Here is a 222,635-nt window from a genome sequence, read left to right as displayed (position 1 = left end):
AGGGGCCGCAGGCCGTAGGGGCATCCCCCCGGTTTCGCCTCTCTAGCGTGCGCGCTGCTTCGCCACGAACTCCGGGGTCACCGTGCCCTGCTTGTTCCCGAACTGCGCGATGACGTAGTTGGCGAGCGCCGCGACCTCGGTGTCCGTGTAGGCCTTGCCGAACGCCGGCATGTAGACCTCCTGGTCGCGCACGCGCATCTTCACGCCTTGCAGGATCATCTGCGTGACGTTGGAGCCGTCCGGGTCGTTCACGCCGCGCGTCCCCAGCAGCGACGCGTTGGTGCTCTGCTGGCCTTGTCCGTTCCATTGGTGGCAGCTCGCGCACGCCGCCGCGAAGAGCCTGAGCCCTTGCTCGTGGCCCTCTGCCGTGTTGGCGGCGGGCGCTGCCGCGCTCGCGGCCACGGCCCATGGCGCCTTCGCATCGACTTCGATCGGGTTTTTGCCGGCCTTCGCGGGCACCGTGCGCAGATAGCTCACGAGCGCCGAAGCGTCCTCCGGCTTCAGGTACTGCAGGCTGTGCTCCACCGCCTCGCCCATCGGCCCCGAGGCCGAGCTGCGGCCCTCGGCGTGGCCGGTCGTCAGGTACGAGGCAATCTCGGCATCGCTCCAGGCGCCGATGCCGTTCTTCGCATCCGAGGTGATGTTGTAGGCGCGCCAGCCCTGGATCGATTCGCCCGCAAGGTTGTTGCCCGCATCCATCGCGAAGGCGAAGTTGCGCGGCGTATGGCATTCCGCGCAGTGGCCGAGCGCCGTGGCGAGGTATTTGCCCTGGTTCCACGCAGGCGGCTTCGACGCGTCGGCCTCGAAGCGGCTGCTCTTGAAGAAGGCCGCGTTCCAGAAACCCATCGCCCAGCGCTGGTTGAACGGGAAGCCCAGGTCGGCCTCCCTGTTCGGCTGGCTCACCTTGGGCAGGCTGAACAGGTAGGCCTTGATCGCGAGCACGTCATTGCGGCTCAGCGCGGTGTACGAGGTGTACGGGAACGCCGGGTACAGGCGTTTTCCGTCCGCGCGCACGCCGTCGTGCAGCGCGCGCACGAAGTCGTCGTCGCTCCATTTGCCGATGCCCGTTTCCGGGTCCGCGGTGATGTTCGACGAGTAGATCGTGCCGAAAGGCAGCACGAAGGGCAGGCCGCCCGCGAAGGGCTGTCCCTTGCCGCCGGGCACCGTGTGGCATGCGATGCAGTCGGCCGCCTTGGTGAGGTATTCGCCGCGCACGAGCAGCGCTGCAGCGCTGGGCGCGCCGGCCAGCACCGGTGCCTCGCCTTCGGACTTGTCGGTGCGGTTCAGGAAGAAATACAGCGCCGCGCCCACGACGAACACCGCCACCAGCACGTTGAATAGCCGCTTCATGCTGCGCTCCTTGCGTCGAGCCCGTTGGACCCGCTGAACCCGGAGTCGGCGATCTTTTTCTTCAGCGCCTCCTTGTCCTGCGCCAGCAGCGCACGGTTCACCGGCAGCGCGCGCAGTCGCACGCCCGTGGCCGCGAAGATCGCGTTGGCCAGCGCTGGCGCGGCGATGGCGGTGCCGACTTCGCCGAGCCCGCCGGGCGCTTCGCCGCTCTTGACGGTGTGGACCTCGACCGGCGGCGCTTCGTTGATGCGCAGCATCCGGTAGTCGTGGAAGTTGCTCTGCTCGATGGCCCCCTCGCGCAGCGTGATCTCGCTGAAGAGCGCCGCGCTCAGCCCGAACAGCAGCCCGCCCTGGATCTGCGCCTCGATGGAACCTGCGTTCACGGCAATGCCGCAATCGACCGCGACCACCGCGCGCCGCATGCGCACTTCGCCCTGCGGCGTGACCTCGGCCTCGACGATGGCGCACACGCGGCTGCCGAAGGCATCGCCCACGGCCACGCCGCGCCCGACGCGCGCCGCCAGCGCGCCTTGGCCCCAGCCGATCTTGCCGGCCGCCAGGTCGAGCACCGCGAGCGTGCGCGGGTTCTTCTTCAGCATGGCGCGCCGGTAGGCCACGGGGTCTTTTTTCGCGCGGTGCGCCAGCTCGTCGATGAAACTCTCCATCACGAAGAGGTTGTGCGTCGGCCCCACGCCGCGCCACCAGCCGACGTTCAGGCCGCTCGGCATGTCGTGCCGCACCCACTCGACCTTGAGGTTCGGCAGGTCGTAGCAAGGCTCGGCGACGCATTCGATCAGGTCGCTGTCCATGCCGTCCTTGCCCATGAAGGCGGGGGCCCAGCGGCCCAGCACCGTGCCGCCCGCGATGCGGTCGCCGAACCAGAGGATATGGCCGTCGCTGTCGACCACGGCCGAGATGTCGTCGTGGTACATCGGGCGCACGATGTCGTGGCGGATGTCTTCCTCGCGCGTCCACACCACCTTGAGCGGGTAGGGCACCTGCTTGGCGAAGGCCACGGCCTGCTCGACCGAATCGGTCTCCAGCCGTCGGCCGAAGCCGCCGCCCAGGTACTGGTTGTGCAGCACGACCTTGTCTTCGGCAACGCCCGCGATCTTGGCCGCGGCGCTCACGCAGCGCGTCGGCACCTGCGTGCCGACCCAGATCTCGCACTGGTCGGGCCGCACGTGCACTGTGGTGTTGAGCGGCTCCATGGTCGCGTGGGCCAGCATCGGCAGGTCATAGGTGGCCTGCACCAGCGTGCCCTCGGGCCGCTTGCCGGTTTCCTTGCCGAGGATGGCCTTGTCCTTCGCCAGCGCATTGGCCAGCGCCGCGCGCAGCTGCAGCGTGGTGAGCGCGGCGTTCTGCCCCGGCGTCCACTGGATGGTCAATGCATCGAGGCCCCGCTTGGCGGCCCAGAAATGCTCGCCCACCACGGCCACCGCGTCCTTGATGCGCAGCACGTCGATCACGCCGGGAATCGCGCGCGCCGCCTTGTCGTCCACCGAGGCCAGCACGCCCCCGAGCGTGGGGCAGGCCCTGACCGTCGCCACCTTCATGCCCGGCAAGCGGACGTCGATGCCGAACTGCGTGGAACCGTTGACCTTGCCGGCCGAATCGACACGCCGCAGCGGCTGGCCGATCAGCTTGAAATCCTTCGGCTCCTTCAGCGTCACTTTTTCCGGCATCGGCAGCTTTGCGGCCGCACTGGCAAGTGCGCCGAAGCCGAGCTGCCGGTTGGATGCCGCATGGCTCACCACGCCGCGTGCGACCGTGCAGCTCTCAGGGTCGACCTTCCACTGCTCTGCGGCCGCACTCACCAGCAGCGTGCGCGCCACGGCGCCTGCCTCGCGCAGCACGCCGTAGGTGCCGCGCGTGCTGGTCGAGCCGCCGGTGATCTGGCCGCCGAGCAGCGGCATGCCGTAGAGCGCCTCGTTCGGCGGCGAATGCTCCACGCGCACCTGGTCGAGCTCCACGCCGAGTTCCTCGGCCAGCAGCATCGCCGAGCCGGTGTAGATCGCCTGGCCCATCTCGGCCATCGGCATCACGAGGCGCACGCCGCCGTCGGCATCGATGCGGACAAAGGCATTCGGCGCGAATGCCGGATTGCCGTCCGCGAGCGCGGCGGCCGCGTCGCCCGGTTGCTGCCTGGGGCTGATCGCCGCAAAGGCCTTGCCCGCGCCGAACCAGGTGAAGGCCAGCGCCAGGCCGCCGGCCTGCAGGGCGCTGCGCCGGCTGATGCCTGCGGCGGGCTTCACGATGCGCTCCTGGCCGGCATGGCGACCACCGACTGCAGCACTTCGGCCTTGCCGGTCGCGGCCTGCTTGATGGCTGCGCGGATCCGCGAGTAGGTACAGCACCGGCAGACGTTGCCCGACATGGCCAGGTCGATGTCGGCGTCGCTCGGGTTGGGCGTGCGCTGGATCAGCGCGGCCGCCGACATGATCTGGCCGGACTGGCAGTAGCCGCACTGCACCACGTCGACGTCGAGCCAGGCCTTCTGGATGCTCTTGCCCGCAGGGGTCTGCGAGACGGCTTCGATGGTGGTGATGGCCTTCTTGCCGATCGAGCCGACCGGCAGCACGCACGAGCGCACGGGCTGGCCGTCGAGGTGCACGGTGCAGGCGCCGCACTGGGCGATGCCGCAACCGAACTTGGTGCCGGTCAGGCCGACGATGTCGCGCAATGCCCAGAGCAGGGGCATGTCCTCGGGCGCGTTGACGGCAACGGACTGGCCGTTGATGTTGAGATCGATCATGGGCCCTGCCTTTTCTCTGGGGTTCGCCGTGGGTGGCAGCGAACCATAGCGCGACTTCGGAAAGCGCGCTTGGCGGGCAGGGCAGCGATCGACCGGGTTGCCCGGACTTCATCGACGGGTGCTCATCGAAAGCACCCGAAGGTATTCATCGCCGTGCGGAGACGGCGGCCGAAACCCGCAGGAGCCTCAGGCGGGGGTCGCCTGCGCAGGCGCCTGCAGCGGCGGCGTGCCGGTCTTGAACATGCTTGCGAGCTGCGTGCGCAATTCCGGCGTGTCGGCATGGCCGTGGACGGCCACGGCGTGCTGGACGGCGGCTTCGAGCAGTTCGCTCTCGGAGTCGGCGGAGAGCGCGACACTGCAGTTCATCGTGCTTGGAAACTCGCGGCAGTCGATGTATTGGCGTGACATGGTGGCTCCTGGAATGTCCCTGCGGACGTGATTCGAAGGTCAGGCCGGTCGGAAGAGGGCTGGCCGGGGCTACCCATGCAGGCGTTAAGCCGTGTTTCGTCGATGGCCATGTGTATCCCCTCCGCCGGCAAGCGGCCTGAGCGCCCCCTGCCTGCCTATACTGCTTTGGTGGTAAAGGGCCTGCGAGCATCGTGCGTCTCGATGCGGGCAGGCGCCATACGCAGCAATGCGTATGCACCGTGAAAGGGGCATGCCATGACACACCTGACGCGCAACGACCGGGCGGGCGCGCTTCGCCTGCTGGAGCAGCTGGAGTCCGGGCATTCGCCGATGCGGCCCCATGGCGCCGGCAGCAACGGCGTACGCACAAGTCCGCGCATCGCCACCAAGGCACCGGGCCGCAGCGAGTTTCGCCGCGCCGCATGGCAGGCCGACCGCTACCGGCGCGCGGGGCTGGAGCATGCGGTGGCGGTGGCCTTCCTGTACCAGCTCGCCTGCCGCGCCGCGGCGCCGCTGCATGATGCGCCGCTCCCCGATGCGCCGCTGGCCGGCCTCACGCCGCGCGAGGGCGATGTCATGCACTGGCTCTCGCGCGGCAAGACCGACGCCGAGATCGCCGCGCTGCTGGAGATCAGCCCGCGCACCGTCCACAAGCATCTGGAGCATGTGTACGTGAAGCTGGGCGTCGAGACGCGCACGGCGGCCGTGGTGCGCGCGCTTGCCATGGGCAGGACCTCCTGAGAGCCTGTCTGGCGATCTGCTTGGGGTCGCGTTTGTTCGGGGCGGCGCTCCCGCCGACGGGGTACCTTGCTCCGCGAATGTCCTCCGGCCTGCGGCCTCCCCCTTGATTTCGCTGCGCAAGGCACCCCATCGGCGGGAGCGTTATGCGGAGCGGTTGTTGATCAGCGATGCACCGGCAGCGTGCCCTGGTGCACAGGGCATCGGGTGCTCCCCGCAGCGAAATCAAGGAGGAGTCGAAGGCGGGGGACATTCGCGGAGGGGAGTACCCGGTGGCCTGTGCACGCACCCTGAACTGATGCCCTCAGCGCGAGGCCACCGCCACCGGCGCGTCGGCCGGCGATGCGGACCGTCCGATCATCCAGGCGCACGCGGCCGACACCACGCCCGCGAACAGCACGTACATGCAGATCTGCCACGGCTGGCCGCCGCCCGACTTGAGCAGCGCGGTCGCGATGATCGGCGTGATGCCCGAGGCAAAGATGCCCGAGAACTGGTAGACGAAGGAGATGCCGGTGTAGCGCACCTTGGCGTCGAACAGGTCGCAGAACAGCGCCGCCTCCGGCCCGTACACCGAGGCATACAGGATGCCGAAGGGGATGATGATCGCGAGCCACACCAGCAGCACGCTGCCCCCGCTGTGCGTCATGAGCCAGAAGCCCGGAAACGCCGACACTGCCGTGACCAGCGAACCCCACATGTAGACCTTGCCGCGTCCCATCCGGTCGGACAGGCGGCCGAAGAAGGGAATGAAGAAGATCATCACCACGGCGGCGGCCATCACGCCCAGCAGCGCGTCGGTGCGGCTGATCTTGAGGGTGCCGGTGAGATAGTTGATGGAGAACACCCCGAAGATGTTGAAGAACACCCCATCAATGTAGCGTGCGCCCATGCCCTTGAGCACGTTGCCCGGGTAGCGCCGCAGCATGTCCATGAACGGAATGCGCAGCTCGGCGTTGCGCGCCTTCACGGCCGCGAACTCAGGCGTTTCCTGCACGTGGAGCCGGATGTACATGCCCACCCCCACCATCACGCCGGAAATCAGGAAGGCGATGCGCCAGCCCCATGCCAGGAACTGCTCGTCGGTCAGCAGCCACGACAGGAGCGCCACCACCCCCGAGGCCATGCACAGGCCGATGGCCAGCCCGATCTGCGGCAGCGACGCATAGAAGCCGCGCTTGCCCTTCGGCGCGTATTCGTACGCCATCAGCACCGCGCCGCCCCATTCGCCGCCCAGGCCGATGCCCTGCGCCACCCGAAGCAAGAGCAGCAGCAAGGGCGCCGCGATGCCGATCTGCGCATAGGTGGGCACCAGCCCGATCAGGAAGGTGGCCACGCCCATGATCATCAGGGTGATGATGAGCATGCTCTTGCGGCCGATCTTGTCGCCGAAGTGGCCGAAGATCACGCCGCCCAGCGGCCGCGTGACAAAGCCCACCGCGAACGTGGTGTAGGCCAGCAAGGTCGACACCACCGGGTCGCTGCCCGGGAAGTAGAGCTTGTTGAACACGATGCCGGCCACCACGCCGTACAGGAAGAAGTCGTACCACTCGATGGTGGCGCCCACCAGGGCCGATACCACCACCCTGCGAATCGCTTTCTCGTCGCTTGCGCTCATGTCTGTGTCTCCGATGTGGTTGTCGCGGCGGCTGCCGCTCTCACGTCCTCCCTGATCATGTCGACGGCCTTCTCGGCCATCATCACGGCGGGTGCGTTGGTGTTGCCCGACACCAGCGTGGGCATGGCCGAGCAGTCGATCACGCGCAGCCCGGCCACGCCGTGCACGCGCAGGCGCGCATCGACCACCGCGAGCGGGTCGCTGCCCATGCGGCAGGTGCCGGTGGGATGAAAGATGGTGGCGCCGTTGTTGCGGCAGAACTCCAGCAGCTCGGCGTCGCTCGCGGCTTCGGGGCCGGGCTTCACCTCGCGCTTCACGTAGGGCCGCATCGCGGGCGATTGCGCAATGGCGCGCGCCGCCTTCACGCCGGCCACGGTGGTGGCGCGATCGAGCTCGGTGGACAGGTAGTTGGGCTGCATCTCGGGCGGCTCGGCTGCGTCGAGCGAGCGGATGCGCACATGCCCGCGCGATTCGGGCCGCAGCTGGCACACCGACATCGTGAAACCCGAATACGGATGCACCTTGCCGCCTGCCATGTCGGCCGAGAGCGTGGCCACGTGGAACTGGATGTCGGGCGTGGCGGCCACCGGCCGGCCGTTTGCGTCCTTCAGCGCGCGCATGAAGCAGCCGCCCTGGTTGATGCCCACCGCGAGCGGGCCGGTGCGGTACATCAGCCATTCCAGGCCCATGCGCGCCTGGCCGAGCCAGGAGTTGAGCTGGTCGTTGGTGGTGATGGGCTTGCTGCACTCGTAGCCCAGGCGGATCTGCAGATGGTCCTGCAGGTTCTCGCCCACGCCGGGCAGTTCGTGAACCACCGGGATGCCCATGCGCTCGAGCAGCGCGCGCGGGCCGATGCCCGAGAGCTGCAGCAGCTGCGGCGACTGGATCGAACCGGCCGAAAGCAGCACCTCGGCGCGGCAGCGCGCGGTCTTCATGTCACCGCCCTGGCGGTAGCTCACGCCCACGGCGCGCCGGCCGTCGAACACCAGCCGGCTGGCCAGCGCATCGGTCTCGATGCGCAGGTTGGGCCGGTGGCGCGCCGGCACCAGGTAGGCCTTGGCCGTGCTGCAGCGCCAGCCCTTGTGCGTGGTGAGCTGGTAGTAGCCTGCGCCTTCCTGCTCGGCGCCGTTGAAGTCGCCGGTGCGCGGCACGCCGATCTGCTGCGCGCCGCCGATGAAGGCCTCGATGAGTTCGTGCTTCGCCGCGATGTCCGACACCTTCAGCGGCCCGTCGCCGCCATGGAAGGCACTCGCACCGCGCTCGTTGCCTTCGGAGCGGATGAAGTAGGGCAGCACCTCGTCGTAGCTCCAGCCCGCATTGCCCAGCGCGGCCCAGTGGTCGTAGTCCTCGCGCTGGCCGCGGATGTAGATCAGCCCGTTGATCGAACTCGAGCCGCCCAGCGTCTTGCCCCGGGGCCAGTAGATGCGCCGGCCGTTCATGTTCGGGTCGGGGTCGGTCTCGAAGCGCCAGTTGTAGGTGGGGCTCCACATCGTCTTGCCGTAGCCGATGGGCAGGTGGATCCAGAGCGACCTGTCCACCGGGCCCGCTTCGAGCAGCAGCACGCGCGTGGCCGGGTCTTCGCTCAGCCGGCCAGCCAGAACGCAGCCGGCCGATCCGGCGCCGACGACGATGTAGTCGAACTCTTCATCACGCATGCAGGGCACCCGGGGAGTGGAACAATCGCTTCGCTTGCTTGCATCCTAGGTTAATGTTTTTCGGAACGCAATGTTCCATTTTTAAGGTTTACCCGCATGCCACGTTCCGCGCGCCCCGCAGCCGCCGTGTCTTCGCCATCGCTTTCCGTGCCCGCCGCGGAGGAGTCCGCCTCCGGCTCGTCGGCCGAGCGCAGCCTGCGCCTGCTGGCCTTGCTGGCCAGCGAAGGCCGCCCCCTCACGCTCGCCGACCTGGCCGCGCAGCTGGGGCTGCCCAAGGGCACGGCGCACCGCATCTGCACCCAGCTGCTGGCCACCGGCTTCCTGGCGCGCGACGTGGACGAGCGTTCGTTCAGCGTCGGCCCCGCGCTGCGCAAGCTGGCCTTCGACACCCTGAACCACGGCACGGTGCGCGGCCTGCGGCACGAGGTGCTGTCCGAACTCGTGCGGCAGGTGGGCGAGACCTGCAACCTCACCACGCTCGACGGTGCCCAGGTGCTGTACCTCGACCGCGTGGAGGCGCAGTGGCCGCTGCGGCTCACGCTCGATGTCGGCTCGCACGTGCCGCTGCACTGCACCGCGAGCGGCAAGCTGTTCCTCGCGCAAATGCCGAAGAAGGAGCGCGACGCGCTCATCGACCGGCTGCCGCTTGCGCGCATGACGGCCAACACGCTCGTCAAGGCCGATGCGCTGCGCACCGAATGCGATGCGATCGCCAAGCGCGGCTACTCGCGCGACTGCGAGGAATTCATCGCGGGGTTGGTGGCCGTGGCGGTGCCGGTGCGCGACGCGGCCGGGCAGGTGCGCGCGGCGCTCGCGGTGCATGCGCCGACCGCGCGCATGTCGATGGAAGAGGCGGTGAAGCGCATCGATGCGCTCAAGGCCGCCGCGGAGCGCATGGGCACGCTGCTCTGAGCCCGGGCCTGGGCCTTTCGCCGCCTGTGCGCCGCGTCAGCGCCACTGCAGCAGCAGCGACCACGGCTGCCAGCTCATGTGGCGCTCGGTGCAGTCCGCAGCGCCGATGGTGCAGCCGTCGGGCAGGTAGCTGGGATCGAGGGTCTGCGTGCCGGGCGCGAAGTCCAGCCGCCTGCGCGTGACCGACTGCAGCACATTGCCGCCGATGGTGTCGAAGCCCCGCTCGTCGACCTTCACCACCACGTCGCAATGCATCGGCAGCGGCTCGCCGCCCGTGGCCCGCGTTGCCAGCACGGCGCCGATCTTTTCGAAGCTGTCGAGCTCCGATGCCGCGCCGCGCGTGTGGCAGGCTAGGTCGCCCACGCGTGGCGGCGTGCGCGCGAGGTCGCAGGCGCGCATCGCGTAGCGCGTCTCGTGGCCGGCCGCTTCGGCGGCGCCGGCCTGCCAGGCGGCGCCCGCGTAGTCCGCATGCGCTTCCGAGAACACGAACTCGTCCGCGCCCAGCCCCGCCTGCTGCGCGAGCCAGCTCATGAAGGCCGCCGACCATGGCGTGTCGATCGCCGCCACGCGGTTCACCGCGGTGGCCATCGCGCGCAGCTCGGCCGCGTCGAGGCCCTGGTCCGGCCCCACGCCCAGCCCCTGCAGGTGCGAGGCGCTGGCCTGGCTGAGCGCCTGCAGCAGCAGCGTGCGGTCGGCCGGCCGCAGCGCGCCGAAGCGCACCAGCGAAGGCAGCGGGGTGCGGGGCTGTTCGACCGCCTCCCAGTAGCCGAGCACGCGCTGCCACGGCGCGGGGGTGGCGAGCGTGGGGCGCGAATCCTCGGCCTCGGAACGGCCGGACTCGACGAGCCGGCCTTCGGCGTCCATCGTCTGCGCGCCGAAGGCCTCGTGCTCGCGCTGTGCGGCGGTGGCCATCGCCAGGGCGCGCGGGGGTGGCGGCGTCCGCGCGGCGGTGTCCGGGCATGCCGATTCGGCGGCGGCACCTGCCGATGCGAGCAGAAGCACCGTGGCCGCCGCCAGTGCGCGTCCCGGTGGCCGAGAAAAGAATGAAGAAGACAGCATGTCGCGCGCAGCATAGCCAGGGCAGGACGTTGCCGTGCAGGATCTTGCCGGTCAGGCCGTTGCCAGCGAGACAACCGAGCGCGCCACGCTCACCGCCGCCAAGGCCACCAGCAGGCTCAGCACATGCCGGCGGAACTGCGTGGGCGACACGCCCTTGAACGAGCGCTGGCCCCACCAGACGCCGGCCAGCATCGCGGGCGCGAGCCACAGCGCCCACTTCAGCGTGCCGGCCCCGAGCAGGTGGCCCGACGCGGCATGCGCGGCCGTGGGCATGAGCGCGGCGCTTGCGAGCGACACCACGTCGCTGAAGAGCAGCAGCGCGATCATGGTGGCGCGCAGCGCGGCCGGCGCCATCGCGGTGGTGCTCAGCAGCACCGCAATGGCAATACCGCCGATGGCCGCCACGCCGTTGATGAAGCCCGAGACCAGCCCGGCCGCGAAGCGCACCGCGCGCGTGGGCACGAGCGTGGCCCGGGTGCCGGCGCGCAGCAGCAGGGCCGCGGCCATCAGCAGCGCGCCGATCAGCAGGCGCAGCGGCGTTTCGGGCAGCCAGGCCAGCAACGCGACCCCGAGCGGAATGAACAGCAGGTTGCCCAGCATCAGCCAGCCGAGCCAGGGCATGTCGACGTCGCGTGCAATGCCGCGCAGCTGGCTCAGGCTTGCGAGGATCTCGAGCATGAAGATGGCCGGCACCACGAGCGCAGGCGACACCACGAGAGAGAGCCCCGCCACGGTGACGGCCGAGAAGCCGAAGCCCGCGAAGCCGCGCACCACGCCGGCCGCGAACACCACGCAGAGGCTGTAGGCGAGCAGCGCCGGCGCCAGCGGCGGCACCAGCAGTTCCGCCGCGATCACCGAATAACCTCCGCGCTGCGCGCTTCGGTGCGAGCCGCCTTCGGAGCGGCCGGGCGGCGGCTCATGCAGCGAAAAGCGGCAGCAGCTTCAAGCGCTGCACCTTTCCGGAAGGCCCGCGCGGCAGGTCCGTGACAAAGCGGTAGTGGCCTGGCGCCTTGTAGCGGCCGAGCACGTCGGCGCAGAAGGCGCGCAGCTCGTCTTCGCTGCAGGCGCAGCCGTCGCGCAGCACGATGCACACGCCGATCTCCTGGCCGTAGTGGCGGTCGGGCACGCCCACCGCCGCGGCCTCGAGCACGGCGGGATGCCGCAGCAGCGCCTCGTCGATCTCGCGCGGCGCAATGTTCTCGCCGCCCTTGATGATCAGTTCCTTGATGCGGCCGGTCACGAAGAAGAAGCCATCGGCATCGCGGTGGCCGAGATCGCCGGTGCGCAGCCATCCGTCGGGCGTGAAGCTGGCGCGGGTGGCTTCCTCGTTCTTGTAGTAGCCGCGCATCACGTTGGCGCCGCGAATGGCCAGCTCGCCGGTGGTGCCGTCGGGCACCTCGGCCAATGCGGCATCGATGACGCGCGCCTCGCAGCCCGAGGCGCGGCCCACCGAGCCCAGCTTGCGCAGCGCGGGATCGAGCGGGTTCGAAAAAGACGGCGCCGCGGTTTCGGTGAGGCCCATGGTCTCGACGATGCCGATGCCGAACTTCTGCTCGAAGGCGCGGTGGTGCTCCGGCGGCAGCGCGGCCGATGCCGAGCGGCAGAAGCGGATGGAAGCGGTCTGCGAGGGCGGCGGCTCCTCGCCTTCGAGCAGGTACGAGATCATCGTGGGCACCACGTTGATCCAGCTGCACCCCGTTCCCGAGGCCTGCTCCCAGAAGCGCCCGGCCGAGAACTTCGGCGGCATCGCGAGGCTGCCGCCATGGGCGAGCGGCGCGAGCATGGTCACGGCAAAGGCGTTGATGTGATAGAGCGGCAGCACGGCCAGCACGCGGTCGGCGGGCTGCAGCGCATGCTCGGCGCTGATCGCATGCGCGTTGGCCGCGAGGTTGCCTTGCGTGAGCATCACGCCCTTGGGCATGCCGGTGGTGCCCGAGGTGTACATCAGAAGGGCCACGTCGCCGGCGGCGGGGGGTGCAACCTCCTGCGAAGGCGTTGCCTGCGCCTCGCCCGGCAGCGCATCGGTGTCGGGGCCGGCCACCAGCACCTCGACCGGCCGGCCGATGCCCTCGAGCATCGCGCGCACGCGTGCCTCCCATTCGGGCGCGACGCACACCACGCGGCAATCCGAATGCGCGAGCACGTAGCGCATCTGCTCGGGCTGCGACAGCAGGTTGACCGGGTTCACGCACATGCCGCCGTGCATGGCGCCGAGCAGCAGGCGCAGCGTCTGCAGGCCATTGGGCATGACCACCGACACCGTGTCGCCCGGCCGCGCGCCATGCGCGTGCAGCACCGCCGCCACCGTGCGGCAGCCGCGCGCGAGCTCGCCGAAGCCGATGCTGCCGCGTCCGCCTTCGGTGGAAAGCGCATACACCGCCTGCGGCTGCGCCGCCGCCTGCAGTTCGATCAGCTCATGAACGGTGGAAGCCACCACGCTCAGCCCGCACCGTATTCGGCGAAGAAGGCGCCGAAGATGTCGTCCTCGCTGGGCACCCGCTCCGGAATCGGCCGCGACACGCGCGTGATGTTCAGGTAGTGCCGGTAGTTCATGTTGTCGGAGAAGTTGTTCTTGCCCCAGGTGCCGCAGCCCATCGACAGCGAGAACGGCAGGCCGTTGTCGAAGCTGCCGCCGGTGGCAATGCAGTGCGCCTGGTCGACGATCACGCGCGACACCGGCAGCGTGAGGCCGAGCGTCAACGCGCGTTCGGGCACCGTGCTGTGCAGGCCGACCGAATGGCCCGCGCCTTCGTAGGCGTAGATGCGCGCGACCGTGGCGGCAGCTTCGTCGAAGTCGCGTGCGGAATAGATTGCCAGCACCGGGCTCAGCTTCTCGCCCGAGAACGGATGCTCGTGGCCCACGCCGTCCTCGGCCACCATGAGGATGCGCGGATTTCTCGCCGCAATGGCCAGCCAGCCCTCGCGGTTGGCGCCGTCGAGGGCGGCTGCGCGCTCGGCGATCATGCGCGCCGACTGGCCGATGACGGCAGGAGAGAGCTTGCCGCCCGGCCACATCAGCGACTGCAGCGTGGCCTTCTGTGCAGCCGCGAGCATGAGCGCGCCGCGGTCCTTCAGCGCCGAGAGCATCTGCGCGCGCACCGCATCGACGACGACCAGGCTGTTCTCCGACGAGCAGCTGGTCGCGTTGTCGAAGGTCTTGGACAGCAGGATGCGATCGGCCGCCGCGTTCACGTCGGCCGTTTCGTCGACGATGCCCGCCACGTTGCCCGCGCCCACGCCGAAGGCCGGCGTGCCGCTGGCATAGGCTGCGCGCACGTTGGCCTGCGAGCCGGTGGCCACCACCAGGTCACACAGGCGCATCAGCTCGGCCGTCGACTGCTTGTTGACCGGCGAGGGCAGCAGCTGCACCAGGTCGCGCGGCGCGCCGATGCGGTCGAACTGCGCATGGATGAACTCGATCAGCCGCGCGGCCGTCGACCAGCCCTTGGGCGAGGGCGCCACGATGACTGCGTTGCGCCCCTTGAGCGCGTTGATGATCTTGTTGGCAGGCGTCGCGCCCGGGTTGGTGGACGGCGTGACCGCGCACACCACGCCCACGGGCCGCGCGATCTCGACGATGCCGCGCGCCGGGTCTTCGCCGATCACCCCCACCGAGCGCGCGCCCTGCAGGTCGCGCAGCAGGCCGAAGGTCTTGCGGTGGTTCTTGCGCACCTTGTCCGGGGCGTTGCCCACGCCGGTGTCGGCCACCGCCAGCTCGGCCAGTTCGCGGTTGCGCGCCGGCTCGATGATGGCCCAGCCCGCGGCCACCACGGCGGTGTCGACCTGCGCCTGCGACCAGGTTTCGTAGATGCGCTGCGCGGCGCGGGCGCGCGCCACCAGTTCGGCGATGGGGGAAGAGGGTGCGGATGAGTTTTCCATGGGTCTGTCTGTTGCTGGTCAATCCACCTTGATGCTGGCTTCTTTTGCAAGCTTCTGCCAGCGCACGAGTTCCGTGGTCACCACCTTGCCCAGTTGCTCCGGCGTGCCGCCGACGCCTTCGCTGCCCTGTGCCAGCAGCTTGTCGCGGATCTCGGGTTCCTTGACCACCGTGTTGATGACGCGGTTGAGCCTGTCGATGGTGGGCTGCGGCGTCTTCGCGGGCACGAACACCGCGTACCAGGAGTCGACGTCGAAATCGGCAATGCCCGCTTCCTGCATCGTGGGCACGTCGGGGAAGGCGGCGCTGCGCTTGGTGGTCGACACCGCCAGCGCCTTGAGCTTGCCGGCCTTCACGAACTGCGCGGCCGCGGGAATCGATACCCACAGCAGCGGTACCTGCCCGCCCATCACGTCGGTCACGGCCGGGCCGCCGCCGCGGTAGGGGATGTGCGTCATCTGGGTGCCGGTGCGCAGCTTCAGCAGCTCGCCCGCCAGGTGCCCGGGAGAGCCGTTGCCCACCGAGGCGAAGGAAAGCGATCCCGGCTTGGCCTTGGCGAGCGCCACCAGTTCGGCCACCGTATTGGGTGCGAACTGCGTGTTGGCCACCAGGATCTGCGGCAGCGAGGCGACCAGGCCCACGGGCGCGAAGTCTTTCGCGGTGTCGAACGAGAGCTTGGTGTAGATCGCCGGGTTGATGGTGTGCGAAGACAGCGTGAACAGCACCGTGTAGCCGTCGGGTGCGGCCTTGGCCACGATCTCGGTGCCGATGGAGCCGGCCGCGCCGCCGCGGTTGTCGATGAGCACCTGCTGGCCGAGCAGCGACGAGAAGCGCTCCTGCACGATGCGCGCGATCACGTCGGTGCCGCCGCCGGGCGGGTACGGAACGATGAGCCGAATCGGCTTGTTGGGATAGTCGGTGCCGTTTTGCGCCTGCACGGCAAAAGGCGCTGCCAGGGTGGTGGCCGCCAGCAGCGCGGCGCGCAGCCAGGGGGCGAGGAACAACAGCTTCATCCGAGTCTCCTTCTCCTTGTGGTGGATGTCGGCAGCGGCGCCGCCGGCACCGGGCTTGCCCGGTAGCCCAGCGTGACGCTCGCGTCGCGCGCGCAGGCCATGAGGCGGTCGGCCAGCCCGCGCGCCTGCGTCCGCGCGAAGCGGATCGAGGGCACGCTCATGCCGACGGCCGCGATCGCTTCGCCGCGCGCGTTGAACACCGGCACGCCGAGACCGCAGACGCCGAGGCGCCATTCCTCGCGGTTTTCCGCATAGCCGCGAACGCGCGTGCGTTCGAGTTCCGAGAGAAGGGCATCGAAGCTGGTGATGCTGTTCTTCGTGTGCGCCGCGAGCGTGCCGAGGCGCTCGTGCAGCGCGGAAAGGTCCGGCGCGGCCGCGGCGAGCAGGGCCTTGCCCGAGGCCACGCAATACGCGGCCGCCCGGCCGCCGATGCGCGAATAGGCAGCCACGGGCAGGGGGCTGTCGAACTTGTCGAGGTAGACGATCTCGGCGCCGTCGAGCACTGCAAGGTGGATGGTCTCGCCGGTCTGCTGCGCCAGTGCCGCGAGGTGCGGCCGCAGCAGCGAACCCATGTCGGTGGCCTCGGAAACCAGCGCGCCGAGCTCGAACAGGCGCAGGCTCGGGCGGTAGGCGCTGGTGTCCGGGTCCTGCACGGCCCAGCCGCATTCGACCAGCGTCTGCAGCGTGCGGTGCGCATTGCTGCGCGCCATGCCGAAGGCCTGGGCCAGGTCGGTGACGCGGCAGTCGCGCTGTTGCCGCGTCATCCATTCGATGGCGGCAAGGCCCTTGGCGAGGGTGGAATCCATGAGGCTCTGGGTGTTCCAAATATTGGAACGTTGTTCCTGGATATGAGACGCGATGTTTGGACTGATCGGTCGTTTTGTCAATCGGGGACTTGGATGTAGGTCTAAACGTTTCATGTTTTTTCAGGGCGAGTGCACAGGCCACCGGGTACTCCCCTCCGCGAATGTCCCCCGCCTTCGGCTCCTCCTTGATTTCGCTGCGGGGAGCACCCGATGCCCTGTGCACCAGGGCACGCTGCCGGTGCATCGCTGATCAACAACCGCTCCGCATAACGCTCCCGCCGATGGGGTGCCTTGCGCAGCGAAATCAAGGGGGAGGCCGCAGGCCGGAGGACATTCGCGGAGCAAGGTACCCCGTCGGCGGGAGCGCGCCCCGAACAGCAGCGTCCCGGTAGGCAGCAAACAGGCAATCAGCGCCGATGCCGCCCCGCCATCAAGTCGATCACCTCGCGAAAGATGGTGTTGCCGGTGGAGGCAGCAAGGTCCAGCACATGGCTGCGGCTGTAGTACGGGCTCAGATCGAGCCCGACGCCAATGCCCGCGATCTCGATGTCGCGCCGCTGCTCCTGCCGCGCCACCACGTCGCGCAAGTGGTGGTCGAGGTAATGCGCGTCGTTGGCCAGGTGCGTCGCGCTGTCCATCGGCGAGCCGTCTGAAATCACCAGCAGCAGCTTGCGCGCCTCCGGCCGCTGGCGCAGGCGCGCGCAGGCCCAGTCGACCGCCTCGCCGTCGATGCCTTCGCGGAACAGGTCGGCCTTCAGCAGCGCCGCCATCGCGGGCCGTGCGCGGCGCCAGGGCGTGGCGGCGGCCTTGAAGACGATGTGGCAGCGCTCGTTGAGGCGGCCCGGCTGAGGCGGTTTGCCGGCGCGCACCCACTCGCGCTGCGCGCGGCCGCCGTTCCATGCGCCGGTGGTGAAGCCCAGCACCTCGCTGGCCGCGCCGGCCTGCTCGAGCGCGCGCGCGAACACGTCGGCCATCATCGCGACCGATTCGGCATGCTCCTTCATCGAACCCGAGCAGTCGATCAGGAGCGTCACGATGCAGTCGGCCACCGGCTCGAGGTGCTCGGTGCGGAACAGCCGGCGCTCGGTTGGCGAAGCCACCAGCTGCGCGAGCCGGCGGCCGTCGATCAGGCCTTCTTCCTGGCCGCCATCCCAGCCGTCGCGCGTGGGGTCGGCCAGCAGCGCACGCAGCTCGCGCGCCAGGCGGGCGATGTTCACGCCCTGCACGGCGATGCGGCGGTCGAGCTTCTCGCGGTGGCCCGCCAGCACTTCCTTGCGTGCGAGCGTGGCGGCGTCGTGCTCGCGGTCGTAGGCATCGGAGAAGACGCGATACGCGCCGCCCGCGTCGTCGAGCACCGCGCTGCGGCCCGACTCGGCGGTGGTGAAGCGCTCGACGATCTCGCGGTCCATGTCGGCGACGAGCATGAACACGCTGCGCTTGTCGTCCACGTGCGGGTCGTGTGCGTCGCTGCTGTCTTCGCCGGCCTCGTGCAGCATCGTGGCGACGGTGCGCGCGATGGCGAGTGCATGCACGGCGTAGGCGGCTTGGTCCGCACGGTCGCGGCGAAGGCCCGCGAGTGCGTGGCCGATCAGCGGTGCAAGGTGAAAGCGCGTGGCTTCGAGCATGTCCTCGGTTTCTTCCACCACCTGCTGGCCGCTCACGCGGGCGCGGCAGATCTGCGCCACGGCGTAGAGCAGCAGGCCGCGTGCGGTGTCGGTCAGGCCCGAGTGGTGGAAGGCCAGCGACCACTGTTCATGGCGGTGACGCAGGTTGCGGCGCATGCCCGCCATGACGTCGGGCGCCATGGCTTCGGCGCGGAACTGCTCGAGCATCTCGAACAGCATGCGCTCGACCGGATCCTCGGGCCGCAGGCTTTCGTGCAGCGCGGCATCGGACACCGTGAGCCGCAGTGCCAGGCCATCGGCCACGCCACGAAAGGAGGCGAAGTCGTCGGTCTCGGGCGAAGGGTGCAGGTGCGGTGCGAACCACGGCAGCGCCACGCGGCCGCGGTGCAGGCGCCGTCCGCGAAAGTGCAGGTCGCGCTCGCCGCTGAAGGCCCGCACCACGCCCGCGCAGAGTTCGGCGACCTGCTCCTCCTGCCGCACGCGGCGCTGCATGGCGCTGGCCGATGCAGTGGCGGGGGCAGGCGCGTCGGTCATTCGTGCGAACCCGAGGACAGCTGGTGCGACTCCTTCAGTTCCTGGTCGAAGCAGCGCTGGAAGTACTCGGCCACGAGCGGCCGCTCCGCGTCGTCGCACTTGTTGACGAAGGACAGGCGAAACGCCAGCGCCGGGTTCTTGAAGATCTCGACGTTCTCGGCCCAGGTGATCACGGTGCGCGGCGACATCAGCGTCGAGAGGTCGCCCGCCGCGAAGCCCTTGCGCGTGAGATCGGCCACGGCCACCATCGATGCCACCAGCTGGCGGCCCGCCTCGTCGGCCAGCGAAGGCACGCGCGCCTGCACGATCGCGATTTCTTCGCCGGCCGGCAGGTAGTTGAGCGAGGCCACGATGTTCCAGCGGTCGATCTGCGCATGGTTGAGCCGCTGTGCGCCGTGGTACAGGCCGTTGAGGTTGCCCAGGCCCACCGTGTTGGCGGTGGCGAAGAGGCGAAAGAAGGGGTGCGGCCGCAGCACCCTGTTCTGGTCCATCAGCGTGAACTTGCCGCCCTGCTCCAGGATGCGCTGGATCACGAACATCACGTCGGGCCGGCCCGCGTCGTACTCGTCGAACACCAGCGCCACCGGCCGCTGCAGCGACCACGGCACGATGCCTTCCTGGAACTCGGTGACCTGCTGGCCTTCGCGCAGCACCACCGCGTCCTTGCCCACGAGGTCGAGCCGGCTGATGTGGCCGTCGAGGTTCAGGCGCACGCAGGGCCAGTTCAGCCGCGCCGCCACCTGCTCGATGTGGGTCGACTTGCCGGTGCCGTGCAGCCCCTGCACCATCACGCGCCGGTCGCGCATGAAGCCCGCGAGGATGGCGAGGGTCACGTCGGGGTTGAAGCGGTAGACCGCGTCGACCTCGGGCACGTGGTCGTCGCGTTCGCTGAAGGCGGGCACCTGCAGCTCGGTGTCGATGCCGAACACCTCGCGCACGCTCAGCATGCGGTCGGGCCGAAGGTCTGCGATGTCGGTCACGATGGGTTTTCCAGGATGGAGTGAGTCAGGCCTGCGCGCGGCTGGTGGTGCCCGCATCGGCATCGATGCGGCTCAGCGCCTCTGCGGCGCGCTGCAGGGCGGGCAGCAGCGTCTTCGCCTTCGCGGCATCGAGCCGCATGACCGGCGCCTGCACCGCGATGCACAGGTTCGAGGGGCCGTCGTCTCCCGAAGGCACCAGCGCCGCAATGCACAGCAGGCCGGGCAGGAACTCTTCGTTGTCGATGGCGTAGCCGTCCTTGCGCACGCGCTGCACTTCCTTTTCGAGCGCGTCGGGGTCGGTGAGCGTCCTGGGCGTGTAGGGCTCCAGCGGCGCGTTGGAGAGCAGGCGGCGGCGCTGCGCCGCGCTCATCTGCGCGAGAAAGATCTTGCCGCTGGCCGAGCAGTGCACCGGCACGCGCGAGCCCGAGTGCAGGTAGAAGCGCAGCGGCGCGGCGGTTTCCACGCGGTCGAGGTACACCACCTCGCTGCCCGAGAGCGCGGTGAGGTTGCAGCTCTCGCCGATTTCTTCCACCAGTTGACGCAGCACCGTATGGCGCGCACCGTGGAGGCTGTCGTTGAGCAGCAGGTTCTCGGCCAGCCGCCGCAGCCGCGTGCCGATGCCGTAGTGGCGCCCGTCGCCCTCGCGCTGCAGGAGGCCCGCGCCTTCGAGCTGCTGGAGCATGCGGTGCAGGGTGGGCTTGGGCATGCCGGTCTCTTCCACCAGGCCCTGCAGCGAGTAGCGCTGGTCCTTGGCGGCCATGACTTCGAGCAGCCCGAACAGGCGCATGGTGGGCGTGTCGCCCGACGCCGGCTCAGGGATTTCGGGCGCAAGCCCTTTGACGATCTTCATGGGCCGGATCATAGTCTTTTTACAAAAAACAAGACAAGACGTACCGATTTTTGTAAATTGTTTGACGCCGAGGCCTTGCCGTCCTATATTCCGCCGGAAAGAAATTCGGAACAACCGGTTCCGACTTTTGAAACCCGCCGACCGCCTCATTCCTTCAGGAGACGCCTTCCATGAGCCAGAAGCAACCCGCCGCACCCACCCGCGAAGCCGTCGCCGGCGTGCAGAAGATGACGCCCTCCGAGGCCTTCGTCGAAACCATGGTCGCCAACGGCGTGACCGACATGTTCGGCATCATGGGCTCGGCCTTCATGGACGCGATGGACATCTTCGCGCCCGCCGGCATCCGCCTGATCCCGGTGGTGCACGAGCAGGGCGGCGCCCACATGGCCGACGGCTATGCGCGCGTGTCGGGCCGCCACGGCGTGGTGATCGGCCAGAACGGCCCCGGCATCAGCAACTGCGTGACGGCCATCGCGGCCGCCTACTGGGCGCACAGTCCGGTCGTGATGATCACGCCCGAGACCGGCACCATGGGCATGGGCCTCGGCGGCTTCCAGGAAGCCAACCAGCTGCCGATGTTCCAGGAGTTCACCAGGTACCAGGGCCACGTGAACAACCCCAAGCGCATGGCCGAGTACACGGCGCGCTGCTTCGACCGCGCCATCTCCGAGATGGGCCCGACGCAGCTCAACATTCCGCGCGACTATTTCTATGGGGAGATCACCACCGAGATCCCGAAGCCCATGCGCGTGGAGCGCGGTTCGGGCGGCGAGAACAGCCTGAACGCGGCCGTCGAGCTGCTGGCCTCGGCGAAGTTTCCGGTCATCCTCTCGGGCGGCGGCGTGGTGATGGGCGATGCGGTCGAAGAATGCAAGGCCCTGGCCGAGCGCCTGGGCGCCCCCGTGGCCAACGGGTATCTCCGCAACGACTCCTTCCCCGCGAGCCATCCGCTTGCCGCGGGCCCGCTGGGCTACCAGGGTTCCAAGGCCGCGATGAAGCTGATCGCGCAGGCCGACGTGGTGCTTGCGCTCGGCTCGCGCATGGGCCCCTTCGGCACCTTGCCGCAGCACGGCATGGACTACTGGCCGAAGGACGCGAAGATCATCCAGGTGGAAGCCGACCACACCAACCTCGGGCTCGTGAAGAAGATCACCGTCGGCATCCACGGCGACGCCAAGGCCACGGCCAATGAACTGCTCAAGCGGCTGGCCGGCAAGACGCTCGCCTGCGACGCCACCAAGTCCCAGCGCGCTGAAAAGATCAAGGCCGAAAAGGCCGCGTGGGAAAAAGAGCTCGACGAGTGGACCCACGAGCGCGACCCCTTCAGCCTCGACGCCATCGAGGAGGCCAAGGGCGAGAAGACGCCCACCGGCGGCAGCTACCTGCACCCGCGCCAGGTGCTGCGCGAGCTCGAGAAGGCCATGCCGCCGCGCGTGATGGTCTCCACCGACATCGGCAACATCAACGCCATTGCCAACAGCTACCTGCGTTTCGAGGAGCCGAGGAGTTTCTTCGCGCCGATGAGCTTCGGCAATTGCGGCTACTCGCTGCCGACCATGATCGGCGCCAAGTGCGCGGCGCCCGACCGCCCGGCCGTGGCCTATGCCGGCGACGGCGCCTGGGGCATGAGCATGGTCGAGATCATGACCGCCGTGCGCCACGACATTCCGGTCACGGCCGTGGTCTTCCACAACCGCCAGTGGGGTGCCGAGAAGAAGAACCAGGTCGACTTCTACAACCGCCGCTTCGTCGCGGGCGAGCTCGAGAGCGAGAGCTTCGCGGGCATTGCCAAGGCCATGGGCGCCGAGGGCATCGTGGTCGACAGGCTCGAAGACGTGGGCCCGGCACTGAAGAAGGCCATCGACATGCAGATGAACCAGGGCAAGACCTGCGTGATCGAGATCATGTGCACCCGCGAGCTCGGCGATCCGTTCCGCCGCGATGCGCTGGCCAAGCCGGTGCGCTTCCTCGAAAAGTACAAGGACTACGTCTGACCGATTCGCTGCTCACCCTCAACGCCGGGTCGTCCTCGATCAAGGCCGCGCTGTTCGAGGTGGCCGGCGAGGGCGACGCGCTGCCTGCTGCACGCTGGTCGGGCGAGGCCGACGGCCTGGGCGCGGGGCTCAAGGCGCGGCTGCGCATACGCGATGCCGAGGGCCGCACGCTGCACGACGCGGCGCTGGAAGGCGACAGCCGCTCGCACCAGGGCGCACTGGCCGCGCTGCTCGAATGGCATGCACAGCAGGGCGACGGCGGCCGCATCGCAGCGGTCGGCCATCGCATCGTGCATGGCGGCGCGAACTTCGTGGCGCCGGTGCGCATCGACGATGCGGTGCTTGCCGAACTGGCTGCGCTCGAGCCGCTTGCGCCGCTGCACCAGCCGCACAACCTCGCGGGCGTGCGTGCCGCCATGAAGGCTTTCGATGGCGTGCCGCAGGTGGCGTGCTTCGACACCGCCTTTCATTCGACCCAGCCCGATGTGAACCGCCGCTTCGCGCTGCCGCGTGCGCTGCACGATGCGGGCGTGCGGCGCTACGGGTTCCACGGCCTCTCCTACGAATCGATCGTGACGCAGTTCGCGCGACTGGCGCCGCAGCTCGCGCAGCAACGCGTGATCGTCGCGCACCTGGGCAACGGCGCGTCGATGTGCGGCATGGCCGAGGGTCGGTCGGTGGCAACCACGATGAGCTTCTCGCCGCTCGACGGCCTCACCATGGGCACGCGCTGCGGGCACCTCGATGCGGCCGTGGTGCTGTACCTGATGCGCTCGCACGGCATGTCGGCGGACGATGTAGAGAAGCTGCTGTTCCGCGAGTCGGGCCTGCTGGGGCTGTCGGGAATTTCCAGCGACATGCGCGAGCTGGAGGCTTCTGCCGCGCCCGCCGCCGCCGAGGCCATCACGCATTTCATCGAGCAGGTGGTGCAGCACATGGGCAGCCTGGCCGCGGCGCTGCGCGGTGTCGATGCCATCGTGTTCACCGGCGGCATCGGCGAGAACGCCGCCGCGCTGCGCGAGCGCATCCTTCTGCAGTGCGGCTGGCTCGGCCTTCGTGTCGACGCGGAGGCGAATCGCGCGGGCATGGCGCAACTCACCGCACCCGGGAGCGCCGTCAGCGCCTGGGTGCTGCGCACCGACGAAGAGGCCGTGATCGCGCGGCACACGGCGCGGCTGTTGCGGCTCAGCCGGGCTGGATAGACGCCGCCTTGATGACGTGCGCCCAGCGCGCGATCTCGTCGGCCAGGAAAGGCGCGAAGCGGTCCGGCCCGCGCGCATCGATCACGAAGCCCTGTTGGCGCATGCGCTCGTCCAGGCCGGGCTGCGTGAGGATCTTCACCACCTCCGCGCCCAGCTTCTGCACCGCGGCGTCGGGCATGCCGGCCGGCGCCATCATGCCGGTCCAGTTCTCGACCTGCAGCGCGGGCATGCCGGCTTCGGCGGTGGTCGGCACCTCGGGCAGCAAGGGGTAGCGGGCCTTGCTCGCGATCGCGAGCGCGCGCAGTTTTCCGCCCTTCACGTGCGCGATCGACTCCGGGATGTTCGAGAACACCACGTCGAGCTGGCCGCCGATGAGATCGGTGATGCATGGCGCGCCGCCCTTGTAGGGCACGTGCTGGATGGCCGACTTGTTCAGGTCGTTGAACAGCGCGAGCGTCAGGTGAGGCGGCGTGCCGTTGCCGCTGGAGCCGGCGTTGAGCTTGCGCTCCTTCGCCGCCGCGACCAGGCCCTTCAGGTCCTGGATGGGGCTGGCCACGGGCACCACGATCAGCATCGGGCTGCCGGCCAGCAGCGCCACCGGCCGCAGGTCCTTCTGGAAGCTGAACGGCGACTTCGGGAACAGCGTCACGTTGGCCGCGTGCGTCAGCGTGACCGCGAGCAGCGTGTTGCCGTCGGGCGGCGCCTTGGCCACCAGGTCGGCGCCGATCTGCCCGTTGCCGCCGGGCCGGTTGTCCACCAGCACGTTGACCTTCCAGCGCTCGCCCAGCTGCTGGCCGATCTGCCGCGCCATCACGTCCGTCAGGCCGCCCGGCGGAAAGGGCACCACGTAGCGCAGCGTGGCGTCCGGCCTGGGGTAGTCGCCGCCTTGCGCCCTGGCAAGCATCGGCATGAGCGAGCCCAGCGATCCCGTCGCCGCCAGGGCGGCGGTCCCCTGCATCCATTCGCGTCGTTTCATCGTGTTGTCTCCTGTTGTTGTGTAGGGTCGTGGCGATCGGTGGCGTCTACCTTCGCCACTGCGCGAGCAGCGCCTCGGGCACCTCGATGCCCTCCGCCTCGGCGCGCAGCCGCAGCTCCTCGCGCCGCGCGCCGGGCAGGCGCACGCCGTCGTCGCGCAGCATCTCGCCCACCAGCACCTCGACGCGGTCGAGGTAGCCCGCAGAGCCCGCGAGCGCGCCGGGGTCGATGACGATGAAGGCCTGGCCGATGCGCGGCCGGTTGCCGGCATCCTCGAAGAAGCTCGATGCCTCGAAGCCGAACTGCGCACCGATCAGCGCCGTGACCAGCAACTCGACCACCAGCGCCAGCATCGCGCCCTTGGGGCTCGTGGCCGCGCCGATGGGCAGCATCGAGCCTTCGAGCGCAGCCTGCGCGTCGGTGGTCGGCCGGCCGTTGCGGTCCACGGCCCAGCCGATCGGTATGGCCTTGCCTTGCTTCGCGGCCACCATGACCTTGCCGCGCGCCGCTTCCGAAAGGCTCAGGTCGATGGCGAGGGGCAGCGCATCGCGGCGCGGGAACATCGCCGCCACCGGATTGGTCCCGAAGATGGGATGGCGCCCACCGGCCGCCGGCATCGCGGCCGGCGAGTTGGCAAAGCCGAGCCCGACCATGCCGGCCTCGGCCACCGGCCGCAAATGGTCGACCACCACGCCGCAATGGTGGCTGCCCGTGACGCCCGCAATCGCAATGCCGAAGTCGCGCGCGCGGCCGATGGCCTCGGCAATGGCCATCTCGCAGGCGGCGAAGGCCAGGCCCTCGTGCGCATCGATCAGCGCCGCCGCGCCTTTCTGTCGGCGCAGCGTCGGCACCGCGTCGCCGTTCACCCGGCCGTTGCGCAGGTGCGTGGCGTACTGGGCCACGCGGGCGAGGCCGTGCGAGCCCAGGCCCTGCGCCTCGGCCAGCACCAGTGCGCGTGCGGCGGCCGCCGCCATCGCCTCGTTCGCGCCGGCCGCGCGCAGGGCCGTGGCCACGGCGCTCCGCGCTTGTGGAAGACTCATCGTCGTCACGGTTCCAGCGCCTCCAGCACCTTCTGTGCAATGAGGCTGCTTACGCGCTCGTTCGACTCGGCCGTCACGCCCGCGATGTGCGGTGTCAGCAGCAGGTTGGGGCAGTCCTCGAAATGCGGGCTGGCCGCGAGCGGCTCGGCATCGAACACATCGAGCGCTGCGCCGCCGAGCCGGCCTTCGCGCAGCGCAAGCGCCACGGCGGCTTCGTCGACGATGCCGCCGCGCGAGGTGTTGACGAGCACCGCGCCACCCTTCATGGCCGCGATGCGCGCCGCATGGAAGAGGTTGCGCGTGCTGTCCACCAGCGGCAGGTGCAGGCTCACCACGTCCGCCTGCGCCAGCAGCGCGTCGAGGCCCAGCGGCTGCGTGCCCGTTGCGCCGAAGGCCGGGTGGCTGCCGTCCATCATGGCATCGAAGGCCACCGTGCGCATGCCGAGCGCCTGCGCGAGCCGCGCCGTCAGCTGCCCGATGGCGCCGAAGCCGACCAGCCCGAGCGTCTTGCCCGAGAGCTCGCGCCCGTTCGACAGCGCGTTGCGCGGCCAGCGCCCCGCCGCCACCGCGGCGGTGGAGCCGTAGGCGCCGCGCAGCAGCATCATGGCGCTCGCAATCACGTACTCGGCCACGCTCAATGCATTGGCGCCCGTGGCCGGAATCACCCGGATGCCGCGCGCTTCGCAGCCCGCCACGTCGATGTTGTCGAGGCCCACGCCCAGGCGGCCCACCACCGTGCACTGCGTGAGCGCATCCAGCAGTTCGCCGCGCACCTGCGTGCGGTTGCGCACGATGAGCGCATGGGCCCACTTCGCTTCCTTGTAGAGCCGGGCGCCGTCGTCCACCAGCGCCACGTCGTGGAGAACGTCGTGCCGCTCGCGCAATTGCGCAACCGCGGCGGCGTCCATGAACTCCGCAATCACTATCCGCTTCATGATGCTTTCCGTTGCGCGGGCGCGCTCAGGCCGACTCGTACAGCCGCGTCATCACGAACTCGCGGTGGCCCAGCGCTTCCGCCGCGGTGAGCCGGCCGTTGGCGGTGCGCAGCATGCATTCGAGCAGCTGGTCGCCGGCCTGGTCGAGCGTCATCTCGCGCTGCAGCAGGCCCGAGGTGTCGACGTCGACGTGCTCGCTCATCAGCCGCACGGTGCGCGGGTTGGCGCAGATCTTGATGACCGGCAGGATCGGGTTGCCGATCACGTTGCCCTGGCCCGTGGGGAAGAAATGCACCGCGTAGCCCGACGCAGCACATAGCGTCACCATCTCGGCCGCCGCGCTGGACGAGTCCATGAACCACAGGCCCGGGCCGGTCGGCACCTCGGCCTTGTCGAGCACGCCGTCCACCATGCACTTCTTGCCGATCTTCTGGATGTTGCCCAGCGCCTTTTCCTCGATGGTCGTCAGGCCGCCCGCGATGTTGCCCTTGGTGGGCTGCGAGTCCGACAGGTCGCTGGTCTTGTGGCGGTTGATCATGTCCTGGTAGCGGTTGAACATGAACATGAAGCGCTCCTTCACGTCGGGCGTGCGGCAGCGGTCGGCCACGATGCGCTCGCCGCCGGTGATCTCGGAGGTCTCGCCGAACACCAGCGTGTTGCCAGTCTCGTAGAGCTTGTCGAAGGCGTTGCCCACGGTGGGGTTGGAGCCGCAGCCCGAGGTGGTGTCGCTCTCGCCGCACTTGGTCGAGACCCAGAGTTCGTGGATGCCGCAGGGCTCGCGCTGCTTCTCGCTGGCGGCCTGCACGAACTCGCGCGCCACCTTGCTCGCGCGCAGGATGGTGTCGTGGTCGCCGTGGCCCTCGATGCCGAAGCCGGCCACCGGCTTGCCCGTGGTGGCGATGCCGTCGACCACCTTCTGCGTCCAGCTGTCCTCGATGCCGATGACGACGACCGCCGCCACGTTCGGGTTGCAGCCCGCGCCGATCAGCGTGCGGAAGTGCAGCTCCAGGTCGGCGCCGAACTGCAGGCGGCCGTAGGGATGCGGAATGGCGAGCGCGCCCTTGATGTTGTGGGCCACCGCTTCGGCGGCCGCGTTGGAGAGATCGTCCAGCGGCAGGATGATGACGTGGTTGCGCACGCCGACGCGGCCGTTTTCGCGGCGGTAGCCGAGGAAGGTGGTGTCTTTGGAAATGACGGACATGCGGTTCTTTCGGATTCGTGGGTGATGTGGAATTGGCGAAGCGGGGCAGGGCCTACCAGCGCTTGGTCTTGATGTTCTGGACGTGCGCGTGTTCGCCGGCCTTGATCGGCGCCACCACCTTGCCCATGTCGATGCCGTACTTCCACACCGTGTCGCCGGTTGCCATGTCCTTGAGCGCGACCTTGTGGCCGATCGGAATGTCCTGGCGCGCATCGACGCTGGTCATGCGGTCCTCGTCCATGATCCAGCCGCTGAGCGACATGCCGGCCTTGACGCCTTCCACCACCACGACCGCGACCGTGTCCTTCGCGTCGTGCAGAACGAAATGAATCATCGTTGTCTCCTGTTGTGACTCGCTGAGAATTTGCAGCCGGGCCAGTGTCCGAGTGCGCGTCTCCGCATGTCAAACAGGTCATATGAATGACTTGGATGAATCGCGATGCGGCCACCACAATGCGCCATGCCCCGCTCGACAGACATCTCCGCGTTCGAACCGATTCCCGCCGAGTCGGCGGGCGCGCCGCTCTACCGGCTCGTCAAGCGTTCGCTGCTGCGCGCCATCGAGTCGGGGCGCTGCGCGGCCGGCAGCGTGCTGCCGAGCGAGAGCGAGCTGGCGGCGGCGCTCGGCGTGTCGATCGGCACGCTGCGCCACGCGACCGACGATCTCGTGGCCGAGCACATCCTCGTGCGGCGGCAGGGGCGCGGCACCTTCGTTGCGGTGCACAACGACGATCGCTTCATGTTCCAGTTCTTCCATGTGGAGCGCAGCGACGGCCTGCGGCAGGCGCCGCAGGTGGAGTTCGTCGCCTTCGAGCGCGTGCGCATGGACGAGGAGCCCGCGCAGGCGCTGGGCCTGCGAACGGGCGAGCCGGCCATCCAGATCGACAACCGGCTGCTGCTGCAGGGCAGGGCGGTGATCCACGACCGGCTCACGCTGCCGGCGCTGCTCTTCAAGGGCCTGACCGAGAAGCGCTTTCGCGAGCGGCCGAGCACCATTTACCACCTCTACCAGACCGAGTTCGGCATCACCGTGACGCTGGCGCGCGAGCGCGCACGCGCGATGGCGGCCGACCGCAGCGTGGTGCGCATCCTGGGCGTGGCGCCGGGCGCGCCGGTGATGGAGGTGCGGCGCACCGCGCTCACCTTCGGCGACAAGCCGGTGGAGTACCGCGTCTCGACCATCAACACGGCGCAGTACGAGTACGTGCACCTGCTGTCGCGGCCGGCCTGAGGGCCGCGCTCAATTCACCGAGTGCGCGCCCAGGTCGGAGGAGGTGTCCACCGGAAAACTGTCCCATTGCAACGACGGATCGAACGCGGCGCCTGCGTCGGCATCGCCCGCGGTGATGCCGGGCTTGCGGCGCAGGGTCTGGTCCTGCGTGCCGACGCCGCCGCCGGTCCAGGCCGTTCCGGGGTCCACGCCGAGCTGGCCGAACCGGTCGACGACCACGCCGGATTTTTCGAGCGTCAGCGCATCGTCGCCGTTGAAGTTGGCGACGCCGCTGGTGATCGTGCCGGTCGGCTTGAAGGCCGCCGCGGCACTGGCGTTGGCCAGCACCAGCACACCGCCGGCCGGCAGCGAGCCGGTCAGCGGGAGGGAGTTGGTCGGCGCGGTCGCGCCGTTCGCATACAGCTTGACGGTGTACAGGCTCAGGTCCACGGCCGCCGCGGTCGGGTTGTAGATCTCGATCACTTTGTTGTTCGACGTGCCTTCCACATATTCGCTGAAGAACAGCTCGTGGTCCGCCGGCGGCGTCACCACCACCACGGTGCTGACGTTCACGCTGCCTGATTGGGTGGCGGTCTGGCCGGCGGAGTTGGTCAGCGTGACCGCGACGTTGAAGGTGCCGGCAGCCGCATAGGTGTGGGTGACGGTGCCCGTGCCCGGCGCAGTGGTGGCGGCGGTGCCGTCTCCCCAATCGACTGCAAGAGAAGACAGCGTGGTCGAGCCGCCGGGCAGCGCTTCCGAGATGTTCACGCTGTAGGTTTCGCCGACCTTGACGGCCACAGGTATCGACGCGGTGACGATGGGCTGCGTCACTGCCGCATCGGCAGCCAGAGTCAGGCCGACGAGCACGGGGTCATGGTCCGACGCCCGGAAGGGCGTGGGCGCATAGCGGTCGTCGGTGGTGAAGTCGGTGTTGTAGTCGAGCGCGGTCGGCTCGTCGGCGTTGATATGCCACACGCTCACGCCGCTGACCTGCGCGCCCAGCGACGCCGAAGCATAGGCATGGTCCAGCGCGCCGGTCTCGCCGCCGAAGACGTAGGTGTAGCGGTCGTTGGCGGCCATGCGCTTGAGCAGGCTCTCGTTGCCGGCGGCTTCCAGCTCCCTGGTCGGGTCTTCCAGCAGGTAGCTGTTGAAGTCGCCCATCATCAGCACGTCGGATTCGCCCATGAGCTTGAGCTTGCCGACAAAGCTGTTCAGCGCCTTCGCCTGCTGGACGCGCGCCAGGTTGAAGCAGCCCTGGCCCAGGTCGATGTCGCCCGTGGCGGGGCAGCTGCCCTTGCTCTTGAAGTGGTTGACCACGAACCAGAAGCCGCCGTTGTTGCCCACCGCGCTGAAGCGCTGCGCTAATGGCGGCCGTCCGCTGGCCGCGGTGTAGTCGGCCAGGTCCGCGCCGGTCGGGAGAACCGCGTTGCCGACGCGCTGGACCTTGGCGGGCTTGTACAGGATGTCGACCTTGATCGCATCCGTGCCGAACACGCCGCTGTTGACCGCGGCATAGGTGCCCGCGCCCACCTTGGCGTTGAGGGCCGCCAGCAGATCGCTCGTTGCCACGTCGGTGTTCTGGATCTCCATCAGTCCCACCACGTCGGCGTCTAGGCCCGCGATGGCGGCCACGATCTTGGCCTGCTGCCGCTCGAACTCGTTGCGGTTGTTGGCGCCGCGGCAGTTGGCCGCGGATGCGGGACCGGTGCCGAACGAACAGCCCTGGCCCGTCAGGCCCGAGGCGGTTTCCCCATTCTGGAACGTGGTGAAGTAGTTGAGCACGTTGAAGCTGGCCACCTTGAGCGAGCCGCCGACCACCGGCGCGGTCGCCGGGCGCGCATTGGCCTGCGCGAACACGGGCGCCACCGTGGGCTGGATGCGGTAGGCGCCGAAGTTGTGGCTCAGGATACCGGTCAGCTTCTGCGTCGTGTCGCCCATCCGCCGGGTGCCGTCGGTGCCGGCCGCGCTCAGGTAGGGAATGGGACTCGGGTTCTGGCGCGAGGACCCGTCGTCGAGCACGATGCGCGAGAGCAGGTTCTGCGCATGCGTGGCCGCCGTGTTGCCGTTGGTGGCATTGAACTGCCGCCCGTTCAAGGCCAGCACCATCTGCCCATAGCGGCCCAGCTCGAACATGTCCGTCACGGCCAGGGGCTGCGAAATCTCGACCAGCATGCCTTCATAGCGCTCCAGCGCGGCGTCGTCCGCCACCGGCAGCGTGACCTGTGTCGGGGCGAGGGCAACGCCGCTGCCGCAGATGCTGATGGCCACCGGGTCCTGGGCCGTGCCGGCAATCTGCGTGATGCTGTCGGGCTTGGGCCCGGCACCCGCGGTCTGGCCGAACTCTGTCACCACGCCGGAGACCTGGATGAAGTCGCCCGCCGCCACACGGGTGGCGTTGCCCGGCGCGTAGACGAAGATGCCTTCGGAGGTCAGCGGATCGGCATCGGGCACGAGCTGCTGCACGAAAAAGCCATTCAGCTTCACGCTTGTCGAGCCGGTGTTCTGGAAGTCACCCACGACCACGCCACGCACGGTCACGGCTTGCGTCGCCAAGGGACTGGTGTCACCCGTGCCCTGGATGGATGAAATGGGCGCGAGGGGCGCATTGGCCGGGACGGTGGCGGCACATGTGGGCGCGACAGGCGGCTCCGCGCCCGGCGGTGGCGTGTCTGGCGATGGCGGGGTGCCGGGCGGCGCGCTGCCTGCCGGTGGCGGGGGGATCAGCGAGAAGGAGGCCCCGCCGTTGCCGCCGCCGCCGCAAGCGGTCAGTGCGACGACCAGTGCCAGGGCCAGGGCCTTGAGCTGGCGGAACGGTCTCGATGCTGGAGATGTCATGGGAATTTTCTGGATGAAAGAGGGGGACAGCGCGCGGATAGCCGGCGTTTTACGGTTCTTGTGTGTAGCCCCCGAGACACCCCCGCCCGGCCCGGGCAAATTGCCGGGTCGGCGCAACGCGCCCTTGCCGCTGGCAGCCGGCTAGCGTACCGACGAGGTGCGCGGCACGGTCGCCCCGCAATGCCGCAGAAAGTCCGCCGTCGCGCGGCCGAGCAGCTTGTCGCGGTGCATCACCGTGGCCAGCCGCCGCATGCCTGCCGGCAGCCGCGTGCGCAGCTCGATCAGGTGGCCGTCCTCCAGCGCCTGCGCCACCGTGTAGCGCGAGAGGCAGGCGAGCCCGGTGCCCGAGGCCACCACGCGCTTGATGGCCTCGGTGCTGCCGAGCTCGAAGCCCACGCGCACCTGCTCCAGGTTCTGGATCAGCCACGCATCGGTGACCTGCCGCGTGCCCGAACCGTGCTCGCGCAGCACCCAGGTGGCCTGCGAGAGCTGGTGGTGCGTGGCAATGCGCCTGGCGAGCGGGTGCCCCGGCGCGGCGACGATCACCAGTTCGTCCTCGCGCCAAGCGCGCACCACGAGGTCGGGGTGGGTTTGCGGCCCCTCGATGAAGCCGACATCCACGTCGAAGCCCGCCACCGCCTCGATCACGTCGCGCGTGTTGGCAATGTGCAGGTGCACCTGGCTCTGCGGGTGCAGCGCCGTCCATTGCGACACGCGCTCGGGCAGCAGGTATTCGCCGATGGTGAAGCTGGCCGCCACGCGCAGCGGCGCCGCATGTTCGCCGCTGAAGAGCGCCTCCACCTCGCCGGCCTGGTCGAGCAGGGCCTGGGCCCTGGGCAGCAGCGCGCGGCCGTTCTCGTTGAGCACCAGCCGACGGCCGAGCCGGTCGAACAGCAGCGCGCCCACGGAAGACTCCAGGTCGGCCAGCGCGCTGCTCGCGGCCGACTGCGAGCGCGCGACGCGGTCGGCCGCGGCGCGCGTGCTGCCGCCCCGGGCCGTGGCCACGAACACCTCGAGCTGGCGCAGGTTGAGCCGAAGCCGCTGTGCGGTGTGCTGTTGCTGCTGATCTGTTTTTCCGGTCATCGTGAGCGATATTCTCCGCTTTTTCGTTTGATCGATGCTCTCTAACATCGGCGCAGCCCCGCATGAAGACAAAGGACCGCCAGTGTTCAGTTTCCTGTCCAGAGAGCCCGTCCACGATCCGCTTGACGCCCCCACGCCCACGGCGGACACCCAGGTCAAGACCACCACCTGCTACATGTGCGCCTGCCGCTGCGGCATCCGCGTGCACCTGCGCGAAGGCGAGCACGGCCCGGAGGTGCGCTACATCGACGGCAACCCCGAGCATCCGCTGAACAAGGGCGTGATCTGCGCCAAGGGCTCGTCGGGCATCATGAAGCAGGTGTCGCCCGCGCGCCTCACGCAGCCGCTGCTGCGCAAGGCCGGCAGCGAGCGCGGGGCCGGGGAGTTCGAGCCCATCAGCTGGGAGCGCGCCTTCGACATGCTGGCCGAGCGGCTCGGCAAGATCCGCGCGACCGATCCGAAGAAGTTCGCGCTCTTCACGGGCCGCGACCAGATGCAGGCGCTCACCGGCCTGTTCGCGCGCCAGTTCGGCACGCCCAACTATGCGGCGCACGGCGGCTTCTGCTCGGTCAACATGGCCGCGGGAATGATCTACACCATCGGCGGCAGCTTCTGGGAATTCGGCGGGCCGGATCTCGACCGCGCCAAGCTGTTCGTGATGATCGGCACGGCCGAGGACCATCACAGCAACCCGATGAAGATCGCCATCAGCAAGTTCAAGCGCGCGGGTGGGCGCTTCATCTCGATCAATCCGGTGCGCACGGGCTACTCGGCTATTGCGGACGAGTGGATTCCCATCAAGCCCGGCACCGACGGCGCATTGTTCATGGCGCTGCTGCACGAATTGATCGCGAGCGACCTGATCGACCACGCTTTTCTCAAGCGCTTCACCAACGCGCCGCAGCTCGTGGTGCTGGACGACTGCGAGCGGCAAGGCCTCTTCGCCTTCGACCCGGACCCTACGCGCGGGCCGCCTGGCGACGGCCGCAATCCGCATAACAAATTGGTGTGGGACTTGGAGCAAGGCAGCGTGAAGAACGCCTACCCCGAAGGCATTGCCGACGGCTGCGATCCCGCGCTCGAAGGCCACTACACGCTGGCCGACGGCACGCGCGTCGCGCCTTCGTTCCAGCTGCTGCGCGATCGCGTGGCCAGTTGCACGCCCGAGTGGGCCGAGGCCATCACCGGCATCGATGCGCAGCGCATCCGCAAGCTGGCGCGCGAGATGGGCGAGACCGCGCTCAAGCAGGCCTTCGAGCTGCCCATTGCGTGGACCGATGCCTGGGGCAAGAAGCACCCGACCACGCAGGCGCGGCCCGTGGCCTTCCACGCGATGCGTGGGCTTGCGGCGCACTCGAACGGCTTCCAGACGGTGCGCGCGTTGGCGGTGCTGATGAGCGTGCTCGGCACCATCGACGCGCCCGGCGGCTTTCGCCACAAGGCGCCGTACCCGCGCCACATCGTGCCCAACTACCGCGCCTTCAACGACCCCGGCATGATCCAGCCCAACACGCCGCTCAATGCCGCGCCGCTGGGCTTTCCGGCCAACCCGGAAGAGCTGGCCATCAACCCCGACGGCTCGCCCATCCGCATCGACCATGCGTTCTCGTGGGAGCACCCGCTGTCGGCGCACGGGCTCATGCACAACGTGATCACCAACGCGGTGAAGGGCGACCCCTACCGCATCGACACGCTGCTGATCTTCATGGCCAACATGGCCTGGAACTCCAGCATGAACACCATGGCCGTGCGCGAGATGCTCAACCGCAAGGATGAGAAGGGCGAGCACATGATCCCCTTCCTGGTGGTGTGCGACGCCTTCCAGAGCGAGACCGTGGCCTTTGCCGACCTGGTGCTGCCCGACACCACCTACCTCGAGCGCCACGACGTGATGAGCATGCTCGACCGGCCGATCTCGGAGTTCGACGGGCCGGTCGATTCGGTGCGCATTCCGGTGGTGCCGCCCACCGGCCAGTGCAAGCCTTTCCAGGAAGTGCTGATCGAGCTGGCCTCGCGGCTGAAGTTTGCGGCCTTCACCACGCCCGAGGGTGGGCGCAAGTTCACGGGCTATCCGGACTTTGTCGTCAACTTCCAGCCGCAGCCGGGCATCGGCTTTCTGATGGGCTGGCGCGGCAAGGACGGCACCGAGCATCTGCGCGGCGAGCCCAACCCCAAGCAGTGGGAGGCCTACGCGCAGAACAACTGCGTGTTCCAGTACCACATGCCCGAGACCATGCATTACATGCGCAACTGGAACCGCGAGTACCTCGACTTCGCAAAGGACAAGGGCTGGCGCCAGCGCAACGACCCGGTGCAGCTGGCGCTGTACTCCGACACGCTGCAGAGCTTCCGCCTGGCCGCGCAGGGCAAGAGCCCGGGCCGGCAGCCGCCCGATGCGCTGCGCGAGCGCATCGACACGTATTTCGATCCGCTGCCTTTCTGGTACCCGCCGCTCGAGGAGGCCTCGACCGATCTCGACGCCTATCCGCTCAACGCCATCACCCAGCGGCCGATGGCGATGTACCACTCGTGGGATTCGCAGAACGCGTGGCTGCGGCAGATCCACAGCCACAACTACCTGCACGTGAACCCGCTCACCGCGCAGGCCGCGGGCATTGCCGACGGTGGCTGGTGCTGGGTGGAGAGCCAATGGGGCCAGGTGCGCTGCATGCTGCGCTACAGCGAGGCGGTGGAGCCCGGCACCGTGTGGACCTGGAACGCGATCGGCAAGGCCGATGGCGCCTGGCAGCTGGCGCCTGGTGCGGACGAGGCGCGCAAGGGCTTCCTGCTCAACCACCTGATCAGCGAGGAGCTGCCTTGCGCGGGCACCGCGAGCGGCCGCATCAGCAATTCGGATCCGGTCACGGGGCAGGCGGGCTGGTACGACGTGCGCGTGCACATACGGCCCGCGGAACCGGGCGAGCCGGAAGAGAGCTTTCCGCAGATGGCGAGCATGCCGAGTGCACCGGGGGTGCTGGGGAAGGCGGCGAGCGTGTTGACGTACTTTGCGGGAAGGGTGAAGAAATGATGCAGTGGCTCAAGGACCTGATGGCCCCGGTTTCGGCCTTGCCCCCTCTCCCTCCGGGAGAGGGTTGGGGTGAGGGCGGCGGCGCTCGAATTGGAACCAGTGCCGTGATGCGGGCTGCTGCGCCCTCACCCCAACCCTCTCCCGCAAGCGGGAGAGGGAGTCAATCCGTGCGCGCCGAGCCGGGCGAAACCCTCGCCAAGCAGCTCGCCCTCGTCATCGACCTCAACGTCTGCGTCGGCTGCCATGCCTGCGTCACTTCGTGCAAGCAGTGGAACACCTCTGGCAGCGCCGGTCCGCTCGCGGATGCGCAGCCCTACGGCGCCAACCCCACCGGCACTTTCTTCAACCGCGTGCAGACCTACGAGGCCGGCACCTTCCCGGCCACCCAGACCGTTCACTTCCCCAAGAGCTGCCTGCACTGTGAAGACCCGCCCTGCGTGCCCGTGTGCCCCACGGGTGCCAGCTACAAGCGCAAGGAAGACGGCATCGTGCTGGTCGACTACGACAAGTGCATCGGCTGCAAGTACTGCGCATGGGCCTGCCCCTACGGCGCACGCGAGCTCGACGAAGAGCGCCAGGTCATGACCAAGTGCACGCTGTGCGTCGACCGCATCTACGACGAGCACCTGCCCAAGGAAGACCGCAAGCCCGCCTGCGTCAAGGCCTGCCCCACCGGCGCGCGCCTGTTCGGCGACGTGAAGGACCCGGACTCCGAAGTGTCCAGGGCCATCCGCGAACGCGGCGGCTATCAGCTGATGCCCGAGTGGGAGACGAGCCCGGCCAACCAGTACCTGCCGCGCCACGTCACGCAGCAGACCACCCCCTCGATCGAAACGCAGGAGTAGCCGGATGCACCCCGCGTTCTCCATTCTTTTCTTCACCACGCTGGCCGGCGCCGCGCAGGGCCTGGTCGTCGCGCTTGCGCTCGCGGTGCTGTTCGGCCTGGGGCTCGCGCCCGGCTTTCTCACGCTGGCGCTGGGCGTGGCCGAAGTGCTGCTCGCGGCCGGGCTCGCGGCCTCGTTCATGCACCTGGGCCGCAAGAGCCGCGCATGGCGCGCCGTGCTGATGTGGCGCACCTCGTGGATGTCGCGCGAAGTCATCGTGCTGCCGGGCTTCATCGCGCTGGTGGCGCTGTGGTGGCTGTCGCTGCACTTCGGCGCCGGTGCGCCGTGGTCGTGGCTGCTGCCCGCGCTGGTGCTGTGCGGCGCGGTTGCGCTCTGGTACTGCACCGCCATGATCTACGCGTGCCTGCGCTTCATCGAGGAATGGGCGCACCCGCTCACTATCGTTAACTTCACGCTCATCGGCCTGTCGTCGGGGCTGGTGCTGGCCTGTGCGATAGCGGTGCTGTCGGGCGAAACACGCTTCGTGCAGCTGTTCGGCCCCTGGGCGCTCGCCGCCACGCTCGCGGCATGGGCCGCGCGGGGCGGGGCGCTCAGGCGCAACGCAGCGATCCGCCACAAGTCGACCTTGCAATCGGCCACCGGCATCCACACCGAGAAGCTCGTGCAAAAGTCGATGGGCATGTCGGCCGGCTCGTTCAACACACGCGAGTTCTTTCATGGCGCGACGCTGGCCGCGCTCAAGAACATGAAGCTCGGTTTCCTGCTGCTGGCCTTCGTGCTGCCTTCGCTGTTGCTGCTGTGGGGCGTTGCCAGCGGGGCCGTGTGGCCGTGGCTGCTGGCGGTGCTGGTGCAGGCGCCCGGCCTGTTGGCTGAGCGCTGGTTCTTCTTCGCGCAGGCGAAGCACCCGCAGAACCTGTACTACCAGGTGGTGTCCTGAGGACCGGACCAAGGGCTTCGGTCAGGCCTGGAAGTTCAGCCTCAGCCCCGGCGTCGGCCAGTCGTCGATGGCAATCAGCCGCCCGCTGCCCGACAGCGTGATGTAGGCCGTGCGCATGTCGCGCCCGCCGAAGCAGATGTTGGTGGTGTAGCGGTCGGGCAGCGGCACGTGCTCGCAGCTGCTGCCGTCGGGCGCGACGATGGTGATGCCGCCGTGCAGCAGCGTGGCCACGCACAGGTTGCCCAGCGCATCGGTCGCCATCGAGTCGAAGCGCTGGTAGTGCCCGCCCGGCGATGCGCACAGCATGCGGCCGCCGTGCGGTGAAGGCCAGCCATCCTTGCGCACGCGCCCCGGCGCCGTGATGTCGAAGGCCCAGAGCCGCGCGCCCTCGGTCTCGGCGTAGTAGAGCGTGCGGCCGTCGGGCGACAGCGCGATGCCGTTGGGCGTCATCACCGGCCGCGCCACCGCATGCGCGCCGCTGCCGTCGCCATGCCCGTAGAACACGCCGCCGCGGTCCATGTCGCGTTCGCGCGTCTTGCCCAGGTCGGTGAAGTAGAAGCCGCCCTGCGCATCGAACACGATGTCGTTCGGCCCGCACAGCGCAGCCCCGTCGGCCGTGTCGTAGAGCCGCTCGGCCCGGCCCGTGGCCAGGTTCACGCGCTCGATGCGGCCGCCCGAATAGTCATCGGCCTGGCCCACCGGGCGGTGGCAGCCGTCGGCCTCGGTGTGCCAGCGAAAGCCGCCGTTGTTGCACACGTACACCGCGCCGTCCGGCCCCATGGCGGCGCCGTTCGGCCCGCCGCCCAGGTCGGCTACCACCTGCACCAGCCCGTCGTGCCGCACGCGCGTGAGCGTGCCGTGGGCAATTTCGACCAGCAGCACGGAGCCATCGTCCATGGCAACGGGCCCTTCGGGAAACTGCAGGCCGGTGGCGAGTTCGCGGATGTGCATCGGAAGCCCCTTTTCTTCTTTGCAGGGGCTCCGAGTTTGCTTCTTCTTGCCTGTTTCGTCATGCCTGGATCGGGGTCAGCAATTTGTCGGGCGTGATGGGCAGGTCGCGCACGCGGCGTCCTGTGGCGTTGTAGACCGCGTTGGCAATGGCGGCGGCCACGCTGGTGATGCCGATCTCGCCCACGCCCTTCACGCCCATGCGGTTGACCCGGGTGTCGGTTTCGGGCGCGAAGAGCACCTGCACGTCGCCGATGTCCGCGTTCACGGGCACGTGGTAGTCGGCCAGCGTGCGCGTGACGAAGTGGCCGCTGCGCTCGTCGAGCACCGACTCTTCCATCAACGCGTTGCCAATGCCCCAGACGATGCCGCCGATGATCTGCGACGCCGCGGTCTTGGGGTTGAGGATGCGCCCGGCCGCAATCACCGCCATGTAGCGCGGCACGCGCACCAGCCCCAGGTCTTCGTCGACCCACACTTCGGCAAAGTTGGCACCGAAGGCGTAGTGCGACCAGGCGGCGATGTCCGCGCCCGGCGTGGCCGTATTGCTGGCGCGCCATTCGTTCAGCTGGGCCGCCTGCAGCAGCTCCGCCACACTGGGTTCGCGCACGAAGCGCAGGTTGACCTTCTCGCGCAGCTGCTGCCTGGCCGCTTCGCAGACTGCGAGCGCCGCGGTGCAGAAGGTGTTGGCGCCCCAGGAGCCGCCCGAACCGGGCGTGGGCGGAAGGGCCGAATCGCCGAGCCGCACCTCGACCTTGTCGAGCGGCAGGCCCAGCGTCTCGGCGGCGGTCTGCGCAATGACGGTGTAGCTGCCGGTGCCGAGATCGGTTGCGCACATCTCCACCACCGCGCGCACGTCGCGGCCATTGCGCGTGAGCAAAAGATTGGCCGAGGCGCCGCGGTGCGGTGCGCCGCGCGATGCCGCGCTCATGCCGTAGCCCACGAGCCAGTGGCCCTGCCTGCGGCTGCGCGGCATGGCGCTGCGGTTGCTCCAGCCGAATTTCTCGGCGCCGATGCGCATGCATTCGACGAGCGAGCGGCTGCCGAAGGGCTTGCCCGTGTCGAGGTCGGTCCTGGCGTCGTTCCTTATGCGCAGCTCCACCGGGTCGATCTTCAGCTGCTCGGCGAGTTCGTCCATGGCCGATTCGAGCGCAAAGCTGCCGGGCGCCTCGCCCGGTGCGCGGGTCCACTTCGGCGTTTGCACGTTGAGGCGAAAGGCGCGGTGGGTGACCTGCGAGTTCGGCACCTCGTACATCATTCGCGAGATGACGCCGGTCTGCTCGACGAACTCCTCGTGCACCGAGGTGTGGGTGACGGTGTCGTGGCCCAGCCCCGTGAGCCGGCCGCTGGCATCCGCGCCCAGCCGCATGTGCTGGCGGTTGTGCTGGCGCAGTCCGACCACCATGAACATCTGCTGCCGCGTGAGCACGTGCTTGACCGGCCGCTTCACGAGGCGCGCGGCCAGCACCGCCAGCATCGCGTTGTCGCGCGTGAGGATCTTGCTGCCGAAGCCGCCGCCCACGAACGGGCACACCACGCGCACGTTCTCGCGCGGAATGTCGAAGGTGGCGGCAATGGCCGGGGCGGCATCGCTCACCATCTGCAGCGAGTGGTGCACCGTGACCTTGTCGTCGCCCTCCCACGCGGCCACGGTGGCGTGCATCTCCATCGGGTGGTGGTGCTCGATGGGCGTGTTGTAGACCGCATCGACCGTGCCCGCCGCGGCGCGCAGGCCCTGGTCGAGATCGCCGCGCCGCGTGTCGGTCTTGTAGCCGGCGTTGATGGCCGCCGGCGCATAGGCGTTGCGGACGTTGGCGTCGAAGCCGATGCGGGGCTGGGCCGCGTCGTAGCTCACCTTCACCAGCGTGGCCGCATGGCGCGCCTGCTCGAGCGTCTCGGCCACCACGAAGCCGATGAGCTGGCCGTGGTGGTGAATGGCCGTGTCCTGCAGCAGCGGCGTGGCGCGCGTGAAGCGGTTCTGCGGGGTCTCGGGCGCGGGCGGCGGCATCTTGGGCACGTTCTTGTGCGTGAGCACCAGCAGCACGCCGGGCGATTGCTCCGCCGCCGCGGTGTCGATGTCGCGCACGCGCCCGGCCGCAACGGTGCTGCCCAGCGCAACGCCGTACACCAGCCCTGGGTACGAAAACTCGGCCGCATAGCGCGCCTGGCCGGTCACCTTGAGGCGGCCGTCCACGCGGTCGACCGGCTGCCCGATGAGGGGAGTAGCTTGTCTGTTCATGTCGTGCTCCTGCTCGTGGTTTCCAGCGCGCGCACGATGCTTCGCCTGGCCAGTTCGATCTTGAAGCGGTTGTGCTCGAAGCCCGTGGCGCCGGCCAGCGCGGCCTCCGCCGCCTGCCGGAACAACGCCATGTTGGGCTCGGCGCCTTGCAGCAGCGCCTCGGCCTCGCGCGCGCGCCAGGGCATGTGCGCCACGCCGCCCAGGCAGATGCGCGCCTGCCGGATGCGGCGGCCCTCCATGTCGAGCGCGGCCGCCACCGACACCAGCGCAAAGGCATAGCTGGCACGGTCGCGCACCTTCAAGTAATGCGAGCGCTGCGCGAAGCGGGCGCTCTCGGCCGGCAGGTCGATGGCGGTGATCAGCTCGCCCGGCGCAAGGTTGGCATCGAGTTCGGGCGTCTCGCCTGGCAGGCGGTGGAACTGCGCAATCGGAATGGTCCTGCGGCCCGCGGGCCCCTGCAGCTGCACCACCGCATCGAGCGCATGCAGCGCCTGCGCCATGTCGCCCGGGTAGCTCGCGATGCACTTCGCGCTGGTGCCCAGCACCGCGTGGTTGCGGTTGAAGCCCTGCAGCGCGCTGCAGCCCGTGCCCGGCTCGCGCTTGTTGCAGGGCTGGGTCACGTCAATAGAAGTAGGGGCAGCGCGTGCGCTGGCGCAGGTTGCCGCGTTGGTGGCGGCGTTGCGCAACTGGCCCGAGGCGCCCGCAAGAATGGCCTGCGCCACCAGCGGATAGCGCGTGCGCAGCACGGGGTGGTTGGCCGTGTCGCTGTTGCGCGCCAGCGCGCCCAGCCGAAGCCCGCCCGCGGGCCGCGCCTCGACGGCCGCCAGCGGCAGGCGGTTGATGTCCACCAGCTGGTCGGGCGCTTCCACGCCTTCCTTCATCAGGTCGACGATGTTGGTGCCGCCGGCCAGGAATCTTGCCCCCGGCTGCGTGGCCGCACGAATGGCCGTGTCCACATCCGTGGCGCGGGTGAATGCGAAGGGCTTCATGCGCGGCTCCTTCGGGTGTTGCCCGCGCGCGGCATCAGGCTCACTTCGCGCACCGCGGCCACGATGCCGGGGTAGGCGCCGCAGCGGCAGATGTTGCCCGACATGCGCTCGCGGATCTCGGCGTCGCTCAGCGGCGCCACCGGGCCGGTGCGCCGCACATCGGCCGTGACATGGCTCGGCGCGCCTTGCTCGGCCTCGCGCAGCATGCCCACGGCCGAGCAGATCTGCCCCGAGGTGCAATAGCCGCACTGGAACCCGTCGTGCTTGATGAAGGCGGCCTGCATCGGATGCAACTCGTTGCCGCGCGCGAGGCCCTCGATGGTGGTGATCTCCGCCCCGTCGTGCGTGAGCGCGAGTGCCAGGCAGGAGTTGATGCGGCGGCCATTGAGGAGCACCGTGCATGCGCCGCATTGGCCGTGATCGCAGCCTTTCTTCGTACCCGGCAGCGCCATCTGCTCGCGCAGCAGGTCGAGCAGGGTCGTGCGCGGATCGACCTGCAGCGCATGCGGCTGGCCGTTGACGCGCAGGGCGAGGGCCATGGAAGAAGAAGAGGGCGGCGCTGCATTGGCATCCGCCTGTGCGGCCGTTGCCACCGACGCAACCATGGGCGCGGACGCCAGGATGCCGGCGATGCCGGTCGTTCCGCTTTCCGCGAGGAAGGCGCGGCGGGTCAGCTGGCCGGCGGGTGATGGGAGAAGAGAGTTGCTGTCGTCGTCAGGCAAATCATCGGCCTGCCGTTCATCGGAAAGGAGGGATGTCATCGTGTGTGGCAACTGGAGGGCGATCGATGAAGGAGCCTCGTCGCGCGGGGCGTAGCCCAAGCGCTGTCGAGGGGCGTCGATTCCCCAGCTTAGCTATCGATAACTTGTTGCAGGCATCGGTTTTTTTTATACCTGCGGGGTCTGCCCAAGCCATCCTGCGCTGCGTGTCGGTCGATATGATTCAGCAGGGGAGAGATATGCCGACAAATTCAAATGCCGCGGCGCAAGCCCCGCATGCGAGGCGATTCGATGAAGACCGCCTTGCGCCTCGTGCTGAACGCGTTCGCATGGTTCCTGGCCATGCCTGCACTTTTCGTTTCGGCGGCGGCACTCGATCACCACAGGATCGTCTCGATCTCCAAGAACATTGTTCCGATGACCGCAGCCGTGCTGTCACTGTGGGCCGGCGTGATCTATTGGCGTTGCGTGCCGAGCACGTCAAGCGGATGGCGCCGAGCCGGCTACCTTGCTGCCTTCCTGGCCGCCATGCTCCTCCTGGGATGGGCCGCAATGTGGGCGACCTTCGTCGTCATGCTGGCAATCTACGGCGCGTAGTGGCCGTCAATCCCCTCCGCACCCCCCGCGCTCCAGCACCGGCAGCAGCTGCGGCCCCAGCGACTTCAGCAGCTGCGTCGGCAGCGCGCTCGTGAACCGATAGCGGGCGGCGTACGGTTCGTTCACGTAGGCCATGATGGTGCCGAAGTAGCGGTCGCCGATCGTGAACACGAAGGTGGCCGAGCGGCTGATCTTGCGCTCGGCGCCAGCCCGTCCGCCGCGGCCGTTGTGCCCGTAGCGATGGTCGCCGGTGCCGGTCTTGCCGCCGATCTCTATCGCGCGGCCATTCGCATCCACCAGTGCGCCCTTCAGGCGCCGCGCCGTGCCGTCCTGCACCACCTGCACCAGCGCGCGGCGCACCGTTGCTGCCACCTCGGTGGGCAGCACCTGTTCGACGCCCGCATCGCGCGGTTCGAGCCGTGTCTCGTAGGGCGTGTCGCGCGCAAAGTGCAGTGCGTCGACCCGTTGCACCGGCCGCCGCACACCGTCGCTGGCGATGATGCCCATCAGTTCCGCCAGGGCGGCCGGCCGGTCGCCGGACGCGCCAATGGCGCTCGCGTAGGACGGCGTCAGCGATGCGAACGGGTAGCCCAGGCGCTGCCACGAGCGATGGATTTCCGCGAAGGCATCGAGCTCGACCAGCTCGCGCAGGCGCTTGTCCTGCGCGCTCTTGTGGCGCGTCTTGAAGAGCCAGGCGTAGACCTCCTGGCGTTCGCTTGCGCTCGCGTCCAGTACCTCGGTCAGTGTTGCGCCGGGATGGCGCCGCAGGTATCCCACAAGCCAGAGCTCCAGCGGATGCACGCGCGCCACGTAGCCGCGGTCGGCAAGCGAGAGGCCCGCGTAGGTGGTGCGCAGCGCCCGCAGTGCGCGCGGCGAGCCGGCTCCCTTGCCCAGCCGCTGCGTGAGCAGCTCGTCGAGCCGCTCTTCGCTGGCCTCGGGCTCGATCGTGAACAGCACGCTCGCCAGGCGCGGTGCCGATGGCTTCAGGCTCCGCAGCAGCAGCGCTTCGGCGCCCGCGGCCGACTGGCGCTGGTACTTGCGATAGAAGCGGATCAGGTAGGCCGAGCCTTCGCGGTCGGCAAAGCGCTGGAGCATCTCGCGCCGGCGCGGGTCGGCCGGGTCCTTCAGCAGGTTCTCGGCATCCGATGCGCCGCCGAACATGCGGTGGCGCACCACGTCGCGCATCAGGCGGATGAACACCAGGTTGACCGAATGCTTGAAGCCTTCGCGCACCGTCATCGATTCGCTGTTGCGCGAGCGCTCGAAATTCTCGAACTGGTGCAGGCCGCCGCCGGTGAAGAACGATTCGCCCGGGTTCGCCGAATACTTGCGCTCCATGGCCGCCTCGAGCATCGGCGTGAGGCGGCGATCCTTGGCGCGCAACAGGTACTGCCGCGCCCACATGCCCAGCGGATCGCGTGGGTTGTTCGCCAGCGCAGCGAGTTGGGCGGTGCTCAGGTCACCCCAGCGAGCGTGCAGCTCGGCCACGAGCTCGAGGTAGCTCACCAGCGTGCGCAGCTTGGCGGTCGAGCCCAGGTCCAGCCGCGCGCCCTGGTTCACGTCGAAAGGCTGGTCGATGTTGTCGGCCTGCACGCGCAACAGGTTGGCCTGGGCGCCGCGCTCGAACAGTGTGAAGCTGTAGATCAGCGGGCTTGGGTCCGCACCTGGGTCGAGCATGTGGGAGCCGAACAATCCCGCCGCCTTGGCCGCGGCGGGCGTCCGCAGGCCAGCCAGCACCCGCGCCGCCAGCGCTTGCGCTTCGCCGTCGAGGCTGGTTTCTGCCTCCAGGTCGAGCCGCTCCAGGTCGTAGGCGCGCGGCACGTCGAGCAGCGTGGAGATGTGGGTGCGCAGCGCGATGGCGGCCTTGCGCTGCACGAAGTCCGTCCGCGGCGTTGGCGGCAGTTCGGGCCGCAGCTGCAGGGACAGCGGCAATGCCGCATCGCGCAGCGAGGGCGCGATCAGGCCCGCCTCGGCCATCAGCCGCAGGTAGCTGTCCGTCAGCCGGACCAGGCCCGTGCCGTCGCCGAGCAGGTGCTGCGACGGGCGGCGCTGCGCGATCATCAGCGACAGCGCCTGCTTGAAGGCCTCGGCCTGGCGCTGGAGCGCCTCGGGCGTGGGCGTTGTCGCTCCTTCTGCGTTGTCGGCGAGCAGGCGGTTGACTTCGCGGAAGTCGCGTCCGTACCAGGCCCACAGGCCGTCGCCCAGGCCGTGCACCTCGCCGATGCCCGGGCGTGCGGCCAGGGGCACGGTGTCGAGGTAGTCGACGACGATCTGGCGGCGCCGCGCCAGCGTGTCGTCGCCGTCCTGGTAGGCACGCACCGAGGCCGAGACCATCTGGCGCAGCTTTTCGCGCACCGAGCCGGTGCGGCCCTGCGGCGAATGGCGGTACTTTTCGATCTGGGTGGCCAGAGTGCTGCCGCCCGTTGCCGACCCCCCCGGGTTGAACACCCGCAGCCCCTGCTCGACCGCGGCCTTGGCAAAGCGTTCCGGATCGAGCGCGGGGTTGCGCTGCGCCGGCTCCGCGTCGAGCAGATGGCGGTCCTCGACGAACAGCAGGGCGCTCACCAGCAGCGGCGGCACATCTTCAAAACGCTCGTAGGCGCGCTGGGGCACGCGCGTGTGCAGCAGTGCCGCGTTGCGGCAGTCGCGCACGGTCAGGCCGGCCTGGTTCTTCTCGCGGTAGGGCGTGAAAAGCCCGTGCTCCTGCAGCTCGACCAGCCGCGGCGACATGCGCGCCTGGCGGGTGATGGCGAAGCCCCGGGGCTGCAGGCGTTCGATGAAGTCGGGAAGATCGTGGTAGCCCAGCCGCTCGTCGTACGGCCCGGTGTGCGGAAAGCGGATGGCATCGCTGGCACCGGCCTCGACGCTGAAGCCCGCGCCGCGGGAAAAGTCGCGCCACAGGGCCGATTGCCATCGGGAGGTCTTCAGCTCGTTGACCACCGCGAATGCGGCAAGCGCACCCAGCACGGCGAGCCCGCCGCTGATCCAGAAGACCTTCTTGAACCTTGTCATGCTGCCTCGCACAGTCTGAACCGGGGGTCCGTCCATGGCGATGATGCGCTTTCCGCGGCCAGTTGGCGCGTGCGCCTGGCGGTCTTCTGTGCCGGAGAACTACCTATGGCGGATCATCGTTGCATTGGCATACAAAGCGTAGTTCTTTTGTTTCCAACGGAAACGAGGCGCGCTCTGCCTCAGCCCACCGCCTTGATGAGCCGTTCGCGCCCGGCCTTGACCAGCATCGAGGCCACCGCGCACGAGGCCAGGCGTGCCGGCTCCGAGTCGGCGCGGCTCGTCAGGATCACCGGCACCTTGGTGCCCAGCACAATGCCCGCCGCATAGGCCCCGCCCAGGAAGGTGAGGCTCTTCGCCAGCATGTTGCCCGCGTCCAGGCTGGGCACGATCAGCACGTTGGCGCGGCCCGCCACCGGCGAGACGATGCCCTTGATGCGAGCCGCCTCGGCGTCGATGGCGTTGTCCATGGCCAGCGGCCCGTCGAGCTGCGCGCCGGTGATCTGGCCGCGGTCGGCCATCTTGCACAGCACGGCGGCATCCAGCGTGGACGGCACCTTGGTGTTGACCGTTTCCGTGGCCGAGAGAATCGCCACGCGCACCGCCGGCATCAGCAGCGCATGCGCAAGGTCGATCGCGTTCTGCACGATGTCGACTTTCTCTTCGAGCGTGGGCGCGATGTTGATCGCGGCGTCCGAAATGATCAGCGGCTGCGCGTGGCCCGGAATGTCCATCACGAAGCAGTGACTGACGCGCCGCGATGTGCGCAGGCCCCCTTCGCGCCGCACCACCGCGCCCATCAGCTCGTCGGTGTGCAGGCTGCCCTTCATCAACGCATCGACCTCGCCGCGCAAGGCCATGGCAACGGCGGCGTCGGCTGCGGCGTGGCTGTGGGGGGCGTCGACGATGGGGATGTTCGAGAGGTCTGCGCCGGCTTCGCGTGCTGCGGCCTCGATCTTTGCGCGGGGGCCGACCAGGGTGGGGGCGATGAGGCCCAGTGCGGCTGAAGCCAAGGCGGCTTCGAGCGAGACGGCGTTGGCGGGGTGGACGACTGCGACGCGCAGGGGAGGGAGGGCGCGGGCGGCGGCGATCAGGCGGTCGTAGTGGGGGTGGGTGGCGGGAGATGCAGAGGGCATGCGGGCTCCGGATGGGGTGGTTCGCAGAGTTTGCAGTAACCGATTGGAGGGGTGACTGCGCGGAGCGGAATGTACGTCGGGCAGCAATGAATGCTTCCCAGACGTAAATCGTTAACAAGTTACACCACAATGTGTCCATTCCAAGCAATGAACACAATGAGCCCCATCCACGCGGCGCGCGAATATGTCCTAGAGGCCGTCCAACGACCTGCTCTTGCTAGCGCGTTGCCCGAGTCGACCCAGGCCAAGGTTCGGCATTCCGACATCTGGCTGAACCAGTTCAAGCGGATAGGGGATCTGTTCGCATATCTGAAGCGATTCAGCGCGGACAAGCAGGATGGGATCTATCTCGAGATGCATGCGCTTGGGCTGCAGACATTCGAAGATATCGTGGAGCCTTTCGAGAAGCGATTCGGTGATTGGGTTGGTGACCGAATGCGCGCGTCGGACTTCGTCATCGGCGAGACCTACAGCGCGCACGACATTCTTATCTTCTCGGCGAACTACGACACTCGAGCCGGAGGCATGTTCGTCATCGAGTCAGATGGTCTGCCAACTGCGGTTGTCATCAAGGCGACCCTGAGCGGGGGCAGATACGCCAACGAGTGGTTGGAGCAAGGTCGACGGCTCAAGTGCTTCCTGAAAAGCAAAACACTGAAGGATGGAAGCGTTCAATTTGGCGAGCACTTCAAGCCCAACGCTGCGATCTTGAATGTGCCAGGCCTACCGGTGCTTGCTTTTGTCAGGCACACATCGAACGATCGGTTCGTCTATGCAGGAGCGTTCTCGTTTCACCAGCTGCATGTTGAGGCGGACGGCGCAAAATGGTTTGAGCTTGTGCTCACGATTCCCACTGAAGTGATCGCAGACGCGGGGTATGTGCAGCGCCAATTGCAGGATCGCGTGGCGTCGGCATTGAGCCAGTCACAGCAACAGCGCCTTGAGCGCTTGGCCAACGCGCCGAAGAAACCCAAAACCATTCGAACTGTTTCAACAGCGTTCGTGAGGAATCCCGATGTGATTGCCGAAGTCCTCTTTCGAGCCGAAGGGCAATGCGAAGGGTGTAAGAGGCCGGCGCCGTTTTGTTAGCAAGGCCACTGGCGATCCATACCTGGAAGTGCATCACATCACACCGTTGGCGCTGGGTGGTGATGACACCGTCGACAACGCGTGGGCCCTCTGCCCAAACTGCCATCGCGAAAAGCACTTCGGATAGCAGTTAAAGCGTTTCAACCAGCCGAGCTGCAGTGCCATCAGACAGCGTGAGCCACTCCACCTACAGAGGCCGTGCGGTGCCTCACGTGTTTTGGAGAGAAGAGGACTATGCGAAGGAAAATGCGAATGATTGGGGCTACGAAATCCTCTTCATCGACCACCAATCGCCCATGAAAAAGCCCGTTGCTATCGAATAAATAGCAACGGGCTTTTTAGATTGGTGCCGGAGAGATGAATCGAACACCCGACCTTCTCATTACGAATGAGCTGCTCTACCGACTGAGCTACACCGGCGAAGCCTCGGATTATAGCAACACCGTCAGGCCTTTTCGGCGTGGTACTTGGTCAAACGCTCGACTTCGTTACGCGAACCCAACATCACGCTCACGCGCTCGTGCAGTTTGGTGGGCTGCAGCTCCAGGATGCGCTGCTTGCCGTTGGTGGCCGCGCCGCCGGCCTGCTCGACCAGCCAGCTCATCGGGTTGGCCTCGTACATCAGCCGCAGCTTGCCGGCCTTTTCGGGCTCGCGCTTGTCCCACGGGTACATGAACACGCCGCCGCGCATCAGGATGCGGTGCACGTCGGCCACCATGCTGGCAATCCAGCGCATGTTGAAGTCCTTGCCGCGCGGGCCTTCCTTGCCGGCCAGGCATTCGTCGATGTAGCGCTTCATGGGCTCGTCCCAGTGGCGCATGTTGCTCATGTTGACCGCAAACTCCTTCGTATCGGCCGGGATCTGGATGTCTTCCTGCGTGAGGACGAAGCTGCCTTGCTCGCGGTCGAGCGTGAACATGGCCACGCCGTTGCCCACGGTCAGCACCAGCGTGGTCTGCGGGCCGTAGATGCAGTAGCCGGCCGCCACCTGCTGGGTGCCGGGCTGCAGAAAGTCGGCTTCCTGCACGCCGGGGGTGTCGTCGGGCTTCTTCAGCACGCTGAAGATGGTGCCGATGCTCACGTTCACGTCGATGTTGCTGCTGCCGTCGAGCGGGTCGAACATGAGCAGGTATTCGCCCTGCGGGTAGCGGTTGGGCACCACGTAGATGCTGTCCATTTCCTCGCTGGCCATGGCCGCAAGGTGGCCGCCCCATTCGTTGGCCTCGATGAGCACTTCGTTGGCAATGATGTCCAGCTTCTTCTGGATCTCGCCCTGCACGTTCTCGGTCTCGGCGGTGCCGAGCACTCCCCCCAGCGCGCCCTTGTTGACGGCCTGGCTGATGCTCTTGCAGGCGCGGGCCACCACTTCGAGCAGCAGGCGCAACTGGCCGGGAATGAGGCCGTCGGCGCGTTGCTGTTCGACGAGATAGCGGGTGAGGGAGATCTTCTGTTGTTGAGCCATGTGCTTCCTGTGTTCCTTGTTTGCTTGTCAGTTACCGGCCAGGGCGCGGGTGACGACTTCGTGCGTGTCCTTGCTCAGGTCGGGCTTGGCGGCCACGCGGGCAATCGCTTCGCGCGCGGCGCTGCGGTACGGTTCGGCCAGCTTGCTCCAGCGGTCGAGCGCGCGGGCGAGGCGGGCAGCCACCTGGGGGTTGATGGCGTCCAGCTCGATGACGCGCTCGCTCCAGTACACGTAGCCGGCCGCGTCGGGGCGGTGGAACGCGCCGGGGTTGGCGCTGCAGTAGCTGAAGATCACGCTGCGGGCGCGGTTGGGGTTCTTGATGGAGAAGTCCGGGTGCTTCATCAACTGCCTGACCAGCGGCAGGATGTCGCCGCCGCGGTCGGACGCGCCGGCCTGCAGCGAGAACCACTTGTCGATGACCAGCGCCTCGTCCTTGAAGATGGCGTGGAAGCGCGCGAGCGCCTGCGCGGCCAGCGTGTGGCCCGACGACACCAGCGCATTGAGCGCGTTGAAGCGGTCGGTCATGTTGCCGGCGTCCTTGAAGCGCTGCAGCGTCTTGCCGGGCCACACGGTGTCGCCCGATGAGCGCGCCGCCAGGCACAAGAAGTTGAGCGCCATGCCGGCCAGCGCACGGCGGCCCGACGAGGTCGGGTCGGGCGTGTAGGCGCCGGTGTCGTGGTTTTCTTCGTAGACCTGTTGCCAGTCGGAAAAGAGGGCGGTGGCCAGCTGCGCGCGCATGGCTTCGCGCACCAGGTGCACGCGCTGCGGGTCGACCACGTCGAGCTGCTCGGAAATGTAGGTTTCCGATGGCAGCGTGAGCACCAGTTCCTTGAAGGCGGCGTCGAGCTTGGGATTGCGCAGCACGCTGCGCATGGCGTCCAGGTACGCGTCGTTCAGCACCGGGGTGGTGTCGGTGGCCAGCGCCGCAATGCCCTGCAGCGCGGCGCGCAGGCCCAGGCGCTGGCCGGCTTCCCAGCGGTTGAAGGGGTCGGGGTCGTTGGCCAGCAGGGTGAGCAGCTGGGCGTCGGTGTATTCGAAGTCGAGGATCACCGGTGCGCTGAAGCCGCGCAGGATGGAAGGCACGGGCTCGGCGTCGAGGCCGACGAAGGTGAGCTGCTCGCCGGCGCGCGAGAGCACCACGGTGCGCGTGCAGGGCGTGCCTGGCGCGCCGCGGGTCACTTCGCTTTCGCCTTCGAGTTGCAGCGGCAGTTCGCGCCCGCTGGCGTCGAGCAGGCCGATGTTCACCGGAATGACGAAGGGTTCCTTGGCCGCCTGGCCCGGCGTGGGCGGGCAGCTCTGGACGATGCTCAGGGTGTAGCTGCGGTTCTGCGCGTCGTACACGCCATGGGCGGCCAGGCGCGGCGTGCCGGCCTGGCTGTACCAGCGCTTGAACTGCGGCAGCAGGCGGGCGAGTTCCGAATCGGGGTTGGCGTCGGCAATGGCTTGTGCGAAGTCGTCGCAGGTCACGGCCTGGCCGTCATGGCGTTCGAAGTAGAGCGTGATGCCCTTCTCGAAGCCCTTGCGGCCGACCAGCGTCTGCATCATGCGCACCACCTCGGCACCCTTTTCGTAGATGGTGACGGTGTAGAAGTTGCTGATCTCGATGTAGCTGTCGGGCCGCACCGGGTGGGCCATGGGGCCCGCGTCTTCGGGAAACTGGGCGGTGCGCAGCACGCGCACGTCCTCGATGCGCTTGACGGCGCGGGCCGAGGCGTCGGCGCACAGATCCTGGCTGAACTCCTGGTCGCGGAAGACGGTGAGGCCTTCCTTCAGCGAAAGCTGGAACCAGTCGCGGCAGGTCACGCGGTCGCCGCTCCAGTTGTGGAAGTACTCGTGGCCGACCACGCTTTCGATGTTGCTGTAGTCGGCGTCGGTGGCGGTGGCCTGGTTGGCCAGAACGTACTTCGTGTTGAAGATGTTCAGGCCCTTGTTCTCCATGGCGCCCATGTTGAAGTCGCTGGTGGCCACGATCATGAAGCGGTCCAGGTCCAGCGGCAGGCCGAAGCGGGCTTCGTCCCACAGCACGGAGTTGACCAGCGAGTTCATCGCATGCTCGGTCTTGTCGAGGTCGCCGGCGCGCACGTACACCTGCAGCAGGTGTTCCTTGCCGTTGCGCGCGGTGATGCGCTGCTCGCGCGCCACCAGCTTGCCGGCCACCAGGGCGAACAGGTAGCAGGGCTTCTTGAAGGGGTCGACCCACTTGGCAAAGTGGCGGCCCTCGGGCAGCTCGCCCTGCTCGACGAGGTTGCCGTTCGACAGCAGCACCGGATACGCGGCCTTGGCGGCGCGCAGCGTCACGGTGTACATCGCCATCACGTCCGGACGGTCGAGAAAGTAGGTGATGCGGCGAAAGCCCTCGGCCTCGCACTGCGTGAAGAAGGTGTCTTCGCTCACGAACAGGCCCATCAGCTTGGTGTTCTTGATGGGGCAGCAGGTCGTGAAGATCTCGAGTTCGAAGGCATCGGGCAGGCCGTCGATCACGAGCTGGTCGCCTTCCATGCGGAAGGAGGCGCCCTGGCCGTTGACCAGCACGCGCGCCAGGTTCAGCTCGTCGCCGTCCAGGCGCAGCGGCTGGGCCGGCGCATCGGGGTTGCGGCGCAGCTGCATGCGGTTGAGCACGCGGGTCTTGGCGGGGTCGAGGTCGAAGGTAAGGTCGACGGTGTCGATCCAGAATGCCGGAGCGGCATAGTCTTCGCGGCGAATGGCAATCGGTTGCCCTTGGGCGTCACGCTGCAGCAGCATCGAGTGTCTCCAGAAAGTTCGAATGGGCGAGTTCGTCGTAGTCGCGAACCGCGGCAATCACATGGGGGCCGGCAAGCTCGGCGGCGGAATGGGTGCTGCACACGGCCACGGCACGCATGCCGCCGCGGCGCGCGGCCTCGATGCCGAAGGGGGCATCTTCAAAGACGATGCAGCGCTCGGGCGCCACGCCGATGCGGCGCGCGGCCTCCAGAAAGATCTCGGGCGTGGGCTTGCCGGCAAAGCCTTCGTCGCCGCCCACGATGGCCAGCGGCAGCGGGTCCATCTTCAGGCGCGACATCGCAAACTCGATGTTGTGCTTGTCACCCGCCGTGCCCACGGCCACCTTCAGGCCGCGTGCCACGGCGATCTTGGCAAAGGCGGTGAAGCCGGCCACTTCGGTGAAGTTGTCGTGAAAGAGGGCGCGGTAGATCTCTTCCTTCTCGTGCACCAGGGCCTGGCACTCGTCGTCGGCAAGCTCGCGCTCGAACAGCTCGCGCATGCACTCGGCGCCGGTGCGGCCCGTGGTGCGCGCAAGGATGTCGGTCACGTCGAGCTTCAGCCCGTGGCGTTCGACAAACTCCACCCACGAGCGCGCATGCCACGGCATGGAGTCGATCATGGTGCCGTCCATGTCGAAGATGAAGGCTTCGACCTTCCCGTGCGTCAAGCTCATCGGTTACACGCCTTGCTTGAGAGAGGCTTCGATGAACACATCGAGGTCGCCGTCGAGCACCTTCTGCGTGGCCGAGACTTCGACGTTGGTGCGCAGGTCCTTGATGCGGCTGTTGTCCAGCACGTAGCTGCGGATCTGGTGGCCCCAGCCCACGTCGGTCTTGCTGTCCTCGAGCTTCTGCTGCTCTTCCTGGCGCTTGCGCATCTCGTGGTCGTACAGGCGCGAGCGCAGGCGCTTCCACGCCACGTCGCGGTTGCTGTGCTGGCTGCGGCCGTCCTGGCACTGCACCACGATGCCGGTGGGGATGTGCGTCAGGCGCACGGCCGAGTCGGTCTTGTTGATGTGCTGGCCGCCTGCGCCGCTGGCGCGGAAGGTGTCGGTGCGCACGTCCGAAGGGTTGATGTCGATCTCGATCGAGTCGTCGATTTCCGGGTACACGAAGATGCTGGCAAAGCTGGTGTGGCGCCCGCCCGACGAGTCGAACGGCGACTTGCGCACCAGGCGGTGCACGCCGGTCTCGGTGCGCAAGAGGCCGAAGGCGTAGTCGCCCTCGACCTTGATGGTCGCGCCCTTGATGCCCGCGGTGTCGCCCGGGGTTTCGTCTTCGATCTGCGTCTTGAAGCCCTTGCGCTCGGCGTACTTCAGGTACTGGCGCAGCAGCATGCTGGCCCAGTCGCAGGCCTCGGTGCCGCCCGCGCCGGCCTGGATGTCGACGAAGGCGTTGAGCGGATCGGCCGGGTTGTTGAACATCCGGCGGAATTCGAGCTGCTTGATGTCGGCTTCGAGCGCGGCGGCGTCATCGGCAATGGACTGCAAGCCGTCCATGTCGCCGTCTTCCTTCGACATCTCGTAGAGCTCGGTGTTGTCCGACAGGCCGCTGGTGAGGCGGTCGAGCGTGACGACCACGTCGTCGAGCGACTTTTTCTCGCGGCCCAGTTCCTGGGCCTTCTTGGGGTCGTTCCAGACGTTGGGATCTTCGAGCGATGCGTTAACCGTCCTCAGGCGTTCGGCTTTGGCATCGTAGTCAAAGATACCTCCGTAAATCCGCAGTCCGGGCGCTCAGGTCTGCAAGCGTTGCGCCGATCTGGTTGATTTGTTCTGCGTCCATGGGGTGTCCTGACTGTGTTCGGGGGAAACCCGGCATTTTCTCACGGACCGATAACCCGCCCCGGAACGGCGCTGTATTGCTCCTTCCCCTTCCGGGGGAAGGCTGGGATGGGGGCTTTCCCGGCTCAGAACGCGGGAACCAGCGAGCCCTTGAACTGCGTCTCGATGAAGCTCCTCACCTCCGGCGACTGGTAGGCCGCGACCAGCCGCCTGGCCCAGGGCTTGTCCTTGTCGGCGCGGCGCACGGCGATCAGGTTGGCATAGGGGCTCTTCGCGGCCTCCTTGATCACAGCGTCCTTGTTCAGCGACAGCCCGGCCTTCTCGGCGTAGTCGTTGTTGATGGCGGCAATGGCCAGGTCGTCGAGCGAGCGCGGGAGCTGGGCGGCATCGAGCGGCACGAGCTTGAGCTTCTTCGGGTTGCTCACCACGTCCAGCGGCGTGGCCGTGTTGTTCTTCACCGCCTCGGGCTTCAACGTGACGAGGCCGGCCGACTGCAACAGCAGCAGGGCGCGGTTGCCGTTCGACGGATCGTTCTGGATGCCGACCGCCGCGCCGTCGGGCAACTGGTCGATCGTCTTGATCTTGCGCGAGTAGAAGCCCAGCGGCGCGGTGATGGTGAGGCCCACGGGCACGATGTCGAAGCCGCGCGCCTTGTTCTGGTTGTCGAGGAAGGGCTGGTGCTGGAAGGCGTTGGCGTCCAGGTCGCCCGAGGCCAGCGCGGCATTGGGCAACTGGTAGTCGTTGAATACCACGAGCTGGATGTTCAGGCCGTCCTTGGCGGCCACCTTCTTCACCACCTCGAACACCTGCTCGGCGCTGCCGACCGAGATGCCGACCTTGACGGTGTTCCTGTTGTTGTCCTGCGCGAAAGCGGCGCTGCCGCAGAAGAGGGCGGCGGCCAGCGTGGCAAGGAAGAGGCTGCGGCGGCGAAGGGAGTTCTGCATAAATCGGGTGTGCGATCACAAAAAAAGGAAGGCGCGAATGTGGCACTGCCCGGCGCGTTTGGGAACGAACGAATGCGCATATCGATATGGCCTCGAATGGCCGTGCGTCGCATGCCTTATGCGTTTTTGCACATAAGCACGAGCCGATTTGTTCGTTCCCTTTTGACGCCTTTGTTTTCATACTCGGCCCCTTTTCGCGAACCTTTGCGGCCGGCTCCGCGCCCGCCGCTGCCTTTTTTATGAGCAACCCTCCGTCCGATGCGGGCCGCGGCAACGCGCAGCCCGTCATCCGTCTTCAATCCGTGCAGAAGTCATTCGCACTGCCCAGCGGCGAGGTGTTCGACGCCGTGCAGTCGCTCTCGCTCGACATCCGCCAGGGCGACGTGTTCGGCCTGATCGGCAAGAGCGGCGCGGGCAAGTCGACGCTGCTGCGCCTCATCAACCTGCTGGAGCGGCCCGATGCGGGCCAGGTCTTCGTGGGCGGGCGCGACCTCACCACGCTCTCGCGCCGCGAGCTGCGCGACACGCGCCAGAACATCGGCATGATCTTCCAGCAGTTCAACCTGCTGCAGAACGCCACGGTGTTCGACAACGTGGCCTTCCCGCTGAAGATCCACGGCCGGCACTCCAAGGCCGAGATCGATGCCCGCGTGCGCGAGTGCCTGGCCCTGGTGGGCCTGGCCGAGAAGATCGACACCTATCCGGCGCAGCTCTCGGGCGGGCAGAAGCAGCGCGTGGCCATTGCGCGCGCACTGGCGCCGCGGCCGCAGGTGCTGCTGTGCGACGAGCCCACCTCGGCGCTCGACACCGAAACCACGCGCGCGCTGCTCGAAACGCTGCGCGACATCAACCAGAAGATCGGCGTGACGATCGTGATCGTCACGCACGAACTCTCGGTGGTCGAGGTGCTGTGCCGCAATGTGGCCATCCTGGAGAAGGGCCGGCTGGTGGAGCAGTTCGCCGTGGTCGATGCGCCGAGCGAAGAGCGCAAGACGGCGTTGGGCCGCGAGATCGACGAGCTGGTGCGCCGCCGCGAACGCGAGGCGCGCGAACCCATCGCGCCGCGCCCGCCGTCATTGCAGCGCAGCCCGCAGGAGGTGGCCTATGTTTGAGAACATCGCCCCCATCCTCCCCGAGCTGTGGGTGGCCACCGGCCAGACCTTCATGATGCTGGCCATCGGCCTCTCGGCCGCGGTGCTGATCGGCGGGCCGCTGGGCATCCTGCTGTTTCTGCTGGGCCCGGGCCAGTCGCTCGAGAACAAGCCGGCGTTCCTGGTGCTCAACTGGATCGTGAACACCGTGCGCTCGTTTCCTTTCATCATCCTGCTGGTGGCGCTGGTGCCGTTCACGCGGGTGATCGCGGGCACTTCCATCGGCCCGCTGGCGGCCGCGGTGCCGCTGTCGTTCGCGGCCATTCCGTACTTTGCGCGGCTGGTCGACCAGTGCCTGCGCGAAGTGCCGCGTGGCGTGATCGAGGCGGCGCATGCCATGGGCGCCTCGGAGCTGCAGATCGTCTGGCGCGTGCTGGTGGTCGAGGCGCGCTCCGGATTGGTGCTCGCGCTCACGGTGCTGGCGGTGAGCTTTCTCTCGTACTCGGCAATTGCCGGCGTGGTGGGCGGCGGCGGCATCGGCGACCTGGCCATCCGCTATGGCTACTACCGCTTCCAGACCGACGTGATGGTGCTCACCGTGGCGCTGCTCGTGGTGCTGGTACAGATCCTGCAATTCGTGGGCAACACCACGGCGCGCAGGCTGGACAAGCGTTGAATTCCTTTCTTGTTCTCTTCTTTTTTTGATCCCATGAAAACCGCACTGCTGCGCCGCTCCGTCCTTGCCCTGTCCCTGGCTGCCCTGTCGTTCGGCGGCCTTTCGCTGGCACAGGCCCAGGAAGCCAAGAAGAACCTCGTGATCGGCGGTACCGCCGGCTCCAACATCGACCAGCTCAAGGTCGGCATCGTGCCCATCCTCGAGAAAAAGGGCTACAAGGTGAAGCTGGTCGAGTTCAACGACTACGTGCAGCCCAACCTCGCGCTCGCGCAAGGCTCGCTCGATGCCAACTTCTTCCAGCACCAGGTCTACCTGAAGAAGTTCTCGGCCGACCAGAAGCTCGACCTCGCCGAGCTGGTGCAGGGCCCCATTGCGCCGCTGGGCGTGTACTCCACCAAGCGCAAGACGCTGGCCGAGGTGAAAGAGGGCGACCGCTTCACGCTGCCCAACGACCCGAGCAACCTGGCCCGTGCCTTGGTGCTGCTGGAGCAGAACAAGCTCATCACCATCAAGCCCGGTGTCGATGCGCTGCGCGCGTCCGAGAAGGACGTGGCCGAGAACCCGAAGAAGCTCAAGTTCATTCCGCTCGAGGCCGCACAGCTGCCGCGCTCGCTGGGCGACACCGAGTACGCCATCGTCAACGGCAACTTCGCGATCTCGTCGGGCCTGAAGCTCAACGAAGCCGTGGTGCTCGAGAAGACGCCCGACTACTATCTGAACGTGGTGGCCGTGAAGAGCGCGGACAGGAACGCGCCCTGGGCCAAGGACATTGCCGAGGCCTACCGCTCGAAGGAATTCAAGGCCGTGGTCGACAGCAAGTTCCAGGGCTACGCCAAGCCCAGCTTCCTGCAGTAATTTTTCTCAAGCAAAGGACGCCCATGCCCGTGCTCGCTGTTTTCGATACCGAAGGAAGCTGGCGCGACACGCATGTGTGCGACGGGCGGATCACCGAGCGCCTGGCGCGGCAGGGCATTGCATGGGGCCGCGAAGACGACGCGCCGGTGGGGCAGCGGGTGCTCGACCGCGCGACGCTGTTCTACGTGCCTGCGGAAGACGGCGGCTACCTGGGCCTGCTGTTCGAAGCGGGCGAATGGGTGAGCCTGCCGGCCGGCGTGGACCATTTTGTCGATGACGCAGGGGCCGCGCCCCTGCGGCCGCTGCCCGCCGCACTGCCGAATTTCGATGCCTTCGTCGAGGAGGTGCTGATGCTCACGGGCAACGACGCCGCCGAGGAAAACTGAGTTTTCCGGGCCGGCCCGGCGCGCTCGGGCGTCGGGCTTGTAGCATGTGCGGATGACCCAGCACATCGGAATCGTCGGATGTTCCGCCGAAGGCGCGGCACTCTGCTACCAGACCATCTGCGTGGAGGGAGCCGAACTGCTCGGCCCGCATGCGCATCCCGAAGTGGCCATGCACACGCCATCGCTCGCGGACTACATGGCGCACATCTACCGCAACGACTGGCATGGCGTGGGCGAGGTGATGCTTGCCTCGGCGAGCAAGCTCGCGAAGATCGGCGCCGACTTTCTGGTCTGCCCCGACAACACGATCCACCAGGCGCTGCCTTTCATCGAGGCGCGTTCGCCGCTGCCGTGGCTGCATATTGCGGAGTGCGTGGCCGACGAGGCCGTGCAGCGCGGTTTCCGGCGCCTTGCCATCACCGGCACGCGCTGGCTGGTCGACAGCGAGGTCTATCCCGAGAAGCTGTCGGCCAGGGGGCTCGAATACGTCCGGCCCACGCCCGGGGAGCGCGAGGAGATCAACCGCATCATCATGGACGAGCTGGTCCGCGGTGTGTTCACGCCCGACGCGGTCCTGGCGTTCCGGCGCGTCATCCAGCGCATGAAGGACGACGAGGGCTGCGATGCGGTGGTGCTCGGCTGCACCGAGATTCCGCTGATCATGAACGACGTGAATTCGCCGCTGCCCACGCTCGACTCCACACGGCTTCTGGCGCGCGCGGCGCTGCGGCGCGCGGTGGCCTGAGGCGCCGGCCGGTTCAGCCGGCCAGGAACTGCTCGATCAGTCCGGCCACGCGCTGCGGCTGGTCGTGATGCAGCATGTGGCCCGCGTCGGCTACTTGCTCGATGCGCACCGAAGGCACGGACTCCAGCCGTTCGTGGAATTCAGCGAGCGTGTAGCGGTTCTTCCACCAGCCGTGCAGGCTGTCATCGGCGGCCTCGACCATCAGCGTGGGCGCCAAGATCCGCGCATAGAGCGCAAGCGTTTCGTCGACCCTGAAGATGTTCGCGTTGACGATCTTGTGCGCGGCGTCGCCGAGGATCTGCCAGCGCTCGCTGCCGTCGGCCTGCGCCTGGAGCGCCGACCAATGGCTGGCAAGCCAGTTGGCCTTGTCGGGCGTGAGGCGCGGGTTGGTCTTCATGAGCCGCCGCGCGACGCCGTCCACGGCCGAATAGCCCGCCAGCGCCATCTCGCCACGGTGCAGGCGCTTGAGTTCGTCGATCCATTGGCCATAGCGCGCGGGCGCTTCCTCGGGCTGGCGCGCCGGCATGCCGAAGCCTTCGAGGTTGACGAGGCGGCGGATTCGCTCGGGCCTCGCACCCGCATAGTGCATGGCGACATTGCCGCCCATGCTGTGGCCGACCAGGTCGACCGGCCGCGCGGCATCGCCTTCGCCCGCGTAGTGGTCGAGCAGCCATTCGAGATCGGCGAGGTAGTCGGGCAGCCAGTAGTTGTCGACACCGCCGCCGTCGGTGAGGCCGAAGCCGCGCCAGTCGGGCGCGACGATGAAGCGCTCCTCGGCCAGTGCGTCGACCACGAACTGCCACGAGGCCGCCACGTCCATCCACCCATGCAGCAGCACCAGCGGCGGCCTGCGGGGCGAGGGCTCGCCCCAGACGCGCACGTGGTAGCGGAGGTTGCGCACGGGCACGAATTCGCTGCGCGAGGGGCGGAGGGCTTGGTACATGGGCGTCGATGATAAGGAGCCCTGTGATGGGGCGCAGTCCGGCACAGGACAGCGCCCGCTCGGGTTTTCGGCTCGTGGCCAGCGCATTGCGGGGGAGGGCGGTAGCATCCCGCGCATGAAAAAAATCCAACTCGGCCAGAGCGACCTGCACGTCACCCCGATCTGCCTGGGCACCATGACCTTCGGTGAGCAGGTGGACGAGCCCACGTCCCATGCCATCCTGAGCCGCTCGCTCGAGCGCGGCGTCGATTTCATCGATACGGCCGAGATGTACTCGGTGCCCACGCGCCAGGAAACCTACAGCGTCACCGAAACCATCATCGGCAACTGGTTTGCGGCCAACCCCGGTGCGCGGCAGAAGCTCACGCTCGCCACCAAGGTGGCCGGCCCGCTGCGCAACACGCCGTGGGTGCGCGAAGGCGTGGGCATGACGGCGGCCGACATCGTGGCCTCGTGCAATGCCAGCCTGAAGCGGCTGAAGACCGACGTCATCGACCTGTACCAGATCCACTGGCCCGAGCGCCATGTACCGGCCTTCGGCAACATCTACTACGACCCGGCCAAGGAGGTCTCGCAGACCCCGATCCTGGAGCAGCTTGAAACCTTTGCGGCGCTGGTGAAGGCCGGCAAGGTGCGCGCCATCGGCCTGTCGAACGAAACGCCCTACGGTGTGCACGAGTTCGTGCGGCTGGCCGAGCAGCACGGGTTGCCGCGCGTGGCCACGGTGCAGAACGTCTACAACCTGGCGAGCCGCGGCGTCGAGAACGGCCTGGACGAGACGATGCACCGGCTGGGCGTGTCGCTGCTGGCCTATTCGCCGCTGGCCTACGGCCTGCTCACCGGCAAGTACGACAAGAGCGGCATCACCGGGCCGGATGCGCCCGAGGCCGCGCGCATCACGCGCTACGAGTCGGTGCGCAAGTTGCGCTGGGGCCGCCCCGATGCGCTGAAGGCCGCGCGCCTGTACAACCAGCTCGCGCGCGACAACGGCCTGACGCCCACGCAGCTTGCGCTGGCCTTCTGCTACACCAAGTGGCAGGTGGCAAGCACGATCATCGGTGTGACATCGGTGGCGCAACTCGACGAAGACATCGATGCCTACGGCACCACGCTCTCGCCCGAGGTGCTGGCCGAGATCGACAGGATCCGGTGGGAGATCCGGGACCCGGCGGCGTGAGCAAAAACAAAAATTCCCACGTTTCCGAAACCCCCGCGACGCAGCTGCTGCGCGCGAACAAGGTCGCCTTCACCGAGCATCCATACGAGTACCTGGAGCACGGCGGCGCCCAGCACAGCGCCGCCGTGCTGGGCTTCGACCCCTTCACGGTGGTGAAGACGCTGGTGATGCAGGACCAGGACGCCAAGCCGCTGATCGTGCTGATGCACGGCAACCGCACCGTGTCGACCAAGAACCTCGCGCGGCAGATCGGCGCCAAGTCGGTCGAGCCCTGCAAGCCCGAGGTCGCGCAGCGCCACAGCGGCTACATGGTGGGCGGCACCTCGCCGTTCGGTACGCGGCGCCAGATGCCGGTCTACATCGAGTCGACCATCCTCGAACTGCCGAGGATCGCGATCAACGGCGGGCGGCGCGGCTACCTGGTGGGCATCGACCCGCAGGCGTGCGTCGCCTTGCTGGGCGCCAAGCCGGTGCAGTGCGCGCTGGCAGAATAGCCGGCGCGACGCAGTCCGGCCCCGGCCGGCGTCGCCGAATAAGAACAACCATCCCCCGCGGAGCGCCGTCTTGAGCTTTCATCTGCCGTCCCTCATTGCCATCGTGGCCTCGTACCTGATCGGCTCGCTGTCTTTCGCGGTCATCGTGAGCAAGACGCTCGGCATGGCCGACCCGCGCAGCTACGGCAGCGGGAACCCCGGTGCCACCAATGTGCTGCGCTCGGGCAACAAGGGCGCGGCGCTGGCCACGCTGCTGCTCGATGCGCTCAAGGGCTGGCTGCCGGTGTTCCTGATCCGCCATTTCGGCGCGCAGTGGGGCCTGGGCGAGGGCGTGGCTGCGCTGGCGGGCCTGGCGGCCTTCCTGGGCCACCTCTACCCGGTGTTCTTCGGTTTCCAGGGCGGCAAGGGCGTGGCCACGGCGGCCGGCGTGCTGGTGGGCATCGCGCCCTGGCTGGGGCTGGCCACCGGCGCCACCTGGCTGATCATCGCGGTGTTCTTCCGCTATTCGTCGCTGTCGTCGCTGGTGGCGGCCTTCTTTGCACCGGCGTATTACCTGCTGGGCGGAAACATTGCGTGGCCGCTCGACCGCACGGTGCTGATTGCGATCATCATCATGAGTCTGCTGCTGTTCTGGCGGCACCGCGAAAACATCCGCCGGCTCGCGGCCGGCACGGAGTCGAAACTCGGCTCGAAGAAAAAGGCTTGAACACCATGGCATCCATTACCCGCTTCCACGTCGGCCCGCGCCTGTCCGAGACGGCCGTGCACAACGGCACCATCTACCTCGCAGGCCAGGTGCCCGACGACACCTCGCAGGACATCCGCGGCCAGACCACGCAGGTGCTGGCCATGGTCGATCGCCTGCTGGCCGAGGCCGGCAGCGACAAGTCGCGCATCCTCATGACGCAGATCTTCCTGGCCGACATCACCGACATCACGGCCATGAACGAAGTGTGGGATGCGTGGATTCCCGCCGGCAACACCCCGCCGCGCGCAACGGTGCAGGCCAAGATGGCCAATGCGGCCTACAAGATCGAGATCGTGGTCACGGCCGCCCAGGCCTGACGCGGGCGGTCAATAGCGTTTCTCTAAGACCATCTGGTCCGCGTCGCGGCGCATCGAGAAGCGGTTGATGAAGCTGTTGCCCAGCAGCACGAAGGGCATGGGTTGCGGCGAGACGATGGCGTCGATGTCGTACACCTCAACATCGCCCACGCGCACCGATTGGAGCCGCAGCCTGTAGCCAGTGGACATGCCGTTGGCAGTGCTGATCTGGATGCGCTGCCCCTTGCTGTAGTCCAGGCCGATGCGCTGGGCGTCGTCGGCCGACAAGGCGATGGACGTAGCGCCCGTGTCGAGCATGAAGGTGACGGGGCGGCCGTTGATGGCGCCCTGCGTCATGAAATGGCCGCGGCTGTCGGCCGGCAGCACGATGCGGCTGCCGCCGCCGGAGCCTCCCCCGCCTCCGATGCTGACCGGCGTATCCATGCGCAGGTTGACGCGCTTGCCCTCGAGCTCGACCACCGCCTGCTCGGCCTGCAGCGACACCAGCTTCACGCCCTGGAAAGTCTCGCCGACCGCCACGGTCTTGGGGGGCGCGCCGTTCACGATCAGGATCGCGCGGCTGCCGATGGTGCCGGTCAGCATCACGGAGCTGGCCGCATGCGCCCCGACAGCGGCAGCCAACAGCTGCGCTGCGACGACGAGGGCTTTCATTCCCGGCTCAGTCGCGGAAGTTGTTGAACGACAGCGGCATGTCGGGCACGTCTTTCTTGATGAGCGCCATGGCGGCCTGCAGGTCGTCGCGCTTGGCGCCGGTGATGCGCACCGCGTCGCCCTGGATGGCCGCCTGCACCTTGAGCTTGCTGTCCTTGATGATGCGGGTGATCTTCTTGGCCTGCTCGGATTCGATGCCGCTCTTCACCTTGATGACCTGCTTGACCTTGTCGCCGCCGATCTTCTGAACGTCGCCCTTGTCGAGGAAGCGCACGTCGACGCTGCGCTTGGTGAGCTTGGCGCGCAGGATGTCCTCGACCTGCACGAGCTGGAACTCGGCGTCGCCGATCATGGTGATTTCCTTGTCCTTGAGCTCGACGGCGGCGGCCGTGCCCTTGAAATCGAAGCGCGTTGCGATTTCCTTGGCGGTGTTTTCGACCGCATTCTTCACTTCGGGCAGATTCGGCTCGCAGACGGTATCGAAAGACGGCATGGGCTCTCCTGAATTCACGGGGTGCTGGATGCGACAATTCTCCCATGATCGTGGAGAACAACGTCCCGCTGCAGCCGTACAACAGCTTCGGCATCGTCGCGCGCGCGCAGAACCTGGTGCGCATCGCCAGCGAGGCGGACGTGGCCGAGCTGCGGGCCGACCCCCGCTGGCGCGACGCGCCCCGCTTCGTGCTGGGCGGCGGCAGCAACATCGTGCTCACCGGCGACGTCAAGCCGCTGGTGCTGAAGGTCGAGATCAAGGGGCTGCGGCTGGTCGAGGAGACTCCGCGCGCCTGGATCGTGGAGGCCGGCGCGGGCGAAATCTGGCACGACGCGGTGCAATGGATGCTCGAGCACGGCTATCCGGGCCTCGAGAACCTGGCGCTCATTCCGGGTACGGTGGGCGGCGCGCCGGTGCAGAACATCGGCGCCTACGGCGTCGAGCTGCAGGACCGGTTCGATTCGCTCGATGCCATCGACCTGGACACCGGGCGCAGTTTCACGCTCGATGCCGCGCAGTGCGCCTTCGGTTACCGCGACTCGGTGTTCAAGCACGTGCGCAGCGGGCCGAACGATTTCGGCCTGTCGGGCCGGGCGCTGATCACTCGCGTGCGCTTTCGCCTGCCCAAGCCCTGGAAGGCGGTGGTGGGCTACCTCGACCTCGAGCGCAAGATGGGGGAAACCGGCAACTTCACGCCCAGCGCCACCGACGTGTTCGACTGGGTCTGCGCCATTCGCCGCGCCAAGCTGCCCGACTGGCGGGTGCTCGGCAATGCCGGCAGCTTCTTCAAGAACCCCACGGTCACGCCCGAGCAGTGCGCCGACATCATTGCGCGCGACCCCAAGATCGTGCACTACCCGATGGACGACGGCAGCATCAAGCTCGCGGCCGGCTGGCTCATCGACGCCTGCGGCTGGAAGGGCAAGTCGGTCGGCAATGCCGGCGTCTACGAAAGGCAGGCGCTGGTGCTGGTGAACCGCGGCGGCCTCGAGAACCCGGTCACGGGCGGCGAGGTCATGACCCTGGCCAAGGCCATCCAGACCAGCGTGTACGAGCGTTTCGGCATCCGGCTGGAGCCGGAGCCGGTGGTCGTCTGACGCGGTGGATCTCGACTTTCTCCACCTGAACTACCGGCGGCGCATCGCGGCACTGGTGTGGGCGCAGCGGCTCGTCATTGTGGCGGGCATCGCCGCGGCGTTCCTGGTTCCGGCGCGCTGGTGGGCATCCGGGCTGCTGTTCATCGCGGCCTTCAGCTTTGCGGCGCTGCTGAGCCGGATCGAAATCAGCCTGCGCCGCCAGTTCATCCGCGAGGCCCGGCTGCCGCCCTTCCTGGTCGGCAAGCTGCGCGCGGCCCATCCGGGGCTCAGCCGGCGCGACGCCGAACTGGTGCTGCACGGGCTGCGCCAGTTCTTCATGGCGCACCTGCGCAGCGGCCGCAAGTTCGTCGCCATGCCGTCCAAGGTGGTCGACACGGCCTGGCACGAGTTCATCCTGCACACGCAGGGCTACCAGAACTGGTGCAAGGCGGCCTTCGGCGGCATGCTGCACCACAGCCCGGCCGAGGTGCTGGGCAAGGACCCGAAGCGCAACGACGGCCTGCGCCGCAGCTGGTACTGGGCCTGCAAGGAAGAAAGCATCGATCCGCGCACGCCGGCGCGCCTGCCGCTCTTGTTCGCGCTCGACGTGAAGTTCGGCATTCCGGGCGGCTTCGACTACGTGCCCGACTGCAAGGCGATCGACCGGCAGAGCGGTTCCGGTGCCCATTGCGGCACCAGCTTTGGCGAGTCGTCGTCGGATGGCGGCGGCGCGGGCGATGCCGGCGGCTTCGGCGGCAGCGAATCGAGCGGCAGCGGCGATGGCGGCGGGGGGGGGGACTCCTCGGGCGGCGATGGCGGCGGCTGCGGTGGTGGGTGCGGAGGAGGCGGAGGCGGCGACTGACCGACGACGCGCACGGCGCACAAATGCAAACGGGCCCCTCGGGGCCCGTTCGTCATTGGAAGCGCGTTCGCTTACTTGCGGTCGTCGTCGTTCGAGAGCTTGGGCAGCGAGGCACCCTGGCTTGCCGACAGCAGCCCGGTCTTGCTGTAGATCGCCAGCTTGTCGCGGGTGTCGATGATGTCCAGGTTGCGCATGGTCAGCTGGCCGATGCGGTCGAGCGGCGTGAAGGCGCCTTCGACCTTTTCCATGCTCAGGCGCTCGGGCTTGTAGGTCAGGTTGGCCGACTCGGTGTTGAGCAGCGAGTAGTCGTTGCCGCGGCGCAGTTCGACTGTCACTTCACCGGTGATGGCGCGTGCCACCCATCGTTGGGCGGTCTCGCGCAGCATGATGGCCTGCGGGTCGAACCAGCGGCCCTGGTAGAGCAGCCGGCCGAGCTTGCGGCCGTTGTCGCGGTACTGCTCGATGGTGTCTTCGTTGTGGATGCCGGTCACCAGCCGCTCGTAGGCGATGAACAGCAGCGCCAGGCCGGGCGCCTCGTAGATGCCGCGGCTCTTGGCTTCGATGATGCGGTTCTCGATCTGGTCGCTCATGCCCAGGCCGTGCCGGCCGCCGATGCGGTTGGCTTCCAGGATGAGCTCGACCAGGTCGGGGTATTCCTTGCCGTTGAGGGCGACCGGGCGGCCTTCCTCGAAGCGGACCCGGACCTCTTCACGCTTGACTTCGACCTCGTCCTTCCAGAAGGCGACGCCCATGATCGGGTTGACGATCTTGATGCCGCTGTTCAGGTGCTCCAGGTCCTTCGCCTCGTGGGTGGCGCCCAGCATGTTGGAGTCGGTCGAGTAGGCCTTCTCGGCCGACATCTTGTAGCCGAAACCGGCGGCCGTCATGAAGGCCGACATCTCGGCGCGGCCGCCCAGCTCGTCGATGAAGAGCTGGTCGAGCCAGGGCTTGTAGATCTTCAGCGCCGGGTTGGTGAGCAGGCCGTAGCGGTAGAAGCGCTCGATATCGTTGCCCTTGTAGGTGCTGCCGTCGCCCCAGATGTGGACGTCGTCTTCCTTCATTGCGCTGACCAGCATCGTGCCGGTGACGGCGCGGCCCAGGGGCGTGGTGTTGAAGTAGGTGACGCCCGCGGTGGTGACGTGGAAGGCGCCGGCCTGCAGCGCGGCGATGCCTTCGGCGGCCAGCTGGCTGCGGCAGTCGATCAGCCGGGCCTTCTCGGCGCCGTATTGCATCGCCTTGCGCGGGATCTCGTCGTAGTCGGGCTCATCGGGCTGGCCGAGGTTGGCGGTGTAGGCGTAGGGAATCGCGCCCTTGTTGCGCATCCAGTGGAGCGCCGCGCTGGTGTCCAGGCCGCCCGAAAAGGCAATGCCGACCTTCTGGCCGGCGGGAACGTTTTGGAGAATGGTCGACATATGGGTGTCCGGTTCGCGGTTCAGCCGAAATGGCAGATGTAGCTGTAGGGCTCGCCGGTCACCCGGATCTGGAAGCTCGAATTGCCCGGCACGCTGAACTTCTGCCCGGCGCCCGATGCCACCCATTCGCTGGAGCCCGACAACAGGTATTCGCAGCTGCCGGCCGTGCCTTCCATGATTTCAGGGGCGCCGGTATTGAAAGTGAGGGTGGACGGCAGGATCACGCCGACCGATTTCTTCGTGCCGTCGGCCAGCGTGAGGCTGTGGCTCACGCACTTGCCGTCGAAATACACATTGGCCTTGGTCGCCACTGCGGCGCTGTTGAGAGTGTCGGTAGTCGTCGTCATTGGATGGCGCCGGCGCATGCGCGGTCGGCTTGTCGAGGACGCGCCACCGCGGCGGCGCACCCCTTGGGGGTTGGAAAAGTCCTCGATTTTAGGGCTTGGCCGGCACAGGCAGCCCGGCTGCCGCATCGGGCGGCTCAGCGCCAGTGGCGGTAGCCGTATCCGCCGTATCCGCGATAGCCGCCCCAGCCCCTCGAGTACCCCAGGTTCAGCGAAATGCCGACCGGCGGGTATGCATAGGGATAGGTGTAGGCGGGCTGCACGTAGACAGGCGGCGCATAGACCGGTGCCGCCGGCGCGTCGGAGACCACCACGCCGGGTTCGGGAACGACGTTGTCCCAAGGCGAGCCTGGCTGCGAGTATTGCGGGGGCTGCTGGTACTGCTGGTATGGCTGGTATTGCTGGTATTGCTGGTATTGCTGGCCGTTGTCGGCTTCGACCGGGTAGGGCTGCAGTTGCGCCTGGGGCGCGACCGGTGCCGTCGTCACGCCGTAGGCGCTGGCCTGGATCGCGATGGTGGCGCCCGGGCGGCTGTTGGTGCGGGTCGTGTACTGGCGGCCGTTGTATTCGTAGGTGACGTTGTAGCTGACGTCGCTGCCGGTCGTTTCGCGGATCGGAGTCGCGGAAATCACCCGGGCCTGGACCACTTGCTGGGCCTGCACGACGCTGGCGCCTGTCGCCAGCAAGCCGGCCACGGAAAGACCCGCAAGGGTGCGAAAAACGTGCTTGTTCATGGTGTTCTCTCCTGCAGATCGAGGTTGGAGGCCGGCCAGCGAGACAGGGTTCCGGCATTTACACAGCGTTCACAGCCCAGGCTTCGGCGTCGAACCCCGTCGTAACGCCGGTTTTCGGACCCCAGTTGACCACGGGCCGCTTGATCAGGCTGGGGTTGGCCAGCAGCGCCGCACGGGCGGAAGCCGCGTCGACCACCGCGTTGCGGGTGGCTTCGTCGAGCTTGCGCCAGGTGGTGCCCCGGCGGTTGACCAGCGCCTCCCAGCCGGGCTTCTTCAGCCACTGGTCGAGTTCGGCCTCGGGCACGCCCTGTTTCTTGAAATCGTGGAAGGTGTAGGCGACGCCGTGGTCGTCGAGCCAGGTGCGGGCGCGCTTGACGGTGTCGCAATTCGGGATGCCGTAGAGGGTTGTCATGGACGCCAATGATGCCGATAAAACGTGGGGCGCCGCGCGCTTTCCGGGTCGGCGACAATGCCGGGCTCCATGGAAACCCTTAACGACTGGCTCGCACGCGCTGAGCAACTCCATCCGAAGAACATCGAGCTCGGCCTCGACCGCGCCAAGGAAATGGCCGCCCGGATGGGCCTGCGCTTCGACTGCCCGGTGATCACCGTGGCCGGCACCAATGGCAAGGGCTCGACCTGCGCCATGCTCGAATCGATCCTCACGCACGCCGGCTACCGCACGGCGGTTTTCACGTCGCCGCACCTGGTGCGCTTCGAGGAACGGCTGCGGCTGGCGGGCGAAGCGGTCGATGCTTCAAAATTGATAGCAAATTTCGAGGCGGTGGAGGTGGCGCGGGGCGACATGCCCCTGACGTACTTCGAGTTCACCACCCTGGGCATCCTGCGCTGCATGATCGAGGAGAAGCCGGACGTGGCCATTCTCGAGGTCGGGCTCGGAGGCCGGCTTGATGCGGTCAACATCATCGACACCGACTGCGCGGTCATCACCAGCATCGACCTCGACCACATGGACTACCTCGGGCCCGACCGCGAAAGCATCGGCTTCGAGAAGGCCGGCGTCATGCGCGCGGGCAAGCCCGCCATCGTGAGCGACCCGATGCCGCCACAAAGCGTGATCGACCATGCGGCAGCCATCGGCGCCGACCTCTGGCGCTTCGGGCACGATTTCAACGTGTCAGGGGACAAGCAGCAGTGGGGCTGGTCGGGCCGCGGCCGGCGCTACAGCGGGCTGGCCTATCCGGCACTGCGCGGCGCCAACCAGCTGCTCAATGCCGCGGGCGTGCTCGCGGCGCTGGAGGCGCTGCGGCCCCGGTTGCCGATCACCGCGCAGGCGGTGCGCACGGGGCTCGCCATGGTCGAGCTGCCCGGCCGCTTCCAGATCGTTCCGGGCGAGCCTACGCTGGTGCTCGACGTGGCGCACAACGCCCACGCGGTCGCGGCGCTGGCCGAGAACCTCGATGCGATGGGTTTCTACCCCACCACGCACGGCGTGTTCGGCGTCATGGCCGACAAGGACCTGGCCCCGATCCTCGCGCGCATCGGCCCGATGATCGACCGCTGGTACTTCACCGACCTGCCGACGCCGCGCGCCGCCAAGGCCGGCGATCTGCTCGCGAGCTGGCAGGCGCAAAACACGCGCACCGACGTCTCGGGCAGCGTGCATGCAGACCCGATGGAAGCGCTGCGTGCAGCCATCGAGCACGCGGACCCCGCTGATAGAATCGTGGTCTTCGGATCGTTCTTCACCGTGGGTGGCGTGCTGGAGCATGGCACTCCGCGGCTGCAAGCCAAACACCTGCTGCCCGGCGGCTGATCGCCGGCCCGTCCGCACCATCAGGCACACACCTCGCTGCACTCCTTCAGGGATCGAACTTCATGGCGTTTTTCAAGTTCCGCACGCGCGGCCCACAAGGCAACGAAGGACGCAACGCACCGGCAGCCGTCCCCGCGGAAAGTGTCGAAACCATGCGTCGCCGTGCGCGCCACCGGCTGGTGGGCGCGGCGGTCCTGGTGCTGCTTGGCGTGATCGGATTTCCGCTGCTGTTCGACACCCAGCCGCGCCCGGTCGCGGTCGATATTCCGATCGAGATTCCCGACCGCAACAAGGTCAAGCCATTGCCCGTGCCCGCAACGCCGGCACCCGCCGCACCGGCGACCGGCGCTGCCGACCCCGGCGCCCGCGTGGCGGCAGCGCCGTCCACCGGCGGCGGCGGCATGATCACCGAGAGCGCCGACGGCACCGAAATAACCGATCCCGGCAAGCCGGCGGCCAGCACGCCTGCGGCCGAGACCCGGCCCGCGGCCGAGGCCAAGCCGGAGCGCAAGCCCGAGCCCAAGCCGGAACCGAAGCCCGAGCCCAAACCCGAGCCGAAGCCCAAGCCCGAGGCCAAGCCGGAAGCCAAACCCGAACCCAAGCCCGCGGCCCCCAAGCCGGCTTCGGCCGACGACGGCAACCGCGCGCGCGCCTTGCTCGAGGGCAAGCCGTCCAACACCAGCACCAAGCCCGCCGCAGCCGAAGACGGCGGCCGCTTCGTGGTGCAGGTCGGCGCCTTTGCCGATGCGGACAAGGCGCGCGAAGTGCGGCAGAAACTCGAGAAGGCGGGCCTCAAGACCTATGTGCACGTGGCAAAGACCGCCGATGGCGAGCGCACGCGCGTGCGTGTCGGCCCGTTCGGCTCACGCGCCGAGGCGGACAAGGCCGCCGAGAAGGTCAAGGGCTTGTCTTTGTCGGCAGCCATCCTCACGTTGTAGTAGCCATCGCCCGCCGCTGTGGCCCTGCTCGACTGGATCGCCGTCACGCTCGTCGTCGTGTCGATGCTGTTCGGCCTCATGCGGGGCCTGGTGTTCGAGGTGATTTCGCTGGCGGGCTGGGTGGCGGCATTCATTGCCGCCCAGTGGCTGGCGTCGGATGTGGCGGCCTGGCTGCCGTTCGGCGACCCGCAGGCCACCTGGCGCTATCCGCTGGCCTTCGTGCTGGTGTTCGTCGGGGTGGCGTTCAGCGTGGGCCTGGTGGCGGCGCTGACGCGAAAGCTGATTGCGGCTGTCGGCCTCAGGCCGGTGGACCGGATATTGGGTGGGGCCTTCGGAGCGGCGCGGGGTGCGGTTGCCCTGCTCGTGCTGGCGGTCATTGTTCATTTGCTGGCGTTGAGCGACAGTGCCTGGTGGCACGAATCGCACAGCGCCAATGTTCTCGATGCGGCATTGCAGGGCCTGAAACCCGCGCTGCCTGAAAAGTTGGCAAGCTACCTGCCCTGAGAGGAATCGTTCATGTGTGGAATCGTCGGCGTTGTCAGCAACGCACCCGTCAATCAGCTGCTCTATGACGCCTTGCTGCTGCTGCAGCACCGCGGCCAGGATGCGGCCGGCATCGTCACCCTGCTGGAGCGCAAGTTCTTCATGCACAAGGCCAAGGGCATGGTGCGCGACGTGTTCCGCACGCGCAACATGCGCGCGCTGCCGGGCAACGTGGGCCTGGGCCAGGTGCGCTACCCGACGGCGGGCAATGCCTACAGCGAGGAAGAGGCGCAGCCCTTCTACGTGAACGCGCCCTTCGGCATCGTGCTGGTGCACAACGGCAACCTGACCAACGCGCACGCGCTGCGCTCGGAGCTGTTCTCCACCGACCACCGCCACACCAACACCGAGAGCGATTCGGAAGTGCTGCTCAACGTGCTGGCCCACGAGATCGAGCGTTCCTCGCGCGGCGTGCCGTTGCATCCGGCCGAGGTGTTCGCTGCCGTCAAGAACGTCTACAAGCGCCTGCGTGGCTCGTACGCCGTGGTCTCGCTGATCGCCGGCCATGGCCTGCTGGCCTTCCGCGACCCCTACGGCATCCGTCCGCTGTGTATGGGCCGCAGCGCCGACGGCACCGTCATGGTGGCCAGCGAATCGGTCGCGCTCGAAGGCTCGGGCCACGTGTTCGAGCGCAACATCGAGCCGGGCGAAGCCGTGTTCATCGACCTCGAAGGCAACGTGCACTCGATGCAGTGCGCCGAAGGGGCGTCGCTCAACCCGTGCATCTTCGAGTTCGTGTATCTCGCGCGTCCAGACTCGGTGCTCGACGGCATCTCGGTCTACCAGGCGCGCTTGAACCTCGGCGAAACGCTGGCCAAGCGCGTGGTCTCGACCGTGCCGCCAAACCAGATCGACGTGATCATCCCCATCCCCGAATCGAGCCGCCCGAGCGCCACGCAGCTCGCGCACTTGCTGGGCATTCCGTACCGCGAAGGCTTCGTGAAGAACCGCTACGTGGGCCGCACCTTCATCATGCCGGGGCAGGGCGTGCGCAAGAAGTCGGTGCGCCAGAAGCTCAACGTGATTGCCAGCGAGTTCAAGGGCCGCAACGTGCTCTTGGTCGACGACTCCATCGTGCGCGGTACCACCAGCCGCGAGATCGTGCAGATGGCCCGCGACGCCGGCGCGCGCAAGGTCTATCTGGCCAGCGCGGCGCCGCCCGTGCGCTACCCCAACGTCTATGGCATCGACATGCCCACCAAGGACGAACTGGTGGCGCACGACCGCACGGTCGAGCAGATCCGCGAGCTGATCGGCTGCGATGCGCTGATCTACCAGGACGTCGATGCCATGAAGCGCGCCATCGGCTCGCTCAACCCCAAGCTCGACGGCTTCGATGCGTCCTGCTTCGACGGCGTGTACGTGACCGGCGACATCGACACCGAAGCCATCTCGCGCATGAACGGCAACCGTCCCCGCGTCGAAGAGACCGAAGAAGATTCTTCGCGCCTGGCGCTTCCCAACCACAGCGAGTGAGAGCCGAAGAAGTGACCGATGAACGAACCCTCCCGCCCGGACTGCACCGCGACACGCTCGCGCTGCGCACCGGCCTGGCGCCCAGCCAGCACGGCGAGCACTCCGAAGCGCTGTTCCTGACCAGCGGCTTCGTGCAGCCCGACGCCGAGACCTCGGCGCGCCGCTTTGCCGGTACCGAAGCGGGCTTTACCTACTCGCGCACGTCCAACCCCACCGTCACCAGCTTCGAGCAGCGCCTGGCGGCGCTCGAAGGCACGGAAGCCGCCATCGGCGCCTCCACCGGCATGGGTGCGATCCTCATGATGTGCATGGGCCTGCTGAAGGCCGGCGACCACGTGGTCTGCTCGCGCTCGGTGTTCGGCTCCACGCTCAACCTGTTCGGCAAGGAGTTTGCCAAGTTTGGCGTCGAGACCACCTTCGTCTCGCAGACCGACGTGGCCGAATGGCGCGCGGCCCTGAAGTCCAACACCAGGCTGCTGTTCGCCGAAACGCCGACCAATCCGCTGACCGAGGTGTGCGACATCCGGGCGCTGGCCGACCTGGCGCATGGCGCCGGTGCGCTGCTCGCGGTCGACAACTGCTTCTGCACGCCGGCGCTGCAGCGTCCGACCGAACTGGGCGCCGACCTCATCATTCATTCGGGCACCAAGTACCTCGACGGCCAGGGCCGCGTGATGGCCGGCGCGATCTGCGGCCCCTCGAAGCTCATCGTCGACGTGTTCGGCCCGGTGGTGCGCACCGCCGGCATGGCGCTCTCGCCGTTCAATGCATGGGTGGTGCTCAAGGGCCTCGAGACGCTCGGCATCCGCATGCAGGCGCAGTGCGCCAATGCGCTGGCTGTCGCGCAGTGGCTCGAAACGCAGCCCGGCATCGCACGCGTCTACTACCCCGGCCTGGCCTCGCACGCCCAGCACGAACTGGCTATGCGCCAGCAGTCGGGGCAGGGCGGGGCGGTGGTGTCGTTCGACGTGGTCGGCAACGATCCGGAAACCGCGCGCGCCAATGCCTTCCACGTGATCAACAGCACGCGCGTGGTGAGCATCGCCACCAACCTCGGCGACACCAAGACCATCATCACGCACCCCGGCACCACCTCGCACGGCCGCCTGACCGAAGCGCAGCGCCAGGCCGCCGGCATCAGCCAGGGGCTCATCCGCCTCGCGGTCGGCCTGGAGCACATCGACGACATCAAGGCTGACCTGCTTCGTGGCCTCGGCACCCTGAAATCCTGATTGATCCATGACCGGCAAAGTTCGCACCCGCATCGCTCCGTCTCCCACCGGCTTCCTTCACCTGGGCACGGCCCGCACCGCGCTCTACTCGTGGGCCTATGCACGCCATCACGGCGGAGAGTTCGTGCTGCGCATCGAGGACACCGACGTGGCCCGTTCCACGCAGGACTCGACCGACCAGATCCTCGCCTCGATGCACTGGCTCGGCCTCGACTATGACGAAGGCCCGATCTACCAGATGCAGCGCCTCGAGCGCTACCGCGAAGTCATCGCGCAGATGCTCGCATCCGGCACGGCCTATCACTGCTACTGCACGCCGGCCGAGCTCGACGAAATGCGCGAGGCGCAGCGCGCGCGCGGCGAGAAGACCCTGTACGACCGCCGCTGGCGCCCCGAGCCCGGCAAGGTGCTGCCGCCCGTGCCCGAAGGCGTGCCGCCGGTGGTGCGCTTTTGCAATCCGCCCGAAGGCGACGTGACGTGGAACGACCTCGTCAAGGGCGAGATCACCATCAACAACCGCGAGATTGACGACCTCATCATCCTGCGGCCCGACGGTGTGCCGACCTACAACTTCGCGGTGGTGGTCGACGACTGGGACATGGCCATCACCCATGTGTTTCGCGGCGACGAGCACATCAACAACACGCCGTGGCAGATCAACATCTTCCGCGCGCTCGGCGCGCCGCTGCCGCAGTTCGGCCATGTGCCGGTCATCCTGGGCGATGACGGGCAGAAGCTCTCGAAGCGCCGCGGCGCCGTGAGCGTCACCGCCTATGAAGAGAATGGCTACCTGCCCGAAGCCATGCTCAACTATCTGGCGCGCCTGGGCTGGAGCCACGGCGACGATGAACTTTTCACGCGCGAGCAGATGGTGAGCTGGTTCGATGGCTCGCACCTGTCGAAGAGCCCCGCCCAGTGGGACGCCGCGAAGCTGGCATGGGTGAACGCGCAATACATCAAGACCAAGCCCGACGATGCGCTTGCGCCGCTCGTGGCGGCGCAGTTGCAAAAGCGCGGCATCGCCGCCGACGAGCGCCTGCCTGCCATCTGCGCACTTTTCAAGGACCGCTGCGAAACCACGGTCGCGCTGGCCGACTGGGCCGCCGCGTTCTACGCGGACGTGACGCCGAGCGAAGCCGATCTCGCGCAGCACGTTGCTGATGCAGTGAAGCCCGTCATCGCAACGCTCGCCGAGAAGCTCGCGAGCGTGGCGTGGGAAAAAGTTTCGATCGCTGCGGCCATCAAGGAAGTCTTGGCCGAGCATTCGGTGAAAATGCCCGTGTTGGCCATGCCGGTTCGCGTCCTCCTGATGGGTACACCACAGACGCCATCCCTCGATTCGGTGCTCGCGATCTTTTCTCGTGAAAAAGTTATCGAGCGTTTGAAAAGGGCCTGATTTTTCGGTCTATAATTTGAGGCTTGACAGCGACACAGGGTGATTCTGAAAAGAAAAGCCTGAAAGTCAAATGGGGGTATAGCTCAGCTGGGAGAGCGCTTGCATGGCATGCAAGAGGTCATCGGTTCGATCCCGTTTACCTCCACCATCAAAGTGTCGAGAAGATAAGTGCTGATCGCAGCACGGTTCCTAAGGTTTTGACCCTATCGTCTAGAGGCCTAGGACACCACCCTTTCACGGTGGCTACCGGGGTTCGAATCCCCGTAGGGTCGCCAGTTTCGCGCAAGTGAAGCAGGCACAAGTCGTCAGCACTTGGCTCCGCAAGGAGTGAACGTTGTCTACCAGGAGTGGTAGTTCAGTTGGTTAGAATACCGGCCTGTCACGCCGGGGGTCGCGGGTTCGAGTCCCGTCCACTCCGCCAGTCAAAGAACGGGTTGCATCAGAAATGGTGCAACCCGTTTTTCTTTGGCTGCGCGCTATGCGTACGAGCGCCCGATGGCGGCGGCGGCCGGATCCCGGCTCCCACCCAGCCTCGCCTGCAGGATGGCCAGAAGCGCCAGGACCGGCAGGACCAGTTCCAGAATTTCCTCGAAGCTGAGCATCAGGTAGCGGTGAAATTCTTGGGAAGACTCTGCGGCGAACAAGCCCGGCCGTCCGGCGAGCGGGACAGCGACCTGGTCGAGGATGATCGCAGTCCCGATGACTGCAACGAAGGTCAGCGAGGTGGTGGCTTCGGGCCGCCATTGCCGCCATGAGCGCATCGCACGGTGTGCGGACCAGGCGCGTTTGGCCAGCCACCCGGCTGCGATGGCAATGGGCCCGAGGATGGCCGTCGCAGCAAGAATGCGCGAGAGCGGCGCTGCCAGCAAGCCGGTGCCGAAATGCGCCAGATGCCAATCCGCTTCCCGGGCCGCGAAGGCAAGAAGCAATATGCAGATGGCCAGCCGGTCCAGCCGCGAGAGAAACGCCACGCGAACCATCAGAACGCAGAACACCGCAGCCAGATACAGAAGAACCGTGCTTTTCTCGACCGGTCCGTCTTCCTCCAGCACCGCCGGCCCGATCATGCCGGGCGTGTTGGAGCCGACCCATGCCGCGGCGAGGATGAACACCAGCACCAGGCAAGGCCCGGCCCTGCCATCGGCCAACGCGCGCAATGGCGGTGCCAGGGCCGCTGCTGGCTGGGGAGCGAGCCTGGGCGCCACAGCCTGTACCGCAAACAGCGCCGCGGCAATGGCCACGCCCAGCAGCGCACCGGCGGCGACGTCGAACGGAAAATGAATGCCGACGTAGACACGCGCCCAGCCCGTGGCCACGGCAGCAGCAAGAATGACGAGCCCCACGTCGCGCATCGAGCGTCGCAGCAGCAGCATGAAGGCCATGGTGAACATCACCGAAGCGTGGGTGCTGGGAAGTCCCGCGCGCAGGCCGTGGGGAACGTGCGCAGGGCTCAGCCCCATCATGAAGGGACGCGGCACGCCCACGGAAGCAGCGATCTCCTGCGAGATCAGGGAAGCCGCTCCTCCGGCGGCCAGCACCGCCAGCACGCAAGGCCGCTGCGCAACATGCCGCCATGCGGCCCAGGCAAGAACCGCCGCACATGCCCACGACGAACCCAGCGCGATGGCCGATGCCAGCCGCAGCACCGCGGGCGAGGGAGAGAAGCCCGCCGCGAGTGCATCGAAGAGGGCGAGATTCAGCGGATGCATCCTTTTGGATTCACTTTCCTTGCGGGTTCGAGTCGTCCACGCGAACGACGTGGCGTGCATCGTAAAACGACCTTCGCCACGCGGGTATGACACAACGCTTCTTCGGTCTCGATCAATCGATGCGGTCGACGCCGCACCAGCGCGCCATGAACACCGCCAGCACGGCGGTCACCTGCACCAGGCTGTCGATGGAAACCCACTCGTCGATGCCGTGGATGCTGGAGCCCGTGGGGCCATAGCAGACCGCAGGGGTCTGCCCGTAGATGTTGAAGAACTTCGCGTCCGTCGTGCCCGTGAAGGCCCCGGGTTCGAGTGCCTGCCCGACGATGTCCTGGTGGCACTTCGAGAGCTCGGTGACGATCGGCGAATCCAGGTCGAGGTCGAAGCCATCGGCCTGGAAGCCTTCGTAGATCAGCTGGTAGCGCAGGCTCTCGCGGGCCGGATGCGTGGCGTAGGCGGAAGCCAGCACGGCCTCGACCTCGGCCTTGGCCCGGGCCACGTTCATGTCGGGATAGAAGCCGATGCGAATGTCGCTGCGGCAGGCCGAGGGCACCGACGAGGCCCATTCGCCGCCCTGGATCTTTCCGAGGTTGAAGTTGACGGGATGCGGATGGTGCGCGTAGCTGCGATAACGATTGGCAGGCTCGTTCCAGCGCTGCTCGAGCTTCTTGAGTTCCGAGAAAAGGTACAGCGAGAAGTCGATCGCGCCGACGCCGGTCTGGGCCACCGAGGCATGCACCGGTTTGCCCAGCACCTCGAGCGCGAACCACAGCACGCCCATCTGGCAGGTCATCACGCCGCCGAGCGGCTCGGGGATGATGGCCGCGTCGGCGCGATAGCCCTCGACCAGGCAGGCCAGCGCCCCGTTGCCCGTGCACTCCTCTTCCACCACCGATTGAAAATACACCGGCGATGCCGGTTCGAGCCCGAGCGACTGCAGCGCCGCATACGCCATCGTGTAGGCCGCAATGCCGGCCTTCATGTCGGCAGCGCCGCGGCCGTGGAGCCGGTCTCCCTCGATCACGGGTTTGAAAGGCGGGTGCTTCCAGAGCACCTCGGCGCCGGTCGGCACCACGTCGATGTGGCCATTGAAGATCAGCGATCGGCCCTTCTGCGGCCCGCGGGGCTGATGAATGCCCACGACGTTGGTGCGCCCTTCGTACGGGACGATGGAGGGCGAGTAGCCCGGATGCTGACGGATCTTTTCCTCGTCGATCTCGAACTGGTGGACACGCAGGCCCAGCTTCGCGAAGGACTCGGCCATGAAGGCCTGTGCATCCTGCTCTTGTCCCAGCAGCGAAGGATGCGCAACGAGCTGCTCGAGCATTCGAACGGCCGGCGCGCGCAGTGCGTGGGCGGCCTCCACGATGGCGGCTTCGCTGATCTGGTCTTCGGTGGCGTTGGGCATGGAGTCGGGGCCGCCTGCTTCGGCGATGCGGGAAGAAGGAGGTTCATTCTTCCACGCTGCGCAGGCGCCGCCCCGGCAATGCCCTAGAAGTCCAGCTTGGCGCTCAGGCTGAAGGTGCGCGGGTCGCCGGGCTTGATGTAGTTGTCGTACTGGTATTCCCAGTAGCGCCTGTTCGTCAGGTTGTTCACCGCCACGCGGAAGGTCGTGTCGTGCCCGTGGATGCGCGTGGCGTAGCTTGCGCCGATGTTGGCAACGGCATAGCCGGGAAGCTTCAGCTGGTTCGCCGCATTGAGCATGGTGCTGCCCGTGTACTTTGCATCGGCCGAGAGTTTCAGGCCCGGCACCTGCGGCACCGCATACGACACCTGCGCCGTGGCCACGAAGTTCGGCGCGCCCGCCACGCGGTTGCCGATGTTCTCGGCGCCGCGCCGGTACGAGGTGTCGAGGAACATCAGGTTGCCGCCGATCTGCCACTGCGATCCCAGGCGCGTGGACGCGGCCAGTTCCAGGCCCTGGTAGATCGACTGGCCGTCCCGCACCAGCACGTTGGCGCTGTTGGCGTATTCGGCGCCGCGCTCGATGCGGAACAGCGCGGCCGTCGCGCTCCAGCGCTCGCGGTCGGTCTTGATGCCCAGCTCGTACTGCTTGCTCTTGAGCGGCTTGAGCAGTTCGCCTTCGTTCGCGTAGAGGTTGCCGACCGAGCTGCCCTGCTCGAGCGATTCGACATAGCTCGTGTAGAGCGTGGTGTCGGGCGCGGGCTTGAACATCAGCGCCAGCGTCGGCGTCACCACGCCTTTCTTGGCGTACTCCGAGGTCTTGGCTCCGTCGGTGCCATAGCCCCGCTGTTCGTAGTTGGTGCTGCGCAGGCCGGCCAGCACCGACCAGCGGTCCGACAGCTTCATGGTGTCGCTCGCGAAGACCGCGCGCTGCGTGATGTCGCTGTTGCGATAGAGCGCGAGGTCGGTCGTGCTGGCGTAGGCGTTGGTGTTCTGCCCGAAGATGCTGCCGGTGCCGATCCACTGGTAGATGCTGTTGCTGCTGTAGTCGTTGACCTGCTTCTGCCACGCTGCGCCCAGCGTCAACTGGTGCTCGATGCTGCCGGTGCGCAGCTTGCCCTCGGCCATGGCCTGCCACTGGTCGAAACGATGGCCCTCGCGGGTGTCGGAGCGGTAGTCGTCGTAGCTGCCGCTCGCATCCTGCAGGTAAAGAATGCCTTCGTTGCGGCTGCGCTTGGAGGTGCTGTGGCTGTAGCTGGTGCTCAGCGTCCAGTCGGGCGTCAGCTTGTACTGCAGGCCTGTCGAGTAGAGCTGCAGATCCGTGGCGAGGTGCTGCCCGGGGCCCACGAGTTTCTGGCCGTCCTCGCGGATCGTGGCGGGCAGGCGCGTGCCGGTATAGCCGCTGGTGACGATCGACGGCGTCTGGTCCGTGGACTTGCGCTTCTGGTAGAGCGCGTCGAAGGTCCAGGTCAGGTCGCGTGTCAGCCTGGCGTCGAGCGCCAGCGACACCGAATCGCGGCGGATGCCGCCGTCGTTGAAGGTCTTGCCTTCTTCGTGCGTGGCATTGAGCCGGTAGCCGAAGCGGTCGTCGGCGCCGAAACGCCCGCCCAGGTCGACGTGCTCGCTCCAGATGCTGCTGGACTTGTAGCCGATGTCGATGCTCCTCACGGGCTGATCGGTCGGCTTCTTGGGCACGTAGTTCACGATGCCGCCCGGCGAGCCGAAGCCGTACATGAAACCCGACGATCCCTTGAGCAGCTCGATCTGCTCGAAATGCTCGTAGGGCAGCGTGATGGCGTAGCTCAGGAAGGGCTTGCCGTCCATCCGGTAGCCGTTCTGCCAGTCCAGCGGCAGGCCGCGCACGGTGATGTAGCTGGCCCAGCTGCTGTAGGCGCCGCTGTTGTCGGACACCGAGGCATCGAGCGCGAACACGTCGCCCAGCTTGGACACCTGGCGCTCCGCCAGGTCTTCACTCTTGACCACGGTGGTGGAGAAGGGCGTCTCAAGCTGCGTGCGTGCGCCCAGGGCGCCGCTGCTCACCTTGGCGCCGAGATGCTGGAGCGTTGTTTCTTCCGCTGCGGTGGCTGTGACGGTCGGCAGCGCGGCGGCTGCCCTGTCCGTGGCCTCCTGGGCATGGGCACGGCCGCTCTGGGCGGCTGCGCACAGGACCAGCAGCGTGGCGCCGGTGCCCAGGCCGAGCGTCGAGTTCTTGAAGGAGGGGAGGGAGGCGGTTCCTGGTGCCGGGCACGCGCCGGCCGGCGCAGCGCCCTTGAGTCTTGCGTTCAACAATTGCTATCTCTGGAAGTAAATAGCAATCATTATCATTCAAGAGTTGGGAGGAATCTTGCAGAACTTCCGGAGGACGAGGGGTTTTCTGGCGCGTCAACGCAGCAGGCCGGCCACCATGTTGGCTGCGCCCTGGTAGTTCTCGCGCGCATGGCGGCGTTCGAATTCATGCAGCCGCGCAGCGAGTCCGGCTTGCTGCGCCGTCACGCCCGCCGGCAGTGCACGCACGGCCGACGCCTGCGCCAGCGCATGCTCCAGATCCCTCGTCATGTGCTGCGAAAGCGGCCAGCCGGCGCCCAACGGCTCCAGCCGCCAATCGGCCCAGTCATGGATGCGGAAGCTGCCATCCTCTTCCCTGAAGACTGCGTTGCTGGAGAGATGGGGCTGTATCAGCTGCAGCGGCATGGCCTGCATCGCCTGCACGAAGGAGGGCCAGGCGAGCCGCAGCGACTCGATGGCGTCCGCCTGCACCTTGTGGGCGGCAGCTTCCCGCAGTGCGTCGAAGCGGATGTGCGGGAGCCGCTCCGGCAGAAGGGCGCGCGAGCGGCGGTAGCGCTCGACAAGGCCGGGCGGTGGCTCGTACGCCATCAGCCGGATGCGCAATGCCGAGACGCCCTGCGCATATTCCGTTCCGTTCGTGCGCCGGGATTGCGTGTTCCAGCGCATCAGGTGGCAGGCAAAGCCACTCACGCGTGTCTTGCCGAGCCATTCGAAGGCGGGCAGTCCGGCCGCGCCAATGTCCAGCAGGTCGGCTTCCTGTTGAGCCGCCGCGTCGCGCGCGTGGTCGAAGAGCTTGAAGAGAAAGCCATGGTTCGCGGCAGCCCCGCCGTCGAGCGGCCTCACGAACAGTGCCTTGATGTTGCCGGCACCCAGGGTCCGGGTCTGCACCTCCAGCCGCGTGCCTTTGAGCGGCAGGCCGAGCTGCGAGCGGAGGACCTCGCGCATCCATTGCTCGCGTCGGGCTGGTTCCAGCAGCTCGTCGAATGGGCTGCGAACCGCCGCGGGTGCCTGCCATCGCACATCGGGCAGGAAGAGCGCGCGAACCTGGCTGCGCTGCCTGTCCAGCGCGGCGAAATGAAGCACCACGAAAGCGGTCTGCTGCAGCGCCTGGCGCAGAAGAATCAGCGCCACCAGCACCACCAAGAGCGGCGGCAGCGCATCGCGCCAGTATTGCCACACCACGATGGCCAGCGCGCAGAAGAACCCGCCCTGCACGAACCCGCTCATCAGGCGGTTGAGCGAATCGCGCACGCCATGCGCGAGGCCCGGCCGCCACGCGATGGCGCCGTGCAAGGCCGATGGCACGAGGCCGCACCACAGCAGCGCCGCCAGCAGCATGGCGGGGTACAGAGCGGCCAATGCCACCATGGCCAGGCCGGCGAACACCAGGGCGGCAGCGCTGCGCAGCAGGCGTTGATAGGCCTGCCGCGCGGTCTTCGACTGGTTGTTGAACAGGCCCGTTTTCCCGCTGGCCTGCCATTGCTTTTGCGCGCCGCGCTCGCACAGCCAGTCGATGAGCTTTTCGGCCGCCAGATGCAGCACATAGGCCGCGACGATGGCGCCGCCGACAACCAGCACCTGGGTCTTCTGCGGCGTGTCGGAAAGGACTCGCGGCAGCAGCGTGGGCCCCTGGGACCCGGTCAGCATGACGACGAGTTTCCACGGCAGCCAGAGCGTCATCAACAGGCTCAACTGCGACGCGAGGACCGTTCCCACGACCAGGACCACATGGCCCGGCGTGTGTGCCAGCAGGATGCGGTAGACCGGCAGGCATGAGCGCACGGCGCGCAGCATGGCGGGGTACACCCTGGCAGGCCGGTCAGGCGCCTCGATCGCGACGCCCATCAGTGCAGAGCCTGGCGCGGCCTGGAAGGTACAGACAAGGCATCTGGCGGGTGGTTCATGGCGGCTTCGCTGGAGGTGGTTCCGGCCGGCCGGGACTCATCCGTTACAGGGGGTGGCGCGGCGGCGCGCCAGTATGCCATCGGCAACACCGGGCAGCCGATCGGGCCATCGTTCCTCGGCGGCTCGACTTCGCGTAGGCCGTTTTCCCAAGTCGGCTTCAGCGGTATTTTGCGGTCTTAGCATGGGTGTTCGAACAGGCTGCCGAGGGCCGCGAAAGAAAGCGCCTCGGCCTTTCCATCTTTCCAGCCAGCAAAGGAGAGCGTCATGCGATCCATCCAGTTCCGAAGCCTTGCGCTCGCGTGTGCCGTTGCAGTGGGCGGCGCCGCGGTGGTGGGCTGCACCACCACGCGGCCCCAGGACCAGGCCAGCACCGCTTCAACGCGTGCATCGATCGATGCCCAGGTCGACGCCGCACTGTCCAAGTTGTATGACACGGTCAAGGGCTCGCGCGAGGTTGTTTCCTCGTCCAGTGGCGTGCTGGTGTTCCCCGCCGTGGTCGGCGCCAGCATGGGCATCGGTGCCGAATACGGCCGGGGCGCGCTGCGCGTGAACGGCCGCACGCAGGCCTACTACAGCACCACTGCGGGTTCGATCGGCTTCCAGGCCGGTGCGCAGTCGAAGGCCGTGATCTATGTGTTCACCACGCAGGCTGCGCTCGACAAGTTCCGCAGCAGCAAGGGATGGACGGCAGGCGCCGATGCCACCGTGGCCGCCGCAACCATGGGCGCGAACGGCAGCATCGACACCAACACGCTGCGCCAGCCGGTGGTCGGCTTCGTGCTGACCAACGTGGGGCTCGAGGCGGGCGTTTCGCTGTCGGGCGCGAAGATCACAGAGATCCGGCTGTAGCCAGCTGCGCCCGCAGTTCGGCGAGCTGCCGGCGCAGACTCTCGTTCTCGGCCGTCAGTTCGGCCACGCGCCGTTCCAGCACTTGAACGGCGTCGGGCTGCCCTGCAGGCTGATCGGCCGCATCCGATTCGGCCGATTCCTCGCGCGGCTTGCGCCTGGCCTCGCGAACCCGCTTGGCGGCCTGCCTGAGTTCGTCCTTGCCCGCGTTTGCCGCCGACACCTGCTCTTCGGCAGGCAGGCTGGCCACGGCCGCCGCCGTGTTGATGGAGATCACGCCCGACTTCACCGCCGCCACCAGTTCGGGCGCGGCCTGCTTCTGGATCTTCTCGATCATCACGACCTGGTTGCTGCTCAGGCGCGCGGCCCTCGCGATGGCTTCGCGGCTGCTCAAGGGGGCGGGCGGGGGCAGGGCCGCGGCGCCGCTGTCGGTGGATGACTCGGCAGCGGGCGTATCGGCGTCGAAGGGCGCGTCGTCGTCCGGTCGAGCCGTCTCGGCCAGCGCACGCGCACGCCGCTCGTCGACGATGTCCTTCTTTCTGAGCGCCAGCACGCCACGCAGGAAGTCCGAAATGCTGCGCCGGCCGAGGTGCTGGTCGATCATCCAGAGGTGCACGTCCTCGATCGTCTTGAAGCGCGTGTTCTGCACCGTCTGGAACGGCAGCCCGTGCTTCTGGCAGATGCCGTAGCGGTTGTGGCCGTCCACCAGCACGTCGCCCCACAGCACCAGCGCGTCGCGGCAGCCTTCGGTGAGGATGCTGCGTTCCAGCGCCTCGTGTTCCTCCGGAGTCAATGGATCGATATAGGCTTTGAGTTCTTCGTTGACGACGATGTTCATGGGGGAGGGATCGGGGGGATCGGGGAAAGGGGCGGGATTTTAGATGCGGGGTGGACGCGATCATCCTGCCGTCATGCAAGCGCTCCACCATCGATGAGCGGATCGACCGATTTCCGGCGCTCGCCTGTCTCGCTTTTGCGTACTCAAACGTCTAGTGGATATGGAGCATGAAGGGGTTGGGATATCGGGGCTTTTTGTATCCACAAGTAGTAATAGTTCTCATTTGCATTGAATACTTCAGGAGTACCGCCTTCATGTTCATGTGTCTGCACCCTCGCCGACGTTCTCTTGGGCGATCCGTGCCCCGCCTCGCATGATGCGAGAGCCGATCGACAGCGCGCTGCACCTTTCGGAGCCCACGCTCGCGGAGGTCTTCATCGCGAATCGTGCTCAGCTCCTGCGCGTGGCGCGAAGAATCGTTCGCACCGCGGAGCTGGCCGACGATGTCGTGCAGGACGCCTACCTCAAGATCACCGACGGCCCTTGCGTGCGCAAGGCCGATCGGCCGATCGGCTATTGCTGCCAGGTCGTGCGCAATGTTGCGCTCGACTGCTGCCGGCGCCACACCGTCGAGGCCAACTACCGCACCTTCGATGTCGATGTCGAAGCGCTCGATGTCGCCGGCGTGCCCACCCCCGATCGCCTGATGCGCGAACGCCAGGCGATCCAGGCCATCGACAAGGTGCTCGCGGGGCTCCCTGCGCGCACGCGCCTGGTGTTCGAGCTCTACCGGCTCGAAGGCCTCACCCAGCGCGACATCGCTCAGCGCCTGGGATGCGCGCTCGGCCTGGTGAACGGCCTGATTGCCGAGGCGGCGCAGGCGATCAAGGAATGCGGTCGCCTGCTCGAGGACGACTGAGCCTTCGCACGCCTGCGGGATTGGTGTAGGGTAAAAGCCTTAACTCCCGCGCGGCTTGCCGATGTACTGCCGCGTGATGCATCACACCCTTCACGCATGACACAAGAACAGGACGATCCCATCTGGAGCACCGCATGGCAGTGGGTGCAGCGCGAGCACGACCACGAGAGCTTCGATGCCCGCGCGCGGGCCGAGATGACGGCCTGGCTTCTTGCCGATCCCCTGCACCGCAAGGCCTACGATAGGGCGGCCCGGCTGTGGCTGCTGGCCGGACTGGTGCCGCCGGCCGCCACGGAGTGAACAGATCGCGTCCTGAAACGTCTTGTTGATCAGGAGCGAACAGATGGCCCGCCGGGCCGCCTGATCGCCAGAACCTGTTCAACCGCATAAGGACGCACCCATGTCGACGAGCTGCTTCGATCGCAAAGACGAGACCTTCATCGTTCTGGTCAACCACGAAGACCAGTATTCCATCTGGCCCCACTGGAAGGCCGTGCCGAAGGGCTGGACAGCGGTCGAGGGCGTCAAGGGCGACAAGAAGACCGTGCTGGCCCACGTCGAGCAGAACTGGACCGACATGCGTCCCCGCTCGCTGCGCGAATGGATGGCGCAGCAGAACCCGGCGACCGGAACCGCAGCCCAAACCTCGGCGGGCTGACGCGCATGGACGCGAGCGTCTCGCTGCTGTGCCTGCCTTGTGCGGGCGCCAGCGCAACGATGTACCTGCGCTGGCGGCGGCTGCTGCCGCGCTGGGTCCACATCGTGCCCGTGGAGTTGCCTGGCCGCGGTGGCCGGCTGTCCGAGCGCCTGGTCCGGAACTTCGATGAGCTCGTCGCGCGGGTCTGCGCGGAGCAGGCCGAGGTGCTGCGCGGCGACTTCGCGATCTTCGGCCACAGCATGGGATCGTTGCTGGCCTACGGCATCACCCGCCGGCTGCAATCGATGGGGCGCCCATTGCCGCTTGCGCTGCTCGCTTCCGGCAGCTGTGCGCCTTCGCGGCGCGATCCCGCGCGCTTCGCCGGCAAGACCGACGACGCATCGCTCGCGGCCGAATTGCGCAAGCAGGGCGGAACGCCCGAGGAAGCCTTCGCGAGCGCGGAACTCATGCGCATCACGCTCGACATGCTCGGGGCCGACTACCGTGTGTGCGAGAGCTTCCGGTACCGCGAAGAAGCGCCGCTGCCCATGCCCGTGCATGCCTTTGCCGGGCGCGAAGACGACATCGACGCGGCATCCGTCCACGCGTGGTCGGCCGAGGCGGGCGGTGTCTTCACGCTCGACTGGTTCGACGGCGGCCACTTCTTCATCCGGCAGCACGAAACAGCATTCCTGGCCGCACTCACCGACCGGCTCGCCCAGGCTGTTGCAGGAGGGCGCCATGCGTCCCGTGTCCTGGCCTGATCCGCTCCCCGCAGGCATCGAGGTTTACCGCCTCGACTGCGACCTGGATGCCGATGTCTCGGCCGAGCGCCAGCTGCTGGCATTGGCCGAGCGCGCGCAGGCCGACAGGTTTGTACGCACCGCCGACCGCGTGCGCTTCACGGCCACGCGCGCGGCCCTTCGCGGCCTGCTTGCCCGGCGCGTGGGCTGCCAGCCGGCCGAGGTACGGCTCGCCGTGGGCCTGCACCGCAAGCCCTTTCTCGACGTGGCCGGTGGCGATGCGCCGCTCTTCAACGTCTCGCACTCGGGCGCCCATGCGCTCATCGCGCTCGCCGATCCCCGCGTGGTGAGCGCGGTGGGCATCGACATCGAGGCCTGCAGGAGCGACGTCGACGTCGAGGCCGTCGCCTCGCTCGCCTTCACCGGCAGCGAACGCCGCGCGCTGCAAGAAGCTGGCGACCCGCTGCAGGCCCTCTACAGCCGCTGGGTCGGCAAGGAGGCGGTGCTCAAGGCCGTCGGCGTCGGCGTGGCCGAGCATCTTCAATCCATCGGCGTCCATTCCGGTGCGCACGGGCGATACGTCCTCGAATACGCCTTCCCCGAATGGTCCGGTCTTCAAGCCGTGGCGCTCGACGCGCCCACGGGCTATGCCGCCGCGCTCGCGTGGCGTGCCAAGGAATCGACATGAATGAAACGCTCACCCGCCTCGTGCGCAGCAAGGCGCCCGCCGGCTCCGACCTTCCCGTCCTCATGACACCCGCGCATGCCGGCGAAGACCTGCTCTCGGCCGTGGAGCGCCTGCGCCCGCAGATCGAGGAGTCGCTGCTGCTTGCCGGCGGCGTGCTGCTGCGCGGCTTCTCGGTGCCGGCGGTGGAAACCTTCCAGCAGTTCGCCTCGTCGTTCGGCCATCCGTTGCTGAAGTACGAATTCGCCTCCACGCCGCGCTCCGCGGTGTCGGCCTCCACCGGCGCAGGTGTCTACACCTCCACCGAGTACCCGGCGCACCAGAGCATTCCGCTGCACAACGAGCAGGCTTACACGCGCGAATGGCCCATGAAGATCTGGTTCCACTGCGTGACCGCCTCGCCCGAAGGCGGCGAGACGCCCATTGCCGACAGCCGCGCGGTCTACCGCCGCATGCCCGGGCACATCCGCAAGCGCTTCGAGCCCGGCATCCTGTACGTGCGCAACTTCGGCGAGATGGACGTGCCATGGCAAAAGGTGTTCAACACCGAAAGCCGCGCCGAAGTCCAGGCCTTCTGCGAGCGCTCGGGTATCTCGTGGGAATGGAAGGACGACGACGGCCTGCGCACCCGGCAGCTCTGCCAGGCCGTGGAGACGCATCCCGTGACCGGCGAGCAGGTGTGGTTCAACCAGGCCCACCTGTTCCACATCTCTGCGCGCGAGGCCGAGGAGCGCGAGGTGCTCGAAGAAATCTACGGCATCGAGAACGTGCCGCGCAACACCTTCTTCGCCGATGGCTCGACCATCAGCGACGAAATGTTCGACGAGGTGCGCGCCGTGCTCGATGCAGAGACGGTCACCTTTCTGTGGGACGAGGGCGACGTGCTGATGCTCGACAACATGCTGGTGGCGCATGCGCGCTCGCCATTCAAGGGGCCGCGCAAGGTGATCGTGGCCATGGCCGAGCCGCACGGAAATCTGGGCCGCTTCTAGAACCGCAGGGAGTCCGCAGGATGGAAAAGAACACGCAGGCGCAGCAGGCGCCGATCTCGTCGCGCCCGAAGAATTTCGTGGCGCACCTTCGCGCGCTGGTGGACACGCGGCGCGACGACATCTGGCTCACCGTCGTGAGCGCGGTGGATGGCACCGACCGCGCAGAGGCAATCAGCTACGGCGTCTTCGAGCGCCGCGTGCGCGCCCTCGCGACGCGGCTGCAGCAGCGGTTCGCGAAGGGCGAGCGCGCCCTCGTCATGCTGGACAACGGCGACCACTATGCCGTGAGCATGCTGGCCTGTTTCTACGCGGGCGTGATCGCGGTGCCGGTGTTCCCGCCGGAATCGGCGCGCCCGCAGCACCTTGCACGGTTGACCGGCATTGCCGCCGATTCACAGGCGCGCTGCGTGCTGACGTCCGAGGCCATGGCGCGCGCGATGAATGAAACGAGCGCGGGCTTGCGCCAGTTCGGCGATGCGGACATCGTTGCCGTCGATGCCGTGGACATCGCGCTCGCCGACGCATGGACGCCTTTCGAGCCGGCCGGCGGCGACGTCGCCTTCCTGCAATACACCTCGGGCTCCACCTCGGCGCCCAAGGGCGTGGTCGTGATGCACGGCAACCTGATGGCCAATGAGGAGGCGATCCAGCGCAGCATGGGTGTCGGCCCGGGCGACAGCTTCGTTTCGTGGGCGCCGCTCTATCACGACATGGGCTTGATCGGCGGATTGTTGCAGCCGCTCTACAGCGGCATTCCGCTGGTGCTCACCTCTCCGGGCTATTTCCTGGAGCGCCCGGTGCGCTGGCTCGAACTGATCTCGCGCCATCGCGCGACGCTCAGCGGCGGCCCCGACTTCGCCTACCGCCTGTGCCTGGAGCGCGTGAAGGATGCACAACTGGCTCAGCTCGACCTGTCGAGCTGGCGCGTGGCCTACACCGGTGCCGAACCCGTGCGCGCCGACACAGAAGTCGAGTTCATCGCGCGCTTCGCCTCCGCGGGCTTCGACGCGGCAGCCGTCTATCCCTGCTACGGCCTTGCCGAGGCGACCCTCTTCGTCACCGGCGGCCGCCGAGGCGGCGGCCTGGTCGCGTCCGCGTTTTCCGCCGCCGGCCTTGCCAGCGGCACGGGAACACCCGCAGACGAGGGCACGACGCTGGTCGGCTGCGGCGACGTCGCGCCCGGCCATCGCATCGAGATCGTCGATGCCGAATCGCTCTCGGCCGCGGCCCCCGGGAAGATCGGCGAGATCTGGGCCTGCGGTCCGAGCATCGGCCACGGCTACTGGGGCAAGGAGCGCGAGACGCGCGAGACCTTCGTCGAGCGGGGCGGCCAGCGCTGGCTGCGCACCGGCGATCTCGGCTTCATGCACGAGGGCCAGCTCTATATCACCGGCCGCATCAAGGACCTGATCATCGTCCGCGGCCACAACATCTACCCGCAGGACATCGAGCGGCTCATCGAGGCCGAGGTCGACGCGGTGCGCAAGGGCCGCGTCGCGGTCTTCGCGGCAGAGGGGCCGGGTGGCGAAGGCATCGGCGTGGCCGCCGAGGTGTCGCGCAGCATGCAGAAGCTGGTGCCGGCGGCGGTGCTGGTCGATGCGCTGGGCGCCGCCGTGAGCGAAGTGTTCGGCGAGACGCTGTCGGCCGTGCTGCTGCTCAACCCCGGCGGCATGCCCAAGACAACCAGCGGCAAGCTTCAGCGCGGTGCCTGCCGCGCGGGCTGGCTCGACGGCAGCGCCGACGCCTATGCCATCTACCAGCACGGTGCCTTCGTGCGCGGAGGTCCGGTCGAGGCCGTTGCCGAAGCGCCGCTCGACGAAGTCGAGCAGGCCGTCGCCGCCATCTGGCGCGAGGTCTGCAAGCACGGCGACGACCGCCCGCTCGGCCGCGATGCCCACTTCTTCAACCGCGGCGGCAGTTCCCTCGTCGCAACCCAGGCGGCCGCGCGCATCTGCGCGCGTTGGCAGATCGACTTCCCCGCGCGCAGGCTCTTCGAGCAGCCGCGCCTTCGCGACTGCGCATCGGCCATCCGCGAACTGCAGGTGCAGGGCGTGCGCCCGCAGCCCGCACCGATCGCCGTGCTCTCTGCGGAGCACCGGCTGTTGCCGTTGCCGCTCTCGCACGCGCAGGAGCGCCAGTGGTTTCTCTGGCAGATCGATCCCGAGAGCGCGGCCTACCATGTGAGTGGCGCGCTGCGCCTGGCCGGCGCGTTGCGGGTCGATGCCCTGCAGGCGGCCTTCGACGATCTCGTGGCGCGCCATGAATCGCTGCGCACGGTGTTCAGCGCCGGCGTCGACGGCAGCGTGGAGCAATGGATCAAGCCGGGCAGCTCGGTGCCGCTGTCGCTGGTCGACCTGCGCGGCGCCGAGGGCGAAGCGGATGCGCAATTGGACGAAGCCACGCGGCGCCTCAAGGCCCAGCCCTTCGACCTCACGCAGGGGCCGCTGCTGCGCGCCGCGTTGATCCGCACCGTCGACGAGGTGCATGTGCTCGCCCTGGTGATGCATCACATCGTGTCCGACGGCGCCTCGATGCAGTTGCTGATCGACGAACTGGCCGCAGGCTACGCCGCGCACCTGAAGGGCGACACCGTGCGCGTGCCCGCACCGCGCATCCAGTACGCCGACTACGCGCTCTGGCAGCGCGAGTGGCTGGCGGCGGGCGAGGGCGAGCGGCAGCTGGCCTGGTGGCGCACGCAGCTCGGCGACACGCACACCGTGCTCGACCTGCGCACCGACCACCCGCGCAAGCCGCAAGCCGGCTACAGCGCCGCGCGCCACGCCTTCGAACTTCCGGCGAACCTGCTCGCGCAGTTGCGCCGCACCACGGAGGCTGGCGGTGCCACGCTCTTCATGGTGCTGTTGGCGGGCTTCCAGGCGCTGCTGCACCGCTACACGGGCCAGGAAGACATCCGCATCGGCGCGCCGATTGCCAACCGCAACCGCGTGGAAGCCGAAGGCGTGGTCGGCTTGTTCGTCAACACGCTGGTGCTGCGCAACCCGATCCATGGCCGCCTCGGCGCATCGCGCGTGCTGGCGCAGGCGCGGGACGCGGTGCTGGGCGCACAGGCGCACCAGGATGTGCCCTTCGAGCAGCTCGTGCAGATGCTGCAGCCCGAGCGCAGCCTGAGCCACACACCGCTGTTCCAGGTGATGTTCAACCACCTGTTCGAGGACTACCGCTCGCTCGGCCGGTTGCCCGGCATCGCCGCGCAAGACCACGTGCTGCCCGATCTCGCGGCGCAGTTCGAGCTCGCGCTCGAAGCGCGCGAGCAGCCGGGCGGCCAGCTCTCGCTCGCCGTGATCTACGCGGCCGAGCTGTTCGAGCCCGACACCATTGCGCGCATGGCCGGCCACTACGTCGCGATCCTGCAGGCGCTGGCCGAGCATCCTCATCAACCCATCGGCGACATCGAACTGCTCGGCGCGCCGGAGCAGGCGCGGCTCGCGCAATGGGGCGTGAACACGTACCGCGAGCCGCAGCCCGAGCCGGTGCACCGCATGATCGAGCGGCAGGCCCGCACGCAACCCGATGCCACTGCGCTGCTGTTCGCCGACGAGTCGCTCGGCTTCGCGGAACTGAACCGCCGCGCCAACCGCGTGGCGCACCGGCTGATCGCGCTGGGCGTGAAGCCCGAGGTGCTCGTGGGCATCGCGATGGAGCGCTCCGTCGAGATGGTGGTCGCCATCCTGGGCGTGCTGAAGGCGGGCGGCGCCTATGTGCCGCTGGACCCCGAATACCCCGCCGAGCGCCTGGCCTACATGGTGCAGGACAGCGGCATCGGCCTGCTGCTCACGCAGCGCAGCCTGGTCGATTGCGTGCCCGACCGCCGCGCGCTCACGGTGCTGGAAGTCGATGCCGCCGATTTCGGCGCCGAGCCCGAGAGCGATCCGCAGGTCGGCCTGCACATCGAGAACCTCGCCTACGTGATCTACACCTCGGGCTCCACCGGCAAGCCCAAGGGTGCGGCCATCCGCCACAGCGCGCTGCACAGCTGCATGGCGTGGATGCAGGGCATCTACAAGCTCACGCGCGCCGACACCGTGCTGCACAAGGCGCCGTTCGGCTTCGACGTGTCGGTGTGGGAGCTGTTCTGGCCGATGACCTCGGGCGCGCGGCTGGTGGTGGCCAACCCCGGCGATCACCGCGACCCGGGGCGCCTGGTCGAGCTGATCCAGCGCCACCAGGTCACCACGCTCAATTTCGTGCCCTCGATGCTGCAGGTCTTTCTCGCGCACAAGGGCATCGAGACCAGCACGCGCCTGCGCCACATCATCTGCGGCGGCGAGGCAATGCCGGCCGAGACGCAGAAGGAAACGCTCGAGCGCCTGCACGGCGCGGGCCTGCAGAACCTCTACGGCCCCACCGAGACCACCATCCACGTCACGCACTGGGCCTGCCGCAACGACGGCCGGAGCCAGGTGCCCATCGGCAGGCCGATCAGCCACACCAGCACCCACGTGCTGGATGCCGACCTCAACCTCGTGCCGCAGGGCGTGGCGGGTGAGCTGTACCTGGGCGGCGTCAGCCTCGCGCGCGGCTACCTGAAGCGGCCCGGCCTGAGCGCCGAGCGCTTCGTGGCCGACCCGTTCGACAGCGTCGGCGGCGGGCGGCTCTACCGCACCGGCGACCTCGTGCGCTGGAACGGCGAAGGACGGCTGGAGTATCTGGGCCGCATCGACCACCAGGTGAAGATCCGGGGCTTTCGCATCGAGCTCGGCGAGATCGAGGCGGAACTGCTTGCGCAGCCCGCCGTGCGCGAAGCTGTCGTGGTGGCCAGGGAAGGCCCGGCCGGCACGCGGCTCGTCGCCTACCTCGCGCCGCATGCGGGCGAGACCATCGACACCGCGGTGTTGAAGGAGCGGCTTGCGCAGGTGCTGCCCGACTACATGGTCCCGCGCGCCTTCGAGGTGCTCGATGCGCTGCCGCTGAACGCCAACGGCAAGGTGGACCGCAAGGCACTGCCCGAGCCGGCCCTCGCCAGCGGCCAGGCCTACGAGGCGCCGCAAGGCCATGTCGCGCAGACGGTGGCCGCGGTGTGGTCCGAGGTGCTGCAGGTCGCGCAGGTCGGCCTGCACGACAACTTCTTCGACCTGGGCGGCCACTCGCTGCTGCTGATCCGCGCGCACCGGCTGCTGGAAGACCAGCTGCACACCGCCATCCCCGTGGTCAATCTCTTCAAGTACCCCACCGTCCAATCGCTGGTTCAGTGGCTGGAGCAGGCGCCCGCGCGTACCGCCGCATCGGCCGCTGCGGCCGCGGCGAGCGACGACCGTGCGCTGCGCCAGCGCGCCGCCATGCTTCAACGCCGCAAAGCGGCAGAGAGAGTCAACTGATATGTCCCCATCCTGCGAACCCTCCGAGCCGAGCGGCATCGAGATCGCCATCGTCGGCATGGCCGGGCGCTTTCCCGGCGCCGACGACGTGGACGCCTTCTGGCAGAACATCCGGGACAGCGTGGCCTCGGTCTCCCACTTCACCGACGAGCAGCTGCGCGCGCAAGGCGTGCCGCAGTCGCTCCTGGACGACCCCGACTACGTGAAGGCCGGCGTGATGTTCGAAGGCTTCGACAAGTTCGATGCCGGCTTCTTCGGCTACTCGCCGCGCGAGGCCGAAACCCTCGACCCGCAGCAGCGCATCTTCCTGGAATGCGCCTGGGCCTCGCTGGAGCACGCGGGCTGCGATGCCGCACGCTGGCCGGGCAAGGTCGGCGTGTACGCGGGCGAGGGCGCCAATGTGTACCTCATCCGCAACCTGCTGCCGTCGTTCGGCCTCGGCGCGACGAGCGGCATCGCCGACCTGCTGGGCCTCATGAGCGGCAACTCGGGCGGCTCGCTGTGCACCCGCGTGTCGTACAAGCTCGACCTGCGCGGCCCCGCGGTGACGGTGCAGACCGCCTGCTCCACGTCGCTCACCGCGGTCCACACGGCCTGCCAGGCGCTCCTGAGCCACGACTGCGACATGGCCCTGGCCGGCGGCGTGTGGCTCAACCTGCTGCAGGAAGGCGGCTACCGCTACCAGGCCGGCGCCATCCTCTCGCCCGACGGCCACTGCCGCGCTTTCGACGCGAAGGCGGCCGGCACGATCATCGGCAGCGGCGCGGGCATCGTGGTGCTCAAGCGGCTGGACGACGCGCTGCGCGACGGCGACACCATCCATGCGGTCATCAAGGGCAGCGCGGCCAACAACGACGGCTCCGCCAAGGTCGGCTTCACCGCGCCCAGCGTGGACGGGCAGGCCGAGGTGATCCGCGCGGCCCAGCTCATCGCGGGCGTGCCCGCGGACACCATCGGCTACATCGAGGCGCATGGCACCGCGACCACGCTCGGCGACCCGATCGAACTCGCTGCGCTCACACAGGCCTTTCGCGCCGACACTGCGCGCCGCGGCTTCTGCGCCGTGGGTTCGGTGAAGACCAACGTCGGCCACCTCGATGCCGCGGCCGGCGTGGCCGGGCTCATCAAGACGGTGATGGCGCTCAAGCACCGCATGCTGCCGCCCAGCCTGCATTACGAGAGCCCGAACCCGCAGATCGATTTCGCGTCCAGCCCGTTCTACGTCAATGCGCAATTGCGTCCGTGGCCCGAAGGCCGGGCGCCGCGCCGCGCGGGCGTGAGCTCGTTCGGCATCGGCGGCACCAACGTGCATGTGGTGCTCGAAGAGGCGCCGGCAGTTCCCGCGGCACAGCCCGCGTCCGGCTGGCAGGTGCTGCCCGTGTCGGCGAAGGACGAAGCCGCGCTGGCGCAGGGCCGCTCGCAGCTCGCGGTGCATTTGCAGGCCCATCCGGAGCTGGCGCTGGGCGATGTGGCCCACACGCTGCAAAGCGGACGCCGCCCTTTTGCCTGGCGCAGTGCCGTGGTGGCCGACCGGCTGGCGCTGGCTTCGGAGATGCTGGCTTCGCCGATGACCCCGTCGTCGCGCGCGCCCGCCGCCGTGCCCGAGGTGGTGTTCCTGTTCCCCGGCGGCGGCGCGCAGCATGCGCGCATGGGCGAGGCGCTCTATCGGGACAGCGCCGTGTTCCGCGAAGAGCTCGACCGCTGTGCCGCGCTGCTGAAGGCCGGCACCGGCATCGACCTGATCGCGCTGGTGTTTCCGGCCGACGGCGACGAAGCCGCGGCGAACGAGCGGCTGTTCCGCATCGAATACGCGCAGCCCGCGCTGTTCGCAGTCGAGTATGCGATGGCGCGCTGGTGGATGAGCTGCGGCGTGCAGCCCGCGCTGATGCTCGGCCACAGCCTCGGCGAATACGTGGCGGCCTGCCTGTCGGGCGTGTTCTCGCTCGAAGACGCGCTGCGCATCGTCGTCGCGCGCGGCCGCCTGATGCAGACGCTCCCAGCGGGCGCGATGACGGCAGTGTCGCTGCCCGAATCGGCGCTGGCCGAATTCCTTCGCGACGGCTGCGACCTAGCGGCGGTGAACGGCGAGCAGCTCTGCGTGCTGGCCGGTCCGGTGGACGCCATCGAGCGCGCCGAAGAGGCCCTGCGCGCGCGCCAGCAACTGCCGCGCCGCCTGCATGTGGCCATCGCCTCGCATTCGAGCCTGGTCGATCCCATCGTGGCCGAGCTGGAGCAGCTGATCGCTTCGCTGCCGCGCCATGCGCCGCGCATTCCCTTCCTGTCGAACGCGACCGGCAAGCCGATCACCGAAGCGCAGGCCACGAGCCCTGCGTACTGGGGCCGCCACCTGCGCGGCACCGTGCGCTTCGCCGACGGCCTGCGCGAGATCTTCGCCGCGCCGGGCCGCGTGGTGCTCGAAGTCGGTCCCGGCGAAACGCTCGCGGGCCTCGCGCGCCAGCATCCGCAAAGCCGCGAGGCCGCAGGCATCTGGGCGAGCCAGGCGCACCCGCAGCAAACGGCGCGCAACGTCCAGCAGCTGGCCATTGCGGTGGCGGGACTGTGGACTGCGGGCGTCGACATCGACTGGGCGGCCTGCCGCGCCAAAGGCGCAAGCCGGCGCCGCGTGCCGCTGCCTACCTATGCCTTCCAGCGCAAGCGCTTCTGGATCGAGGCGGTCGAGGCCGCGCAGCCTGCGAGGAGCACGTCATCGAACCTCTTCTACGCGCCCCTCTGGGAGCGCAGCGCGCCGCTTCCGCCCGCTGAGAAGCAGGGCGAGCGCACAGGTTGCACGCTGGTGCTCGGCGATGCGAACAGCTTCACCGACCGGCTCGCGCGCACCCTGCGCGAGCGCGGCGAAAAAGTGGTGCTGGCCTTGCGCGGACCGCGCTTTGCCCGCACCGCGCCGGGCCAATACGCCCTGCGCACAGCCGAGCGCTCCGATCACGAAGCGCTGCTGCGCGAAGTCGAAGCCGAAGCCGGGCCGGTGCTGCACCTGCATCACCTGTGGAGTCTGGACGGCGACCGGCCCGCGGCATCGCACGCGCAAGTCTTCGAGGCCGGCTACTTCAGCCTGCTCGCGTTCGCGCACGCGCTCGATGCGGTGGGCGCCGCGGGGCGCGGGACCCTCGCGCTCACCGTCGTCACCGATCGCGTCGAAGACGTTGCCGGCACCGAGCCGCTCGCACCCGAGAAGGCCACGCTGCTCGGCCTCGCGAAGATCCTGGGCCAGGAGTACCCGTCGATCGGTTGCCGCGTCGTGGACGTGGTGCTGCCCGCACCCGAGAGCGCAGCCGAGGCCGAGCTCGCGCGCCGCGTGGCCGACGAGGCATGGGCGTCGCCAGACGAATTCCTGGTGGCCTACCGCGGGCCGCATCGCTGGCGGAAGCGCTATGCGCCGCTGCCCGATGTGCCCGCGCCCGCCGCGAGGCAGCGCCTGCGCGAAGGCGGCGTCTACCTCATCACCGGCGGCATGGGCGGCGTCGGCCTTGCGATGGCGCGCTACCTGAGCCGCACCTGGAGGGCGAAGCTCGTGCTGCTCGGCCGCACGCCGCTGCCGGGGCGCAGCGATTGGGAGCGCCTCGTTGCGGACGCCGGTCAGCCCGTGGTGTTGCGGCGCAAGCTGCAGCAGTTGATCGATCTCGAAGCGGACGGCGCCGAGGTGCTGCCGGTGGCGGCCGACGTCAACGATGCCGCGCAACTGCGCGGGGCCCTCGCCGCCGTGCATGCGCGCTTCGGCGCGGTCCATGGCGTGGTGCATGCCGTCGTGCACCCCGACCGCGGCATGATCGCCCAGCGCACGCCGGCGCTGGTCGAAGCGGCCTTCGCGCCGAAGATCGCGGGCACGCTCGCGCTGCTCGATGCGCTACGCACCGAGCCGCTGGACTTCGTGCTGTTCTGCTCGTCGATCTCGGTGCTCATCGGCGGCCTCGGCCGCAGCGACTACGCCGCCGCCAATGCCTATCTGGACGCACTTGCCACGGCCAGCCGCCGCAGCTCGCCGCTGCCGCTGTTCTCGGTTAACTGGGATGCGTGGCGCGACGTTGGCGTGGCGCTCGACATGGACCTGCCCGAGGGCGTGGGCCTGGACGAGCGCACCGGCGTGCTCGCCTTCGAGCGCATCGCCAACGGCCCCGACCTGCCGCAGACCATCGTGTCCGTCTCGCCGCTGGCGCCACGCCTCAGGCCGCTGGACGACCTGTTCGATTCCCTCGACGACGCGCCCGCGGCCGAAGTGCGCACCGGCCATTCGCGCCCCGTGCTGCAGACGCCGTATGCCGCCCCCGAAGGCGAGCTGGAAGAAGCGCTCGCCAGCTTCTGGAGCGATGCGCTGGGCATCGTGCCCGTGGGCGTGCACGACAACCTGTTCGAGCTGGGCGGCGATTCGCTGCTCGCCATCCGCCTGCTGGCCCGCGTGCGCAAGGCCTACGGCGTGGAGCTGCATCCCGCCGCATTCTTCAAGGCGCCGACCATCGCCGAGCTGGCGACCCTGGTCGAGCTGCGCCTGATCGAGGACATCGAACGCGAAGCCGAAACCGCAGAAACCGCCGAAGACAGCACACCATGAGCGAGATACCGAACCTTTCCGAACGACGCGCCCGGCTCACGCCCGCGCAACTGAGCCTGCTGCAGCAGCGCCTGAAGCGCGACGCGGCACCGGCGCCCGAGCGCGCGGCGATCGTGCGCGGCCAGGGCGATTGCGCCGCGCCCGTGTCCTTCGCACAGCAGGGGCAGTGGTTCCTGTGGCAGCTGAACCCGGGCAACACCGCCTATCACGTCGGCGGCGGGCTCGGCTTCTCGGGGCCGCTCGACATCACCGCCTTGCGCGAGGCCATGCAGGCGCTCGCGGCGCGTCACGAGGCGCTGCGCACCGTCTTCCGTTCGGGGGAGGGGGGGCTGCCCGAGCAATGCATCCAGGCGACAGTCGAGATCGAGATCCCTTTCATCGACCTGGCCGCGCTCGACGCAGCGGCGCGCGAATCGCGCTACGCCGAGGTGGTGTCCGGCGTCTGCCGCACGCCCTTCGACCTGAGGGCTGGCCCCTTGCTGCGCGGCACGCTGTTGAAGATGGCGGACGGCGAGCACCAGTTGCTCCTGATGATGCATCACATCATTTCCGATGCCTGGTCGGTCGAGCTGATGCTCGACGAGCTGGCCCGGTTCTACGCGATGCGTGTCCAAGGTGTCCAGGGCGTACAAGCATCGCTGCCGCAGCCGGAAATCCGCTACGTCGATTTCGCCCGTTGGCAGCGCAAGTGGCTGGACGACGGCGAAGGCGAGCGCCAGCTCGCCTACTGGCGCGGCCGGCTCGGCGACTGCCACCCGGTGCTCGCGCTCTCCACCGACCGGCCGCGCTCCGCCGGCGCGGACTACAGCGCGGCGCAGCACACGCTGGACGTGCCGGCGGCGCTCGTGGAGGCGCTGAAGCGCCAGTCCCGCGAGCAGGGCGGCACGCTGTTCATGGCCTTGCTCACCGCGTTCCATGCCTTGCTGTTCCGCCACACCGGACAGCAGGCGATCCGCGTCGGCGTGCCGGTGGCGGGGCGCGGCCGTCCGGAGACCTCAGGTGTCATCGGCGCCTTCATCAATACCGTGGTGCTCGATGCGCGCATGCACGGGCAGATGCGCCTGGTCGACCTGCTGCTGCAGGTGCGCGACGTGTCGCTCGAGGGGCAGGCGCATCAGGACCTGCCGTTCGAGCGGCTGGTGCAGGCCCTGCGACCCGAGCGGGGGCATGCGGGCTCGCCGCTGTTCCAGGTGATGTTCAACCACCTTGGCCAGGGCGACCGGCCGTTGCAGGGCTGGCCCGGACTGCGCGTGCGCCGGATCGACCTCGCCCAGCGCGCCGCACCGTTCGAGCTCACGCTGGAAACCATCGAGTGCGAAGACGGCGGCATCCGGGCCAACTTCCGCTATGCGGCCGAGCTGTTCGAGCCGCAGACCATCGGGCGGCTCGCAGGCCACTACGGCCGCGTGCTCGAAGCATTGGCCGCGCGGCCCGCATCGACGCTGAACGAGTTCGACCTGCTGGGCGCCGCAGAAAAAGCGCAGCTTGGCCAGTGGAGCGTCAACACGCACAGCCACGGCGAGGCCGTGCCGGTGCACCGCCTCATCGAACAGCAGGCGGCACGGCATCCGGATGCGGTCGCCGTGCTCTTCGGCGATGCATCGCTCAGCTACGGTGAACTCAACCGCCGCGCCAACCAGCTCGCGCACAGGCTGATCGAGGAGGGCGTGGGCCCCGAGGTCAAGGTGGGCGTTGCGCTGGAGCGCAGCCTGGAACTGGTGACCGGCCTGCTCGCGGTGCTGAAGGCCGGCGGCGCCTACGTGCCGCTGGACCCCGAGTACCCGGCGGAGCGCATCGCCTGCATGGTCGAAGACAGCAAGCTTGGCGTCGTGCTCACGCACAGCAGCCTTGCCGATCGCCTTGCGCTATCGGCCGCCGTCCCGGCGCTCGCGCTCGACACGCTGGATCTCCGGGGCATGGCGCAGACCGATCCGGTGGTTGCGCTGAACGGCGAAAACCTCGCCTATGTGATCTACACCTCGGGCTCCACCGGCCGCCCCAAGGGCGCGGCCAACCGGCACGCGGCATTGCACAACCGGCTGGCATGGATGCAGGCGGCCTACCCGATCGATGGTGCGGACACCGTGCTGCAGAAAACGCCGTTCAGCTTCGACGTGTCGGTGTGGGAGTTCTTCTGGCCGCTCATGGCCGGTGCGCGGCTGGCCGTGGCGGCACCCGGCGATCACCGCGAGCCCGCACGCCTCGCCCGATTGATCCAACGCCACGGCGTGAGCACGCTGCATTTCGTGCCATCGATGCTGCAGGCCTTCCTGGCGCACGATGGCATCGAGGCCTGCACCAGCTTGCGGCAGATCGTCTGCAGCGGCGAGGCATTGCCCGCCGAGGCGCAACTCGGCGTCTTCAGGCGGCTGCCGCAAGCGGCGCTGCACAACCTCTACGGCCCCACCGAAGCGGCCATCGACGTCACGCACTGGACCTGCCGCAGCGACGGCCGCAGCCAGGTGCCGATCGGCCGGCCCATTGCCGGCACGCAGGCCTCCGTGCTCGATGCCGACCTGAACCTCGTCGCGCCGGGCGTAGCGGGCGAGCTCTACCTGGGCGGCATCGGGCTTGCGCGCGGCTATGTGGAGCGCGCGGGGCTCACCGCCGAGCGCTTCGTGGCCGACCCCTTCGGCATGGCCGAGGGCGCGCGCCTTTATCGCACGGGCGACCTCGTGCGATGGAACAGCGAAGGGCAGCTCGACTACCTGGGGCGCATCGACCACCAGGTGAAGATCCGCGGCTTTCGTATCGAACTCGGCGAGATCGAGGCGCAACTGCTCGCGCAGCCCGAAGTACGCGAGGCGGTCGTCGTCGCGAGCCAAGGAGTGGGTGGTGCACGGCTCGTGGCGTACGCCTCGGCGCAGGCGGGACAGGCCGTCGACAACACGCAACTGCGCGAACGCCTCGGCCGCGTGCTGCCGGACTACATGGTGCCGGGCCTCGTCGTCGCGCTGGACAGCTTGCCGCTCAACCCGAACGGCAAGGTGGACCGCAAGGCGCTGCCGCCACCCGAGCTGGCGAGCGCGCGCGTCCACGAAGCACCGCAGGGCGAGGTGGAAGAAGCGCTCGCTGCCATCTGGGCCGAAGTGCTCGGCGTTCCGCGCATCGGCCGCCACGACAACTTCTTCGAGCTCGGCGGCCATTCGCTGATGTCGGTGCAGGTGGTGGCCCGCGTGCAGGGCGCGATGCATGCGGAACTCTCCGTGAAAGACGTCTTCCAGCACCCGGTGCTCGCCGCCATGGCGGGCCTCGTCGCCGCAGCGGCGGCGAGAAAGCCCGTCGCCCAATCTCTTTCGGACATTGATTCCTTCATCGACAGTTTGGAGATCGCTTGATGGAAATCACGGCAACCCACCTTCACATCGGCAAGCGCTTCTCGGGCCTCGATCCGGCGCAGCGCCGTGCGGTCTACCAGAAGATCCGCGCGGAGGGCCTGGCGATCGGGCAGTTCCCGATCCTCGCGCGCGATGCGGCGGCGCAGACGCAGTGCCCCGCCTCGTATGCGCAGCTGCGCCAATGGTTCCTGTGGCAGCTGGAGCCCGGCAGTTCGGCCTACCACATCTCGGGCGGTCTGAAGCTCAAGGGCCTGCTCGATGCGCAGGCGCTGAAGGCCAGCTTCGACGCCTTGCTCGAGCGCCACGAGTCGCTGCGCACGGTGTTCCAGGCAGATGCCGAGGGCCATGTCGAACAACTGATTCGGCAGGGCATGGCGCTGGAGATTCCGTTCATCGATCTCTCGGGCATCGATGCTGAAGTGCGCGAGGACCGCGCGCGGGAGGCGGCCGTGCGCCTGGCCGAAACGCCGTTCGATCTCACGGCCGGGCCGCTGCTGCGCGTGGCGCTCATCCGCCTGGCCACCGACGAACACCTGCTGGCCGTCGTGATGCATCACATCGTGTCGGACGGCTGGTCGATGCAGATCCTGGTCGACGAATTCGCCGCGCAATACCGTGCGCGCGCGGCCGGGCAGGCGCCGCGGCTCGCGCCCCTGCCGATCCAGTACGCCGACTACGCGACGTGGCAGCGCCACTGGCTCGAAGCCGGCGAGAAGGATCGCCAGCTCGACTACTGGAAGGCGCAGCTGGGCGCCGAGCATCCGGTGCTGCAGCTGCCTACCGACCACGCGCGGCGCAGCGACGGCAAGTACAGGGTCGCCCGCCACGAGATGGCGCTGCCGCAGTCTCTGGTCGAGGCGCTGCACCGGTGCGCGCGGGCCGAGGGTGCCACGCTCTTCATGGTGCTGCTCACCGCGCTGCAGGTGCTGCTGCACCGCTACACCGCGCAGCAGGACATTCGCGTCGGCGTGCCCGTGGCCAACCGTCACCGGGTGGAGTCGGAGCGCGTCATCGGCTTCTTCGTCAACACGCAGGTGCTGCGCAATGTGCTGGGCAGCCGCACCAGCCTGCGGCAGGCACTGCAGCAAACCCGCGAGGCGGCACTCGGCGCGCAGGCCCACCAGGACCTGCCGTTCGAGCAGCTGGTCGAAGCCCTGCAGCCCGAACGCAGCCTGGGCACGGCGCCGCTGTTCCAGGTGATGTTCAACCACCAGCGCCGCGAGCAGGCCGCGCTCGCCAAGCTGCCCGGCCTCACGCTGCAGGACTACGAGATCGGCACGCAGACGGCCCAGTTCGAGCTGACACTGAGCACCGTCGAAGACGCGCAAGGCCACGTTCAAGCGAGTTTCCATGTGGCGCAGGAGCTGTTCGATCCAGAGAGCATCGCCCGCATGGCCGAGCACTACCTGGGCGTACTGCGCGCACTCGACGAACGGCCCGAACAGGCGGCACGAGACATCGACCTGCTCACCGCGGGCGAAAAGGAGCGGCTCGCGACATGGGGCGTGAACGATTCCGGTGATAGCAGCACCGAGCCCGTGCACCACCTGATGGCCCGGCACGCGAAGGCCAACCCGGATGCGCCCGCGCTGCTCTTCGGTGACGAGGTCCTGAGCTACGGCGAACTCGACCGCCGCGCCAATCGCCTGGCGCACCGGTTGATCGCGATGGGCGTGAAACCCGAGACGCGCGTCGGCATCGCGGTGGAGCGTTCGTTCGACATCGTGATCGGCCTGCTCGGCATCCTGAAGGCCGGCGGCGCCTATGTGCCGCTCGATCCGGAGTACCCCGCCGACCGCCTGGCCTACATGGTAGAGGACAGCGGCATTGCGCTGCTCCTCACGCAAAGCCATGTGATGGCAGGTCTGCCGCTGCGGGACGACCTGCGCGTGCTGCAGCTGGACACCGCCGACCTGGGCGGCGAGCCCGACGACGCGCCCCAAGTGCCCGTGCATGCGGGCAACCTCGCCTACATCATCTACACCTCGGGCTCGACCGGCATGCCCAAGGGCGTGATGGTGTCGCACGGCCCGTTCGCCGCGCACTGCGTCGAGACCGCGATGCTCTATGAGATGGGGCGGCAGTCGCGCGAGCTGCACTTCCTGTCGTTCTCGTTCGACGGGGCGCACGAGCGCCTCTTCACTGCGCTGTGCTGCGGCGCCTCGCTGCTCTTGCGCGATGCCTCGCTCTGGACCGCCGAGCAGACGCTCGACGCCATGCAGCACCACGGGGTGACCAACGCCGGCTTCCCGCCGGCCTACCTGCGGCAGCTGGCCAACTGGGCGCGCGACACCGGCCGCTGCCCGCCGGTGCACCTGTACTCCTTCGGCGGCGAGGCGATGTCGCGCGAAGGCTTCGACGCCGTGTGCCGGCACCTGAAGCCCACGCTGCTGATCAACGGCTACGGCCCGACCGAGGCGGTCGTCACGCCGATGCTGTGGAAGGTCGAAAGCACCGCCAGTTTCTCCGAAGGCTATGCACCGATCGGTCGGCCCGTGGGCGACCGCAGCGCCTACGTGCTCGACGGGGACCTGAACCTGGTGCCGCGCAACGTGGCCGGCGAGCTCTACCTCGGCGGCGAGGGCCTGGCGCGCGGCTACCTGCACCGCGCGCCGCTCACGGCCGAGCGCTTCGTGGCGGATCCCTTCGATGCCGAAGGCGGGCGCCTCTACCGCACCGGCGACTGGGTGCGATGGCGCGACGACGGGCAGCTCGAATACCTGGGGCGCATCGACCACCAGGTGAAGATCCGGGGCTTTCGCATCGAGCTCGGCGAGATCGAGGCGCAGCTGCTGGCCCAGCCCGAGGTGCGCGAAGCCGTGGTGGTCGCAAGGCGCGGGCCGAGCGGTGCGCGGCTGGTGGGCTATGTGTCGCTGCACGCCGGCCGGCTCGCCGATGCGGCCGTGCTGAAGGAGCGACTCGCCCGCACGCTGCCCGACTACATGGTGCCCGGCACGCTGGTGGTGGTCGATGCGCTGCCGCTCGCCCCGAGCGGCAAGGTCGACCGCAGGGCGCTGCCGGAGCCGGCCGCCGAACACGGCAAGGCTTTCGAGCCACCGCGGGGCCCGGCCGAAGAGACCATTGCAGCGGTATGGACCGATGTGCTGGGTCTCTCGCGCGTGGGCCGCGGCGACAATTTCTTCGAGCTCGGCGGCGATTCGATCCTGAGCCTGCAGATCGTGGCGCGCCTGCGCCTGGCCGGCTGGAAGGTCGCGCCGAGGCAGATCTTCGAGCGGCAGACGGTGGCGCAGCTCGCGGCCGTCGCAGTGACGGCCGATGCGTTGCTTGCCACGGTGGGCGACGCGCAGGGTGAGGCGCCGCTGCTGCCGTTCCAGCATGAGTTCTTCGAGATGAACATGCCGGTGCGCGCGCACTGGAACCAGGCGGTGCTGCTGAAGAACCGCGAGCCGCTGCAATTGCCGGCCTTCAGGCAGGCGCTGCGCGCGGTGGTTCGGCAGCACGACAGCCTGCGCCTGCGCTACCGGCAGGACGCCGGTGTGTGGCACCAGGCCTACCAGGCCTTCGAGAGCCTGCCCGAAGACCAGTTCGCGGAACTGGTGTGGGTGCGGCGCGCGGCCGATGCGGCGCAGGTGGCGCCGCTGTGCGAAGAGGCGCAGCGCAGCCTGGACCTTGCGCACGGCCCGCTGTTCCGCGCGCTCGCCATCGAGCTGCCGGACGGCGACTCACGGCTGCTGCTGGTCGTTCACCATCTGGTGGTCGATGGCGTGTCGTGGCGCATCCTGCTCGAGGACCTGCAGGCCGCGTACCGGCAGAGCCTTGCGGGCCAGCCCGTCGCGCTGCCCGCTGCGGGCAGCAGCTGCAAGGACTGGGCCGTCGCATTGCAGGGTTATGCCCGGGCCCATGGCGACGAGCTCGCGCACTGGCAGTCGCTGGCCGATGTACCGGCCGCGTTGCCATGCGCGCGTCCACATGGATCGAACACCGCGGCCGACCAGGAGAGCGTCGAGTTGCGGCTCGACCACGCCACCACGGAAGCGTTCCTGAAAGATGCGCCCGCGGCCTACCGCACACAGGCCAACGACCTGTTGCTGACGGCGCTGGGCCGCGCGCTGTGCGCGTGGAGCGGGAACGACAGGGTGTTGGTTGACTTGGAAGGCCATGGCCGCGAGGACCTGTTCCCGCACATCGACCTGTCGCGCACCGTCGGCTGGTTCACTGCGCTGTTCCCGGTGGCGCTCGATCCGCTCGGCGCGGAAGGCGAGGCACTCAAGCGCGTGAAAGAAAATCTGCGCCGCGTTCCGCGCAAGGGCGTGGGGCATGGTGTCTTCAAGCACCTGGGCGATGCCGCGCAGCAGCAGGCGCTGCGCGCACTGCCCAGGGCACAGGTGGTCTTCAACTACCTCGGCCAGTTCGACAACAGCGGTGCCGATGCACAGGCGCAATGGAGCCTTGCGCAGGAGCCCAGTGGCGCGCCGGTAGATGGCGGCGCACCGCTCACGCACGAGTTCTCGATTAACGGCCAGGTCTACGGCGGCGAGCTCTCGCTGCGCGCGAGCTACAGCCGCGCACGCCACGACCGCGACGCGGTCGAGGGCTGGATGCAGCGCTTCCGCGAGGAGCTCGAAGCGCTGGTGCGGCATTGCACGAGCGGTGCCGAAGGGGTGACGCCGGCGGACTTTCCGCTGGCTGCCATCGACCAGCCGCAGCTCGACGCGATGGCACTGCCGGTGGCGAACCTCGCGGACCTGTACCCGCTCTCGCCGATGCAGGCCGGCATGCTGTTCCACAGCCTGTTCGCGCCCGGCGGCAGCGCCTACCTGAACCAGTTGCGCGTGGACATCGACGGGCTCGATGCCGAACGCTTCAAGGCGGCGTGGCGCGCGGTGCTGGAGCGGCATGAGGTGTTGCGCACCGGGTTCGTCCAGGGAGAGCGCGCGTGGCAATGGGTGGCAAGGCAGGTCGAAGTGCCGCTGGCCGAACACGACTGGCGGGGGCGCGTCGATGCGCCCGAGGCCCTGGACAGGCTGGCCGGCGAACAACTCGCACAGGGCTTCGACCTCGCGCGGCCGCCGCTGATGCGGCTCGTGCTGGTGCGCGTTCGCGATGATCGGTACCACTTCGTCTGGACCATGCACCACCTGCTGCTCGACGGCTGGAGCACGTCGCAGCTCATGGGCGAGGTGCTGCGGCACTACGCGGGCGAAGCACCCGCAGCCCCTGGCGGGCGCTATGCCGACTACATCGCGTGGCTGCAAGGGCGCAACGGCGATGCCGACGAGCGCCACTGGCGCCAGGAACTCGCCCGCCTCGACGGCCCCACCTGGCTGGCCAACACCTTGCCCAAGCCCGCGGTCGAACATCGCGGGCACGGCATGCACCGCCACGAGATCGACGCGCCGCGCACGCGCGCGCTGCTCGAAGCGGCCCGGCGCGAACGCGTGACCCTCAACACGCTGGTGCAGGCCGCATGGGCGCTGCTGCTGGCACGCCATACCGGGCAGCGCAGCGTGAGCTTCGGCGCCACCGTGGCGGGCCGGCCGGTGGATCTTCCCGGCGCGCAGCAGATGCTGGGCCTGTTCATCAACACGCTGCCGGTGATCGCCACGCTGCAGCCGGACCAGCGCGTGGGCGACTGGCTGCGGGTGCTGCAGGCGCGCAACCTCGTGGCGCAGGACCACGAGCACACGCCGCTCTACGAAGTGCAGCGCTGGGCCGGGCAGGGCGGGCAGGACCTGTTCGACAGCCTGGTGGTGTTCGAGAACTATCCGCTCGACCAGGCACTGAAGCAGCAGGCGCCCGGCGGCCTGCGCTTCGGCGAGGTGCGCAACCGCGAGGAAACGAACTATCCGCTGACCCTTTCCGTGCACCAGGGCGACACGCTGGTGCTGAGCTACAGCCACGCGCGCGTCCAGTTCGACGAACCAGTGGTGCATGCATTGGCCGCGCACATGGACAGGCTGCTCGGCCTGCTGGCCCACGCTCCGAATGCGCGGCTGGGGGATGTGGGGCTCGCGGACAAGCTGCCGCCGCCGGGCGAAGCCTTACGCAATACATACGACGATGCCGAGCCCGTGCACCGCTGGATCGAGCGCCAGGCCAAGGCGAACCCGCGGGCCATCGCGCTCGCGCTCGGCGACGAGACGCTCGGCTACGGCGAGCTCGATGCCCGTGCGAATCGCCTGGCGCACCGGCTGGTCGCGCTCGGCGTGAAGCCCGAGGTGAAGGTCGGCATCGCGGTCGAGCGCTCCATCGACATGGTGGTGGGCCTGCTCGCCATCCTGAAGGCCGGCGGCGCCTATGTGCCGCTGGACCCCGAGTACCCCGCCGACCGGCTGGCCTACATGATCGAGGACGGCGCGATCCGCTTGCTGCTCACGCAGAGCCATGTGAGGGCGAAGCTCCCGGTGGACGATGCCCTGCAGGTGCTGGAGCTCGACACGCTCGACCTGCGCGGTGAGCCGGCGCACGCACCCGACGTGGCGGTGCACGTCGACCACCTCGTGTACGTGATCTACACCTCGGGCTCGACCGGCCGCCCCAAGGGCACGCAGCTCACGCACCGCAACGTGGCGCGCCTGCTGGACGCCACCGACGGCTGGTTCCGCTTCGGCGCGCAGGACGTGTGGACGAATTTCCATTCCTGCGCCTTCGACTTCTCGGTGTGGGAAATCTTCGGTGCGCTGTGCACCGGCGGCAAGCTGGTGATCGTGCCGTACTGGGTGAGCCGCTCGCCGGACGACTTCGTGGCGCTGTTGCGCGCGCAGCGCGTGACCGTGCTGAACCAGACGCCATCGGCCTTCCGCCAGTTGATCCACAGCCCGGCGCTGGACGACGGCGAACGCCTCGCGCTGCGTTGCGTGATCTTCGGCGGCGAGGCGCTGGAGCCCGAGAGCCTGCGGCCCTGGATCGATCGCTTCGGCGATGCGCAGCCGCAGCTGGTCAACATGTACGGCATCACCGAGACGACGGTGCACGTCACCTACCGGCCCATCGTGCGGGCCGATCTCGACGAGAAGCGCAGTCCCGTGGGCGTGTGCATCCCGGACCTCGGCCTGTGGGTGCTGGACAGCGACCTCAACCCGCTGCCCGTGGGCGTGCCGGGCGAGTTGCACGTGTCCGGCGCCGGCCTGGCGCGCGGCTATCTCAACCGCGCCGGCCTGAGTTCGGAGCGCTTCATCGCCGCGCCTTTCGGTGAGGCGGGCAGCCGGCTGTACCGCACCGGCGACCTCGTGCGCTGGCGCGCCGACGGCCAGCTCGACTACCTCGGGCGCATCGACCACCAGGTGAAGATCCGGGGCTTTCGCATCGAGCTCGGCGAGATCGAGGCGCAGCTGCAGGCGCAGCCCGAGGTGCGCGAAGCGGTGGTCCTGGCCAGGGACGGCCCGGCGGGTGCGCGGCTCGTCGCGTATGTGTCGCCGCGCGCCGGCCGGGAGATGGACGCCGCGGTGCTGCGCGAGCGGCTCTCGCAGCACCTGCCCGACTACATGGTGCCCTCGGCCATCGTGCGGCTCGACGCGGTGCCGCTCAACGCGAACGGCAAGGTCGACCGCAAGGCGCTGCCCGATCCGGAACTGGCGAGCGGCACCGCCTATGCCGAGCCGCAGGACGAGTTCGAGACTGCGCTCGCGGCGATCTGGTCCGAGGTGCTGGGCGTGGAGCGCGTCGGGCGCTACGACAACTTCTTCGAACTCGGCGGCCATTCGCTGCTGGCGGTGCAACTGGTGTCGGGCGCCAGGCGGCGCTTCGGCATCGAGCTGCCGCTGCGCACGGTGTTCGAGCAACCTTCGCTGATGGCATTCGCCGCTGCCGTGGCCGCGGTGGCTACTGAACCGCCGACCGGCGCCACGGTCTCCCAGGACCGCGGCGTCGAGCGCATCGATGCCCTCCTGGGCGAACTGGAGATGGAAGACCTATGAGTCTGGAAATGACCGCGCTCTCGCGCCGCTTCGCTGCGTTGCCCGCGGCCAAGCAGCGCGTGTTTCTCGAGAAGCTGCGCGCGAGCGGCGTGGGCTTCGACGCGCTGCCCATCGTGCCGCGCGACCCCGCGGCACCGGTGCCGATGGCCTATGCGCAGCGCGCCCTGTGGCTGGTGTGGCAGCGCGCGCCGCAGTCGCCGGCGTACAACCTGTCGGGGCGGCTGGCGCTGCCCCTGTCGTGCACGCCGCAGCAGGTGCAGGCCTGCCTGGCCCAGCTGGTGGCGCGGCACGAGGTGCTCTGCACCACCTACCCGGCCAGTGCCGAAGGGCAGCCCCTGCAGCACATCGACCCCGGGCATCGCTTCGGCTGGGCGGTGCGCGAATGGACTGGCTCGCGCGCGGACAGCGAACGCGAGCTTGCGGCTGCCGCCACCGAGTTTGGCGCGCGGCCCTTCGACCTGGAGCGCGGACCTGTCTTTCGCGGTGAACTGAACCTCTTTGCCGATGGTGCGCCCGAACTCTTTCTCGCGGTGCATCACATTGCGGCCGACGGGCAATCGGTGGCGCTGCTCGTCGCCGAACTGCAGGCGTTGCTCGCGGCGCCCGCCGGGAGCACAAGGCCTGCGGCGCCGGCCCTGCAGTACGCCGACTACGCCGTGTGGCAGCGCCAGTGGCTCGAAGCCGGCGAGCTCGAGCGGCAAACCGCCTACTGGCGCGAACAGCTGCGGGGTGCGCCGCAAAGCACGCCGCTGCCGCTGGACCGTCCGCGCCAGAAGGCGCGCGATGCGCGCGGCGCGCAGATCAGCTTCGCGCTGCCGCCCGATGTGTCGCAACGCCTGAAGGAGCTGGCACGCAAGCACACCGCATCGCCGTACATGGTGGCGATCGCGCTGCTCGGCCTTCTGGTCTACCGCTACTGCGGCGAGCGCGACGTGTGCATCGGCTCGCCGTCGGCCACGCGCGACCGCCCCGAGCTGGCCGCTCTGGTGGGCCACTTCACCAACGTGCTGGTGCTGCGCATGAAGGTGGACCCCGCGGCCGGCTTCGTCGCGCTGCTGTCGCAGGTGCGCGAGCGTGTGCTCGAAGCCAAGAGCCACCAGGACCTGCCGCTGGACATGCTCGTCGAGGCGCTGGCGCTGGAGCGCACACCGGGCTTGCATCCGCTGTTCCAGATCAAGTCGACGCAGCAGGCGGTGAGGGCTGTGCCCGCGGATCCGGCCGCTGCCGCGCACGGGATTGGCGTGGACGAAGTGCACTTCGACCTGAGCTTCGACCTGATCGACACCGGCAGCGCGCTGTCCTTCGTTCTTGCGTATGCCGCGGACATCTTCGACCACGCGACCATCGAGCGTCTGGCCGATGCGCTGCGCAGCCTGGCCGGGCAGGTCGCGGCCGATCCAGCGCGCGCGTTGAGCAGCCTGCAATTGACCGGCGATTCGAGCCTGCGCGGCGAACGCGCATGCTGGCCCACCGACAACGTGCTGTCGCTGTTCGACCAGGCGGCCGCAAGGCGCGGCGGCGCGACGGCGCTCACCTTCGGCGACCGCGCGCACAGCTTCGACGAACTGGCGCGCGCTGCCGGCCACTGGGCCGCCGAGCTCGAAAGCCGCGGCATCGGTGCCGAGCAGCGCGTGGCCGTCTGCATGGAGCGCACGCCCGAGTTCGTGCTGGCGGCGCTGTCGGTGCTGAAGGCCGGCGGCGTCTACGTGCCCATCGACCCGGCGCTGCCGCAGCAGCGCATCGAGGAGTTGCTGGCCGATTGCGGCGCCGCGCTGGTGCTGGTGTCTGGCGGCAAGCCGCGGCAGGCCGCGCTGCCGTGCATGCGGGTGGGCTTCGACGTGCCGGGCGGCTTCATGCTGCATCGCGCGCGTGCGCTGCATCCTGCACAGGCGGCCTACCTGATCTACACCTCCGGCTCGACCGGCCGGCCGAAGGGGGTGGTCGTTCACCACGGCGCGCTGGCGAACTACGTGCAGGGCGTACTCGCGCGGCTGGCGCTGCCCGAGGACGAGAGCTTCGCGATGGTGTCCACCGTCGCGGCGGACCTGGGCCACACCTCGCTGTTCGGCGCGCTGTGCTCGGGTGGTGCGCTGCACCTCGTCCCGAGCGAGGCGGCCTTCGATCCCGATGCGTTTGCGGGCAGCATGGTGAAAACGCGCGCCGGCGTGCTGAAGATCGTGCCCAGCCACCTGAAGGGCCTGCTGAATGCGCAGCGCGCGGCCGCGGTGCTGCCGTCGCACGCACTCGTGCTGGGCGGCGAGGCGACGGATGCGGCGACGCTGCAGGCCATTCGCGCGCTGCGGCCCGACCTGCGCATCTTCAACCACTACGGGCCGACCGAAACCTCGGTCGGCATGCTGACGCATGCCGCGCCAGCGCAGGCTGACGATGCCGGCAACCTGCCTCTGGGCAAGCCCATCGCGAACATGGACGCCTGGGTGCTCGACGACGCATTGCAGCCCGTGCAGCCCGGCATGGCGGGCGAGCTCTACATCGGCGGTGCCGGCGTGGCGCGCGGCTATCTTTCGCGCGCCGGTCTTTGCGCCGACCGCTTCGTTGCTTCGCCGTTCGGCGACGGGCAGCGCATCTACCGCGCGGGCGACCGCGTGCGCCAGCGCAGCGACGGCACGCTGGAGTTTCTCGGCCGCACCGACGACCAGGTGAAGATCCGCGGCTACCGCGTTGAGCCGGGCGAAGTGGCGGGCCGCATCCGCGAGCTCGATGGCGTGGCCGATGCCGTGGCCGTTGCGGAGCAGGGCGCGCAGGAGAGCATGGTGCTGCGTGCCTACGTGGTTGCCAGGCCGGGCACGCCGCTCGACGTGGAACAGCTGAGGCACGCGTTGGTGGACAGCCTGCCGGCGTGGATGGTGCCCGAGCGCATCGTGCTGCTTGACGCGCTGCCGCTCACGGCCAACGGCAAGATCGATCGCAAGGCGCTGCCGCGCCCGGCGCAGCCCGAGCCCGCGCGCGTTTTCGACGCCCCGCAGGGCCCGACCGAGGAGGCGCTGGCTCGCATCTGGAGCCAGGTGCTCGGCGTGGACCGCATTGCGCGTGGCGACAACTTCTTTGCGCTGGGCGGCGACTCCATCCTGAGCCTGAAGCTGGTGGCGCGCATCCGCAAGCAGCTGCCCGGCGGCGGCCAGCTGAGCCTGCCGGATGTGATGCAGGCCAGCAGCCTCGGCAGCCTCGCCGAGCGGCTGCGGCAGAAGTTCGAGGGTTCGCACGATGCCGTCTGCCTGAGCGCCAGCGGCACCGGCGTGCCGCTGTTCTGCCTGCCGGGTCTCATCGTGAACACGCGCGAGTTCCTGCCGTTGGCGCAAGCGCTGCAGGGCGAGCGCGTGGTCTACGGCTTCGTGAGCCACGTCTACACGCGCAAGCGCTGGCGCGGGTTCGATCTCCAGGCGCTGGCCGCCGAATACGCGAGCTTCATCCTCGCCACGGCCACGGGGGGGCGCTGCGCGCTGCTGGGCTGGTCGTCGGGCGGCGACCTGGCCTTCGAGCTTGCGCGGCAATTGCAGGGACGCATCGAGATCGTGTTCACCGGCATGCTGGACGTGTTCGAGACCGAGCCGCTGCGCGCCTTGGCGCCGCTCGATGCGGCCCGGCGCGCCCAGGCCGACGAGGTGCTCGCGCAGTGGCTGGGCCGCTCGGAAATGGCCGAGCACTGGAAGGCGCTCTTCGCCCGCATGGACGACGAGGAGTTCGCCTGGGTAGCCGATCAGGTGCTGAACCCGGCACAGCCGCTGCCGCTCGACGGCACCGGCGACGAGGCGGCCGAGTACCTGTTGTGGACGACGATCGACAAGCGCGTGCAGGCCGCGCGCTACACCTATGCGCGTTCGCCGCTGCCGCTGCATGTGTTCCTCGCGGACAGCTCGCTGCGCCGCGAGGAGACGCTGCGCAGCTGGGCCGACCACGCGCCGGTGGTCTCGGCCGAAATGCTACCGCAGGCCGATCATCTGGACATCGTTCGCCACCCCGCGCTGTGCGCTTCGCTGAAGGAGCTGCTGCGCGAGGCTGACGCGGCGCATGGGGCTCCGCAGGCAGGCCTGGCCGCGCAACCAGCCTGAGCCGGAAGGGGCCACGCAAAAAAGGGGGCGCAGCGCCAGCTGCGTCCCCTTTTGCCTTTGGGGGCCTGCCGCGCAGCCTACCAGCGGTAGGTGGCCGTGGCCGTGACCTTGCGCTGGTCGCCGTAGTAGCAGTTGCCGTACTGGTCGCAGTTCGCGAAGTAGGTCTTGTCGGTCAGGTTGCGCACGTTCAGCGCAAGGCTCCAGCGGTCGATGTCGTAGCCGATCATCGCGTCGAACAAGGTGTACGAAGGCACCTTCGCCGGCGCCTTGTTCAGGTCGCCGTGGTTCGAACCGTTGAAGCGCGCGCCCAGGCCGACCTTGATGCCGTTGTCGAAGCGGTAGTCCGCCCAGAGCGCGGCGCGGTGCTTGGACACCGCGAGCAGCGGCGTTCCGATCTCGCTCGGCGTGCTGCTGGCCGTGATCTCGGCCTTGGGCGTGTAGGCGTAGGACACCGTCACGTTCATGCGCTTGACGGGCTGGAAGGCCGCTTCGAGCTCCAGGCCGCGTACCAGCACCTCGCCGGTCTGGCGCGGCTGGTAGTTGGCGTCGGCAGTGATGTAGTTCTGGCGGCGCAGGTCGAAGATGGCGGCGCTGTAGCTGTCGCTGGTGCCCACGGGCTGGTAGCGCACGCCGGCTTCGTACTGGCGGCCGGTCTCGGGCTTGAACGGGCTCTTGGTGTCCGGGTTCAGGCGCGCCGAGGGCGAGAACGATTCGGAGTAGCTCAGGTAGGGCGCCCAGCCGCTCGGGAAGGTGTAGACCAGGCCGCCGCGCTTGGTGAACTTGTGCTCGGGGATGTCGCTGCGGGTGCCGTCCAGGTTGCTGTGGATGATCGTGGAGGCGCTGTCGTAGCGGCCGCCGAGCGTGAGGCTCCAGCGCTCGCCCCACTTGATCTGGTCCTGGATGTACAGGCCGGTCTGCGTCAGGCGGGTGTTGGCGTCCACATAGGGCGCGGGCACGATGAACGGACCGCCGTACACGGGCGCGTAGATGTTGATGCTCGGCGCGCTGCCGCCGCTGTAGCTGGCCTGCTCGATGCCGGTGCGCTGGTGGTCCAGGCCGATCAGCACCTTGTGTTTCCAGTCGCCCGAGACGAAGTTGCCTTCGAGCTGGTTGTCCAGTGTGAAGGTCGAGACGCTCTCGCGGCTGCCCGAGATGCTCCGGCGCAGCATCTGGTAGTTGCGCGGATCGGCGGCGTTGCCGTTGAGCGGCACGATCGCGCGGCCCTGCACGGCGCCGTAGTCGACGTCCAGCCGGCCGTAGCGCAGGTTCTGGCGCGCGGTGAAGGTGTCGTTGAAGCGGTGCTCGAACTCGTAGCCGACCATCCACTGGTCCACGTCGAAGTGATTGAAGTTGGGGTCGCCCACCAGGAGCGAGTCGGGAATGTAGTTGCCGAAACGCGTGGGAACCAGCGAGCCGACCGCCGGACGCCCGCGCGTGTACACGCCGCCGCGCACGCGGTTGAAGTGCGACAGCAGCGTGAGCGTGGTGTCCGCGGAGGGGCGCCAGGTGAGCGAGGGCGCGATGTAGAAGCGGTCGTCGTCCATGTTGCCGGCCGGCAGCTTGCTGTCGCGGCCCACGGCCGTGAGGCGGTAGCTGAGCTTGCCTTCGGCATCGATGGGGCCGGAGAAGTCGGCGGCGATCTGGGTGCGGTTGTTGCTGCCCAGTTGCAGCTGCACTTCGCGCAGCGGCTCGGTGGTGGGGCGCTTGCTCACGACGTTGACCACGCCGCCGGGGCTGGCCTGGCCGTAGAGCACCGAGGCCGGGCCGCGCAGCACTTCGATGCGCTCCATGCCGTAGGGCTCGATCTGCCAGACGCCCCAGTTGCCGTTGTTGCGCAGGGGCATGCCGTCCAGGTAGAAGCCCGGCGCGTAGCCGTCGAAGCCGCGGATCGAGATCCAGTCGTAGCGCGAGTCGGCGCCGAAGACGGTGGTGCTCACGCCGGGGGTGTAGCCCAGCGCGTCCTTCACGGTGGTGGCGCCGATGGCGGCCACGCGGTCGGCCGTGACCACCGAGATCGACTGGGGGGTTTCCAGGATCGGGGTGTCGGTCTTGCTGCCGGTGGCACTGCGCTTGGCCACGTAGCCGTTCACATGGCCCTTGGCCGACGCTTCCGTATCGGCCGTGACGGTCACCGCCGGCAGGTTGCTGTCTTGCGAGAAGACGGGGGCCGCCCAGAGGGTGCAGGCGGTTCCGAAGGCCGAGGCAAGCGCGGCGCTCAGCAGGCGGGGTCGGGGCAGGGGACGCATAGGTTGAGGTACTCCAGGAGCAGTGAAAAAACGACGTGTTCGGGTTTCAGCGCAAGGCCTGCCGTATCCCGCAGTTCTGGCGCTTCCGTACATGAGACGTTTGAACTACAAAAAGAGAGACACCCTGTACCAAATGCTTCAGCAGGTACCCGCCCGCCCGCGTCACCGTGCCTCGGCGGCTGCCTGGATGCGGACGGCCTGGCGCTCGCTTCGGCCGGCGATGGCGGCGCTGGCTGCACCTGCTGTACCTGGCATCGCCGGAATGGCCTTCAGCAACGCGCTGCCGATCTCCCCCGTGCGCACCGAGGTCACCGACAGCAGCGTGTCGCTCAGGCCGTGCGAGGACTCGCAGGCGCCCTGCAGGAAGATGGCGGGGCGGAAGTCCCCGGTGCTGCGCACGCGGTAGTGGCGGTCCACCGAGAAGCCGCCCAGGTACGGTGCGAGGGGAGTCAGCAGGTCCTTGTGCTGCTCGCGTGCGTAGCCGGTGGCCAGCACCACGGCGTCGTAGCGCGAGGTGCTTTCGCGGCCGGTGTTCCGGTCGCACATGGTCAGGTGGATGCCCTCGGCGGTGGCGTGGGCGGCGTGGATGTCGTGCCGGCGCAGGAAGCGCATGCGGTTTTCGCCGCGCACCTTCTGCTGGTAGAACATCTTGAAGATCTGCTGGATCAGCTCCAGGTCGGCCACCGCGTAGTTGGTGTGGCCGAACTCCTCGAGCAGGGCGGCGCGCTCGTCGTCGGGCCGGCTGTACATGTAGTCGGTGAACTCGGCGTTGAACACCTCGTTCACGAAGGGGCTGTCGTCCGAAGGGCGGATGGAGCGGGCGCGCATGACGAGGTCGACCTGCGGGACATGGGGGCGGCCCTGCAGGTCCATGAAGATTTCCGCGGCGCTCTGGCCGGCGCCGACGATCGCGATTTTTTGCGCGCCGTCCTGCGCGGCGATGCCCTGCAGGTAGGTGCTCGAATGGAACACGCGCGGGTCGCTGCGCAGGGCCCGGAAGCAGTCCGGAATGTTGGGCATGCCGCCGATGCTCACCACGAGGTTGCGTGCGAGGCGCTCGCTCACGTGGCCCGTGCGGTCGCGCGAGCGCACGCGCAGCAGCGTCACGGCGTCGCCGTGGGCCTCGCGCTCGGGCAGCACCTCGAACACTTCCTCGCCGTAGACGCAGGCATCCTCGAACTGCGCAGCGGCCCAGGCCAGGTAGTCGTTGAACTCGTGGCGGCTCGGGAAGAAGGTCTTCAGGTTGATGAAGTCCTGCAGGCGCTTTTTCTCGTGCAGGTAGTTGATGAAGGTGAAGCGGCTGGTCGGGTTGCGCAGCGTGGCCAGGTCCTTCAGGAAGGAGATCTGCATGTGCGCATGCTCCAGCATCATGTCCTTGTGCCAGGCGAAGGCGGGCTGTTTCTCGATGAACATCGCGTCGAGCCGGCGCCCGTCGCGCCGCCTCTCGTCGAGTGCGATCGCCAGCGCGATGTTCGAGGGGCCGAAGCCGATGCCGATGACGTCGTGAATGACCATGGCGGATTCCTTTTGCTGCGAAGCGGTTGAGCGGTGAGCGGGTTAAACGGGTTTGGCGTGAGTGGCTGCCGGTGCATCGCCGCGCGGCAGCCAGAGGCTGTCGATGAAGTAGCGTTCGCGCAGCATCATCACGAGCTGTGCGCGCTTGTGCGGCAGGTCGAACTCCTTCACCTTGGCGTAGCCCGACTTGTCGAGGTTGCGGATCTGCTGCACGTGGTCGATGCGCGGCTCGCCCACGGCGCGCTGGGTGCGCGGGTCGCACAGGAAGATGTAGTGCGAGATGGAGGTGAGCCATGCGGTGGCACAGGCCTTGCCGCGAAACGACGGCTCGCCGACCAGCACGTGCCAGCCGCGGTCGTAGTCCTGCACGTCGTAGAAGGGCGCGATGCGGCTTTCCTTGGCCCAGTACATCTCGAAGTAGGCAAAGGGCTCGCCGTCGAAGCTCGCGATCATCGAGTACATGTGCGGGTCGCAGTCGATGCCCGAGAGGTAGGCGCGGTGCTTGTCCAGGTCGCCTTCCTCGTCCCAGATCTCGGCCACGTCGGGGTCGTTCATCCAGCGGTTGAAGATGCCCAGGTCACGCTCGAAGTCGATGCTGCGAAACGAGAAGGTCTTGCCGAGCCACGGAATGAAGCGCTGGTAGAGCACGCCGCGCGGCTTGGGCGTGCGCAGCGGATGCACCTTGCCGTTGGTGAGCGCATGGCGCTGCGCCATCGGGGCATGCACGGTGGGAAGCCACAGGCGCGGCTGCTGCCAGAGCATGTCGCGAAAGGCGCGCACGCCGCCGTCAGGCGACGCCAGCAGGACGCCGGTGTGGGTCAGCTCCTCGGCCAGTGCGGGCGCCGCCACCGCGAGGCTCTTGTGTGCGGGGCGGTGCTCGAAGGCGGCTTCCAGCGCCGCGAGCAGGTGAGGGGTGGAGGCTGCACTGCCGTCGACCCATTGGAGCGCGGCATCGGCCCCGCCGGCTGCGAGCTTCCAGAGTGACCGGCTGCCGCCCTGGCGGCTGCGCACGGCGAGCATCTCGCCGTCCAGGGTGATGTCGTGCGGCGTGCCGTCGGCGTAGGAGGTGAGGGTCATGGGGTTCCTTCGGTGGACCGGTGGCTCGCGAGCAGGGCCAGGCCCTGGTGGAGTGCCGGAAAGAGGCTGTGGTTGAAGTTGTTCCAGCGCAGCTCGAGGATCGTGTCCCCGGGGTCGATGTGCGTGCCGAGCACGTCGTGGATGACCTCGCCGGAGTCGATGCCGTTGTCCACGTAGTGCAGCGAGGCGCCGGTCTTCAGGAGCGGTGTGGCGGGGATGCTTTCCATCGTCTGCCAGTTCACGACCTTGCGGCCGCTGGCGCCGTGCAGCGCATCGAGCGTGGCGCGGGCGCCGCGGCGCTCGTAGGGCGACTCGATGCGCGTGATGCCGGGGTGGATGTTGACGATCCTGCGGTGGAACGGCGCACCCGGGCGCACGAGCTCGTCCAGGATGACCAGCAGGCCGTCGAGCACGACGATGTCGGCCTGCAGCGTGAGCAGCTTGTCCAGCAGGCGGCGCTCGAAGGCGCTCTTGGCGGCGGGGCGCTCTTTCGCGTCGAGCGGAAGCCGCCGGTATTCGGACGGCACCGCGTGGAGCATGCCGTTGAGTGGCTTGCCCTGCGCCTTCAGGTCGCCCGGAAAGATCCACTGGCGGCCGGGCTGGCAGGAGAAGCCGTAGTCCTGCAGCGCCGCGCGGTCCCGCGGCAAGCCTTCGTCGTCGTCGTAGACGATGCCTTCGAGCGAATAGGCCTCGCCCAGCGGGCTTTCGTCCAGTGCCTTGGCCAGGTATTCGAGCGGGGACGCCATGTAGCGCTGCGTGCCCTTGAAGTCGATGTACTGGCCGGCCTTGTCGGCAGCCGCGTTTCTCAAGGACAGGATGTAGACGAGCTTTGCCTTGGACATGGGTGGGGCGTGAAGGATGGATTGGCGTTGGAGTTGGCTTGGGCGTGGGAACAGACAGGCGCGGGGCCTTCAGTAGAAGACGTGGCAGCGCGCCATCTGTTCACGGCTGCAGGATCTCGCTCGCCTTCTTCCGGTGCTGCGGCGCGAGCGGGCAGGCGCCGCAGTAGTCCTCGCACGGAAGCAGGTAATAGAGACAGCACTGGCGGTGCAGCTTGACCGGCCGGCCCTGGCCGGCGTCGACTGGCCGCGCCTCGCGGCAGCGGGCGTGCAGCGGGTTGGCCGGCCGGGCCTCGTCCGGCCAGGCGGGGTGGTGCAGGAGGTGGTCGCGGTCGCGCGCGATGTGGGCTGCACCGCCGGTCGCGGCCAGCGCCATGTCGAAGATCGGCTCGAGGTGCCGCGCGGTGTTGCCCCACAGGATCTTGGGCGCAAGCCGCGTGAGGCTGCACAGGGCAGTGAAAAGCGGTTGCAGGTGCTGCCACAGCAGTGGCGCATAGCGCTGCGCGGTGTCGGCGCCGCGGCGCGGCTCGCCCAGGTGCGGCACATGAAAGCTTGCGGGCAGGCCCTTGTCGTCGAGCCGCACCCAGATGTGCTCCGCCGAAACCGGAAACACGTGCTGCAGCACGCTGGCGGCGGCCACCACGGGCGGCAGCAGCGCGGAGAGGTAGTCCAGGCTCCACGCCGAGGCGATCGGCCGCAGGTCGCGCGCGCCGGCCGCGCCGCGCGCGCGCGCGTGAAGGTGCAGCACGTCGGCCAGGAGCGAAGGCGAATGCGCCAGGTCGGCCACGCGCAGCGCGCCGGCCGGTACCGCGTCCGTGCACTGCAGCCGTTCGGCATGCACGGCCAGTGCACCCGGGAACAGGGGTTCCAGCAGCGCGATCACGAGGCGGCCTGCAAGAGGTGCGGGGAATGCATCCCTTGAAGACGGTTTGGCGGCAGCGGTGTTCATCCGGCGCATCGCATGAACATTGCCGGGGCCCAACCGTCTATTCAGCAAGCGGTGTGCAGCCGCCCGGGCCATGTCGACGGGGCATGGCCGTTTTCAAGCCGTTTTGCCCCGGGTGGGCGGAAAGAGCCTTTGCATGACACCGACCACCGCGACCCCCCGTGGCAACACCTCCGAGCTCGGGCGCCTGCTCAAGCCGTTTCTTCCGTGGATTCTCTTGTCCGCGATCACCGGCATCAGCGCGGGTGCGGCTACCGTCGCGCTGCTGGGCACCATCAACCAGGTGCTCAACCGCGAGGGCGGCATGGCGGGCGGGCTGCTGCTGACCTTCGTCGGGCTGTGCGCGGTGGCGCTGCTGGGGCGCATGGCCTCGGACGTGTCGACCAACTTCGTCGGCCAGCGGCTGGTGGCGCAGGTGCGCAAGAGCCTCGCGCAGAAGATTCTCTCGGCGCCCATCGATGCGCTGGAGCGCTACCGCACGCACCGGCTGATGCCGGTGCTTTCGCAGGACGTGGACATGATCAGCGACGTGGCCTTCGTGCTGTCGTCCACGCTCATCGCGTTTGCGATTGCGCTGGGTTGCCTGGCGTACCTCGCGTACCTGTCGCTGCCGCTGTTCTGCCTGCTGGTGGTGGCGCTCGCGATCGGCGCGACGATCCAGACGCGCGCGCAGGTGCGCGCCGAGGTGGGCTTCTGGAAGGCGCGCGAATACGAGGAGCAGCTGCACAAGACCTACCGCGCGATCAGCGAAGGCGCGAAGGAATTCCGCATGCACCGCGCACGCCGCACGCGGATGTTCGGTGGGCAGATCGAGCGCATCGTGGACAACATCCGCACCGTGAACGGGCGCGCCATCAACACCTATGTGATGGCGACGGCCTTCGGCTCGGCGCTGTTCTTCCTGCTGATCGCGCTGATCCTGGGCTGGGCCGCGTTCCGGCCGACCGAGCCCGCGGTGCTGAGCGGCTTCGTGCTGGTGATGCTGTTCCTGAAGGGACCGGTGGACCAGATCGCGGGCGCGCTGCCGGGTGTGGGCCGGGCCAAGATCGCATTCCGGCGCATTGCCGACCTGTCGGCGCGCTTTGCAACGCCGGAGCCGCACCTGCACCTGGAGCGCGCATCCAACGGCGTGATGCTGAACCGCGAGATCGCCATGCGCGGCGTGCGCTACAGCTTCGATGCGCCCGAAGGCGGCGAGGCTTTCATGCTCGGGCCGATCGACCTACTGCTCCGGCCCGGCGAGATGGTGTTCATCGTGGGCGACAACGGCTCCGGCAAGACGACGCTGATCAAGCTGCTGCTCGGCCTCTATGCACCGCACGGCGGCGAAGTGCTGCTCGACGGCGGCGTGGTGACGCCAGAAGGGCGCGACGACTACAGGCAACTGTTCACGACGGTGTTCTCGGACTTCTACCTGTTCGAGGACCTGGCGGCTGGCGAAGAGGGTGCGGGCACGGCCACGCTGCCGCAGACGGCGCTGCCTTACCTGGAACGCCTGGAAATCGCGCACAAGGTGAGCGTGAAGGACGGTGCCTTCACCACCACAGATCTTTCGACCGGGCAGCGCAAGCGGCTGGCGCTGGTGCATGCGTACCTGGAAGGCCGCCCGGTGCTGGTGTTCGACGAATGGGCCGCCGACCAGGATCCGGCTTTCCGGCATCTGTTCTACACGGAGCTCCTGCCCGAACTGCGCGCCAAGGGGCATCTGCTGGTGGTGATTTCGCACGACGACAGGTACTTCCACCTGGCCGACCGCGTGGTCACGATGCGCGCCGGAAAGATCGAGGAAGACAAGGCGTGCGTCCCGCTGGAAAGCCTGGCTGCATGATGCGTGACCGTGTGCCCGATGATCCCGCCTTCGACGCCGCGTGGACACTCTTTTGCACGCTGCACGACTCGCCCTCGCCGGAGCGCGCCGAAGAGCTCATCCGCTGGCTCGGCGTGCACCCCGGGAACATCTGCGCGCTGGACGATGTGCTCACCCTGTGGGCGCTGGCCGGGGCTGCGCTGATCAAGCCATCGATGCAGGAGGCGCTGCGCGAAGAGGGGCGCCTGCAGTGAAGCCCGGCCGCTACTTTTGCAGGTCGCGCAGCTCCGCCGCGATGCCACCGAGGGCGTCCCAGCGCCGCCGCGCTTCCTGGGCCGCGGCCGCATGCTCCTCCGACCGGCTGCGCCACCGCGCGAGCGCCAGGCGAGCGGCCATGGCGGCGTCTTGCGCAGCAGCGATCTCGCTCTGCACGATCAGCGCGAGGGCACGCTCGATGAGTTTCTCGTTCGGGACGCTTGCCACGGCGCGGCCGTCCGGTCAGGCGAAGTCTTCGGCGAACGTTGCGTCGAAGCCCGGGCGCATCGAGACGACCGGCTGCTCGACCAGCTCCAAACGCAGCCGGGCGAACACGCGCGAGCAGTCGATGGCGGCGCGCAGCAGGTGCTTGGCGACCGCCATCTCGGTGATGTTCAGTTGCTGCGCGATTTCGGCGCGCGTGTGTCCGTAGGCCCGGAACAGCAGGAACACTTCGCGCCGGCGGGGTGGCAGCGTTTCAAGCGTCTCGACCACGCGCGCCAGCACCTGCTGCTGGGACGCGATGAATTCGCAAGACGGCACCACCTGGCGCGAGCCCGAGTTGAAATGCGTGCTGACCCAGTCCTGTGCCACCTTGCGGCGGCGCGCATCGTCCACGCACAGGTTGCGCGCCACGCGAAACAGCAGGGCGCGGGGCGACTCGATGCCGCCGGTGCCTTGCGTGTCGTCCGGCGCCGCATCATTGATGCGGATGTCCTTGTTCATCTTGAGCGCGTGGGCATACACGCGCTCGAAGCTCGATTGCGCGATGTCCGCCGCGTAGTGCGGGTCGCGCAGGTCGCGTGTCAGCTGCCGGCGCAAGTCCGCATAGTGAGCTACCAGTTCCTGGACGATGTCGCGCATCCGATCGCCTTCTCGCAAGCATCAACGTGTGGGTTTCCCTGGGCCGGCCACCGCCGCGCAATGCGGGGCGGCTCGGGCGATTGAATAAGAATTATTCTTATTGAAGTGTAACCTTAACCGCTTCTGAACGAAGCCGGAAAAGCTGCGGAAACCCCGTGCACGTGCCTGAAAAAGACACGCGGATCGAAAAGTGAGTAGCTTTGTTTTCGTTCGGGGCGCGCGGCGGCCCCGACGGCCGTTCAACCGCGTTTGGGAATGCCCAAACCCTTCACGACGGCCGGCCGTGCCACGAACGCCTCGAGCACCCGCGCCACATTTTTGAACTCGCTGAAGCCGACCAGATCGCCCGCTTCGTAAAAGCCGATCAGGTTGCGGATCCACGGGAACGAGGCGATGTCGGCGATGGTGTAGTCGTTGCCCATGATCCATGTGCGGTTGGCCAGGTGCTTGTCGAGCACGCCGAGCAGCCGCTTCGATTCGGCCACGTAGCGGTCGCGCGGGCGCTTGTCCTCGTAGTCCTTGCCGGCAAACTTGTTGAAGAAGCCGAGCTGGCCGAACATCGGCCCGATGCCGCCCATCTGGAACATCAGCCACTGGATGGTTTCGTAGCGGCCCGCCGCATCCTGCGGAATGAGCTTGCCGGTCTTGTCGGCCAGGTACAGAAGAATGGCGCCCGATTCGAACAGCGCGAGCGGCTTGCCGCCGGGCCCGTCGGGATCCAGGATCGCGGGAATCTTGTTGTTCGGATTGAGCGAGAGAAACTCCGGCGACATCTGGTCGTGGGTCTCGAAGCTCACCAGGTGCGGCTCGTAGGCGAGGCCGGTTTCCTCCAGCATGATCGACACCTTCACGCCGTTGGGCGTGGGCAGCGAATACAGCTGCAGCCGGTCAGGCTGGAGCGCGGGCCATTTCTTGGTGATGGGAAAGCTGGACAGGTCCGTCATGGGTGATTCATCGAAAGCGGAGTTGGAACGCCGCGCCCGCCGGAATCAGATGCCCAGCCAGGTCATCAGGGCTGCCTCGACCTCGGCGGAGGGTGCGACGAAGCCAGTGTAGGTCGATGTTGCGAGCGCGCGCTTGCCGGCGTCGCTTTGTGCCAGGCCGAGCAGGGCTTCGCGCGCTGCGCTGGCCGTGGCGGCATCGAGCTTGCGCGACACCAGCCATTGCTTGATGGGAACCGCGCGCGACTCCGCGCACACATTGCCGCCGCCATCCTTCCAGGTCTTGACCACGCCCGATGCCGCCGTGGCGCCGTAGGCGGCAAAGCCGTTCTGCACGTAGAAGGGCACCGCGTCCTGGTAGCGCGTGTTGGTGAGCTTGAGCGCGGCGGGCTGCACGCCCTGCTCGCGCAGCATCGCGCGCGTGATCACCGCGGTGATCGAATCCGCGTCGGGCATGACCAGGCCCTTGCCGGCGATGCCTTTCCAGTTGGAGATGGGCTGCGGTTCCTTGCACAGCAGCGACACCTTGTACGCGGTGAAGCCGCTGGTCCAGGCCAGCGCCTGGTAGCGGCCGTTCTTGATGGCTTCGAGCGCCACATGGGCCGGATGGATGAAGGCCAGGTCGACCTGCTGCTCCTTCAGGGCCTCGCGCGCGCTGGTGTAGGAGATCAGCACCTTGATGGTCACGGGCTGCTTCAGCGCCTTGCTCAGCATTTCGGCGATGGGCTCGAAGCGGGGGGCAATCTGGCTTTCGGCGGCCTGGTAGCTCACGCCCTCCGTCACGCCGATGACCAGCGCATGGGCCGGCACGCCCGCCGCCAGCAGCAGGGCCGCCGCCGCGTGGACTGCGAGGCGAAGCGAAGATGCCTGGCGCGAGCGGCGTTCTTCTCTGGTGGCGCGTGCATCGGCGCCGAGCGTGGTGTGGAGGTCCATCGAACGATCATAGGGGTCGGGGCACGGCCGCCGGCGCATGGCATGGCAGCGGTGCTGCCTGAAGCTCAGAACCGCGCCTTCAGGAAGGCCGACGGCCCGTTCAGCTTGACCTTGACGCGGGTTTCCGCCGTACTGCTTTCGCGCGCCATGTCGATGTGGGTGGCGCCATAGGCTAGCACCAGGCCGACGTTCTTCACCGGGAACCACTCCACGCCCGCGGAGGCGTTGTAGATGCTGCCATGAAAGCGGCCACCGCCCTTGCGCACGCCGGAGAGGTCGGCAAACAGGCGCAGGTCGGGATTGATGGCATGCCGTACGCCGACTTCGAGCAGAGGCGCTATGGCGTCATCGCTCGAATCTTCGTTCAATGTACGGATCCGTCCATTCACCGCGACATTGGCGTTGGTGCCGACGCCGATGCGGTAGTAGGCCGCACCCGCACCCAGGCCGAACACCGTGTTGCCCGAGCCGAGCCACCACTTGTACGAGAGCTTCGCGAAGTCGAGCTTCACGTTGATGTTGGCATTGCCCACTGCGCTGACCGTGCCGAAGCCGCCGAAGGAGTCGCTGCCCCCAGCCTGGCCGAAGTAGTCGCGCTTGTAGCGGTAGTAGTCGAACGAGAGGCCGTGGCTGTCGCCGATCAGCATGTCGGCCGTGATGCGCGGCATGGTCACGCGGCCGGGCTCGAGGTCGCGCGTGCGCAGCGCGCCATACGGCGAACTGACCGATGCGTTGAATTTCGGATCGGCGCTGAAGGCCCCCACCGAGAAGCTGAAACGGTCCAGCGCGGGTGAGGGGTCGGCCCAGGCCGATGCGGGAGCGAAGAGAAAACCGACACCGGCCAGTGCACCCAGCGTCGGCCACCGTGCAAGGCTGGCGAGCGGGCGTGAGCGGAGCAACAGCATGAAAGAGTCCTTCGGACGGCAAAAAAAATGCCTCGGACTCGACACGCAATTTCTGTGCGCGCCGGGCTTCCGGGCAACTGCTCCCTGTTGGTGACCGCCAAGTTAATAGCACCGTCGCGAAACGCCCATGCGCCTATTGCCGCTTCGCATGTAGGACGGCGACGACGCAAGCGCCGGTGCGCGTGACAAAGTACTAAAGCTAAGCTTCGAACATGCGCAAACACCTTTCTGCAACAACCGGGCCCCAGCGTCTTTTCTACGGCGGCGTGGTGGGCGCCATCGTCGCGGCCATGTCCTGGCCGCTCGACGGCACGGCGCGCGGACTCGCGGGCTGGTGCGCCGGCGTCGCGGTCTACCAGCTGCTCGCGTGGTGGCTGGCCGACACCTTCGATGCGCAGCGCACCCGCGAGCGCGCACAGTCGCTGGACCAGCCCAACGTGGTGATCCTGGTGTCGATGCTGGTGGCCATTGGCGTGAGCGTGGTGGCCATCGCGATGCTGCTGCAGCAGGTCAAGCTGATGAGCGGGCCGGCGCGGACTGGCCACATCGCGCTGGGACTGGTGGCGCTGGTGGGTTCGTGGCTGATGATGCACACGATCTACGCCTTTCACTACGCGCATCGCTACTACATCGACCGGCGCGACGGCTCGCCCGACGGCGGACTGGATTTTCCGGGCAAGGAGGAGCCGGACTATTTCGACTTTCTCTACTACGCCTACGTGGTCGGCATGACCACCCAGGTGTCCGACGTGCAGGCCACCTCGCGCGAGATGCGGCGCATCACGCTGGTGCACAGCGTGCTGGCCTTCGCCTTCAACATGCTGGTGCTCGCGCTGTCGGTCAACGTGGTCGCGGCGGCGATGTAGCGGCCGCGCCGCCCGCGCGCGGCCACAGCTTCACGATGCCCGTGGACAGCGCCACGCCGCAGACGATCACGGCCGCGCAGATCAGCATCCATTGCGTGATGTTCTCGCCGAGGAACACCGCGCCGTAGAACACCGCGAACACCGGCACCAGGAAGGTCACGGTCAGCGCGCGCGCCGGTCCCGCATTGGCGATGAGCCGGAAGAACAGGATGTACGCCAGGCCGGTGCATGCGATGCCCAGGGCCAGCAACGCCAGCCATGCCCGCAGGCTGGGCATCTGTGCGGGCCAGAACCACAGCGCGGGCAGCGCGAGGAACAGCGTGGCGCCGATCTGGCTGCCGGTGGCGGTGGCCAGCGCGGGCACGCCGCCCAGGTAGCGCCGCGTGGCGCTGGCTGCCACGCCATAGCTGGCGCAGGCGCCGAGGCAGGCCAGCACGGCCCACAGCGCGGCGTTGCCGTCGGCACTGGCGTGCAGGCCCGCGCTGCGGCTCGCCAGCATGGCGACGCCCGCGAAGCCGATGACCAGGCCGACGATGCGCGAGCCATCGGGCCGGTCGCGAAACCAGGCCCACGCCACCAGCGCGCCGAACATCGGCACCGTGGCGTTGATCACCGCCGCCAGGCCGCTGTTGATGGTCAGCAGCGCAAAGCAGAACAGCGCGAACGGAATGCCCGAATTCAGCACGCCGATGGCCATCGACGCCTTCCAGTGCTGTGCCAGCGCCGCGCCGTGGCCGCGCATGAACAAGAGCGGCAACAGGAACAGCGTGGCCACCGCCACGCGCACGGCGGCCGCCGGCAAGGCTCCGAACTCGGCCGCGCCAATGCGCATGAAAAGGAAAGACGCCCCCCAGAGCGCGCCGAGCAGCACGAGGTCGATCAGCCAGGCCTTGGGCTTCGGCGACGGGAGGGCGGTGGTGTTGTCGTTTGTTGTTGTGCTCATATGGTCTTCGCAGCCCTGGGGCGGACTCTATTTCGCTTCGAGCTCCAGCAGTGCGGTCTTGCGATGGAGCCCGCCAGCGTAACCGGTCAGCGACCCGTCGGCGCCGAGCACGCGGTGGCAGGGCACGATCACGCTGATCGGGTTGCGCCCCACGGCCGCGCCCACGGCGCGCACCGCGGCCGGGTTGCCCACGTTCGCGCTCAGCGCGCCGTAGCTCATGGTCTTGCCGGCCGGAATGGCGAGCAGCGCCTGCCACACGCTCTGCTGGAACGCGGTGCCGTGCGAGAGATCGAGCTTCATGTCGAAGGTGTCGCGCTTGCCCGCGAAGTAGTCGCGCAACTGGGCGCCGGCTTCGACCAGCGCCGGATGATCGTCCTTGGTCTGCCAGCCGGTGGTGTCGGGCCAGTGGCGCTGCTGGTCGAACCAGACGCCTGCCAGGCCCTGGTCGGTGGCCGCCATCGTGATGCCGCCCAGCGGCGTGTCGATGTGCGAGGTGTAGATGACTTTGCTCTTGAACTTCATGACATTTCAGGCGGAGGCGCCTGCCGTTGCGAGGTTGTTGAAAGGCTCTGCCGCCGCCAAGAAGGCTGCTGCGGCGGCAGCGGGAGAGGAGGACGGCGCATGCCAGGCGCGCAGCACCGCATAGCTGCGCCAGGGGCGCCATGCCTGCGACGCCTGGCTGGCCGCGCGCTCGGTGGTCACGCCCAGTGCTTTCTGCAGCGCGACATCCCCTGCGGGGAAGGCGTCGGGCCAGCGCAGCGCGCGCATCGCGATGTACTGCGCGGTCCAGGCGCCGATGCCGGGGAGCTCCTGCAGCGCGGCAATGATCGAGGGCACGTCGGCGCCCGCATGCAGCGCCAGCTTGCCGCAGGCGACCTCGCGGGCGATGGCCTGCAGGGCCGCCTGGCGCTGGCGCACGATGCCAAGCTTGCCGAGTGCATCGCCGCTTGCGGCCGCCAGTGCCGCGGGCGTGGGAAACAGGCGGTTCAGGCCTTCGATGGGCGTGGCGACAGTTTCGCCGAAAGCCTCGACCAGCCGCGAACCCAGCGTGCGCGCCGCGGCCACGGTGATCTGCTGGCCGAGCACCGCGCGCACCGCCAGCTCGAAACCATCGACCGTGCCGGGCACGCGCAAGCCGTCGCCGTGCGGGAAGGCCTCGTGCAGCGCGGCGTTGATGGCCATCGGCTCGGCATCGAGGTCGAGCATGGCGCGTGCGCGGCTGATCACGATCGGCAGCACCGCGGCGAGCGAGTCGCTGACCGACAGCAGCATCTGCTCGCGCTCCATGTCGAAGCGCAGTTGCAACCAGCCGGTATGGGCCTGCCCGCCTTGTTGCACGCTCAGCGTGCGGGCCAGGCGAACGAAAGCCGGTGTGCTGCCCTTGGCGGGTTCCTTGCCATCGGCCGTGGTGGCCACCTCGATGCCGCGCAGCGCGCGCCGCGCAAAGAAGCCGAGCATCGCGCCCACGTCGTAGGGCGGGCGAAAGCCCAGCCGCACCTCGATGGCCTTTCCCGCGCCGCCCTCGGCGCCGCCGGCGCGCCGCAGCGCGCTCGGGTTGAGGCCGTAGTGCTCCAGGAACGCGGCGTTGAAGCGGCGCACGCTCGCGAAGCCGCTGGCCAGGGCGACCTGCGTCATCGGCAGCCGCGTGTCGGCGATCAACTGCTTGGCGGCCAGCAGGCGGCGCGTCTGCAGATATTGCAACGGGGAGACGCCGAACTGCGCCTCGAAGATGCGCCGCAGATGGCGGTCGCTCACGCCGAGCCGTGCGGCGATTTGCGCCGCGCCCGGCCCGTCCTCGGACCACGCGTCGGGCTCGTCGATGAGCCGCGCGGCCTGCAGCGCGAGAATGCGCGAGGCATCTTCGGTGGACCAGCTCGCCGCCCGCGGCGCGAGCTCGGGCCTGCACCGCAGGCAGGGGCGGAAGCCCTCGGCCTCGGCCTGCGCCGCGTGGCGGAAGAACCGGCAGTTCTCGCGCCGCGGCAGCTTCACGCGGCAGACCGGCCGGCAGTAGATGCCGGTGGAGGTCACCGCGGTGAAGAACGAGCCGTCGAAGCGCGCGTCATGCGTCTTCATTGCCAGGTAGCAGGCGTCGCTCTCGAGTGCTTCGGTGGATGCGTGAGGGGTAGGCATGGGCAAATGATACGGTTTCGACTCGTTTCAACTGGCCGTTTTCGGACATGTGGGCACCGGAGCGCTTGCCTACAATGGCCCGTTCTCAAGAACCTACAGGGAATGCCTCTTCATGCAACTCAGTGCGTCGATTTTCAAGGCCTATGACATCCGAGGCGTTGTGCCCGTCACGCTCGATGCCGAGGTCGCGGAAGCGCTCGGCCGGGCCTTCGGCAGCGCCGCCCGCGCCGCCGGTGAAAAGACCGTGGCCGTGGGCCGCGATGGCCGCCTGTCCGGGCCCGCGCTCGTCGAAGCACTGATCGGCGGCCTGGTGGCCACCGGTATCGAGGTGATCAACGTGGGCGCGGTGACCACGCCCATGCTCTACTTTGCGGCCCACACGCTGTGCTCGAGCGGCATCCAGGTCACGGGCAGCCACAACCCCAAGGACTACAACGGCTTCAAGATGGTGCTGGCAGGGCGTGCCATCTACGGCGACGAGATCCAGGGCCTGCGCAAGGTGATGGAAGAAGGTACGGCCAGACTGGCACCCGGCGGCAGCGTGCGCAAGGTCGACGTGACCGACGCCTACACGAAGCGCATCGTCGGCGACATCAAGCTGGCCCGCCCGCTGAAGATCGTGGTCGATTCCGGCAACGGCATTGCGGGCGCCACGGCGCCTGCCATCTTCCGCGCCATCGGCTGCGAAGTGACCGAGCTGTTCAGCGAGGTCGACGGCGACTTTCCCAACCATCACCCCGATCCGAGCAAGCCCGAAAACCTCAAGGACCTCATGGCCGCGCTGGCCGAAGGCGACGCCGAACTGGGCCTGGCCTTCGACGGCGACGGCGACCGCCTGGGCATCGTCACCAAGGACGGCCACAACATCTTCCCCGACCGCCAGATGCAGCTCTTTGCGCAGGACGTGCTCTCGCGCGTGCCGGGCGGCACCATCGTGTACGACGTGAAGTGCTCGCAGCGCCTGGCCCCGGCCATCGAGGCCGCGGGCGGCAAGCCCATGATCTTCAAGACCGGCCATTCGCTGATCAAGGCCAAGATGAAGGAAATCGATTCGCCGCTCGGCGGCGAGATGAGCGGCCACATCTTCTTCAAGGAGCGCTGGTTCGGCTTCGACGACGGCACCTATGCGGGCTGCCGCCTGCTCGAGATCCTGAGCAAGACGCCCAATGCGAGCGACACGCTCAACGCCTTGCCCACGAGCTTCTCGACGCCCGAACTCAACGTGAAATGCGCCGAAGGCGAGCCGCACGCGGTGGTCGATAAACTCGTCGCAGGCGCGAGCTTCGCGGCACCGGCGGTGGTCTCGACCATCGACGGCCTGCGCGTCGACTGGCCCGACGGCTTCGGCCTGATCCGCGCCTCCAACACCACGCCGGTGCTGGTGCTGCGCTTCGAGGGCCAGACCGATGCGGCGCTGAAGCGCATCGAAGCCGAAATGCTCGCGCTCCTCAAAACCGTCAAAGCTGACGCGACGCTGGCCGAAGCGTCGCACTGAGCCCCGTGCGTTCGCTGCTGCTGCGTCTCTACGGCGCCTTCACCACCGTCGTGCAACCGCTGGTTCGCCGCAAGCTGCGGCGCCGGGCGGTGGCCGAGCCCGGCTATGGCGTGGCCGTCGAGGAGCGCTTCGGCTATTACGACGATGCAACCACCGGCGAGGGCCAGTGCTGGGTGCATGCGGTCTCGCTCGGCGAAACGCGCGCCGCCGCCATCCTGATCGAGGAGCTGCGCAGGCAGTATCCGGGCATACCGATCCTGCTCACACACGGCACGGCCACCGGCCGCGAAGAGGGCGCCAAGCTGCTTCAGCCCGGCGACACGCAGGTCTGGCAGCCCTGGGACATGCCGGGTGCGGTGCAGCGTTTTCTCGACCGTTTCCAGCCGCGCATCGGCGTGCTGATGGAAACCGAAGTCTGGCCCGAGATGGCCGCCGCCTGTGCCGAGCGCCGCATCCCGCTGGTGCTGGCCAATGCGCGGCTCAACGAAAAATCGCTGGCTGCGGCCGAACGCCTCGGCTGGCTCGCCCGGCCCGCGTATTCGGCGCTGGCCGCCGTGTGGGCGCAGACCGAGGCCGATGCGCACCGGCTGGTGTCCCTGGGCGCCAAGGTGGCCGGCATCTACGGCAACCTCAAGTTCGACGCCTCGCCCGATGCGCGCCAGCTGGCCGCGGCCGTGACGCTGCGCGAGCGCCTGCCGCGGCCGATGGTGGTGCTCGCGAGCTCGCGCGACGGCGAGGAGCGCATGCTGCTCGACGTGCTCAGGCGCTTCGGCGCCACGTCTCCCGTGCCGCCCGAGCAGGGCGCCATCCGTTCGATTGCCAAGCGCGTGCACGACGTGCAGTGGATGATCGTGCCGCGCCATCCGCAGCGCTTCGACGAAGTGGCCGCGCTGATCGAATCCGAGGGCTTTGCCGTGGCGCGCCGCAGTGCCGCGGGCGAGCCCTCCGATGCCGAGATCTGGCTGGGCGATTCGCTCGGCGAAATGGCGCTGTACTACGGCCTGGCCGACGTCGCGCTGCTGGGCGGAAGCTTCGAACCGCTGGGCGGCCAGAACCTGATCGAGCCGGCCGCCTGCGGCTGCCCGGTGATCATGGGCCCTTCGACCTTCAACTTTGCCGAAGCGGCGCAGCTTTCGCTGGCGGCCGGTGCCTCGCTGCGCGTCGAGAACATGGAGCAGGCGGTCACCGCGGCGCTCAAGCTGGTCGAGAACCCCGAGCGCCGCGCCGCCATGGCCGAGGCCGCGCTGGCTTTCTCGTCGTCGAACCGCGGCGCGGCCGAGCGCACCGCCGTTGCGGTGCTGGCCATCGCGCAGGCCGCGGATCCGGTGGTGACCGAAGCCGCACCGCTCGAGGATTCGAAGGCCGAACCAACGCTCGACTGAGCCGCGCAGCCCTGGGGGCGAGCCAAATTTACCGTGCGGGGGGATTCAGGATGACTGGCGGCGGCGGTGCGGCAGGCATCGTCGGTGCCGGCGGATTGAACGGCGGCACCGGCACCGGCGGCACCACGGGAATTCTGGGCGGCGTGACCGGCACCGAAGGCGCGGCCTGCGGCTGCTCGCCGAGTGATGGCGAAGCCGCCGTGCTTCCGTTCTTCGCCAGCGTCGCGTTGATCGCGTTCATGTCGTTGATGGTCAGCGTGCCGTTGGCCTGGCGCAGCTTCAGGTTGCCCAGCAGCACGTTGTAGCGCGCCTGCGCGAGATCGCGCTTGGTCTGGAACAGCTGGCTCTGCGAATTGAGCACGTCGATGTTGATGCGCACGCCCACCTGGTAGCCGAGCCGGTTGGCATCGAGCGCGCTCTGGCTCGATGCCTCGGCCGCTTCGAGCGCCTTGACCTGCCCCGCGCCGGACACCAGCCCGAGGTAGGCCGCGCGCGTGGCCTGCGCCACGCTGCGGCGGGTGCCGTCGAGCACGCTGCGCGACTGGTCCTCGAGCGCGAGCGTTTCCTTGATGCGGTTCTCGGTGGCAAAGCCCGCGAAAAGCGGCAGGTTGAACACCACCCCCACGGACGCAGCGTTGATGCGCGTGCCCACGGTGCTGGTGCTGGATCCATCCGGATTGCGCGTGATGTTGTAGCCCAGGTTGGCGTCGAGCGTCGGCTTGTGGCCGGCTTCGGCCTTGCGGATTTCGAGCCCGGCAACGTCGAGCCCGAGCCGCGCCTGGCGGATGGCCGGGTGCGCTTCCTCGGCCTGCGCCACCCAGGCCTCGATGTTGGCCGGCGTGGCGGCCGGCAGCACCACCGGCTGCGCCAGCGGCACCGGCACGCTGCCCGGACGGCCGACCAGCTGGTCGAGCACCACCTTCTTCACCTGCAGGTCGTTCTCGGCGGCAATCTCCTGTGCAATGACGAGGTCGTAGCGGGCCTGGGCTTCGCGCGTGTCGGTGATGGTGGAGGTGCCGACCTCGAAGTTGCGCTTGGCCGACGCGAGCTGTTCGGCCACCGCCACCTTCTGCGCGCGCACCAGCGTCAGGCTGTCCTGGCTGGCGAGCACGTCGAAATAGGCCTGGCTCACGCGCACGATCAGGTCCTGCTCGGCAATGGTGAGCACCGCTTGCGCGATCTCGGCCTGGCGCTTGCCCTGCTCGTAGGTGGCCCAGTTGGCGGGCCGGTAGAGCGGTTGCGTGGCGTTGATGCCGACGTTCTGCGTGGTGAAGTCGCGCGGGATGGTCGTTCCGCGGCCGGTGCCAGTGAGCGTGTCGATGTCGAGGTTGTTGCGCGTGGCGCCGGCCGTGAGCCCCACGGCGGGAAGAATGCCGGCCTTGGCCTGGGCGGCGCGCGCCACGCTCGCGTCGTACTGGGCCCGCGCGCCCTGGTAGGTGGCGTCGAAGCCGCGTGCGGATTCGTAGAGTTCGTTCAGTGTCTGGCCCTGGGCCGGCAGCGCGAGCAGGGTGGCAAAGAGACTTGCGAGCGCTGCGGAAAGAGGCAAAAGCCTGGGCCTGAAAGGCATTGAACGTCCTTGAAGAAAGAATCAGTAGCGCGGCACGGAGGGATCGTGCTGTGCGGACCAGGCGTCGATGCCGCCGGCCACGTTGGCCAGCTCGGCAAAGCCGTTCTGGCTCAGGAAGGCCGCCACGCGCTGGCTGCGCGCGCCGTGATGGCACAGGCATGCAATGCGCTGGCCTTCCTCGAGCTCGGAAAGGCGCGCCGGAATCTCGTTCATCGGGATGGCCACGAGCGTGAAGCCCTGCGGCGCAACGCTCGCCGTCTGCAGCTCCCAGGGTTCGCGCACGTCCAGCAGCACGGGCGCCGCCTCGGGGTTTTGCGCAAACCAGGCTGCAAGGTCGGCGGGGCGGACTTGATCGATCATTCGGAGCCGTCCGTTCAGAACGAGAAGCGCGAGGGCTCGGGGAAATTGAGCAGCCGCGGCGCCACGGTGTCCCAGGGCTGGATGGTGTCCCACTTGCTTTCGCTGCTGCGGGTGACGAAGTGGGCGCGCATCATCGGCTCCTCGCCCACGATGGCGGCAAGGCGGCCGCCCACCTTGAGCGAGCCGAGCAGGTTCTGCGGAATGCGCGCCACGGAGCCGCTGAGCACGATCACGTCGAAGCTCGGGCCGCTCGGCAGCGGCACGGCGCCGTCGGCATTGCGCACCTCGACATTGGCCACGCCGTTCTGGCGCAGCGTTTCGGCGGCGCGGGCGGCCAGCGCGGGATCGATCTCGAGCGACAGCACCTGGGCCGCGCGGTGGGCGAGCAGGGCGGCCATGAAGCCAGAACCGGTTCCGATCTCGAGCACCGACTCGTGCTTTTGCACGTGCAGGTCCTGCAGCATGCGTGCCTCGACCTTGGGCGAGAGCATCACCTGGCCGGGAACGGAGCCGTCGCCCAACGGGAGTTCCATGTCGAAGAAGGCCAGCGCGCGGTGAGCGGGCGGCACGTAGTCTTCGCGCCGGATCGCGGCCAGCAGGTCGAGAATTTCCAGATCGAGCACATCCCAGGGCCGGATCTGCTGTTCGATCATGTTGAAGCGCAGGCGCTCGAGGGTGGGGGTGGGGTTCATGTGAGGCTTTTCCTTGTGGGGCTCAGGACAAACCTTCAATTTTAGGTTGCGCGGCGCGGGCGCGCGTGAGCCTGGCGGTCCATTTGCGCGTCATGCGGCGGCTCCCTGCGGTCGGGTGAGGCCGTAAAGCACGGTCTCGGCCTGCGTGGCGAGGTATTTTTCGGGGTCGAGCGAGGTTTCTTCGTCGACGCAGACCATGGCCGAGTGCTTCCACAGCATCAGGAAGACCATTGGCGCCACCACCGCGTAGATGGCGTGGTCGACGTCGACCGGCGCGAATTCGCCCCGGTCGATGCCGCGCTGCAGGATGCGCCGCAGCAGCGTATGGCCCGGCCGCACCACCTCCTTGCGGTAGAACTCGGCCAGTTCGGGAAAATTGGTGCCTTCGCTCATCATGAGCTTGGTCAGGCCCGAGGCTTTGGTCATGCCCACGCGCTCCCACCAGACGCGCATGCAATAGCGCAGCATGTCGGCCGTGGTCCCCTCGAAGGCCTCGAACTCGTCGTTCCACTCGGCAAACCGGCCCCCGAGGTTCTCGACCACCACGGCCTTGAAGAGCTCTTCCTTGCTGGGAAAGTAAAGGAAGAGGGTGCCCTTGGAGACGCCCGCGCGCGCCGCCACTTCCTCGGCGCGGGTGGCGGCAAAGCCTTTTTCGACGAACAGGTCGAGCGCCGCCGCCAGCAGTTCGCCCGGACGCGCCTCCTTGCGGCGCTCGCGCTTGGCGCGCACCGGGCAGATCTTGTCGGCAAAGAATCGGGGGGTGGGCATGATATTAATGACTCACGGGTTAGTAATGTAGTGACCAGCATCGGGCCCGTCAAGCCGCGACAATATCGGGTTCGCCTTTTCCCCACCTGCCGGAGCAGCCATGTCCTCTTCATCGTCGCCCACCGAAACCATCGTGCTTGGCGGAGGCTGCTTCTGGTGTACCGAAGCCGTGTTCGACCGCGTGCAGGGCGTGGTGGACGTCGAATCGGGCTACTGCAACGGCCAGACCGTCAACCCGAGCTACGAGCAGGTCTGCACCGGCCGCACCGGGCATGCGGAAGTGGTGAAGGTGGAATTCGACCCCGCGGCCATCAGCCTGCGCGAGATTCTCGAGATTTTCTTCGTGGTGCACGACCCCACCAGCCTGAACCGCCAGGGCAACGACGTGGGCACGCAGTATCGCAGCGGCATCTATTTCACGGGCGATGGGCAGAAGCAGGTGGCCGAGGGGGTCATCCGCGAGATCGAGGCGAGCAAGACCTACGGCTCTCCCATCGTCACCGAGGTGGCGCCGCTCGCCAACTACTCGGCTGCCGAGGCCTATCACCAGGACTATTTCCTGAACAACCCGAATCAGGGCTACTGCGCCTTCGTGGTCGGGCCCAAGGTCGAGAAGTTCCAGAAGACCTTCGCATCGCGCGTCAAGGCCTGATCGTTTTCCTTCAGGCCCCGCTTCCCGTGCACTTCGCCAGCCCAGCCTCGACCCGGTCGATCCTGTCGACCCGCGCGATCGCCCTCGCGCTGGTGGTTGCGCTGTGGTTTGCGGGCACGTTGGGGCTGATGCACCGGACGCTGCACGTGCCCGGGCTGGCGCAGGCCCATGCGGCTGCCCAGGCGGCCCACCCGGAGGGCGCGCACGAGCATGCGGCCCACGGCATCGACGACCTGTTCGGCAGCCACTCCGATGCCGAGTGCCGGCTCTACGACCAGCTGTCGCACGGTTCGGGCGCGCTCGGCGTGCCGATGATGGTGCTGCCGGTGCTGCCGCCGTCGGCCACCTTTGCCTATCTCGAGGGCGAAGCCATCGCCCGCTGGGTTGCGCTGTTCGACGCGCGCGGCCCGCCTTCCACTCGCTGAATCCCCCGTGTTCCGGTTGCTGTATCCGCGCCTTTGCGGATGGCGGCGATCGTCCCTTGATTCAACGAGTGTTCATCATGATTCCCAATTTCCGTCGCAACGCCATCGGTGCTGCCGTTCTTTCGCTGGCCTCTTTGGCGGCCATGGCCCAGGCCCAGCCCCAATCGGTACCCCAGGCGCAACCCGCCGAAGCGGCTGCGCCGGCCCTGCCGGAGATCGCCGTCACCGGCAATCCGCTGGGCGCGAGCGAGCTGATCGCACCCACCACCACGCTCTCGGGCGACAGGCTCCTGATGCGCTCCGAATCGACGCTCGGCGAGACGCTCAACAACCTGCCCGGCGTGAGCAGCAGCTACTTCGGCCCCAATGCGAGCCGGCCGATCATCCGCGGCCTGGACGGCGACCGCATCCGCATCCTGCAGAACGGCGGCGGCGCGCCCGACGCCTCGTCGCTGAGCTACGACCATGCGGTGCCGATGGACGCGCTGGTCACCGAACGCGTCGAGGTGCTGCGCGGCCCGTCCGCACTGCAGTACGGCGGCAGCGCGGTGGGCGGCGTGGTCAACGTGATCGACAACCGCATTCCGAGCGAACCGATCAACGGCTTCGGCGGCCGTGCCGACCTGGGCTTTTCCACCGGCAACAAGGAGAAGAACGGCGGCGTGGTGCTCGAAGGCGGCAACGACCGCTTCGCGCTGCACGTCGATGCGTTCAACCGCGACTCCAAGGACGTCTCGGTGCCCATCGACCTGGAATGCAGCAAGCCCGGGCGTCCCTGGCTGGCGCGCAAGATCTGCAATTCGGCCAACGAGGCGCACGGCGGCGCGGTGGGCGGCACGCTGTTCTTCGACCGGGGCTGGATCGGCGCCTCGGCCAGCACCTACCGCAGCACCTACGGCACGGTGGCCGAAGACGACGTGACCATCGGCATGAAGTCCGACCGCCAGGCAATCGAAGGCGAATGGCGTCCGGGCGGCTTCATCAGCAGCATCCACGCCAAGGCCAGCCACACCAACTACCGCCACACCGAGTACGAAGGCCGCGAGGCCGGCACCACCTTCTCGAACATGAGCAACGACCTGCGCATCGAAGCGCGCCACCAGAAGATCGGCAACTTCGAAGGCCTGGTCGGTTTCAGCAGCGAAAGCAGCCGCTTCGCCGCGGACGGTGCGGAAGCCTTTGCGCCGCACAGCCGCACGCGCTCCAATGCGCTGTTCCTGTACGAGGAACTCGGCACCTCCTGGGGTCGGCTGAGCTTTGGCGCGCGCACCGAGAAAGTCCGCGTCACTTCGCTCGGCTACCCGGAAGATCCGACAGTGACGCGCTTTGCCATCGGCGAACGCACGTTCAATCCGCACAGCGCGGCCGTGGGCGCCCTGGTCAACCTGACGCCGCAGTGGCAGCTCACCTCGAACCTGGCCTACACCGAGCGGGCGCCGAAGGACTATGAACTGCTTGCCAACGGCCCGCACGTGGCAACGGCCGCCTGGGAAGTCGGCAATCCGGACCTCGGCAAGGAAAAGTCGACCGGCTTCGACGTCGGCGCGCAATGGAAGTCGGGCGCCAACACGGCCCGCGTCAACGCCTACGTCACGCGCTTTCGCAACTACATCGGCCTGACGGCGTCGGGCCGCACGCTCGACGAAGAAGGCCAGGTGGTGACCGATCCCGAGGCGACCGACACGCTGGCCGAGTATCTCTACAGCGGCGTGCGCGCGCGCTTCACCGGCATCGAGGCCAGCGGCAACCTGCGCCTGCTGGGCACCGACGGTTTCGCGCGGCTGGCCGACGCCTCGACGCTCGACCTGGAATGGCGCGGCGACGTGGTGCGTGCGAAGAACCTCGACACCGGCGAGCCCCTGCCGCGCATCGCGCCGTTCCGCGCGGGCGCGACGCTGGCCTACGGCAACGGTCCCTGGAGCGCACGCTTCGGCTTCGACTACAACGCGGCGCAGCGCCATGTGCCCAGCGTCGGCGCGCGCGAAACCGACTCCTACACGCTCTGGAATGCCTCGATCGCCTATCGCATGAAGGTGCAGCGCGCCAACCTCACCTGGTATGCGCGCCTCGACAACATCACGAACAAGCTGGCCTACAGCCCGACCTCGATCCTGACGACGACGGTGTATCCGAACGCGCCGCTGCCGGGGCGTTCGCTGAAGGTCGGGCTGCGCGTGACCTTCTAGGCAAACCCGCCGGCCTTGCTTTCTCCCTTCCCGCTCTCGAGGGAGGGAGCAGGCAAGGCGCTATCCTCGACGGGTGAATTCGTTCGTCATTCCTTCGCTGCTGCCGGTCGTCGTCCTGATCGCAGCAGGCTACCTGGCCGGCCGGCGCCGCTGGATCGGCGGCAACGCCGTCAAGGACCTTTCCAACCTCATCTTCCTGCTGCTTGCGCCGGCGCTGCTTTTTCGCGCGATGAGCACGGTGCACGTGCAGGAGCTGAGCCTGAAGCCCGTGGCGGCGTATTTCATCGCCTCGGGCCTGCTGTTCGCGGGCACGCTGGCGCTGCGCGGCTTCAACCGCACGGCGGCCGTCATTGCGCTGGCCAATACCTACAGCAACACGGTGATGATCGGCATCGTGCTGGTCGGCCTTGCCTATGGCGAGCAGGGCATGGTGGTGCTGCTCACGCTGATCTCGCTGCATTCGCTGGTGCTCCTGACCAGCGCCACGGTCGTGCTCGAGCTCGCCGTGGCGCGAGAGCATGCGGCGGTGAGCGGCGAAGAGAAGCGCCCGATGGCGCGCACGGTGCTGCGCGCACTGCGCAACGCCATCATCCATCCGGTGCCGATGCCGATCATCGCGGGGCTGCTGTTCGCGCAGACGGGGCTCGTGATGCCCGATTTCCTCGACAAGCCGATCCTGCTGCTCGGCCAGGCCTTCGGTCCGGTGGCGCTGGTGATGGTGGGCATCACGCTCGCGCTGACACCCATCGGGCGGCACTGGCGCGATGCCACGGTGCAGGCGCTGGTGAAGAACCTGCTGCATCCGCTGCTCGTGGCCGGCATCGGCTGGCTGCTGGGTGTGCGCGGCATACCGCTCACCGTGATGGTGGTGGCGGCGGCGCTGCCCATCGGCGCCAACGTCTTTCTCTTTTCGCAGCGCTACCGCACATCGGAAGACCTGGTCACGGCCAGCGTCGCGGTGTCGACGGTGCTCGCGCTCGCGACGCTGACGCTGGTCATGATCCTGGTGCAGTGGCTGCCTTGAGGCTTTTCCCGGCCTAGGCCATTCGGCAGGGTGGCCATTTGGCGAGATGGCGAGCGGCGCCTCTCGCTCTACATTTGCCCGCTGATGATTTACCAGCCGCGGTCTTCGCCGTTTTCCGCCATGGCGCCGATTGCGATGGTGATCGCGCTGTGCGGCGGCGCCGTGCCGGCGGCCGCCGATACGAAGCCGTGCCGAACGCCCTGCCTTTCAGCCGCTGTGCCGCGCGAGCCGGCACCGGCCCCGGCTTCGCGGCCGAGCGCCAGGCCGAAGCCGCAGGCGGTTGCCGTGGCGGCGCCACCGCCGCTGGAGGCGGAGAAGCCGCCGGCCCCGAAAAGGCCACCGTTCTCCAGGCGCTGCAGCGAAATCAACATGCGCGCAGCGGTGGGGGAGCCGCTGTCGGACGAAGACATGAAGATCTTGAGGAGTCAATGCTGATGATGAAGACCATCCACCCAATCCGCACGGCCACGCGTGCGCTGACGCTGTCGTTCGCGGTGCTGCTTTGCGCCGCCTGCGCGCACCGGCCGGCGCCGGGCAATGCCATGCCTTTCGAGCAGGCCGTCAACCAGGCGGTGGACGACCTGATCGTGCAGACGCAGAAGCTGCCGGCCTTCCTGGCCAAGGTGGAGTCGTCGATCAAGCAGAGCCGCATCGTGATCGACCCGCTGCTCGAGGGCGCGAGCGGCCAGCAGACCGAAGTCACGCGCGTGGCCGAGCAGCGCATCGTGCAGCGCATGCAGTCGCAGTTCAGGCAGTTCACCGTCACGCCCTTCAACAACACCGAGATCGAGCGCGCGCAGTACGTGCTCAACGGCACGCTGGTGCGCGACAAGGATTCGGCCGACGGCCGCTACCGGCTGAACCTGGCGCTGACCGAAATCAAGAGCGGCGTGGTCATTGCGCAATCGGTGGCGCGCATCAGCGATGCGACGCTCGACACGCGGCCCACGGCCTTCTTTCGCGACAGCCCGGTGAACGGCAAGGACCGCGCCGTGGAAGGCTACATCCGCACTGCCGAAACGCAGCCGGGACAAGCCGCCGACGCGCTGTATCTGGAGCGCCTGCCCACGTCGACCGTGCTGCAGGAAGCCACCACCGCCTACGAGGCCGGCCGCATGAGCGAGGCGCTCAGCCGCTACGAGGCCGCTTCGCGCCGGCCCGACGGCCAGCAGCTGCGCATCTACAGCGGCCTGTATCTCACGCAGGCCCAGCTCGGCCGAACGGCCGATGCGGAGAAGACCTTCGGCACCCTGGCGCGGCTCGGGCTCGAAACCAACAACCTGAGCGTGAAGTTCCTGTTCAAGCCCGGCTCGACCGATTTCCTGGCGGATCCGAAGATCAGCGCCGCCTATCCGATGTGGCTGCGGCAGATCGCACGCCAGGCGGCGCAGATCGACTCCTGCGTGGTGGTCACTGGCCACACGAGCCGCACCGGTTCGGAGTCGGTCAACGAGCGCCTGTCGCTGCAGCGCGCAGTCAGCGTGAAGACCCGGCTGGTGGGCGAGGCGCCGCCGCTGTCGAAGAAGCTGCGCGAGTCCGGCATGGGATTCCGCGAGAACATCGTGGGCACCGGTGCCGACGATGCCAGCGATGCGCTCGACCGGCGCGTCGAGTTCAAGGTCGCACCCTGCGAGGCTTGACGCGGTTCAGGGGGCGAGCCGCTCGCGCACCCAGGCGGCGCCTTCGAGCCGGTAGCGCAGCCGGTCGTGCAGGCGGCTCGTGCGGCCCTGCCAGAATTCCCAGCGGTCCGGCGCGAGGCGGTAGCCGCCCCAGTGCGGCGGGCGGGGTGGCGAGAGCAGGTGCCTGGCAGCGGCCACGGCCGCGTTCTTGACCAGCACGTCGCGGCCGCTGATCACCTCGCTCTGCGGGCTGGCCCAGGCGCCGATGCGTGATTCAAGCGGGCGGCTCGCGAAGTAGGCATCGCTTTCCTCCGCGCTCGCCTTTTCCACGCGGCCTTCGACGCGCACCACGCGTTCGAGCTCGACCCAGTGGAACTGCAAGGCCGCGTACGGGTTGCCCGAGAGCTCGCGGCCCTTGCGGCTTTCGTAGTTGGTGTACCAGACGATGCCGCGTGCGTCATAGCCCTTGATGAGCACGATGCGGCTCGAAGGCCGCAAGTCGCTGCCCACGGTGCACAGGGTCATCGCGTTGGGCTCGGGCACCTGGGCGTCGATGGCTTCGCCGAGCCAGCGCTCGAACTGCTTCAGCGGATCGTCCGCACTGTGGGTTTCGCCGAGTTCGGCGCGCTCGTAGCTTTTGCGCAGCGCGGCCAGGGTTTCGTTGGTTGGAGAAGAAGAACTCATGCCGGCATTGTTGCGCATACGTTGCCGCACGGCACTGCGGGCATTCCGCGGACATACTCGGCGCATGGCGACAAAGGCGAATTCTCCGGTGGTGATCGTGCTGGCTTCGGGCCGCGGCGAGCGTTTCATCGCGGCCGGCGGCACGGGCCCCAAGCTGCAGGCGCCGCTGGCGGGCAAGCCGCTGCTCGAACGCACGCTGGACGCGGTGCGTGCGAGCGGCCTGCCGTGGCGGCTTGAAGACGCCGGGCATCCGGGCATGGGCGACTCGATTGCCGCCGCGGTGCGCGCCACGCCGGATGCCGCCGGCTGGCTGATTCTTCCGGGCGACCTGCCGCTGGTGCGCCCCGAGACGCTGCGAGCCGTGGCCGGTGCGCTGGCCGGCCGGGTGCGCGCGGTGCAGCCGCAATACAAGGGCGAGCGCGGCCATCCGGTCGGATTTTCGGCCGGCTGCGGGGCGCAACTCGCGGCGCTCAGGGGAACGCTTGGCGCTTCTTCCATCCTGAAGGCGATGCGCGCCATCGATGCCGTGGCCGACCTGGTGGTGGACGACGTCGGCATCGTGACCGACATCGATACGCCGCAGGCCCTGGCCAGTGCCGAGGCTCTGTGGCTGGAGCGCTCGGCGGGGCCCTAACCGCTCAACGCCGTGCGATCACCGCGCAGGCGATGCGCGGGCCGGAGTTGCCGGCTGGCTGGGTGGTGAAATCGTCGCGGTCGCGGTGCACGACGAGCGCGCGGCCCACCACGTTGTTGGGGGCGCCTTCGGTCAGCGAGATCGTGTGCACGTCGACGCTGAAGCGCGCCACGCCGCTGCCGTCGGCCACCAGGCTCGGCAGTTCGCCGGCATGGCTGCCCGGCGCACTGAACTTGCCGTGGGTGCCGCCGGCGGGGTTGAAGTGGCCGCCCGAGGCGTTGCCGTTGTCGCCGCAGTCGCCCTTTTCATGGATGTGGAAACCGTGCTCGCTGCCTGGCACGAAGCCGCGCACCTCTCCGGCCACGCGCACGCCATGGTCCAGCGCGGTGAAGGTCACCGTGCCCCGCGTGGGGTTGGGCGAGACCGCCGCCGTGGGCATCAGTTCGGCGGCCGCGCTCGGCTTGCCGCCCATCATGCTGCCGCAGGCGGAAAGCAGGGCGCTGGCGAGAAGGGCGGTGCCGGTGGCGGCGAGAAGGCGATGGGTCATGTTTTTTCCTTGGACGGTCCGGAGGATTGTTGGGGAAAGGAAGAAGAAGATTTGTCCGGAGACCCCGGAACATATACCGGAGCCGGGGGCATCCCGCAATCGGCCGCCGCCCCGGCCTCTGCCTGCCGCTCCTGTTCCTCCTGCCGTTCGTGGGCCAGCGCAACCAGCCGGGCCAGGGCCGCATCGTGGATCGAATGGCGTCGCAGCTCCAGCAAGGTCTGGCGCGCGTAGTCGAGCGAGCTGCCGTAGCGGCCGACGGCATGGGTGAAGATGTGGCGATAGCGCTCGTCGCTGAGCTCGCCGGTGAAGTTGGGGCTGCGCCTGGAGAGCGTGAAGGCCAGCGCGCGCACGGGGCCTTCCGGCGTGGTGCATTTCAGCCACTTGGGGTCGTACACGCCGGTGGGCATTTCGCGCAGCCACAGCCTGCGAAGCGTTTCAAGCCCGTGGGCCGAGGGCACCCGGAACACCATGCCGCGGCAGCTGCCGCCAGACAGCAGGCCGAAGACGAGGCCGGGCGTCTGGATGCTGCCGCGGTTGATGCGGCTCCACATCTTGAGCGCGCGGTGCCAGCCATGCACCCAGGCCGGGCGGCGCTCCGCAAAATCGAACTCGGGGCGCCAGATTAGCGAGCCATAGCCGAAGAGCCACAGGTCGTCGCGGCCGCCCCAGTCGGCAATGGCCTGTTCGAGCATGGGCTGCGGGTCGCGCAGCGGGCTGGGCCGCGGGTCCAGGCCCGGCGGTCCGGGATCGGGTGCGGGGCCTGGGGGGGCGCCGCCTACAATTTCGCGATCATGGTTCACCGCACCATTATTTACCGGCCTCTTTCTTCCTACGGAGTACGACCCCTCATGAGCGACGACGACAGCCAGCAAAACTTCATCCTCGGATTTCTCCTGGCATTGATCGCGCTGGTGATTTTCTTCGTGCTGGGCATCGTGCTCTGGCACAAGAGCCATGGGCCGGCAGCGGGCGGCATGCCCGCCGTCGCGGTGGCAGCGGTGTCCGCAGGGCCGGCGACCACCACGACGGTGGCCGAAGTGACCGAGACGGTGACGGTCGTCATTCCCGACGGGGCCAGCATCCGCGTGGCCGATGGCGTGGTGAACTTCTATTTCGCCACCGGCAGCGCCGATCTGGCGCCCGGCGCCGCCGAGGCGCTGGCCGCCGTCATCAAGGGCGTGGAGAGCGGCCGCAAGGCCGTGGTCTCGGGCTTTCATGACACCACTGGCGACGCGGCCATCAACGAGCAGCTCGCGAAGAAACGCGCCGAAATGGTCCGTGACGTGCTGGTGGGCCTGGGTGTGCCGGCCGACAAGGTTGACCTGCAGAGGCCCGCAATTACCGCAGGTTCCGGCAACGACGCCCAGGCGCGGCGCGTGGAAGTCAAGCTGGTCGACTGAACCGGCTGCCAGCGGGACCGAATCCGCCAATCCGTATTGCCGGGGTGCGGATTTCCATCGGCCTCGGTCGCGGCGTCTTGGTACTATCGACTTCCACGTCGAAGGTCGCAAAAGCGACAGTGGACAGATGCCGGCAGCGCGACCGAAACCATCCCCATGAGCACACATCCCACCGTCCTTGACGTTACCGATCGCATTCGCGAACGCAGCCGGGGGCCGCGCAGCGCGTACCTCGAGCGGCTGGCGGAAATCCGCAACCGCGACCGGGGCTCCGACCGCATGGGCTGCGCCAACGTCGCGCACGCCGTGGCCGGCATCCCGGCCAACGACAAGTTCAAGGTGGTGACGGAGCGCGCGCCCAACATCGGCATCGTCACGGCCTACAACGACATGCTCTCGGCCCACGCGCCGTACCAGGGCTACCCCGACATCATCAAACACGAGGCGCGCAGCCTCGGTGCCACCGCGCAGGTGGCCGGCGGCGTGCCCGCCATGTGCGACGGCGTGACCCAGGGCACGCCCGGCATGGAGCTGAGCCTCTTCAGCCGCGACGTGATCGCCATGGGCACCGCGATTGCGCTCACGCACGACATGTTCGACGGCGCGCTGCTGTTGGGCGTGTGCGACAAGATCGTGCCGGGCCTCCTGATCGGCGCGCTGCATTTCGGGCACCTGCCCACGGTGTTCGTGCCCGCCGGCCCCATGCCCTCGGGCCTGTCGAACGGCGAGAAGTCGAAGGTGCGCGAGCAGGCGGCGCAAGGCCTGGTCGGCCGGCAGGGCCTGCTCGACGCCGAGATGGCGGCCTACCACACCATGGGCACCTGCACCTTCTACGGCACCGCCAACAGCAACCAGATGCTGCTCGAGGCCATGGGCCTGCACGTGCCCGGCACCGCCTTCATCCAGCCCGGCGATGCCATGCGCGAAACGCTCACGAGGGAGGCCGTCCGCACGGTGCTGGGCCGCGCGAGCGAGGCGAAGTTCGATTGCCCCCCCATCGGTGAGATGGTCGACGAGCGCTGCATCGTCAATGCCATGGTGGCGCTGCTGGCCACCGGCGGCTCCACCAACCACCTGATCCACTGGGTGGCCGTGGCACGCTCGGCCGGCATCGTGATCGACTGGGACGACTTCTCCCGCCTCTCCGACGTGGTCCCGCTGCTGACGCGCGTCTATCCCAACGGCAGCGCCGACGTGAACGCGTTCCAGGCCGCGGGCGGCCCGGGCTTCGTGATCGGCGAGCTGCTCGATGCCGGCCTGATGCACGCCGACGTGCTCACCGTGCGGGCCGGCGGCATCCGCGAGTTCGCGAACATTCCGTCCCTTGCGGACGACAAGCGCCTGGTCTGGAATTCCGCCGCGCCCTCCAAGGACGACACCGTCGCACGGCCCGTCGAAAGCCCCTTCAGCGCCACCGGCGGCCTGAAGCTGCTCAACGGCAACCTGGGGCGCAGCGTGATCAAGGTGTCTTCGGTGCCCGACGACCGCCACGTGATCGAGGCACCGGCGCGCGTCTTCGATTCGCAGGCCGCGCTGCACCAGGCCTTCACCGCCGGCGAGCTGGATCGCGACGTGGTGTGCGTGGTGCGCTGGCAGGGGCCGCAGGCCAACGGCATGCCCGAGCTGCACAAGCTCACGCCGCCGCTGTCGGTGCTGCAGGGCAAGGGTTTTCGCGTGGCGCTGGTCACCGACGGCCGCATGAGCGGCGCCTCGGGCAAGGTGCCGGCTGCCATCCACGTTTCTCCGGAGGCCGCCGCGGGCGGCCCGCTCGCCAAGGTGCGCGATGGCGACGTCGTGCGCCTGGACGCCGTGGCGGGCACACTTGCCGTACTGGTGCCCGACGACGAGTGGGCCGAACGCGAGATTGCCAAGCTGCCCGAGGCCAAGCGCATCGCCGACGGCCATGGCCTCGGCCGCGAGCTGTTCGCCGGCATGCGCCGCAATGCATTGACCGCCGAAGAGGGCGCATGCTCGTGGCTGTGAACATTGGAGCAATGAAATGACAGACAAACTCACCGCACTCGACGTCATGCGCGATGCACCGGTCATTCCGGTGATCGTGCTGCACGACGTGAAACATGCCATTCCGCTCGCGCGCGCGCTGGTGGCCGGTGGCATCCGCATGCTCGAGGTCACTTTGCGCACGCCGCAGGCGCTCGAATGCATCGAGGCCATTGCCAGGGACGTGCCCGAGGCCGTGGCCGGCGCGGGCACCATCCGCAGCGCGGCCGACGCGCAGGCCTCGGCGCTGGCCGGCGCGAAGTTCGGCGTGAGTCCGGGCTATACGCGCGCGGTCGGCAAGGCCTGCCACGACCTCGGCCTGCCGCTCTTGCCCGGCGTCGCCACCGGCAGCGAGATCATGACGGCGCAGGAAGACGGATACACCGAACTCAAGTTCTTTCCCGCGCTGCAGGCGGGCGGCATCCCCATGCTGAAGGCGTGGCAGGGCCCGTTCGGCGACGTGACCTTCTGCCCGACGGGCGGCATCCATGCGGACAACGCAGCCGAGTTTCTCGCGCTCTCGAACGTGGCGTGCGTGGGCGGCTCGTGGATCGTGCCGGCCGACGCCATCCGCAACGGCGACTGGGCGCGCATCGAGCAGCTCGCACGCGCAGCGAGCCAGCTCGCACGCTGATCCGATCATGCGTGCGGATTTCGACGCCAGTGACCTGAAGGTCATTGCATTCGACGTTTTCGGCACCGTGGTCGATTGGCACAGCGGCATCGCCGCCGAGGCCGAGCGCGTATTGCCCGGCGTCGACGGCGCCGCCTTTGCGCTGGCTTGGCGTGCGGGCTACCAGCCTGCCATGAAATCCGTGATGGAACGCATCGCAGCGGGCGAGGGCGGCTTCACGCTGCTCGACGAACTGCACCTGAGCATGCTCGAACAGGTGCTGCACGATTTCAGCCTGGCCGACCGGCTCGATACCGCCGCCAAGCGCGACCTGAGCCGGGCCTGGCACCGGCTGCCGGCATGGCCAGATGCGGTGGAAGGGCTCACGCGCCTCAAGAAGAAATTCACCATCTGCACGCTCTCCAACGGCAACATCGGCCTTTTGACCGAAATGGCCAAGCGCGCCGGCCTGCCCTGGGACTGCGTGCTGTCGGCCGAGGTGTTCAAGGCCTACAAGCCCGATCCGCGCACCTACCTTGGCGTGGCGGGCGTGTTCGACGCGACGCCGGGGCAGGTCATGCTGGCCGCAGCGCACCACGACGACCTGGCCGCCGCGCGCGTATGCGGCCTCAAGACCGCCTACATCGAGCGGCCCCATGAATTCGGCCGCGCCCAGCCGAAGGACATTTCGCCGAATCCGGACAACAACCTGCACGCGCGCGACATCAGGCAGCTGGCCGACCTGCTGGGCTGCTGAACCGCGGCACAATCACCTTGCCCTGGCCGCGTTGAAGGATTTCGCGGACTTGATCATCCCCCGCATCATCTGCGTGAGCGGGAATTCCACGAACCTGTAGACCATGTGCGAAGCCCAGATCGACGCGATACAGATCGCAACGGAAATGGCAAGGATCTGAGGCACCGAGGTGAAGCCGAGCAATTTGACCGTGAGCGGGATGGCAACCAGGATGAAGGGGTGAAACAGGTACAGCGAGTAGGAGCTGTCCCCAATGGCCAGTATCACGCGCAGCCTTGCCCAGAACGGTCCAAGCGATATCAACCCGAAGAAAATCATCGCGGAAGGAATTGCCAGTGCAAATCCCCTGAGTTCGCTGCTTCCAAGGCCTTCGGAAATTGCCAGGTGCGCAAGAAAAGCCCCGACGACTATCAAGACGATGGAGGCTGGCGTGCTCTGCCGGATCAGCCCTTTCTTGAACGCGACGCCAATTGCCACTCCGAATGCAAACTCCAGGAACAAGGAAAAATTCATTACCTTGTAGTCGATGCCGGAAAGCAATCCAATGAACGATGCGGCGGCCAATACCAGGCACGCGAGGTAGGCGTTCTTCGGCCTTGCGGTCGGCAGTGCGACCAGGGCCCACAACCCGTAGAAGATGATCTCATAGGTGAGCGTCCATCCGTTGTTGACCAGGTACGGGGCGGATGTGGGCCACAAGAAGAACGACGCGGCGATGTCGGAGGGTTGCTGGGCATTGCTGTTGATCAGCTTCGGCACAAAGATGAAGACCAGCAGTGCCAGCAAGGAGAGTCCCCAATACAGGGGAAACACCCGGATGATCCGTTTCTCCATGAATTCCACGTGCGTCATGGTCTTGTTGGCCGTGACAAAGTAGATGATGAAGCCGCTGATCATGAAGAATATATCGACCCCGATGATCCCGAAATCGAACAGTGGAATGGCGCCACCGGAAAGGGCATGTGCTTTCTGTGCTGCATGGTGAATCACGACCAGAAGCGCGGCAATGCCTCTTCCTGCCTGAATGGATTCGACGTACTGTGGCTGGTCCACCGCAATGGATTGGGATTTCACGAAATGCGATCCTGACGGGTGGGGCGAACAAAGAGCGGGCTGCTTGAAATGGCGGCGGCCTGCCTGCGCCGCAGGAGCCTCCTTTCGGCCAGCTCGGTTTTCTGCGCCAGCGCCATGGCAGAAAAGACGAGCGGACTCACGATGGCGAAGTGGCGGGCAAATGAGCCGAAGTCGGGCTCGAACACCCCCTCGATGATGAGGAAGGACAGGGGCGCAAGGGCCACCTTGCCGGCCTGGATCAGGTTCTTGTTGCTCGATTTCGCGCCCTCGACGATGACTTTCACCATCCATACGAACGTGAAAGGCATGATCGAGATGAACGCCAATTGGCTGACCGACCCGAAGCGCAGAAGCTCGAGCGGAAATGCCAGCCGGAAGAATGTGATCGTGGCATTGAGCGCCTGCAGCAGGGCGTTGTCGGAGGCGATGACCGCCTCGATGACCGTTCGCGATCCTTCGGCGCCGACTTCCCGGTTTTCGTTGACCGTTGCGCGGGCAAAGTCCAGGGTGGCGCCAAGTGCGATCTGGAATGTCAGCGCGAGCGCGATGTAGACCACGACGATGATGACCAAGAGCCTGAATACGGTGAGCTGCTTTCTTATCAATCGCAGTCCAAGCCAGACGGCACTGACCAGGAGCCAATATTTTCTAACCACCCAGCCGTAGATCGTCGACGACAGGAACCACGTCAGCCCGAACGCGCTGTGTTGCGCTGCCATGATCGAGAGAAGCACCACGCAGGCCGACAGCATGTCCTTTGAAAGAACCGACAGGAAAATGGCTCTGATGAATCCCCATCCGAGCGATACGAAAAAGACGCCAAGGGGAATTCTGCTGAATTGGAGAATCGGTATGACGGTCAGCGTGACGCTCAGAAAAGCGCCGGCAATGGGCGCCGTCTTGGCGCTCAATCCGGCCGACTCCAGCAGGAATGCGCTGCAAGCGTAGGAGTTTCTTTCCTCGATCGTGGTGGAGGTGAGCTGGCACAAATCGGCCCCGAAGAAGCTCAATAGCGTTTCTTCGTCGGGGAAATTCTGGGCCGCCGTGTCGTGATAGAGGAACGGAATGACGCCGACAATCAGGGCGGAAAAGAAAAAGATGATCAGCGATATGGCCGGATCAATGGGCTTGCCGCGTATGCTCAGAATGGTCAATTTTCATTCCGCTTGGAAGGAAGCGCTCATGTAGAAGATAGTTCAAAGAGTAAGGAGCATTCGGTGCCGCGTCCGAATGGACGATCTTGCTGAACTGTGAAGCTCTTTGATCGCGATTCCGAGTATCAGAATGTGATGCGTCTTGCATCAGCACTACCCCTTGAAAATACCAGCAAAGAATATGCCGATCGCCTTTAAAAGGTGATCATTTGTATCCTCAATTCGGCGGCCGTGACGCGCTCACGGCGGAGCCGGGCGCCGGGGCGGCCCGGCTAGGACGCGCGCAAGGCGTCCGAACTGGCTGGGTGGCTGTCGCCAGAAGCCTTTGCCTTGTCTTGTATGAGCTCGATCTTGTAGCCGTCGGGATCGGTCACGAAGGCGATCACCGTGGTGCCGCCTTTCACGGGGCCGGCTTCGCGCGTGACGTTGCCGCCGGCGGCCTTGATCTTTTCGCAAGCCGCGTAGGCGTCGGGCACGCCCAGCGCGATGTGGCCGTAGGCGGTGCCGAGTTCGTAGCTTTCGGTGCCCCAGTTGTAGGTGAGCTCGATCTCGGCCTGCCCGGGGTTGCCGCCGCCGTAGCCGACGAAGGCGAGGCTGTATTTGTACTCGGGGTTCTCCGAAGTGCGCAGCAGGCTCATGCCAAGCACCTGGGTGTAGAAGTCGATCGAACGCTGGAGGTTGCCGACGCGCAGCATGGTGTGGAGGAGTCGCATCTCGTGGGATCTGTTGTTGCGGGGGAAGGATTCCATTGTCGGTTCTAGGCGAGCGCGAGCAAGTGCGCCTCGTGCTTGCGCAGGAATTCGCGCAGGTGCTGCGGATACTCCGGCACCACCGCGCTGCGCACGCTCGGCCGCGCCGCCAGCGCCTTGCGCCAGGCATTCACCTTGGGCAGGGCATCGAAGATGTGTGAATTGCTGATCTCGTCGAATACCTCGAAGTAGCGAAAGATCGGCGCGAACACCGCATCCACCAGGCTGAAGTCCTTGCCGGCGAAATAGGGGCCCGTGCCCAGCGCGGCTTCGACGCGCTCGAACTTGGCGGCAAGGGCCAGGCGCTTCTGCTCGAACACTTCGGCGTCGTGCGTGGTTTCGTAGCCCCACAGGTCGCCCAGGATGGCCGAGCCGAACTCCATCCACGCGCGATGCTCGGCGCGGGTGAGCGGATCTTCGGGATGCAGGCGCGGGCCGGGCTGGGTCTCTTCGAGGTACTCGCAGATCACGTTGCTCTCGAACAGCACCGCCTCGCTGCCGTCGGGGCGCTGAAGCCGCAGCAGCGGCACCTTGCCCAGCGGCGAGATGGCAACGAACCAGTCCGGCTTGTTCGCAAGGTCGATCACCACGCGCTCGAAGGGCACGTTCTTTTCGGCCAGTGCGATGGCGGCGCGCTGCACATAGGGGCACAGCAGGTGGCTGACGAGAGTGAGGGGCTTGGACATGGCGAGTTGGCGTTCCGGAAAAAGTTGAAGGTGGGACCGCGGCAATTCTTGCGGCCCCGAACAACCTTTTCCCGAAAAGCCCATTCGCCGGATGGGCGCCTTGTGCTATTTGGCGGTGTCCAGCCAGTGCGTGATGCGGCCGCCGTGCATCACGCCGATCCGGTCGGCCATGGCATGGGCCTCGGCCTCGTTGTGGGTGACCAGGATCGCGGTTTGCCCGGCGCGCTGAAGGATGCCGCGCACCTGCGCCGTGAGGCGTTCGCGCGTGCCGCCGTCGAGGTTTGAAAACGGCTCGTCGAGCAGCAGCAGCGCGGGCGAAGGCGCCAGTGCGCGGGCGAGCGCAATGCGCTGCTGCTGGCCGCCCGAGAGTTCATGCGGAAAGCGCTCGCCGGCATCGGCCAGGCCCACCAGCGCCAGCATCTCGGCCACGCGCGCCCGTTGCTGCGCACGGCTCGAGCGGCGCAGGCCAAAGGCCACGTTCTGGCCTGCCGACAGATGGGGAAACAGCGCGTACTCCTGGAACATCATGCCCACGCGCCGCTGCTCGGGCGGCAGGTGCACCTGGGTCGAGGAGAGCAGCACGTCGCCGAGCCGGATGGTGCCGGCGCGCAGCGGCTCGAAGCCCGCGATCGCCCGCAGCACCGTGGTCTTGCCGCAGCCCGAGGGACCGAACAGGCAGGCAATCTCGCCCGCACGCAGCGAAAGCGAGAAGTCGTTGACCACGGTATGCAGGCCGCGCGGCGTTTCGTAGGCGAGCTGGATCGATTCGAGGGAAAGAGGGGAACTCATGTTTCCACGGCGGGCAAGGTCGTTGGCGTGCCCAGTTGATTGCGTGCCAGCAGCACCACGGGCAGCAGGCCGGCCGCCACGATGGCGAGCGCGGCGATCGCGCCTTCTTCATAGGTGCCGCGAGCGGCCTCGGCATAGAGCCAGGTGGCCAGCGTGTCGAAATTGGCCGGCCGCAGCAGCAGCGTGGCCGGCAGTTCCTTCATTGCATCGACGAAGACCAGCAGCGCACCCGTGGCAATGGCGGGTTGCAGAAGCGGCAGGTGCACGCGCCTGAGCGTGCCGCCGCTGGTCTCGCCCAGCAGCCGCGAAGCCTGCTCGATGGCGGGGGGAATGCGGGCGAGCCCGGCTTCGATGCCGCCGACCGGCATGGCGAGAAAACGGATTGCGCAGGCCGCTACCAGCACGATGCCCGCGCCCATGAGCGGCAAGCCCTGCAGGCCGAGCACGCTGGCCAGCGCGGCGTCGAACGCAAGCGCGGGCGTGAGCAGGCCGATGGCGAGTACCGTGCCGGGCAGCGCGTAGCCCAGCGTGGCTGCGCGCGCCTGCCACCGTGCGCGGTTGGGGCGCGATCCCTGGCTGCGCGTGGCCCACGCCACGACCAGCCCCGCGGCCACGGCCGCCACGGTGACGCCGGCGGCCAGCGTGATCGTGTTGCCGAGGCTTGCCAGCAGGCCTTGCGACACGCCGCCGCCCTGGCGCAGCCGCTTGGCGCTTTCCCAGACCAGGTAGAGGGCCGGCGCCACGAAGCCGATCAGCACCGGCAATGACGCGGTGGCGGTGGCGAGCCAGGCGGCGGCGCCGTGCAGGCGCCGCGGCTGCATGGCGCGCATGCGCTGCGCCGAGCCGAAGCGCTGATGCCGGCGCCCGTTGCGTTCGAGCCAGACCAGCGCGACCACCACGAACAGCATGGCGCACGCGATCTGCGCCGCACCGGCTAGGTCGGAGCGCGTGATCCACGTGGTGTAGACCGCCACCGTGAGCGTATTCACGCCAAGGAATTCGGAGGCGCCGATGTCGTTGAGCGTTTCGAGCAGCGCCAGGCTCAGGCCCACCGCGAGCGCCGGCCGTGCCAGCGGCAGCGCCACGCGAAAGAAGGCGCCGCCCCGGCTTTCGCCCAGCGTGCGCGCCGCTTCCATCAGGTGCGCGGGCTGCGTCATGAACATGGCGCGCGCGGTCATGTAGACATAGGGGTAGAGCACGAAGCCGAGCACGAAGATTGCGCCCGGCATCGAGCGCAGATCGGGCAGGCGGAACTGGCGCGGACTGTCGAAGCCCAGCGCCCAGCGGATCGCGCCCTGCACCGGGCCGATCGGGTGCAGCAGGTCCAGGTAGGCAAAGGCGACGATGTACGTCGGCATCGCGAGCGGCAGCAGCAGCGCCCAGTTCAGCACGCGGCGCCCCGGAAAGTCGCAGGCCGTCACGAGCCATGCGCAGCCGGTGCCGATCACCAGCACCAGCGCGCCCACACCCGCGAGCAGCAAGGCCGTGTTGAGCGCGGCCCGCGGCAGCACGTGGGCGAACAGCGGCCCCCAGTGCGCGACGCCGGAGCCCAGCGCAAGCCAGGCGAGCACGAGCACCGGCGCGAGCACGCCGAGCGCGATGGCCATCGAGGCACAGCGCCAGAACGGGCCCGCCGCCTGCAGGACCAGCGGGTGGCGCCTCGCGATCAACATCCGGGCATCGGCAAGGCGTGCCCTGCCATTTCCATCACTGATCGAAGCCGACCTTGTCGACCAGGGCACTTGCTTGCTTGCGGTATTTGGCAATTTCGGTGAGCGGCAGCGGATCGACCTTCAGCTCGCCGATGGTCTCTCCGATGATCGGATCGAGCGCCACGCCCTTGCGCACCGGATATTCATAGTTGGCCTGCGCGTAGAGCGCCTGTGCCGGCTCCGACACCAGGAACTCGAGCAGCTTGACCGCGTTGGCGCGCTGCGGCGCGTTCCTGGCCACGGCCGCACCGCTGATGTTGACGTGCGTGCCGCCGCCCTTGGCACCGGCAAAGGTCGGGCGGACCACCTTGATGGCGTCGCCCCACTTGCGTGCGTCGGTGCCGGCCGAAGCGCTCTTCATCTGGCCGACGTAGTAGGAGTTGGCCAGGCCGATGTCGCAGATGCCGCCCAGGATGTCGCGCGCCACGTCGCGGTCGCCGCCCGTGGCCTTGCGGGCCAGGTTGGCCTTGACGCCGCGCAGCCATTGCTCGGTCTTGGCCTCGCCGTCGTGCGCGATCATTGCTGCGATCAATGCCGTGTTGTAGGGATGCTGGCCCGCGCGGATGCAGACCTTGCCCTTCCACTTCGGGTTGGCCAGATCTTCGTAGCGGAAGCTGGTGAGCGGCTGGTTCCTGTCGGCGTAGAGCACGCGCGCGCGCAGAGAGAGCGCGAACCACTGGCCGTCGGCGCCGCGCAGGTTGGCGGGCACGGCCGATTCGAGCGCGGCCGATTTCACCGGCTGCGTCACGCCGCCGTCGACCAGGTCCATCAGGTTGCCGATGTCCACCGTCATCAGCACGTCGGCCGGCGAGCGAGCGCCTTCGGCCTTGACGCGCTCAAGCAGGCCGTCCTTCACGAACACGGTGTTGACCTTGATCTTGCTCTGCGCGCTGAAGGCCGAGATCAGCGGCTGGATCAACGCGGCTTCGCGCGTGGTGTAGAGCGTGAGTTCGTCGTTGGCGGCGTGGGCGGGCAGGGCGGCGGCAGCCAGCCAGGCGGCGGTGACGCCGATCAGTGCGCGGGCGGCGCGGCCTTGGACGCCGAGGCGGTCGGTCATGAAGGATCCTCCAGGTGCAGAGACGTGTTTTGGGAAATCATCGCCACCACGAGGCGACGATGAGAATCATTATCACTGCCCTTGGGGCGGTTTTTTACGTCCTTGCACTTACATTGCTAATCCACCCATCGGCAAGCCTCCTCCAGCGGCGCGCGCGACGTGCGGAACTGGTTGGCCGGATGCGACGGATCCTCGTAGCCGAATGCGATGCCGCACACCACCTGGCGATCGTCCGGAATGTCGAACCAGCGATGCAGGAGCTTCGAGCGCGAGGCCACGGCCGCCTGGGCGATGCTGGCCACGCCCAGGCTGCGTGCCGCCAGCATGAAGTTGTTGACATAGGCGCCGCAGTCCAGTGCGCCATAGGTGCCGAGCAGCGACTCGGTGGTGACGAGGGCCAGGTGCGGTGCGCCGAAGAACCTGAAATTCTCCTGCGCCTGCCGCTGCGAGGCCTCGCGGTCGCCGCGCGCAATGCCCACGCTCTCGTACAGCTGAAAGCCGCATTCGCGGCGGCGCTCGCGGTACACGCCGCGGTATTCCGTCGGCGGTGCAATGTCGAATGCGGCGTCGGCCGCGGCTGCGTCCGAATCGAAGGCGTGGCGCAGCCGTTCGGTGGCTGCGGCACTGGTCACGGTCACCTGCCATGGCTGCGAGTTGCACCAGGAGGCGGTGCGCTGTGCCAGTTGAAGGATCGCATCGATCGTCTCGCGCGCGACGGGCTCGGCAAGGTAGCCCCGGCAGCTGTACCGGTCGGCGAGGAGGGTCTTGAAGGCTGGCGCAAGCGAGGGATCGCGAGGGATGGAGGAGGGCATGGGCTGCGGCCGATCGATCAGCGTGGCGAGGGGATCTCGAACACAAGGCAGGTTGTGGTGGCGTGGGCGTACAGCGTACCGTCGGGCCCCACGAGCCGGGCCTCGGCAGTGGCGAGTTGCCGGCCGCAATGGATCACCTTGCCTTCGGCGCGGACCCGCTGCACCTTGGGCGTGAGGCCCTTCACGTAGTTCACGCTCAGCTCGGCGGTCGTGTAGGCGCGCCCCACCGGCATCATGGTGTGGACCGAGCAGCCCAGCGCCGAGTCGAGCAGGGTCGCAACCCAGCCGCCGTGGATGGTGCCGAGCGGATTCAGGTGCTGCGCCAGCGGCTTGCCCTGGAACACGGCCCGGCCCGGGCCGACTTCCAGCAGGACGAAGTCGAGGGTCTTGGCGATGGCAGCATAGGGGATTTCGGCGCGCAGCATCGCTCCCATCATTTCCAGCCCGGTCTTGCCGGCGATCTGCTCGGGGCGTGCCAGGCCAGGGCCCGGCCCCGCGTCCAGGCGCTGGACGATTTCGGCCTCCTGGGCGATCCAGGCGCCGATGGCATGGGACTCGGTCATGGAAAAAACTCCTTGATAGTTGTAGGTACAATTATTGTAGCTACAATGAATGGCATGAACGCCGCTCTGAAGCCTCAGCTGAGGCCCCAAGGATGTACCAATTTCCGCCTGCGCCGGCTCTCCAGGCTGGCGTCGCGCCTTTATGACACGCACGTCGCGCCCAGCGGGCTCAAGACCACGCAGTACTCGCTGCTCTCGCACGTGCTGCATCTCGGGCCGCTGCGCCCGGTCGATCTGGCGCGCGAGATGAACGTCGACGCCTCCACGCTCACGCGCAACCTCAAGCCGATGCTGGCCGCGGGCTTCCTGGTGCAGACGGAGGGGCCCGATGCGCGCAGCCGCATGCTGGCGATCACTGACGCGGGCCGCGACAAGCGAGCCGAGGCGCAGCGCCTGTGGCACGACGCGCAGCTGGCGCTCAACGACATCCTCGGCACGGAACGCGTGCTGGCGCTGCATGCCCTGCTCGACGAGAGCCTGGAGCTGTTGCAGCGCGCGGGGCTGGGCGATGGACAGCCGGAAGACGCAACGGGAGCCGGCGATGAATGAAACCCCTCTGCGGCGCCATGCGCCCTGGCTCGTGCTGCTGGCGGCCGCCGGCGCCTTCGCACTCACGATGGGGGTGCGCCAGACGATGGGCCTGTTCCTCTCGGCACTCAACACCTCGACCGCGCTCGGCATCGGCAGCATCAGCCTGGCGTTCGCATTCGGGCAGCTCTGGTGGGGGCTCACGCAGCCCTTCGCGGGCGCCGCGGCCGACCGCATCGGCACCGGGCGCGTGGTGTTCCTCGGCGTGCTGCTGGTCGCCATCGGCACCTTGATCACGCCGCTGATGACGAGCACGGCCGGCCTGATCCTCGCGATCGGCGTGCTGGCGGCCGGTGGCGCCGGCATGGCGGGCCCTTCGGTGCTGATGGCCGCGACCACGCGCCTGGTGCCGGCCGGGAAACGCGGCCTGGCCACCGGCTTGGTCAACGCCGGCGGCTCCTTCGGACAGTTCGCGATGGCGCCGATCGCCGTCGGCCTGACGGCGGCCGTGGGCTGGGCCGGCGCCATGCAGTGGCTCGGCGTGCTGGTGCTGCTGGCGCTGCCGGCCGCATGGGTGCTCAAGGGCAACTCGAACGCAATGGCCGCGGCCTCGGCAGCCGCATCGGGCACGAAGCCGCTGAGTGCGCGCCAGGCCATCGGCCAGGCGCTCGCGACGCCCAGCTACCGCTACCTGAGCCTGGGCTTCCTGGTCTGCGGCTTCCACGTCGCCTTCCTCGCCACGCACCTGCCCGGCGTCGTCGCGGCCTGTGGGCTGCCGGCCGAGGTCGGCGGCTGGGCGCTCGCGATGATCGGGCTCTTCAACATCGTCGGCAGCCTGGCCATGGGCTGGGCCGTGGGGCGCTGGCGCATGAAGTCGCTGCTGTCGCTGGTCTATGCCACGCGCGGCATCGCCGTGCTGGTGTTCCTGCTGGCGCCGAAGACGACCGTGGTCATGCTGGTGTTCGCCGCCGTGATGGGCGTGACCTTCCTGTCGACCGTGCCGCCGACCGCCGGTCTCGTCGCCAAGATGTTCGGGCCGGCCAACATGGCGATGCTGTTCGGCATCGTGATGCTGGCGCACCAGGTCGGCGGCTTCCTGGGCGCGTACCTGGGCGGCTACGTCTTCCAGGCCACGGGCAACTACGACATCGTCTGGTACATCGACATCGCGCTCGCCGCGGGCGCGGCGCTGGTGCACCTGCCGATCCGCGAAGCGCGGCTGGCGCGTGCGAAGCTGGTGGCGGCATGAGCCGCCGGGCCGCTCCCAAGGCGAATACCGCAGCGCGGAGTGCGGAGGTTACCCAGTGAGCCAGGAACTCGATCCGCGCACGCGCATGCTGCTCGAGGCGCCGATCGTGGCGACCCTGCTGCGCCTGGCCGCGCCCAACGTGCTCGTGATGGTGGCGCAGGCATCCGTCGGGCTCATCGAAACCTACTTCGTCGGCAAGCTGGGCACCAATGCGCTGGCCGGCATGGCGCTGGTGTTTCCCATCGTCATGCTGATGCAGATGACCTCGGCCGGCGCCATGGGCGGCGGCATTGCCTCGTCGATCGCCCGTGCGCTGGGCGCGCGCCGCCGCGGCGACGCCGATGCGCTGGTGTGGCATGCGGCGGTCATCGCGATCGGCTTCGGCCTGTGCTTTTCGCTTGCGCTGCTGGCCGGCGGGCGATGGCTCTACGCCATCATGGGCGGCACCGGCGCGGCGCTCGACGCGGCCCTGACGTATTCGAACTGGGTGTTCGCGGGTGCGGTGCTGGTGTGGCTCTTCAATTCGCTCTCGGCCATCATCCGCGGCACCGGCAACATGGCGGTGCCGGCGAACGTGACGGTGGTGGGCGTGGTGTTCCTCATTCCGGCGTCGCCGCTCCTGATCTTCGGCTGGGGACCGCTGCCGGGCATGGGCATCGCGGGCGGCGCGATGGCGTTGCTGCTGTACTACCTGCTGGGGTCGATCGCGCTCATCGTCTACCTGCGCTCGCCGCGCAGCCTGCTGCGCCCCACGCTCTCCGCACTGAAGCTGCGCTGGCCGCTGTTCCGCGACATCCTGCGCATCGGGCTGGTGGGTGCGGTGTCGACGGTGGCGACCAACCTGTCGATCGGCATTGCCACGGCCTTGACCGGGCACTTCGGCTCTGGCGCGCTGGCGGGCTACGGCACCGCCTCGCGGCTCGAGTACCTGCTGGTGCCGCTGGTGTTCGGCCTTGGCGCGCCGCTGGTCGCGATGGTGGGCACCTGCATGGGCGCGGGGCAGCGGGAACGCGCGCTTCGCGCCACCTGGGCCGGCGCGGCGCTGGCCTTTGCGCTCACCGAAACCATCGGCCTCGCCGCGGCGCTGTTCCCGCGCCCCTGGCTGCTGCTGTTCGGCAACGATCCCGTCATGCTCGAAACGGGCGCGCACTACCTGCGCGTGGTCGGGCCGCTCTACGGCTTCTTCGGCGTCGGGCTGGTGCTGTATTTCGCCTCGCAGGGGGCCGGGCGCCTGCTGTGGCCGGTGCTCGGCAACATCGCGCGGCTCGTGGTGGCCGGCGTGGGCGGCTGGCTGGCCTTGCGCTGGGGCGGCGGGCTGGCCGGCGTGTTCGCCGCACAGGGCGTGGCGCTGGTGGTGTACGGCATCGTCATCGCATCGGCGATTGCCGGCGGCGCCTGGTTCGGCCGCGTGGGCTGGCCGCGCACAACCAGTGGCCTGCTGCGGCGCGTGGCGCAAGCCTGAGCCGTCTGCTTTTTTCGACCGATCAATACAAGGGACGATGCGTCCCGCTGAAAGGCTTCCCATGAAAATCAAGGATTCCGTCGTCTTCATCACCGGTGCCAACCGTGGCCTGGGCCTTGCATTCGCCAAGGCGGCGCTGGCTGCGGGCGCGCGCAAGGTCTACGCGGCCGCGCGTGATCCGAAGAGCGTCACGCTGCCTGGCGTGGTTCCCGTGGCGCTCGACGTCACGCAGCCCGCGCAGATCGAGGCGGCGGTGCGCGCATGCGGCGACGTCACGCTGCTCGTCAACAACGCCGGCATTTCGCGCGGCGCCAATCTGCTGGGTGCCGGAGCCGTCGAGGCGGCGCGCGCAGAGTTCGAAACCAATTTCTTCGGCGTGTGGGGGGTGTCGCAGGCGTTTGCGCCCGTGCTCGCGGCCAATGGCGGCGGGGCGATCGTCAATGTGCTGTCGGCGCTGAGCTGGACCACTTTCCCGAGCGTGGCCACCTACAGCGCCACCAAGTCGGCGGCATGGTCGCTGAGCAATGGACTGCGCAACGAACTGGCGGGCCAGGGCACGCAGGTGACGAGCCTGCACGTGGCCTACATGGACACTGACATGGCTTCGCACGTGCCCGGTCCCAAGGCCTCGCCCGGCGAGGTGGCCCAACTGGCGCTGGCCGGCGTGGAAGCGGGCCTGCCCGAGGTGCTGGCCGACGCGGTCGCGCGCCAGCTCAAGCAAAGCCTCTCGAGCGATGCGCCTGCTTATGCGGCGGCGCCTGCCGCTGCATAGGCCCGGTCCGGCGGATCAGTAGCGGTAGGGGTTCTCGGGCCGGCGGTCGTAGCGGTTCGGCACGCCGTCGCCGTCATAGTCCCTGCGGCCGTAGCGGCGCTCCTCCCAGTGGCGATGCCGATGTTCGTAGCGGTCGCGCCCGTGGTAGTAGCCAGGGCCGTAGTAGTGATGCCGCGGGGGCGGCGGCGCGTAGTAGTGGTGGCGCGGCGGAGGCGGCGGTGCGGGAACCACATACACCTGGGCCTGGATGAAGCGGCCGCCGGTCTGTGCCTGTGCCGGGGCGCTGAGTGCAGCCAGCGACAGCAGGGCCGCGGCGCCAATGGCGTAAGTGAGCTTTTTCATGGCAACTCCCATGGAGTGGTTGGAAGCCCTATCGTCGTGGTCCCATGTGAACGCTTTGTAAGGCTGGAGCGAAATCGGATGAAGAGCTGTAAGCCGCTGCGCGGCCATTGCGCGATTCTGCGCAGTCCTTTTACGATCCGAAATCGGCCGAACGGACGTCAGCCGCGTGGCGGAGGCAGCATTCGCCGGAGCGCCTCGAAGAACAGGTCCGCCTGCTCGCGTTCACCCTGGATCTGCGCCGCGACATGCGCGGCCAGCCTGGCATCGACGGGAACCAGCGGGCGCCCGGTCGATTGCGCAATCACCTGGTGCAGGCTCGCGCGTTCCAGATAGTAGAGATCGTCGTAAGCATGCGCAATGCAGGCGCCCGCCACGATCACGCCATGGTTCGCGAGAAAGGCAATGTCCTTCCCCGCCATGGCGCGCGCGATGCGCTCGCCCTCGGCATCGTCGAGCGCGAGGCCGTTGTAGACCGCATCGACCGCGATGCGGTTCATGTAGCGCATCGCGTTCTGGCTCAGCGTGGGATCGAGCGCGCGCTCGGCCGTGAGCGTGAGTGCGGTGGCGTAGGGCATGTGGCAGTGCAGCACGACCGCATGGCCGGTCAGGCGGTGCACCGCGCCGTGGATGAACAGGGCTGTCGGTTCCACCCTGTGGCGGCCGGCGAGCACTTCGCCGTGCACGTCGATCAGCACGACGTCGTCAGGGCCGATCTCGCTCCAGTGCAGGCCGCGCGGATTGATCAGGTAGCGGTCTTGGGCGCCCGGCAACAGCACGCTGAAATGGTTGCAGACCCCTTCGGACAATCCGTGGTGGGCGGCTGCGCGCAGCGCGAGTGCAAGGTCTTCGCGCAGCTTGCGCACGGCCGGACTGGCGTAATCTGAATCGGCGGACATCGACGCTCCCTCGTGAACGTGGAAAGAAGGTTTTCAGGCGTGGGCCGAGCCCGTGAAGGCCGCAACGAATCTCTGCGCATCGGCGCGTACGGCCGAAGCCTGTTTGCCCGGCTTGTAGAGCGCGGAGCCGATGCCGAAGCCGGCCGCACCGGCCGAGCACCATTCGGCCATGTTGGTGGGCGTGATGCCGCCCACGGGCATCAGCGGCGTGCCTTCTGGCAGCACCGCGAGCAGGGCTTTCACCACCGCGGGCGATGCCAGTTCGGCCGGGAACAGCTTGAGCCCGGTCGCGCCCGCGGCCAGCGCGCCGAAGGCTTCGGTCGGCGTCATCACGCCGGGCAGGCAGACCATGCCGAGCCGCACGGCTTCGGCGATCACCTCGGCATTGAAGTTGGGCGACACGATCAGCTCGCCGCCGGCCGAATGCACATAGCGCACCTGCTGCACGTCGAGCACCGTGCCGGCGCCCACCAGGGCGTGCGGGAAGCGCGTGCGCATCAGCGTGATGCTGGCGTAGGGCTTGGGTGAATTGAGCGGCACTTCGAGCAGCCGGAAGCCGGACTCGACGATGGCATCGCCCACGTCGGCGGCCTCGGCAGGCGCGAGTCCGCGCAGGATGGCAACCAGCGGAAGCTCGCGCATCGCGGCATCGAATTTTTCGCGGGGTGTGGTCATGGGGGCATTCTGCCGATGTCGAGGAAGCCGGACAGCGCATGCAGGCCGGCCCAGGTGGCTTCGGCGCCGAGCGTGCGCGTGGCGGTGCCGGTGGCGCGCAGGGCCAGGGCATAGCGTTGGGTCAGGGCGGAGGAGCCGATCAGCACGACCTCGCCGACCGCCTGCAGCGACTGCGTGCGCAGTTCTTCGCCGATGAGCAGGCCGGAGAGGTAGCTCGACAGCTCTTCCTTCGGCATGCGCTCGAACAGCGCGAGCGTGCGCGCGCCGAAGGCGTTGTGCAGCAGGCCGTGGCCGTTTTCGGAGCGCGTCACGCCTTCGAGGAAGGCCGCTTCGTCGAGCGGGGCCGCCGCGTCGAGCGTGCGTGCCAGGATCGAGTGCTGGCTCAGCAGCGCGTAGAACTCGCCCGTCATGTAGGTGCGAAAGCCAACGATGCGGCCCTTCTTCACCGTCGCCCATTTGTTGTGGGTGCCCGGCAACACGAAGACGCCGTCGTCCAGGCCGGTGATCGACATGGCACCGAAGATCTGCACTTCTTCGCCGCGCATCACATCGGGCACGCCGGCATGTTCGTCGCGCAGGCCGGGCACGATCGCGATGCGCGCGCCGGGCATGGCTTCGATGTCGATGATCCTGCGGCCGACTTCGACGCGGCCTGCAGGGCAGGCGCAATACGGTGCCTCGACCCAGCCCTGCTTGCTGCCGGCCATGCCGGAGATCAGGCAGCGCGCGCCTTCGAGGCGCATCCAGTCGCCGAACAAGGTCTCGAAGACGGCGAGAAAACCGCCTTCGGCCACGGTGAGGATGCCGCGCGCGTCGCTGCGTTCTTCCAGCACCTTGCCGTTCGCGTCCAGCAGGGCGCCTCGCAGGGAGCTTGTGCCCCAGTCGATGGCTACCAGTCTTGTCATCTCAGTGATTGTCGCGCGGCACGAAAGCCCCGCGGCGCCCGCGCAGGAAGGCCAGGTCGGCACCCTGGTCGGCCTGCAATACCGTGTCGACATAGAGCTTCCAGTAGCCCGAGTCGAGCGGCGGCTTGGGTGCGACCCATTTCTCGCGCCGCTTCGCCAGCTCTTCGTCGCTCACATGCAGGTGCAGCTTTCGGTTGGGCACGTCGAGCTCGACGATGTCGCCATCCTGCACCAGCGCCAGCGGCCCACCGGCGGCGGCCTCGGGTGCGGTGTGCAGCACCACGGTGCCGTAGGCGGTGCCGCTCATGCGCGCGTCGCTGATGCGGACCATGTCGGTGATGCCCTTGCGCAGCACCTTCGGCGGCAGCGGCATGTTGCCCGACTCGGCCATGCCGGGATAGCCGCGCGGGCCGCAGTTCTTCAGCACCATGACGCAGTGCTCGTCGATGTCGAGGTTCTCGTCGTCGATGCGCTTGTGCAGGTCGTCGGCGCTTTCGAACACCACCGCGCGGCCCTTGTGCACCAGCAACTCGGGCGTGGCAGCGCTGGGCTTGATGATGGCGCCGTTGGGCGCGAGGTTGCCGCGCAGCACGCAGATGCCGGCCTTTTCCTTGAAAGGTTCGGCCAGCGGGCGGATCACCTGCGGGTTGTAGTTCTCGACGTCCTTCACGTTGTCCCACAGCGTCTGGCCGTTGGCTGTGATGGCGTCCTTGTGCAGGTATTGCGCGATCTCCTTGATGACCACCGGCAGCCCGCCCGCATAGCAGAAGTCTTCCATCAGGAAGCGGCCCGAGGGCTGCAGGTCGACCAGGCAGGGCAGGTCGGAGGCCAGCCGGTCGAAGTCGTCGAGCGAGAGGTCCACGCCGATGCGCCCCGCGATGGCCAGCAGGTGGATGACGAGGTTGGTGGAGCCGCCGATGGCCGCGTTGACCTTGATGGCGTTCTCGATGGCCTCGCGCGTGAGGATCTTCGACATGTGGAGGTCTTCATGGACCATGTCGACGATGCGCCGGCCGGCCATGCGCGCCAGCACGTTGCGCCGGCCATCCACGGCCGGGTAGGCGGCGTTGCCGGGCAGGCCGATGCCGAGCGACTCGACCATGCAGGCCATGGTGCTCGCGGTGCCCATGGTCATGCAGTGGCCGTGGCTGCGGTGCATGCAGCTCTCGGCCTCGAAGAAGTCCTGCAGCTTGAGCGTGCCGGCGCGCACCTGCTCGCTCATCTGCCATACGCCGGTGCCCGAGCCCAGTTCCTGGCCGCGCCACTTGCCCGAAAGCATCGGGCCGCCGGAGACGCCGATGGTCGGCAGGTCGACGCTGGCCGCGCCCATCATGAGCGCGGGCGTGGTCTTGTCGCAGCCCATGAGCAGCACCACGCCGTCGAGCGGATTGCCGCGAATGCTTTCTTCCACGTCCATGCTCGCCAGGTTGCGATACAGCATGGCGGTGGGGCGCAGCAGCGTTTCGCCGAGCGACATCACCGGGAACTCGAGCGGAAAGCCGCCCGCCTCGTAGACGCCGATCTTCACCTGCTCGGCGAGCGTGCGGAAGTGCGAATTGCAGGGCGTGAGCTCGCTGAAGGTGTTGCAGATGCCGATGACGGGGCGCCCGTCGAACTGGTCGTGCGGTACGCCCTTGCCCTTCACCCAGCTGCGGTAGATGAAGCCGTCGCGGTCATTGCGGCCGAACCATTGCTGGCTGCGCAGGTCTTCGGGTTTTTTCTTGGGGGAAGTGCTCATCGGGTTGTCTCCGTTTACGACCGCTTACGGCCCCAAACCTCAGGGTTTGTCCTGCCGATCGGTCATTTCAATCATCATATGATAAGTGCGAAGAACTTGTCGGACCCTTAGTGTTTTCGAGCGTCGGCATATCAAATTTCACATCACGCACATGATCAAGAACATCCACGGTCGCACGCTCGAGCTGCTCGGCGAAGCTGTCGTGGCCGGTCGTTATGCGATCGGGGCGTCGATCCCGGCCGAACCCATTCTGGGCGAGGAGCTCGGCGTGAGCCGCACCGTGGTGCGCGAGGCCATCAAGTCGCTCGCGGCCAAGGGCCTGATCGTGACGGGCCCCAAGGTGGGCACGCGGGTGCTGCCGCAGGACAAGTGGAACTGGTTCGACCCCGATGTCATCACCTGGCAGTCGCGTGCCGGGCTCACGCCCGAATTCCTGCGCGACCTGCAGGACCTGCGGCGCGTGGTCGAGCCGGCGGCCGTGCGCCTCGCGGCCGAACGGGCCAGCCCGCAGGACATCGAGGAGATAGAGCGCGCCTTCGCCGGCATGAAGGAAGCCGTGGAGAACGGCGGCGACTACGTCACCTTCGACCTGCGCTTTCACACCGGCCTGCTGAGCGCGGCGCGCAACCGCATGCTCGCGCAGATGAGCAAGGCACTCAACGCGCTGCTTCGCACCAGTTTCGAAATCTCGACCAGCAAGCCCGACGGTCCCGCGCTTTCGCTGCCGCTGCACCGCGCAGTGCTCGACGCGGTGATCGCGCACGATCCGGCCAAGGCCGAGCGGGCGGTCATCCGCCTCATCGACGGCGCGCGGCAGGACATCGAAGACGTGCTCGGCTCACGCCGCCGCCTGCCGCGGCTCAGTCGCCCGCCGCCGCGGCTCAAGGCGAACTAGCCGGCAGCCCCAGGGTCCAGGCGCCGGCCGGCGCAGGTTGCAACAGATTTTTTCACCCACGCTCGTGTTCCGAGCATTTCCACCGAAGAAGAAGGAGACACCATGAAAGTCGTCAAGTCGCTGATAGCGCCGACGTTGTTCGCGCTGGGGTTGTTGGCGGCGGCAGGTCCCGCTGCCGCGCAGGAAAAGCTCACCGTCTGGTGGGTCAAGGGCTTCTACAAGGCGGAGGACGATGCGCTGTTCGCCGCCATCAAGAAGTTCGAGGACAAGAACAAGAACGTGAAGATCGAGCTGTCGCAGTACCCGATCCAGGACATGATTCCCAAGACCGTGTCCGCGCTCGACTCCGGCAGCCCGCCCGATGTGGCATACGCTGACGTGTACGACTTCCAGGTCACGGGCAAGTGGGCCTTCGACGGCAAGCTCGAGGACCTCGGCAGCGTGCTCTCGCCCATGAAGGACCGCTTCGCGCCGAACACGCTCGAGACCACCTTCCTCTACAACGACCAGACCAAGGCCAAGGCCTACTACGCCTTCCCGATCAAGCAGCAGACGATGCACGTGGAGTACTGGCTCGACATGCTCACCGAGGCCGGGCTCAAGGAAGCCGACATTCCAACCACCTGGAAGGACTACTGGTCCTTCTGGTGCGATAAGGTGCAAACCGCCAGCCGCCAGAAAAGCGGCAAGCGCACTTTCGGCATCGGCATGCCCATGGGCGTGGATTCGAGCGACTCCTTCTATTCGTTCCTGACCTTCATGGACGCCTATAACGTCAAGCTGGTGGACGACAACGGCAAGTTGCTGGTCGACGACCCGAAGGTGCGCACCGGCCTGATCGGCGCGCTGACCGACTACACCACGCCCTACACCAAGGGCTGCACGCCACCGTCGTCGACGAGCTGGAAGGACCCGGACAACAACGTTGCGTTCCACAACAAGACGACGCTGATGACGCACAACGCGACCATCTCCATCGCCGCCAAGTGGCTCGACGACTCGAACAACGCCTCGCTCACGCCCGAGCAGCGTGAAGAGGCGCGCAAGAACTACACCGAGCGCATCCGAACGGCCGGCTTCCCGAGCAAGCCCGACGGCAGCAAGATGGTCTACCGCACGGCCGTGAAGACCGGCGTGGTGTTCAAGGACGCGAAGAACAAGGCACGCGCCAAGGAATTCGTCTCCTTCCTGCTGCAGGAAGAAAACCTCACGCCGTACGTCGAAGGTTCGCTGGGCCGCTGGTTCCCCGTGACCAAGACCGGGCAGCAGCGCGACTTCTGGAAGGCCGACCCGCACCGACTCTCGGTCTACAACCAGTACGCCGCCGGCACCGTGACCTTCGAGTTCACCAAGAACTACAAGTTCACCGTGCTCAACAACGAGAACGTCTGGGCCAAGGCGATGAGCCGCGTCGTCACCGACAAGGTGCCGGTGGACAAGGCGGTCGACGAGATGATCGCGCGCATCAAGACGGTCGCGGCGCAGTAAGCCGCATCTGGAAACACCTTCACCGGGCCGACTCGCATGAGCTCCACTGCCACCGCCGCGCCGCTTCCGGCGCCTCCTGTCAATCTTGGGGCGCGGCACGCGCGCTGGCAATTCTGGGGCGCGGTCATGGTCGTGCCCTACCTGCTGGTGTTCGTGGTGTTCGTGCTCTATCCGGTGGGGTACGGGCTGTGGCTCGCGCGCCATCCACAAAGCTACGTGAAGCTGGTTGAAGACCCGATCTTCTTCCGCTCGGTGATCAACACGGCCATCTTCCTGGTCGTGGCGATCAACATCAAGATGCTCGTGGCCCTCGTGCTCTCGGGCTTCTTCGTGACATCGCGCTGGTGGATCAAGATCGTCTCGGCGATCTTCATCCTGCCATGGGCGATGCCCTCGATTCCCACCATCCTGTCGATCCGCTTCATGCTCAACCCCGAGTGGGGCGTGATCAACAGCACCATCTTCCGCCTGACCGGCGCCGACGGTCCCAACTGGCTCAACGATCCCTCGCTCGCGCTGGCCTTCGCGATGGTGGTGCACGTGTGGAAGTCGCTGCCGTTCTGGACGCTGATCCTGGTGGCGGGACGGTTGGCCATTCCATCCGAACAATATGAGGCAGCCTCCGTGGACGGCGCCTCGTCATGGCAGAAGTTCCGCTTCGTGAGTTGGCCGGCGCTGAAGACGCTCTACATCACCTCGACCATTCTCTCGATGATCTGGACGCTGGGCGACTTCAACAGCGTGTACCTGCTGACCGGCGGCGGACCTGCGGACCTGACGCACGTGCTGGCCACGCTCGGCATTCGCTACCTGCGCCTGGACCAGGTCGATCTCTCGATGGCTTCCATCGTGGTAGCCCTTCCGTTGGTGCTGCCCCTCGTTTACTTCATGATGAAGAGGCTCTCGAAATGAAACGCTGGACCCCCAAGGCCATAGCGACCGAGGCCAGGCTGCTGCTGATCGGCATTCCGGTGCTGCTCTGGACGCTGATTCCGGTCTACCACATGGTGCTGTTCGCGATCTCGTCGAAGGACTCCGCGACATCGGGCCACCTATGGCCCAAGAACCCGACGCTGGACAACTTCCGCATCGTGTTCCAGCAGAAGCACTTCTACCTCGACCACTTCTGGCTGCAGCTGTGGAATTCGCTGCTGATTGCGGTGTCGGTCGGCGCGCTCACGCTGTTCGTTGCGACCACGGCCGCATTCGCGATCAGCCGGCTGCGCGTGCGGGGCGGGCGCACGGTGATGAACCTGGCGCTCTTCACCTACTTCATTCCTGCGGCCTTCCTCGCGGTGCCGATGTACAAGACCATGGGCAACTATGGCCTGCTCAACAGCCAGTGGGCGCTGATTCTTGCCATGGTGACCATCGCCTCGCCGTATTGCATCTGGGTGCTGAAGCAGGCTTCGGACAAGCTGCCCTACGAGCTCGACGAGGCCGCGCGCATGGACGGCGCTTCGCCGCTGCAGCTGTTCCGCCTGGTGTACCTGCCGCTGATGGTGCCGTCGCTGGTGGCGGTGGGCACCTACTCGCTGCTGCTGGCGTGGAACGAGTACCTCTACGCCTTCCTGCTGCTGTCGAACGACAGGAGCGTGACGCTGGCGGTGGCGCTCGGCAACTTCCTTTCGGCCGACGATTCGCCGTGGGAGCTGCTGATGGCCACCGGCCTCATCTACGCAATGCCGCCCGCGGCGATCTACTACGCCTTCAAGCGCTACATGGTGGGCGGCCTGACTGCAGGCGCCGTCAAGAGCTGAGCGAACCCAGGGACTAAACAATGGCTTCCGTATCCTTTCGCAATATCCAGAAATCCTTCGGCAAGGTCCAGATCATCCAGGGCCTGAGTTTCGACATCACCGATGGCGAGTTCGTGGTGCTGGTCGGGCCTTCGGGCTGCGGCAAGTCGACCTTGCTGCGCATGCTCGCGGGCCTGGAGGACATCAGCGGCGGCGAGATCATGATCGACAGCCGTGTGGTCAACGACCTCGAGTCGAAGGATCGCGACATCGCCATGGTGTTCCAGAGCTACGCGCTCTATCCGCACATGACGGTGGGCGAGAACATGGGCTTCAGCCTGCGGCTGCGCAATGCCGAGAAGTCGGTGACCGACGAGCGCGTGGCGCGGGCCGCGAAGATCCTCAACCTCGATGCACTGCTCGGACGCTATCCGCGCGAGCTGTCGGGCGGGCAGCGCCAGCGCGTGGCCATGGGGCGCGCCATCGTGCGCGACCCGAAGGTGTTCCTGTTCGACGAGCCGCTGTCCAACCTCGACGCCAAGCTGCGCGTGGCAATGCGCGCCGAGATCAAGGCGCTGCACCAGCGCCTGAAGACCACCACCGTCTACGTGACGCACGACCAGATCGAGGCCATGACCATGGCCGACCGTATCGTGGTGATGCACGACGGCATCGTCGAGCAGATCGGCACGCCGCTCGACCTGTACGACCGCCCCGACAACCTGTTCGTCGCGCAGTTCATCGGCTCGCCGTCGATGAACGTGATCGAGGGCACGGTGCGGCGTTCGGGTGGCGAATGCCACGTCGAGGCGCATGGCGCGCGCTGGCCCGTGCCGCCGGGTACCTCGGCACCCGACGGCCAGCCGGTGCACTACGGCATCCGCCCCGGCGACATCACGCTGGGCGGCGGCAGCGGTGTCGATGCGCAGGTGATCGTGGTCGAGCCCACGGGCGCCGAGACCGAACTGCTGGTGCAGGTCGGCGAAGCGAAGCTGGTGCTGGCGGTGCATGGCCGCGTCGACGCGCAGCCCGACCAGACCGTGGGCCTGGCGATCGATGCCAACCGCGTGCACCTGTTCGACCGCCAGAGCGGCCGGCGCATGCCCTGAGCTTTCGGCTCAGTCGGTGCGCAGCCGCAGCAGCGCGCGCACGAAGCCGTGGTCCGAGCGCGAGCGGTCCCGGCCTTCGTGCAGGTGGTCGTTGAAGTAGTCGACCCGGCGCACGTCGCCCAGGCTGCGCCGGCTCGTCGCAACGAACTCCTCGCTCACGAAGATCTGGTCGAGCACGGCCGGAAAGCCCTGGTGGATGTGCGAATAGGCCACGTCCTTCTTGAGCGCTGACTCACCCTGCATCTCGTAGGCGTTGAACAGCGCCACGTCGCGTGCCGCCTTGTCGTAGGCCACCTCGGAGGTGGCCGCCACCAGCTGCGTGGTGACGCTATGCGGGTCGTCGTTGAAGTCGCCCATCACCACCAGCGGCGTGTTCGTGCCCTGCAGCAGGTCGATCACGATGCAGCGCAGGGCCGCCGCCTCGACGCCCCGCATGACGAGCGAGCGCAGCGAAGCCATGGCGCCGACCTTGCGGTCCTCCCGGTCTTCCAGGGCATTGCCGTGCGCGTCCTGCAGGAACTTCGGCCGCTTGGACTTGAGGTGCACCGTCAGCACGTGCACCTGTTGCCCGTGCTTCATGCGCAGCGTGGCCAGCAGGGGCGGGCGCTCGAAGCGCGTGTGCGGGCCCTGGCCCGGCACCTCGACCCCGAAGCCGGGCGGAAAGTCGACGAAAGACCGGACATGGTCCACCTGCAGTCGCGTGGCGATGCCGACCCGCGGCGTGCCTTGCGCGCCCGGCCGTGCAGGCGTGCCCGGCGGGCTCGCGGGCGGCGGCGTGTTCTCTGCGCCGGGTACCGAGACGAAGTCGTAGCGCAGGCCGCTGCGCGCAATGGCGGCCTTCAGCGCGTTTTCGTCCCAGACCTCCTGCACCGCGAGCACGTCGGCATTGAGCGCGTGGAAGCGCTCGCCGGTCCAGTCGATCTTGCGTTCGTAATCGCGTTCGTCGTAGGCGTCCTGGTTCTCGTAATACACCCGATGCGGGTTCGCGAGATTCAGCAGGTTGCAGGTGGCGACGAAGAGCGTGGCGTAGTTGGGCGGGATGTCTTGCATGGCTCGCGATTGTGTCTGCACAGGCTGGCGCGCGAGATGACGCCTTTCGCATTAACGAACAGCAGAGCGCGGCTTCGTGTGTGTTGCCTGGCTGACAAAAAGGGCGGGAAACGTGCTGGATTTGTGGTCTTGCAACGTTTGTGTCGGGACTTGTAAGCCGACAATCCGGCGTCTTCGGCGTCTTTCTTGGAAGAAATGAAAATGAAGTTTCGATCGAGCTGTTCCGTTCTTCTGGCGTGCGTCGCGCTCGCCGCTTGCCAATCGGCCCCTTTGTACGAGCCCGGCCGGCGCGCGCTGATTGCGGCGCAAGAAGACGAGGAACGTACCGTTGTCGGCCAGGCGGTGCCCGGCACGGCATTCGCGCAGCTTCGGCCCAGCATGACCTATGCGGAGGCGATCAAGATCGCGGGCAAGCCGAATGCCGAAACGGTCAGGAACACGGGCAAGGCCTGGATTCCCACCTACAACGGAACGGACCGGTGGCGCCATTACCTTGCCTACAAGGGGCAGGGCGTGCTGGTCTTCGCGGGTACGGCAGGAGGAGAAATAGCCGAGATCTCGCGCACCAGGGCTTACACGCCCGATGTGCTGATCCAGATCGTGCACAACCCGGCCGACAGCGGAAAGTTCTGAGCACCGGTGAAACCCGTCGACCACACTTTGCCGTCCCGCCGCGTTCTGCTGGCCCTGGCCCTCATCGCCGGCACGCTGGTGCTCGGGGCTTGCGGCTCCAGGCCTGCCACCGTGGCGGAACTCCCCGCCGTCGCTCGCATCATGGTGATTCCCGTGGCACCGATCAAGAAGCTTCACACCGAGAACAAGGGCATCCCGCTCGGCGTGCTGTGGCAGTCGATTGCCGATCGCGTCAAGGGCTCCGAATTCAACGAGCGCATGGAGGCCGTCCGCAACGACATGGGGCCGAAGATGACGGCGGCGCTGGTTGCGCAGTTGAATGCGCAGGGCTACCAGGCCCAGGCGCTCGAGGGCGTTTCCAGGCCGGCGGCTTCACCCGACAACATCGACTACGGAATGCTGCCGACTTCGGAACCGGTGCTGCATGTCTACTTCAACGAGGTCGGCATGTATTCGGCGCGCTTCTCGACCGACTATGTGCCGCGTGTGAACCTGAGCGCCTACCTGATGACCGCCAAGGATGGCGACACCGTGTACTCCGAGACCATCTATTACGGCGCCGACGCCAGCGGCGATTCTTCCGGCAGCGTGCCCGCGAATGCGCGCGACCGCTGGGGCAGCTTCGGCGAGCTGGTGGCGCAGCCGCAGGAGGTGGCGCGCAGCTATGACGAAGCAGTGACCGCACTGGCAAACAGGATCGCGAAGAACATCCGGGCGAACACGGCGCCGCCGCGCTGACGATTCGAAAAAAAAGGGCACCGAAGTGCCCTTTTTCATTCTTGCGGGGTAGATGGTTCTATCTACCCGCGGTATCGGTCAGCGCCCGAACGAACGGCCACCGCCGCCGGAGCGGTTGCCACCGCCACCGCCACCGCCGCCGTAGCCGCCGCCACCGCCCGAACGGCCACCGCCGCCCGAACGATTGCCGCCGTAGCCGCCACCGCCGCCGCCCGGTCGTCCGCGCCCGCGGCCGCCACCCATGTGGTCGACGCTCGTGCGCAACGGATCCGGCTGACCGTCGCCGCCGGCGACCGCTTCGGCGCGCAGGTGCGCCACCTGGTTGGCCTGGGTCGGGCTGTGGCTGTTGCCGTGATGGCGCGGTTGGCGCTCGTCATGCGGCAGGTGATTCTGTTGATGCTGAGGCGCATGGTGCGGCGTGCGTGCCGGGCCTTGCGGTCCGCGGCCTTGCGGCGCGCGGGCGCCCTGGCCGCGCGGGCCCTGGCCCTGTCCCTGGCCGCCGCCATTGGCGTTGCGGCCTTGGCCGCCGCCGCCCTGGCCGCCACCGCGGCGTTGACCGCCGCCGTTGCCGCCACCACCACCACCACCGCCGGCGCGCTCACCGCCCTGGCCGGCCTTGTTCTCGCGGATGCGTTGCAGCATCTCGGTGCGGGCAGCCTTGGCGGCCGCCTGCATCACGTCGCGGCTCGGCGGACGGCCGGCACCGCCCCAGATCGTCTGGCGACCCATGGCGATCGGCTCGGCGCGCTCGCCGTCCTCAGGGCCGAAGCCTTCGACGAACTGCACCGGAATCGTCTGCTTGGTGAAGCGTTCGATTTCCTGCATGAAGCCTTCTTCGTCGAGGCAGACGAAGCTCACGGCCTCGCCGCTCGAACCGGCGCGGCCGGTGCGGCCGATGCGGTGCACATAGTCTTCGCTGACGTTCGGGATTTCGTAGTTCACGACGTGCGGCAGCTCGTCGATGTCGATGCCGCGGGCCGCGATGTCGGTGGCCACCAGCGCGCGGATATCGCCGCTCTTGAAGCCGGCCAGTGCCTGCGTGCGGGCGCTCTGGCTCTTGTTGCCGTGCAGCGCCATCGCCTCGATGCCGTTCTTGGTGAGGAACTCGGCCACGCTGTTGGCGCCGAACTTGGTGCGCGTGAACACGAGCACCTGGCTCCACTTGTTCTCGTTGATGATGTGCGCGAGCAGTGCCTTCTTCTTGCCGCGGCCGACCGGGTGGATCACCTGGGTGATGCGCTGCACCGTGGTGTTGCGCGGCGTGACTTGGATGCTCTGCGGGTTCTTGAGCAGCGTGGCGGCCAGGTCGCGAATCTCGTCGCTGAAGGTGGCCGAGAACAGCAGGCTCTGCTTTTCCCTGGGCACCAGGGCCAGGATCTTCTTCACGTCATGGATGAAGCCCATGTCGAGCATGCGGTCGGCTTCGTCGAGGATCAGCATCTGGACCTGGCTCAGGTCGAGCATGCCCTGCTGCTGCAGGTCGAGCAGGCGGCCGGGGGTGGCCACGAGGATGTCGACACCCTTCTTGAGCTTGCTGATCTGCGGATTCATGCCCACGCCGCCGAAGATCACGGTCGAGTCGAGCTCCAGGTACTTGCCGTAGGTGCGCACCGACTCCTCGACCTGGGCCGCGAGTTCGCGCGTGGGCGTGAGCACCAGCGCACGGATGCCGATGCCGCCGAACTTGTTGGTGGCGCTCGCGCCCGTGCTGAGCTTGTGCAGCATCGGCAGCGTGAAGGCAGCGGTCTTGCCGGTGCCGGTCTGGGCGCCGCCCAGAAGGTCGTGGCCTTCGAGTACCGCGGGAATGGCTTGCGCCTGGATGGGGGTGGGGGTGTCGTAACCGTGCTCGTGCACAGCCTTCAAGATGGCGGGAGCCAGCTTCAGTTCGTCAAAATTCATTGGAAACAATAAGCGCCATACACGGCGCAGTGGCATCGGCCCGCTTGGCGTCTTTTGTGACGCCGAGCCAGTCAAGGCTGATGAAGGTCAGGGGTGGGAGCCGGAAAGTCCGCCCTCGCAAGAGGGTTGAAAGGCGCTTTCTTCGTCCCCGGCAGAGAGCCGGTGTTGCGGGCAACTGGACCCGGCAACGGTGAGTATTGTCGCATGAGTCGATAATGTGTGGTTTGCCGCGCCCGAATACCGCTTTCGGGCGCCCGCGCTTTTCCCGAATCTCCGCTACCCAAGGTAACTACCCACAGATGGCTCAATACGTCTATTCGATGAACCGCGTCAGCAAGACCGTGCCGCCCAAGCGGCAGCTCTTGAAAGACATTTCGCTCTCTTTCTTCCCCGGCGCCAAGATCGGCGTGCTCGGCCTGAACGGCTCGGGCAAGTCGACGCTGCTCAAGATCATGGCGGGTGTGGACAAGGAGTTCGAGGGCGAGGCGCTGCCCATGCCGGGGATGACGATCGGCTATCTGGAGCAGGAACCCAAGCTCAACCCCGAGCACACGGTGCGCGAATCGGTCGAAGAGTCCATGGGCGCGGTGTTTGCGGCCAAGGCGCGCCTCGAAGAGGTGTACATCGCCTATGGCGCCGAAGACGCCGACTTCGACGCGCTGGCGGCCGAGCAGGCCCAGCTCGAAGCCATCATCGCCACCGCCGGCACCGATTCCGAACATCAACTGGAAATCGCCGCCGATGCCCTGCGCCTGCCGCCGTGGGACGCGAAGATCGGCCTGCTGTCAGGCGGCGAAAAGCGGCGCGTGGCGCTGTGCCGCCTCTTGCTGTCCAAGCCCGACATGCTGCTGCTCGATGAGCCGACCAACCACCTGGACGCCGAATCGGTGGAGTGGCTCGAAGTGTTCCTGCAGCGCTTCACGGGCACCGTGGTGGCCATCACCCACGATCGCTACTTCCTCGACAACGCGGCCGAGTGGATCCTGGAAATGGACCGCGGCCGCGGCATTCCCTGGAAGGGCAACTACAGCACCTGGCTCGAGCAGAAGGGCGAACGCCTGGCGCAGGAGCAGAAGAGCGAAGAAGCCCACGCCAAGGCGCTGAAGAAGGAGCTCGAGTGGTCGCGCCAGAACCCGAAGGCACGCCAGGCCAAGAGCAAATCGCGCCTCGCCCGCTTCGAAGAGCTGAGCGACATGGAATACCAGAAGCGCAACGAGACACAGGAGATCTTCATTCCTGTGGCGGAGCGGCTGGGTCAGCAGGTGTTCGAGTTCCACGGCGTCAGCAAGTCCTTCGGCGACCGCATGCTGATCGACAACCTGAGCTTCACCGTGCCGCCGGGCGCGATCGTCGGCATCATCGGCCCGAACGGCGCCGGCAAGTCGACGCTCTTCAAGCTGCTCGCGGGCAAGGAGCAGCCGGACAGCGGCGAAGTCATCATCGGCTCGACGGTCAAGATGGCCTTCGTCGACCAGCACCGTGATGAGCTCGCCAACAACAAGACCGTCTGGGAAGACATCTCGAACGGCCTGGACATCATCAACGTCGGCAAGTTCCAGATGGCCAGCCGCGCGTACGCGGGTCGCTTCAACTTCAACGGCGCGGACCAGCAAAAGAAGGTCGGCACGCTCTCGGGCGGCGAACGCGGCCGCCTGCACCTGGCCAAGACGCTGATCGCGGGCGGCAACGTGCTGCTGCTGGACGAGCCCTCGAACGACCTGGACGTCGAAACGCTGCGCGCGCTCGAAGACGCGCTGCTCGAATTCGCCGGCACCGTGATGGTCATCAGCCACGACCGCTGGTTCCTCGACCGCATCGCCACGCACATCCTCGCGGCCGAAGGCGACAGCCAGTGGACCTTCTTCGACGGCAACTACCAGGAGTACGAGGCCGACAAGAAGAAGCGCCTGGGCGAAGAAGGCGCAAAGCCGAAACGCATGCGCTACAAGGCTCTCAAGTAGAGCTCAGGGCGTTTCGACAAGGCCGCGCGGTTCCGCAAGGGGCTGCGCGCTTTTTTCATCGTCTGCCGCAAACACCTCGCGCGCCGCCGTCAGGCCGTTGAGCGCCGCGGGGAAGCCCGCGTACACAGCCATCTGCATGATGACCTCGACCACCTCGTTGCACGTCACGCCGACGTTGAGCGCGCCCTGGATGTGCACCTTGAGCTGCGGCGCCGCATTGCCCATGGCGGTGAGCGCGGCCACCACCGCGATTTCGCGTGAACGCAGGTCGAGGCCGGGGCGCGAGTAGATGTCGCCGAACGGAAACTCGATCAGGAGGCGGGCGAAATCGGGTGCGATGCCGGCCAGGCTTTCGACGACCTTGACGCCGCCTTCACCGTCGATTTGCTGGAGTTTGGCCAGTCCGCGCTCGTAGCGCAGGTTGTCGTTGCTGTTCTGGCTTGCTTGTGCGTTCGTCATCGCTCGTCTTTCCTTCATGGGCTGTGCCCGGTGAGGAGGGACGCTTCCTGTCGATGACGCGGTAGTGCTCGATCTTCAGCGACAGCGCCTGCATGGATTGCTGCAGCGCCGCCACCTTGGCCTGGACCTCGGCAAAGTGCTGTTCGAGCATCTTGCGCCGCTCTCCGACACTGGCGTCCCCCTGGCTTCGAAGCCTGGCGAAGGCCTGCATGCCCTGGATGGGCATGCCGGTTTCGCGCAGGCGCAACAGGAAGGCCAGCCAGTCCATGTCGGCGCTTGCGTAGCGGCGCTGGCCACCCGGTGCGCGGGGCACTGCGGCGATCAGTCCGATGCGCTCGTAGTAGCGCAGCGTGTGGGCCGTGAGGCCGGTGCGCTGCGCGACTTCCGCAATGGTCAAGCTGGCTTCCATGGCGGGAATTCTCGAAGTTGGAGCGCGCTCTAAGTCAAGCGCTTTCTGCGGATTCCGCTGGCGGCGGCGTTCGAGGCGCGAAATCGCCCGGTTGCGGCCAGCGCATCTGCACGCGCCTTTGCACCGTGTGGATGTTGTTGCGCAGCGCATAGAGCTCGTCGGCATACGACAGCGGAACGGCCACCTTGTTGACCACGCGGTCGAGCTCCTCGAGTTCGTCGAGCAATTCGTCGCGCCCGCCTTGGCGCGCGTCGACCTTGGCCTCGATGTCGCGCAGCCGCGCATACCAGCGGAACACGCGCCGCCGCACGCGGAACTGGTAGAGCGGCGGCACCACGCGGCTCAGCGGCAGCATCAGCACCAGCAAGCCGCCAAGCACCAGCCACATGCGCTCGATCAGGTTGCTGGCCCAGAACGGCAGGTAGCGCTGCCAGAACGGCGGCGTGCCGTTGATTGCGCGGTCGCCCTCGGGGCTCACGGGCAGTTCGCTGGTGCGCGTGTTGGGGAAGTCGCGCGCGCGGTTGAACCAGCCGGCGTCGCTGTGCACGCCTTGCGCGGCCTGCGCGAAGAGCTGGCGCAGCGCAGAGTGGGTTTCGTCGCGCGAGAGCAGCGAGGTGGTGGCCGCGAGCAGCGAGACGTCCGCAGGCGGCAGGTCTTTCGACAGATCGACCACGCCGCGCGGCAGCGTGACCGCCGAGAGGAACGGAAAGCGCCGCGTGTACGCATCGGCCTGGCCGAAGTCCATGAGCTTGATGTCGGGCGCGCGCAGCAGCCGCTGCACCTGTGGCGACTGCGGCGCTGAGGCCAGCACGATGGCGTCGAGCAGGCCGGCCTGGAGTGCTTCGGCCGCGGCCGCCTGTTCGAGGTTGGACAGCTGCAGCGCGTCGGACTCGAGGTGGTTGGCCTTGAAGAGCCTTTCCATGATCTCGGGCAGGCCGCTGCCCGCCAGGTCGACGTTCACGCGCAGGCCGCGCAATTGGGCAAGCGAGGTCAGGGTGGCCGTCTTGCGGTCGATCTTCTGCGCGCTGTCGGCGCGGTAGAAGAGCCAGATCGGCTCGAAGAACAGGCTGCCGAGGGAGGTGAGCCCGGCTTCCTCGTCGGCCACCGGGTCGGCGCTGCCGCCGCGCACGAAGCCCACGTCGGCGCCGCCACTGCGCAGCAGTTCCAGGTTTTCGGAAGACCCCGTGGTGGCCTTGAGCTCCACTTCGATGCCGCTGCTCTTGAGCAGCTCGGCATAGCGCTTGCCGAACTGCGAATAGGCGCTGCCGGTCGGGCCGGTCGCCAACGTCACGTGCTTGGGCGGCTGCGGCTGCAGCCACCAGTAGGCGGCAATCAAGAGGCCGATCACGAGGAACACGACCGGACCCGCCGAGGCGATCAGGTCGCGGATCGACAGCAGGATCAGCTTCAGTGTCTTGGGCATGGCCATGGGGTACTCAACCTTTCGTTGCGGCGAGATCGGCCGCGCACGGGACGTGCAGCTCGCCAACGGTGACGGAACGCGCCGCCAGCACAGCGCGCAAGGTGGCGCGCGCCACCGCTTCGGCCGCCATGGTGCCGAGCACGGTCATGCCGGGGCTGGATTCGGCACCGGGGCCTTCGAGCGGAACGCGGCCGGTGGCCAGCGCGAACAGCGTGTCGCCGTCGCTCATCGTGTGCACCGGGTTGATGGCGCGCGCGAGGCCATCGTGTGCCACGCTGGCGAGGCGGTTGGCCTGCACCTTCGTCAGCACCGCGTCGGTCGCGATCACGCCGAGCGTGGTGTTGGTGCCCGCGAGCAGGGGCTTGGGCAGGTCGCCGCGCAGCAGGGCGCGGCGGGTGTCGAGCAGCGCGCTGCCGTCTTCGGTGCGCGCGCCGGCCACCGGCTGCGCGGTGTCCGGGTCGATCACGTCGCCCAGCGCATTGACTGCAATCAGTGCGCCCACCGTCACGCCGCCCACGGTGACCGAGGCGGTGCCGATGCCGCCCTTCATCGCGCGGTGCACGCCGAAGAGCTTGCCCACGAGCGCGCCGCTGCCGGCGCCCACGTTGCCTTCTTCCGGCGCATCGCGGGTGGCCGCCTCGCAGGCCGCATAGCCGGCGGCGGCGTCGGGACGGATGCGCGCGTCGCCCATGGGCAGGTCGAACAGCACGGCGGCCGGCACGATGGGCAGGGTGCCGAAGCGCACGTCCATGCCGATGTTGCGCTCCTCGAGCCAGCGCATGGCGCCTTCGGCCGCGGCCAGTCCCCAGGCGCTGCCGCCCGCCAGCATCACGCCGTGCACCTGCTGCACCAGGTTGCCGGGCGAGAGCAGGTCGGTCTCGCGCGTGCCCGGTGCGGCGCCGCGCACGTCGACGCCGGCAACCGCCCCTTCGCGGGCGAGGATCACGGTGCAGCCCGTGGGCCGGCGCGTGTCGGAGAAATGGCCGACTTCGATGCCGGCCACATCGGTGATGGCGCCGGAAGACGAAGCAGGAAAAGACGAAGCGGATGACGAAGCAGGCATGGCGGCCGATTATGGGACCGCCCCTCTACGATAGGCCCCTATGACAGTTGCAAGAAGTTTCTCCGCGGGCGGTGTCGCGCGCCACGTAGTCGTGATCGGTGCGGGCGCCGTGGGCAGCGCGACCGCCATCGAGGCCTTGCGCGCCGGCCTGCGCGTGACGGTGGTGGAGCCCGGCGAACCGGGCGGCCCGCAGGCCACGAGCTACGGCAATGCGGGCTGGCTCTCGTCCCATTCCGTGGTGCCGCCTGCGCTGCCCGGTGCCTGGCGCAAGGTGCCGGGCTGGCTGGCCGATCCGCTGGGGCCGCTTGCACTGCGCTGGCGCCATCTGCCGCGGGCCTTGCCCTGGCTGCTGCGCTACCTGGCCTCGGGCTGGACCGAGGCGCGCGTGCAGCGCACGGCCGACGCACTGCGCACGCTGCTGGCCGACGCGCCGGCCTTGCATGCCCGGCTCGCCGCCGAGGCCGGCGTGCCGCAGCTCATCGAGCGGCGCGGCCTGCTGCATGCCTACCGGTCGCGCGAGGAGTTCGACGGCGATGCGCTCGGCTGGCGCGTGCGCCAGCGCACCGGCGTGCAATGGGAGGAATGGCCGGCGGCCGAATTGCGCCGGCGCGAGCCCGACCTCGATGCGCGCTACACGCTCGGCATCTTCGTGCCCGAGGCCGGGCACTGCCGCAATCCCGGTGCCTATGTGGCGGCGCTGGCGCGGCATGCGCAGGAGGCCGGCGCGCAGCGCGTGGCGGCGCGCGCCACCGGCTTTCGCATCGAGGGCGGGCGGCTGCGCGCGGTGCACACCGAAGCCGGTGAGATCAGCTGCGACGCTGCCGCCATCTGCGCCGGAGCGCGCTCGGGCCCGCTGGCCGCGGCGGCCGGATCGCCGGTGCCGCTTGAATCCGAACGCGGCTACCACGTGGTCGTCGAAGGCGCGTCGGTGGGGCCGCGCACGCCGACCATGGTGGCCGACGGCAAGCTCATCGCGCACTGGATGGACGGCGGCCTGCGCGCGGCCGGCCAGGTCGAGATCGGCGGGCTCGATGCCGCGCCCGACTGGCGGCGCGCGGAGATCCTGCACCGGCACCTGCTGTCGATGTTTCCGGCGCTTGCCGCCCAGGCGCCGGAGGCGGTGGCCGTGAAGCACTGGCTTGGCCACCGGCCCAGCCTGCCCGACGGGCTGCCCTGCATCGGCGCGTCCGCGGCCAGTGCGGACATCGTGCTGGCCTTCGGGCATGGGCACGTCGGCCTGTGCGGCTCGGCGCGCACCGGCAAGCTCGCAGCGCAATTGCTCGCGGGCACCACGCCCGAGACGGCGCTTGCCCCTTTCGATCCCCGTCGCTTCAGCTGACCGGACCGGTTTACCTCAGCGATTCCGCCTCAGCGGTAGCCTTGGTAGACGCGGCTGCCGCCGTCGGCCTGCACCAGCAGAACGTCGTAGGGGTCGCGCCGATCGCCGTAGGCGCCGCCGTCCATGCCGGGCGAGCCCACCGGCATGCCGGGGACGGCGAGGCCGATGGCTTTGGGCTTTTCGCGCAGCAGCCTGTGGATCTCGCGCGCGGGCACGTGGCCTTCGAGCGCATAGCCGCCGACCAGGCCGGTGTGGCACGAGCCCAGCTTGGCGGGAATGCCGAGCCGGCTGCGCGCGGCGCTGTTGCCGTCGTCGTGCACGCGGGTGGCGAAGCCGTTCGCGTTGAGGTGCCTGACCCAGTCCTGGCAGCACCCGCAGTTCGGGTCTTTCCAGATCTCGACCATCGGCGCGGCGGCCGATGCGGCCAGCGGCCATGCCGCCGTGGATGCGAGCGCCAGCAGCGGGGCGGCGCGCAGAAGAAGGGTGCGTCTTTGCATGAGATTTCTCCTCAGGACTCCAATTGCGCGCGGGCCTTGTCGACCCACACCTGCAGGTTGTCGAGCAGGTCTTTCTGGCTGAAGGAACAGCTCTCCTCACTGAACAGCGCGCTCGATTCGAGCCGGTCGAGCAGGTTCAGCAGCACCTCGCCATAGCGCGGCGGCAGTGCCGCGAGCAGCTCGCCGCTCGCGCGTGCCTCGTTCGAGAGCGCGGCAATCGATTCGCCGCGGCCGTTGCGCAGCGCGTCGATGCGCGCGCCGATGGCGTCGAGTTGCGGGGCTGCGTTCATGAGGCGGCCTTTCCCGGCGGCGGCAGCGAGAGGCCGCGTTCGCGCACCAGGTCGCGCAGCACGTCGGGGTAGTCGGTGATGATGCCGTCCACGCCCCAGTCCATCAGCCGCAGCATGTCGGCGCGCTGATTCACGGTCCAGGGCAGCACCTTGAAGCCGAGGCCTTGCGCTTCCTTGATGGCCGCGGGCGTCAGGTCGTTGTAGGCCGGCGACCAGGTGACGGGTCCGCCCGCCGTTCCCGCCGCGGCCTTGACCAGCTGCGGTGTCGATGCGAACTGCGCGGCGTCGAGCCCGGCCGTCCAGCGGCTGTCCTTGAGCGTTCGTGCGGAACTCAGGTAGGCGCGCGGCAATTGCGGCGCAAGCTGGCCGACCAGTGCGAGCGTGCGCCAGTCGAAGCTCTGGATGGTCACGCGGCCGCCCATCTGCGCCTTGTCGATTTCGGCGAGCAGGGCGCGCACCATCGGCTCGGGCGCGGCGGTCTCGTCGGGCTTGGCGGGATCGATCTTGGTCTCGATGTTGAAGCGCACCGTGGCGGCCGCGGTGCCGCGTGCGCGCACGTGCTCGAACAGGGCCGCCAGGGTCGGAATGCGCTCGCCATCGCGCGGCTGCTGCAGCGCGAACTGCTTGCCGTAGTTGCTTGCGGGGTTCAGGCGGCCGACGTCGTAGCGCTGCAGCTGGGCCAGCGTGAGCGAGCGGACAGCGGCGCCGCTCTTGGGCGGCAGCCAGGCGCCGTCCGCATCGCGGGTGTGGTCGGGATTGAGGGCGGTGTCGTGCGAGATCACGACCACGCCGTCGGCCGTGAGCCCGATGTCGAGTTCGAGCGTGTTCACGCCCAGATCGATGGCATTCGAGAATGCCGCCAGCGTGTTTTCAGGTGCGAGCCCACGTCCGCCGCGGTGCGCCTGCAGGTCGAAGTGCTGCTTGGCCCTGGGCAGGATGGCCGCGCAGCCGGCAACGAACAGAGCGCCGGCAACGCAGGCCGCCAGGGTGCCCGAGGCGAGACGATGCGCGCGAAGCAGGGGGGCGGTCATTTCAGCTGCACCTTGATGCCGTCGTCCTGCACCGTGATGTCGCCGATCTCGTAGGTCTTGCGTCCGACCGTGAGCTCGTCGGCCGTGAAGCTGCGCAGCACCTGCCCCTGCAGCAGTTCTTGCGCCACCACCGCGCCGACCTTCTGCAGGTGTTCCGCATCGCGGCCTTGCACGCCCTGCAGCTCAAGGCGCTCGGCCTTGGGCTGGTCGAGCCGCAGCGCGCGCGTGGCGGCGTCGTAGCGCAGCGCGCTGCTGACTGAGACCACGCCCTGCACGGGCGAGGCGGCCAGCAAGGGGCTGGCAATGGTCAGCGTGGCCGTGATGGCCGCGCGGTTGCCGCGTGCGTCGAGGCCCAGCTGCGGGTCGCGCAGCCCGACCATGAAGATCTCGGCATAGCGCTCGGCCACCGGAAAGCGCTTGGCGATCTGCGTTTGCAGCTCATCGCGGGTCGCGGTGTATTCGCTGGTGAAGAAGTTGAAGCCGGCCAGCGCGGAAAGCGGCACCTGCAGGACAGCGGCGCCGCAGAGCGCGCGCAGCATCCAGCGGCGGGAGGTGGTGAAAGGCAGGGAGCGGATTTGCATACTTCTCGGAGCTTGCCACAGCCCGGAAGGTCCCGCCAGCCGGCTCAGAGCAGCCGGCGACGGGCGTAGCGCACCACCGTCACGCCCGGCTTGGCCTGACGGGTGGAGGGCATGACGAGCACGCAGTCGTCGTAGGGCGTGGTCACGGGCTCGCCTTCGTTCCAGCCGATCGCGGTGCCTGCGCGCTCGATCACTTCCAGGCCGGTGAAGGGCTGTGCAAAGCGAAAATCCCCGCTGCGCGCCACCACCGGGCCGGTCACGTCCAGCGCCCATTGGCGTGGCGCGTCAGGCTGCAGCCAGCCGGGCAGTTGCTGCGCGATGGCTGCGTCGTCCAGGGTGCCCGCCGCCCGCAGGAAGCGCGCGCACTGGTCCTGCGCCACGGTACGGCTGGCCGGGTCGCCGTGGAAGCCGCACTCGACCAGCAGCGCACGGGCGTCGCTCTCTGCGTCGGGGGCACCGAATCGGCCGAAATCGCGCATGCGCACGCCGTCCTTGTGACCGGCATCGATGACCACATGCTCCGGGCTGCGCATCGCCTGCGCCAGCAGCAGGTTGCGCGGCTGCGTGCCGGTGAGCGTCAGCGGCGCGGAGGGCTCGTGCATCGAATGCAGGTCCAGCAGCCAGTCGGCCTGCGTTACATAGGGCTGCAGCGCTGCGGCGCGACGCCGCTCCCGCGTCGTGCCGGCCTCCAGACGTTCCGGCGACCATTGGCGGTTGAGGTCTTCGTCGACGAAGCGGGAGGCATCGTGGTCGGCCGGATCGAAGCGCTCGAAGGCCTCCAGGTTGCAGAACGCCAGCGTGAGCCGGCCGCGCTGCGGGCGCACAGCGGCCTCCAGAAGGCCCTTGAGCGCCCAGGCGCCGCACACTTCGTTGCCGTGCACGAGCGCACTGATCATCACCTGCCGGCCGGGCACTGCGGCTTCGAAATGCCAGACGCCCTCGACGCCGGTGTTGCCGGCACGCCAAGCGGCGAGGTCGGGAGCGGGGAGTTGGAAAAGAGACGCGGACAAGCTCATTCCTTGATGTTGGCGAATTTGACGATGGCCTTGTACTTGGCGGTTTCGCTGACGAGAAACTTGTCGATGTCCAGGTCCGAAGTCGGGACGACCGAACTGGCGGCTTCCATCTTCTTGCGGAAGTCGGGCGACTGCAGCGTCTCGCTCAGTGCCTTCTTCAGCCGGACCGACACCGACTCGGGCAGCTTCGCCGGCCCCATCAGCGCGAACCAGACGCCGATGTCCAGGTTTTTCAGGCTGGGGTTCTCGCTGAGCGCGGACAGGTCGGGCGTGATGGCCGAACGTTTGGCCTCGGTGGTGCCCAGCGCCACCATCTTGCCGCTGCGAATGTAGGGCAGCGCGCTGGAAAGAACGAAAACGCCGAAGTCGATGTTGCCGCCCAGCAGGTCGTTCGTCAGCGGCGCCACGCCCCGGTACGGCACATGCGTCATGAAGATGCCGCCCTGCTGCTTGAGCATCTCGCCCGCCAGATGCAGCGAGGTGCCGACGCCGGAGCTGCCGTAGCTGTACTTGCCGGGGTTCTTCTTCAGCAGCGCGAGGAATTCGCCGGAGTTCTTCACGCCGGCCGAGGGGGCCGCCACCAGCACCAGGGGCTGGGAGGCGATCAGGCCGATAGGGGTGAAGTCCTTCGGTTCGTACTTCACGTTGCCGTTGACCAGCTTGTTGATCGCCACTTCGTTGCTGGCGCCGACGAGCAGCGTGTAGCCATCGGGCGCGGCGTTGGCAACCTTTTGCGCGCCGATGGCTCCCCCGGCTCCGCCCACGTTGTCGATGATCACCGGCACGCCAAGGCGATGGGAGAGCTCGACGCCGAGTGCGCGCCCGGTGAGGTCGGTCGAGCCGCCCGGCGGGTAGGCCACCACCAGCGTGATGGGTTTGTGGGGGTAGGTCTGGGCGTTGGCCGGGCCGGCTGCCGCCCAGGCAAGGCCGCACAGAGCCACGGCAAGACTCGAAGAGAAAGCACGGGGAAGACGCATCGTTGCCTCGAGGGTTGTAGTAATCCCGAGGATTCTGTGGAGATCTTCGCTTTCGCGTGGTGCCGTGTTGGCACGAATCCGTGCCGATCAGGCCCGCGTCAACGCGAAGCCATCGCCCGCCAGACGTCTTCGGCCAGCGGGCCCAGGCGGCGCTTCGGCCGGTAGAGCCGCACTTCGAAGCGCACTTCCATGCGCCGCCCGCCTGCCGGCACCAGTCGGCCGGCCCTGCAATCGCCCTGCACCATCGACCACGGCAGCCACGCCACGCCCAGGCCCCTCAACACGTACTCGTAGAGCGCATCGGCCGAATCGCATTCGATGCAACGCTTCAGACGCGGCGCCTGCGGGTTGTTGGTCAGCAAGTCTTCCACCATGCGGCCCATCGCAAGCGTGCGGACGTACGAGAGAAACGGCACTTCGCCGGTACCGTCGAAGCCGTGCACCGCACGGCCCTGTGCGTCGGCGCGTGACACGGGCACGAGCTTGTCGGACGCCACAGTCACATGGGAAAACTGCCGCCCGTCGAGCCGGAAAGTGAGCGCGGCATGGTGAAAGATCAGCGAGAAATCCACCTCGTTGTGTTCCAGCATCCGCACCGTCTCCGCCAGTGCGCCCGTCAGCACCCGTACCTCGCCGTGGCGCAGCATGGGCTGCAGGCGCACCAGCCAGTCGGCCATCACCGTGCGTGCCAGCGTGCGGCCGGTGACCAGCGTGACCGTGCGGGCCTGCCGACCGGCCACGTTGTGCATTTCCTCGCGCGAGCCCTCGATGCCGCGCACCACCTGGCTGGCGTTGTCCAGGAAGCTCTCGCCCGCGGCCGTCAGCACGACTGGGGAGCTGCCGCGCTCGATCAGCGCCGTGCCGGCCCATGATTCGAGTGCGCGGATGCGGCGTCCGAAGGCGGGATGCGTGACGTGGCGAAGCTCGGCGGCGCGCGTAAAGCTGCGCGTTTCCGCCAGGGCGATGAAGTCTTCCATCCATTTGAATTGCATGTCGAGACGAATCTTAAGCATGGCGCCTGGAGGCGGATGGGAAGATTTCCTACGCCACGGTACCGCCCGGCAGGCCACGTTCGAGCTTCAGCAGAAAAAAAGACGAGCGATGCAGGGCACCACGCGAATCGGAATTTCTGGCTGGCGCTATGCGCCATGGCGGGGCCGCTTCTATCCCAAGGGGCTGGCGCAGCACCTCGAGCTCGACTTTGCATCGCGCATGCTGCCCACCATCGAGATCAACGGCTCGTTCTATTCGCTGCAGCGCCCCGCCTCCTGGCAGGCATGGCACGACGCAGCGCCGGACGATTTCGTGTTTGCGGTGAAGGGGCCGCGTTACATCACCCACACCCTGCGGCTCAGGGAACCGCGCGTTCCGTTGGCCAATTTCCTTGCGTCGGGCCTGTTCGCGCTGGGCGCCAAGCTCGGGCCCATTCTTTGGCAGCTGCCGCCGTCGTTTGCCTACGACGCCGATCGCCTGGAGGAGTTCCTGGCGCTGTTGCCCAGGGGCGGCCGGTCCGCCCTCGAGCTGGCACGGCAGCACAACGAGAAGCTTGCCGACGACCGTGCGTTGCTGAAGGCGCCCGCGAAGCTGCGCATCCGGCATGCGATGGAGGTGCGGCATGCGAGCTTCGCGAATCCGGACTTCATTGCGATGCTGCGCCGGCATGGCGTCGCACTGGTCGTTGCCGACACCGCGGGGCGCTGGCCCCTGCTCGAAGACTTGTGCGCCGACTTCGTCTACATGCGGCTGCATGGCGACAAGGAACTCTACGCGAGCGGCTACGACGATGCTGCGCTCGACCGCTGGGCCGAGCGCATCGACGCCTGGCGCCATGGACGCCAGGTGAAGGACGCGAGGCTGGCCGTGCCTACGTGCCAGCTGTCCGGGCGCAAGGGGCGCGACGTGTTCTGCTACTTCGACAACGACGTCAAGGTGCACGCACCCTACGACGCCGCGCACCTGGCGGCCCGGCTCGGCGTGGCCACCGGCCTGGGGGCGAACGACAGCTTCACGCTGCCGCCCGACATGGCGGTGCGAAAGCCGGCGCGTGCGCGGGCACGCAGGAAGTAACGCAGCTCTGCGTACCGTCTCAATCGTGCAGCGACGAAAGAAACTGCTTCAGCTCGGCCGTCTGCGGATTGCCGAACAGTTCCGCCGGCGGCCCCATCTCGTGCACGCGGCCCTGGTGCATGAAGATCACGCGGTCGCTCACCTTGCGCGCAAAGCTCATCTCGTGCGTGACCATCAGGAGCGTCATGCCTTCGTCGGCCAGCGACTCCACCACGCGCAGCACCTCGCCCACCAGCTCGGGGTCGAGCGCCGAGGTGATCTCGTCGCACAGCAGCACGGCCGGCTCCATCGCCAGCGCGCGGGCGATGGCCACGCGCTGCTGCTGGCCGCCGGAGAGCTGGTCGGGCATGGCGTCGAACTTCTCTGCCAGGCCCACGCGCTCGAGCAGCTTGCGCGCCTGCGATGCCGCCTCCATGCTGCCGCGCTTCTTCACCAGCGTGGGCGCGAGCATCACGTTCTTTCCGACCGTGAGATGCGGGAACAGGTTGAAGCTCTGGAAGATCATGCCCACGTGCTGGCGCAGCTCGCGCATGGCCATGGCGCTCTCGTGCAGCAGGGGCTTGCCGTCGACCGTGAGCGAGCCTTCCTGGAACACCTCGAGCCCGTTGATGCAGCGCAGCAGCGTGCTCTTGCCCGAGCCGCTCTTGCCGATGATGGCAATGACCTCGCCGCGCTTCACGTCGAGGTCGATGCCCTTGAGCACCTCGTTGGCGCCATACGACTTGCGCAGCGCGGTCACGCGCACGATCGGCGCGGCGGAGGTCTGGCGGGATTCAAGCACGGCGGCCATGGGATTTCCTCTCGAGATTCTTGGCGTACAGGCTTACAGGGAAGCACAGCACGAAGTAAAGCAGCGCCACGCAGCTGAACACCACGAAGGGCTTGAAGGTGGCGTTCGAAATCATGCTGCCGGCCTTGGTGAGTTCGACAAAGCCGATCACCGAGGCGAGCGCCGTGCCCTTGATCACCTGCACCAGGAAGCCCACCGTCGGCGCGATGGCGATCTTCACCGCCTGCGGCAGGATCACGTGGCGCATCTGCTCGCTGAAGCTCAGCGCCAGGCTGCCCGAGGCTTCCCACTGGCCCTTGGGAATGGAGGCCACGCAGCCGCGCCAGATTTCGGTGAGGAAGGCGCTGGTGTAGAGCGTGAGCGCCACGCTGGCCGCGGTCCACGCCGACACGTCGATGCCGAACAGCGCGATGCCGAAGTAGGCGAGAAAGAGCTGCATCAGGAGCGGCGTGCCCTGGAACAGCTGCACGTAGAGGCCGACGGCGCGGCCCATGGCGCTGCCGCCGCGCAGCCGCAGGAACAGCAGCAGGGCGCCCACCAGCCCGCCGCCGATGAAGGCGATGAGCGAGAGCACGACGGTCCAGCGCAGCGCCATCAGCAGGTTGCGCAGGATGTCCCAGAGAGAAAAATCGACCATGGTGGTGGCGTCCTGCGTTCAGCGTCCGAAGAAGAATCTCGGCCCGGCCCAGTTGAGCAGCCTGCGCAGCGCAACGGCCAGCGCCAGGTAGAGCAGCGTGGCGACGATGAAGGCCTCGAAGGCGCGGAAGTTGCGGCTCTGGATGAGGTTGGCCGCATAGCTCAGCTCCTCGGTGGAGATCTGCCCGCACACGGCCGAGCCCAGCATCACGATGATGATCTGGCTCACCATGGCGGGCCACACCTTCTTGAGCGCGGGCGGCAGCACCACGCGGGTGAACACCTGCACCTTGTTGAGCGCCAGGCTCACGGCCGCCTCGATCTGCCCCTTGGGCGTGGCCTCGATGCCGGCACGGATGATTTCGGTGGCGTAGGCCCCGAGGTTCATCACCATCGCGATGATCGACGCCGTCTCCGGCGTGAGCTTGACGCCCGCCGCGGGCAGGCCGAAGAAGATGAAGAACAGCTGCACGATGAAGGGCGTGTTGCGGATCAGCTCCACATAGCTGCCGACCACCCAGCGAAGCCACGCCGGTCCGCTGGCACGCGCCCAGGCGCAGGCCACGCCCACGGCCATGCCGATGACCGTGGCGATGGCTGTCAGGCCGACCGTCCACGCGATGCCCTTGGCGAGCAGTCGCCAGTCGACAAGAACTGCACCGAAGTCGAATTCCATGGCCGCGCCTTTGTTCGAGGTTCAGCGGCGCTCAGACCGGCAGGTCGCCGGCTGCCTTGCCGAGCCACTTCTTCGACATGGCGTCCAGCGTGCCGTCCTTCTTGGCGGCGGCAATGATCTCGTTGACCTTGGTCTTCAATGCGGTTTCGCCCTTGGCGACGCCCACGAAGCAGGGGCTGTCCTTCAGCAACAGCTTGAACTCGGCGCTCACCTTCGGGTTCTTGGCGAGCATGTCGCCGGCAACCGCCGCGCTGGTTGCGACGGTTTGCGTCTGGCCGGCCACGAAGGCTGCGATCGTCGCGTTGTTGTCCTCGAAGCGGCGGTAGTCGACGTTCGGCGGCGCCACCTTATTCAGTTCCTGGTCTTCCATCGCGCCGCGCGTCACGGCGACGGTCTTGCCGGCCATGTCGGCGAAGCTGGTGAGCTTCATGCTCTTGGCCGCATACACGGCCTGGAAGAAGGGCGCGTAGGCCGAGGAGAAATCGATCACCTTCTCGCGCTCGGCGTTCTTGCCGAGCGTGGAGATCACGAGGTCGGCCTTGCGGGTCTGGAGGTAGGGAATGCGGTTGGCGCTGGTCACGGGCACCAGTTCGACCTTGACGCCCAGCTTGGCGGCGATCAGCTCGGCCATTTCGATGTCGAGGCCTTGCGGCTTCATGTTCTTGTCCACCGAGCCGTAGGGCGGATAGTCGGTCGGCACCGCGATCTTGATGGTCTTGGCCTTCAGCACGTTGTCGAGTGCGTTCTGGGCCTGGGCGGCGCCGGCTGCCGCCAGCATGGCGATGGAAGCAAGCGCGAGCGAGAGGTGGCGTTTGGACGAAGAGAACGAAGGGTGGGTCATAGCAGGGCTCCTAGGTAAGTCGATGAATCGGTGTCGTCGGGGGAGGGCGAAGCCGCCTTGCGCCGCCCGGGCCTGGCCGCGGTGGTCTTCTTCTGTTGCAGCGGCGCCAGCGCGTCGCGCAGCTGCGCCAGCGGATCGGTGGGCGCCTGCACACGCAGCGCCGACTGCACCGTGCCGATGTGCGCGGCCATCAGCGCCTCGGCGGCGGCGTGGTCGCCCCGTTCGAGTGCGGCGACGATCTGCACGTGGTCCTCGCAGGACTGCACGGCGTCGTGTGTGCTTTGGTAGAGCATGGCGATCAGCGTGGTGCGTGCCGTGAAGTCGCGCAGCGTGTCCGCCAGCAGGGTGTTGCCAAGGCATTCGGCCAGGCACACGTGAAAGTCGCCGAGCAGGAAGCTGCGGTTGCCGACGTCGCTCTCTTTCAGTGCGGCCTTTTCACGCTGAAGGTGCGCCTTCAACTGGCGCAGCGCGGCCTTGTCGATCTTGCCGGTGCTGCGGATGAGGCCCAGTTCGATGACGCGCCGGGCTTCGAAGGCTTCGCGCGCCTCGTCCTGGGAGGGTTCGATCACGAACCAGCCGCGCCGCGCACTCACCGTGACGATGCCGCGCGCCGCCAGCCGGGTGAGGGCTTCGCGCACGATGGTGCGGCTGCAGTCGAACAGCATGGCCAGCGGCTGTTCGCCCAGGCGCGAGCCCGGCGCGAGCTTCTGCGCCATCACCGCCTCGACGATGCGTGCACTGATTTCGGATGCGGATGTAGACATTGGCATGCATACCAGCAGCTTCTGTGCCAACTGGTATGCAAGATCTGTGCACCGAAATGGGACGGCGCTGCGTGCCGGTGGTGCATGGCGCTGCTGTTCAGGGTGCAGCTGTTCAGGGCGCGCTCCCGCCGACGGGGCACCTTGCTCCGCGAATGTCCCCCGCCTTCGGCTCCTCCTTTATTTCGCTGCGCAAGGCACCCCATCGACGGGAGCGTTGGACAGAGCACTGGTTGATCAGCGGTACACAAAGAGCGTGCCCTGTGCACAGGGCATCGGGTGCTCCCCGCAGCGAAATCAAGGAGGAGGCCGCAGGCCGGGGGACATTCGCGGAGGGGAGTACCCGGTGGCCTGTGCACGCCGCCCTGAACAAGAGTGCCCTCGAAGAACGACAGCGCCCCGAACCGCCAGCAATCAATCCATCCGCGCGCCCGAAGCCTTCACCGCCTTGTCCCAGCGCGGCGTCTCCGTGGCCAGGAAGCGCGCGAAATCCTCGCTGCCCAGGTAAGCCGGGTCCGCGCCCTGGCTCACCATGCGTTCGCGCACCTCGGGGCTGGTCAGCACCTGCCTGAACGCGTCGCTCAGCCTGGCGACCACGTCGCCGGGCGTGTCCTTCGGTGCGAAGAAGCCGTAGAAGCCCACCACCTCGAAGCCCTTGACACCCGACTCGATGACTGTCGGCACGTCGGGCAGGGCGGGGTTGCGCTCGCGGCTGGTCACGGCCAGGGCGCGCACCTTGCCCTGCTTGTGATAGTTGGCGGCCTGCGGAATCGACTCGGCCATGAACTGAACCTGCCCGCCCATCAGGTCGGTAAAAGCCGGGGCGCTGCCGCGGTAGGGGATGTGCACCATGAAGATGCCGGTGGCGGTCTTGAACATCTCGGGCACCAGGTGGCTGATGCCGCCGTTGCCGGCCGAGCCGTAGTTGACCTGGCCGGGCCGCGCCTTGGCGTAGTCGATGAACTGCCGGAGGTTCTGCACCGGCAGCTTGGGCGTGACCAGCAGGGCCAGCGGCTGCATCGCGGTGCGCGCAATGGGCACGAAGTCGCGCTGCGTGTTGTAGGGCAGCTTGCTGTAGAGCGCGCCGTTGATCACGGCCACGCCGGTGTTGGCCAGCATCAGCGTGTAGCCGTCGGCCGGACTCTTGGCGACCGCGTCGGCGCCCACCGAACCGCCCGCGCCGGGCTTGTAGTCGACGATCAGCGGCTGGCCCAGCACCGCCTGCAGCTTGTCGGTCAAAAGGCGCGCATGCTGGTCGAGCGGACCGCCGGCCGGGAAGCCGATGACGACCTTGATCGGCTTGTCGGGGTAGGCGGCCATGGCGGCGGCGCCGACGCCGAACGAGGCGATTGAAAAAGCCGCCAGGAGGGCGGCGCGCGCAGGTCGGGTCATGGATCGTCTCCTCTTTTTCAAGTGGAGACGATCATAAGCAGCGGCTCAGCCGGCGAGCGTGGCCTTCAGCGTGATTTCCGGCACGCTGGCCAGCGCCTTCGACAGCGGGCAGCCGGCCTTGGCGGCGGCCGCGATCTGCTGGAACTTCGCTTCTTCCAGATTGGGCACCGCGGCATCGAGCTCGAGCGCAATGCGGTCGATCTTGAAGCCCTCGCCATCCTTGGCCAGCCGCACCGCGGCCTTGGTGTCGATCCTGGTGGCTGTCAGGCCCTCTTTCTCCAGCGCGAAGGCAAAGGCCATCGTGAAGCAGGCCGCATGGGCCGCGCCGACGATTTCCTCGGGGTTGGTGCCGCGCTTGTCGTCCTCGAAGCGGCTTGCGAAGCCGTAGGGGTAGTCCTTGAGGGCGCCGGTCTCGGTGCTGATCTGGCCCTTGCCGGTCTTGCCGGCGCCTTCCCAGTGAACGCTTGCGTGCTTGTCTGCTGCCATGAAAACTCTCCTTCATTCAGGTAACGGGTGGGGGAGAAGCAGGTATCGCGCGGAACGCCGGGCTTGTCTGTAGTCGCAGGGCGCGTGCGATGAAGATCGCGCAATCGCGAGCAAGGGGCGTCGCCAAGGTGACGCGCCCGGGGGCTTCCCCGATGGGAGCGGCGCACGGCTCGGCTTAGGCTGCGGCCTGTCCTCCTTCTCTCTCTTCCGTCCGCCTGCCTTGACCATGCAACCACGTCCGCACTACAAGTTCTGGCCCAAGCGCCTCCCGCATTCGATCACCGTTCCCGTCACCTCGCTGTGGCACAACCTCGCAACTTCGGCGGCGCGCTATCCGGACAAGGCCGCGCTGGTCTTCTTCGGGCGGGTGCTGAGCTATCGCGATTTCGCGGCCCAGGTCGAGCGCCTGGCCGGCGTGCTGCACGCACTGGGCGTGAAGCGCGGCGACCGCGTGGTGCTGAACATGCAGAACTGCCCGCAGCTCGTGGTCGCGCATTTCGCGATCCTGCGCGCCAATGCGGTGGTGGTGCCCGTCAACCCGATGAACCGGGCCGAGGAGCTCAAGCACTACATCGTCGACCCGGACGCCAGGGTGGCCATCACCACCGGCGACCTGGCCGGCGAGCTGGCCAAGGCCAGCAATGCGCTGCCGCCCGGGCAGCAGCTGGCCCACATGATCGTGACCCAGTTCACCGACGCCTTCGACGCCGATGCGAACGGCGCCGACGCTCCGGCGCCGGCATGGAATGAGTGGCTCGCCACGCGCCATCCGCTGCCCGAACTGGCCGGCGGCCAGGCCATGGCCTGGACCGACGCGCTCGCGGCCGGCCATCCCGCGCCCGAGCACCTGGTGGGCGCCAACGACATGGCCCTGCTGCCCTACACCAGCGGCACCACCGGCCTGCCCAAGGGCTGCGTGCACCACCATTCCAGCCTCATGCACAACGCGGTGGCCAGCCAGCTCTGGGGCCAGGCCACCTCGGAAGCGGTGGTGCTGGCGGTGGTGCCCATGTTCCACATCACCGGCGTGGTGAGCATGATGCACACCTCCATCCTCGCGGCGGCTACGCTGGTCATCATGCCGCGCTGGGACCGCGACGTGGCGGGCCGGCTCATCTCGCGCTGGAAGGTCACGAGCTGGACCAACATCCCCACCATGGTGATCGACCTCATGGCCAGCCCGAATTTCGCGAGCTACGACCTGTCGAGCATCACGCACATCGGCGGCGGCGGCGCCGCCATGCCGCAGGCCGTGGCGCAGCGCCTCTTCGAGCAGTACGGCCTCAAGTACCAGGAGGGCTACGGCCTCACCGAAACCGCCGCGCCTTCGCATACCAATCCGTCGGACCACCCCAAGCAGCAATGCCTGGGCATTCCCTTCATGAGCACCGATGCGCGCGTGGTCGACCCCGACACCCTGAAGGAAATGCCCGTCGGCGAATCGGGCGAGATCATCATCCACGGCCCCGAGGTGTTCCAGGGCTACTGGAAGCGCCCCGACGCCACCCAGGCGGCTTTCGTCGAGTTCGAGGGCAAGCGCTTCTTCCGCTCGGGCGACATGGGCCGGATGGACGAGGACGGCTACTTCTTCATGACCGACCGCCTGAAGCGCATGATCAACGCGAGCGGCTTCAAGGTGTGGCCGGCCGAGGTCGAGCTGCTGATGTTCCGCCATCCCGCGATCCAGGAGGCCTGCGTCATTTCCACCAGGGACGACTACCGCGGCGAATCGGTCAAGGCCGTGGTGGTGCTGCGCGCCACGCACAAGGACACCACCGAGCAGCAGATCATCGACTGGTGCCGCGAGAACATGGCGGTCTACAAGATCCCGCGCAAGGTGCAGTTCGTCGACGCGCTGCCCAAGAGCGGCAGCGGCAAGGTGATGTGGCGGCTGCTGCAGGAAGACGAAAACAAATGATTCAGCCGGATGGGATGGGCACTTCGCGTCGAGAATCAACGCTCTTTGCAACGTGTCCGTTCCGCTCCTGCCTGCATGCGCTTTCGCCCGGTCTTTCTTCTTCTTTTCGCTTTCGTTTCTCCTCCGCTGCTGGCTCACGCCGAGCCCCGCAGTTGCCTGGTCGTCGGTATCAGCGACGGCGACACGCTCACGGCGCGCTGCGGGCGCGCCGGTTCCTATGAGCAGATCAAGGTGCGCATCGCCGCGATCGATGCGCCCGAAAGCAAGCAGCCCTATGGCCAGCGCAGCCGGCAGGCGCTGAGCCGGCTCTGCTACGCCGAGAAGGCGCAGATCACGCCGCGCGACACCGACCGCTATGGCCGCACCGTGGCCGACGTGGCGTGCAACGGAGAGGACGCGGGCAGCCGCATGGTGTCCGGCGGCTGGGCCTGGGTGTACGACTACGACGGCATTGCGACCAAGCGCGGAGGCGGGCTCTTCAAGCTGCAGGATGCCGCGCGTGCGCAAGGCCTGGGGCTGTGGGCCGATTCGAAGCCGACGCCGCCCTGGGACTGGCGGCGGGAGCGGCGCGAGCACCACTGGAGCGACGCCCTCTTCTGAGCCGCCGGTCGCTGTCATGGGGAATTCATGCGGACGCGAGACCATCGCGGGTTCTCGCAACCCCATGACGACAAGAAGATGGCCAAAGATTTCGAGCGGATGGAGGACTCCAATCCCTCCGCCAACCCCACCATCCACGAAGTGTCCGACCCGAAGCGTCGCGTGTTCGTGCGCGGCGGCCTGGCGGCGGCAGTGGCAGGCCTCTTCGGGCCGCTGGTGGCCGGCACGCTGGCCGGTTGCGCCACCACCCCCTCAGGCAGCCCGGTGAGTTCGCTGGGCCGGGCCATCGGCTTCAAGAGCGTGCCCATGGCCGCCGTCGACCGCATCGTCGTGCCCGAGGGCTACAGCGCGCGGGTGCTCTACCGCTGGGGCGACGCCACAGGCATCGCCGGCCGCATGCCCGCATTCAAGGCCGATGGCTCCAACACCGCGGACGAACAAGCCCTGCAGGCCGGCATGCACCACGACGGCATGGCCTTCTTTCCGCTCGACGGATCGAACCGCGGCCTGCTGGTGCTGAACCACGAATACGTCGACGACGGCCTGCTGCATCCGGACGGCATGAAGACCTGGACGGCCGAGAAGGTGCGCAAGTCGATGAACGCGCACGGCGTGTCGGTCATCGAGCTGCAGCGCGAGGGCGCGAAATGGTCGCAGGTGCTGCCGTCGCGTTTCGCGCGCCGCATCACCGCGCTCACGCCAATGACGCTCACCGGCCCCGCCGCCGGCCACCCGATGCTGCGCACCGCGGGCGATCCGACGGGTACGCAGGTGCTCGGCACCTACAACAACTGCTCGAACGGCCAGACGCCGTGGGGCACCTACCTGACCTGCGAGGAAAACTTCGCGGACTACTTCGAAGGCACCGGCACGCCCGACGCACACCAGAAGCGCTGGGGCATCAAGAAGGGCAACGGCGCCAAGTACCGCTGGCACGAGCATGAGGCGCGCTTCGACGTGGCGAAGCACCCGAACGAGTCGAACCGCTACGGCTGGGTGGTCGAGATCGATCCGCAGGACCCGGCGTCGACGCCGCGCAAGCGCACCGCGCTCGGCCGCGCCGCGCACGAGGGCGCCGCCACCGCGCTCACCAACGACGGCCGCGCGGTCATCTACATGGGCGAGGACTCGCGCTTCGAATACATCTACAAGTTCGTGAGCCGCGACAAGGTGCAGCCCGGCGGCGCGGCCGCCAACCGCGAACTGCTCGACCACGGCACGCTCTATGTGGGCCGCTTCGACGTGGACGGCACCGGCGAGTGGCTGCCGCTGGTGCAGGGCAGGAACGGACTCGTCGCCGACAAGGGCTTTGCAACCCAGGGCGACGTGCTCATCAAGGCGCGCCAGGCCAGCGACCTGCTGGGCGCCACCAAGATGGACCGCCCCGAATGGACCACCGTCGATCCGCTGACGAAGGAGGTCTATTGCACGCTCACCAACAACAGCAACCGCGGCGCGCCGGGCCAGCCCTTCATGGACGCGGCCAATCCGCGCTCCAACAACACGATGGGCCAGATCATCCGCTGGAAGGAAAACGGTGACCTCGACGCGACCAGGTTCGCCTGGAACCACCTCGTGCTCGCGGGCGATCCGAAGCAGACGCGCTACGAAGCGCAGGGCAACATCAAGGGCGACACCTTCGGCAGCCCCGATGGCCTGATGGTCGATGCGCGCGGCGTGCTGTGGATCGAGACCGACGTCTCGACCTCCACGCTCGGCAAGGGCGAATACGCCAACCTGCCGAACAACCAGATGCTGGCATGCGATCCGACCCAGGGTGAGATCCGCCGCTTCCTGCTCGGGCCCGCCGGCTGCGAGGTCACCGGCCTCACGGCCACGCCCGATCTGCGCACGCTCTTCATCAACGTGCAGCATCCGGGCGAGCCGGCCAATGAGCGCAGCGACCCGGAACGTCCGCTCGCCGTGTCGAAGTGGCCGGATGGCGCCGGGCGCCCGCGCTCGGCGACGGTCGCCATCACGAAGAACGATGGCGGCGTGATCGGGACCTGACGCGGGAAGGGGCAGGGCGCTCCGAAGGGGCCTTCGGAGCGCCGCTAGGACTCGCTCTTGCCCTGCACGTCCGCCACCACGCGCGCATTGCGCTGGAAGCTCCAGTAGGCGCTGGCCCAGTCCATCATCACCACGATGCGGTTGCGGAACCCGATCAGGAAGTACGCGTGCGCGAACAGCCAGAACAGCCATGCGAGCCGGCCGCTGAAGCGCAGCGGGCCGAGGGGCGTTTCCAGGTCCACCACCGCCGAGTTGCGGCCGATGGTGGCCAGGTTGCCGTAGTCCCGGTAGCGGAAAGGCACGGTCGGCTCGCCCGCGATGCGGCGAAGAATGTTGGCGGCCGCCGCGCGGCCCATCTGCTTGGCGCCGGGCGACACGCCGGGCACCGGCTTCGGCGGCTTGCCGGGGGCGTAGCTCAAAGCTGCTGCCAGGTCGCCCACCACGCTGATCTCGGGATGGCCGGCCAGGCTCAGGTCGGGCTCGACCTTGATGCGGCCTGCGCGGTCGCATTCGGCGCCGGTCGCCTCGCCCAGCATGCGCCCCAGCGGCGAAGCTGCGACGCCTGCCGCCCACACCACGCAGCTGGTGTCGATGCGGTAGCTGGTGGCAGGTGCGCCGTCGGCGCCACCGCCGGACTGCACTTCGAGCCCGCCGGCGTCGATGGCGGTCACGCGCGCATTGAGCCGCACCTCCACGCCAAGTTTTTCCAGTTGTTCGAGCGCCTTCTGGCTGAGGTTCTCGGGCATGGCCTGCAGCACGCGCGGTCCGCCTTCGATCAGCAGCACCTGCGCGCTCCCGGGGTCGATGTGGCGGAACTCGCCGGCGAGCGTGTGCTTGGCAATCTCGGCCAGCGTGCCTGCCATTTCGACCCCCGTCGGGCCGGCGCCGATCACCGCGAAGGTGAGCAGGGCGCGCCGGCGCTCCGGGTCGGTCGCGGTTTCGGCCGCCTCGAACGACATCAGCACGCGGCGGCGGATCTCGAAGGCGTCGGCCAGCGTCTTCAGGCCGGGCGCGACGGGCGCCCATTCGTCATGGCCGAAATAGCTGTGCGTGGCGCCGGCCGCGACGACGAGGTGGTCGTAGCTCACCAGGCTGCCGTTGGTCAACCGGACCGCGCGCGCTGCCGGATCGATGGCACTCACTTCGCCGAGCAGCGTGGTGATGCGCGGCTGCTGACGGAACAGGGCACGCACCGGCGCCGCGATCGACGGCGCGGCGAGCCCGGCGGTCGCCACCTGGTAGAGCAGGGGCTGGAACAGGTGGTGGTTGGTCTTTTCGATCACCGTCACGTCCACGTCGGCGCTTTCGAGCCTGCGGGCGGCTTCGAGTCCGCCGAATCCGCAGCCGACGATGACGACATGGGGGCGGGCGGAGGCGTTGGTCGTTTGCATCGAACAGATGATACGCAGCCGATACCCAGCCGCCCTGCAAGCCGGCCGATCTTGTGCCAAAGTGGCTCCCCCCCCCACCCGGTGGCTGCACGGCGACGCGGCATGACACGGCGCTTCAAGGGCGCGAACTTGTCCTACGCGCTGCTGCAGCAGCCATCGGCTACAAATTGCGGTTGACCCGACTGGAGACACCATGACGCTTTCCCGGCCGATCACCCAGGCGGCGAGCGCACTGCGCGACAAGTTCCGCGAAGTGCGCGCCGCCAGCCTGGCACTCGCCGCGCCGCTCTCCGCCGAAGACCAGTGCATCCAGTCGATGCCCGACGCGAGCCCGACCAAATGGCATCTCGCGCACACGACCTGGTTCTTCGAGACCGTGCTGCTCCAGCCGCACGCCGCGGGCTACCGGCCGTTCGACGTGCGGTTTCACTACCTCTTCAATTCGTACTACGAGGCACTGGGGCCGCGCCACCCGCGGCCACAGCGAGGGTTGCTCACGCGGCCTTCCGTGAACGAGGTGCATGCCTACCGCAGCCATGTCGACGAGGCGGTGCTCGCATTGCTCGAAGGCGGCACTGGCGAGCACGACTGGGCCGCCATCGAGCCCATCGTCACGCTCGGGCTGCACCATGAGCAGCAGCACCAGGAACTGCTGCTCACCGACATCCTCCATGCCTTGTCATGCAATCCGCTGCTGCCCGCCTACAGGCCCGCGGCAGGGCCCGTGCTGCGGCTTGCCGCCGTGCCTCAGGCCATGCGCTGGCTGCCGCAGCCTGGCGGCGTGGTGCAGGTGGGCCATGAGGGGCCGCAGCAGGGTTTTGCCTTCGACAACGAAACGCCGCGCCATGCGGCCCTGCTGCAGCCCTATGCCATTGCCGACCGGCTGGTGAGCTGCGGCGACTATGCGCAGTTCATTGCCGATGGCGGCTACCAGCGCCCCGAACTCTGGCTCTCCGACGGCTGGGCCGCCGTGCAGGCGCAGGGCTGGCGCCATCCGGCCTACTGGCTGGCCGCCGACGATCCCCGGCTGGAGACCCAGCCGCAACAGGGCGGCTGGCAGGTGTTCGGCCTGCATGGCCTGCGGCCGATGGAGGCCGACGCGCCGGTGTCGCAGCTGAGCTTCTACGAGGCCGCCGCCTATGCCGAATGGGCCGGTGCGCGCCTGCCTACCGAATTCGAATGGGAAGCCGCCTTCGATGCGCCCGGCATCTCGCAGATGACGAGCCACGTCTGGCAATGGACGCGCTCTTCCTACGATCCGTATCCCGGGTTCAGGCCCATGCCCGGCATCGCGGCCGAATACAACGGCAAGTTCATGGTGGGTCAACTGGTGTTGCGCGGTGGCAGCGTGGCCACCCCGGCCGGGCACACGCGGCCCAGCTACCGCAATTTCTTTCCGCCGGCGGCGCGCTGGCAGTTCTCGGGGCTGCGGCTCGCGAAAGACGTTTGAATCATGCGCAATCCAACATCCTCGTCCTCCCTTTCGTTTGCCGCCGCCCAACAGCAGCGCCAGCCCGTGGCGCCTGCCGGCCTGGAGAGCACGCCGCTGCTCTCCGAGTTCGGCCGCGAGATGCAGGCGGGCCTTGCGCGCAAGCCGCGCCGGATTTCACCCAAGTATTTTTACGACGCGGCGGGTTCGCAACTGTTCGACCGCATCTGCGAATTGCCGGAGTACTACCCCACGCGTACCGAGCTGCGCATCCTCGGCGAATGCGCCGGGGAGATCGCCGAGCAGATCGGTCCCGGCGCGGAAATCGTGGAGTTCGGCGCTGGCTCCCTGACCAAGGTGCGGCTGCTGCTCGATGCGCTTGAATCGCCCCGGCGCTACCTGCCGATCGACATCTCTGGCGAGCACCTGGCGGCCGCCGCCGAGCGACTCAGGGCCGATTACCCGGAGCTGGTGGTGCAGCCGATTGCGGCGGACTACACGATGCCGCTGGTGCTGCCGGCGCCGTTGCCAGGCGCGGGCAAGCGCGTGGGATTCTTCCCCGGCTCGACGATCGGAAATTTCGAACCCGACGAGGCGCTGGCCTTCCTGCAGCTCGCGGCGCGGATGCTGCGCGGCGGGGGGCTGCTGATCGGCGTCGACCTGGTGAAGGATCCAGGACGCCTGCATGCGGCGTACAACGACGCACAGGGCGTGACGTCGGCGTTCAACCTCAACCTGCTGCGGCGCGCCAATACCGAGCTCGATGCGAACTTCGACCTCGACGGCTTTGCGCACGCGGCGTTCTACAACGCGCCGAAGCAGCGCATCGAGATGCATCTGGTGAGCCGGCGGGACCAGACGGTTTCATTGAATGGCGAGCGGTTCGGGTTCGAGGAAGGGGAGACGATCCATACCGAGTACTCGCACAAGTTCACTGTGGATGGATTGCGGGCCCTGGCTGTGAAGGCGGGGTTTCGGCCGGGGGCGGTCTGGACGGATCCGGAGAGGCTCTTCAGCGTGCATTGGCTCGGGGCCTGATTTTTGTTCCGGGGCGAGACCCGGCCCCGGAACTCAAAGCCATAAGCCACACAAAAATCCCCGCCAAAGGCAACGGGCACAATACCCCTTCCCCGTGCGGCAGCGCACCCGCCAAATGCGCCCCGCGCCACCTCCCCCTTGGAGTGCAAGACCATGAAAGCAACCTGGAACGGCGTCACCATCGCCGAAAGCGACGACACCGTGCTCGTCGAAGGCAACCACTATTTCCCGATGAGCTCGCTCAACCGTGACCACGTGACCTTCAGCAACCACAAGACCACCTGCCCCTGGAAGGGCATGGCCAGCTACTACTCGCTGCTGGTCAACGGCGAGCTCAACACCGACGCCGCCTGGTACTACGCCGACCCGAAGCCCGAAGCCGAGGAAATCCGCGACCGGGTTGCGTTCTGGAAGGACGTGAAAGTCACCGCGTCGTGACCACGGCCGCATTCGCCCCACCATTCATCCAGCCCGCCGAACTGCAGGCCGCCCTGCGTGAACAAGGCTATGCGGTTTTGAGCCCGCAAGGCGTGAGCGACTGGCTGGGCGTGCCGCTCGCGCAGCTCGAAGCGCTGCATGCCGACTGGAACGATCTTCCGCCGGACGAATACTTGAAGGACGGTGGTCGCTATCGCACGCGGCGCCACGCCTGCTTCACGGTCGAGGGCGATTCGATTGCGCGGGCGCCGCATCGCGCGCACTGGCAACCGATCGAATACAACGCGCTGCATGGCGGCATGCAGCGCTGGTTCGCGCCCATGCATGAGGCCACCGTGGCGCAGCCGGCCTGGCAGCGCCTGCTGCAGCGCCTGGGCGAAGCCGCGAGCGGCATGCGCGGCGCAGCGGCAGCGCAGCCGTGGTTCGTCGAGGCGCACCAGTTCCGCATCGACACCGCGGGCGGCATCGGCCGGCCCACGCCCGAAGGCGCGCATCGCGACGGCGTCGACCTGGTGGCGGTGGCACTGGTCGGGCGCAGCGGCATCAAGGGTGGTGAAACGCGCGTGTTCGAAGCCAGCGGGCGGCGCGGCGAGCGCTTCACCATGACCGAGCCATGGACGCTGCTCCTGCTCGACGACGCGCGCGTGATCCACGAGTCCACGCCGATCCAGCCGCTCGAGGAGGGCGGCGCAGGCTGGCGCGACACGCTTGTCGTCACCTGCCGCACCGGGGGTTTCCAGGGGGATTGATCCCGCTGGCTTGAGTCCTACAGCCACTCCCCGGCATAGAGGTTAAATTCGGGGCCCGGCTCGGTTGCGAGCCGCGCCTGTCTGCGAACGAAAAAGTGAGGTCCGCCATGTTCAATCACATCCTGGTTCCGATCGACGGCTCCGAAACTTCCATGCTCGCGGTCAGCAAGGCCAGCGGCCTGGCGCTGGCGTTCGGAAGCCGCATCACGTTGATCCACGTGATCGACAACTATCCCTTCATCGGCGTGGGTGCGGACTACGCGCTGGGCCAGAACGAATACCTGGCCGCAGCCACCGCGAGCGCGAATGCGGCACTCGCACGCGGCGTGGCGGCACTCGCCGCCGAAGGCCTGCACAGCGACCAGCGCGTGATCGACGGCCACGTGGTGCACGAAGGCATCGTCGACACCGCCATTGCCATCGCGGCCGACCTGATCGTGATGGGCTCGCACGGACGCAGCGGCATCGAGAAGCTGCTGCTGGGCAGCGTCACGCAGCGCGTGCTGCAGGACGCGCCCATGCCGGTGCTCGTGGTCAAGGGCGGGCTGTAAGAGAAGAGAAATCGAAACCGGGCGGGCTCTGCAAGCAAAGGGCTTGCTGCGTGACCGGGTGCACGAAACCCAGTTCGCTGGCATGCAGCAGCAGGCGCGGTGCACGCGCCCGGACATCGGCGCTGCTGTAGAGCGCGTCTCCCAGAATCGGATGGCCGATCGACAGCAGGTGCACGCGCAATTGATGCGAGCGCCCCGTGAGCGGCTCCAGCAGCAGGTGCGTGGCCTCGGCCCTTGCGTTCGACGCTGAAGCCGAAGACAGCGCACGCCATCGCGTGAGGCTGGGCTTGCCGGCCGGGTCCACCTTCTGCAGCGGACGGTTCGGCCAGTCGGCCATCAGCGGCGCGTCGATGACCGACCACTCGTCTTCCACCGGCAGCGCGCCATCCACGATGGCTTCGTAGCGCTTGTGTACCCGGCGCTCGGCAAAGGCGTCGCCGAGCGCACGCTGCATGGCGGCGCCGCGCGCCATCAGCACCAGCCCGCTGGTGGCCATGTCGAGCCGGTGAACGACCAGCGCGTCGGGCCATCGCCGCACGGCGCGCGCGCTCAGGCAGTCCTGCTTGTCTTCGCCCCGCCCGGGCACGCAGAGCAGGCCGGCGGGCTTGTTCAGCACCAGCAGGTGGGCGTCTTCGTGGATGAGGTCGATGTCCGGCATGGGTAGGCGGGAGTGTAGAGAGGAGAACGCAGAGCCTGCGCTCACGCAAGGCTCATGAAGCCTCGGCTATCCTCGAGCGAATGTCCGGCCCCGTCTCCCCTGCCTCAGCCTCCGTTCCCCCGCCCCCGAGCTTTACCGAACTCCGGCGCGAGCGCCCGTTCATGCAGATGTGGGTGGCGCGGCTCTTCGGCACCGCGGCCTCGCAGATGCTGCTGGTGGCCATCGGCTGGCATATGTACGAGCTCACCGGCAGCGCCTGGGACCTGGGGCTCGTGGGCCTCTACCAGTTCGTGCCCGCCTTGCTGCTCGCGCTGCTCGCCGGCCACGTGGTCGACCGCCACCACCGCGGTCGCATCGTGGCGGCCTGCTTTGCGGTGCAGGGGCTGGTGGCGCTGGTGCTGCTGCTCGCGGTGGTGCAGCGCTTCGACACGCGCGGCCTGCTGCTGGGGCTGTCGCTGGTGCTGGGCGCGGTGCGGGCCTTCCAGATGCCAGCGCAGCAGGCGCTGACGCCGTTGCTGGTGCCGCCCTCGATGCTGCCGCGCGCCATGGCTTTCAGTTCGGCCGGCATGCAGGGCGCGATCATCGGCGGGCCGGCGCTCGGCGGCCTGTTGTTCGTGGCCGGCATGGCGGTGGTATACGGCGCCAGCGTGCTGTGCTTCGCGGTGGCCTGCGTGCTCGTCCTGCGGTTGCGCTATGCCTACACGCCGGCCGCGCGCGAGCCGGTCACGCTGGCCACGGTATTCGCGGGCGTCGATTTCATCTGGAAGCGCAAGCCGGTGCTCGGCGCCGTCTCGCTCGACCTCTTCGCGGTGCTGCTGGGCGGCGCGGTGGCGCTGCTGCCGATCTACGCCAAGGACATCCTGCACACGGGGCCCTGGGGGCTCGGCCTGCTGCGCGGCGCGCCGGCCGTGGGCGCGCTGGTGATGTCGATCGCCCTCACGCGCCGGCCCATCGAGCGCAACATCGGCCGCACGCTGCTGATGGCCGTCGGGCTCTTCGGGCTCTGCATGGTGGTGTTCGGCATTTCGCGCAGCTTCATCGTCTCCCTGGTTGCGCTGGCGGTGTCCGGCGGGGCCGACATGGTCAACGTGGTGATCCGCCAGACCCTGGTTCAGCTCGAGACGCCCGACGCGATGCGCGGCCGGGTGAGTGCGGTCAACTCGATCTTCATCGGCGCCAGCAACCAGCTGGGCGAGTTCGAATCGGGGGCCACGGCGGCGCTGCTCGGGCCGGTGGGCTCCGTGGTGGTGGGCGGCGTGGGAACCATGATGGTGGCGCTGGGCTGGTTCAAGCTGTTTCCGTCGCTGGCGCAGCGGGACCGGCTGGTGGTCGCGATGCCGGCGGCGGCCAAATAGGGCGAAGCGCCTCGGTCTTCAGAAGACCGAAAACGCCTGGGGCGCATCGATCGTGAGGTCGCTCTGCGCCTCGGCCACGCAGGGCAGGATCCAGCCCTCGGCCTTTTCCTCGGCGCTCAGGCCCGGCCATTCGATGATGTGGCGGATGGAGCCCGACACCAGATGGCAGATGCAGGTGCGGCAGGTGCCGTTGCGGCAGGAACTCGGCATTTCGATGCCGGCCGCCTCGGCCGATTTCAGAAGCGTGGTGCCAGCCTCGGCGTCGAAGCCGAGGCCCGACGGTTCGAGCCGGACCCTCATCGCTGCGGAGGCTGTGGTTGTTGCTGCTGCTGCTCACGGCGCTGTTCGCGCAGCATGAAGAGATAGAGGCTTTCGACCTTCTCGCGCGCCCACGGCGTCTTGCGCAGGAACTTGAGGCTGGAACCCACGCTCGGGTCGATGGCGAAGCAGCGGATGGGAACGAGTTCGCCGAGCTGCTCCCAGCCGTAGTGATCGGCCAGCGCCTTCACGATGGCCTCCAGCGTGAGCCCGTGCAGCGGGTTGCGGGGCTGGTGGGCCGGCTTGGCGGGTGCCGGGGCCGGCCCAGCGGGGGCCTCGTCGGTCACTTGTTCTTGAGCTTGCCGCGCGGGATCACCGCCGTGGTGATCGTGCGGACGGGTTCGATGCCGCCGGTGCCCACCGGCTTGGGCGGCGAAGTGTCCTTCTTCGGTTTCTTGGCTTCCTTGTTTGCGCGCTGTTGACCCTTGGCCATATCGACTCCTTTTGATGCTGCGTATGCGGCGTGGTAGCGGGCAGTTTAGCGGTGCGGCGACAATACGCAGTTCCTTTTGATTTCCCCGCATTCATGTCAGATTACGAAGTTCGCCCCGCCACCATGCGCGACGCCAAGGCCGTCGCCGAAGTCCATGCCCTGGCCGCCAAGGCTGCCTACGAAGGCATCCTGCCCGAAGAAGAGCTGCGCGTGCTGGCACCCGCCTCGCGCGAAGCCAAGTGGCGCGAAGCCATCGAGTTCAGCGAGCCGCAGGTGCAGGTGGCGGTGCTCGACGGAGAAATCGTCGGCTTCGTCGGCTTCGACCGCTCGCGCGATCCCAAGACGCCGTCCACCACGGGCGAGATCTGGGCCATCTACGTCAAGCCCGAGCATTGGGGCAAGGGCATCGGTGTCGCCCTCTGGGACGCCGCGCGCGAAGGCCTCGAGGAAGAGGGCTGCACCACGGTCACGGTCTGGGTGCCCATTCGCAACGACCGCGCCATGCGCTTCCATGAACTCGCCGGCTTCAAGCGCGAAATGAAGACCGCCAAGACCACCGCGCTGGGCACCGTGCGGGTCGAAGAGATCCGCCTCAAGCGCAGCGTCGCCTGACGCGCCGGCCGCGTACGGGTATTGCCGGCGGGCGCCGCGGTTGCGGCTAAGCTCGCCGCTTCTTTTTTCCACTCCGACCCCTGCCATGGCCACCAGCCTGCTTCTGCTGCTCGACGACATCGCGACCGTCCTGGACGATGTCTCGGTCCTCACCAAGGTCGCCGCCAAGAAGACGGCCGGCGTGCTCGGCGACGACCTTGCGCTCAATGCCCAGCAGGTCTCGGGGGTCAAGGCCGACCGCGAATTGCCGGTGGTCTGGGCGGTGTGCAAGGGCTCGTTCGTCAACAAGCTCATCCTGGTGCCCGCGGCGCTGGCCATCGGCACCTGGCTGCCCTGGCTGGTCACGCCGCTGCTGATGGTGGGCGGCGCCTTCCTTTGCTTCGAGGGCTGCGAGAAGCTGGCCCACAAGTTCCTGCACAGGCAGGAGCACGAAGCCGATACCGCGCGCCATGAGCGCGCCGTGGCCGATGAGGCCGTCGACGTGGTCGCGGTCGAAAAGGACAAGATCAAGGGCGCGGTGCGCACCGACTTCATTCTTTCGGCCGAGATCATCGCCATCACGCTGGGCACCGTGCAGGGCCAGTCCTTTCTCACGCAGTTCACCGTGCTCGCAGGCATTGCGCTGATCATGACCATCGGCGTCTACGGCCTGGTGGCCGGCATCGTGAAGCTCGACGACGCGGGGCTCTACCTGAGCCAGCAGGCGAGCAAGGCTGCGCAGGCCCTGGGCCGCGGCATTCTCGCGGCGGCGCCCTGGCTCATGAAGGGGCTGTCGATTGCGGGCACCGCGGCCATGTTCCTGGTGGGCGGCGGCATCCTGGTGCACGGCGTGCCGGCCCTCGGCCATGCCGTCGAAGACTGGGCTGCGGCCACCGGCGGCGTGTTCGGCGCGCTGGGGTCGATGGGGGTGAATGCGGGCATCGGCCTTGTGGCCGGTGCCGTGGTGCTTGCGGTGGTCGAACTCGTCAAGAAGCTCCGCCGCTGAGCGGAACTCTGCCGCCTTCAGTGCCGCGCCTTGGCGCGCTGCACCAGGTCGACCACGATCAGCGCCACCCCCAGGACAAGGGCGAACCAGCCGACGATCGATGCGCCGGCCACCATCTCGAACCAGCGCGTGCCTTGCAGGAAGCGCGGCCCCAGCAGCACGGCGGCGCCGATCAGTATGCAGAGGATGCCGCGTTCGAGCGTGCGGAGTTGTCTTGAGGCCATGGGTCTTGGTGGGGTCTGGTGCAGGTCTGCAGGACCGACATTGTCGCAAGACGGAGGCGCTGCAGAATCGAGGCGCAAAAAAACGGAAGGAACCGCATGACCATCGAGATCGCCAAGGAAGCACGGCAGCAAGCCATCGCGTCGATCGAGCGCTACTTCAACGAGAACATGGAGGAGAAGATCGGCAACATCGCGGCGGGCGCACTGCTCGGTTTCTTTCTTGAAGAGGTCGGCCCCATCGTCTACAACAAGGCCGTGGCCGACGTGCAGGAGCGGCTGCAGTCGCGCATCTCGGAGGTCGATCTCGAAGTGCACGAGGACGAGTTCCAGTATTGGCGCAAGTTCGAACGGCAGAAAAAGGGCCGCTAGCCCGCGCTTGGCGTAGCGCGCATGCATCGCCCGCCATTCAAAGATGCTTCCAAACGTTGCAGAATCCCAAGCCATGCAACCACACCGTCCGCTTTTCCGCTTCGCGCCTTCTTCGCTGCTGCGCACCTTCGTCGCCTTGCCGCTCGTCTTGGCCGCTTCCCTCGCAGCCGCCCAGCAGGACCCTTCGTCGTTTCCGCTGGATTCGGTCGGCTACCTGAACGAGGAACTGCCGCGCATGGAAGCCGCGATCGCTGCCAGGGACCGCAGCTTCTTCCACGGCGCGATGGCCCGCACGGTGGAGTTCTCGGAGCGCTGGGGCTTCAAGGCGCAGGCCAATCCCGACCTGGCCAAGTACCCGATGTGCACCGAGGCGGTGATGGACTACGTGGTCGTCGGCATGTGCAGGCTCAATCCCACGAGCGATGGGTGCGAGCCCGGACTGGCGCCGCGCTTCGAAGCGAACGTGCAACGCTGCCGCGAGGTGGCGGCGCGAAAATAGGCGTCCCGTCCTTCGACGCAAAAGAAAGTCCCCGCATGCGATGCGGGGCGAGACACCATGGACTACTCCCGCTACCAGACCCTCGCCATCACGCGCCGCGGCGCCCACGGCGCGGTGCTCGATATCCAGATGCGCGCGGCCAACGGCAAGCTGCCCACGGCAGGCCACGACGGCCATCGCGAACTGGCCGAAATCTGGCGCGACGTGTCGGCCGACGACACGGTGCGCTGCGCGGTGCTGAGGGGCGAAGGGCTGGGCTTCTCGGGCGGCGGCGACCTGGCCATGGTGCAGGACATGACCACCGACGACGCGGTGCGCCAGCGGGTCTGGAAAGAGGCGCGCGACCTCGTCTACAACATCATCAATTGCGACAAGCCCATCGTGAGCGCGATGCACGGCCCGGCCGTGGGCGCGGGGCTTGTGGCGGGACTGCTGGCCGACATTTCCATCGCCAGCAAGGACGCAAAGATCGTCGACGGCCACACGCGCCTGGGCGTGGCCGCGGGCGACCATGCGGCCATCGTCTGGCCGCTCCTGTGCGGCATGGCCAAGGCCAAGTACCACCTGCTGCTGTGCGAACCGGTGAGCGGCGAGGAGGCCGAGCGCATCGGCCTGGTGTCGCTCGCGGTGGACGAGGCCGATCTGCTGGCGCGTGCCTACGAAGTGGCCGACCGGCTCGCGGCCGGCAGCCAGAGCGCGATCCGCCTCACCAAGTACGCGCTCAACAACTGGCTGCGCCAGGCCGGCCCGACCTTCGATGCCTCGCTGGCCCTCGAATTCATGGGCTTCGCGGGCGCCGACGTGCGCGAGGGCGTGGCCTCGCTGCGCGAACGGCGCGCGCCGAACTTCGGCTGAAGTCCGGCCCGATGGGTCAGGCCTTCTTCAGGCCCTGCAGCGTCTGCAGCAGCACTACGCGCGTCTGCCCCAGCACCATGCCCTTCCATTCGTCGTTGTCGCAGTAGAACGCGTCGCGCAGCTGCTGGCGGATCTCGCGCTTCTGTGCTTCGGGCGCCTCGGGGTGGCGGCGCAGCCAGGTGTCGGCGCGCAGGCGGGTCAGGACCTTGCCGTCGGGCAGGGTGCCGAACTCCAGCCCCATGGGTGCGATGCTCGCGTTGGGGCACTCGTCATAGGCGATGGAGACCACCGGGCCCGACACGTCGGCCGAGGCCGAGTCGCCAGCAAAGGGCGCGAACACGTCGGCACCCCACCAGGCATGCGCCTGCGCAAGATCGGCCGGCGCGTTGCGGCCCGGGTAGATTTTCTCGCCGTGGCCATAGGGGCCCAGGCCGGTGTGGATGTCGATCCAGCCGATGTGCGTGGCCGAGGCGGCGTAGCTGCGCAGGATGCCGCGCATCGTCCGGTTGCTCCATGAGGGCGCGGTGCCGCCGTAGAAGAGGCCGTCGGGCGAGCTGTACTGGCCCCGGGTGACGGCCGCGCGGAAAGCCCGCATGCCGTGCTTCTCGACATAGGCCGCCATGGCGGCTTCGTCGGCGGGCGTCGGCGGCCAGGTGGCGGGCAGCACCAGCGGTTCGACCTCGGCGTAATCCGCATTCACCGGCAGCGGCGCGCCGAAGTCGATGTGGTTGCGGTTCAGGTCGATGTTGTCTTCGTTGGTGCGGTGCAGGTGCGAGAAACCGTGCGGGTTGACCGCATGCACCAGCAGCAGCGCCACGCCCGCCTGTTCGAGCCGGCCCAGCAGGTCGACGTCGTGGAGCGTGGCAAGCTGCGCGCCCGAACCGCAGAATCCCTCGGGGCCGTGGGTGCCCGACGTGACGAGCAACAGCTTCTTCGCGTCCCTGGCGCCGATCAGCGCCACGTCGGTGGCCAGTTCCTCGCCGAGCGCACCCCGGTGGGTCGGCAGCACGAAGGACTCGACCGCGGCGCCGCGCCGGGCCGCGGCATCGAGGAACTTGGCGCGGGCTTCGACGTACGTGCCCGAGAAATGGCGGGTGGCGGCGGTGGGTTGGGCTTGCATGGGTTGGAGGCTCCTGTGCGTGGATGTAGTGGGTGTCGTTCGTCAGGCGGCTGCCGCGTGCGCACCGGCCGCATCGATGTCGCGGCCCGTGTGGTCGCGCAGCCAGACGAGGCCGAGCAGCGACACCACCGTCATAGCCACAAGGTACCAGGCCGGCGCGAGCTTGCTGCCGGTGGCATTGAGCAGCCAGGTGCTGATGAAGGGCGCAAAGCCGCCGAACAGTGCCACGCCCACGCTGTAGACCAGCGACATGCCGCTCGCGCGCACCGCTTTCGGGAACATTTCGGGCAGCATCGTGATGCCCGGCACCGTCTGGGCCACGAGGCCGATGCTCAACGCGCCGAGCACGATGAACAGCACGGCGGGCGTCGGCGAGGCATTGAGCCACAGGAAGCCGGGGTAGATCAGCACGGCCAGCGCGATGCGGCTCCAGAGGATCAGCGGCTTGCGTCCGACCACGTCCGACAGCCTGCCCACGAACGGCGCCAGCGCGAACGAGATCAGGCCCGTGAGCGCGGCACCGAACAGCGCCACCGAGGGCGTGAGCCCGAGCTCGCGCACGGCATAGGTCGGCATGTAGAAGGTCACCACGTACGCGGCCGTGGTGCCGCCGACCAGCGACAGGATGGCCGCCAGCACCGTCCTGCCGTGCTGCGTGCAGACGATCTTCAGGCTGCTTTCGCGCGGCGCGGCGGCGGCCTCCGGCGAGATGTGCAGCGACTCCTCCAGGTGGCGGCGGATGTACATGCCCACGGGCGCGATCAGCATGCCCAGCACGAACGGCACGCGCCAGCCCCAGCTCTGCATGGCCTGCGGCGTGAGCGAGAAGCTCAGGCCGCCCACCACCACGGCGCCGAGCATCACGCCCAGGCCCTGGCTCGCGAACTGCCAGCTGGCCATGTAGCCGCGGTTGGCCGGCGTGGCGTGCTCGACCAGCAGGGTGGTCGATGCGCCCACTTCGCCGCCCGCCGAGAAGCCCTGGATCAGCCGCGCCAGCACGATGACAATGGGCGCGGCCACGCCGATGGCCGCATAGGTGGGCGTGAAGGCGATCAGCGCGCAGCCCAGTGCCATCAGGAAGATGGTGAGCGTCATGGCCTTCTTGCGGCCCGCGCGGTCGGCGTACGCGCCGATCACGATGCCGCCCAGCGGCCGCATGATGAAACCCACGCCGAAGCTCGCCACCGTGAGCAGGAGCTGGCCGTAGGAATCGAAGGTGGGGAAGAACAGCTTGCCGATCACCAGCGCGAGAAAACCGTAGACGGTGAAGTCGAAGAACTCCAGGCCGTTGCCGATGGTGGTGGCGACGATGGTGCGGCGCCGGCTGGCGCTCGTGGCTGCGGGGATCGCGGAACTGGCGGGGTTCGCGGGAAAAAGGGCGCTCATGTCTCTCCAGTGTCTTGTTGCAGTGGCAGGCCGCCGGAAAGGAGCCCGGTCGGCGTCGGATGCTAAAGAGTGGGTGCGCTGCTGAAAAGACAATAATTGGGCGATGACGATAACTTTTGGTTGTCATTCTTCCCTATGAAACCCAATCAGTTGCATGCCTTCGTGGCGGTGGTCGAGCAGATGAGCATCCGCGCCGCGGCGCGCATGCTGGGGCTTTCGCAGCCCGCGGTGACCAAGATCGTTCGCGAGCTGGAGCGCGAGGTGGGCGCGCCGCTGGTGGAGCGCAGCGTCAAGGGCGTGCGACTCACCGAATACGGCGAGGCCTTTGCGCCGCGTGCGCGGCTGCTCCTGGCCGACATGCGGCGCGCGCGCGACGAGATCGCGCAGATCCGCGACGGCGTCAAGGGCACGGTATCGATGGCTGTGAGCGCCTCGTTCGCGCTCACGGTGCTGCCCGTGGCGTTCAAGGATTTCCACACCCGCCTGCCCGCGGTCCATGTGCAGTTCAGCGAGGCCGTGCTGCCGATGATGCTGTCGCGGCTGCGCGAGGGCTACCTGGATTTCGCGGTCGCGCATGTGGTGCCCGGCACGCTCGACGCGGAGTTCGAGGCGCTCGAACTCTTTCCGGTGCAGCTGGTGATCGGCATGCGCGAGCGGCATCCGCTGCGCGCGAGTCGGTCGCTGCGCGAGCTGTACACCGCCGAATGGATCTTGCCCGGCGACGGCGACCACTTCGCAGGTCGCGACACGATCTCGCCGCTGCTGCCGCTCGGCCTGCCACCGCCGGCGCGCGTGATCCAGGGGCAGTCGGTCACCGTGGCGCTCGCATTGGTGGGCACCATGGACCTGATCGGCATGTTCGTGGAGCCGCTGGTGCGCCTGGCCTTCAAGCGCCACGGCATCCGCCGGGTCGAGGTGGAGGAGCCGCTGCCCGTGCTCAGCGTGTGCGTGATACGCCGGCGCGGCCAGCTGCTGACGCCGGCCGCGCAGTACTTCGTCGAGTGCATCCAGCGCGCGTCCTTGGCTGCGACGAATGCCTGATCAGGCCGGCGGGTAGGCGGCGCCTGCTTCGCCCGAGGTCCAGGGCGCGTACTTGTGCATCGCACGCTCGAACAGCGGCGAGGCGGTCCAGCCCGCGAGCCAGGCACGCAGCAGCGGCCAGGGCTGGCTTTCGAACCACGCGGGCTCGACCATTGCGAACTGCCGCACGAACGGCATGACGGCGGCATCGGCCAGCGCCGCCCGCGCGCCGAAGAGCTGCCCGGAGCCACTGGCGAGCCGTGCTTCCAGCTCCAGCAGGAATTGCGCGCCCAGTTCGCGCGCGCCGCCGGCGGACGTGTCCGCGAACCGGCCCGGGTACTTGTAGCGGTCGAGCTGCGGCTTGAAGTGGTTGTCGCACGCGGCCACGAGCGCGAGCATGTCGTCGAGCGTGCCCGCCTCGGGCGCGAGCCAGCGCAGCGGATCGTTGCGGCCCAGCGTCCACAGCATGATGTCGAGGCTTTGCTCCAACACCGTGGCGCCGGGCAGCACGAGCACCGGCACCGTGCCCTTGGGCGAGGCGGCGAGCATTTCTTGCGGCTTGTTCTTCAGCACCACTTCGCGCAGCTCGCAGCGCTCGCCGCTGGCGGCCAATGCCAGCCGGGTGCGCATCGCGTAGGGACAGCGGCGAAAGCTGTAGAGGACGGGAAGGCGAGGGTCTTGCATCGAGCGCAAGAGTCTATGCGCGCGCCCGCAGCGGCGGAAGCCCGGCTGCGATCAAATGCAACTGAGTTGCGTTGATTCATATAATGCAATTCTGTTGCATATGAAATCATCCCCATGACCGACCGCCTTCCCGTCACCGTGCTGTCCGGCTTTCTCGGCGCCGGCAAGACCACGCTGCTCAACCACATCCTGCACAACCGCGAGGGCCGCCGCGTGGCAGTCATCGTCAACGACATGAGCGAGGTCAACATCGACGCGGCCCTGGTGCGAAACGGCGGTGCCGAGCTCTCGCGCACTGACGAGAAGCTGGTCGAGATGAGCAACGGCTGCATCTGCTGCACGCTGCGCGAAGACCTGCTGCTCGAGGTGGGCCGGCTCGCGAGGGAAGGGCGCTTCGACCAGCTGGTGATCGAATCCACCGGCATCTCGGAGCCGCTGCCGGTGGCCGAGACCTTCACCTTCGCCGGCGAGGACGGCAAGAGCCTGGCCGACGTAGCGCGCCTCGACACCATGGTGACGGTGGTCGATGCCTTCAACTTCCTGCGCGACTACGGCTCGTCCGACAGCCTGGGCCAGCGCGGCCAGTCGCTGGGCGACGAGGACACCCGCACCGTGGTCGACCTGCTGATCGAGCAGATCGAGTTCTGCGACGTGCTGGTGGTCAACAAGACCGACCTCGTGACCGCCGAAGAGCGCGAGCGCCTGGTGGCCATTCTGCGCAGCCTCAACCCGCGCGCACGCGTCGAGATCGCAGCGTTCGGCCGCGTCGCGCTCGACCGCGTGCTCGACACCGGCCTGTTCGACTTCGAGCAGGCCGAACGCGCGCCCGGCTGGCTGGCCGAACTGCGCGGCGAGCACCAGCCCGAGAGCGAGGCCTACGGCATCCGCAGCTTCGTCTACCGCGCGCGCCTGCCGTTCCACCCCCAGCGCTTCTGGGCGCTGGTGCAAAGCGAGTGGGAGGGCGTGGTGCGTTCCAAGGGATTCTTCTGGCTTGCGAGCCGCGCCACGCGGGCAGGCTCATGGTCGCAGGCGGGTGGCGCCTGCCGCTACGGCGTCGCGGGTCTGTGGTGGGCCGCGGTGCCGCGCGAACACTGGCCCGCCGACGAGGAAGCGCTGGAAATCATCCGCAGGAACTGGGACCCGGCCACCGGCGATGCCCGCCAGGAGTTGGTGCTGATCGGCATCGGAATGGACGAGGCCGGCCTGCGTGCGCGGCTCGATGCCTGCCTGCTGACCGAAAGCGAAATGCGCCACGGCGCTTCGTCGTGGGCGGATCTGCCCGATCCTTTTCCGTCCTGGAACGTGTAGCGGCCCCTGGGGTTCAGCCCCTGCAGTCCCCGCAGGTGCCGTGCAGCGTGAGCGCGGTATGGCGGGTGTCGATGCCCTGCTTGCGCAGTTCGCGGCCGAGCCGGCTCATCACCTTGGGCAGTTCGGGGTCGGAGGGGAGCGCGAGCACCTTGTGGCACTGATCGCATTCGAAGATGTTGCCCGAAGCGGCTTCCACATGGCGCGAGAAGCGGTTGACGCGGTCCGCGCCCACGCGGCGGTCGCACAGGCCGGCTTCGACCAGGCGGTCGAGCACGCGATACACCGTGACGCGGTCGGGGGCTTCGCCGGTGGCGGTGGTGTAGGCGGCCACCACGTCGTCGTGCGTGAGCGGCTGGGAGGCGTGTTCCAGCAATTCGAGCACGGTTTGCGCGGCGCGCGTCACGCGCAGCCCGCTGCTGCGCAGCAGGGTTTCGCTGTCGAGCGCCGTGGCGGCGACGGGGGGCTTCGGATGCAGGCTCATTGGTGTTCCGTGGAACCGACATTGTGTTGCATTCCGTGAGCCCGCGCCCTGGGCGGCCCGAATGCGCTAAGGTCTGGTTTTTCGCGCTTCTGAATACCTTCTACCGACCATGTCCAGTTCCCCGATCGAAATCGAAACCGCTCCCCATCCCACCGCCACGGTGATTGTGATGCACGGCCTGGGCGCCGACGGAAACGATTTTGTGCCGATTGCCAATGAACTCGACCTGTCGAGCGTGGGCCCGGTGCGCTTCGTGTTTCCCAATGCGCCGGTGATCCCCGTCACCATCAACGGCGGTTACCGGATGCCGGCCTGGTACGACATTGCCGTGGCCGACCTGGCGGCGCGCGAGGACGAGGCCGGCCTGCGCCGCTCGCAGGCCACCATCGAGGCGCTGATCGCCAACGAGAAAGCCCGCGGCATCGCGGCCGACCGCATCGTGGTGGCGGGTTTCTCGCAAGGCTGCGCCATGGCGCTCCTGACCGGCCTGCGCCACACCGAGCGGCTGGCCGGCATCGTCGGCCTGTCGGGCTACCTGCCGATTGCCTCCACCACCGCGGCCGAGCGGCATGCGGCCAACCACGACACCCCGGTTTTCCTGGCCCACGGCCGGCAGGACCCGGTGGTGCCGCTCGAACGGGCGCTGCAGTCGCGCGATGCGCTCACCGCGCTGGGCCATCCCGTCGAATGGCATGAGTACACGATGGCGCACTCGGTCTGCATGGACGAAATTGCCGACCTGAACCGGTTTCTTCTGCGCGTGCTGGCCCGCTGACGACCTTCAGCGCCTTCACGCCAACGCGAAATATGAAGGAGACGAAAAAATGATCCTCGTCATCGGACACGCCATGGCGAAACCCGAAACCCTGCAGGCGATGCTGGCCATCAGCGTGGAGCACGTGCTGCGCTCGCGCACCGAGCCCGGCTGCATCTCGCACGAGGTCAGCGCCGACGTCCAGCAGCCGCTGCGGCTCAGCTTCGTCGAGCGCTGGAGCGACATGGCGGCGCTGAAGGCGCATTTCCGCGTCGAGGCGTCGCGCGCCTTCGGCAAGGCGCTGGCCGCCATGGCCGACGGCACGCCGCAGATCTCCGTCTACCAGTCCGACGAGATCGATCTCGCGGCGGTGCGGGCCTGATTCCAGGCGCCCCCATCGGCCTTCGGAGCTGCGAATTGCATGAACTCAGCTATCAAAACAATAGCGTCGCGCAGCATAGTGGATTGCGGGATTCCCTGCACGAGCAGCGCCCGCGCGGCCGTGCTACCTTCCAGCCCCTCAGAGATTGACGGGTCATAACAATATGAGCAGCAGATTGCAGGAGAGGTTGGGTGCGCTCTCAGCCGCGCGGTTGAAGGGCATGCGGCGTGGCATCGAGAAGGAAAGCCTGCGCGCGCTGCCGGACGGCAAGCTCGCGCTCACGCCGCACCCGCTGGCCCTTGGATCGGCACTGACCCATCCGCACATCACCACCGACTTCAGTGAATCGCAGCTCGAGCTCATCACGGGCGTGCATGCCACCGCCGAATCGGCGCTGGAGGAGCTCACGCGCGTCCACCAGTTCACCTACCGCGTGCTCGCTTCGCTCGGCGAAGAGCGGCTCTGGGTGTCGAGCATGCCCTGCGGCCTGCCGACCGACGAGACCATTCCCATCGGGCGCTACGGCTCATCGAACGTCGGGCGCGCCAAGAGCGTCTACCGCATGGGCCTGAGCCACCGCTACGGGCGGCGCATGCAGACCATCTCGGGCATCCACTACAACTGGTCGCTGCCCGACGTGTCCAGCGAACAGTATTTCGCGCTCATCCGCAACTTCCGGCGCCATGCCTTCCTGCTGCTGTACCTGTTCGGCGCTTCGCCCGCGCTGTGCTCCAGCTTTGTCGCAGGGCGCCCGCACGAGCTGCAGCCGCTGGGCGATGGCAGCATGTTCATGCCGCACGGCACTTCGTTGCGCATGGGGCGCCTGGGCTACCAGAGCGACGCCCAGGCCTCGCTGGCCGTGAGCTACAACAGCCTCGAGGGCTACGGCGCCTCGCTGCAGGACGCGCTCACGCGGCCCTGGCCGGCCTATGAGGCCATCGGCATCCGCAACCTCGGCGGCGACTACAACCAGCTGGGCACCAGCCTGCTGCAGATCGAGAACGAGTTCTACGGCACGATCAGGCCCAAGCGCGTGATCCATCCCGGCGAGCGCCCGCTGCATGCGCTGCGCGAGCGCGGCGTCGAGTACGTCGAGGTGCGGCTGATGGACCTCGACCCCTTCGAGCCGGTGGGCATCAACGCCCAGACCATGCGCTTTCTCGACGTGTTCCTGCTGCAGTGCCTGCTGAGCGACAGCCCGGCCGACACGCCCCAGGAAATTGCCGAACTGGCCCACAACCAGCACCTCACTGCGGCACGCGGACGCGAGCCTGGCCTGCAACTGCTGCGCGGCGGGCGCGAGGTGGGGCTGGCCGACTGGGGCATCGAGTTGGTCGCGCAATGCCAGCCCATCGCCACGGCGCTCGACGCCGCGAACGGTGGCACGCAGCACGCCGACGCGGTGCGCGCCGCGATGGCCGCCCTGCAGAACCCCGGCAGCCTGCCTTCCGCGCGCGTGCTGGCTGCGGTCGAGGAGCACCACGGCAACTCCTTCATCGGCTTCGTGCGCGCGCAGTCGGAACAGACCCGCGCCACCCTGCTGGCCCTGCCGTTCTCGGCCGAGCAGCAGGCCGAATTCGAGCGCATGACCGAGGAATCGATCCAGGAGCAGAAGCGCATCGAGGCCGCCGACACCATGCCTTTCGAGATCTACCGCGAGCAGTATGTGTCCCCCGCGCGCCTGGGGCTGGGCCGCGGGCGGATGGCCGTCGCGGCCTGACTGTCCGCCGCTTCCCACTGTCACGCTGCCCGCCTGACGACAGGCGCGGGGGGCGATGGCCTACAGGCATTGGCCTGCATGGCTCACCGTGGGCGCAGTTGCCGTGGCGACCATGGACGGTATGCATTCCGCAAGCTTCAGTCCACTCCGGCCCGTGGTCTGGCCGGAGATTCCGGCATGACTTTCAAGGCCTATCTTGTCGAGGACAGCGCCCTCATTCGCGAAAACCTCGTCGGCTTCCTGCACGACGTCGCCGACGCGGACGTGGTGGCCTGCGCCAGCAGCGAGGAGGAGGCCGTGCATTGGCTGGACCATCACCGCAACGACTGGGACCTGACCATCGTCGATCTTTTCCTGGAGCGCGGCAACGGCCTGGGCGTGCTCAGGGCCTGCCGCAACCGCGCGGCAAAACAGAAGGTCGTGGTGCTGAGCAACTACGCCACGTCCGACATGCGCCGACGCTCCGCGCAACTGGGCGCCGATGCCTTCTTCGACAAGTCGGCCGAGCTCGACCAGCTGGTGGCCTACTGCGAAACGCTGCGTCACGCGCGTGACTGAGCTTGCGTCGGGGCGACCCTGCCGGCGCGCTTTTCTGGGGTAAAACGCCACGCGGCCGCCGTGGCGGCCATCGGTACACCCCAACCCCCAAGGAAAGCAGCGAGACCAGCACATGAGCAACAGCATCATCGACTTCAAGGGCCGAGTGGCCATCGTGACCGGCGCGGGCGGCGGCCTGGGCCGCCAGCATGCGCTGGCCCTGGCGGCGCGCGGCGCCAAGGTGGTGGTCAACGACCTGGGTGGCGCCCGCGACGGTTCCGGCGCATCGGTGAGCGCGGCGCAGGCCGTGGTGGACGAAATCGAGGCCGCGGGCGGCGAGGCCATGGCCAACGGCGCCTCGGTCACCGATTTCGAGGCGGTGCAGGCCATGGTGAAGCAGGCGGTCGATGCCTGGGGCCGGGTCGACATCCTGGTCAACAACGCCGGCATCCTGCGCGACAAGAGTTTTGCCAAGATGGAACTCGCCGATTTCCAGCTGGTGGTCGACGTGCACCTGATGGGCGCGGTGAACTGCACCAAGGCCGTCTGGGCGCTCATGAACGAGCAGAAGTACGGCCGCATCGTCATGACCACCTCGTCCTCCGGCCTCTACGGCAACTTCGGCCAGAGCAACTACGGCGCGGCCAAGCTCGCGCTGGTGGGGCTCATGCAGACGCTGAGCATCGAAGGCGCGAAGAACGACATCCGCGTCAATTGCCTGGCACCGACGGCAGCCACCCGGATGACCGAGGGCCTGATGCCGCAGGAAGTGCTCGACGCGCTCAAGCCCGAAGCCGTGGTGCCCGCCATGCTGGTGCTGGCCGCCGCGGACGCGCCGAACCGCACCATTCTTTGCGCGGGTGCCGGCACCTTCGAGGCCGCGCACATCACCCTGACGCAGGGCGCCTGGCTCGGCATCGGCGCGGACACGCCGGAGCAACTGGCCGCGCGGCTCGCCGAAGTGACCTCGCGCGAGGGCGAGATCGTGCCGCAGAGCGGTTCGGCGCAGGGCAGCAACGAGGTCGGCAAGGCGATGGCGAACGCCAGCAAAGGCTGACTGACCATCGCCAGCCTCGTCCGTGGCCGCTTGACCTCGAGTGCACTCGAGCATTTCCAATGGATTCACCGGGGCTTCCGGTTCATTCATTCATCCATTCGAGGAAAGCAGCCATGGACACGACAGACGACAGCAGGGCGCTGGTGCAGCGCATTCATTCCGAGCTGGACAAGGGCAACGGCCAGTTCTTCATCGACAGCCTGGCCGACGACGCCAGCTGGACGCTGGAAGGCAGTACGCCGTGGTCGCGCACCTACGCGGGCAAGGCCGCCATCCGCGAAGAGCTGATCAAGCCGCTGTTCGCGCAGTTTGCCGGGCCGTACGTGAGCAAGACGGAGCGCATCATTGCCGAGGGCGACCGGGTGGTGGTGCTGTTCAGCGGCGACGTGCCCACCCGGGCCGGTAAGCGCTACAACAACCGCTACTGCTACATCTATCGCATCGAAGGAGGCAAGGTGAAAGAGCTGACCGAGTACTTCGACACCGCACTGGTCCAGCAGGCGCTCGAGGCGCCGCCGGCTCCAGGCCATCTCCATGCCCATGCCGGCTGACAACGGCACGCCGTTCCACATCGGCGAGCTGGCCCAGCGCACCGGCCGCACCGTGCACGCCATCCGCTGGTACGAAACGCAGGGCCTCGTGCCGGGCGTCGTGCGCGACGAAGGCGGACGGCGCCTGTACGGCGAGCTGCATGTCGGCTGGCTCGACCTGATGGACCGGCTGCGCCGCACCGGCATGTCGATTGCCGAGATGCGCGAATACACCGCGCTCGCGTTGCAGGGCAAGACCACGCTGCGCCAGCGCCGCGACCTGCTTGCCGCGCACCGCGCGCGCGTGACCGAGACCATCGCGGAATGGAAACAGGCGCTGTCGCTGGTCGAGCGCAAGATCGATTTCTACGACGACTGGATGGAGAGCGGCCACAGGCCACCCCTGCTGCCCGCCGAAGCCCCCCGCATCCCGCCGCCCAGGCGAAAAGCGCGGTAGCCGATCGCCAAGCCCGCGCCAGGCTATTCCGCGATGAAGCCTGTGTCCTTGCGGATCGAATCGCGGTCGCGGTGGTTGTTCAGCCGGCCCAGTGTGTTGTCGAGCAGGCGCTTGAGCTTGTCGGCCGCGCCGCGAAAGGCCTCGTCGAGGCTGGTGGCGTGCTGGGTGACGGCCAGCGGCTGATGGTGGGCAAGGCGTGCTTCCATCACGCAGCACTTGTCTCCGGCACCGGCCTTGTCGTGGTTCTCGTCGCTCAGATGCACTTCGACGCGGGTGACGTCGTCGACGAAACGGTTCAGTTGCTGCTTGATTTCCGCATCGGCCCAGCGCTCCAGCGCGTCCCTGTTGTTGACACCGTTGCTCGTGTTGACCTGAATCTGCATGCCTTGTCCCTGGTGATGGATGAACGAGCCCCTACTGTGCGCCCTAAACGACCCCGATGCGCGTAGGCATGTTCCCCACCTTCGGGCAGGCGGGGTCAACTCTGGATATAGGTCGTGAGCTGCGCGATGGTTTCCTCATGGTCGGCAATGATGTCGTCCATCAGGTCCTGGATGGAGATCATTCCCACCACCTTGCTGCCGTCGACCACCGGCAGGTGGCGGAACTTGCGCTGGCTCATCAGCGCCATGCAGGCGCGCGTGCGGGTCTGCGGGGTGACGGTCATCACGTCGGGCGTCATGATCTCGGAGACCTTCATCTCCTTGGAGT

204 protein-coding genes and 4 tRNA genes (1 of these 208 only partly in view) are annotated in these 222,635 nt (G+C 67.9%); 95 read left to right on the top strand and 113 right to left on the bottom strand.

Annotated features, from left to right (window positions below; all coding sequences use genetic code 11):
- Positions 1 to 42: 42 nt before the first annotated feature.
- The 4 genes from VAPA_RS19525 to VAPA_RS19510 all read right to left on the bottom strand — a co-directional run bounded on the left by VAPA_RS19525 (position 43) and on the right by VAPA_RS19510 (position 4,513).
- A complete protein-coding gene (locus VAPA_RS19525) occupies positions 43 to 1,350 on the bottom strand; it encodes a c-type cytochrome (protein ID WP_021008486.1) in 1,308 nt (435 codons plus the stop codon).
- Complete coding sequence (locus VAPA_RS19520; protein WP_021008485.1) at positions 1,347 to 3,605, bottom strand: xanthine dehydrogenase family protein molybdopterin-binding subunit; 2,259 nt, start codon at positions 3,603 to 3,605, stop codon at positions 1,347 to 1,349. Before VAPA_RS19520 ends, VAPA_RS19525 begins: the two co-directional genes overlap by 4 nt.
- Positions 3,602 to 4,105: a (2Fe-2S)-binding protein gene (locus VAPA_RS19515; RefSeq protein WP_021008484.1), complete on the bottom strand. Its 504-nt coding sequence runs from the start codon at positions 4,103 to 4,105 to the stop codon at positions 3,602 to 3,604. Before VAPA_RS19515 ends, VAPA_RS19520 begins: the two co-directional genes overlap by 4 nt.
- 186 nt (positions 4,106 to 4,291) lie before the next feature.
- The gene (locus VAPA_RS19510; protein WP_021008483.1) at positions 4,292 to 4,513 is read right to left on the bottom strand and encodes a DUF1059 domain-containing protein; all 222 of its coding nucleotides are present in this window, start codon (positions 4,511 to 4,513) and stop codon (positions 4,292 to 4,294) included.
- 255 nt (positions 4,514 to 4,768) lie between these two features.
- Here VAPA_RS19510 and VAPA_RS19505 point away from each other — a divergent pair, with 255 nt between their 5' ends.
- A complete protein-coding gene (locus tag VAPA_RS19505) occupies positions 4,769 to 5,254 on the top strand; it encodes a helix-turn-helix transcriptional regulator (protein ID WP_021008482.1) in 486 nt (161 codons plus the stop codon).
- A 301-nt stretch (positions 5,255 to 5,555) separates the two neighbouring features.
- Here VAPA_RS19505 and VAPA_RS19500 read toward each other — a convergent pair whose 3' ends face one another.
- Complete coding sequence (locus VAPA_RS19500) at positions 5,556 to 6,869, bottom strand: MFS transporter (RefSeq protein WP_021008481.1); 1,314 nt, start codon at positions 6,867 to 6,869, stop codon at positions 5,556 to 5,558.
- Entirely contained in the window at positions 6,866 to 8,524 is a 1,659-nt protein-coding gene (locus VAPA_RS19495) for a GMC family oxidoreductase (RefSeq protein WP_021008480.1), read from the bottom strand. Before VAPA_RS19495 ends, VAPA_RS19500 begins: the two co-directional genes overlap by 4 nt.
- A gap of 96 nt (positions 8,525 to 8,620) precedes the next feature.
- On the opposite strand from VAPA_RS19495, the gene VAPA_RS19490 reads away from it, so the two are divergent.
- Positions 8,621 to 9,436, top strand: a complete 816-nt coding sequence (locus VAPA_RS19490; protein WP_021008479.1) for an IclR family transcriptional regulator — start codon at positions 8,621 to 8,623, stop codon at positions 9,434 to 9,436.
- A gap of 36 nt (positions 9,437 to 9,472) precedes the next feature.
- Here the strand turns inward: VAPA_RS19490 and VAPA_RS19485 are convergent, their stop codons facing one another.
- From VAPA_RS19485 to VAPA_RS19445, 9 genes are all read right to left on the bottom strand, one after another.
- Positions 9,473 to 10,495 (bottom strand): DUF2272 domain-containing protein, encoded by a 1,023-nt coding sequence (locus tag VAPA_RS19485; protein WP_021008478.1) that lies wholly within the window; start codon positions 10,493 to 10,495, stop codon positions 9,473 to 9,475.
- A 51-nt stretch (positions 10,496 to 10,546) separates the two neighbouring features.
- Complete coding sequence (locus VAPA_RS19480; protein WP_021008477.1) at positions 10,547 to 11,350, bottom strand: sulfite exporter TauE/SafE family protein; 804 nt, start codon at positions 11,348 to 11,350, stop codon at positions 10,547 to 10,549.
- Positions 11,351 to 11,411: 61 nt separating this feature from the next.
- Positions 11,412 to 12,932 (bottom strand): AMP-binding protein, encoded by a 1,521-nt coding sequence (locus tag VAPA_RS19475; RefSeq protein WP_021008476.1) that lies wholly within the window; start codon positions 12,930 to 12,932, stop codon positions 11,412 to 11,414.
- 2 nt (positions 12,933 to 12,934) lie between these two features.
- Positions 12,935 to 14,374, bottom strand: coding sequence for an acylating sulfoacetaldehyde dehydrogenase (gene sauS, locus VAPA_RS19470; RefSeq protein ID WP_021008475.1), 1,440 nt, complete (start codon positions 14,372 to 14,374; stop codon positions 12,935 to 12,937).
- An 18-nt stretch (positions 14,375 to 14,392) separates the two neighbouring features.
- Positions 14,393 to 15,385 (bottom strand): tripartite tricarboxylate transporter substrate binding protein, encoded by a 993-nt coding sequence (locus VAPA_RS19465; protein ID WP_021008474.1) that lies wholly within the window; start codon positions 15,383 to 15,385, stop codon positions 14,393 to 14,395.
- Positions 15,382 to 16,191, bottom strand: a complete 810-nt coding sequence (locus tag VAPA_RS19460) for an IclR family transcriptional regulator (protein WP_021008473.1) — start codon at positions 16,189 to 16,191, stop codon at positions 15,382 to 15,384. The genes VAPA_RS19465 and VAPA_RS19460 overlap by 4 nt, the downstream gene beginning before the upstream one ends.
- A gap of 407 nt (positions 16,192 to 16,598) precedes the next feature.
- Complete coding sequence (locus VAPA_RS19455) at positions 16,599 to 18,350, bottom strand: cobaltochelatase CobT-related protein (protein ID WP_021008472.1); 1,752 nt, start codon at positions 18,348 to 18,350, stop codon at positions 16,599 to 16,601.
- Positions 18,347 to 19,330: an AAA family ATPase gene (locus tag VAPA_RS19450; RefSeq protein WP_021008471.1), complete on the bottom strand. Its 984-nt coding sequence runs from the start codon at positions 19,328 to 19,330 to the stop codon at positions 18,347 to 18,349. Before VAPA_RS19450 ends, VAPA_RS19455 begins: the two co-directional genes overlap by 4 nt.
- Before the next feature lie 25 nt (positions 19,331 to 19,355).
- Positions 19,356 to 20,192, bottom strand: a complete 837-nt coding sequence (locus VAPA_RS19445) for an IclR family transcriptional regulator (protein ID WP_021008470.1) — start codon at positions 20,190 to 20,192, stop codon at positions 19,356 to 19,358.
- Positions 20,193 to 20,350: 158 nt separating this feature from the next.
- Between VAPA_RS19445 and xsc the strand changes: the two genes are divergently transcribed.
- Both xsc and VAPA_RS19435 read left to right on the top strand, forming a co-directional pair.
- Entirely contained in the window at positions 20,351 to 22,174 is a 1,824-nt protein-coding gene (gene xsc / locus VAPA_RS19440; protein ID WP_021008469.1) for a sulfoacetaldehyde acetyltransferase, read from the top strand.
- Complete coding sequence (locus VAPA_RS19435; RefSeq protein WP_041946522.1) at positions 22,171 to 23,376, top strand: acetate/propionate family kinase; 1,206 nt, start codon at positions 22,171 to 22,173, stop codon at positions 23,374 to 23,376. Before xsc ends, VAPA_RS19435 begins: the two co-directional genes overlap by 4 nt.
- Here the strand turns inward: VAPA_RS19435 and VAPA_RS19430 are convergent.
- Genes VAPA_RS19430 through VAPA_RS19410 form a run of 5 tightly spaced genes read right to left on the bottom strand, consistent with a single transcriptional unit; the run spans position 23,360 to position 27,861 of the window.
- Complete coding sequence (locus VAPA_RS19430) at positions 23,360 to 24,352, bottom strand: Bug family tripartite tricarboxylate transporter substrate binding protein (protein WP_021008467.1); 993 nt, start codon at positions 24,350 to 24,352, stop codon at positions 23,360 to 23,362. The genes VAPA_RS19435 and VAPA_RS19430 overlap by 17 nt on opposite strands.
- A 46-nt stretch (positions 24,353 to 24,398) precedes the next feature.
- Entirely contained in the window at positions 24,399 to 25,400 is a 1,002-nt protein-coding gene (locus VAPA_RS19425) for an Ldh family oxidoreductase (RefSeq protein WP_041946167.1), read from the bottom strand.
- The gene (locus tag VAPA_RS19420) at positions 25,397 to 26,326 is read right to left on the bottom strand and encodes a hydroxyacid dehydrogenase (RefSeq protein ID WP_021008465.1); all 930 of its coding nucleotides are present in this window, start codon (positions 26,324 to 26,326) and stop codon (positions 25,397 to 25,399) included. The genes VAPA_RS19425 and VAPA_RS19420 overlap by 4 nt, the downstream gene beginning before the upstream one ends.
- Positions 26,327 to 26,351: 25 nt before the next feature.
- Positions 26,352 to 27,527 carry a UxaA family hydrolase gene (locus VAPA_RS19415; protein WP_021008464.1) on the bottom strand — a complete coding sequence of 392 codons (1,176 nt, stop codon included), beginning with the start codon at positions 27,525 to 27,527 and terminating at the stop codon, positions 26,352 to 26,354.
- 52 nt (positions 27,528 to 27,579) lie between these two features.
- Entirely contained in the window at positions 27,580 to 27,861 is a 282-nt protein-coding gene (locus tag VAPA_RS19410; RefSeq protein ID WP_021008463.1) for a UxaA family hydrolase, read from the bottom strand.
- 126 nt (positions 27,862 to 27,987) lie between these two features.
- Between VAPA_RS19410 and VAPA_RS19405 the strand changes: the two genes are divergently transcribed.
- Positions 27,988 to 28,758: a GntR family transcriptional regulator gene (locus tag VAPA_RS19405; RefSeq protein WP_021008462.1), complete on the top strand. Its 771-nt coding sequence runs from the start codon at positions 27,988 to 27,990 to the stop codon at positions 28,756 to 28,758.
- Between the two features lie 9 nt (positions 28,759 to 28,767).
- On the opposite strand, the gene VAPA_RS19400 is transcribed toward VAPA_RS19405, so the two are convergent.
- Both VAPA_RS19400 and VAPA_RS19395 read right to left on the bottom strand, forming a co-directional pair.
- Positions 28,768 to 31,572 carry an ExeM/NucH family extracellular endonuclease gene (locus tag VAPA_RS19400; protein ID WP_080666816.1) on the bottom strand — a complete coding sequence of 935 codons (2,805 nt, stop codon included), beginning with the start codon at positions 31,570 to 31,572 and terminating at the stop codon, positions 28,768 to 28,770.
- A 141-nt stretch (positions 31,573 to 31,713) separates the two neighbouring features.
- A complete protein-coding gene (locus tag VAPA_RS19395) occupies positions 31,714 to 32,655 on the bottom strand; it encodes a LysR family transcriptional regulator (protein WP_021008460.1) in 942 nt (313 codons plus the stop codon).
- An 82-nt stretch (positions 32,656 to 32,737) separates the two neighbouring features.
- Here VAPA_RS19395 and VAPA_RS19390 point away from each other — a divergent pair, with 82 nt between their 5' ends.
- The 3 genes from VAPA_RS19390 (at position 32,738) to VAPA_RS19380 (ending at position 37,465) form a co-directional block, all read left to right on the top strand.
- Positions 32,738 to 35,683, top strand: a complete 2,946-nt coding sequence (locus tag VAPA_RS19390; protein WP_021008459.1) for a molybdopterin oxidoreductase family protein — start codon at positions 32,738 to 32,740, stop codon at positions 35,681 to 35,683.
- A 107-nt stretch (positions 35,684 to 35,790) separates the two neighbouring features.
- On the top strand, positions 35,791 to 36,528 hold the full coding sequence (locus VAPA_RS19385; RefSeq protein ID WP_230559034.1) for a 4Fe-4S dicluster domain-containing protein: 738 nt from the start codon (positions 35,791 to 35,793) through the stop codon (positions 36,526 to 36,528).
- A gap of 4 nt (positions 36,529 to 36,532) precedes the next feature.
- Positions 36,533 to 37,465, top strand: coding sequence for a dimethyl sulfoxide reductase anchor subunit family protein (locus VAPA_RS19380; RefSeq protein ID WP_021008457.1), 933 nt, complete (start codon positions 36,533 to 36,535; stop codon positions 37,463 to 37,465).
- A 21-nt stretch (positions 37,466 to 37,486) separates the two neighbouring features.
- Here VAPA_RS19380 and VAPA_RS19375 read toward each other — a convergent pair whose 3' ends face one another.
- Genes VAPA_RS19375 through VAPA_RS19360 form a run of 4 tightly spaced genes read right to left on the bottom strand, consistent with a single transcriptional unit; the run spans position 37,487 to position 42,402 of the window.
- Complete coding sequence (locus tag VAPA_RS19375) at positions 37,487 to 38,416, bottom strand: SMP-30/gluconolactonase/LRE family protein (RefSeq protein WP_021008456.1); 930 nt, start codon at positions 38,414 to 38,416, stop codon at positions 37,487 to 37,489.
- Between the two features lie 58 nt (positions 38,417 to 38,474).
- Entirely contained in the window at positions 38,475 to 40,652 is a 2,178-nt protein-coding gene (locus VAPA_RS19370; RefSeq protein ID WP_021008455.1) for a xanthine dehydrogenase family protein molybdopterin-binding subunit, read from the bottom strand.
- Positions 40,649 to 41,641, bottom strand: coding sequence for an FAD binding domain-containing protein (locus VAPA_RS19365; protein ID WP_021008454.1), 993 nt, complete (start codon positions 41,639 to 41,641; stop codon positions 40,649 to 40,651). Before VAPA_RS19365 ends, VAPA_RS19370 begins: the two co-directional genes overlap by 4 nt.
- Positions 41,638 to 42,402 (bottom strand): 2Fe-2S iron-sulfur cluster-binding protein, encoded by a 765-nt coding sequence (locus tag VAPA_RS19360; RefSeq protein ID WP_021008453.1) that lies wholly within the window; start codon positions 42,400 to 42,402, stop codon positions 41,638 to 41,640. Before VAPA_RS19360 ends, VAPA_RS19365 begins: the two co-directional genes overlap by 4 nt.
- A 249-nt stretch (positions 42,403 to 42,651) precedes the next feature.
- On the opposite strand from VAPA_RS19360, the gene VAPA_RS19355 reads away from it, so the two are divergent.
- On the top strand, positions 42,652 to 42,957 hold the full coding sequence (locus VAPA_RS19355) for a hypothetical protein (protein WP_021008452.1): 306 nt from the start codon (positions 42,652 to 42,654) through the stop codon (positions 42,955 to 42,957).
- 6 nt (positions 42,958 to 42,963) lie between these two features.
- Here the strand turns inward: VAPA_RS19355 and VAPA_RS19350 are convergent, their stop codons facing one another.
- Positions 42,964 to 45,969 (bottom strand): transglycosylase domain-containing protein, encoded by a 3,006-nt coding sequence (locus VAPA_RS19350; protein ID WP_021008451.1) that lies wholly within the window; start codon positions 45,967 to 45,969, stop codon positions 42,964 to 42,966.
- 179 nt (positions 45,970 to 46,148) lie between these two features.
- Positions 46,149 to 47,102: a bifunctional enoyl-CoA hydratase/phosphate acetyltransferase gene (locus VAPA_RS19345; protein ID WP_021008450.1), complete on the bottom strand. Its 954-nt coding sequence runs from the start codon at positions 47,100 to 47,102 to the stop codon at positions 46,149 to 46,151.
- Between the two features lie 156 nt (positions 47,103 to 47,258).
- Between VAPA_RS19345 and VAPA_RS35210 the strand changes: the two genes are divergently transcribed.
- Together VAPA_RS35210 and VAPA_RS35625 are read left to right on the top strand one after the other, a co-directional pair.
- Positions 47,259 to 48,191 carry a hypothetical protein gene (locus VAPA_RS35210; RefSeq protein WP_051255339.1) on the top strand — a complete coding sequence of 311 codons (933 nt, stop codon included), beginning with the start codon at positions 47,259 to 47,261 and terminating at the stop codon, positions 48,189 to 48,191.
- Entirely contained in the window at positions 48,124 to 48,318 is a 195-nt protein-coding gene (locus VAPA_RS35625) for an HNH endonuclease (RefSeq protein WP_080666815.1), read from the top strand. Before VAPA_RS35210 ends, VAPA_RS35625 begins: the two co-directional genes overlap by 68 nt.
- A 217-nt stretch (positions 48,319 to 48,535) precedes the next feature.
- Here the strand turns inward: VAPA_RS35625 and VAPA_RS19335 are convergent.
- The 6 genes from VAPA_RS19335 to VAPA_RS19310 form a co-directional block, all read right to left on the bottom strand.
- Positions 48,536 to 48,611: transfer RNA gene (locus VAPA_RS19335), tRNA-Thr, on the bottom strand.
- Between the two features lie 25 nt (positions 48,612 to 48,636).
- On the bottom strand, positions 48,637 to 49,653 hold the full coding sequence (locus VAPA_RS19330; RefSeq protein WP_021008448.1) for a class 1 fructose-bisphosphatase: 1,017 nt from the start codon (positions 49,651 to 49,653) through the stop codon (positions 48,637 to 48,639).
- A 27-nt stretch (positions 49,654 to 49,680) separates the two neighbouring features.
- Complete coding sequence (gene pepN, locus VAPA_RS19325; RefSeq protein ID WP_021008447.1) at positions 49,681 to 52,395, bottom strand: aminopeptidase N; 2,715 nt, start codon at positions 52,393 to 52,395, stop codon at positions 49,681 to 49,683.
- The gene (locus VAPA_RS19320) at positions 52,379 to 53,068 is read right to left on the bottom strand and encodes an HAD family hydrolase (RefSeq protein ID WP_021008446.1); all 690 of its coding nucleotides are present in this window, start codon (positions 53,066 to 53,068) and stop codon (positions 52,379 to 52,381) included. The genes pepN and VAPA_RS19320 overlap by 17 nt, the downstream gene beginning before the upstream one ends.
- A 3-nt stretch (positions 53,069 to 53,071) precedes the next feature.
- Positions 53,072 to 54,176 (bottom strand): peptide chain release factor 2 gene (prfB, locus tag VAPA_RS19315; RefSeq protein WP_155248082.1). Its coding sequence is split into 2 segments (ribosomal slippage): positions 53,072 to 54,094 and positions 54,096 to 54,176, totalling 1,104 coding nucleotides; the frame shifts between segments, so codons are not numbered across the junction.
- A 124-nt stretch (positions 54,177 to 54,300) separates the two neighbouring features.
- A complete protein-coding gene (locus tag VAPA_RS19310) occupies positions 54,301 to 55,119 on the bottom strand; it encodes a MetQ/NlpA family ABC transporter substrate-binding protein (protein ID WP_021008444.1) in 819 nt (272 codons plus the stop codon).
- 239 nt (positions 55,120 to 55,358) lie between these two features.
- Here VAPA_RS19310 and VAPA_RS19305 point away from each other — a divergent pair, with 239 nt between their 5' ends.
- Genes VAPA_RS19305 through VAPA_RS19285 form a run of 5 tightly spaced genes read left to right on the top strand, consistent with a single transcriptional unit; the run spans position 55,359 to position 58,872 of the window.
- The gene (locus VAPA_RS19305) at positions 55,359 to 56,231 is read left to right on the top strand and encodes a methionine ABC transporter ATP-binding protein (RefSeq protein ID WP_021008443.1); all 873 of its coding nucleotides are present in this window, start codon (positions 55,359 to 55,361) and stop codon (positions 56,229 to 56,231) included.
- On the top strand, positions 56,224 to 56,886 hold the full coding sequence (locus VAPA_RS19300) for a methionine ABC transporter permease (protein ID WP_015866564.1): 663 nt from the start codon (positions 56,224 to 56,226) through the stop codon (positions 56,884 to 56,886). Before VAPA_RS19305 ends, VAPA_RS19300 begins: the two co-directional genes overlap by 8 nt.
- 33 nt (positions 56,887 to 56,919) lie before the next feature.
- Positions 56,920 to 57,741, top strand: coding sequence for a MetQ/NlpA family ABC transporter substrate-binding protein (locus tag VAPA_RS19295; RefSeq protein WP_021008442.1), 822 nt, complete (start codon positions 56,920 to 56,922; stop codon positions 57,739 to 57,741).
- A gap of 23 nt (positions 57,742 to 57,764) precedes the next feature.
- Positions 57,765 to 58,127, top strand: a complete 363-nt coding sequence (locus tag VAPA_RS19290) for a hypothetical protein (RefSeq protein WP_021008441.1) — start codon at positions 57,765 to 57,767, stop codon at positions 58,125 to 58,127.
- A gap of 52 nt (positions 58,128 to 58,179) precedes the next feature.
- A complete protein-coding gene (locus VAPA_RS19285; RefSeq protein WP_021008440.1) occupies positions 58,180 to 58,872 on the top strand; it encodes an aspartate/glutamate racemase family protein in 693 nt (230 codons plus the stop codon).
- Positions 58,873 to 58,885: 13 nt separating this feature from the next.
- Here the strand turns inward: VAPA_RS19285 and VAPA_RS19280 are convergent, their stop codons facing one another.
- Positions 58,886 to 59,815, bottom strand: coding sequence for an alpha/beta fold hydrolase (locus VAPA_RS19280; protein ID WP_021008439.1), 930 nt, complete (start codon positions 59,813 to 59,815; stop codon positions 58,886 to 58,888).
- A gap of 115 nt (positions 59,816 to 59,930) precedes the next feature.
- Here VAPA_RS19280 and VAPA_RS19275 point away from each other — a divergent pair, with 115 nt between their 5' ends.
- The 4 genes from VAPA_RS19275 to VAPA_RS19260 all read left to right on the top strand — a co-directional run bounded on the left by VAPA_RS19275 (position 59,931) and on the right by VAPA_RS19260 (position 62,551).
- Positions 59,931 to 60,992, top strand: coding sequence for an aldo/keto reductase (locus tag VAPA_RS19275; protein ID WP_021008438.1), 1,062 nt, complete (start codon positions 59,931 to 59,933; stop codon positions 60,990 to 60,992).
- Positions 60,989 to 61,486, top strand: coding sequence for an aminoacyl-tRNA deacylase (locus VAPA_RS19270; protein ID WP_021008437.1), 498 nt, complete (start codon positions 60,989 to 60,991; stop codon positions 61,484 to 61,486). Before VAPA_RS19275 ends, VAPA_RS19270 begins: the two co-directional genes overlap by 4 nt.
- A gap of 70 nt (positions 61,487 to 61,556) precedes the next feature.
- Entirely contained in the window at positions 61,557 to 62,192 is a 636-nt protein-coding gene (plsY, locus tag VAPA_RS19265) for a glycerol-3-phosphate 1-O-acyltransferase PlsY (protein ID WP_021008436.1), read from the top strand.
- Between the two features lie 5 nt (positions 62,193 to 62,197).
- Positions 62,198 to 62,551, top strand: a complete 354-nt coding sequence (locus VAPA_RS19260) for a RidA family protein (RefSeq protein ID WP_021008435.1) — start codon at positions 62,198 to 62,200, stop codon at positions 62,549 to 62,551.
- A gap of 9 nt (positions 62,552 to 62,560) precedes the next feature.
- Here the strand turns inward: VAPA_RS19260 and VAPA_RS19255 are convergent, their stop codons facing one another.
- Both VAPA_RS19255 and VAPA_RS19250 read right to left on the bottom strand, forming a co-directional pair.
- On the bottom strand, positions 62,561 to 63,202 hold the full coding sequence (locus tag VAPA_RS19255; RefSeq protein WP_021008434.1) for a retropepsin-like aspartic protease family protein: 642 nt from the start codon (positions 63,200 to 63,202) through the stop codon (positions 62,561 to 62,563).
- Positions 63,203 to 63,209: 7 nt separating this feature from the next.
- Entirely contained in the window at positions 63,210 to 63,695 is a 486-nt protein-coding gene (locus VAPA_RS19250; RefSeq protein WP_015866547.1) for a YajQ family cyclic di-GMP-binding protein, read from the bottom strand.
- A 44-nt stretch (positions 63,696 to 63,739) separates the two neighbouring features.
- On the opposite strand from VAPA_RS19250, the gene murB reads away from it, so the two are divergent.
- The gene (murB, locus tag VAPA_RS19245; protein WP_021008433.1) at positions 63,740 to 64,792 is read left to right on the top strand and encodes a UDP-N-acetylmuramate dehydrogenase; all 1,053 of its coding nucleotides are present in this window, start codon (positions 63,740 to 63,742) and stop codon (positions 64,790 to 64,792) included.
- A 4-nt stretch (positions 64,793 to 64,796) separates the two neighbouring features.
- Positions 64,797 to 65,633 (top strand): glycine-rich domain-containing protein, encoded by an 837-nt coding sequence (locus tag VAPA_RS19240; RefSeq protein WP_021008432.1) that lies wholly within the window; start codon positions 64,797 to 64,799, stop codon positions 65,631 to 65,633.
- Positions 65,634 to 65,704: 71 nt separating this feature from the next.
- Here VAPA_RS19240 and argG read toward each other — a convergent pair whose 3' ends face one another.
- From argG to VAPA_RS19220, 4 genes are all read right to left on the bottom strand, one after another.
- Complete coding sequence (argG, locus tag VAPA_RS19235; protein ID WP_021008431.1) at positions 65,705 to 67,045, bottom strand: argininosuccinate synthase; 1,341 nt, start codon at positions 67,043 to 67,045, stop codon at positions 65,705 to 65,707.
- Between the two features lie 20 nt (positions 67,046 to 67,065).
- Positions 67,066 to 67,392 (bottom strand): pyrimidine/purine nucleoside phosphorylase, encoded by a 327-nt coding sequence (gene ppnP / locus VAPA_RS19230; RefSeq protein ID WP_021008430.1) that lies wholly within the window; start codon positions 67,390 to 67,392, stop codon positions 67,066 to 67,068.
- 134 nt (positions 67,393 to 67,526) lie between these two features.
- Positions 67,527 to 68,123: a hypothetical protein gene (locus VAPA_RS19225; RefSeq protein ID WP_021008429.1), complete on the bottom strand. Its 597-nt coding sequence runs from the start codon at positions 68,121 to 68,123 to the stop codon at positions 67,527 to 67,529.
- Between the two features lie 58 nt (positions 68,124 to 68,181).
- Positions 68,182 to 68,535, bottom strand: coding sequence for an ArsC family reductase (locus VAPA_RS19220; protein ID WP_080666865.1), 354 nt, complete (start codon positions 68,533 to 68,535; stop codon positions 68,182 to 68,184).
- 57 nt (positions 68,536 to 68,592) lie between these two features.
- On the opposite strand from VAPA_RS19220, the gene folC reads away from it, so the two are divergent.
- The 9 genes from folC (at position 68,593) to VAPA_RS19175 (ending at position 75,906) form a co-directional block, all read left to right on the top strand.
- Positions 68,593 to 69,900 carry a bifunctional tetrahydrofolate synthase/dihydrofolate synthase gene (gene folC, locus VAPA_RS19215; RefSeq protein ID WP_021008427.1) on the top strand — a complete coding sequence of 436 codons (1,308 nt, stop codon included), beginning with the start codon at positions 68,593 to 68,595 and terminating at the stop codon, positions 69,898 to 69,900.
- A gap of 62 nt (positions 69,901 to 69,962) precedes the next feature.
- The gene (locus VAPA_RS19210) at positions 69,963 to 70,838 is read left to right on the top strand and encodes an SPOR domain-containing protein (protein ID WP_021008426.1); all 876 of its coding nucleotides are present in this window, start codon (positions 69,963 to 69,965) and stop codon (positions 70,836 to 70,838) included.
- Positions 70,839 to 70,856: 18 nt separating this feature from the next.
- Positions 70,857 to 71,342, top strand: a complete 486-nt coding sequence (locus tag VAPA_RS19205; RefSeq protein WP_021008425.1) for a CvpA family protein — start codon at positions 70,857 to 70,859, stop codon at positions 71,340 to 71,342.
- A 12-nt stretch (positions 71,343 to 71,354) separates the two neighbouring features.
- Positions 71,355 to 72,857: an amidophosphoribosyltransferase gene (gene purF, locus VAPA_RS19200; protein ID WP_021008424.1), complete on the top strand. Its 1,503-nt coding sequence runs from the start codon at positions 71,355 to 71,357 to the stop codon at positions 72,855 to 72,857.
- Positions 72,858 to 72,868: 11 nt separating this feature from the next.
- On the top strand, positions 72,869 to 74,089 hold the full coding sequence (locus VAPA_RS19195) for an O-succinylhomoserine sulfhydrylase (protein WP_021008423.1): 1,221 nt from the start codon (positions 72,869 to 72,871) through the stop codon (positions 74,087 to 74,089).
- Positions 74,090 to 74,096: 7 nt separating this feature from the next.
- Positions 74,097 to 75,485, top strand: a complete 1,389-nt coding sequence (gltX, locus tag VAPA_RS19190; RefSeq protein ID WP_021008422.1) for a glutamate--tRNA ligase — start codon at positions 74,097 to 74,099, stop codon at positions 75,483 to 75,485.
- Between the two features lie 72 nt (positions 75,486 to 75,557).
- Positions 75,558 to 75,633: transfer RNA gene (locus VAPA_RS19185), tRNA-Ala, on the top strand.
- A 51-nt stretch (positions 75,634 to 75,684) separates the two neighbouring features.
- Positions 75,685 to 75,760 (top strand) — tRNA-Glu (locus VAPA_RS19180).
- A 69-nt stretch (positions 75,761 to 75,829) separates the two neighbouring features.
- A tRNA-Asp gene (locus VAPA_RS19175) sits at positions 75,830 to 75,906 on the top strand.
- 55 nt (positions 75,907 to 75,961) lie between these two features.
- On the opposite strand, the gene VAPA_RS19170 is transcribed toward VAPA_RS19175, so the two are convergent.
- The 4 genes from VAPA_RS19170 to VAPA_RS19155 all read right to left on the bottom strand — a co-directional run bounded on the left by VAPA_RS19170 (position 75,962) and on the right by VAPA_RS19155 (position 82,729).
- Positions 75,962 to 77,194 carry a phosphatase PAP2 family protein gene (locus VAPA_RS19170; protein WP_021008421.1) on the bottom strand — a complete coding sequence of 411 codons (1,233 nt, stop codon included), beginning with the start codon at positions 77,192 to 77,194 and terminating at the stop codon, positions 75,962 to 75,964.
- A gap of 112 nt (positions 77,195 to 77,306) precedes the next feature.
- Positions 77,307 to 78,602 (bottom strand): M20 family metallopeptidase, encoded by a 1,296-nt coding sequence (locus VAPA_RS19165; protein WP_021008420.1) that lies wholly within the window; start codon positions 78,600 to 78,602, stop codon positions 77,307 to 77,309.
- An 83-nt stretch (positions 78,603 to 78,685) separates the two neighbouring features.
- Complete coding sequence (locus tag VAPA_RS19160) at positions 78,686 to 80,791, bottom strand: TonB-dependent siderophore receptor (protein WP_051255396.1); 2,106 nt, start codon at positions 80,789 to 80,791, stop codon at positions 78,686 to 78,688.
- Between the two features lie 189 nt (positions 80,792 to 80,980).
- Positions 80,981 to 82,729, bottom strand: coding sequence for a hypothetical protein (locus VAPA_RS19155; RefSeq protein ID WP_021008418.1), 1,749 nt, complete (start codon positions 82,727 to 82,729; stop codon positions 80,981 to 80,983).
- Positions 82,730 to 83,053: 324 nt separating this feature from the next.
- On the opposite strand from VAPA_RS19155, the gene VAPA_RS19150 reads away from it, so the two are divergent.
- On the top strand, positions 83,054 to 83,638 hold the full coding sequence (locus VAPA_RS19150) for a BPSL1445 family SYLF domain-containing lipoprotein (protein ID WP_021008417.1): 585 nt from the start codon (positions 83,054 to 83,056) through the stop codon (positions 83,636 to 83,638).
- Here the strand turns inward: VAPA_RS19150 and VAPA_RS19145 are convergent.
- Complete coding sequence (locus VAPA_RS19145) at positions 83,619 to 84,473, bottom strand: hypothetical protein (protein ID WP_021008416.1); 855 nt, start codon at positions 84,471 to 84,473, stop codon at positions 83,619 to 83,621. The two genes, VAPA_RS19150 and VAPA_RS19145, sit on opposite strands and share 20 nt — an antisense overlap.
- Positions 84,474 to 84,786: 313 nt before the next feature.
- On the opposite strand from VAPA_RS19145, the gene VAPA_RS19140 reads away from it, so the two are divergent.
- From VAPA_RS19140 to VAPA_RS19090, 11 genes are all read left to right on the top strand, one after another.
- Positions 84,787 to 85,332, top strand: coding sequence for a sigma-70 family RNA polymerase sigma factor (locus tag VAPA_RS19140; RefSeq protein WP_021008415.1), 546 nt, complete (start codon positions 84,787 to 84,789; stop codon positions 85,330 to 85,332).
- Positions 85,333 to 85,428: 96 nt separating this feature from the next.
- Positions 85,429 to 85,632 (top strand): hypothetical protein, encoded by a 204-nt coding sequence (locus VAPA_RS19135; protein WP_021008414.1) that lies wholly within the window; start codon positions 85,429 to 85,431, stop codon positions 85,630 to 85,632.
- A 100-nt stretch (positions 85,633 to 85,732) separates the two neighbouring features.
- A complete protein-coding gene (locus tag VAPA_RS19130) occupies positions 85,733 to 85,990 on the top strand; it encodes an MbtH family protein (protein WP_021008413.1) in 258 nt (85 codons plus the stop codon).
- Positions 85,991 to 85,995: 5 nt separating this feature from the next.
- Positions 85,996 to 86,733, top strand: a complete 738-nt coding sequence (locus VAPA_RS19125; RefSeq protein ID WP_021008412.1) for a thioesterase II family protein — start codon at positions 85,996 to 85,998, stop codon at positions 86,731 to 86,733.
- Positions 86,711 to 87,400 (top strand): 4'-phosphopantetheinyl transferase family protein, encoded by a 690-nt coding sequence (locus VAPA_RS19120; RefSeq protein WP_021008411.1) that lies wholly within the window; start codon positions 86,711 to 86,713, stop codon positions 87,398 to 87,400. The genes VAPA_RS19125 and VAPA_RS19120 overlap by 23 nt, the downstream gene beginning before the upstream one ends.
- Positions 87,397 to 88,389, top strand: coding sequence for a TauD/TfdA family dioxygenase (locus VAPA_RS19115; RefSeq protein WP_021008410.1), 993 nt, complete (start codon positions 87,397 to 87,399; stop codon positions 88,387 to 88,389). The genes VAPA_RS19120 and VAPA_RS19115 overlap by 4 nt, the downstream gene beginning before the upstream one ends.
- Positions 88,390 to 88,409: 20 nt before the next feature.
- A complete protein-coding gene (locus tag VAPA_RS19110; RefSeq protein WP_021008409.1) occupies positions 88,410 to 93,725 on the top strand; it encodes a non-ribosomal peptide synthetase in 5,316 nt (1,771 codons plus the stop codon).
- Position 93,726: 1 nt separating this feature from the next.
- Positions 93,727 to 98,289 (top strand): type I polyketide synthase, encoded by a 4,563-nt coding sequence (locus VAPA_RS19105; RefSeq protein WP_021008408.1) that lies wholly within the window; start codon positions 93,727 to 93,729, stop codon positions 98,287 to 98,289.
- Entirely contained in the window at positions 98,286 to 101,627 is a 3,342-nt protein-coding gene (locus VAPA_RS19100; protein WP_021008407.1) for a non-ribosomal peptide synthetase, read from the top strand. The genes VAPA_RS19105 and VAPA_RS19100 overlap by 4 nt, the downstream gene beginning before the upstream one ends.
- Positions 101,627 to 109,504 carry a non-ribosomal peptide synthetase gene (locus VAPA_RS19095; protein ID WP_021008406.1) on the top strand — a complete coding sequence of 2,626 codons (7,878 nt, stop codon included), beginning with the start codon at positions 101,627 to 101,629 and terminating at the stop codon, positions 109,502 to 109,504. Before VAPA_RS19100 ends, VAPA_RS19095 begins: the two co-directional genes overlap by 1 nt.
- On the top strand, positions 109,501 to 113,574 hold the full coding sequence (locus VAPA_RS19090; protein WP_021008405.1) for a non-ribosomal peptide synthetase: 4,074 nt from the start codon (positions 109,501 to 109,503) through the stop codon (positions 113,572 to 113,574). The genes VAPA_RS19095 and VAPA_RS19090 overlap by 4 nt, the downstream gene beginning before the upstream one ends.
- 77 nt (positions 113,575 to 113,651) lie before the next feature.
- On the opposite strand, the gene VAPA_RS19085 is transcribed toward VAPA_RS19090, so the two are convergent.
- From VAPA_RS19085 to fhuF, 5 genes are all read right to left on the bottom strand, one after another.
- The gene (locus VAPA_RS19085; protein ID WP_021008404.1) at positions 113,652 to 115,820 is read right to left on the bottom strand and encodes a TonB-dependent siderophore receptor; all 2,169 of its coding nucleotides are present in this window, start codon (positions 115,818 to 115,820) and stop codon (positions 113,652 to 113,654) included.
- A 162-nt stretch (positions 115,821 to 115,982) separates the two neighbouring features.
- Positions 115,983 to 117,335, bottom strand: a complete 1,353-nt coding sequence (locus VAPA_RS19080; protein ID WP_021008403.1) for a lysine N(6)-hydroxylase/L-ornithine N(5)-oxygenase family protein — start codon at positions 117,333 to 117,335, stop codon at positions 115,983 to 115,985.
- Positions 117,336 to 117,377: 42 nt separating this feature from the next.
- Positions 117,378 to 118,412 carry a GNAT family N-acetyltransferase gene (locus tag VAPA_RS19075; protein ID WP_021008402.1) on the bottom strand — a complete coding sequence of 345 codons (1,035 nt, stop codon included), beginning with the start codon at positions 118,410 to 118,412 and terminating at the stop codon, positions 117,378 to 117,380.
- Positions 118,409 to 119,254: a formyltransferase family protein gene (locus VAPA_RS19070; protein ID WP_021008401.1), complete on the bottom strand. Its 846-nt coding sequence runs from the start codon at positions 119,252 to 119,254 to the stop codon at positions 118,409 to 118,411. The genes VAPA_RS19075 and VAPA_RS19070 overlap by 4 nt, the downstream gene beginning before the upstream one ends.
- A 100-nt stretch (positions 119,255 to 119,354) precedes the next feature.
- The gene (fhuF, locus tag VAPA_RS19065; RefSeq protein ID WP_230558895.1) at positions 119,355 to 120,134 is read right to left on the bottom strand and encodes a siderophore-iron reductase FhuF; all 780 of its coding nucleotides are present in this window, start codon (positions 120,132 to 120,134) and stop codon (positions 119,355 to 119,357) included.
- A gap of 199 nt (positions 120,135 to 120,333) precedes the next feature.
- Here fhuF and VAPA_RS19060 point away from each other — a divergent pair, with 199 nt between their 5' ends.
- Together VAPA_RS19060 and VAPA_RS19055 are read left to right on the top strand one after the other, a co-directional pair.
- Positions 120,334 to 122,025 (top strand): cyclic peptide export ABC transporter, encoded by a 1,692-nt coding sequence (locus VAPA_RS19060; RefSeq protein ID WP_021008399.1) that lies wholly within the window; start codon positions 120,334 to 120,336, stop codon positions 122,023 to 122,025.
- Complete coding sequence (locus tag VAPA_RS19055) at positions 122,022 to 122,258, top strand: hypothetical protein (RefSeq protein ID WP_021008398.1); 237 nt, start codon at positions 122,022 to 122,024, stop codon at positions 122,256 to 122,258. The genes VAPA_RS19060 and VAPA_RS19055 overlap by 4 nt, the downstream gene beginning before the upstream one ends.
- A 10-nt stretch (positions 122,259 to 122,268) precedes the next feature.
- On the opposite strand, the gene VAPA_RS19050 is transcribed toward VAPA_RS19055, so the two are convergent.
- The 5 genes from VAPA_RS19050 to VAPA_RS19030 all read right to left on the bottom strand — a co-directional run bounded on the left by VAPA_RS19050 (position 122,269) and on the right by VAPA_RS19030 (position 125,902).
- Positions 122,269 to 122,487 (bottom strand): hypothetical protein, encoded by a 219-nt coding sequence (locus VAPA_RS19050; RefSeq protein ID WP_021008397.1) that lies wholly within the window; start codon positions 122,485 to 122,487, stop codon positions 122,269 to 122,271.
- 15 nt (positions 122,488 to 122,502) lie between these two features.
- On the bottom strand, positions 122,503 to 123,123 hold the full coding sequence (locus tag VAPA_RS19045; protein WP_021008396.1) for an RNA polymerase sigma factor: 621 nt from the start codon (positions 123,121 to 123,123) through the stop codon (positions 122,503 to 122,505).
- Between the two features lie 239 nt (positions 123,124 to 123,362).
- Positions 123,363 to 124,067 carry a glutathione S-transferase N-terminal domain-containing protein gene (locus tag VAPA_RS19040; RefSeq protein WP_021008395.1) on the bottom strand — a complete coding sequence of 235 codons (705 nt, stop codon included), beginning with the start codon at positions 124,065 to 124,067 and terminating at the stop codon, positions 123,363 to 123,365.
- A gap of 45 nt (positions 124,068 to 124,112) precedes the next feature.
- Positions 124,113 to 124,997 carry a phosphate/phosphite/phosphonate ABC transporter substrate-binding protein gene (locus tag VAPA_RS19035; RefSeq protein ID WP_051255338.1) on the bottom strand — a complete coding sequence of 295 codons (885 nt, stop codon included), beginning with the start codon at positions 124,995 to 124,997 and terminating at the stop codon, positions 124,113 to 124,115.
- Between the two features lie 65 nt (positions 124,998 to 125,062).
- Positions 125,063 to 125,902 carry a hypothetical protein gene (locus VAPA_RS19030; RefSeq protein ID WP_021008393.1) on the bottom strand — a complete coding sequence of 280 codons (840 nt, stop codon included), beginning with the start codon at positions 125,900 to 125,902 and terminating at the stop codon, positions 125,063 to 125,065.
- Positions 125,903 to 126,114: 212 nt separating this feature from the next.
- Between VAPA_RS19030 and VAPA_RS19025 the strand changes: the two genes are divergently transcribed.
- Positions 126,115 to 126,768, top strand: a complete 654-nt coding sequence (locus VAPA_RS19025) for a DUF1345 domain-containing protein (RefSeq protein ID WP_021008392.1) — start codon at positions 126,115 to 126,117, stop codon at positions 126,766 to 126,768.
- Here VAPA_RS19025 and VAPA_RS19020 read toward each other — a convergent pair.
- Genes VAPA_RS19020 through VAPA_RS19010 form a run of 3 tightly spaced genes read right to left on the bottom strand, consistent with a single transcriptional unit; the run spans position 126,743 to position 129,841 of the window.
- Positions 126,743 to 127,711, bottom strand: coding sequence for a DMT family transporter (locus VAPA_RS19020; RefSeq protein ID WP_021008391.1), 969 nt, complete (start codon positions 127,709 to 127,711; stop codon positions 126,743 to 126,745). The genes VAPA_RS19025 and VAPA_RS19020 overlap by 26 nt on opposite strands.
- 27 nt (positions 127,712 to 127,738) lie before the next feature.
- On the bottom strand, positions 127,739 to 128,233 hold the full coding sequence (locus VAPA_RS19015) for a methylated-DNA--[protein]-cysteine S-methyltransferase (protein ID WP_021008390.1): 495 nt from the start codon (positions 128,231 to 128,233) through the stop codon (positions 127,739 to 127,741).
- Positions 128,234 to 128,239: 6 nt separating this feature from the next.
- On the bottom strand, positions 128,240 to 129,841 hold the full coding sequence (locus VAPA_RS19010) for a DNA-3-methyladenine glycosylase 2 family protein (RefSeq protein ID WP_021008389.1): 1,602 nt from the start codon (positions 129,839 to 129,841) through the stop codon (positions 128,240 to 128,242).
- A gap of 112 nt (positions 129,842 to 129,953) precedes the next feature.
- Here VAPA_RS19010 and VAPA_RS19005 point away from each other — a divergent pair, with 112 nt between their 5' ends.
- Positions 129,954 to 131,336, top strand: coding sequence for a phosphomannomutase/phosphoglucomutase (locus tag VAPA_RS19005; protein ID WP_021008388.1), 1,383 nt, complete (start codon positions 129,954 to 129,956; stop codon positions 131,334 to 131,336).
- Between the two features lie 5 nt (positions 131,337 to 131,341).
- Positions 131,342 to 132,718, top strand: coding sequence for a 3-deoxy-D-manno-octulosonic acid transferase (locus VAPA_RS19000; RefSeq protein ID WP_021008387.1), 1,377 nt, complete (start codon positions 131,342 to 131,344; stop codon positions 132,716 to 132,718).
- 28 nt (positions 132,719 to 132,746) lie between these two features.
- Here the strand turns inward: VAPA_RS19000 and VAPA_RS18995 are convergent, their stop codons facing one another.
- The 4 genes from VAPA_RS18995 to VAPA_RS18980 all read right to left on the bottom strand — a co-directional run bounded on the left by VAPA_RS18995 (position 132,747) and on the right by VAPA_RS18980 (position 136,105).
- On the bottom strand, positions 132,747 to 134,285 hold the full coding sequence (locus tag VAPA_RS18995; protein ID WP_021008386.1) for a TolC family outer membrane protein: 1,539 nt from the start codon (positions 134,283 to 134,285) through the stop codon (positions 132,747 to 132,749).
- Positions 134,286 to 134,306: 21 nt separating this feature from the next.
- Positions 134,307 to 134,645 (bottom strand): rhodanese-like domain-containing protein, encoded by a 339-nt coding sequence (locus VAPA_RS18990; RefSeq protein ID WP_021008385.1) that lies wholly within the window; start codon positions 134,643 to 134,645, stop codon positions 134,307 to 134,309.
- Positions 134,646 to 134,659: 14 nt separating this feature from the next.
- Positions 134,660 to 135,337: a protein-L-isoaspartate O-methyltransferase family protein gene (locus tag VAPA_RS18985; RefSeq protein ID WP_021008384.1), complete on the bottom strand. Its 678-nt coding sequence runs from the start codon at positions 135,335 to 135,337 to the stop codon at positions 134,660 to 134,662.
- A gap of 90 nt (positions 135,338 to 135,427) precedes the next feature.
- On the bottom strand, positions 135,428 to 136,105 hold the full coding sequence (locus tag VAPA_RS18980) for a TetR/AcrR family transcriptional regulator (protein WP_021008383.1): 678 nt from the start codon (positions 136,103 to 136,105) through the stop codon (positions 135,428 to 135,430).
- 100 nt (positions 136,106 to 136,205) lie between these two features.
- On the opposite strand from VAPA_RS18980, the gene msrA reads away from it, so the two are divergent.
- From msrA to VAPA_RS18960, 4 genes are all read left to right on the top strand, one after another.
- The gene (gene msrA, locus VAPA_RS18975) at positions 136,206 to 136,757 is read left to right on the top strand and encodes a peptide-methionine (S)-S-oxide reductase MsrA (RefSeq protein ID WP_021008382.1); all 552 of its coding nucleotides are present in this window, start codon (positions 136,206 to 136,208) and stop codon (positions 136,755 to 136,757) included.
- Positions 136,758 to 136,783: 26 nt separating this feature from the next.
- Positions 136,784 to 137,182, top strand: a complete 399-nt coding sequence (locus tag VAPA_RS18970; RefSeq protein WP_021008381.1) for a hypothetical protein — start codon at positions 136,784 to 136,786, stop codon at positions 137,180 to 137,182.
- Positions 137,183 to 137,259: 77 nt separating this feature from the next.
- Positions 137,260 to 139,368, top strand: coding sequence for a TonB-dependent receptor (locus tag VAPA_RS18965; RefSeq protein WP_021008380.1), 2,109 nt, complete (start codon positions 137,260 to 137,262; stop codon positions 139,366 to 139,368).
- Positions 139,369 to 139,441: 73 nt separating this feature from the next.
- Positions 139,442 to 140,392 (top strand): AEC family transporter, encoded by a 951-nt coding sequence (locus tag VAPA_RS18960; protein ID WP_021008379.1) that lies wholly within the window; start codon positions 139,442 to 139,444, stop codon positions 140,390 to 140,392.
- A gap of 89 nt (positions 140,393 to 140,481) precedes the next feature.
- On the opposite strand, the gene VAPA_RS18955 is transcribed toward VAPA_RS18960, so the two are convergent.
- Positions 140,482 to 140,802: a hypothetical protein gene (locus VAPA_RS18955; RefSeq protein WP_041946164.1), complete on the bottom strand. Its 321-nt coding sequence runs from the start codon at positions 140,800 to 140,802 to the stop codon at positions 140,482 to 140,484.
- 18 nt (positions 140,803 to 140,820) lie between these two features.
- Here VAPA_RS18955 and VAPA_RS18950 point away from each other — a divergent pair, with 18 nt between their 5' ends.
- Positions 140,821 to 142,032, top strand: coding sequence for an OmpA family protein (locus VAPA_RS18950; RefSeq protein WP_021008377.1), 1,212 nt, complete (start codon positions 140,821 to 140,823; stop codon positions 142,030 to 142,032).
- Between the two features lie 6 nt (positions 142,033 to 142,038).
- On the opposite strand, the gene pdxH is transcribed toward VAPA_RS18950, so the two are convergent.
- Positions 142,039 to 142,713, bottom strand: a complete 675-nt coding sequence (gene pdxH / locus VAPA_RS18945; protein ID WP_021008376.1) for a pyridoxamine 5'-phosphate oxidase — start codon at positions 142,711 to 142,713, stop codon at positions 142,039 to 142,041.
- Positions 142,714 to 142,759: 46 nt separating this feature from the next.
- On the opposite strand from pdxH, the gene VAPA_RS18940 reads away from it, so the two are divergent.
- Positions 142,760 to 143,329, top strand: coding sequence for a nucleotidyltransferase family protein (locus tag VAPA_RS18940; RefSeq protein WP_021008375.1), 570 nt, complete (start codon positions 142,760 to 142,762; stop codon positions 143,327 to 143,329).
- 4 nt (positions 143,330 to 143,333) lie between these two features.
- Here VAPA_RS18940 and VAPA_RS18935 read toward each other — a convergent pair whose 3' ends face one another.
- Positions 143,334 to 143,876 carry a superoxide dismutase family protein gene (locus VAPA_RS18935; protein ID WP_021008374.1) on the bottom strand — a complete coding sequence of 181 codons (543 nt, stop codon included), beginning with the start codon at positions 143,874 to 143,876 and terminating at the stop codon, positions 143,334 to 143,336.
- Positions 143,873 to 144,568, bottom strand: coding sequence for a gamma-glutamylcyclotransferase (locus VAPA_RS18930; RefSeq protein WP_021008373.1), 696 nt, complete (start codon positions 144,566 to 144,568; stop codon positions 143,873 to 143,875). The genes VAPA_RS18935 and VAPA_RS18930 overlap by 4 nt, the downstream gene beginning before the upstream one ends.
- Before the next feature lie 156 nt (positions 144,569 to 144,724).
- Between VAPA_RS18930 and VAPA_RS18925 the strand changes: the two genes are divergently transcribed.
- The 4 genes from VAPA_RS18925 to VAPA_RS18910 all read left to right on the top strand — a co-directional run bounded on the left by VAPA_RS18925 (position 144,725) and on the right by VAPA_RS18910 (position 148,647).
- Positions 144,725 to 145,276 carry an OmpA family protein gene (locus VAPA_RS18925; protein WP_021008372.1) on the top strand — a complete coding sequence of 184 codons (552 nt, stop codon included), beginning with the start codon at positions 144,725 to 144,727 and terminating at the stop codon, positions 145,274 to 145,276.
- A gap of 156 nt (positions 145,277 to 145,432) precedes the next feature.
- Positions 145,433 to 147,259 (top strand): phosphogluconate dehydratase, encoded by a 1,827-nt coding sequence (edd, locus tag VAPA_RS18920; RefSeq protein ID WP_021008371.1) that lies wholly within the window; start codon positions 145,433 to 145,435, stop codon positions 147,257 to 147,259.
- A gap of 16 nt (positions 147,260 to 147,275) precedes the next feature.
- Complete coding sequence (gene eda, locus VAPA_RS18915) at positions 147,276 to 147,911, top strand: bifunctional 4-hydroxy-2-oxoglutarate aldolase/2-dehydro-3-deoxy-phosphogluconate aldolase (RefSeq protein ID WP_021008370.1); 636 nt, start codon at positions 147,276 to 147,278, stop codon at positions 147,909 to 147,911.
- Positions 147,912 to 147,918: 7 nt separating this feature from the next.
- A complete protein-coding gene (locus VAPA_RS18910; RefSeq protein WP_021008369.1) occupies positions 147,919 to 148,647 on the top strand; it encodes a haloacid dehalogenase type II in 729 nt (242 codons plus the stop codon).
- 12 nt (positions 148,648 to 148,659) lie between these two features.
- On the opposite strand, the gene VAPA_RS18905 is transcribed toward VAPA_RS18910, so the two are convergent.
- The 9 genes from VAPA_RS18905 to VAPA_RS18865 all read right to left on the bottom strand — a co-directional run bounded on the left by VAPA_RS18905 (position 148,660) and on the right by VAPA_RS18865 (position 157,243).
- Positions 148,660 to 149,721 carry an acyltransferase family protein gene (locus VAPA_RS18905; RefSeq protein ID WP_021008368.1) on the bottom strand — a complete coding sequence of 354 codons (1,062 nt, stop codon included), beginning with the start codon at positions 149,719 to 149,721 and terminating at the stop codon, positions 148,660 to 148,662.
- Positions 149,718 to 150,875 (bottom strand): hypothetical protein, encoded by a 1,158-nt coding sequence (locus VAPA_RS18900; protein WP_021008367.1) that lies wholly within the window; start codon positions 150,873 to 150,875, stop codon positions 149,718 to 149,720. The genes VAPA_RS18905 and VAPA_RS18900 overlap by 4 nt, the downstream gene beginning before the upstream one ends.
- 272 nt (positions 150,876 to 151,147) lie before the next feature.
- Complete coding sequence (gloA, locus tag VAPA_RS18895; RefSeq protein WP_021008366.1) at positions 151,148 to 151,588, bottom strand: lactoylglutathione lyase; 441 nt, start codon at positions 151,586 to 151,588, stop codon at positions 151,148 to 151,150.
- Between the two features lie 44 nt (positions 151,589 to 151,632).
- Positions 151,633 to 152,310 carry a glutathione S-transferase family protein gene (locus VAPA_RS18890; RefSeq protein ID WP_021008365.1) on the bottom strand — a complete coding sequence of 226 codons (678 nt, stop codon included), beginning with the start codon at positions 152,308 to 152,310 and terminating at the stop codon, positions 151,633 to 151,635.
- Between the two features lie 105 nt (positions 152,311 to 152,415).
- The gene (locus VAPA_RS18885; protein WP_021008364.1) at positions 152,416 to 153,099 is read right to left on the bottom strand and encodes an ABC transporter ATP-binding protein; all 684 of its coding nucleotides are present in this window, start codon (positions 153,097 to 153,099) and stop codon (positions 152,416 to 152,418) included.
- On the bottom strand, positions 153,096 to 154,772 hold the full coding sequence (locus tag VAPA_RS18880; protein WP_021008363.1) for an ABC transporter permease: 1,677 nt from the start codon (positions 154,770 to 154,772) through the stop codon (positions 153,096 to 153,098). The genes VAPA_RS18885 and VAPA_RS18880 overlap by 4 nt, the downstream gene beginning before the upstream one ends.
- A gap of 34 nt (positions 154,773 to 154,806) precedes the next feature.
- A complete protein-coding gene (locus VAPA_RS18875) occupies positions 154,807 to 155,868 on the bottom strand; it encodes a Fe(3+) ABC transporter substrate-binding protein (protein WP_021008362.1) in 1,062 nt (353 codons plus the stop codon).
- A gap of 116 nt (positions 155,869 to 155,984) precedes the next feature.
- Complete coding sequence (locus tag VAPA_RS18870; RefSeq protein ID WP_021008361.1) at positions 155,985 to 156,680, bottom strand: nitroreductase; 696 nt, start codon at positions 156,678 to 156,680, stop codon at positions 155,985 to 155,987.
- Between the two features lie 17 nt (positions 156,681 to 156,697).
- Complete coding sequence (locus VAPA_RS18865; protein WP_021008360.1) at positions 156,698 to 157,243, bottom strand: PaaI family thioesterase; 546 nt, start codon at positions 157,241 to 157,243, stop codon at positions 156,698 to 156,700.
- A gap of 45 nt (positions 157,244 to 157,288) precedes the next feature.
- Between VAPA_RS18865 and VAPA_RS18860 the strand changes: the two genes are divergently transcribed.
- From VAPA_RS18860 to VAPA_RS18845, 4 genes are all read left to right on the top strand, one after another.
- Positions 157,289 to 157,792 carry a MarR family winged helix-turn-helix transcriptional regulator gene (locus VAPA_RS18860; protein ID WP_021008359.1) on the top strand — a complete coding sequence of 168 codons (504 nt, stop codon included), beginning with the start codon at positions 157,289 to 157,291 and terminating at the stop codon, positions 157,790 to 157,792.
- A complete protein-coding gene (locus tag VAPA_RS18855) occupies positions 157,785 to 159,020 on the top strand; it encodes an MFS transporter (protein WP_021008358.1) in 1,236 nt (411 codons plus the stop codon). Before VAPA_RS18860 ends, VAPA_RS18855 begins: the two co-directional genes overlap by 8 nt.
- Before the next feature lie 85 nt (positions 159,021 to 159,105).
- Entirely contained in the window at positions 159,106 to 160,482 is a 1,377-nt protein-coding gene (locus VAPA_RS18850) for an MATE family efflux transporter (RefSeq protein ID WP_047785447.1), read from the top strand.
- 61 nt (positions 160,483 to 160,543) lie between these two features.
- A complete protein-coding gene (locus tag VAPA_RS18845) occupies positions 160,544 to 161,254 on the top strand; it encodes an SDR family oxidoreductase (protein WP_021008356.1) in 711 nt (236 codons plus the stop codon).
- Positions 161,255 to 161,269: 15 nt separating this feature from the next.
- On the opposite strand, the gene VAPA_RS18840 is transcribed toward VAPA_RS18845, so the two are convergent.
- From VAPA_RS18840 to VAPA_RS18820, 5 genes are all read right to left on the bottom strand, one after another.
- On the bottom strand, positions 161,270 to 161,596 hold the full coding sequence (locus VAPA_RS18840; protein WP_021008355.1) for a hypothetical protein: 327 nt from the start codon (positions 161,594 to 161,596) through the stop codon (positions 161,270 to 161,272).
- Between the two features lie 158 nt (positions 161,597 to 161,754).
- Positions 161,755 to 162,492, bottom strand: coding sequence for an aldolase (locus VAPA_RS18835; RefSeq protein WP_021008354.1), 738 nt, complete (start codon positions 162,490 to 162,492; stop codon positions 161,755 to 161,757).
- A gap of 33 nt (positions 162,493 to 162,525) precedes the next feature.
- Positions 162,526 to 163,167, bottom strand: coding sequence for a 2-dehydro-3-deoxy-6-phosphogalactonate aldolase (locus VAPA_RS18830; RefSeq protein ID WP_021008353.1), 642 nt, complete (start codon positions 163,165 to 163,167; stop codon positions 162,526 to 162,528).
- Entirely contained in the window at positions 163,164 to 164,072 is a 909-nt protein-coding gene (locus VAPA_RS18825; RefSeq protein WP_021008352.1) for a 2-dehydro-3-deoxygalactonokinase, read from the bottom strand. The genes VAPA_RS18830 and VAPA_RS18825 overlap by 4 nt, the downstream gene beginning before the upstream one ends.
- 1 nt (position 164,073) lies before the next feature.
- Positions 164,074 to 165,810, bottom strand: coding sequence for an IlvD/Edd family dehydratase (locus tag VAPA_RS18820; RefSeq protein WP_021008351.1), 1,737 nt, complete (start codon positions 165,808 to 165,810; stop codon positions 164,074 to 164,076).
- Positions 165,811 to 165,961: 151 nt separating this feature from the next.
- On the opposite strand from VAPA_RS18820, the gene VAPA_RS18815 reads away from it, so the two are divergent.
- The 5 genes from VAPA_RS18815 (at position 165,962) to VAPA_RS18795 (ending at position 171,041) form a co-directional block, all read left to right on the top strand.
- Positions 165,962 to 166,705: a FadR/GntR family transcriptional regulator gene (locus VAPA_RS18815; protein ID WP_021008350.1), complete on the top strand. Its 744-nt coding sequence runs from the start codon at positions 165,962 to 165,964 to the stop codon at positions 166,703 to 166,705.
- 102 nt (positions 166,706 to 166,807) lie between these two features.
- Entirely contained in the window at positions 166,808 to 168,193 is a 1,386-nt protein-coding gene (locus VAPA_RS18810) for an ABC transporter substrate-binding protein (RefSeq protein WP_021008349.1), read from the top strand.
- A gap of 36 nt (positions 168,194 to 168,229) precedes the next feature.
- Complete coding sequence (locus VAPA_RS18805; RefSeq protein WP_021008348.1) at positions 168,230 to 169,105, top strand: carbohydrate ABC transporter permease; 876 nt, start codon at positions 168,230 to 168,232, stop codon at positions 169,103 to 169,105.
- The gene (locus VAPA_RS18800; RefSeq protein ID WP_021008347.1) at positions 169,102 to 169,953 is read left to right on the top strand and encodes a carbohydrate ABC transporter permease; all 852 of its coding nucleotides are present in this window, start codon (positions 169,102 to 169,104) and stop codon (positions 169,951 to 169,953) included. Before VAPA_RS18805 ends, VAPA_RS18800 begins: the two co-directional genes overlap by 4 nt.
- A gap of 20 nt (positions 169,954 to 169,973) precedes the next feature.
- Positions 169,974 to 171,041, top strand: coding sequence for an ABC transporter ATP-binding protein (locus VAPA_RS18795; RefSeq protein ID WP_015866462.1), 1,068 nt, complete (start codon positions 169,974 to 169,976; stop codon positions 171,039 to 171,041).
- A 9-nt stretch (positions 171,042 to 171,050) separates the two neighbouring features.
- Here VAPA_RS18795 and VAPA_RS18790 read toward each other — a convergent pair whose 3' ends face one another.
- Positions 171,051 to 172,091 (bottom strand): endonuclease/exonuclease/phosphatase family protein, encoded by a 1,041-nt coding sequence (locus VAPA_RS18790; RefSeq protein ID WP_021008346.1) that lies wholly within the window; start codon positions 172,089 to 172,091, stop codon positions 171,051 to 171,053.
- 270 nt (positions 172,092 to 172,361) lie between these two features.
- Here VAPA_RS18790 and VAPA_RS33585 point away from each other — a divergent pair, with 270 nt between their 5' ends.
- Together VAPA_RS33585 and VAPA_RS18780 are read left to right on the top strand one after the other, a co-directional pair.
- Complete coding sequence (locus VAPA_RS33585) at positions 172,362 to 172,724, top strand: hypothetical protein (RefSeq protein WP_051255337.1); 363 nt, start codon at positions 172,362 to 172,364, stop codon at positions 172,722 to 172,724.
- Between the two features lie 6 nt (positions 172,725 to 172,730).
- The gene (locus VAPA_RS18780; protein WP_230558893.1) at positions 172,731 to 173,462 is read left to right on the top strand and encodes a hypothetical protein; all 732 of its coding nucleotides are present in this window, start codon (positions 172,731 to 172,733) and stop codon (positions 173,460 to 173,462) included.
- Between the two features lie 78 nt (positions 173,463 to 173,540).
- Here VAPA_RS18780 and VAPA_RS18775 read toward each other — a convergent pair whose 3' ends face one another.
- A complete protein-coding gene (locus tag VAPA_RS18775; protein WP_021008343.1) occupies positions 173,541 to 175,361 on the bottom strand; it encodes a DEAD/DEAH box helicase in 1,821 nt (606 codons plus the stop codon).
- A gap of 299 nt (positions 175,362 to 175,660) precedes the next feature.
- Here VAPA_RS18775 and ettA point away from each other — a divergent pair, with 299 nt between their 5' ends.
- A complete protein-coding gene (gene ettA, locus VAPA_RS18770) occupies positions 175,661 to 177,322 on the top strand; it encodes an energy-dependent translational throttle protein EttA (RefSeq protein ID WP_021008342.1) in 1,662 nt (553 codons plus the stop codon).
- Between the two features lie 3 nt (positions 177,323 to 177,325).
- On the opposite strand, the gene VAPA_RS18765 is transcribed toward ettA, so the two are convergent.
- From VAPA_RS18765 to VAPA_RS18750, 4 genes are read right to left on the bottom strand one after another with little or no spacing between them, the layout of a single operon-like run.
- A complete protein-coding gene (locus VAPA_RS18765; protein WP_021008341.1) occupies positions 177,326 to 177,781 on the bottom strand; it encodes a carboxymuconolactone decarboxylase family protein in 456 nt (151 codons plus the stop codon).
- Entirely contained in the window at positions 177,696 to 178,190 is a 495-nt protein-coding gene (locus VAPA_RS33945; RefSeq protein ID WP_021008340.1) for a MerR family transcriptional regulator, read from the bottom strand. Before VAPA_RS33945 ends, VAPA_RS18765 begins: the two co-directional genes overlap by 86 nt.
- A gap of 34 nt (positions 178,191 to 178,224) precedes the next feature.
- Entirely contained in the window at positions 178,225 to 179,619 is a 1,395-nt protein-coding gene (locus tag VAPA_RS18755) for a TAXI family TRAP transporter solute-binding subunit (RefSeq protein ID WP_021008339.1), read from the bottom strand.
- Positions 179,620 to 179,626: 7 nt separating this feature from the next.
- Positions 179,627 to 180,676: a P1 family peptidase gene (locus VAPA_RS18750; RefSeq protein WP_021008338.1), complete on the bottom strand. Its 1,050-nt coding sequence runs from the start codon at positions 180,674 to 180,676 to the stop codon at positions 179,627 to 179,629.
- Positions 180,677 to 180,716: 40 nt separating this feature from the next.
- Here VAPA_RS18750 and VAPA_RS18745 point away from each other — a divergent pair, with 40 nt between their 5' ends.
- The gene (locus VAPA_RS18745; protein ID WP_021008337.1) at positions 180,717 to 182,015 is read left to right on the top strand and encodes an NAD(P)/FAD-dependent oxidoreductase; all 1,299 of its coding nucleotides are present in this window, start codon (positions 180,717 to 180,719) and stop codon (positions 182,013 to 182,015) included.
- Positions 182,016 to 182,044: 29 nt separating this feature from the next.
- On the opposite strand, the gene VAPA_RS18740 is transcribed toward VAPA_RS18745, so the two are convergent.
- From VAPA_RS18740 to VAPA_RS18710, 7 genes are all read right to left on the bottom strand, one after another.
- Positions 182,045 to 182,512 carry a DUF411 domain-containing protein gene (locus VAPA_RS18740; RefSeq protein WP_021008336.1) on the bottom strand — a complete coding sequence of 156 codons (468 nt, stop codon included), beginning with the start codon at positions 182,510 to 182,512 and terminating at the stop codon, positions 182,045 to 182,047.
- An 11-nt stretch (positions 182,513 to 182,523) separates the two neighbouring features.
- The gene (locus tag VAPA_RS18735) at positions 182,524 to 182,802 is read right to left on the bottom strand and encodes a hypothetical protein (protein WP_021008335.1); all 279 of its coding nucleotides are present in this window, start codon (positions 182,800 to 182,802) and stop codon (positions 182,524 to 182,526) included.
- Complete coding sequence (locus tag VAPA_RS18730; protein WP_021008334.1) at positions 182,799 to 183,833, bottom strand: glycerophosphodiester phosphodiesterase; 1,035 nt, start codon at positions 183,831 to 183,833, stop codon at positions 182,799 to 182,801. The genes VAPA_RS18735 and VAPA_RS18730 overlap by 4 nt, the downstream gene beginning before the upstream one ends.
- Positions 183,830 to 184,414 (bottom strand): DUF1439 domain-containing protein, encoded by a 585-nt coding sequence (locus VAPA_RS18725; RefSeq protein WP_021008333.1) that lies wholly within the window; start codon positions 184,412 to 184,414, stop codon positions 183,830 to 183,832. The genes VAPA_RS18730 and VAPA_RS18725 overlap by 4 nt, the downstream gene beginning before the upstream one ends.
- Positions 184,415 to 184,458: 44 nt before the next feature.
- The gene (locus tag VAPA_RS18720) at positions 184,459 to 185,430 is read right to left on the bottom strand and encodes a M14 family metallopeptidase (RefSeq protein ID WP_021008332.1); all 972 of its coding nucleotides are present in this window, start codon (positions 185,428 to 185,430) and stop codon (positions 184,459 to 184,461) included.
- Entirely contained in the window at positions 185,427 to 186,407 is a 981-nt protein-coding gene (locus VAPA_RS18715; protein ID WP_021008331.1) for a Bug family tripartite tricarboxylate transporter substrate binding protein, read from the bottom strand. Before VAPA_RS18715 ends, VAPA_RS18720 begins: the two co-directional genes overlap by 4 nt.
- Positions 186,408 to 186,505: 98 nt before the next feature.
- Positions 186,506 to 187,399 carry a LysR family transcriptional regulator gene (locus VAPA_RS18710; protein ID WP_041946160.1) on the bottom strand — a complete coding sequence of 298 codons (894 nt, stop codon included), beginning with the start codon at positions 187,397 to 187,399 and terminating at the stop codon, positions 186,506 to 186,508.
- A gap of 109 nt (positions 187,400 to 187,508) precedes the next feature.
- Between VAPA_RS18710 and VAPA_RS18705 the strand changes: the two genes are divergently transcribed.
- Positions 187,509 to 188,474, top strand: coding sequence for a DUF72 domain-containing protein (locus VAPA_RS18705; protein ID WP_021008329.1), 966 nt, complete (start codon positions 187,509 to 187,511; stop codon positions 188,472 to 188,474).
- Positions 188,475 to 188,493: 19 nt separating this feature from the next.
- Here the strand turns inward: VAPA_RS18705 and VAPA_RS18700 are convergent, their stop codons facing one another.
- The 7 genes from VAPA_RS18700 to VAPA_RS18670 form a co-directional block, all read right to left on the bottom strand.
- Positions 188,494 to 189,264, bottom strand: a complete 771-nt coding sequence (locus VAPA_RS18700; protein WP_021008328.1) for an amino acid ABC transporter ATP-binding protein — start codon at positions 189,262 to 189,264, stop codon at positions 188,494 to 188,496.
- Positions 189,248 to 189,901, bottom strand: coding sequence for an amino acid ABC transporter permease (locus VAPA_RS18695; protein WP_021008327.1), 654 nt, complete (start codon positions 189,899 to 189,901; stop codon positions 189,248 to 189,250). The genes VAPA_RS18700 and VAPA_RS18695 overlap by 17 nt, the downstream gene beginning before the upstream one ends.
- Before the next feature lie 18 nt (positions 189,902 to 189,919).
- Positions 189,920 to 190,576, bottom strand: a complete 657-nt coding sequence (locus VAPA_RS18690) for an amino acid ABC transporter permease (RefSeq protein ID WP_021008326.1) — start codon at positions 190,574 to 190,576, stop codon at positions 189,920 to 189,922.
- 31 nt (positions 190,577 to 190,607) lie between these two features.
- A complete protein-coding gene (locus tag VAPA_RS18685; RefSeq protein ID WP_021008325.1) occupies positions 190,608 to 191,417 on the bottom strand; it encodes a transporter substrate-binding domain-containing protein in 810 nt (269 codons plus the stop codon).
- A complete protein-coding gene (locus VAPA_RS18680; RefSeq protein ID WP_021008324.1) occupies positions 191,414 to 192,181 on the bottom strand; it encodes a GntR family transcriptional regulator in 768 nt (255 codons plus the stop codon). Before VAPA_RS18680 ends, VAPA_RS18685 begins: the two co-directional genes overlap by 4 nt.
- Before the next feature lie 411 nt (positions 192,182 to 192,592).
- Positions 192,593 to 193,570 carry a Bug family tripartite tricarboxylate transporter substrate binding protein gene (locus tag VAPA_RS18675; RefSeq protein ID WP_021008323.1) on the bottom strand — a complete coding sequence of 326 codons (978 nt, stop codon included), beginning with the start codon at positions 193,568 to 193,570 and terminating at the stop codon, positions 192,593 to 192,595.
- A gap of 45 nt (positions 193,571 to 193,615) precedes the next feature.
- A complete protein-coding gene (locus tag VAPA_RS18670) occupies positions 193,616 to 194,056 on the bottom strand; it encodes an OsmC family protein (RefSeq protein WP_021008322.1) in 441 nt (146 codons plus the stop codon).
- Positions 194,057 to 194,282: 226 nt separating this feature from the next.
- Between VAPA_RS18670 and VAPA_RS18665 the strand changes: the two genes are divergently transcribed.
- The 3 genes from VAPA_RS18665 to VAPA_RS18655 all read left to right on the top strand — a co-directional run bounded on the left by VAPA_RS18665 (position 194,283) and on the right by VAPA_RS18655 (position 198,584).
- The gene (locus VAPA_RS18665) at positions 194,283 to 195,974 is read left to right on the top strand and encodes a long-chain fatty acid--CoA ligase (RefSeq protein WP_021008321.1); all 1,692 of its coding nucleotides are present in this window, start codon (positions 194,283 to 194,285) and stop codon (positions 195,972 to 195,974) included.
- 75 nt (positions 195,975 to 196,049) lie between these two features.
- Positions 196,050 to 196,574, top strand: a complete 525-nt coding sequence (locus tag VAPA_RS18660) for a thermonuclease family protein (protein ID WP_021008320.1) — start codon at positions 196,050 to 196,052, stop codon at positions 196,572 to 196,574.
- Positions 196,575 to 196,652: 78 nt separating this feature from the next.
- Positions 196,653 to 198,584 carry a PhoX family protein gene (locus VAPA_RS18655; RefSeq protein ID WP_021008319.1) on the top strand — a complete coding sequence of 644 codons (1,932 nt, stop codon included), beginning with the start codon at positions 196,653 to 196,655 and terminating at the stop codon, positions 198,582 to 198,584.
- Positions 198,585 to 198,628: 44 nt separating this feature from the next.
- Here the strand turns inward: VAPA_RS18655 and VAPA_RS18650 are convergent, their stop codons facing one another.
- Positions 198,629 to 199,975, bottom strand: coding sequence for an NAD(P)/FAD-dependent oxidoreductase (locus VAPA_RS18650; RefSeq protein ID WP_021008318.1), 1,347 nt, complete (start codon positions 199,973 to 199,975; stop codon positions 198,629 to 198,631).
- A gap of 193 nt (positions 199,976 to 200,168) precedes the next feature.
- Here VAPA_RS18650 and egtB point away from each other — a divergent pair, with 193 nt between their 5' ends.
- The 5 genes from egtB to VAPA_RS18625 all read left to right on the top strand — a co-directional run bounded on the left by egtB (position 200,169) and on the right by VAPA_RS18625 (position 204,180).
- Positions 200,169 to 201,425: an ergothioneine biosynthesis protein EgtB gene (gene egtB, locus VAPA_RS18645; RefSeq protein ID WP_021008317.1), complete on the top strand. Its 1,257-nt coding sequence runs from the start codon at positions 200,169 to 200,171 to the stop codon at positions 201,423 to 201,425.
- A 3-nt stretch (positions 201,426 to 201,428) separates the two neighbouring features.
- Positions 201,429 to 202,442 carry an L-histidine N(alpha)-methyltransferase gene (gene egtD, locus VAPA_RS18640; protein ID WP_021008316.1) on the top strand — a complete coding sequence of 338 codons (1,014 nt, stop codon included), beginning with the start codon at positions 201,429 to 201,431 and terminating at the stop codon, positions 202,440 to 202,442.
- A gap of 153 nt (positions 202,443 to 202,595) precedes the next feature.
- Positions 202,596 to 202,880, top strand: a complete 285-nt coding sequence (locus tag VAPA_RS18635) for a DUF427 domain-containing protein (RefSeq protein WP_021008315.1) — start codon at positions 202,596 to 202,598, stop codon at positions 202,878 to 202,880.
- A complete protein-coding gene (locus VAPA_RS18630) occupies positions 202,877 to 203,629 on the top strand; it encodes a 2OG-Fe dioxygenase family protein (RefSeq protein ID WP_021008314.1) in 753 nt (250 codons plus the stop codon). The genes VAPA_RS18635 and VAPA_RS18630 overlap by 4 nt, the downstream gene beginning before the upstream one ends.
- A 107-nt stretch (positions 203,630 to 203,736) precedes the next feature.
- Entirely contained in the window at positions 203,737 to 204,180 is a 444-nt protein-coding gene (locus VAPA_RS18625; protein ID WP_015866434.1) for a universal stress protein, read from the top strand.
- Here the strand turns inward: VAPA_RS18625 and VAPA_RS18620 are convergent.
- Positions 204,164 to 204,838, bottom strand: a complete 675-nt coding sequence (locus VAPA_RS18620; RefSeq protein WP_021008313.1) for an RluA family pseudouridine synthase — start codon at positions 204,836 to 204,838, stop codon at positions 204,164 to 204,166. The two genes, VAPA_RS18625 and VAPA_RS18620, sit on opposite strands and share 17 nt — an antisense overlap.
- A gap of 161 nt (positions 204,839 to 204,999) precedes the next feature.
- Here VAPA_RS18620 and VAPA_RS18615 point away from each other — a divergent pair, with 161 nt between their 5' ends.
- Positions 205,000 to 206,193, top strand: a complete 1,194-nt coding sequence (locus VAPA_RS18615; RefSeq protein WP_041946159.1) for an MFS transporter — start codon at positions 205,000 to 205,002, stop codon at positions 206,191 to 206,193.
- 18 nt (positions 206,194 to 206,211) lie between these two features.
- Here the strand turns inward: VAPA_RS18615 and VAPA_RS18610 are convergent, their stop codons facing one another.
- Genes VAPA_RS18610 through VAPA_RS34885 form a run of 3 tightly spaced genes read right to left on the bottom strand, consistent with a single transcriptional unit; the run spans position 206,212 to position 206,944 of the window.
- A complete protein-coding gene (locus VAPA_RS18610) occupies positions 206,212 to 206,493 on the bottom strand; it encodes a 2Fe-2S iron-sulfur cluster-binding protein (RefSeq protein ID WP_021008311.1) in 282 nt (93 codons plus the stop codon).
- Positions 206,490 to 206,798: a VF530 family protein gene (locus VAPA_RS18605; protein ID WP_041946158.1), complete on the bottom strand. Its 309-nt coding sequence runs from the start codon at positions 206,796 to 206,798 to the stop codon at positions 206,490 to 206,492. The genes VAPA_RS18610 and VAPA_RS18605 overlap by 4 nt, the downstream gene beginning before the upstream one ends.
- Positions 206,795 to 206,944, bottom strand: coding sequence for a hypothetical protein (locus VAPA_RS34885; RefSeq protein ID WP_015866429.1), 150 nt, complete (start codon positions 206,942 to 206,944; stop codon positions 206,795 to 206,797). The genes VAPA_RS18605 and VAPA_RS34885 overlap by 4 nt, the downstream gene beginning before the upstream one ends.
- A 93-nt stretch (positions 206,945 to 207,037) precedes the next feature.
- On the opposite strand from VAPA_RS34885, the gene VAPA_RS18600 reads away from it, so the two are divergent.
- Both VAPA_RS18600 and VAPA_RS18595 read left to right on the top strand, forming a co-directional pair.
- Entirely contained in the window at positions 207,038 to 207,556 is a 519-nt protein-coding gene (locus VAPA_RS18600) for a GNAT family N-acetyltransferase (RefSeq protein ID WP_021008309.1), read from the top strand.
- Positions 207,557 to 207,641: 85 nt separating this feature from the next.
- The gene (locus VAPA_RS18595) at positions 207,642 to 208,541 is read left to right on the top strand and encodes a DUF808 domain-containing protein (RefSeq protein WP_021008308.1); all 900 of its coding nucleotides are present in this window, start codon (positions 207,642 to 207,644) and stop codon (positions 208,539 to 208,541) included.
- Between the two features lie 17 nt (positions 208,542 to 208,558).
- Here VAPA_RS18595 and VAPA_RS18590 read toward each other — a convergent pair whose 3' ends face one another.
- Complete coding sequence (locus VAPA_RS18590; RefSeq protein ID WP_041946157.1) at positions 208,559 to 208,765, bottom strand: hypothetical protein; 207 nt, start codon at positions 208,763 to 208,765, stop codon at positions 208,559 to 208,561.
- 96 nt (positions 208,766 to 208,861) lie between these two features.
- Here VAPA_RS18590 and VAPA_RS18585 point away from each other — a divergent pair, with 96 nt between their 5' ends.
- The 3 genes from VAPA_RS18585 (at position 208,862) to VAPA_RS18575 (ending at position 210,488) form a co-directional block, all read left to right on the top strand.
- Positions 208,862 to 209,134, top strand: a complete 273-nt coding sequence (locus tag VAPA_RS18585) for a DUF2164 domain-containing protein (protein WP_021008307.1) — start codon at positions 208,862 to 208,864, stop codon at positions 209,132 to 209,134.
- A 73-nt stretch (positions 209,135 to 209,207) separates the two neighbouring features.
- The gene (locus VAPA_RS18580) at positions 209,208 to 209,633 is read left to right on the top strand and encodes a hypothetical protein (protein ID WP_021008306.1); all 426 of its coding nucleotides are present in this window, start codon (positions 209,208 to 209,210) and stop codon (positions 209,631 to 209,633) included.
- A 57-nt stretch (positions 209,634 to 209,690) separates the two neighbouring features.
- Positions 209,691 to 210,488, top strand: a complete 798-nt coding sequence (locus tag VAPA_RS18575; RefSeq protein ID WP_021008305.1) for an enoyl-CoA hydratase/isomerase family protein — start codon at positions 209,691 to 209,693, stop codon at positions 210,486 to 210,488.
- 16 nt (positions 210,489 to 210,504) lie between these two features.
- Here the strand turns inward: VAPA_RS18575 and VAPA_RS18570 are convergent, their stop codons facing one another.
- The gene (locus VAPA_RS18570) at positions 210,505 to 211,608 is read right to left on the bottom strand and encodes a M14 family metallopeptidase (protein WP_021008304.1); all 1,104 of its coding nucleotides are present in this window, start codon (positions 211,606 to 211,608) and stop codon (positions 210,505 to 210,507) included.
- Positions 211,609 to 211,650: 42 nt separating this feature from the next.
- Positions 211,651 to 212,994: an MFS transporter gene (locus VAPA_RS18565; protein ID WP_021008303.1), complete on the bottom strand. Its 1,344-nt coding sequence runs from the start codon at positions 212,992 to 212,994 to the stop codon at positions 211,651 to 211,653.
- A 135-nt stretch (positions 212,995 to 213,129) separates the two neighbouring features.
- Between VAPA_RS18565 and VAPA_RS18560 the strand changes: the two genes are divergently transcribed.
- On the top strand, positions 213,130 to 214,035 hold the full coding sequence (locus VAPA_RS18560; RefSeq protein WP_021008302.1) for a LysR substrate-binding domain-containing protein: 906 nt from the start codon (positions 213,130 to 213,132) through the stop codon (positions 214,033 to 214,035).
- On the opposite strand, the gene VAPA_RS18555 is transcribed toward VAPA_RS18560, so the two are convergent.
- A complete protein-coding gene (locus VAPA_RS18555; RefSeq protein WP_021008301.1) occupies positions 214,036 to 214,698 on the bottom strand; it encodes a glutathione S-transferase in 663 nt (220 codons plus the stop codon).
- A gap of 114 nt (positions 214,699 to 214,812) precedes the next feature.
- Between VAPA_RS18555 and zigA the strand changes: the two genes are divergently transcribed.
- A complete protein-coding gene (gene zigA, locus VAPA_RS18550; protein ID WP_021008300.1) occupies positions 214,813 to 216,006 on the top strand; it encodes a zinc metallochaperone GTPase ZigA in 1,194 nt (397 codons plus the stop codon).
- Positions 216,007 to 216,019: 13 nt separating this feature from the next.
- Here zigA and VAPA_RS18545 read toward each other — a convergent pair whose 3' ends face one another.
- Positions 216,020 to 216,487 carry a Fur family transcriptional regulator gene (locus tag VAPA_RS18545; protein WP_021008299.1) on the bottom strand — a complete coding sequence of 156 codons (468 nt, stop codon included), beginning with the start codon at positions 216,485 to 216,487 and terminating at the stop codon, positions 216,020 to 216,022.
- Positions 216,488 to 216,596: 109 nt separating this feature from the next.
- Here VAPA_RS18545 and VAPA_RS18540 point away from each other — a divergent pair, with 109 nt between their 5' ends.
- From VAPA_RS18540 to VAPA_RS18510, 7 genes are all read left to right on the top strand, one after another.
- Positions 216,597 to 217,262 carry an alpha/beta hydrolase gene (locus tag VAPA_RS18540; protein ID WP_021008298.1) on the top strand — a complete coding sequence of 222 codons (666 nt, stop codon included), beginning with the start codon at positions 216,597 to 216,599 and terminating at the stop codon, positions 217,260 to 217,262.
- Positions 217,263 to 217,311: 49 nt separating this feature from the next.
- On the top strand, positions 217,312 to 217,623 hold the full coding sequence (locus VAPA_RS18535; RefSeq protein ID WP_021008297.1) for a putative quinol monooxygenase: 312 nt from the start codon (positions 217,312 to 217,314) through the stop codon (positions 217,621 to 217,623).
- A gap of 163 nt (positions 217,624 to 217,786) precedes the next feature.
- Positions 217,787 to 219,343, top strand: coding sequence for a glutamate--cysteine ligase (gene gshA, locus VAPA_RS18530; RefSeq protein WP_021008296.1), 1,557 nt, complete (start codon positions 217,787 to 217,789; stop codon positions 219,341 to 219,343).
- A gap of 177 nt (positions 219,344 to 219,520) precedes the next feature.
- The gene (locus VAPA_RS18525; protein ID WP_021008295.1) at positions 219,521 to 219,901 is read left to right on the top strand and encodes a response regulator transcription factor; all 381 of its coding nucleotides are present in this window, start codon (positions 219,521 to 219,523) and stop codon (positions 219,899 to 219,901) included.
- A gap of 112 nt (positions 219,902 to 220,013) precedes the next feature.
- Positions 220,014 to 220,937 carry an SDR family NAD(P)-dependent oxidoreductase gene (locus tag VAPA_RS18520; RefSeq protein ID WP_021008294.1) on the top strand — a complete coding sequence of 308 codons (924 nt, stop codon included), beginning with the start codon at positions 220,014 to 220,016 and terminating at the stop codon, positions 220,935 to 220,937.
- Positions 220,938 to 221,050: 113 nt separating this feature from the next.
- Positions 221,051 to 221,488 (top strand): nuclear transport factor 2 family protein, encoded by a 438-nt coding sequence (locus VAPA_RS18515; RefSeq protein ID WP_021008293.1) that lies wholly within the window; start codon positions 221,051 to 221,053, stop codon positions 221,486 to 221,488.
- Entirely contained in the window at positions 221,478 to 221,924 is a 447-nt protein-coding gene (locus tag VAPA_RS18510; RefSeq protein ID WP_021008292.1) for a MerR family transcriptional regulator, read from the top strand. The genes VAPA_RS18515 and VAPA_RS18510 overlap by 11 nt, the downstream gene beginning before the upstream one ends.
- Before the next feature lie 23 nt (positions 221,925 to 221,947).
- Here VAPA_RS18510 and VAPA_RS18505 read toward each other — a convergent pair whose 3' ends face one another.
- Complete coding sequence (locus VAPA_RS18505; RefSeq protein ID WP_021008291.1) at positions 221,948 to 222,307, bottom strand: HPF/RaiA family ribosome-associated protein; 360 nt, start codon at positions 222,305 to 222,307, stop codon at positions 221,948 to 221,950.
- Positions 222,308 to 222,402: 95 nt separating this feature from the next.
- Positions 222,403 to 222,635 carry the 3' portion of a CBS domain-containing protein gene (locus tag VAPA_RS18500; protein WP_021008290.1) on the bottom strand. Its footprint extends 196 nt past the window's final position, so 233 of the gene's 429 nt are visible here — the last part of the coding sequence; its start codon lies beyond the right edge, outside the window; its stop codon occupies positions 222,403 to 222,405.

Origin of the sequence: Variovorax paradoxus B4 (assembly GCF_000463015.1) — a bacterium.
Taxonomy (GTDB): Bacteria; Pseudomonadota; Gammaproteobacteria; order Burkholderiales; family Burkholderiaceae_C; genus Variovorax; species Variovorax paradoxus_E.
The sequence above is the reverse complement of the archived record's forward strand: the minus strand, read 5'-3'. Positions and strand labels throughout refer to the sequence as shown.

What these genes read in the sequence shown, in the direction of transcription:
- VAPA_RS19525 (WP_021008486.1), bottom strand. Translation starts at nt 1,350, where the DNA reads ATGAAGCGGCTATTCAACGTGCTGGTGGCGGTGTTCGTCGTGGGCGCG.
- VAPA_RS19515 (WP_021008484.1), bottom strand. Translation starts at nt 4,105, where the DNA reads ATGATCGATCTCAACATCAACGGCCAGTCCGTTGCCGTCAACGCGCCC.
- VAPA_RS19510 (WP_021008483.1), bottom strand. Translation starts at nt 4,513, where the DNA reads ATGTCACGCCAATACATCGACTGCCGCGAGTTTCCAAGCACGATGAAC.
- VAPA_RS19505 (WP_021008482.1), top strand. Translation starts at nt 4,769, where the DNA reads ATGACACACCTGACGCGCAACGACCGGGCGGGCGCGCTTCGCCTGCTG.
- VAPA_RS19500 (WP_021008481.1), bottom strand. Translation starts at nt 6,869, where the DNA reads ATGAGCGCAAGCGACGAGAAAGCGATTCGCAGGGTGGTGGTATCGGCC.
- VAPA_RS19495 (WP_021008480.1), bottom strand. Translation starts at nt 8,524, where the DNA reads ATGCGTGATGAAGAGTTCGACTACATCGTCGTCGGCGCCGGATCGGCC.
- VAPA_RS19490 (WP_021008479.1), top strand. Translation starts at nt 8,621, where the DNA reads ATGCCACGTTCCGCGCGCCCCGCAGCCGCCGTGTCTTCGCCATCGCTT.
- VAPA_RS19485 (WP_021008478.1), bottom strand. Translation starts at nt 10,495, where the DNA reads ATGCTGTCTTCTTCATTCTTTTCTCGGCCACCGGGACGCGCACTGGCG.
- sauS (WP_021008475.1), bottom strand. Translation starts at nt 14,374, where the DNA reads ATGGAAAACTCATCCGCACCCTCTTCCCCCATCGCCGAACTGGTGGCG.
- VAPA_RS19465 (WP_021008474.1), bottom strand. Translation starts at nt 15,385, where the DNA reads ATGAAGCTGTTGTTCCTCGCCCCCTGGCTGCGCGCCGCGCTGCTGGCG.
- VAPA_RS19460 (WP_021008473.1), bottom strand. Translation starts at nt 16,191, where the DNA reads ATGGATTCCACCCTCGCCAAGGGCCTTGCCGCCATCGAATGGATGACG.
- VAPA_RS19455 (WP_021008472.1), bottom strand. Translation starts at nt 18,350, where the DNA reads ATGACCGACGCGCCTGCCCCCGCCACTGCATCGGCCAGCGCCATGCAG.
- VAPA_RS19445 (WP_021008470.1), bottom strand. Translation starts at nt 20,192, where the DNA reads ATGATCCGGCCCATGAAGATCGTCAAAGGGCTTGCGCCCGAAATCCCT.
- xsc (WP_021008469.1), top strand. Translation starts at nt 20,351, where the DNA reads ATGAGCCAGAAGCAACCCGCCGCACCCACCCGCGAAGCCGTCGCCGGC.
- VAPA_RS19430 (WP_021008467.1), bottom strand. Translation starts at nt 24,352, where the DNA reads ATGAAACGACGCGAATGGATGCAGGGGACCGCCGCCCTGGCGGCGACG.
- VAPA_RS19420 (WP_021008465.1), bottom strand. Translation starts at nt 26,326, where the DNA reads ATGAAGCGGATAGTGATTGCGGAGTTCATGGACGCCGCCGCGGTTGCG.
- VAPA_RS19415 (WP_021008464.1), bottom strand. Translation starts at nt 27,527, where the DNA reads ATGTCCGTCATTTCCAAAGACACCACCTTCCTCGGCTACCGCCGCGAA.
- VAPA_RS19410 (WP_021008463.1), bottom strand. Translation starts at nt 27,861, where the DNA reads ATGATTCATTTCGTTCTGCACGACGCGAAGGACACGGTCGCGGTCGTG.
- VAPA_RS19405 (WP_021008462.1), top strand. Translation starts at nt 27,988, where the DNA reads ATGCCCCGCTCGACAGACATCTCCGCGTTCGAACCGATTCCCGCCGAG.
- VAPA_RS19400 (WP_080666816.1), bottom strand. Translation starts at nt 31,572, where the DNA reads ATGACATCTCCAGCATCGAGACCGTTCCGCCAGCTCAAGGCCCTGGCC.
- VAPA_RS19395 (WP_021008460.1), bottom strand. Translation starts at nt 32,655, where the DNA reads ATGACCGGAAAAACAGATCAGCAGCAACAGCACACCGCACAGCGGCTT.
- VAPA_RS19385 (WP_230559034.1), top strand. Translation starts at nt 35,791, where the DNA reads ATGCGGGCTGCTGCGCCCTCACCCCAACCCTCTCCCGCAAGCGGGAGA.
- VAPA_RS19380 (WP_021008457.1), top strand. Translation starts at nt 36,533, where the DNA reads ATGCACCCCGCGTTCTCCATTCTTTTCTTCACCACGCTGGCCGGCGCC.
- VAPA_RS19375 (WP_021008456.1), bottom strand. Translation starts at nt 38,416, where the DNA reads ATGCACATCCGCGAACTCGCCACCGGCCTGCAGTTTCCCGAAGGGCCC.
- VAPA_RS19370 (WP_021008455.1), bottom strand. Translation starts at nt 40,652, where the DNA reads ATGAACAGACAAGCTACTCCCCTCATCGGGCAGCCGGTCGACCGCGTG.
- VAPA_RS19365 (WP_021008454.1), bottom strand. Translation starts at nt 41,641, where the DNA reads ATGAAGCCCTTCGCATTCACCCGCGCCACGGATGTGGACACGGCCATT.
- VAPA_RS19360 (WP_021008453.1), bottom strand. Translation starts at nt 42,402, where the DNA reads ATGACATCCCTCCTTTCCGATGAACGGCAGGCCGATGATTTGCCTGAC.
- VAPA_RS19355 (WP_021008452.1), top strand. Translation starts at nt 42,652, where the DNA reads ATGAAGACCGCCTTGCGCCTCGTGCTGAACGCGTTCGCATGGTTCCTG.
- VAPA_RS19350 (WP_021008451.1), bottom strand. Translation starts at nt 45,969, where the DNA reads ATGACAAGGTTCAAGAAGGTCTTCTGGATCAGCGGCGGGCTCGCCGTG.
- VAPA_RS19345 (WP_021008450.1), bottom strand. Translation starts at nt 47,102, where the DNA reads ATGCCCTCTGCATCTCCCGCCACCCACCCCCACTACGACCGCCTGATC.
- VAPA_RS35210 (WP_051255339.1), top strand. Translation starts at nt 47,259, where the DNA reads ATGAGCCCCATCCACGCGGCGCGCGAATATGTCCTAGAGGCCGTCCAA.
- VAPA_RS19330 (WP_021008448.1), bottom strand. Translation starts at nt 49,653, where the DNA reads ATGGCTCAACAACAGAAGATCTCCCTCACCCGCTATCTCGTCGAACAG.
- pepN (WP_021008447.1), bottom strand. Translation starts at nt 52,395, where the DNA reads ATGCTGCTGCAGCGTGACGCCCAAGGGCAACCGATTGCCATTCGCCGC.
- VAPA_RS19320 (WP_021008446.1), bottom strand. Translation starts at nt 53,068, where the DNA reads ATGAGCTTGACGCACGGGAAGGTCGAAGCCTTCATCTTCGACATGGAC.
- VAPA_RS19310 (WP_021008444.1), bottom strand. Translation starts at nt 55,119, where the DNA reads ATGCAGAACTCCCTTCGCCGCCGCAGCCTCTTCCTTGCCACGCTGGCC.
- VAPA_RS19305 (WP_021008443.1), top strand. Translation starts at nt 55,359, where the DNA reads ATGAGCAACCCTCCGTCCGATGCGGGCCGCGGCAACGCGCAGCCCGTC.
- VAPA_RS19300 (WP_015866564.1), top strand. Translation starts at nt 56,224, where the DNA reads ATGTTTGAGAACATCGCCCCCATCCTCCCCGAGCTGTGGGTGGCCACC.
- VAPA_RS19295 (WP_021008442.1), top strand. Translation starts at nt 56,920, where the DNA reads ATGAAAACCGCACTGCTGCGCCGCTCCGTCCTTGCCCTGTCCCTGGCT.
- VAPA_RS19290 (WP_021008441.1), top strand. Translation starts at nt 57,765, where the DNA reads ATGCCCGTGCTCGCTGTTTTCGATACCGAAGGAAGCTGGCGCGACACG.
- VAPA_RS19285 (WP_021008440.1), top strand. Translation starts at nt 58,180, where the DNA reads ATGACCCAGCACATCGGAATCGTCGGATGTTCCGCCGAAGGCGCGGCA.
- VAPA_RS19280 (WP_021008439.1), bottom strand. Translation starts at nt 59,815, where the DNA reads ATGTACCAAGCCCTCCGCCCCTCGCGCAGCGAATTCGTGCCCGTGCGC.
- VAPA_RS19275 (WP_021008438.1), top strand. Translation starts at nt 59,931, where the DNA reads ATGAAAAAAATCCAACTCGGCCAGAGCGACCTGCACGTCACCCCGATC.
- VAPA_RS19260 (WP_021008435.1), top strand. Translation starts at nt 62,198, where the DNA reads ATGGCATCCATTACCCGCTTCCACGTCGGCCCGCGCCTGTCCGAGACG.
- VAPA_RS19255 (WP_021008434.1), bottom strand. Translation starts at nt 63,202, where the DNA reads ATGAAAGCCCTCGTCGTCGCAGCGCAGCTGTTGGCTGCCGCTGTCGGG.
- VAPA_RS19250 (WP_015866547.1), bottom strand. Translation starts at nt 63,695, where the DNA reads ATGCCGTCTTTCGATACCGTCTGCGAGCCGAATCTGCCCGAAGTGAAG.
- murB (WP_021008433.1), top strand. Translation starts at nt 63,740, where the DNA reads ATGATCGTGGAGAACAACGTCCCGCTGCAGCCGTACAACAGCTTCGGC.
- argG (WP_021008431.1), bottom strand. Translation starts at nt 67,045, where the DNA reads ATGTCGACCATTCTCCAAAACGTTCCCGCCGGCCAGAAGGTCGGCATT.
- ppnP (WP_021008430.1), bottom strand. Translation starts at nt 67,392, where the DNA reads ATGACGACGACTACCGACACTCTCAACAGCGCCGCAGTGGCGACCAAG.
- VAPA_RS19225 (WP_021008429.1), bottom strand. Translation starts at nt 68,123, where the DNA reads ATGAACAAGCACGTTTTTCGCACCCTTGCGGGTCTTTCCGTGGCCGGC.
- VAPA_RS19220 (WP_080666865.1), bottom strand. Translation starts at nt 68,535, where the DNA reads ATGACAACCCTCTACGGCATCCCGAATTGCGACACCGTCAAGCGCGCC.
- folC (WP_021008427.1), top strand. Translation starts at nt 68,593, where the DNA reads ATGCCGGGCTCCATGGAAACCCTTAACGACTGGCTCGCACGCGCTGAG.
- VAPA_RS19210 (WP_021008426.1), top strand. Translation starts at nt 69,963, where the DNA reads ATGGCGTTTTTCAAGTTCCGCACGCGCGGCCCACAAGGCAACGAAGGA.
- purF (WP_021008424.1), top strand. Translation starts at nt 71,355, where the DNA reads ATGTGTGGAATCGTCGGCGTTGTCAGCAACGCACCCGTCAATCAGCTG.
- gltX (WP_021008422.1), top strand. Translation starts at nt 74,097, where the DNA reads ATGACCGGCAAAGTTCGCACCCGCATCGCTCCGTCTCCCACCGGCTTC.
- VAPA_RS19170 (WP_021008421.1), bottom strand. Translation starts at nt 77,194, where the DNA reads ATGCATCCGCTGAATCTCGCCCTCTTCGATGCACTCGCGGCGGGCTTC.
- VAPA_RS19165 (WP_021008420.1), bottom strand. Translation starts at nt 78,602, where the DNA reads ATGCCCAACGCCACCGAAGACCAGATCAGCGAAGCCGCCATCGTGGAG.
- VAPA_RS19155 (WP_021008418.1), bottom strand. Translation starts at nt 82,729, where the DNA reads ATGGGCGTCGCGATCGAGGCGCCTGACCGGCCTGCCAGGGTGTACCCC.
- VAPA_RS19150 (WP_021008417.1), top strand. Translation starts at nt 83,054, where the DNA reads ATGCGATCCATCCAGTTCCGAAGCCTTGCGCTCGCGTGTGCCGTTGCA.
- VAPA_RS19145 (WP_021008416.1), bottom strand. Translation starts at nt 84,473, where the DNA reads ATGAACATCGTCGTCAACGAAGAACTCAAAGCCTATATCGATCCATTG.
- VAPA_RS19140 (WP_021008415.1), top strand. Translation starts at nt 84,787, where the DNA reads ATGATGCGAGAGCCGATCGACAGCGCGCTGCACCTTTCGGAGCCCACG.
- VAPA_RS19135 (WP_021008414.1), top strand. Translation starts at nt 85,429, where the DNA reads ATGACACAAGAACAGGACGATCCCATCTGGAGCACCGCATGGCAGTGG.
- VAPA_RS19130 (WP_021008413.1), top strand. Translation starts at nt 85,733, where the DNA reads ATGTCGACGAGCTGCTTCGATCGCAAAGACGAGACCTTCATCGTTCTG.
- VAPA_RS19125 (WP_021008412.1), top strand. Translation starts at nt 85,996, where the DNA reads ATGGACGCGAGCGTCTCGCTGCTGTGCCTGCCTTGTGCGGGCGCCAGC.
- VAPA_RS19120 (WP_021008411.1), top strand. Translation starts at nt 86,711, where the DNA reads ATGCGTCCCGTGTCCTGGCCTGATCCGCTCCCCGCAGGCATCGAGGTT.
- VAPA_RS19115 (WP_021008410.1), top strand. Translation starts at nt 87,397, where the DNA reads ATGAATGAAACGCTCACCCGCCTCGTGCGCAGCAAGGCGCCCGCCGGC.
- VAPA_RS19110 (WP_021008409.1), top strand. Translation starts at nt 88,410, where the DNA reads ATGGAAAAGAACACGCAGGCGCAGCAGGCGCCGATCTCGTCGCGCCCG.
- VAPA_RS19105 (WP_021008408.1), top strand. Translation starts at nt 93,727, where the DNA reads ATGTCCCCATCCTGCGAACCCTCCGAGCCGAGCGGCATCGAGATCGCC.
- VAPA_RS19100 (WP_021008407.1), top strand. Translation starts at nt 98,286, where the DNA reads ATGAGCGAGATACCGAACCTTTCCGAACGACGCGCCCGGCTCACGCCC.
- VAPA_RS19095 (WP_021008406.1), top strand. Translation starts at nt 101,627, where the DNA reads ATGGAAATCACGGCAACCCACCTTCACATCGGCAAGCGCTTCTCGGGC.
- VAPA_RS19090 (WP_021008405.1), top strand. Translation starts at nt 109,501, where the DNA reads ATGAGTCTGGAAATGACCGCGCTCTCGCGCCGCTTCGCTGCGTTGCCC.
- VAPA_RS19085 (WP_021008404.1), bottom strand. Translation starts at nt 115,820, where the DNA reads ATGCGTCCCCTGCCCCGACCCCGCCTGCTGAGCGCCGCGCTTGCCTCG.
- VAPA_RS19080 (WP_021008403.1), bottom strand. Translation starts at nt 117,335, where the DNA reads ATGGTCATTCACGACGTCATCGGCATCGGCTTCGGCCCCTCGAACATC.
- VAPA_RS19075 (WP_021008402.1), bottom strand. Translation starts at nt 118,412, where the DNA reads ATGACCCTCACCTCCTACGCCGACGGCACGCCGCACGACATCACCCTG.
- VAPA_RS19070 (WP_021008401.1), bottom strand. Translation starts at nt 119,254, where the DNA reads ATGTCCAAGGCAAAGCTCGTCTACATCCTGTCCTTGAGAAACGCGGCT.
- VAPA_RS19060 (WP_021008399.1), top strand. Translation starts at nt 120,334, where the DNA reads ATGACACCGACCACCGCGACCCCCCGTGGCAACACCTCCGAGCTCGGG.
- VAPA_RS19055 (WP_021008398.1), top strand. Translation starts at nt 122,022, where the DNA reads ATGATGCGTGACCGTGTGCCCGATGATCCCGCCTTCGACGCCGCGTGG.
- VAPA_RS19045 (WP_021008396.1), bottom strand. Translation starts at nt 123,123, where the DNA reads ATGCGCGACATCGTCCAGGAACTGGTAGCTCACTATGCGGACTTGCGC.
- VAPA_RS19040 (WP_021008395.1), bottom strand. Translation starts at nt 124,067, where the DNA reads ATGACGGACCTGTCCAGCTTTCCCATCACCAAGAAATGGCCCGCGCTC.
- VAPA_RS19035 (WP_051255338.1), bottom strand. Translation starts at nt 124,997, where the DNA reads ATGGACCTCCACACCACGCTCGGCGCCGATGCACGCGCCACCAGAGAA.
- VAPA_RS19030 (WP_021008393.1), bottom strand. Translation starts at nt 125,902, where the DNA reads ATGCTGTTGCTCCGCTCACGCCCGCTCGCCAGCCTTGCACGGTGGCCG.
- VAPA_RS19025 (WP_021008392.1), top strand. Translation starts at nt 126,115, where the DNA reads ATGCGCAAACACCTTTCTGCAACAACCGGGCCCCAGCGTCTTTTCTAC.
- VAPA_RS19020 (WP_021008391.1), bottom strand. Translation starts at nt 127,711, where the DNA reads ATGAGCACAACAACAAACGACAACACCACCGCCCTCCCGTCGCCGAAG.
- VAPA_RS19015 (WP_021008390.1), bottom strand. Translation starts at nt 128,233, where the DNA reads ATGAAGTTCAAGAGCAAAGTCATCTACACCTCGCACATCGACACGCCG.
- VAPA_RS19010 (WP_021008389.1), bottom strand. Translation starts at nt 129,841, where the DNA reads ATGCCTACCCCTCACGCATCCACCGAAGCACTCGAGAGCGACGCCTGC.
- VAPA_RS19005 (WP_021008388.1), top strand. Translation starts at nt 129,954, where the DNA reads ATGCAACTCAGTGCGTCGATTTTCAAGGCCTATGACATCCGAGGCGTT.
- VAPA_RS18995 (WP_021008386.1), bottom strand. Translation starts at nt 134,285, where the DNA reads ATGCCTTTCAGGCCCAGGCTTTTGCCTCTTTCCGCAGCGCTCGCAAGT.
- VAPA_RS18990 (WP_021008385.1), bottom strand. Translation starts at nt 134,645, where the DNA reads ATGATCGATCAAGTCCGCCCCGCCGACCTTGCAGCCTGGTTTGCGCAA.
- VAPA_RS18985 (WP_021008384.1), bottom strand. Translation starts at nt 135,337, where the DNA reads ATGAACCCCACCCCCACCCTCGAGCGCCTGCGCTTCAACATGATCGAA.
- VAPA_RS18980 (WP_021008383.1), bottom strand. Translation starts at nt 136,105, where the DNA reads ATGCCCACCCCCCGATTCTTTGCCGACAAGATCTGCCCGGTGCGCGCC.
- msrA (WP_021008382.1), top strand. Translation starts at nt 136,206, where the DNA reads ATGTCCTCTTCATCGTCGCCCACCGAAACCATCGTGCTTGGCGGAGGC.
- VAPA_RS18965 (WP_021008380.1), top strand. Translation starts at nt 137,260, where the DNA reads ATGATTCCCAATTTCCGTCGCAACGCCATCGGTGCTGCCGTTCTTTCG.
- VAPA_RS18955 (WP_041946164.1), bottom strand. Translation starts at nt 140,802, where the DNA reads ATGTCTTCGTCCGACAGCGGCTCCCCCACCGCTGCGCGCATGTTGATT.
- VAPA_RS18950 (WP_021008377.1), top strand. Translation starts at nt 140,821, where the DNA reads ATGCTGATGATGAAGACCATCCACCCAATCCGCACGGCCACGCGTGCG.
- pdxH (WP_021008376.1), bottom strand. Translation starts at nt 142,713, where the DNA reads ATGCGCAACAATGCCGGCATGAGTTCTTCTTCTCCAACCAACGAAACC.
- VAPA_RS18940 (WP_021008375.1), top strand. Translation starts at nt 142,760, where the DNA reads ATGGCGACAAAGGCGAATTCTCCGGTGGTGATCGTGCTGGCTTCGGGC.
- VAPA_RS18935 (WP_021008374.1), bottom strand. Translation starts at nt 143,876, where the DNA reads ATGACCCATCGCCTTCTCGCCGCCACCGGCACCGCCCTTCTCGCCAGC.
- VAPA_RS18930 (WP_021008373.1), bottom strand. Translation starts at nt 144,568, where the DNA reads ATGCTCGAACAGGCCATTGCCGACTGGGGCGGCCGCGACGACCTGTGG.
- VAPA_RS18925 (WP_021008372.1), top strand. Translation starts at nt 144,725, where the DNA reads ATGAGCGACGACGACAGCCAGCAAAACTTCATCCTCGGATTTCTCCTG.
- edd (WP_021008371.1), top strand. Translation starts at nt 145,433, where the DNA reads ATGAGCACACATCCCACCGTCCTTGACGTTACCGATCGCATTCGCGAA.
- eda (WP_021008370.1), top strand. Translation starts at nt 147,276, where the DNA reads ATGACAGACAAACTCACCGCACTCGACGTCATGCGCGATGCACCGGTC.
- VAPA_RS18910 (WP_021008369.1), top strand. Translation starts at nt 147,919, where the DNA reads ATGCGTGCGGATTTCGACGCCAGTGACCTGAAGGTCATTGCATTCGAC.
- gloA (WP_021008366.1), bottom strand. Translation starts at nt 151,588, where the DNA reads ATGCGACTCCTCCACACCATGCTGCGCGTCGGCAACCTCCAGCGTTCG.
- VAPA_RS18890 (WP_021008365.1), bottom strand. Translation starts at nt 152,310, where the DNA reads ATGTCCAAGCCCCTCACTCTCGTCAGCCACCTGCTGTGCCCCTATGTG.
- VAPA_RS18885 (WP_021008364.1), bottom strand. Translation starts at nt 153,099, where the DNA reads ATGAGTTCCCCTCTTTCCCTCGAATCGATCCAGCTCGCCTACGAAACG.
- VAPA_RS18880 (WP_021008363.1), bottom strand. Translation starts at nt 154,772, where the DNA reads ATGTTGATCGCGAGGCGCCACCCGCTGGTCCTGCAGGCGGCGGGCCCG.
- VAPA_RS18875 (WP_021008362.1), bottom strand. Translation starts at nt 155,868, where the DNA reads ATGACCGACCGCCTCGGCGTCCAAGGCCGCGCCGCCCGCGCACTGATC.
- VAPA_RS18870 (WP_021008361.1), bottom strand. Translation starts at nt 156,680, where the DNA reads ATGCCCTCCTCCATCCCTCGCGATCCCTCGCTTGCGCCAGCCTTCAAG.
- VAPA_RS18865 (WP_021008360.1), bottom strand. Translation starts at nt 157,243, where the DNA reads ATGACCGAGTCCCATGCCATCGGCGCCTGGATCGCCCAGGAGGCCGAA.
- VAPA_RS18860 (WP_021008359.1), top strand. Translation starts at nt 157,289, where the DNA reads ATGAATGGCATGAACGCCGCTCTGAAGCCTCAGCTGAGGCCCCAAGGA.
- VAPA_RS18855 (WP_021008358.1), top strand. Translation starts at nt 157,785, where the DNA reads ATGAATGAAACCCCTCTGCGGCGCCATGCGCCCTGGCTCGTGCTGCTG.
- VAPA_RS18850 (WP_047785447.1), top strand. Translation starts at nt 159,106, where the DNA reads ATGCTGCTCGAGGCGCCGATCGTGGCGACCCTGCTGCGCCTGGCCGCG.
- VAPA_RS18845 (WP_021008356.1), top strand. Translation starts at nt 160,544, where the DNA reads ATGAAAATCAAGGATTCCGTCGTCTTCATCACCGGTGCCAACCGTGGC.
- VAPA_RS18840 (WP_021008355.1), bottom strand. Translation starts at nt 161,596, where the DNA reads ATGAAAAAGCTCACTTACGCCATTGGCGCCGCGGCCCTGCTGTCGCTG.
- VAPA_RS18835 (WP_021008354.1), bottom strand. Translation starts at nt 162,492, where the DNA reads ATGTCCGCCGATTCAGATTACGCCAGTCCGGCCGTGCGCAAGCTGCGC.
- VAPA_RS18830 (WP_021008353.1), bottom strand. Translation starts at nt 163,167, where the DNA reads ATGACCACACCCCGCGAAAAATTCGATGCCGCGATGCGCGAGCTTCCG.
- VAPA_RS18825 (WP_021008352.1), bottom strand. Translation starts at nt 164,072, where the DNA reads ATGACAAGACTGGTAGCCATCGACTGGGGCACAAGCTCCCTGCGAGGC.
- VAPA_RS18820 (WP_021008351.1), bottom strand. Translation starts at nt 165,810, where the DNA reads ATGAGCACTTCCCCCAAGAAAAAACCCGAAGACCTGCGCAGCCAGCAA.
- VAPA_RS18815 (WP_021008350.1), top strand. Translation starts at nt 165,962, where the DNA reads ATGATCAAGAACATCCACGGTCGCACGCTCGAGCTGCTCGGCGAAGCT.
- VAPA_RS18810 (WP_021008349.1), top strand. Translation starts at nt 166,808, where the DNA reads ATGAAAGTCGTCAAGTCGCTGATAGCGCCGACGTTGTTCGCGCTGGGG.
- VAPA_RS18805 (WP_021008348.1), top strand. Translation starts at nt 168,230, where the DNA reads ATGAGCTCCACTGCCACCGCCGCGCCGCTTCCGGCGCCTCCTGTCAAT.
- VAPA_RS18800 (WP_021008347.1), top strand. Translation starts at nt 169,102, where the DNA reads ATGAAACGCTGGACCCCCAAGGCCATAGCGACCGAGGCCAGGCTGCTG.
- VAPA_RS18795 (WP_015866462.1), top strand. Translation starts at nt 169,974, where the DNA reads ATGGCTTCCGTATCCTTTCGCAATATCCAGAAATCCTTCGGCAAGGTC.
- VAPA_RS18790 (WP_021008346.1), bottom strand. Translation starts at nt 172,091, where the DNA reads ATGCAAGACATCCCGCCCAACTACGCCACGCTCTTCGTCGCCACCTGC.
- VAPA_RS18775 (WP_021008343.1), bottom strand. Translation starts at nt 175,361, where the DNA reads ATGAATTTTGACGAACTGAAGCTGGCTCCCGCCATCTTGAAGGCTGTG.
- ettA (WP_021008342.1), top strand. Translation starts at nt 175,661, where the DNA reads ATGGCTCAATACGTCTATTCGATGAACCGCGTCAGCAAGACCGTGCCG.
- VAPA_RS18765 (WP_021008341.1), bottom strand. Translation starts at nt 177,781, where the DNA reads ATGACGAACGCACAAGCAAGCCAGAACAGCAACGACAACCTGCGCTAC.
- VAPA_RS33945 (WP_021008340.1), bottom strand. Translation starts at nt 178,190, where the DNA reads ATGGAAGCCAGCTTGACCATTGCGGAAGTCGCGCAGCGCACCGGCCTC.
- VAPA_RS18755 (WP_021008339.1), bottom strand. Translation starts at nt 179,619, where the DNA reads ATGGCCATGCCCAAGACACTGAAGCTGATCCTGCTGTCGATCCGCGAC.
- VAPA_RS18750 (WP_021008338.1), bottom strand. Translation starts at nt 180,676, where the DNA reads ATGCCTGCTTCGTCATCCGCTTCGTCTTTTCCTGCTTCGTCTTCCGGC.
- VAPA_RS18745 (WP_021008337.1), top strand. Translation starts at nt 180,717, where the DNA reads ATGACAGTTGCAAGAAGTTTCTCCGCGGGCGGTGTCGCGCGCCACGTA.
- VAPA_RS18740 (WP_021008336.1), bottom strand. Translation starts at nt 182,512, where the DNA reads ATGCAAAGACGCACCCTTCTTCTGCGCGCCGCCCCGCTGCTGGCGCTC.
- VAPA_RS18735 (WP_021008335.1), bottom strand. Translation starts at nt 182,802, where the DNA reads ATGAACGCAGCCCCGCAACTCGACGCCATCGGCGCGCGCATCGACGCG.
- VAPA_RS18730 (WP_021008334.1), bottom strand. Translation starts at nt 183,833, where the DNA reads ATGACCGCCCCCCTGCTTCGCGCGCATCGTCTCGCCTCGGGCACCCTG.
- VAPA_RS18725 (WP_021008333.1), bottom strand. Translation starts at nt 184,414, where the DNA reads ATGCAAATCCGCTCCCTGCCTTTCACCACCTCCCGCCGCTGGATGCTG.
- VAPA_RS18720 (WP_021008332.1), bottom strand. Translation starts at nt 185,430, where the DNA reads ATGAGCTTGTCCGCGTCTCTTTTCCAACTCCCCGCTCCCGACCTCGCC.
- VAPA_RS18715 (WP_021008331.1), bottom strand. Translation starts at nt 186,407, where the DNA reads ATGCGTCTTCCCCGTGCTTTCTCTTCGAGTCTTGCCGTGGCTCTGTGC.
- VAPA_RS18710 (WP_041946160.1), bottom strand. Translation starts at nt 187,399, where the DNA reads ATGCAATTCAAATGGATGGAAGACTTCATCGCCCTGGCGGAAACGCGC.
- VAPA_RS18705 (WP_021008329.1), top strand. Translation starts at nt 187,509, where the DNA reads ATGCAGGGCACCACGCGAATCGGAATTTCTGGCTGGCGCTATGCGCCA.
- VAPA_RS18700 (WP_021008328.1), bottom strand. Translation starts at nt 189,264, where the DNA reads ATGGCCGCCGTGCTTGAATCCCGCCAGACCTCCGCCGCGCCGATCGTG.
- VAPA_RS18695 (WP_021008327.1), bottom strand. Translation starts at nt 189,901, where the DNA reads ATGGTCGATTTTTCTCTCTGGGACATCCTGCGCAACCTGCTGATGGCG.
- VAPA_RS18690 (WP_021008326.1), bottom strand. Translation starts at nt 190,576, where the DNA reads ATGGAATTCGACTTCGGTGCAGTTCTTGTCGACTGGCGACTGCTCGCC.
- VAPA_RS18685 (WP_021008325.1), bottom strand. Translation starts at nt 191,417, where the DNA reads ATGACCCACCCTTCGTTCTCTTCGTCCAAACGCCACCTCTCGCTCGCG.
- VAPA_RS18680 (WP_021008324.1), bottom strand. Translation starts at nt 192,181, where the DNA reads ATGTCTACATCCGCATCCGAAATCAGTGCACGCATCGTCGAGGCGGTG.
- VAPA_RS18675 (WP_021008323.1), bottom strand. Translation starts at nt 193,570, where the DNA reads ATGACCCGACCTGCGCGCGCCGCCCTCCTGGCGGCTTTTTCAATCGCC.
- VAPA_RS18670 (WP_021008322.1), bottom strand. Translation starts at nt 194,056, where the DNA reads ATGGCAGCAGACAAGCACGCAAGCGTTCACTGGGAAGGCGCCGGCAAG.
- VAPA_RS18665 (WP_021008321.1), top strand. Translation starts at nt 194,283, where the DNA reads ATGCAACCACGTCCGCACTACAAGTTCTGGCCCAAGCGCCTCCCGCAT.
- VAPA_RS18660 (WP_021008320.1), top strand. Translation starts at nt 196,050, where the DNA reads ATGCGCTTTCGCCCGGTCTTTCTTCTTCTTTTCGCTTTCGTTTCTCCT.
- VAPA_RS18655 (WP_021008319.1), top strand. Translation starts at nt 196,653, where the DNA reads ATGGCCAAAGATTTCGAGCGGATGGAGGACTCCAATCCCTCCGCCAAC.
- VAPA_RS18650 (WP_021008318.1), bottom strand. Translation starts at nt 199,975, where the DNA reads ATGCAAACGACCAACGCCTCCGCCCGCCCCCATGTCGTCATCGTCGGC.
- egtB (WP_021008317.1), top strand. Translation starts at nt 200,169, where the DNA reads ATGACGCTTTCCCGGCCGATCACCCAGGCGGCGAGCGCACTGCGCGAC.
- egtD (WP_021008316.1), top strand. Translation starts at nt 201,429, where the DNA reads ATGCGCAATCCAACATCCTCGTCCTCCCTTTCGTTTGCCGCCGCCCAA.
- VAPA_RS18635 (WP_021008315.1), top strand. Translation starts at nt 202,596, where the DNA reads ATGAAAGCAACCTGGAACGGCGTCACCATCGCCGAAAGCGACGACACC.
- VAPA_RS18625 (WP_015866434.1), top strand. Translation starts at nt 203,737, where the DNA reads ATGTTCAATCACATCCTGGTTCCGATCGACGGCTCCGAAACTTCCATG.
- VAPA_RS18620 (WP_021008313.1), bottom strand. Translation starts at nt 204,838, where the DNA reads ATGCCGGACATCGACCTCATCCACGAAGACGCCCACCTGCTGGTGCTG.
- VAPA_RS18615 (WP_041946159.1), top strand. Translation starts at nt 205,000, where the DNA reads ATGCAGATGTGGGTGGCGCGGCTCTTCGGCACCGCGGCCTCGCAGATG.
- VAPA_RS18610 (WP_021008311.1), bottom strand. Translation starts at nt 206,493, where the DNA reads ATGAGGGTCCGGCTCGAACCGTCGGGCCTCGGCTTCGACGCCGAGGCT.
- VAPA_RS34885 (WP_015866429.1), bottom strand. Translation starts at nt 206,944, where the DNA reads ATGGCCAAGGGTCAACAGCGCGCAAACAAGGAAGCCAAGAAACCGAAG.
- VAPA_RS18600 (WP_021008309.1), top strand. Translation starts at nt 207,038, where the DNA reads ATGTCAGATTACGAAGTTCGCCCCGCCACCATGCGCGACGCCAAGGCC.
- VAPA_RS18595 (WP_021008308.1), top strand. Translation starts at nt 207,642, where the DNA reads ATGGCCACCAGCCTGCTTCTGCTGCTCGACGACATCGCGACCGTCCTG.
- VAPA_RS18590 (WP_041946157.1), bottom strand. Translation starts at nt 208,765, where the DNA reads ATGGCCTCAAGACAACTCCGCACGCTCGAACGCGGCATCCTCTGCATA.
- VAPA_RS18585 (WP_021008307.1), top strand. Translation starts at nt 208,862, where the DNA reads ATGACCATCGAGATCGCCAAGGAAGCACGGCAGCAAGCCATCGCGTCG.
- VAPA_RS18580 (WP_021008306.1), top strand. Translation starts at nt 209,208, where the DNA reads ATGCAACCACACCGTCCGCTTTTCCGCTTCGCGCCTTCTTCGCTGCTG.
- VAPA_RS18575 (WP_021008305.1), top strand. Translation starts at nt 209,691, where the DNA reads ATGGACTACTCCCGCTACCAGACCCTCGCCATCACGCGCCGCGGCGCC.
- VAPA_RS18570 (WP_021008304.1), bottom strand. Translation starts at nt 211,608, where the DNA reads ATGCAAGCCCAACCCACCGCCGCCACCCGCCATTTCTCGGGCACGTAC.
- VAPA_RS18565 (WP_021008303.1), bottom strand. Translation starts at nt 212,994, where the DNA reads ATGAGCGCCCTTTTTCCCGCGAACCCCGCCAGTTCCGCGATCCCCGCA.
- VAPA_RS18560 (WP_021008302.1), top strand. Translation starts at nt 213,130, where the DNA reads ATGAAACCCAATCAGTTGCATGCCTTCGTGGCGGTGGTCGAGCAGATG.
- VAPA_RS18555 (WP_021008301.1), bottom strand. Translation starts at nt 214,698, where the DNA reads ATGCAAGACCCTCGCCTTCCCGTCCTCTACAGCTTTCGCCGCTGTCCC.
- zigA (WP_021008300.1), top strand. Translation starts at nt 214,813, where the DNA reads ATGACCGACCGCCTTCCCGTCACCGTGCTGTCCGGCTTTCTCGGCGCC.
- VAPA_RS18545 (WP_021008299.1), bottom strand. Translation starts at nt 216,487, where the DNA reads ATGAGCCTGCATCCGAAGCCCCCCGTCGCCGCCACGGCGCTCGACAGC.
- VAPA_RS18540 (WP_021008298.1), top strand. Translation starts at nt 216,597, where the DNA reads ATGTCCAGTTCCCCGATCGAAATCGAAACCGCTCCCCATCCCACCGCC.
- VAPA_RS18535 (WP_021008297.1), top strand. Translation starts at nt 217,312, where the DNA reads ATGATCCTCGTCATCGGACACGCCATGGCGAAACCCGAAACCCTGCAG.
- gshA (WP_021008296.1), top strand. Translation starts at nt 217,787, where the DNA reads ATGAGCAGCAGATTGCAGGAGAGGTTGGGTGCGCTCTCAGCCGCGCGG.
- VAPA_RS18525 (WP_021008295.1), top strand. Translation starts at nt 219,521, where the DNA reads ATGACTTTCAAGGCCTATCTTGTCGAGGACAGCGCCCTCATTCGCGAA.
- VAPA_RS18520 (WP_021008294.1), top strand. Translation starts at nt 220,014, where the DNA reads ATGAGCAACAGCATCATCGACTTCAAGGGCCGAGTGGCCATCGTGACC.
- VAPA_RS18515 (WP_021008293.1), top strand. Translation starts at nt 221,051, where the DNA reads ATGGACACGACAGACGACAGCAGGGCGCTGGTGCAGCGCATTCATTCC.
- VAPA_RS18510 (WP_021008292.1), top strand. Translation starts at nt 221,478, where the DNA reads ATGCCGGCTGACAACGGCACGCCGTTCCACATCGGCGAGCTGGCCCAG.
- VAPA_RS18505 (WP_021008291.1), bottom strand. Translation starts at nt 222,307, where the DNA reads ATGCAGATTCAGGTCAACACGAGCAACGGTGTCAACAACAGGGACGCG.